The organism is Erythrobacter sp. (genome assembly GCF_024305245.1).
GTDB lineage: Bacteria > Pseudomonadota > Alphaproteobacteria > Sphingomonadales > Sphingomonadaceae > Erythrobacter.
The window spans coordinates 1-171232 of sequence record NZ_JAMWYX010000008.1; the positions used below are offsets into that span (position 1 = coordinate 1).

166 protein-coding genes, 2 tRNA genes and 1 pseudogene are annotated in these 171232 nt (G+C 63.4%); 85 read left to right on the forward strand and 84 right to left on the reverse strand.

Annotated elements, in window-relative coordinates:
- The first annotated feature begins 55 nt into the window (after positions 1–55).
- Entirely contained in the window at positions 56–1102 is a 1047-nt protein-coding gene (gene rfbB, locus Q0L48_RS11530) for a dTDP-glucose 4,6-dehydratase (RefSeq protein WP_296721138.1), read from the forward strand.
- A 429-nt stretch (positions 1103–1531) separates the two neighbouring features.
- Positions 1532–2474, forward strand: a pseudogene (locus Q0L48_RS11535) (HEPN domain-containing protein).
- Positions 2475–2833: 359 nt separating this feature from the next.
- Here the strand turns inward: Q0L48_RS11535 and fabI are convergent.
- Genes fabI through Q0L48_RS11550 form a run of 3 tightly spaced genes read right to left on the reverse strand, consistent with a single transcriptional unit; the run spans position 2834 to position 5713 of the window.
- Positions 2834–3670: an enoyl-ACP reductase FabI gene (gene fabI / locus Q0L48_RS11540; protein ID WP_296721140.1), complete on the reverse strand. Its 837-nt coding sequence runs from the start codon at positions 3668–3670 to the stop codon at positions 2834–2836.
- On the reverse strand, positions 3667–4659 hold the full coding sequence (locus Q0L48_RS11545) for a YihY/virulence factor BrkB family protein (RefSeq protein WP_296721141.1): 993 nt from the start codon (positions 4657–4659) through the stop codon (positions 3667–3669). The genes fabI and Q0L48_RS11545 overlap by 4 nt, the downstream gene beginning before the upstream one ends.
- Before the next feature lie 28 nt (positions 4660–4687).
- Positions 4688–5713 carry a DnaJ C-terminal domain-containing protein gene (locus Q0L48_RS11550; RefSeq protein WP_296721143.1) on the reverse strand — a complete coding sequence of 342 codons (1026 nt, stop codon included), beginning with the start codon at positions 5711–5713 and terminating at the stop codon, positions 4688–4690.
- A 290-nt stretch (positions 5714–6003) separates the two neighbouring features.
- Here Q0L48_RS11550 and pdxH point away from each other — a divergent pair, with 290 nt between their 5' ends.
- On the forward strand, positions 6004–6666 hold the full coding sequence (gene pdxH / locus Q0L48_RS11555) for a pyridoxamine 5'-phosphate oxidase (protein WP_296721146.1): 663 nt from the start codon (positions 6004–6006) through the stop codon (positions 6664–6666).
- Between the two features lie 7 nt (positions 6667–6673).
- Positions 6674–7489, forward strand: a complete 816-nt coding sequence (locus Q0L48_RS11560; RefSeq protein WP_296721148.1) for a PhzF family phenazine biosynthesis protein — start codon at positions 6674–6676, stop codon at positions 7487–7489.
- A gap of 173 nt (positions 7490–7662) precedes the next feature.
- Here the strand turns inward: Q0L48_RS11560 and Q0L48_RS11565 are convergent, their stop codons facing one another.
- Positions 7663–8808, reverse strand: a complete 1146-nt coding sequence (locus tag Q0L48_RS11565) for a serine hydrolase (RefSeq protein ID WP_296721150.1) — start codon at positions 8806–8808, stop codon at positions 7663–7665.
- Between the two features lie 35 nt (positions 8809–8843).
- On the opposite strand from Q0L48_RS11565, the gene Q0L48_RS11570 reads away from it, so the two are divergent.
- The gene (locus Q0L48_RS11570; protein ID WP_296721152.1) at positions 8844–9215 is read left to right on the forward strand and encodes a hypothetical protein; all 372 of its coding nucleotides are present in this window, start codon (positions 8844–8846) and stop codon (positions 9213–9215) included.
- Positions 9216–9258: 43 nt separating this feature from the next.
- Here Q0L48_RS11570 and mnmA read toward each other — a convergent pair whose 3' ends face one another.
- Positions 9259–10431, reverse strand: a complete 1173-nt coding sequence (gene mnmA / locus Q0L48_RS11575; RefSeq protein ID WP_296721153.1) for a tRNA 2-thiouridine(34) synthase MnmA — start codon at positions 10429–10431, stop codon at positions 9259–9261.
- 172 nt (positions 10432–10603) lie between these two features.
- On the opposite strand from mnmA, the gene Q0L48_RS11580 reads away from it, so the two are divergent.
- From Q0L48_RS11580 to Q0L48_RS11610, 7 genes are all read left to right on the forward strand, one after another.
- The gene (locus Q0L48_RS11580) at positions 10604–11062 is read left to right on the forward strand and encodes a hypothetical protein (protein ID WP_296721154.1); all 459 of its coding nucleotides are present in this window, start codon (positions 10604–10606) and stop codon (positions 11060–11062) included.
- Positions 11055–11354, forward strand: coding sequence for a DUF1153 domain-containing protein (locus Q0L48_RS11585; protein WP_296721156.1), 300 nt, complete (start codon positions 11055–11057; stop codon positions 11352–11354). The genes Q0L48_RS11580 and Q0L48_RS11585 overlap by 8 nt, the downstream gene beginning before the upstream one ends.
- A gap of 103 nt (positions 11355–11457) precedes the next feature.
- Positions 11458–11724: a GlsB/YeaQ/YmgE family stress response membrane protein gene (locus tag Q0L48_RS11590; protein ID WP_296721157.1), complete on the forward strand. Its 267-nt coding sequence runs from the start codon at positions 11458–11460 to the stop codon at positions 11722–11724.
- 202 nt (positions 11725–11926) lie between these two features.
- Positions 11927–13117: an efflux RND transporter periplasmic adaptor subunit gene (locus Q0L48_RS11595; RefSeq protein ID WP_296721159.1), complete on the forward strand. Its 1191-nt coding sequence runs from the start codon at positions 11927–11929 to the stop codon at positions 13115–13117.
- 77 nt (positions 13118–13194) lie between these two features.
- Positions 13195–16776: an efflux RND transporter permease subunit gene (locus Q0L48_RS11600; protein WP_296721161.1), complete on the forward strand. Its 3582-nt coding sequence runs from the start codon at positions 13195–13197 to the stop codon at positions 16774–16776.
- A 47-nt stretch (positions 16777–16823) separates the two neighbouring features.
- Positions 16824–18113: a DUF445 domain-containing protein gene (locus Q0L48_RS11605; protein ID WP_296721163.1), complete on the forward strand. Its 1290-nt coding sequence runs from the start codon at positions 16824–16826 to the stop codon at positions 18111–18113.
- A 27-nt stretch (positions 18114–18140) separates the two neighbouring features.
- Positions 18141–18596 (forward strand): hypothetical protein, encoded by a 456-nt coding sequence (locus tag Q0L48_RS11610; RefSeq protein ID WP_296721165.1) that lies wholly within the window; start codon positions 18141–18143, stop codon positions 18594–18596.
- A gap of 59 nt (positions 18597–18655) precedes the next feature.
- Here Q0L48_RS11610 and Q0L48_RS11615 read toward each other — a convergent pair whose 3' ends face one another.
- The 4 genes from Q0L48_RS11615 to sucC form a co-directional block, all read right to left on the reverse strand.
- The gene (locus tag Q0L48_RS11615) at positions 18656–19534 is read right to left on the reverse strand and encodes an energy transducer TonB (RefSeq protein WP_296721166.1); all 879 of its coding nucleotides are present in this window, start codon (positions 19532–19534) and stop codon (positions 18656–18658) included.
- Positions 19535–19607: 73 nt separating this feature from the next.
- A complete protein-coding gene (locus Q0L48_RS11620; RefSeq protein WP_296721167.1) occupies positions 19608–20537 on the reverse strand; it encodes an electron transfer flavoprotein subunit alpha/FixB family protein in 930 nt (309 codons plus the stop codon).
- A gap of 36 nt (positions 20538–20573) precedes the next feature.
- Positions 20574–21320, reverse strand: a complete 747-nt coding sequence (locus Q0L48_RS11625; protein ID WP_296721169.1) for an electron transfer flavoprotein subunit beta/FixA family protein — start codon at positions 21318–21320, stop codon at positions 20574–20576.
- Positions 21321–21476: 156 nt separating this feature from the next.
- On the reverse strand, positions 21477–22676 hold the full coding sequence (gene sucC / locus Q0L48_RS11630) for an ADP-forming succinate--CoA ligase subunit beta (RefSeq protein WP_296721170.1): 1200 nt from the start codon (positions 22674–22676) through the stop codon (positions 21477–21479).
- Positions 22677–22788: 112 nt separating this feature from the next.
- Here sucC and Q0L48_RS11635 point away from each other — a divergent pair, with 112 nt between their 5' ends.
- Entirely contained in the window at positions 22789–23565 is a 777-nt protein-coding gene (locus tag Q0L48_RS11635) for a 3'(2'),5'-bisphosphate nucleotidase CysQ (protein WP_296721172.1), read from the forward strand.
- 162 nt (positions 23566–23727) lie between these two features.
- Here the strand turns inward: Q0L48_RS11635 and Q0L48_RS11640 are convergent, their stop codons facing one another.
- On the reverse strand, positions 23728–24423 hold the full coding sequence (locus tag Q0L48_RS11640; RefSeq protein ID WP_296721174.1) for an OmpA family protein: 696 nt from the start codon (positions 24421–24423) through the stop codon (positions 23728–23730).
- Between the two features lie 181 nt (positions 24424–24604).
- On the opposite strand from Q0L48_RS11640, the gene Q0L48_RS11645 reads away from it, so the two are divergent.
- Entirely contained in the window at positions 24605–25915 is a 1311-nt protein-coding gene (locus tag Q0L48_RS11645; protein ID WP_296721175.1) for a hemolysin family protein, read from the forward strand.
- A gap of 197 nt (positions 25916–26112) precedes the next feature.
- Here Q0L48_RS11645 and Q0L48_RS11650 read toward each other — a convergent pair whose 3' ends face one another.
- From Q0L48_RS11650 to Q0L48_RS11690, 9 genes are read right to left on the reverse strand one after another with little or no spacing between them, the layout of a single operon-like run.
- On the reverse strand, positions 26113–26526 hold the full coding sequence (locus tag Q0L48_RS11650; RefSeq protein WP_296721177.1) for a DUF3035 domain-containing protein: 414 nt from the start codon (positions 26524–26526) through the stop codon (positions 26113–26115).
- Entirely contained in the window at positions 26519–27055 is a 537-nt protein-coding gene (lspA, locus tag Q0L48_RS11655; protein ID WP_296721179.1) for a signal peptidase II, read from the reverse strand. The genes Q0L48_RS11650 and lspA overlap by 8 nt, the downstream gene beginning before the upstream one ends.
- Entirely contained in the window at positions 27052–29997 is a 2946-nt protein-coding gene (gene ileS, locus Q0L48_RS11660; RefSeq protein WP_296721182.1) for an isoleucine--tRNA ligase, read from the reverse strand. The genes lspA and ileS overlap by 4 nt, the downstream gene beginning before the upstream one ends.
- Positions 29990–30931, reverse strand: coding sequence for a bifunctional riboflavin kinase/FAD synthetase (locus tag Q0L48_RS11665; protein WP_296721184.1), 942 nt, complete (start codon positions 30929–30931; stop codon positions 29990–29992). Before Q0L48_RS11665 ends, ileS begins: the two co-directional genes overlap by 8 nt.
- Positions 30931–31461 (reverse strand): dihydrofolate reductase, encoded by a 531-nt coding sequence (locus Q0L48_RS11670; protein ID WP_296721186.1) that lies wholly within the window; start codon positions 31459–31461, stop codon positions 30931–30933. Before Q0L48_RS11670 ends, Q0L48_RS11665 begins: the two co-directional genes overlap by 1 nt.
- Positions 31458–32525 (reverse strand): 5-(carboxyamino)imidazole ribonucleotide synthase, encoded by a 1068-nt coding sequence (locus Q0L48_RS11675; protein WP_296721187.1) that lies wholly within the window; start codon positions 32523–32525, stop codon positions 31458–31460. The genes Q0L48_RS11670 and Q0L48_RS11675 overlap by 4 nt, the downstream gene beginning before the upstream one ends.
- Positions 32525–33016 (reverse strand): 5-(carboxyamino)imidazole ribonucleotide mutase, encoded by a 492-nt coding sequence (gene purE / locus Q0L48_RS11680; protein ID WP_296721189.1) that lies wholly within the window; start codon positions 33014–33016, stop codon positions 32525–32527. Before purE ends, Q0L48_RS11675 begins: the two co-directional genes overlap by 1 nt.
- Positions 33016–33702, reverse strand: coding sequence for a 2,3-diphosphoglycerate-dependent phosphoglycerate mutase (gene gpmA, locus Q0L48_RS11685; protein WP_296721191.1), 687 nt, complete (start codon positions 33700–33702; stop codon positions 33016–33018). Before gpmA ends, purE begins: the two co-directional genes overlap by 1 nt.
- Positions 33703–33736: 34 nt before the next feature.
- Complete coding sequence (locus Q0L48_RS11690; protein WP_296721193.1) at positions 33737–33907, reverse strand: hypothetical protein; 171 nt, start codon at positions 33905–33907, stop codon at positions 33737–33739.
- A 122-nt stretch (positions 33908–34029) separates the two neighbouring features.
- Here Q0L48_RS11690 and Q0L48_RS11695 point away from each other — a divergent pair.
- Positions 34030–34104: transfer RNA gene (locus Q0L48_RS11695), tRNA-Thr, on the forward strand.
- A gap of 92 nt (positions 34105–34196) precedes the next feature.
- Positions 34197–35711: a tyrosine-type recombinase/integrase gene (locus Q0L48_RS11700; protein WP_296721195.1), complete on the forward strand. Its 1515-nt coding sequence runs from the start codon at positions 34197–34199 to the stop codon at positions 35709–35711.
- A gap of 62 nt (positions 35712–35773) precedes the next feature.
- On the opposite strand, the gene Q0L48_RS11705 is transcribed toward Q0L48_RS11700, so the two are convergent.
- Positions 35774–36190, reverse strand: coding sequence for a hypothetical protein (locus Q0L48_RS11705; protein WP_296721197.1), 417 nt, complete (start codon positions 36188–36190; stop codon positions 35774–35776).
- Positions 36191–36659: 469 nt separating this feature from the next.
- Between Q0L48_RS11705 and Q0L48_RS11710 the strand changes: the two genes are divergently transcribed.
- Positions 36660–39263: a PAS domain-containing protein gene (locus Q0L48_RS11710; protein ID WP_296721199.1), complete on the forward strand. Its 2604-nt coding sequence runs from the start codon at positions 36660–36662 to the stop codon at positions 39261–39263.
- Positions 39264–39297: 34 nt separating this feature from the next.
- Entirely contained in the window at positions 39298–39708 is a 411-nt protein-coding gene (locus Q0L48_RS11715; protein WP_296721200.1) for a response regulator, read from the forward strand.
- A 16-nt stretch (positions 39709–39724) separates the two neighbouring features.
- Here the strand turns inward: Q0L48_RS11715 and Q0L48_RS11720 are convergent, their stop codons facing one another.
- The 23 genes from Q0L48_RS11720 to pepN form a co-directional block, all read right to left on the reverse strand.
- Positions 39725–40474, reverse strand: a complete 750-nt coding sequence (locus Q0L48_RS11720; RefSeq protein ID WP_296721204.1) for a Crp/Fnr family transcriptional regulator — start codon at positions 40472–40474, stop codon at positions 39725–39727.
- A gap of 726 nt (positions 40475–41200) precedes the next feature.
- On the reverse strand, positions 41201–41572 hold the full coding sequence (locus Q0L48_RS11725; protein ID WP_296721206.1) for a response regulator: 372 nt from the start codon (positions 41570–41572) through the stop codon (positions 41201–41203).
- On the reverse strand, positions 41569–42570 hold the full coding sequence (locus Q0L48_RS11730) for an HWE histidine kinase domain-containing protein (RefSeq protein ID WP_296721208.1): 1002 nt from the start codon (positions 42568–42570) through the stop codon (positions 41569–41571). Before Q0L48_RS11730 ends, Q0L48_RS11725 begins: the two co-directional genes overlap by 4 nt.
- Before the next feature lie 244 nt (positions 42571–42814).
- Complete coding sequence (locus Q0L48_RS11735) at positions 42815–43309, reverse strand: recombinase family protein (protein WP_296721414.1); 495 nt, start codon at positions 43307–43309, stop codon at positions 42815–42817.
- Complete coding sequence (locus tag Q0L48_RS11740) at positions 43210–43659, reverse strand: helix-turn-helix domain-containing protein (protein ID WP_296721209.1); 450 nt, start codon at positions 43657–43659, stop codon at positions 43210–43212. Before Q0L48_RS11740 ends, Q0L48_RS11735 begins: the two co-directional genes overlap by 100 nt.
- A gap of 11 nt (positions 43660–43670) precedes the next feature.
- Positions 43671–43838, reverse strand: coding sequence for a helix-turn-helix domain-containing protein (locus tag Q0L48_RS11745; RefSeq protein WP_296721212.1), 168 nt, complete (start codon positions 43836–43838; stop codon positions 43671–43673).
- 246 nt (positions 43839–44084) lie between these two features.
- The gene (locus tag Q0L48_RS11750; protein WP_296721214.1) at positions 44085–44426 is read right to left on the reverse strand and encodes a hypothetical protein; all 342 of its coding nucleotides are present in this window, start codon (positions 44424–44426) and stop codon (positions 44085–44087) included.
- A 265-nt stretch (positions 44427–44691) separates the two neighbouring features.
- Positions 44692–45267: a PEPxxWA-CTERM sorting domain-containing protein gene (locus Q0L48_RS11755; protein ID WP_296721216.1), complete on the reverse strand. Its 576-nt coding sequence runs from the start codon at positions 45265–45267 to the stop codon at positions 44692–44694.
- A gap of 420 nt (positions 45268–45687) precedes the next feature.
- Entirely contained in the window at positions 45688–45996 is a 309-nt protein-coding gene (locus tag Q0L48_RS11760; protein WP_296721218.1) for a helix-turn-helix domain-containing protein, read from the reverse strand.
- A gap of 782 nt (positions 45997–46778) precedes the next feature.
- On the reverse strand, positions 46779–48332 hold the full coding sequence (locus tag Q0L48_RS11765) for an MFS transporter (RefSeq protein ID WP_296721220.1): 1554 nt from the start codon (positions 48330–48332) through the stop codon (positions 46779–46781).
- 117 nt (positions 48333–48449) lie between these two features.
- A complete protein-coding gene (locus Q0L48_RS11770; protein WP_296721221.1) occupies positions 48450–50567 on the reverse strand; it encodes a S9 family peptidase in 2118 nt (705 codons plus the stop codon).
- A gap of 98 nt (positions 50568–50665) precedes the next feature.
- Complete coding sequence (locus Q0L48_RS11775) at positions 50666–51079, reverse strand: Na+/H+ antiporter subunit G (protein ID WP_296721223.1); 414 nt, start codon at positions 51077–51079, stop codon at positions 50666–50668.
- The gene (locus Q0L48_RS11780) at positions 51076–51345 is read right to left on the reverse strand and encodes a K+/H+ antiporter subunit F (RefSeq protein WP_296721225.1); all 270 of its coding nucleotides are present in this window, start codon (positions 51343–51345) and stop codon (positions 51076–51078) included. The genes Q0L48_RS11775 and Q0L48_RS11780 overlap by 4 nt, the downstream gene beginning before the upstream one ends.
- Entirely contained in the window at positions 51342–51827 is a 486-nt protein-coding gene (locus Q0L48_RS11785; RefSeq protein WP_296721415.1) for a Na+/H+ antiporter subunit E, read from the reverse strand. Before Q0L48_RS11785 ends, Q0L48_RS11780 begins: the two co-directional genes overlap by 4 nt.
- Positions 51827–53350 carry a monovalent cation/H+ antiporter subunit D gene (locus tag Q0L48_RS11790; RefSeq protein WP_296721227.1) on the reverse strand — a complete coding sequence of 508 codons (1524 nt, stop codon included), beginning with the start codon at positions 53348–53350 and terminating at the stop codon, positions 51827–51829. The genes Q0L48_RS11785 and Q0L48_RS11790 overlap by 1 nt, the downstream gene beginning before the upstream one ends.
- On the reverse strand, positions 53347–53718 hold the full coding sequence (locus Q0L48_RS11795; RefSeq protein WP_296721228.1) for a Na+/H+ antiporter subunit C: 372 nt from the start codon (positions 53716–53718) through the stop codon (positions 53347–53349). Before Q0L48_RS11795 ends, Q0L48_RS11790 begins: the two co-directional genes overlap by 4 nt.
- The gene (locus Q0L48_RS11800) at positions 53715–56567 is read right to left on the reverse strand and encodes a monovalent cation/H+ antiporter subunit A (protein WP_296721230.1); all 2853 of its coding nucleotides are present in this window, start codon (positions 56565–56567) and stop codon (positions 53715–53717) included. The genes Q0L48_RS11795 and Q0L48_RS11800 overlap by 4 nt, the downstream gene beginning before the upstream one ends.
- A gap of 178 nt (positions 56568–56745) precedes the next feature.
- Positions 56746–57297, reverse strand: a complete 552-nt coding sequence (locus Q0L48_RS11805; RefSeq protein ID WP_296721232.1) for an adenine phosphoribosyltransferase — start codon at positions 57295–57297, stop codon at positions 56746–56748.
- A 94-nt stretch (positions 57298–57391) separates the two neighbouring features.
- On the reverse strand, positions 57392–58249 hold the full coding sequence (locus tag Q0L48_RS11810) for a cytochrome c1 (protein ID WP_296721234.1): 858 nt from the start codon (positions 58247–58249) through the stop codon (positions 57392–57394).
- Positions 58250–58303: 54 nt separating this feature from the next.
- A complete protein-coding gene (locus Q0L48_RS11815; protein WP_296721236.1) occupies positions 58304–59674 on the reverse strand; it encodes a cytochrome b/b6 in 1371 nt (456 codons plus the stop codon).
- Positions 59675–59743: 69 nt separating this feature from the next.
- Entirely contained in the window at positions 59744–60307 is a 564-nt protein-coding gene (gene petA / locus Q0L48_RS11820) for a ubiquinol-cytochrome c reductase iron-sulfur subunit (protein ID WP_296721239.1), read from the reverse strand.
- Between the two features lie 227 nt (positions 60308–60534).
- Positions 60535–61296 carry a peptidoglycan editing factor PgeF gene (gene pgeF / locus Q0L48_RS11825; RefSeq protein WP_296721241.1) on the reverse strand — a complete coding sequence of 254 codons (762 nt, stop codon included), beginning with the start codon at positions 61294–61296 and terminating at the stop codon, positions 60535–60537.
- Positions 61289–63940: an aminopeptidase N gene (pepN, locus tag Q0L48_RS11830; RefSeq protein WP_296721243.1), complete on the reverse strand. Its 2652-nt coding sequence runs from the start codon at positions 63938–63940 to the stop codon at positions 61289–61291. The genes pgeF and pepN overlap by 8 nt, the downstream gene beginning before the upstream one ends.
- A gap of 52 nt (positions 63941–63992) precedes the next feature.
- Between pepN and Q0L48_RS11835 the strand changes: the two genes are divergently transcribed.
- Positions 63993–64787, forward strand: a complete 795-nt coding sequence (locus tag Q0L48_RS11835; RefSeq protein WP_296721245.1) for an SDR family NAD(P)-dependent oxidoreductase — start codon at positions 63993–63995, stop codon at positions 64785–64787.
- Here the strand turns inward: Q0L48_RS11835 and Q0L48_RS11840 are convergent, their stop codons facing one another.
- Together Q0L48_RS11840 and Q0L48_RS11845 are read right to left on the reverse strand one after the other, a co-directional pair.
- On the reverse strand, positions 64788–65735 hold the full coding sequence (locus tag Q0L48_RS11840) for a DMT family transporter (RefSeq protein WP_296721246.1): 948 nt from the start codon (positions 65733–65735) through the stop codon (positions 64788–64790). It abuts the gene before it with no gap.
- Positions 65732–66751: a low specificity L-threonine aldolase gene (locus Q0L48_RS11845; RefSeq protein WP_296721248.1), complete on the reverse strand. Its 1020-nt coding sequence runs from the start codon at positions 66749–66751 to the stop codon at positions 65732–65734. The genes Q0L48_RS11840 and Q0L48_RS11845 overlap by 4 nt, the downstream gene beginning before the upstream one ends.
- Positions 66752–66830: 79 nt before the next feature.
- On the opposite strand from Q0L48_RS11845, the gene Q0L48_RS11850 reads away from it, so the two are divergent.
- On the forward strand, positions 66831–67148 hold the full coding sequence (locus Q0L48_RS11850) for a GNAT family N-acetyltransferase (protein WP_296721250.1): 318 nt from the start codon (positions 66831–66833) through the stop codon (positions 67146–67148).
- Here the strand turns inward: Q0L48_RS11850 and Q0L48_RS11855 are convergent.
- The 4 genes from Q0L48_RS11855 to Q0L48_RS11870 all read right to left on the reverse strand — a co-directional run bounded on the left by Q0L48_RS11855 (position 67094) and on the right by Q0L48_RS11870 (position 70950).
- Positions 67094–68665, reverse strand: a complete 1572-nt coding sequence (locus Q0L48_RS11855; RefSeq protein WP_296721251.1) for a PH domain-containing protein — start codon at positions 68663–68665, stop codon at positions 67094–67096. The two genes, Q0L48_RS11850 and Q0L48_RS11855, sit on opposite strands and share 55 nt — an antisense overlap.
- A gap of 2 nt (positions 68666–68667) precedes the next feature.
- A complete protein-coding gene (locus Q0L48_RS11860) occupies positions 68668–69186 on the reverse strand; it encodes a PH domain-containing protein (RefSeq protein ID WP_296721253.1) in 519 nt (172 codons plus the stop codon).
- A gap of 50 nt (positions 69187–69236) precedes the next feature.
- Positions 69237–70406 (reverse strand): acyl-CoA dehydrogenase family protein, encoded by a 1170-nt coding sequence (locus Q0L48_RS11865; RefSeq protein WP_296721255.1) that lies wholly within the window; start codon positions 70404–70406, stop codon positions 69237–69239.
- A gap of 142 nt (positions 70407–70548) precedes the next feature.
- Complete coding sequence (locus Q0L48_RS11870; protein ID WP_296721257.1) at positions 70549–70950, reverse strand: hypothetical protein; 402 nt, start codon at positions 70948–70950, stop codon at positions 70549–70551.
- Between the two features lie 155 nt (positions 70951–71105).
- Between Q0L48_RS11870 and Q0L48_RS11875 the strand changes: the two genes are divergently transcribed.
- The 3 genes from Q0L48_RS11875 to Q0L48_RS16680 all read left to right on the forward strand — a co-directional run bounded on the left by Q0L48_RS11875 (position 71106) and on the right by Q0L48_RS16680 (position 76296).
- On the forward strand, positions 71106–73685 hold the full coding sequence (locus tag Q0L48_RS11875; protein ID WP_296721259.1) for a chemotaxis protein CheB: 2580 nt from the start codon (positions 71106–71108) through the stop codon (positions 73683–73685).
- Positions 73686–73825: 140 nt separating this feature from the next.
- Entirely contained in the window at positions 73826–75679 is a 1854-nt protein-coding gene (locus tag Q0L48_RS11880) for a DUF2339 domain-containing protein (RefSeq protein WP_296721260.1), read from the forward strand.
- A complete protein-coding gene (locus Q0L48_RS16680; RefSeq protein ID WP_367274041.1) occupies positions 75676–76296 on the forward strand; it encodes a DUF4336 domain-containing protein in 621 nt (206 codons plus the stop codon). The genes Q0L48_RS11880 and Q0L48_RS16680 overlap by 4 nt, the downstream gene beginning before the upstream one ends.
- Positions 76297–76472: 176 nt before the next feature.
- On the opposite strand, the gene Q0L48_RS11885 is transcribed toward Q0L48_RS16680, so the two are convergent.
- From Q0L48_RS11885 to Q0L48_RS11895, 3 genes are all read right to left on the reverse strand, one after another.
- On the reverse strand, positions 76473–78452 hold the full coding sequence (locus tag Q0L48_RS11885) for a hypothetical protein (RefSeq protein WP_296721262.1): 1980 nt from the start codon (positions 78450–78452) through the stop codon (positions 76473–76475).
- A 182-nt stretch (positions 78453–78634) separates the two neighbouring features.
- Entirely contained in the window at positions 78635–79495 is an 861-nt protein-coding gene (locus tag Q0L48_RS11890; protein WP_296721264.1) for a hypothetical protein, read from the reverse strand.
- A 420-nt stretch (positions 79496–79915) separates the two neighbouring features.
- On the reverse strand, positions 79916–80257 hold the full coding sequence (locus Q0L48_RS11895; RefSeq protein WP_296721265.1) for a hypothetical protein: 342 nt from the start codon (positions 80255–80257) through the stop codon (positions 79916–79918).
- Between the two features lie 144 nt (positions 80258–80401).
- On the opposite strand from Q0L48_RS11895, the gene Q0L48_RS11900 reads away from it, so the two are divergent.
- From Q0L48_RS11900 to Q0L48_RS11915, 4 genes are all read left to right on the forward strand, one after another.
- Positions 80402–81277 (forward strand): exonuclease domain-containing protein, encoded by an 876-nt coding sequence (locus Q0L48_RS11900; protein ID WP_296721267.1) that lies wholly within the window; start codon positions 80402–80404, stop codon positions 81275–81277.
- Between the two features lie 192 nt (positions 81278–81469).
- Complete coding sequence (locus Q0L48_RS11905; protein WP_296721268.1) at positions 81470–81991, forward strand: hypothetical protein; 522 nt, start codon at positions 81470–81472, stop codon at positions 81989–81991.
- Positions 81992–82135: 144 nt separating this feature from the next.
- Positions 82136–82720 (forward strand): hypothetical protein, encoded by a 585-nt coding sequence (locus Q0L48_RS11910; RefSeq protein WP_296721271.1) that lies wholly within the window; start codon positions 82136–82138, stop codon positions 82718–82720.
- A 128-nt stretch (positions 82721–82848) separates the two neighbouring features.
- Positions 82849–83643 carry a hypothetical protein gene (locus Q0L48_RS11915; protein ID WP_296721272.1) on the forward strand — a complete coding sequence of 265 codons (795 nt, stop codon included), beginning with the start codon at positions 82849–82851 and terminating at the stop codon, positions 83641–83643.
- A gap of 39 nt (positions 83644–83682) precedes the next feature.
- On the opposite strand, the gene hsdR is transcribed toward Q0L48_RS11915, so the two are convergent.
- The 3 genes from hsdR to Q0L48_RS11930 are packed head-to-tail and all read right to left on the reverse strand — an operon-like array spanning position 83683 to position 88638.
- A complete protein-coding gene (gene hsdR, locus Q0L48_RS11920; RefSeq protein WP_296721273.1) occupies positions 83683–85995 on the reverse strand; it encodes an EcoAI/FtnUII family type I restriction enzme subunit R in 2313 nt (770 codons plus the stop codon).
- A 4-nt stretch (positions 85996–85999) separates the two neighbouring features.
- Positions 86000–87190, reverse strand: coding sequence for a restriction endonuclease subunit S (locus Q0L48_RS11925; protein ID WP_296721275.1), 1191 nt, complete (start codon positions 87188–87190; stop codon positions 86000–86002).
- Positions 87187–88638 carry a type I restriction-modification system subunit M gene (locus Q0L48_RS11930; RefSeq protein ID WP_296721277.1) on the reverse strand — a complete coding sequence of 484 codons (1452 nt, stop codon included), beginning with the start codon at positions 88636–88638 and terminating at the stop codon, positions 87187–87189. The genes Q0L48_RS11925 and Q0L48_RS11930 overlap by 4 nt, the downstream gene beginning before the upstream one ends.
- Positions 88639–88935: 297 nt before the next feature.
- Between Q0L48_RS11930 and Q0L48_RS11935 the strand changes: the two genes are divergently transcribed.
- Entirely contained in the window at positions 88936–90165 is a 1230-nt protein-coding gene (locus tag Q0L48_RS11935; protein WP_296721279.1) for a hypothetical protein, read from the forward strand.
- Positions 90166–90254: 89 nt separating this feature from the next.
- On the opposite strand, the gene Q0L48_RS11940 is transcribed toward Q0L48_RS11935, so the two are convergent.
- The 3 genes from Q0L48_RS11940 to panC all read right to left on the reverse strand — a co-directional run bounded on the left by Q0L48_RS11940 (position 90255) and on the right by panC (position 93582).
- Entirely contained in the window at positions 90255–92393 is a 2139-nt protein-coding gene (locus Q0L48_RS11940) for a DUF6538 domain-containing protein (RefSeq protein ID WP_367274038.1), read from the reverse strand.
- A 161-nt stretch (positions 92394–92554) separates the two neighbouring features.
- Positions 92555–92628, reverse strand: a tRNA-Gly gene (locus Q0L48_RS11945).
- A gap of 84 nt (positions 92629–92712) precedes the next feature.
- Positions 92713–93582, reverse strand: coding sequence for a pantoate--beta-alanine ligase (panC, locus tag Q0L48_RS11950; RefSeq protein ID WP_296721283.1), 870 nt, complete (start codon positions 93580–93582; stop codon positions 92713–92715).
- A 108-nt stretch (positions 93583–93690) separates the two neighbouring features.
- Between panC and Q0L48_RS11955 the strand changes: the two genes are divergently transcribed.
- The 5 genes from Q0L48_RS11955 (at position 93691) to Q0L48_RS11975 (ending at position 99827) form a co-directional block, all read left to right on the forward strand.
- A complete protein-coding gene (locus Q0L48_RS11955; protein WP_296721285.1) occupies positions 93691–94527 on the forward strand; it encodes a division plane positioning ATPase MipZ in 837 nt (278 codons plus the stop codon).
- A gap of 4 nt (positions 94528–94531) precedes the next feature.
- Positions 94532–94834 (forward strand): J domain-containing protein, encoded by a 303-nt coding sequence (locus Q0L48_RS11960; protein ID WP_296721286.1) that lies wholly within the window; start codon positions 94532–94534, stop codon positions 94832–94834.
- Between the two features lie 194 nt (positions 94835–95028).
- A complete protein-coding gene (gene pgmG, locus Q0L48_RS11965) occupies positions 95029–96444 on the forward strand; it encodes a phosphoglucomutase/phosphomannomutase PgmG (RefSeq protein WP_296721288.1) in 1416 nt (471 codons plus the stop codon).
- A 25-nt stretch (positions 96445–96469) separates the two neighbouring features.
- A complete protein-coding gene (locus Q0L48_RS11970; protein WP_296721290.1) occupies positions 96470–97309 on the forward strand; it encodes a DUF2059 domain-containing protein in 840 nt (279 codons plus the stop codon).
- A 43-nt stretch (positions 97310–97352) separates the two neighbouring features.
- Positions 97353–99827 (forward strand): ligase-associated DNA damage response DEXH box helicase, encoded by a 2475-nt coding sequence (locus Q0L48_RS11975; RefSeq protein ID WP_296721292.1) that lies wholly within the window; start codon positions 97353–97355, stop codon positions 99825–99827.
- On the opposite strand, the gene Q0L48_RS11980 is transcribed toward Q0L48_RS11975, so the two are convergent.
- The 5 genes from Q0L48_RS11980 to Q0L48_RS12000 all read right to left on the reverse strand — a co-directional run bounded on the left by Q0L48_RS11980 (position 99824) and on the right by Q0L48_RS12000 (position 103579).
- Positions 99824–100792: a pepsin/retropepsin-like aspartic protease family protein gene (locus Q0L48_RS11980; protein ID WP_296721293.1), complete on the reverse strand. Its 969-nt coding sequence runs from the start codon at positions 100790–100792 to the stop codon at positions 99824–99826. The genes Q0L48_RS11975 and Q0L48_RS11980 overlap by 4 nt on opposite strands.
- 168 nt (positions 100793–100960) lie before the next feature.
- Entirely contained in the window at positions 100961–101392 is a 432-nt protein-coding gene (locus tag Q0L48_RS11985) for a biopolymer transporter ExbD (RefSeq protein ID WP_296721296.1), read from the reverse strand.
- Positions 101393–101424: 32 nt separating this feature from the next.
- Positions 101425–101952, reverse strand: a complete 528-nt coding sequence (locus Q0L48_RS11990; protein WP_296721297.1) for a biopolymer transporter ExbD — start codon at positions 101950–101952, stop codon at positions 101425–101427.
- A gap of 144 nt (positions 101953–102096) precedes the next feature.
- The gene (locus Q0L48_RS11995; RefSeq protein WP_296721303.1) at positions 102097–102855 is read right to left on the reverse strand and encodes a MotA/TolQ/ExbB proton channel family protein; all 759 of its coding nucleotides are present in this window, start codon (positions 102853–102855) and stop codon (positions 102097–102099) included.
- 73 nt (positions 102856–102928) lie between these two features.
- Positions 102929–103579, reverse strand: a complete 651-nt coding sequence (locus Q0L48_RS12000; protein WP_296721304.1) for an energy transducer TonB — start codon at positions 103577–103579, stop codon at positions 102929–102931.
- A 460-nt stretch (positions 103580–104039) separates the two neighbouring features.
- Between Q0L48_RS12000 and Q0L48_RS12005 the strand changes: the two genes are divergently transcribed.
- Together Q0L48_RS12005 and Q0L48_RS12010 are read left to right on the forward strand one after the other, a co-directional pair.
- Positions 104040–104882 (forward strand): hypothetical protein, encoded by an 843-nt coding sequence (locus tag Q0L48_RS12005; protein WP_296721306.1) that lies wholly within the window; start codon positions 104040–104042, stop codon positions 104880–104882.
- Between the two features lie 69 nt (positions 104883–104951).
- Positions 104952–106271 carry a homoserine dehydrogenase gene (locus Q0L48_RS12010; protein ID WP_296721307.1) on the forward strand — a complete coding sequence of 440 codons (1320 nt, stop codon included), beginning with the start codon at positions 104952–104954 and terminating at the stop codon, positions 106269–106271.
- Here the strand turns inward: Q0L48_RS12010 and Q0L48_RS12015 are convergent.
- Both Q0L48_RS12015 and Q0L48_RS12020 read right to left on the reverse strand, forming a co-directional pair.
- Positions 106268–106870 carry a hypothetical protein gene (locus Q0L48_RS12015; RefSeq protein ID WP_296721309.1) on the reverse strand — a complete coding sequence of 201 codons (603 nt, stop codon included), beginning with the start codon at positions 106868–106870 and terminating at the stop codon, positions 106268–106270. The two genes, Q0L48_RS12010 and Q0L48_RS12015, sit on opposite strands and share 4 nt — an antisense overlap.
- A 4-nt stretch (positions 106871–106874) precedes the next feature.
- Positions 106875–107513 carry a hypothetical protein gene (locus Q0L48_RS12020; protein ID WP_296721311.1) on the reverse strand — a complete coding sequence of 213 codons (639 nt, stop codon included), beginning with the start codon at positions 107511–107513 and terminating at the stop codon, positions 106875–106877.
- 110 nt (positions 107514–107623) lie between these two features.
- Between Q0L48_RS12020 and glpX the strand changes: the two genes are divergently transcribed.
- Entirely contained in the window at positions 107624–108595 is a 972-nt protein-coding gene (gene glpX / locus Q0L48_RS12025) for a class II fructose-bisphosphatase (protein WP_296721416.1), read from the forward strand.
- A 243-nt stretch (positions 108596–108838) separates the two neighbouring features.
- Positions 108839–109552, forward strand: a complete 714-nt coding sequence (locus Q0L48_RS12030) for a hypothetical protein (RefSeq protein WP_296721312.1) — start codon at positions 108839–108841, stop codon at positions 109550–109552.
- 44 nt (positions 109553–109596) lie between these two features.
- On the opposite strand, the gene Q0L48_RS12035 is transcribed toward Q0L48_RS12030, so the two are convergent.
- Positions 109597–110559: a glutathione S-transferase family protein gene (locus Q0L48_RS12035; protein ID WP_296721314.1), complete on the reverse strand. Its 963-nt coding sequence runs from the start codon at positions 110557–110559 to the stop codon at positions 109597–109599.
- Positions 110560–110748: 189 nt separating this feature from the next.
- Between Q0L48_RS12035 and Q0L48_RS12040 the strand changes: the two genes are divergently transcribed.
- The 4 genes from Q0L48_RS12040 (at position 110749) to hisN (ending at position 113240) form a co-directional block, all read left to right on the forward strand.
- Positions 110749–110928, forward strand: coding sequence for a hypothetical protein (locus Q0L48_RS12040; RefSeq protein ID WP_296721316.1), 180 nt, complete (start codon positions 110749–110751; stop codon positions 110926–110928).
- A 143-nt stretch (positions 110929–111071) separates the two neighbouring features.
- A complete protein-coding gene (locus Q0L48_RS12045) occupies positions 111072–112007 on the forward strand; it encodes a ribose-phosphate pyrophosphokinase (protein ID WP_296721317.1) in 936 nt (311 codons plus the stop codon).
- A 118-nt stretch (positions 112008–112125) separates the two neighbouring features.
- The gene (locus Q0L48_RS12050; protein WP_296721319.1) at positions 112126–112473 is read left to right on the forward strand and encodes a ribose-phosphate pyrophosphokinase; all 348 of its coding nucleotides are present in this window, start codon (positions 112126–112128) and stop codon (positions 112471–112473) included.
- Positions 112470–113240 (forward strand): histidinol-phosphatase, encoded by a 771-nt coding sequence (hisN, locus tag Q0L48_RS12055; protein ID WP_296721320.1) that lies wholly within the window; start codon positions 112470–112472, stop codon positions 113238–113240. The genes Q0L48_RS12050 and hisN overlap by 4 nt, the downstream gene beginning before the upstream one ends.
- Here hisN and Q0L48_RS12060 read toward each other — a convergent pair.
- Positions 113237–114301: a fatty acid desaturase gene (locus Q0L48_RS12060; protein ID WP_296721322.1), complete on the reverse strand. Its 1065-nt coding sequence runs from the start codon at positions 114299–114301 to the stop codon at positions 113237–113239. The genes hisN and Q0L48_RS12060 overlap by 4 nt on opposite strands.
- Positions 114302–114574: 273 nt before the next feature.
- Between Q0L48_RS12060 and rpmI the strand changes: the two genes are divergently transcribed.
- The 11 genes from rpmI to Q0L48_RS12115 all read left to right on the forward strand — a co-directional run bounded on the left by rpmI (position 114575) and on the right by Q0L48_RS12115 (position 125810).
- Positions 114575–114778, forward strand: a complete 204-nt coding sequence (gene rpmI / locus Q0L48_RS12065; RefSeq protein ID WP_054119415.1) for a 50S ribosomal protein L35 — start codon at positions 114575–114577, stop codon at positions 114776–114778.
- Positions 114779–114825: 47 nt separating this feature from the next.
- Positions 114826–115185 (forward strand): 50S ribosomal protein L20, encoded by a 360-nt coding sequence (rplT, locus tag Q0L48_RS12070; RefSeq protein ID WP_296721324.1) that lies wholly within the window; start codon positions 114826–114828, stop codon positions 115183–115185.
- A 176-nt stretch (positions 115186–115361) separates the two neighbouring features.
- Positions 115362–116285 carry an AraC family transcriptional regulator gene (locus Q0L48_RS12075; protein WP_296721326.1) on the forward strand — a complete coding sequence of 308 codons (924 nt, stop codon included), beginning with the start codon at positions 115362–115364 and terminating at the stop codon, positions 116283–116285.
- A 118-nt stretch (positions 116286–116403) separates the two neighbouring features.
- Complete coding sequence (locus Q0L48_RS12080) at positions 116404–117333, forward strand: AraC family transcriptional regulator (RefSeq protein ID WP_296721327.1); 930 nt, start codon at positions 116404–116406, stop codon at positions 117331–117333.
- An 88-nt stretch (positions 117334–117421) separates the two neighbouring features.
- On the forward strand, positions 117422–118522 hold the full coding sequence (gene pheS / locus Q0L48_RS12085) for a phenylalanine--tRNA ligase subunit alpha (RefSeq protein WP_296721329.1): 1101 nt from the start codon (positions 117422–117424) through the stop codon (positions 118520–118522).
- Entirely contained in the window at positions 118519–120906 is a 2388-nt protein-coding gene (gene pheT / locus Q0L48_RS12090) for a phenylalanine--tRNA ligase subunit beta (RefSeq protein ID WP_296721331.1), read from the forward strand. Before pheS ends, pheT begins: the two co-directional genes overlap by 4 nt.
- A gap of 21 nt (positions 120907–120927) precedes the next feature.
- Positions 120928–122448 carry a peptide chain release factor 3 gene (locus Q0L48_RS12095; RefSeq protein WP_296721333.1) on the forward strand — a complete coding sequence of 507 codons (1521 nt, stop codon included), beginning with the start codon at positions 120928–120930 and terminating at the stop codon, positions 122446–122448.
- 51 nt (positions 122449–122499) lie between these two features.
- The gene (locus Q0L48_RS12100; RefSeq protein WP_296721335.1) at positions 122500–123369 is read left to right on the forward strand and encodes an alpha/beta hydrolase; all 870 of its coding nucleotides are present in this window, start codon (positions 122500–122502) and stop codon (positions 123367–123369) included.
- Positions 123370–123380: 11 nt separating this feature from the next.
- Positions 123381–123938 (forward strand): pyridoxamine 5'-phosphate oxidase family protein, encoded by a 558-nt coding sequence (locus tag Q0L48_RS12105; RefSeq protein ID WP_296721337.1) that lies wholly within the window; start codon positions 123381–123383, stop codon positions 123936–123938.
- A gap of 199 nt (positions 123939–124137) precedes the next feature.
- Positions 124138–124476 (forward strand): P-II family nitrogen regulator, encoded by a 339-nt coding sequence (locus Q0L48_RS12110; RefSeq protein ID WP_296721339.1) that lies wholly within the window; start codon positions 124138–124140, stop codon positions 124474–124476.
- A 59-nt stretch (positions 124477–124535) separates the two neighbouring features.
- A complete protein-coding gene (locus tag Q0L48_RS12115; protein ID WP_296721417.1) occupies positions 124536–125810 on the forward strand; it encodes an ammonium transporter in 1275 nt (424 codons plus the stop codon).
- A 277-nt stretch (positions 125811–126087) separates the two neighbouring features.
- On the opposite strand, the gene Q0L48_RS12120 is transcribed toward Q0L48_RS12115, so the two are convergent.
- From Q0L48_RS12120 to Q0L48_RS12135, 4 genes are read right to left on the reverse strand one after another with little or no spacing between them, the layout of a single operon-like run.
- Complete coding sequence (locus Q0L48_RS12120) at positions 126088–127677, reverse strand: GMC family oxidoreductase (RefSeq protein ID WP_296721340.1); 1590 nt, start codon at positions 127675–127677, stop codon at positions 126088–126090.
- 23 nt (positions 127678–127700) lie between these two features.
- Positions 127701–128663 (reverse strand): sterol desaturase family protein, encoded by a 963-nt coding sequence (locus tag Q0L48_RS12125; RefSeq protein ID WP_296721342.1) that lies wholly within the window; start codon positions 128661–128663, stop codon positions 127701–127703.
- Positions 128656–129066, reverse strand: coding sequence for a hypothetical protein (locus Q0L48_RS12130; RefSeq protein ID WP_296721344.1), 411 nt, complete (start codon positions 129064–129066; stop codon positions 128656–128658). The genes Q0L48_RS12125 and Q0L48_RS12130 overlap by 8 nt, the downstream gene beginning before the upstream one ends.
- 27 nt (positions 129067–129093) lie before the next feature.
- Complete coding sequence (locus Q0L48_RS12135) at positions 129094–129525, reverse strand: TIGR01244 family sulfur transferase (RefSeq protein WP_296721346.1); 432 nt, start codon at positions 129523–129525, stop codon at positions 129094–129096.
- A gap of 275 nt (positions 129526–129800) precedes the next feature.
- Here Q0L48_RS12135 and Q0L48_RS12140 point away from each other — a divergent pair, with 275 nt between their 5' ends.
- From Q0L48_RS12140 to Q0L48_RS12170, 7 genes are all read left to right on the forward strand, one after another.
- The gene (locus Q0L48_RS12140) at positions 129801–130577 is read left to right on the forward strand and encodes a cold-shock protein (RefSeq protein ID WP_296721348.1); all 777 of its coding nucleotides are present in this window, start codon (positions 129801–129803) and stop codon (positions 130575–130577) included.
- 130 nt (positions 130578–130707) lie between these two features.
- Positions 130708–131907 (forward strand): aspartate aminotransferase family protein, encoded by a 1200-nt coding sequence (locus Q0L48_RS12145; RefSeq protein ID WP_296721351.1) that lies wholly within the window; start codon positions 130708–130710, stop codon positions 131905–131907.
- On the forward strand, positions 131904–132854 hold the full coding sequence (gene argF, locus Q0L48_RS12150; RefSeq protein WP_296721352.1) for an ornithine carbamoyltransferase: 951 nt from the start codon (positions 131904–131906) through the stop codon (positions 132852–132854). Before Q0L48_RS12145 ends, argF begins: the two co-directional genes overlap by 4 nt.
- A gap of 54 nt (positions 132855–132908) precedes the next feature.
- Positions 132909–133799: an Hsp33 family molecular chaperone HslO gene (locus tag Q0L48_RS12155; protein WP_296721354.1), complete on the forward strand. Its 891-nt coding sequence runs from the start codon at positions 132909–132911 to the stop codon at positions 133797–133799.
- Positions 133800–133866: 67 nt separating this feature from the next.
- A complete protein-coding gene (locus Q0L48_RS12160) occupies positions 133867–134298 on the forward strand; it encodes a hypothetical protein (RefSeq protein WP_296721356.1) in 432 nt (143 codons plus the stop codon).
- A gap of 44 nt (positions 134299–134342) precedes the next feature.
- Positions 134343–135041 carry a 7-cyano-7-deazaguanine synthase QueC gene (gene queC, locus Q0L48_RS12165; protein WP_296721358.1) on the forward strand — a complete coding sequence of 233 codons (699 nt, stop codon included), beginning with the start codon at positions 134343–134345 and terminating at the stop codon, positions 135039–135041.
- A gap of 52 nt (positions 135042–135093) precedes the next feature.
- Positions 135094–136650 (forward strand): MFS transporter, encoded by a 1557-nt coding sequence (locus Q0L48_RS12170; RefSeq protein ID WP_296721359.1) that lies wholly within the window; start codon positions 135094–135096, stop codon positions 136648–136650.
- 304 nt (positions 136651–136954) lie between these two features.
- Here the strand turns inward: Q0L48_RS12170 and Q0L48_RS12175 are convergent, their stop codons facing one another.
- From Q0L48_RS12175 to Q0L48_RS12185, 4 genes are all read right to left on the reverse strand, one after another.
- Positions 136955–138106, reverse strand: a complete 1152-nt coding sequence (locus tag Q0L48_RS12175) for an OmpA family protein (protein WP_296721361.1) — start codon at positions 138104–138106, stop codon at positions 136955–136957.
- 281 nt (positions 138107–138387) lie between these two features.
- A complete protein-coding gene (locus Q0L48_RS16685; RefSeq protein ID WP_367274039.1) occupies positions 138388–138597 on the reverse strand; it encodes a DUF2793 domain-containing protein in 210 nt (69 codons plus the stop codon).
- A 54-nt stretch (positions 138598–138651) separates the two neighbouring features.
- Positions 138652–139899 carry an aminotransferase class I/II-fold pyridoxal phosphate-dependent enzyme gene (locus tag Q0L48_RS12180; protein ID WP_296721362.1) on the reverse strand — a complete coding sequence of 416 codons (1248 nt, stop codon included), beginning with the start codon at positions 139897–139899 and terminating at the stop codon, positions 138652–138654.
- Between the two features lie 12 nt (positions 139900–139911).
- Positions 139912–140154, reverse strand: a complete 243-nt coding sequence (locus Q0L48_RS12185) for an acyl carrier protein (protein WP_296721364.1) — start codon at positions 140152–140154, stop codon at positions 139912–139914.
- Positions 140155–140279: 125 nt separating this feature from the next.
- Between Q0L48_RS12185 and Q0L48_RS12190 the strand changes: the two genes are divergently transcribed.
- Positions 140280–140810: a Pycsar system effector family protein gene (locus Q0L48_RS12190; RefSeq protein ID WP_296721365.1), complete on the forward strand. Its 531-nt coding sequence runs from the start codon at positions 140280–140282 to the stop codon at positions 140808–140810.
- Here the strand turns inward: Q0L48_RS12190 and Q0L48_RS12195 are convergent.
- On the reverse strand, positions 140807–141178 hold the full coding sequence (locus Q0L48_RS12195; protein WP_296721367.1) for a response regulator: 372 nt from the start codon (positions 141176–141178) through the stop codon (positions 140807–140809). The two genes, Q0L48_RS12190 and Q0L48_RS12195, sit on opposite strands and share 4 nt — an antisense overlap.
- Before the next feature lie 81 nt (positions 141179–141259).
- Between Q0L48_RS12195 and Q0L48_RS12200 the strand changes: the two genes are divergently transcribed.
- Genes Q0L48_RS12200 through Q0L48_RS12220 form a run of 5 tightly spaced genes read left to right on the forward strand, consistent with a single transcriptional unit; the run spans position 141260 to position 144457 of the window.
- Positions 141260–141508 carry a DUF3572 domain-containing protein gene (locus Q0L48_RS12200; RefSeq protein WP_296721369.1) on the forward strand — a complete coding sequence of 83 codons (249 nt, stop codon included), beginning with the start codon at positions 141260–141262 and terminating at the stop codon, positions 141506–141508.
- Positions 141505–142125 carry an HAD family hydrolase gene (locus tag Q0L48_RS12205; protein WP_296721371.1) on the forward strand — a complete coding sequence of 207 codons (621 nt, stop codon included), beginning with the start codon at positions 141505–141507 and terminating at the stop codon, positions 142123–142125. The genes Q0L48_RS12200 and Q0L48_RS12205 overlap by 4 nt, the downstream gene beginning before the upstream one ends.
- A 2-nt stretch (positions 142126–142127) precedes the next feature.
- Positions 142128–142586, forward strand: coding sequence for a RidA family protein (locus Q0L48_RS12210; RefSeq protein ID WP_296721373.1), 459 nt, complete (start codon positions 142128–142130; stop codon positions 142584–142586).
- A gap of 6 nt (positions 142587–142592) precedes the next feature.
- Complete coding sequence (locus tag Q0L48_RS12215) at positions 142593–143321, forward strand: glycerophosphodiester phosphodiesterase family protein (RefSeq protein WP_296721375.1); 729 nt, start codon at positions 142593–142595, stop codon at positions 143319–143321.
- Positions 143318–144457: a GNAT family N-acetyltransferase gene (locus Q0L48_RS12220; protein ID WP_296721376.1), complete on the forward strand. Its 1140-nt coding sequence runs from the start codon at positions 143318–143320 to the stop codon at positions 144455–144457. Before Q0L48_RS12215 ends, Q0L48_RS12220 begins: the two co-directional genes overlap by 4 nt.
- Positions 144458–144464: 7 nt before the next feature.
- On the opposite strand, the gene Q0L48_RS12225 is transcribed toward Q0L48_RS12220, so the two are convergent.
- The gene (locus Q0L48_RS12225) at positions 144465–144806 is read right to left on the reverse strand and encodes a hypothetical protein (protein ID WP_296721378.1); all 342 of its coding nucleotides are present in this window, start codon (positions 144804–144806) and stop codon (positions 144465–144467) included.
- A gap of 309 nt (positions 144807–145115) precedes the next feature.
- Between Q0L48_RS12225 and dksA the strand changes: the two genes are divergently transcribed.
- The 7 genes from dksA to kynU all read left to right on the forward strand — a co-directional run bounded on the left by dksA (position 145116) and on the right by kynU (position 150829).
- Positions 145116–145574: an RNA polymerase-binding protein DksA gene (gene dksA, locus Q0L48_RS12230; protein WP_296721380.1), complete on the forward strand. Its 459-nt coding sequence runs from the start codon at positions 145116–145118 to the stop codon at positions 145572–145574.
- Positions 145575–145787: 213 nt separating this feature from the next.
- Positions 145788–146141 carry a PilZ domain-containing protein gene (locus Q0L48_RS12235; protein WP_367274040.1) on the forward strand — a complete coding sequence of 118 codons (354 nt, stop codon included), beginning with the start codon at positions 145788–145790 and terminating at the stop codon, positions 146139–146141.
- 81 nt (positions 146142–146222) lie between these two features.
- Entirely contained in the window at positions 146223–147692 is a 1470-nt protein-coding gene (locus Q0L48_RS12240; RefSeq protein ID WP_296721384.1) for an ABC transporter substrate-binding protein, read from the forward strand.
- Positions 147689–148129, forward strand: a complete 441-nt coding sequence (locus Q0L48_RS12245) for a DUF4112 domain-containing protein (protein ID WP_296721385.1) — start codon at positions 147689–147691, stop codon at positions 148127–148129. Before Q0L48_RS12240 ends, Q0L48_RS12245 begins: the two co-directional genes overlap by 4 nt.
- A 38-nt stretch (positions 148130–148167) precedes the next feature.
- Entirely contained in the window at positions 148168–148959 is a 792-nt protein-coding gene (locus Q0L48_RS12250) for a tryptophan 2,3-dioxygenase family protein (protein WP_296721387.1), read from the forward strand.
- Positions 148956–149594 carry an arylformamidase gene (kynB, locus tag Q0L48_RS12255; RefSeq protein ID WP_296721389.1) on the forward strand — a complete coding sequence of 213 codons (639 nt, stop codon included), beginning with the start codon at positions 148956–148958 and terminating at the stop codon, positions 149592–149594. Before Q0L48_RS12250 ends, kynB begins: the two co-directional genes overlap by 4 nt.
- The gene (gene kynU / locus Q0L48_RS12260) at positions 149591–150829 is read left to right on the forward strand and encodes a kynureninase (RefSeq protein WP_296721391.1); all 1239 of its coding nucleotides are present in this window, start codon (positions 149591–149593) and stop codon (positions 150827–150829) included. The genes kynB and kynU overlap by 4 nt, the downstream gene beginning before the upstream one ends.
- Before the next feature lie 74 nt (positions 150830–150903).
- Here the strand turns inward: kynU and Q0L48_RS12265 are convergent, their stop codons facing one another.
- Together Q0L48_RS12265 and Q0L48_RS12270 are read right to left on the reverse strand one after the other, a co-directional pair.
- A complete protein-coding gene (locus Q0L48_RS12265; protein ID WP_296721392.1) occupies positions 150904–151089 on the reverse strand; it encodes a hypothetical protein in 186 nt (61 codons plus the stop codon).
- A gap of 71 nt (positions 151090–151160) precedes the next feature.
- Positions 151161–151751: an HNH endonuclease gene (locus tag Q0L48_RS12270; RefSeq protein WP_296721418.1), complete on the reverse strand. Its 591-nt coding sequence runs from the start codon at positions 151749–151751 to the stop codon at positions 151161–151163.
- A gap of 162 nt (positions 151752–151913) precedes the next feature.
- On the opposite strand from Q0L48_RS12270, the gene gluQRS reads away from it, so the two are divergent.
- The 4 genes from gluQRS to Q0L48_RS12290 are packed head-to-tail and all read left to right on the forward strand — an operon-like array spanning position 151914 to position 154522.
- On the forward strand, positions 151914–152744 hold the full coding sequence (gene gluQRS / locus Q0L48_RS12275; RefSeq protein ID WP_296721394.1) for a tRNA glutamyl-Q(34) synthetase GluQRS: 831 nt from the start codon (positions 151914–151916) through the stop codon (positions 152742–152744).
- A 24-nt stretch (positions 152745–152768) separates the two neighbouring features.
- Positions 152769–152999: a hypothetical protein gene (locus Q0L48_RS12280; protein ID WP_296721396.1), complete on the forward strand. Its 231-nt coding sequence runs from the start codon at positions 152769–152771 to the stop codon at positions 152997–152999.
- 18 nt (positions 153000–153017) lie between these two features.
- The gene (locus Q0L48_RS12285; RefSeq protein WP_296721397.1) at positions 153018–153593 is read left to right on the forward strand and encodes a cob(I)yrinic acid a,c-diamide adenosyltransferase; all 576 of its coding nucleotides are present in this window, start codon (positions 153018–153020) and stop codon (positions 153591–153593) included.
- Positions 153594–153652: 59 nt separating this feature from the next.
- A complete protein-coding gene (locus tag Q0L48_RS12290; protein WP_296721399.1) occupies positions 153653–154522 on the forward strand; it encodes a 3-hydroxyacyl-CoA dehydrogenase NAD-binding domain-containing protein in 870 nt (289 codons plus the stop codon).
- Between the two features lie 21 nt (positions 154523–154543).
- On the opposite strand, the gene Q0L48_RS12295 is transcribed toward Q0L48_RS12290, so the two are convergent.
- Positions 154544–154969, reverse strand: a complete 426-nt coding sequence (locus Q0L48_RS12295) for a hypothetical protein (RefSeq protein WP_296721400.1) — start codon at positions 154967–154969, stop codon at positions 154544–154546.
- 129 nt (positions 154970–155098) lie between these two features.
- Here Q0L48_RS12295 and Q0L48_RS12300 point away from each other — a divergent pair, with 129 nt between their 5' ends.
- The gene (locus Q0L48_RS12300; protein WP_296721402.1) at positions 155099–155485 is read left to right on the forward strand and encodes a hypothetical protein; all 387 of its coding nucleotides are present in this window, start codon (positions 155099–155101) and stop codon (positions 155483–155485) included.
- Positions 155486–155497: 12 nt separating this feature from the next.
- Here Q0L48_RS12300 and mutS read toward each other — a convergent pair whose 3' ends face one another.
- Entirely contained in the window at positions 155498–158116 is a 2619-nt protein-coding gene (mutS, locus tag Q0L48_RS12305; RefSeq protein WP_296721403.1) for a DNA mismatch repair protein MutS, read from the reverse strand.
- Between the two features lie 195 nt (positions 158117–158311).
- On the opposite strand from mutS, the gene Q0L48_RS12310 reads away from it, so the two are divergent.
- Positions 158312–160585, forward strand: coding sequence for an NADP-dependent malic enzyme (locus Q0L48_RS12310; RefSeq protein WP_296721404.1), 2274 nt, complete (start codon positions 158312–158314; stop codon positions 160583–160585).
- Positions 160586–160630: 45 nt separating this feature from the next.
- On the opposite strand, the gene Q0L48_RS12315 is transcribed toward Q0L48_RS12310, so the two are convergent.
- Positions 160631–161131 (reverse strand): ferritin-like domain-containing protein, encoded by a 501-nt coding sequence (locus Q0L48_RS12315; protein ID WP_296721405.1) that lies wholly within the window; start codon positions 161129–161131, stop codon positions 160631–160633.
- Between the two features lie 407 nt (positions 161132–161538).
- Between Q0L48_RS12315 and Q0L48_RS12320 the strand changes: the two genes are divergently transcribed.
- Together Q0L48_RS12320 and Q0L48_RS12330 are read left to right on the forward strand one after the other, a co-directional pair.
- Positions 161539–161931 (forward strand): hypothetical protein, encoded by a 393-nt coding sequence (locus Q0L48_RS12320; protein WP_296721406.1) that lies wholly within the window; start codon positions 161539–161541, stop codon positions 161929–161931.
- Positions 161932–162780: 849 nt separating this feature from the next.
- The gene (locus tag Q0L48_RS12330; protein WP_296721420.1) at positions 162781–163014 is read left to right on the forward strand and encodes a hypothetical protein; all 234 of its coding nucleotides are present in this window, start codon (positions 162781–162783) and stop codon (positions 163012–163014) included.
- 330 nt (positions 163015–163344) lie between these two features.
- Here Q0L48_RS12330 and Q0L48_RS12335 read toward each other — a convergent pair whose 3' ends face one another.
- On the reverse strand, positions 163345–163599 hold the full coding sequence (locus Q0L48_RS12335) for a plasmid stabilization protein (protein WP_296721408.1): 255 nt from the start codon (positions 163597–163599) through the stop codon (positions 163345–163347).
- 639 nt (positions 163600–164238) lie between these two features.
- Between Q0L48_RS12335 and Q0L48_RS12340 the strand changes: the two genes are divergently transcribed.
- Positions 164239–164427 (forward strand): hypothetical protein, encoded by a 189-nt coding sequence (locus Q0L48_RS12340; RefSeq protein WP_296721409.1) that lies wholly within the window; start codon positions 164239–164241, stop codon positions 164425–164427.
- Between the two features lie 750 nt (positions 164428–165177).
- Here Q0L48_RS12340 and treF read toward each other — a convergent pair.
- Positions 165178–166728, reverse strand: coding sequence for an alpha,alpha-trehalase TreF (gene treF, locus Q0L48_RS12345; protein ID WP_296721419.1), 1551 nt, complete (start codon positions 166726–166728; stop codon positions 165178–165180).
- 510 nt (positions 166729–167238) lie between these two features.
- On the opposite strand from treF, the gene Q0L48_RS12350 reads away from it, so the two are divergent.
- The 4 genes from Q0L48_RS12350 to Q0L48_RS12365 all read left to right on the forward strand — a co-directional run bounded on the left by Q0L48_RS12350 (position 167239) and on the right by Q0L48_RS12365 (position 171192).
- Positions 167239–168537: an amidohydrolase family protein gene (locus Q0L48_RS12350; RefSeq protein ID WP_296721410.1), complete on the forward strand. Its 1299-nt coding sequence runs from the start codon at positions 167239–167241 to the stop codon at positions 168535–168537.
- A 1041-nt stretch (positions 168538–169578) separates the two neighbouring features.
- Positions 169579–170541 (forward strand): zincin-like metallopeptidase domain-containing protein, encoded by a 963-nt coding sequence (locus Q0L48_RS12355; RefSeq protein WP_296721411.1) that lies wholly within the window; start codon positions 169579–169581, stop codon positions 170539–170541.
- Positions 170538–170774 (forward strand): hypothetical protein, encoded by a 237-nt coding sequence (locus Q0L48_RS12360; protein ID WP_296721412.1) that lies wholly within the window; start codon positions 170538–170540, stop codon positions 170772–170774. Before Q0L48_RS12355 ends, Q0L48_RS12360 begins: the two co-directional genes overlap by 4 nt.
- Positions 170775–170790: 16 nt before the next feature.
- Entirely contained in the window at positions 170791–171192 is a 402-nt protein-coding gene (locus Q0L48_RS12365; protein ID WP_296721413.1) for a DUF2958 domain-containing protein, read from the forward strand.
- The last annotated feature ends 40 nt before the right edge of the window (positions 171193–171232 follow it).

The window sequence follows — 171232 nt, forward strand, 5'->3', positions numbered from 1 at the left end:
GCGCCGGTGCCCTGGCGCGCAAACCTGCGCCTGATGCTCGAAGAGGAAGCAAAACGTGGCTAATGTGCTTGTGACCGGCGGGGCCGGATTTATCGGCGGCAATTTCGTCCATTACTGGAACGCGCATCATCCCGACGACAGGGTAATCGTGCTCGATGCGCTGACCTATGCCGGCAATCGCTCGACGATTGAAGGCGCAGCCAATGCCGAGCTGATCGAAGGCGATATCCGCGACACCGCGCTGGTCGAGCAACTGCTGCGCGATCATGCCATCACGACAGTGGTGCATTTTGCAGCCGAGAGCCATGTCGACCGCTCGATCAGCGGTCCCGATGCCTTCATCGATACCAACATCCTGGGGACCAACAGCCTGCTGAAGGCGGCGCGTGCGGTCTGGCTGGCGGGCAGCGGCCAGCCCCACCGCTTCCATCACATCTCCACTGACGAAGTGTTCGGTTCGCTCGGCCCGAATGATCCGGCGTTCTCCGAGATCACGCCCTATGCCCCCAATTCGCCCTATTCGGCGAGCAAGGCCGCGTCCGACCATCTGGTGCGCGCATACCACCACACCTTCGGGCTCGAGGTGACGACCAGCAATTGCTCGAACAACTACGGCCCGTACCAGTATCCCGAAAAACTGATCCCGCTGTTCCTTCTGAACGCGCTGCACGGGCGCAACCTCCCGATCTACGGCGACGGGATGAACGTGCGCGACTGGCTGCATGTTGAGGATCATTGCCGCGGGATCGAGGCCTGTCTGCTCCGCGGACGCCCGGGCGAAACCTACAATATTGGTGGCGGGGCAGAATTGCCCAACATGACTGTGATCGATACGGTCTGCGCCGAAGTGGACCGTGCCTTTGCCGAGATAGACGGGCTGGCCCAGCGCTACCCTGCGGCGCCGGCTGCGCAGGGCGAACGCACTGATACGCTCAAGACCTTCGTCACCGACCGGGCAGGCCATGATCGTCGTTACGCGATCGACGAGACCAAGGCGCGCTCCGAACTGGACTACGCCCCGGAGCAGGGGTTCGAGACCGGATTGCGCCAAACCCTGCGGTGGTATCTCGAGAATGAGCGCTGGTGGCAGCCGCTGCTCTAGAGTCTGCGGATTTCCGGCCACAGACCTTGGAGTCCTAAGATGCTTAGAGAATCAAAATCTGTCCAAAAATTTCAAGGTTGACAGCAACTCGACTTCAAAATTGCACCCGTGGTTACGAGGATCGCTGGTTTAATCCGAGACGTTATGGGGAGACCCACGGGGTAAGCTGATATCGGAGCTAGGGCATCGACATCCCCACCGCGAAAGCATCGCGAACTTGAGCGCGCCGAAATGTCGCAGTGGTGGAAGGACCACTTTGTCCAGTTGCGCGATAGACCGGTGAGATTGCGCCGATCTGGCGGCGGGCCGGACGAGAGGCATAGGGCCGCACACCGGTGCACCGCTCCTCAGCGCTTTGGGGTGCGCCGTCGCGGCGCGCCTTTGCAGAGGGGAGGTGCAAGCTGTTCAATGGCTTGCTAGAGTACAGTGATGCGCACCGATCTCGATCATCTGCCCCCGCAAAAGCAGCGCGAGCTTGAGCGCGTGGTGCAGCTGATCTTCGAGGGAGTTCGACGACGCTTTCGCGCTCGCCAAGCACGAATGGAAGAAGGCTGGGCGCATCCTCAAGGTGATCCTCTATGGCAGCTATGCGCGCGGCACTTGGGTCGACGAACCCCACACCGCCAAGGGCTACCGTTCAGACTTCGATCTGCTGATCATTGTCAGTGACAAGCGGCTCACCGACCGCGTGAAGTACTGGTCCAAGCTGGATGAGCGGCTGATGCGCGAGTATGGCGTGACCGGCACGATGCAGACGCCGGTCAATTTCATCGTCCACACCCTGCAGGAGGTGAACGACGGGCTTGCCCATGGGCGGTATTTCTTCATGGATGTGAAGGCCGAAGGCATCGCGGTCTACCAGTCCGACAACACCGAGCTCCACACGCCCAAGCCCAAGACGCCAACGCAGGCGCTTGCCATGGCGCAGGAGTATTTTGAGGAGTGGTATCCGGCCGCGATGAAGCGCTATGAGATCGCGAAATTCGACATTGCGAGCCAATTCTACAAGAATGCAGCTTTCGATTTGCACCAGACCGTCGAGCGCCTTTACCACTCGGTTTTGCTGGTCTGCACCTTCTACACTCCGCACGTCCACAATCTCGGCTTCCTGCGTACCCAAGCCGAGCGGATCGACCCGCGCCTCACCTATGTCTGGCCACGCGAGACGAAGCGCGATCGTGCGCTTTTCGAAAAGCTCAAGGACGCCTACGTCAAGGCGCGCTACTCGAAGCATTACCGCGTCACGAGCCAAGAACTCCAATGGCTTGGCTCGCAGATCGAGGGGCTCGGCCGCGTTGTGCATGAGATTTGCTCTCAACGCATTGAGGAGCTCAAGGCCGAAGCGAAGGCGAGGCCTGATAAGGTCCGCTGATAAATCGCTGCCGTGTTGAACTCACCAGTTCTGTAGTTCTCCCTATCGAACGATAGCCCGGCCGCAATCGCAGCTCGCCTTTCCGGTGTCTGTGTGCCGGCGACACTTGGCGTATTGCATCGGTCAGCTTCAATCTGTGGGCGCTGGTCATGTCTGACCCAACCATGGTGATCGCACCGCTTGGACAATATTTCGGCATATATTTTGGGGATCCATAGGGGGGCGTGAAATGCACTACCCGCGGCTGCCGCACCCGTGGCTGTTTAATATAAGCCAAGCGAACCCAAATAAAGCAAAGGCTATGATACAACGACGTGATTGATGAAAGGGCACTTCACGCCTCCATCTCCCCGACCATATCACCCCAGTGCTATATCGGGCGCGTCTTCCTGCTTCATCCCCACGACATGATAACCCGCATCGACGTGATGGGTCTCGCCGGTGACGCCTGATGACAGGTCGGACAGCAGGTAAAGCCCGGCCCCGCCGACATCGTCGATCGTGACATTGCGGCGCAGCGGCGCGTTCAGCTCGTTCCATTTGAGAATATAGCGGAAATCGCCGATCCCGCTCGCGGCCAGCGTCTTGATCGGCCCGGCGCTGATCGCGTTCACGCGAATGTTGCGCGGGCCGAGGTCGTTGGCGAGATATTTGACGCTGGTCTCCAGCGCCGCCTTGGCCACGCCCATCACGTTGTAGTGCGGGATTACCTTTTCCGCGCCGTAATAGCTCAGCGTCACGATCGCCCCGCCGGTTTCGGGCATCATCGCCGCCGCGCGCTGGGTAATCGCCACCAGCGAATAGGCGGAAATGTTCATGGTCATCAGGAAGTTGTCGAGGCTGGTGTCGACATATTGACCGCGCAGTTCGTTTTTGTCCGAATAGCCGATCGCGTGGACGACGAAATCGATGCTGTCCCAACGCTCCTTCAGCGTTGCAAAGGCCGCATCTAGCGATTCCATGCTGGAAACGTCGCATTCAAAGGTGAAATCGCTGCCGAGTTGCTCCGCTAGCGGTTTCACCCGCTTGGCCAGCGCCTCGCCCTGATAGGAGAACGCCAGTTCGGCACCATGTTCGGCCAGCTTCTTGGCGATGCCCCATGCCAGCGACTTGTCGTTGGCGAGGCCCATGATCAAGCCGCGCTTACCCTGCATTAGGGTGCCGCCCCGATCCTGCGTGCCGTTGCTATCGTTCATCCTGCCATCTCCTCGGCTGGGGGCTGTTCCTCGCGCTCTGGCTCGGTCAGCGCCGCATTCAATTGTGCGCCGATAACGAGGCCGAGCCCGATCAGCCAGAAAAAGAACAACGTCACCATGATCCCGGCAAGGCTGCCATAGGTCAGATCATAGGTGAAGAAGCTGCGCAGCACTACCGGCAGCGCGGCGGTGACGCCCAGCCACCACGCGGTGGTGAACAGCGATCCGGGCCACTTGGGATAGCGGCGCGCGCGGTAAACATGGGGGGTAAGCGTGTAGAACAGCACCCACAGCGATCCTGCCAACCCCACCGCGGGGACGATTCGCGACAGGCGTAGGGTATCGATCAGCTCGCCCAGTTGCGGGAAGAACGCCTGGATCACCTCTTGTGCAGCGCCGATCATCACCTGCGCGAACAGCGAGATCATCAGCACCAGCACCGCCGCCAGAATCAGTCCTGCAGAGAGCAGCCGGGTCTTCCAGAAAGCCGCGGTCGACTTGGTGCCATAGGCGCGGCGCAGGATGTCGCGGATCGTCTCGATCAGGCTGGTCACGGTCCACAGCGCCACCCCTGCGCCCGCCCACAGCAGCCAGCCCGACCGGGCATAGATCACGTCCTCAGCCACCGGCGTGATCACCCCGGAGACGGTAGGCGGCAGGGTAACACTGATCGCGTCGATCATGCCTTCCGCGCTTTCGCGGCCGCCGATCAGTTCGAACAGCGCCGCGCCCAGGATGAAGAACGGGAAGATCGCCAGCATTGCCAGATAGGCGAGGTTCCCGGCATGGATGAACCCTTCGGTATAGGTGCCCGCCGCCACCCGGCCTGCCACTTCGAACACCTTGGTGCCCGGACCCAGCTGCCGCCGCAGCCGTGCCTTAAGCCCGCTATCCCGGTTCTCGCCGCGCGCCCGTGCCTTGCGCCGCGCCTCGGGCGAGTGCGAGCGCACTTCCCGCTCTTCTGGAGGGGGGAGTTGGTTGGCGCTCATTATGGTGTTGCTTCCTGAAGTTCGGCATCTACAGGCCGAACTTCTCCCGCGGTCGTGCGGTATCAACCCATCCGTCGAGACGTTCTTCCAGTGCGGCGAGATCGGTAGGGAGCTGGACTTCCAGCGTCACCAGCTGATCGCCGCGTTCGGGCTTGCCATCGGCGGTGTTGCCGCCGGTTTTTTTGGTCCAACCCTTGCCCCCCAGCCGCAGCACCGTGCCGCCGCCCGATCCAGGCTTGATCGTCAGCATCACCGGGCCATCGACCGTGGGGCATTTCACCTTGGTCCCGCGCACCGCTTCGTCGAGCGTGATCGGCAGGTCCATGCGGATATTGTCGCCCTCGCGGGTGAAGAAGGGATGGGTGCCGACTTCGACCATCACGATCCCGTCGCCCGGACCGCCGGTGCCAGGGTGGCCCTTGCCCTTCAAACGCATCATCGTACCGTCTTCCACCCCGGCGGGCAGTTTCAGGCTGATCGCCTTGCCATCGGCCAGCGTGATGCGCTGATCGCGGCCCGCAGCGGCTTCGACGAACGGCACGGCGAGCCGGTACTGGATATCCGCGCCGCGCCGGGGCGGGGGCGGGGCCTGCCGCCCAAAGCCGCGCCGGGCGTTTGGTGGCTGCTGCTGGCGCGCTCGGCCGCCGAACAGCCCTTCGAACAGATCGCCCAGATCGACCTCGTCGGGGTTGAACCCGCCGAAATCGCCGCCATTCGGCCCGGCACCGGCACCGGCACCGGCACCGGCACCGGCACCGGCACCGGGACCGGCGCCGTAACTGGCTCGGCCATAGCCACCGCGTCCGCCCATTCCGGCGAAGGGATTGGCGGGGTTGCCCTCGGCATCGATCTCGCCGCGGTCGAACTGCGCGCGCTTCGCCTTGTCCGACAACAGATCATAGGCGCGGGTGGCATCGGAGAACTTCTCCGATGCGTTGGGATTATCCTTGTTGCGATCAGGGTGCAGCTCCTTGGCAAGCTTGCGATAGGCGCTTTTGATGTCCGCTTCGGAAGCGGTGCGGGCAATGCCGAGCGTGCTGTAGGGATCGCGCATGGTGCGTTAGCTAGGTGAGACAGTCGCCTTGCGCAAGCGGGGAGCAAGCGGAGTCGTCAGGCAAAATTCACCATCAGGTCGCTGCGGGCGGAATCCAGCGTTGCGGCCAGACCGACACAGCGGGCCGACGCCCCGCTTTCCTGCTCACTGCTGACAGCGCATCACCGTTGCGCCGCGAGGGCTGCCTGCCTAGATAGCGCAGGCGCAGGAACGATCCTTCGCGGCGGGCGGTTTTTGCGCTTCTGGACAGTCTCTCATCTGTCTCCTGCTTCAGTTTGAAGGGCATTTCGATGAACGAACCCCATCCCCCCGCACTAGATGATGCCCAGCTGGCCGATAGCGTGATTCGCGCCGGAGCCGATCCCTTTGGCCTGTTCGACGAATGGTTTGCCGATGCAAAGGCTGCCGAGATCAACGATCCCAACGCCATGGCGCTCGCCACCGCCACGGCTGACGCTGCGCCGTCGGTACGGATGGTGCTGCTGAAGGGGCATGGGCGCCACGCCATCGCGGGCGGCGGGTTCACCTTCTTCACCAACGCCGAGAGCCGGAAAGGCGGGCATATCCGCGCCAATATGCAGGCCGCGCTGCTGTTCCACTGGAAGAGCCTGCGCCGCCAGATCCGGATCGAAGGCCCGCTGACCGAAGTGACACCCGAAGCCGCCGACGCCTATTTCCATTCGCGCCCGTTCAAGAGCCAGGTCGGCAGCGCCGCCAGCGACCAATCGCGCCCGCTGCCGGATCGCCAGACCTATCTCGACCGGGTGCAGGAAATCTGGGGCGCGCACGAGAGGACAGGCAAGGTGCCGCGCCCGCCGCACTGGACGGGTTTCACGCTCTCCCCGCGCCGGATTGAGTTCTGGATCGACCGCGAAAACCGGCTGCATGACCGCCGCGAATTCATCCGCGCCAGCGCCGAATCGGCGTGGTCCGATACGCTGCTTTACCCCTGAGGCCCGAATGACACAGGCAATCCCTTACTGGCACGTTGATGCCTTCAGCGCGCAGCCCTTCGGCGGCAATCAGGCGGCGGTGATGGTGCTGGACGAATGGCTGCCCGATGATGTGCTGGTGGCGATCGGGGCCGAGAACCTGTTTGCCGAAACCGCCTTCGTCGTGCGCGATACGACCGGTGAGGCCGATTGGGAGCTGCGCTGGTGCACGCCGACCTATGAAATCGCGCTGTGCGGCCATGCGACGCTGGCGAGTGGGCATGTGCTGTTGACGCGGGACGGCGGGAACAGGGTCATGTTCCGGACACGCCAATCGGGCGTTCTGGAGGTGGTGCGCGCTGGCGATGCCTATGAACTCGCGCTCCCGGCGATTGCCACTGCACCGGACGCGGCTGAGAATCAGGCCGAAGCGATCCGGCTGCTGGGGGCCGAGCCGCAGCAAGTGGTTCGTTCGGAGCTGGGCTACAATATCTACCTTTATGCCGACGAAGCGGCAGTGCGCGGCCTTTCGCCCGACATCCGCGGTTTGGAGGCACTCGGCAAAGACCAGTTCATCGTCACCGCGCCGGGCGATGCGACCGACATCGTCAGCCGCGTGTTCGTGCCCGGCGGCGGAGTGGACGAGGACAGCGTCACCGGATCGGCCCACGCGGCGCTCACCCCTTACTGGGCCAAGCGGCTGGGGCGGACCAGCTTTACCGCGCATCAGGCAAGCAAGCGCGGCGGGGATCTGACGCTGCGGCTGGCCAAAGTCGAGCGGGGCGAAAAGGCATGGCTCGGCGGGCCATGCGTCACGGTGGTGGAGGGGAGCTTCTATCTCTGAGTGATCGGACCCGCTGGGTCCGCAAGGCCGGAGTCGGAGCCGAAAGCGCAGACGTGCGAAGCACACATGCACGGCCGCCCGCAGCGGGAGCGAAGCTCAACCGCAGCAGGCGGGGCACCCGGTCTTCTGGTCGCATGAGCGAGGATTTCGCACGCCGGATGGCATGGGAAACACTAAATTTCCGGATACAATTCCAGCACATCCGCCGCCTGCTGCAACATTGGTGGGCGCTGCGCACTGTCCGAATGGCCGAGCCGCACCAGCGTGACGCGCTGGCTCGGCGAGACAAGGACATACTGCCCCATATGGCCGATCAGCGAGAACAGGCTATCGGGCGCGCGGTCGGGGAACAGCGGGTGCTCGCCCACTTCCGCGCCGGGGATCGGTCGGTTCAGCCAGGTCTGGAAGCCGTAATGCGGACTGGCGGGGCTGGGGGTCACCATCGCCTCGACCCAGCGGCTCGGCACCAGTTGCTCGCCGCCCGGCGCGCGGCCCTTGCGGCGCAGCATCTCGCCCAGCTTGGCCCAGTCGCGCGCGCTCGCATGCATCAGGCTGCCGCCGATCAGCGTGCCGCTGGCATCGAATTCGGGCACCATGCTGGTCATGCCGAGCGGTCCGAACAATCGTTCCTGCAGGTAATTCGCCACCGCCTTGCGCCGCGCCTCGGGATCGGCGCTGTCGGTCAGCGCGCGCGCGGCAATATCGGCGAGGATCACGCTGGTGTTGGACGAATATTCGAAGGTCTTGCCCGGCTCGGCCTCCAGCGGTTGCTCTTCAGCCCAACGCGCCATGTTGTCGCGCCCGTCGAGGAACAGCATCCTGACCTCGGAGGATTCGTAGGGCGGATCGCCTGCTTCGGTGTGGCGCAATCCGCTGCGCATCTGCAGCAGGTGGCGCAGGGTGATTTCGGCGCGCGGATCGCCGGGGCGCTGCCACAGCGACACCGGGGCAGGCTCGTCCAGCGCCAGCAACCCGTCTGCCGCCAGCATCCCGATCAGCACGCCGGTGACGGTCTTGGCCATCGACCAGCTGATGAAGCGCGTGTCGGCATCATAACCGGGGGCGTAACGTTCGGCGGCGAGATCGCCGTCCACCATTACCACCACCGCGCGGGTTTCGCCGAGGCCTTCACCTGTGAACAGATCGTCGATCTGACGCGCGAGCTGGTCTTTCGGCGCGCCCGCATCGGCGGTGACGGCGGCCAGTGCCGCGTCGCTCAAGGGTATCTCGGCAGGCGGGGCGGTGCCGCAGGCGGCGAGCATGAGCAGGGCTGGCGCAAGCACGGCTGCGCGGCTAGGGGGCGTCTGCGAAGGGGTCATGACGCCCCCAATTCCCGATGGATGGAGGCTTGGCAATGGTGAAAGCGAACCCGTCTGCCCGGTCGGCAGCCAAATCGTCGGGCATTCATTGGCGGCGGCTGGTGCTGTGGGTGGTCGGCCTGTCGATTGTGGCGTTCGCCGGAACGGTCTGGGTGTTCCGCGAACCCATTGGCGGTTATGGCAGCGTCGCTTCGGCCTATTCGGCGCGGGTCGGGTGTTCGTGCCGCTTCGTTGCCGGACGCAGCTTGCAGGATTGCACCAAGGACAAGCTGGCGGGCATGGAAGCGGTCACGCTGGTCGAGGATGCCGAGACCAAAAGCGTCACCGCCCGCTTCCCGCTGGTCGCCGAGGCGACCGCGACTTACCGCGAAGGCTATGGCTGCGTGCTGGAGACGTGGGAGGGGTGACAGAACCGCCTCTGTTCACAAGCTCAGGACGAACGGAGAAGAGTTAGCTCTCTACCTTCTCCGTCGAATCGATCCAGCCGCCGCCGACCACCCGCTCGCCGGCATAGATTACTGCCGCCTGTCCCGGCGCAACGCCGTATTCGGGCGCGGCAAAGCGGATCGTCACCGCCGCGCCATCTCCCAGCGGCCCTTCGAGCGTGATCGGCACGGGCTTGGCCAGACTGCGCACCTTGGCGGTCAGCGGCTCGTCGGGCAGCGGTCCGATGCGGTTGGTTTCGGTCAGGCGCGCGGCATTGACTGCCAGCATCCGCTTCGGCCCGACGCGCACTTCGCGGTTCGGTGCGTCGAGGCCGATGACATAGAGCGGTTCGGGCTGGCCGCCGATCTCCAATCCCTTGCGCTGGCCGACGGTGAAGTGGACGATGCCCTTGTGCTGGCCGAGCACCGCGCCGGTCGCGGCGTGCACGATGTTCCCCGGCGCTGCGCCTTCGGGCCGCACCTTGGTGACGATCTTGGCGTAGTTCCCGTCGGGCACGAAGCAGATGTCCTGACTGTCGGGCTTGGCCGCGTTCCTCAGGCCCGCCGCCTCCGCCAGCTCGCGCACCTGCGGCTTGGGCATCCCGCCCAGCGGAAAGCGCAGGTATTCGAGCTGCGCTTCGGTGGTGCCATAGAGAAAGTACGACTGGTCGCGCGCCGGATCGAAGGCGCGGTGCAGCTGCGGTGTGCCTCCAGTGGTCACCACCCGCCGGACATAATGCCCGGTGGCGAGGCAATCCGCCCCCAATTCGCGCGCCATGCGGAACAGGTCGGTGAATTTCGGCCCCATGTTGCAGCGGATACAGGGCACCGGCGTACGACCGGCGAGATATTCGTCAGCGAATTGTTCCACCACCTCCTCGCGGAAGGCGCTTTCATGGTCGAACACGTAATGCGCGATGCCGAGCCGGTCGGCCACGGCGCGCGCATCGCGGATATCGTCGCCCGCGCAGCACGCGCCTTTGCGCCCCGTTGCTGCGCCGTAATCATATAATTGAAGCGTGATGCCGATCACTTCCGCGCCGCTGGCGGCGGCAAGCGCGGCAACCACCGACGAATCGACTCCGCCGCTCATCGCCACGACGATCCGGCAGTCAGGCGCGGCACGCGGCAGGTCGAACAGGGCGGCGGCATCAGGCCCGGTCAGCGGGCCGGCCTTCGAGAGGGTCGGCAAATCCATGAGAATGCGGGCGCGATATAGCGATGCCGCCCCGGTTTCGCCAGTGCCGCAGGGCGGCGCCGGATTCGCTCACGCCGTTTACCAAGGTTCCTGCGCGGCCCGGACTATTCCTAAGCTCGGGTAAATGGCAGTTTTACCCGATGTTGACGCACTGTGATTATGACATCCCATCATGTTCGAAAAGACCGACCCCGTTTATGCATCGCTTCGCCCACCGCTCAGCCGGCGGGCAGAGGACGGCACACGCCTGCGGCGCAGCGCTGCCTCGCCTGTGGCCGAGCGATTCGAACCGCGCGCTGTAAGGCGTGCGGGCGACGCGCTACGAGCCGTCGAATGGAGCGAAATCACCGCCCGGCTTAATGCGGCGCGTGATCTTCGCCTGTTGCTGCGTAACGAATCGCGTGGTCAGAGCGACGTGCTCGGTGCGAGCTTCGGCGATGCTGCCGCAAGCTATTTTGCTATGATCGACGACAACCAACCCGGCGTTAACCTTGATGCTTTAGAGTGCTCTAATGGCTGGGACGATAGAAATTGCGCACGCGCGGCAATCCGGCACGACGCGGCTTCGCAAGATGATGCCGCTGATTTGATGGACGCGCCCGGAGGCGATGCGAGAGACAAAAATGATTGAGAATCAGGACATCCGCCCCGCACAGGTAATCGGCCCGCTCGGCGAGTCGTTGACACTTGCCGATCTTCCCGCGCCCGATACCCGGCGCTGGGTGGTGCGGCGCAAGGCAGAAGTGGTTGCTGCCGTGAATGGCGGCCTGCTGACGCTCGACGAGGCGCTGGCGCGTTATGGCCTGACGCTAGAGGAGTTTGCCTCGTGGCAACGCGCGGTCGATCGCTCGGGCATGCATGGCCTGCGCGTCACCAAGATCCAGCATTATCGCGACCTGTACCAGCGCCAGTTGAAATACTGAGCCGGTACGCGGGCGCGCGGATTCGCTTCTTTGCGCCAGAACCTCTAACACCCTCTGACAAGGGCCAGGCACACCTGTGTCTTGCGTTACAGGGAGTTATGTTATGGGATGGATTATCGCACTGATCGTTGGCGGCGTGGCGGGCTGGCTTGCCAGTCTGGTGATGAACCGCGACGCCTCGATGGGCATCTTCTGGAACATCGTGGTCGGCTGCGTCGGCTCGGTCATCGGCAATCTGATCGCCGGCCCGCTGCTCGGCATTGGCGGCAGCGTGCAGGAATTCTCGATCATGGGCCTGGTGGTCGCTGTGCTGGGCGCGGTTGTCCTGCTCGGCGTGGTCAATCTGATCCAGCGCGGCCGGGTGCGCTGAAGGCCTCCAATACTCCGGTCGGGGAACCGGCCGGAGTGTCCCCCGAGCGACCTTCGTCTAGAACCCAAGTCACCCGTCGATGCAGGCATTGCCCGCCAGCGCTATGCGGCCTATCGGACGTTGCGCTCGGTGACTTACCGGGATAATACACTCAGGGACCACCCCATCCGCGCAGGCTGCAGGTTCCGACGAGGGAATGGCAATGAACTACGAAACCTCCATCCGGGCCGAGGCTGCCGACGGAGTGACTACTGATTACACAGGCGCACGGACGCTCTCCGCGCCGCGTGTCCCGCGCTGGCTGATCGTCGGCGGGCTCGGCCTGTTCGGGCTGCTGCTGGCAATCGGCGCCTATTTCGCGCTCGCGGGCGGCGAGCCGGTGGCGGTCGGCGACGACAATTCGCAAGCCCCGGTGGTGACAGTCATCACGCCGGGCAAAACCACGGTTTCCGGCATGATCGAAGCGCCCGGATCGCTGGCTGCGCGCCGCCCGATGCCGGTCGGCTCGGTAGGTGAGGGCGGGCAGGTGGTGCGCGTCAACGTCGATGCCGGCGATTGGGTGCAACAGGGCCAAGTGCTGGCGGTGATCGACCGCAGCGTGCAAGTGCAGCAGGCCGAGGCGCAGGCTGCGCAGATCGAGGTCGCGCGCGCGGACGCCAGTCTGGCGCAGGCCAATCTCGACCGCGCCCTGCAACTGGTGGAGCGCGGCTTCATCTCCAAGGCCGATGTCGACCGGCTGACCGCGACGCGCGATGCCGCCGCGGCGCGGGTCAGGGTGGCAGAGGCGCAGTTGCGTGAATTGCGCGCCCGCAATGACCGGCTCAACGTGCTGGCCCCCGCATCTGGCTATGTGCTGCAACGCAATGTCGAACCGGGCCAGACAGTTGGCCCGGGCACCGGCGCGCTGTTCACCATCGCGCGTGGCGGCGAAATGGAAATGCTCGCCCAGTTGAGCGAGGAACAGCTTGCCGGGCTGAGCGTCGGCACCATGGCGACTGTGATCCCGACCGGGTCGGACAAGGAATTTTCCGGACAGGTATGGCAGCTTTCGCCGGTGATCGATCAGGCCTCGCGCCAGGGCACGGCCCGCATCGCGCTGCCGTACGCATCCGCGCTGCGCCCCGGCGGCTTTGCCACCGCGCGCATCAACGGCGGCAGCCTGACGGCAACCGTGCTTCCCGAAAGCGCGGTGCTGGCGGACGAGGAAGGCAGCTACGTGTTCATCGTGGGCGAGGACAACAAGACCGTGCGCCGCGCGGTCACGATCGGATCGGTGACCAAGCAGGGCATCGCCATTACCGAAGGGCTTTCGGGCACGGAGCAGGTGGTGCTGCGCGCGGGCGGGTTCCTGAACGCGGGCGAGACGATCAACCCGCAGGCCCAGCAGAATTAATTCGGCGTCAATGCACGCACCCACCGCGTAACTGACGGACGAGAAGCGAAAGACATGAAGGCGCAGGCAGGACAATCATGAGTTTACGCGACATCTCGGCCTGGTCGATCCGCAACCCGGTGATCCCTCTGGTGCTGTTCACCGGGCTGTTGTTTGCCGGGATCGTCAGCTTCCTGCGCATGGACGTAACCAATAATCCGGATGTCGAATTCCCGGCGGTGATCGTCCAGATCGCGCAGCCGGGCGCTTCACCGACCGAGATCGAGAACCAGATCACCCAACGCGTGGAAAGCGCGCTGCGATCGATCGCCGGGGTCAATTCGATCCAGTCGACCGCGCGCGAGGGCAGTTCGCAGACCTTCGTCGAGTTCGAGATCGGCACCAATCTGATCGAGGCGGTGAACGAAGTCGAAACCGCGATCGATGGCGTGCGCGGCAACCTGCCCGACGGCATTCTCGAACCGCAGGTGCGCAAAGTGAACGTCGTCGGTGAGCCGATCGGCTACACCGCAGTCGAAGCCGACGACATGACGATCGAACAGTTGAGTTGGTTCATCGACGATACTGTGGCCAAGCGTTTGCTGAAGATCGAAGGCATGGCCGAAGTCAGCCGGTTCGGCGGGGTCGACCGCGAAATCGAGGTGATCCTCGATCCGGCGCGGATGCAATCGTTGGGCGTTACCGCCTCGCAGATCAACGCCGTGCTGCGCCAGACCAATCTCGATGCCGCAGGCGGGCTCGCCGAAATCGGCGGCACCCGCCAGTCGCTGCGCGTGCTCGGCAATTCGGACGATGCCTATGCGCTGTCGCAGACCCAGATCCAGCTGGGCGGCGGACGGACTGTGCGGCTGGCCGACGTCGCCAAGGTGCGCGACGGCTATTCCGAACGCACCTCGATCAGCGAGGTCAATGGCAAGGAAGTCGTCAATTTCGCGATGAGCCGCGCACGCGGGGCATCCGACCTGACCGTCTACGACGCCGCTCTCGCCGAAATGGACGCGATCGAAGCGGAAAACCCCGGCATTGAATTCATTCAGCTCTCGACCAGCACCACCTACACCCGCGGCCAATATGAATCATCGATCTGGGCGCTGATCGAAGGCGCCGTGCTGGCGGTCGTCGTGGTGTTCCTGTTCCTGCGCGATTGGCGCGCGACCTTCATCAGCGCGGTCGCCATTCCGCTGTCCGCGATCCCGACCTTCTGGTTCATGGATCTGCTCGGCTTCAACCTCAATTTTCTCTCGCTGCTGGCGCTGGCGCTGGTGGCAGGGGTGCTGGTCGACGATGCGATCGTCGAGATCGAGAATATCGTGCGCCATATGCGGATGGGCAAATCCGCCTATCAGGCATCGATCGACGCCGCCGACGAAATCGGCCTGCCGGTGGTCGCCACCAGTTTCTGCATTGTCGCGGTGTTCCTGCCGGTCGGCCTGATGCCGGGTGTGTCGGGCCAGTTCTTCCAGAACTTCGGGATCACGGTGGTGATCGCGGTGCTGATGAGCCTTGCAGTCGCGCGCATGATCACGCCGTTGATGGCGGCCTATTTCCTCAAGGCCCAGGGTCACGCCGAACATGGCGAAGGGGCGATGATCGACCGCTACATGCAGGTGCTCGCCTGGACGCTCGATACCGGAAAGATGGCCGCGCGCCGCGCCGGGATCGACGGCCCGCGCAGCCGCATCCTCTACGTCCCCTCCTTGCTGCTGACTGTCATCCTGTTGCTGGTGGTGACTGCCTTCACCATGTTCGAAAGCTTTGATGGCTCGTTTTCGGCGGCGATTGCCGGAGGCATGGGCGCGGCTCCGCCGTGGGGCGGCATTGCCGGGCTGGAAGTTCCCAAGTCGGTGGCGAGCGCCGTATCGAGCGACAGCAACGGCTTCATCTACAAGCTGGTGTACAAGATTTTCGATGTCGTTCAGGTGCTGTTGGTATCGGGGATCACCTTCCTTGCCGGTTTGCTGACCTTCAAGCTGATCGAAGCGCCCGCTGGCGGGAACAGCCGCTTGGCGAATGGCATTCGCTGGATGACCGCGCGCTTCTACGATCACCGCGTGTGGATGCTGGGCATCGGCTGGTTTTCGTTTCTGGTCACGATCCTGCTGTTCGGCCAATCTCCGGCGCAGTTCCAGCCGACCATCGATGACGAGAACAGCCGTATCGAGATCGAGACAGTGCCCGGCACGACACTGGCCCAGACCAAGCGGATCGTGAACGCTGTCGCCGACCAGATCCGCACGGAGCCCGAGGTCGAACGTCTGCTCGAACGTATCCGGCTGGGCGAGACCTCGTCGATCTTCATCAAGCTGAAGGAGGACCGCGCGCGCAGTTCGATCGAATTCGAACGCCAACTCGCGCCGGCGCTGGCGCAGTTCCCCGACGCGCGCGTCCGGTTCCAGTCGCAAAGCGCCGGCTTCGGATCGGGCCGCGACATGACGGTGATGCTGGCGGGATCCGATCCCGAAGTGCTCGACGAAGCCGCGTCCGAGCTCGTGGAGCAGATGAGAGGCCTGCGAACGCTGGTCGCCCCGCGCATCAGCGCCGATCTCAATCGCCCGGAAATCATCATCACCCCGCGCGACCAGATCGCCGCCGAACTGGGCGTGACCACTGCCGCTCTGTCGCAGACGATCCGCATCGCAACGCTGGGCGAGATCGAGCAGAACGCGGCGCGCTTTTCGCTGTCCGACCGCCAGATTCCGATTGTGGTGCGCCTGTCGGAGGAAGCCCGCGCCGATTTCCGCACCATCGAAAACCTGCCGGTGCAAACCGCCAGTGGCGGATCGGTGCCGCTGAGCCGGGTGGCGGAGATCAGTTTCGGTTCGGGGCCGACCGCGATCCAGCGTTACAACCAGAACCGCCGCGTGCTGGTAGGCGCCGATCTTGCAGCGGGTGTGCTCAAGGGCGAGGCGCAGGCCCAGATCGACGCACTGCCGGTGCTGCAGAACCTGCCCACAGGCGTGATCCGCGATGTTGTGGGCGAGGAAGAATGGCAGGCCGAACTGCAGGTCAACCTGATGATCGCGATCGTCGCCGGGTTCCTGCTGGTGTTCGCGGTGCTGGTGCTGCTGTACAAGCGGTTGATGAGCCCGCTGGTCAACATGACCTCGCTGTTGCTTGCGCCGCTTGGCGGCGTGCTGCTGATCTGGCTGCTTGGTCAGCCGCAATCGATGCCGGTCTATATCGGCATCCTGCTGCTGCTCGGCATCGTGTCCAAGAACTCGATCCTGCTGATCGACTTCGCGATCGAGGAGATGAACAAGGGCGTCGGCAAGCTCGATGCGATCCTCGATGCAGGGCACAAGCGCGCGCAGCCGATCGTGATGACCACCGTGGCTATGACCGCCGGGATGGTTCCGGTCGCGCTGTCGTTGAGCGGCGATGGCGCATGGCGGCAGCCGATGGGCATCGTGGTGATCGGCGGGCTGATCTGTTCGACGCTGCTGACCCTGCTGATCGTGCCGGCCGGTTTCAGTCTGGCCGACGGCTTCGAAAAGCGCGTCGGGCCGTGGCTCCGTGATCGGATGCTGACCTACAAGCCCGGCGACGATACCCGTCCGCACGGTGAGGGCGAGCCCGACTTGCCGTTCCCCGGCCTGCCCGGCGGCGTGCGGCCCACGCCTGCGCGGCGCCTGCCGCCGGGCAGCGAACCGGCCGAATGAACGACAAAAGGGTGACGCGGCTGGCCGTGTCGGGCTAGAACCGCTCGATGGCAATGCGTCCCGCAAGACCCCTGACCTTCGGCGGCGAGCCGCTGACCGTTGATCGTGCGCGGCGGATGCGCTGGACGGCGACCGGAATGCTTGCCGCGATGGCGGTGGTGTTCATCGTCACTCACGGCCTGGTCGCGGCGCATCCGGCCTGGGGATACATCAACGCCTTCGCCGAAGCCGCAATGGTCGGCGGGCTGGCCGACTGGTTCGCGGTGACCGCCTTGTTCCGCCACCCGCTCGGCCTGCCGATCCCGCACACGGCGATCATTCCCGAAAACAAGGATCGCATCGCCGACACCATGGCGGCCTTCCTGCGCGAAAACTTCCTAACCCCCGCCGTAGTCGCGCGGCGCATGGCGGGTATGAACATCGCCAAGGCGGCGGGCGAGTTTCTGGCCACCTCGCCGGAACGCGGCGCACCCGACGAACGATCACGCATTACTGCGGGCGCGGCCGAGCTGCTGGCCGAGGTGCTCGAATCGCTCGATCCCGACCGGCTCGGCAATCAGGTGCGCAGCGGGCTGGCGGGCCAGCTGTCCAAGCTCGACATCGCGCCGCTGGCGGGCCGGATGATCGAGACCACGATGGCGGACAAGCGCCACCAGCCGCTGATCGACGGGTTCGTGCGCTGGGCCGGGCTGACGATCGAGGACAACGAGGACACCCTGCGCGAGATCATCCATCAGCGCGTGGCAGGGGTGCTGCGCTGGGCCGGGATCGACAAGACGATCTCCTCCAGCGTGCTCGACGGGCTGTACAAGCTGCTGGCCGACGTGCTGGTCAACCCCGATCACCCGCTGCGCGGCAAGATCGAGGAAGGGCTGGCCAAGCTCGGGCAGGATTTGCAGCACGATCCCGACACCCGTGAAAAGGTGGAATCGATGAAGCGCGATCTGATTGCCAACCCCGCGGTCGCGGTGTGGTGGACCGGGGTGTGGGAACGCATCCGCCGCTCACTGATCGCCCGCGCGCGCGATCCTGAAAGCGGGATGGGCGAGGATATGCGCAACATGCTCGCCGAACTGGGCGGGGCGCTGCAAGCGGACGAACGCTTGCAGCACCAGATCAACCGCTTCGCCCGCCGCACCGCCGTCGGCGTGGCCACCCGCTACGGCGACCAGATCGTGCGGCTGGTGTCGGAAACGGTGAAGCGCTGGGATGCCGGGACGATCACCGACCGGGTCGAAGGCGCGGTCGGCCGCGACCTCCAGTTCATCCGCATCAACGGCACGCTGGTCGGCGGGCTGGTGGGGATGACGCTGCATTTTCTGACCGGGGTGCTGTGATCCGAACCGATGCCATAAGTGACCGGCATGGTCAGCAAGTCTGGTGACAGCGGCGCGCAAGGCTCCTGCCTTCGGCTTGCCTGGGGTCTTGGCCTTGCAGGCGTGGCGCTTCTGGGCTTCTCCGCCATCACGATTTACGACTTTGTCGATGCCGTTTCGGGCAGCGCCCCGATCATCATTTGGGACACCGGCGGCTGGATCGCCCTCCCGATAGCGCTCGCGCTGCTTGCGCTTGCACTGGGCCTGTATATCGGCCGCCATCATGGGCAGGACGTTGACGGGCCGCGCAGAGACTGGATCAAGCGCCTGCTGGTGCTGCCTGCCTGTCTGCTACCCTTCGTGATCGTGTTCCCGCTCGGCGCGTATTGGCTCGCCGGTTTGCACCTGCAGGCGCAGAGATACACGGCTTGTGGCGAAGGGTTCTGGATCGCGGCTGCCAGGATGCCCAACGCCGAAGCGGCTCGGGCTCCGTGCGACATATAAAGGCTGGCCTGAGGGCGATTCGGCGCAATGTTACACGATCACATTCCGCCCGGACCTGCTCACCGCCCGATCACGTAAGTGATTGTCGTTGCATAGAATGACCGCATCGGCTGGCCGGCTGCGTCCAACGCGGGTTCGAAGGTGGCATCTTCCATCACCTTGCAGGCGGGCGATTCGAGTTTCTCGGTCTCCGTCGCCTTGATGATGGCGCAATCTTCCACCCGTCCCTGCGGGTTGACGATCACCCGCAATCGCATGATGCCCTGTTCGCCGCGATTGAGCGCGCCGGTGGGGTAGGTCGCCTGAATCCGCCGCGCCATCACCGCCTCGTTCGTCCACTCGGGCGTTCGCGTTGCGGTGCGCTGCTGTTCGGGATCGAGGCCCCAGTCGGCAACGAGATTCAGTGTGCACTGGTTAAGCACGCCGAAGGCTTCGTCGAGCGGGCCGGTCAGCAACCGGATCTCGTCGCCCCGCTGCTTGAGCCCGACGAAGGCGACCTGACCGGCATATTCGGTATCGAGCAGCGTCAGACCTTCGGCCGGTGCATCATCACTGCCGCTCTCTTCCCCGCCCGACGCGAGGTTGATGGACGAGTGAATCACCCCGGGGCCATAGTCGGCGACGGTCCCGGTGAAGGGCTGGGTCCGCAGCGGCGCCTGACTTTCAAAAAACCGCAATTCGGTGCGCTGGCGGCTTCGGAAGCGTTTGTAGGATGGCCCGGCTACGGATAGGCCGACAGTGCCGCTCGGCCAGTATTGCTCAAAGAAGACGAGATGCCGGTTCTCTTCCTCGCCGAACACCCGTGCGAGACGACACTTGTTTTCGGCGAAGTCGACGTTCCACGGCGAGCTGGGCGCAATGTCGACCACATCGGCAGAAGCGGGAGCGGCGGCTAGCGCTACGGTCAGGGCGGCAAGGGCGGGAATGGTGCGACGCATAAGAAAAAACCTCCGACAGACGCGCAGCCTGCCGGAGGTTCGTTTCGAAATAAAGTCCCTTGCGATGAACCGCTTACAGCGCGTTCGTCAGCTCCGGTACCGCGGTGTAGAGATCGGCCACCAGACCGATATCCGCGACCTGGAAGATCGGGGCATCTTCGTCCTTGTTGATGGCGATGATGACCTTGGAATCCTTCATCCCGGCAAGGTGCTGGATCGCGCCCGAGATGCCGATGGCGAAGTACACTTCCGGCGCGACGATCTTGCCGGTCTGGCCGACCTGATAGTCGTTCGGCACATAGCCCGCATCGACCGCCGCACGGCTCGCGCCAATGGCGGCGCCGAGCTTGTCCGCCAGCGGGGTGATGATGCTTTCGAAGGTGTCGCTGTCCTTCAGCGCGCGGCCACCCGAAACGATGATCTTGGCACTGGTCAGCTCGGGACGCTCGCTCTTGGCGATTTCCGAGCTGACGAAGGTCGAGATACCGGCATCGCCTGCACCCGAAACATTCTCGATCTCGCCCGAACCGCCTTCGGTCGCGGCCTTTTCGAATGCGGTGCCGCGCACGGTGATGACCAGCTTGGCATCGGTCGATTCAACTGTGGCGATGGCATTGCCGGCGTAGATCGGACGGGTGAAGGTCTTGGGGCCTTCGACCGACAGGATTTCCGAAACCTGCATCACATCGAGATGCGCTGCAACGCGCGGGGCGACGTTCTTGCCCTGCGTGGTGGCGGCGGTTAGAAACGCGTCGTGGTGGCCCATCAGATCCGCCGCGAGCGGGGCGACGTTTTCGGCCAGCCCGTTGGCGTAGGCGGCGTCATCCGCGACGTGGACCTTGCCCACGCCTGCGATCTTCGCCGCCGCTTCGGCAACCGAACCACAATTATGTCCCGCGACCAGCAGGTGCACTTCGCCGAGCTTCCCGGCAGCGGTGACCACCGCGAGCGTCGCGTCATTCACCTTGGTGTTGTCATGTTCGACGAGAACCAGAGTCTTCATCTCGATGTGTTCCTTATCCTTGGGGCTGGCGCGGCTTCAAGCGATGCCGAGCGCCTTGACCTTTTCGACCAGCGCGGCGACGTCGGCGACCTTTTCGCCTGCCTGACGCACCGGCGGCTCGGCGACCTTGAGGGTCTTGAGGCGCGGGGCGATGTCGACGCCGTAATCGGCAGCGGTCTTGTTCGCGAGCGGCTTCTGCTTGGCCTTCATGATGTTCGGCAGCGAGGCGTAGCGCGGCTCGTTCAGACGCAGGTCGGTGGTGACGATGGCGGGCATCGTCAGCTTCACGGTCTGCAGACCGCCATCGACTTCGCGCTTTACGGTGACGCTGTCCCCATCGACTTCGACGGTGTTGGCGAAGGTGCCCTGCGGACGGCCCATCAGGGCTGCCAGCATCTGGCCGGTCTGGTTCGAATCGTCCGAAATCGACTGCTTGCCGAGGATGATCAGGCCAGGCTGTTCCTCATCGGCGATGGCCTTGAGGATTTTGGCGACCGCCAGCGGCTCGACCTCGTCTTCGCTCTCGACCAGAATCGCGCGGTCGGCACCCATGGCGAGCGCGGTGCGCAGCGTTTCCTGCGCCTTGGCCGGGCCGATGGAGACAGCGACGATCTCGGTTGCCGCGCCCTTTTCCTTCAGGCGGATGGCTTCTTCGACCGCGATCTCGTCGAACGGGTTCATGCTCATCTTGACGTTGGCGAGATCAACGCCGGTGCCATCGGCCTTGACCCGCGGCTTGACGTTGTAATCGATCACCCGCTTGACGGGGACGAGGATCTTCATGGGGCGTTCCTTCCTCTCAAAGAATCACTGGCATATTGGCGCTCCGCCTAGCTTGCGTTTACGTAAACGTCAAGTCAGGCGCCGCCATGTGGGACCGGACGAGGTTGATACGCGGCCAACCCCGTCCGGGATGTCTCAGGCGATTGAATCCGCGGCTCAGGCGGCCTTCTTCACCTCGGCAACGATCTTCTGCGCGGCATCGCCCAGATTGTCGGCGCTGACGATGGCGAGGCCCGAATTGTTCAGGATCGCCTTGCCTTCGGCCACATTGGTGCCTTCGAGGCGCACGACCAGCGGAACCTGAAGGTTCACGTCCTTGGCGGCCTGCACGATGCCGTTGGCGATCACGTCGCACTTCATGATCCCGCCGAAGATGTTGACGAGGATGCCTTCCACCGCCGGATCTTTCAGGATGATCTTGAACGCAGCCGTCACCTTTTCGGTGGTGGCGCCGCCGCCCACGTCGAGGAAGTTGGCCGGGAAGGCGCCGTTCAGCTTGATGATGTCCATCGTCGCCATGGCGAGGCCTGCGCCGTTGACCATGCAGCCGATGTTGCCGTCCAGCTTGATGTAGGCAAGGTCGTATTCGGATGCTTCGACTTCGGCCGGGTCTTCCTCGGTCACGTCGCGCAGCGCTTCGATCGCGGGGTGGCGGTAGAGCGCATTGCCGTCGAAGCTCATCTTGGCGTCGAGCACCAGCAGCTTGCCGTCTTCGCTTTCGACCAGCGGGTTGATTTCCAGCATCTCGCAATCGGTGGCGATGAAGGCGTCATACAGCTGCTTCGACAGCTTCTGCGCCTGCTTGTTGAGATCGCCCGTCAGCTTGAGCGCGAACGCCACCGCGCGGCCGTGGTGCGGCTGAAATCCCTGCGCGGGATCGACGCTGAAGGTGGTGATCAGTTCGGGCGTGTCATGCGCCACGGTTTCGATATCCATTCCGCCCTCGGTCGAAACGACGAAGGCGACGCGCCCGGTGGCGCGGTCGACTAGCAGCGACAGGTAGTATTCCTTGGCGATGTCCACCCCGTCGGTGACATACAGCCGGTTGACCTGCTTGCCCGCATCGCCGGTCTGGATGGTGACCAGCGTGTTGCCGAGCATTTCCTTGGCATGGGCTTCCACTTCCTCAAGGCTCTTGGCGAGGCGCACGCCGCCCTTGGCGTCCGGGCCAAGCTCCTTGAACTTGCCCTTGCCGCGGCCACCGGCGTGGATCTGCGCCTTCACCACATAAAGCGGGCCGGGCAGCTGCTTGGCGGCTTCGACCGCTTCGGCAACGCTCAATGCGGCATGGCCTGCGGGGACTGCGATCCCGTGTTCGGCGAGCAGTTCCTTGGCCTGATATTCGTGGACATTCATGGCGTATCGATCCCTTTTTGCAATTCCGGGGGAGAGGTTTGTTTACGGCGGGCCTAAGCACGGATCGACCCACTTGAAAAGTGCTGTGTGCAAGCGCAACAGCAGGCATCTGATGATTGACACGGATCGCCTTCAAGCAATCGTCCGCGAAGCGGGCAGGATCGCCCATTCGCGCTGGCCGGGGGCGGGCCATGCCCTGCACAGCTGGGACAAGACGCCCGGCAATCTGGTGAGCGAGGCCGACCTAGAAGTCGACCGGTTCCTGACGCGCGAACTGAAGCGGCTGCTGCCATCCGCGGCGTGGCTTTCCGAAGAGACCGCCGACGACAAGGCGCGCACCGCCAGCGGGCTGATCTGGCTGGTCGATCCGATCGACGGCACCCGCGATTTCGTGCGCGGTCGGCCCGGTTGGGCGGTGTCGGTCGCGCTGGTGAGCTCCGGCAAGCCGCTGGTCGGGATGCTCGCTGCCCCCGCGCGGGACGAGGAGTGGCTGGCGGTCGCGGGCAAGGGCGCGACGCTCAACGGCCTGCCGCTCAAGGCCAGCACGCGCACGCAGTTTTCCGGCGCGCGGGTGCCGGTGCATTCGCTGCCGATGGAGGATACCGATCTGGTCGCGGTGGAGCAGCCCAATTCGATTGCCTTGCGGATTGCGATGGTCGCCGACGACCGTGCCGATCTGGTGGCAACGCTGCGCTGGGGGTTCGAATGGGATATCGCTGCTGCGACGCTGATTGCGCGCGAAGCGGGGGCGCAGGTCAGCGATGCTTTCGGCCGGCCGCTCGCCTATAACAAGCACGATCCGCGCGATTTTGGAGTGCTGGTGTGCTCGCCCGCGATCCATGCCGCAGCGGTCGAGCGGCTGGCGGAGCGAGCAGCGGCGCTGCGGTGAGAGGCAAGCGTCCTCTCTACCTGAGCGGCGCAGAACCAAAACGGGCTGCCCGCAAGGGCAGCCCGCAAGGCCGAACGGCCTGAAATAGCGAAGCGATAGGCCGAAAAGACCTCGCCCGCCGCGACCGGAGGGAGCGGGGCCGCGGAGGCGGCCCCGCCCAGATCAATTCCCGCGTGCCGAGTTCACATCATCCTGACTGATCGGGATGATCTTGATCTCGACGCGGCGGTTCATCGGTTCGTTCACCCCGTCGGCGGTCTTCACGCGCAGATAGTCATATTGCTCGCCGTAACCCTGCGTGGCGATGCGTGAACGCGCCACTCCGCGCGCGGTGAGGTAATCGGCCACGGCCTGCGCGCGTTGTTCCGACAGGCGCTGATTGGTCGCATTCGCCCCGGTTGTATCGGTGAAGCCGTATACGTCGATAAGGCTGTTGGGGTAGTTGATCAGGCTTTCCGAAACGTTGTTTAGCGTTTCATAAAAGCCCGGATTGATCGAAGCCGATCCGGTGGCGAAGGTCACCCCGTCGGGCAGGCGGACGAGGATCGCGTCCTGATCGCCCACTTCCTCGACCTCGACGCCGCTACCGGCGGTTTGTTCGCGCAAGGTCTTGATCTGGTCGTCATATTGCTTGCCGAGCACGGCCCCCGCCGTTCCGCCGACGCCTGCGCCGATGATGCGTCCGGCATCGCCGCCGATCGCTCCGCCAAGGAGGTAGCCGAGCGTGCCGCCCAGACCGGTGCCGATCGCGGTGCGCGAAATCTTCTTCTCGCCCGTGTTGGGATCGGTCACGCAGGCAGTGGTGCCCATCAGCGCCAGCGCGGCGGTGCCCGAAAGCAGGATACGCGAAAAAGTCATGATAAAAACCTCCCTCAATTCAAGCGGCAAGAATGCCACGCCGCCGGAGAGCCGACAAGGAATTATGTCGCTCATCGGCCACGCCTTGGCGTGCCTGGCATTGCCCTCGCTTGAACAGCTTTGCCTATTCTCGCCGTACACACGGCTGGCACGGACCGGCTTTTGTGCTAGCGGGTAGGGTGTGACACCCTTTCCATGGACTGATCTTGCCATTATTTTCACGCTGGTCGTGATCAACGGCATATTCGCGATGTCCGAACTCGCGATCGTTTCGGCCAAGACCAGTTCGCTGGAGGCGCGGGCCGAGGCCGGGTCCGAAAGCGCGCGTATCGCCATCGGGCTGGCGGCGGATCCGGGCAAGTTCCTGTCGACCGTGCAGATCGGGATCACTCTGATCGGCATCATCGCCGGGGCCTATTCGGGCGCGAGCCTAGGCGGGCCGGTGGGCGAGCGGCTGGCGTGGATGGGCCTGCCCGCGCAATATGCCGACGAGACCGGATTTGCCGTGGTGATCGCTTTCACCACCTATCTCAGCCTGATCATCGGCGAGTTGGTGCCCAAGCAGATGGCCCTGCGCGCGGCGGTGCCGATCTCGCTGGCAATGGCCCGGCCGATGGCGTTCATCGCCCGCGCTGCCGCGCCGCTGGTATGGTTGCTGGACCGGAGTTCGGCGGGGGTGATGGCGCTGTTCGGCATCCGCGCCAAGGGCGAAGCCTCGGTCACGGCCGAGGAATTGCAGATGATCTTTGCCGAAGCGACCAGATCCGGCGTGATCGAGGCCGAGCAGCGCCAGATCCTGACCGGCGTGGTGCGATTGGCCGAGCGCCCGGTGCGCGAGATGATGACCCCGCGCACCGAAGTCGACTGGATCGAAGCCGACGCCGACGCCGAAGAAATCCGCCAGACGATCGAGGAAAGCCCGCATTCGCTGCTGCCGGTCGCCGAGGGGTCATCCGATGTCATCCTCGGCGTGGTCAAGGTGCGCGAAGTGCTGGCGGCGCTGGTGGCGGGCGATGCGGTGTCGATCCGCGCTATGATGCGCCGGGTCGAAGTGGTGCCGGATCAGCTCGATGCGATGGACGCATTGCGGGTGCTGCAATCCGCCGAAGTGGCGATGGCGCTGGTGCACGACGAATACGGGCATTTCGAAGGTATCGTGACCCCGGTCGATCTGCTGACCGCGATTGTCGGCACTTTTGCCAGCGATCAGGACGAAGGCGACCTGCCGCAGGTGGTGGAACGCGAGGACGGATCGCTGCTGGTGGCCGGATCGCTGTCTGCCGATGCGCTCGCAGACCGGCTCGGGCTCGATTACGGCGAAAACCGCGAATTCGGCACGGCGGCGGGCTATGTGCTGTCGGTGCTCAAGAAACTGCCTGCCGAGGGCGAGTATTTCACCGATCAGGGCTGGCGCTTCGAAGTCGTCGACATGGACGGCCGCCGGATCGACAAGCTGCTGGTGAGCCGGGAAGTGGACGACGGCGGAGAATAAGCCGTTTCCCGCATTGGAAGATTGCGGAAGCATCGGTCGCAGAGCGACCGCAAGGCCGGAGTCGAAGCCGAAGGCGCAGACGTGCAAAGCACACCTGCAGGGCCGCCGAGCTTATGCGAGGAAAACCGAAGCGAAGCTGAACGAGCGAAGCGAGGACAACCGGACGGACGTGCGCCGCCCGGCGCCTGAGGGTCAAATCAAGAAGGAATTACCGTCGTTGCCGACTGCCCGTCGCCTTCGGGGGCGGCGATGATGTCGCGGGTGGTGCGGCCCTTGGCGACCGTGTTGGTGCCGGTGTCACCCACTGTGCTGCGGATGCCCGGCGCGGCGCTGCCGGCCCGGTCAAGCACGCTGGCTTCGATCCGGCTGCGCGGAGCGGGGCCGCCGAACAATGCTTCCAGCGCCTGCTCGGACGCAGTCCCTTCGGTCGGGCGCGGCGCGCCGGGGGCGGGCGGCGTGAGCGTGAAATCGGGCGGCACAACCAGCGGTGCCTGTCGCTGCACAGCGAATTCATCGGGCCGTTCGCGGTTGAAAATACCGCCGCCGCCGCCACAGGCTGCCAGCATCGCCGAAGCGCCGGTCAGAAGGATCACGGTTGCAAATTTAGGCATCTGAAGTCTCTCCACGGGGCGTTTCCCCGGTTTGGGTGTCCTCCTTGTCGCGCACGAACAGGCTGCGGGCAAGGATAATGACGACGCCGATGGTGATCGCGGCATCGGCGATATTGAAGATCAGGAACGGGCGGAAAGTGCCGATATGGAAGTCGGCATAGTCGATCACATAGCCCAGATCATAACGATCGCGGATATTGCCGATGGCTCCGCCAAGGATCAGGGCCAGGCCAAAGATGTCGCCCATCCGCTTTTCGCGCATCATCCACACCAGCACGACGAGCGCAATCACCGCCGTCATCAGCACCAGCAACCAGCGCATTTCCATATTGGTCGCCTGCAGCATCCCCAGCGAAATGCCGCGATTTTCGGTATAGGTGAGGTCGAAGAACGGCAGCAGGTCGATATTGCCGACCTGCCGCAGCGCGAGCGGCCCCGTGACATACCATTTCACGACCTGATCGATGATCGCGATGAACGCCGCGATGGCGAGACCGATCAGCCGGTTGCGGGTGAGCAGGCCGGTCATGCTGTGGTATCCAGATGCGCGATCACATCGTCGCAGCGTCCGCACAGCGCAGCCTCTTCCGCCACATCGGGCAGCAGCCGCCAGCAGCGGCCGCATTTGTGGTGGGCTGTTTTGGTCACGATCACACTGTCGCCTTGCCCGCGGGTGACTGTCGCGGTGATGAACAATTCGGCGAGCTGCGCGTCGGAGACGCCTTCCGGCACGGCGGCGGTGGGCACCACCACTTCGGCTTCGAGGCTGGAGCGGATCGTCTTGTCGCGCCGCAGCGGCTCGATCGCTTCGTTGACGCGTTCGCGCAGGGCGCGCAGCTGCCCCCACTTCGCGGCATCGACGCCTACGCCGGGCACGCTCGGCCATTCGAGCAGGTGGACGCTACCGCGCTGACCGTCGTCGTCTTCCTCGCCATCTGCGGGATAGCGGGTCAGCCACACTTCTTCCGCCGTGAACACCAGCACCGGCGCGGCGTAGCGGATCAATGCGTGGAACAGCAGGTCAAGTACGGTGCGATAGGCATTGCGCGTGGTCGAATCCGGCCCGTCGCAATAGAGCGTATCCTTGCGGATATCGAAGTAGAACGCCGACAGGTCTTCGTTGCAGAAATCGACCAGCAGGCGGGTGTAGAGGTTGAAGTCGTAGTTTTCCGCCGCCGCTTTCAGTTTCGCGTCGAGTTCGCTCAGCAGCGCCAGCACGTAAACTTCGAGTTCTGGCAGCGCAGCCCCATCGCTCATATCGCCCACGAACCCGTCGAGCGCGCCGAGCAGGTAGCGGAAGGTGTTGCGCAGCTTGCGATACTGGTCGCCGACGCCTTTCAGGATTTCATCGCCGATGCGGTGATCCTCGGTGAAATCGACGCTCAGCGCCCACAGGCGTATGATGTCCGCGCCCGTCTGCTCCATCACTGTGACCGGGCTGACGGTGTTGCCGAGGCTCTTCGACATCTTCTTGCCCTTGGCATCCATCGTGAAGCCGTGGGTCAGCACCTGATCGTAAGGCGCGCGGCCCCGAGTGGCGCAGGATTGCAGCAGCGAGGACTGGAACCACCCGCGATGCTGGTCGGAGCCTTCGAGGTAGAGGTTGGCGGGCCATGTCAGATCGGGCCAGCGCCCGCTTTCGAGCACGAAGGCATGTGTGCAGCCGCTATCGAACCACACGTCGAGAATGTCAGTGACCATCTCGTAATCGTCGGGGTTGTGCGCGGTGCCGAGGTATTCCCCCTTGCGGGCCTCGTCCCAGGCATCGACGCCTTCATGCATCACTGCGGCGACGATGCGGGCGTTGACGTCCGAGTCTTGCAGATAGGAGCCATCGGGCCGCACGAACAGCGTGATCGGGACGCCCCATGCGCGCTGGCGGCTAAGCACCCAGTCGGGCCGCCCTTCGACCATCGCCCCGATACGGTTGCGGCCCTTTTCGGGGATGAATTCAACGCGGGCGATTTCCTCGACCGCACGTTCGCGCAGCGTGGGCGAGGCGCACAGGGTTTCTTCTGCCGGGTCGATTGCCCCGCCTTCGGATTCCCAGCGCTTGTCTGCGGCGCTCTTGGGCTCGATCCAGTCCATCGCGCGGTCCATCGGCACGAACCACTGCGGGGTGCAGCGGAAGATCACCTTGGCCTTGGAGCGCCATGAGTGCGGGTAGGAATGCGCGTAATCCGCGCTAGCCGCGAGCAGCGCGCCTGCTTCGCGCAGGTCCGAACAGATCGGGCCATCAGGCGCGTTGAACTTGGGGTTGATGACGCTCATGCGCCGCTCGTCGGACGCGCCCAACCATGGCCAGTCGTCGCGATAGCGCCCGTCGTCCATCACGGCGAAGACGGGGCCCAACCCGTTCGCCTTGCACAGGTCAAAATCGTCCTCGCCATGATCGGGCGCCATGTGAACGAGGCCGGTGCCGCTATCGGTGGTGACGAAGTCGCCGGGGAGCAGCGGGCGCGGGGTCGCGTAGAAGCCGCCGAGATGGTGCATCGGGTGGCGGGCAAGGGTGCCGGCGAGGTCGGCACCGAGGGTGACGCCATCTTCGCCGGTCACCAGAACGGTAGCACCATATGTTGCATCTAAGCGCTTGTTGAATGCGGTGACCAGATCGCGCGCGACGAGGAAGCGCTTTCCTTCAAGTTCCGGTGCGCCGCTAGCCGTAACGATTCCGTATCGAACCTCCGGCCCATAGGCCAAAGCCTGATTGACCGGGATCGTCCACGGGGTCGTCGTCCAGATCACCGCGTGGGCACCGACCAACTCGGGGATCGGCGATTCAACAATCTCGAACGCCACGTCGATCTGGGTCGAGGTGATGTCTTCGTATTCGACCTCGGCTTCAGCCAGCGCGGTCTTCTCGACCGGGGACCACATTACCGGCTTGGACCCGCGATACAGGTTTCCGGCCTCGGCAAATTTCAGCAGTTCGGCGACAATCGTGCCTTCGGCCTGCGGGTCCATGGTCAGGTAGGGATTGTCCCAATCACCCATGATTCCCAGCCGCTTGAGCTGTTCACGCTGCACGTCCACCCAGCTTTGCGCATAGGCGCGGCATTCGGCGCGGAATTCGGCTGCGGGGACTTCGTCCTTGTTCAGCTTCTTCTTGCGGTACTGCTCCTCGACCTTCCATTCGATCGGCAGGCCGTGGCAATCCCAGCCCGGCACGTAAGGCGCGTCGCGGCCCAGCAGGTTCTGCGTCCGGCACACCATGTCTTTCAGGATATGGTTGAGCGCATGGCCGATATGCATGTCGCCATTGGCGTAGGGCGGGCCATCGTGGAGGATGAACTTCTCGCGGCCCCGGCGCGCATCGCGCAGCGCGTTGTAGAGGCCAATCTGCTCCCAGCGCGCGGCAATGCCCGGCTCCTTCTGCGGAAGGCCGGCCTTCATCGGGAAATCGGTCTTCGGCAGGAAGACGGTGTCCCTGTAGTCGCGCCCCTTGGACGTGCTGGTGCTTTCGTCAGTCATCGGGAACGGCGCTTAGAAGCCGCCGCGCCTCGGCGCAATCCTTGTCCATTTGTTCGATCAGCGCGTCCAAGCTGTCGAACTTTGCTTCTCCGCGCAAGAAGTGGTGGAAGGCGACTTCGATCTCCTGCCCGTAGAGATCGCCGCTGAAGTCGAAGAAGTAGGGCTCCAGCAGCTCCTTGGGCGGTTCGAACTGCGGGCGGATGCCGATATTGGCCGCGCCGTGCAGCACTTCGCCGGTGGCCAGAATGCGGCCCGTCACGGCGTAGATGCCGTATTTGGGGCGCAGATAGCTGTCGATCGCGAGGTTTGCAGTGGGATAGCCGATGGTGCGCCCGCGCTTGTCGCCGTGTTCGACAATGCCGCGAATGGCGAAGGGCCGGGTGAGCAATTGCGCCGCGAGTTGCGGGTCGCCTTCACGCAGTGCCTCGCGAATGCGGCTGGAGGATACCACTGCGCCTGCGCCCGCGACCGGCTCGACCACCCGCGACTCGAGGCCGAGTTCGCCGCCGAGCGTGCGCAGCAGCTCGACATTGCCCTTCGCGCCCTTGCCGAAGGTGAAATCTCCGCCCGTCACCACGCCGTGCGCGCCGAAACGCTCGATCAGGATCCGCGCGATGAAATCCTCGGCACTCGTTCCGGCGAGTTCGGCGTCGAAGTGGAACACCAGCATCGCGGTCGCGCCCGCTTCCAGATACAGTTCCTGCCGTTGTTCGAGCGTGGTGAGCCGGAAGGGCGGCACGTCGGGCTTGAAAAAACGCACCGGATGCGGATCGAAGGTCGCGATGATCGAAGGCCGGCCTTCGGCGTGCGCCCAGCGGATCGCTTCGCCCGCCACCGCCTGATGGCCGCGGTGAAACCCGTCGAAATTGCCGAGTGCGATGACGGCACCCCGCAGCGCTTGCGGAATAGGTTCGCGGTGATCGAGCCAGCGCATCAGGCGACGCCCTCGCCAGCGTCTGCGACGCGGCGGTAAGTCACGAAAGAGAAAGCCGGCTTGTCGCCTTCCGCCGCATGATCCTCACGCGCCGCTTCCGCCCATTCGCGTCCCGGTTCGGACATGAAGATATCGCCTGGATAGTCGGCGTGGATCTGTGTCAGCTCGATCCGGTGCGCCAGCGGCATGAACACGTCGAAGATCGCCGCCCCGCCGACCACCGCGATTTCGCCTGTCTCGTTGTCCGCCCCGGCCAGCGCCAGCGCCGTATCGCGATCATGCGCCAGTTCCGCCCCTTCGTGATCCCAGCGCTCGCGCCGGGTCAGGACGATATGGCGGCGACCGGGCAGCAGGCCGGGCAGGCTTTCGAAGGTCTTGCGTCCCATCACCATCGGCTTGCCGATTGTCAGCGCCTTGAACCGCTTCAGGTCGGCGGGCAGGCGCCACGGCAGCTCGCCCCGATTGCCGATCGCGCCATTGGCGGCGCGGGCATAGATCAGAACGATTTCAGGCGCGGCAGGGGTGTTCACGGTAGCGCATGCCCCACGCGGGTGACATGGCCCATCTTGCGCCCGCTACGCGCCTCGCGCTTGCCATAAAGGTGCAGGTGCGGCTCGCCTTCCTCGGCGAGAATCGCGTGGGCAGACAAGGCATCCTCGCCGACGATATTGCGCATGTCGATGCTGGCAAAGCGGGTTGCGGTCGCCCCCAGCGGCAGACCGGCGATGGCGCGAATGTGGTTTTCGAACTGGCTGGTGGCCGCGCCTTCGATGGTCCAGTGGCCCGAATTGTGCACCCGCGGGGCCATTTCGTTGAACACCGGGCCTTGCGCGGTGGCGAAGAATTCCAGCGTCAGCACCCCGACATAGCCGAGCGCCTGCGCCGTCTTCGCGGCGAGTTCGCGCGCGGCGGGCACCTGCGCTTCGATCGCCGCGCCCGCTGGCAGCAGCGATTGGGCGAGCATCCCGCCCTCGTGATGGTTCGCGGTCGAATCCCAGAACCGCACCTCGCCCTCGCGGTTGCGCACGAGGATCACGGAGAACTCGGCTTCGAACGCGACCAGACCTTCGTAGATGCAAGCCTGTCCCGGAAAGCGCACGCCGCCAGCCTCATGGGCCGAGCCGATGCGCCACTGCCCCTTGCCGTCATAGCCTTCGCGCGCGGTCTTGAGGATGCCGGGGGTGCCGACCGCATTGATCGCGCGGGCGAAGTCCTCGTCGCTTTCGACCCGCGCATAAGGAGCCGAGGTGCCGCCCAGCTGCGCGATAAAGCCTTTCTCGTTCAGCCGATCCTGCGCCACTTCCAGCGCGCGCGGCGGGCAGGCAAGCAGGTAGTTGGGGATGGCGGCAACTGCGGCAAGCGGGACGTTCTCGAACTCCCAGGTGACCACATCGCATTTCGCGGCGAAGGCGGCGAGCGCGCTGCGGTCGCCCCAGCCATTTTCGAACATGTCGATGCAAGGCTCGGCTGCGACATTGTCGCCCGGCGGGGCATAGGCGATGCAGCGATAGCCCAGCTGCATGGCGGCCATGGCCATCATCCGGCCGAGCTGGCCGCCGCCCAGAATGCCGATGGTGGAGCCGGGGGGCAGCATCAGTCTTCCGGCGTTTCGGCCACGGCTGCGCTTTTGGCGGCGCGCCAATCCTGCAGGCGTTCGGACAGGTCCTTGTCCGACAGGGCGAGGATTGCGGCGGCCAGCAGCGCGGCGTTTTTGGCGCCCGCCTCGCCGATCGCGAGCGTGCCGACGGGGATACCTGCAGGCATCTGCACGATCGACAGCAGGCTATCCATGCCCGACAGCGCCCGTGATTGCACCGGCACGCCCAGCACCGGCAGATGGGTCATGCTGGCGATCATGCCGGGCAGATGCGCCGCGCCGCCCGCGCCTGCGATGATGACATCGAAACCTTCGCCCTCGGCCCCCTTGGCGAAGGCGGCCATGCGGTCGGGGGTGCGATGGGCGGAGACGATCCGCGCCTCATAGGGCACTTCGAGCTCGTCCAGCACCTCGGCGGCGCAGGTCATGGTCGGCCAGTCGGACTGGCTGCCCATCACGATCGCGACGCGTCCCCCCGTAATTTCCATCATGCGTCCTTCAGGTAATAGCGCGTCCCCGGCACCATCTTGTCGTCGAAGTCATAGATGATCGGCTGCCCGGTGGGAATCTCGAGGCCGGTGATGTCGTCGTCCGAAATGCCCGACAGGTGCTTGACCAGTGCGCGCAGGGAATTTCCGTGAGCCGAGATGATCACTGTCTCGCCGCTCGTCAGCACCGGCAGGATCGCGCTTTCCCAATAGGGCAGCACGCGCTCAATCGTCAGTTTGAGGCTTTCGGTGCGCGGAATGTCGATCCCGGCATAGCGCGGGTCGGATGCGAGATCGAACGGGCTTCCCGCTTCCATTTCGGGCGGCGGCACGTCGAAACTGCGGCGCCAGATGTGCACCTGCTCGTCGCCGTGCTTCTCGCGGGTTTCCTGCTTGTCGAGCCCGGTCAGCCCGCCATAGTGGCGCTCGTTCAGCCGCCAGTCCTTGATCTCGGGGATCCACAGCCGCCCGGCTTGTTCCAGCGCCAGATGCAGCGTCAGGATCGCGCGGGTCTGAAGCGAGGTGAAAGCGCGGGTCGGCAGCACGCCGCGATCTTTCAGCAGCACGCCTGCCGCCTTGGCTTCGGCCACGCCCTGATCTGTCAGATTGACATCCCACCAGCCGGTGAAGCGGTTTTCGAGGTTCCACTGGCTCTGGCCGTGGCGGACAAGGATGAGCTTGGGCATGATGGCTTTCGTCTCTTCGGTGGAGCGCGCGGGGTTAGCTATCGCGCGGCGGATTGGGAAGCGATTCTGTCGAGGAAGCGGTGGCCGAATCGTCCGGGTTACGCGTGATCGCCTTGCCTTGGGCCTTTCTGCGCCGCAGGTTCTCGCGCAGTTTGGCCGCCAGCCGTTCCTCACGGGAAAGTTTCTTGGGTGGGCCTTCATTCATGCGAAACCCCTTGGCGCTAGACGGCCAGCCCTTCAAGCCCGGCACTCACATTGCGGAGCGATAGCGCAACAAGAGCGTTGACATTGCCCGGCCGCGCGACAATAGCGCGCGCCCATACCGGCGCTGCTGTAGCTCAGTGGTAGAGCGCACCCTTGGTAAGGGTGAGGTCGGGAGTTCAATCCTCCCCAGCAGCACCATTCTTTCCGGTGCAAACTCAGCAAGTTGTCGGTTTTCCTAGGTCTTTTGGCCGCCTCAGGTACAAAGAGGTGGTACAAAGATGGGTATCGCAATGGTCGCATTGACCCACAACAAGTCAGGACTGTGGACAGCCCGCAAGGTGATCCCTGCGGACGTTCGTAGCGCGTACGGCAAGCGTGAGGAGAAGAAGACTTGGCCCGCTGCCCTCTCGCAGGGACAGGCAAAGGCTGAGTTCACGGCTTGGCTGACGGCAATCGAAGACCGCATTGCCATGCTGAGGGCAGTGGCAGACCAGACCCCCGTCACCCTTTCCCAGAAACAGACCCGCGCCCTTGCTGGCGAGTGGTACAAGGCCAAGAAGACGCAGCACGAGGACAATCCCGGTCGTGCAGTCGATTGGTGGTTCTCACGTGAGGAGCTGGAGCCTGATGACCCAGAGGAGCGGGAAGCAGGGCGCATTCGGCCAACGGGTTGGCTGATCGAAGAGCGGGGTGCCTTCTTGCATGGCAAGAGGCTGAGGCTCACGCTTTCCTCCAGCGATGCCCTGTTGCAGGAGATGGGCGACCTCTGGCTGTCCCTCTGCGATCTGATGGAGCGGCGGGCGCAGGGTGACTACGCACCAGACCCAGTGGCCGAAACCTTGCCAGCCCTTGAGGCAGCCCCAGCGAAAACCGCCGTTGCCGTTTCCATCACGCAGCTATTCGAAGGCTATGCCAGCACAGGGACAGCCAACCCGCACACGGTGGGCAAGTGGCGTAGGGCCGTTGCCAAGTTCGTGGCCCATGTCGGCCATGATGATGCCACCAAGGTCACCCGTGCGGATGCCTCGGGGTGGTTCACCGCGCTGGTCGCTGGGGGCCTATCGGTGAGGACGGTGGCCATGACCTACAGGGCTGCCCTCTCGCGGGTCTTCAAGGTGGCCTATGATCGGGGGCAGCTGTCCGACAACCCGTTTGCGCGGCAAGAAGTGATTGGCCCGAAGGCTACCCAGACCCAGCGCAAGGGCATCTCTGATGCTGAGGCAAAGACGATCCTAGCGGCGGCGCTCTTGGAGCAGCCGAAGGGCCTCAGCCCGACTCACGCGCTTGCGCGGCGCTGGGTGCCTTGGGTGTGTGCCTACACTGGGGCGCGGGTGAATGAGATCACCCAGCTGCGGGCTATGGATATCCGAGAGGAGGGCGGGGTCTGGGTCATTCACATCACCCCAGAGGCTGGGTCTGTGAAAACAGGGAAGGCCCGCAAGGTGCCCCTCCACTCCCACTTGATCGAACAGGGCTTCCACAAGCTGGGTAAGGCCGGCGATGCGACCCCGCTATTCTATGATCCCACGGGCATCCGGAAGGGGTCTGAGAGCCACCCGCTGCACAAGCAGATAGGCGGCAAGCTGGCCAAGTGGGTGCGTGAGTTGGGGGTGACTGAGGTGCAGTCGCCGAATCACGGGTGGCGTCATCGCTTCAAGACGCAGGGGCGTCAGGTCAAGATGGATGCCGCTGCGCTGGATGCCATTCAGGGTCACGCGCCGAAGACCCAAGGGGAAGCCTATGGGGAATGGGCAATGGAGACCCTCAGGGCTGAGGTGGAGAAGCTGGGGCGATATGTGCCATAAGCGCTCGGCGGCGGTAATGCGGACGTACCGCTATCGACCCCGAAGCCGTCGTCGAGCGGGTGCTATGTTGTGAGCAACGTGGCTTCGATTTGGTCACGGGCCGCGATATGAATTGATCGCTCATTGGCGATAATGCAAAAATGTCGCCATTCTTCTTCAGATGCCTCAAATGAGCTTTCGCAGTCGAGGTAGAATGAGTCGGACGCAAGCCAGCGTGACCCTTCAATCCTAAACAGATTAGCGGGCCTTGAAGCTGCTTCTTCAAAAGTGAGCAGAGGGTTCGGGTCGCCGTCCCAACAGGTTAGAAACGCTCGCACATCTTTGAACTCTAAGCGCAGCTCTCCTTCCTCGCACAGCAGAACAACCAGTAGCTTCTGATGCTCTGGGCTGTGAATCGCCAAGTCGGAGAACGATCGATGCTCGCCCCCAAGCGCCGAGTGGGGTGTCCATTCAACCAAATGCTGCTCTTGAGGGGCCATGGCAATGAATGATCATTCGCCAGCCGCTTAGTCAACTAGCCTCACGATGCCGCATCGGCAGAAATCCACCCAAAGCTGGTCGTTCCCCTTAGGATGGGGAGCATTTATATGCGGACTGGCAGCTTTGCCACATCTCCGTCCGAAAGCTGCCTGTCAGGTATCGACCCCATTATGGTCATTCAGTCACGCATTCGAAGGGCATGTGTGCAGACAAAGGCAGTCGAGCAGGGAGTAGCGATGCCGATGCGGGTCGGCCCGAATATTCTGGGGCAGTGGTGCCCCGTTAACTGTCCACGACATAAAGCGCAGACGTTGCAGCCTTTTTAGATCCTACAGTCGTTGACCATCGGCGCGCCGGTGTTATCGTCATGCCGGGTCGAAAGCTTACCTGCGCCAAGGCTGCGCGCGCCAGCGATCTAGAAAGCGAGTGAATGCCATCATGTCCCCTCCGGATGAGCGCTTCTGACCGGTGACAATTCGAGATCCCGCTCATTTTTCGCCCGACTTCAAGGCACTCTTCGATGCCTCGCCTTTGCCGCTGGTAGTGGTGAGGCCGCCCGACTGGACCATCATCGCTGTGAACGCTGCTCGCCTGCGCTTCACCCAGACCAAGCGCGAGGAGCAGATTGGCCGAAGGCTGCTCGACGTCTTCCCCGATGATCCAGACGATCCCGATGTCGACGGCGCGTCAAATCTTTCAGCTTCCCTTGAGCGAGTGGTCGCGACGCGGACAGCCGACACGATGCCGCTGCAGCGCTACGCGCTTAGAACGAACGATGGTCAGGTTACAGACAAGTGGTTGGCAATGGTAAACACGCCGGTCCTTGATCTGAACGGCAATGTCGAGTCGATCATCCATCAGGCAGAGGATGTTACCGAAGTTCATCGGTTGCGCAGCAGCGAGGCGCAGCGGGCAGCCGCACTCGATGTTGCCCGGCTCGGCACGTTCGAGTGGGAGCCTGCTTCGCAAAAGGTCCTCCTCGATGCGCGCTCGCGGGAGATTTTTGGTTTTGCAGTCAATGAGCCGATAACTGCCGAGCAGGTTTTCGGGCGCATTCATCCTGACGATCTGGAAGGAGTGCAAAGCGCTTCTTTCGCCGCTGCGTCGCAAGGCGAGCACCTGACAGCTGAATATCGCATTCTTCTGCCTGACGGCACCTGTCGAACGGTAATCAGTCAAGCCGGTGCGATATTGTCAGGTCAGCGCATGGTGGGCGTCTTCGGCGATGTCACCGAACGCAGTTATGGCGAACAGGCCTTACGCGAGAGCGAAGAACGGTTTCGCAACATGGCGGAGCATGCGCCGGTCGCCATCTGGGTGACTGATCCCGATGGTTACTGCACTTATCTCAACCGCGAATGGTTCGAGTTCACTGGTCAGACGCCTGAAGAGGCTGAGGGCTTCGGCTGGCTGAATGTCACTCACCCAGACGACAAGGCTGCGGCGGAACGCGCTTTTGTGGAAGCAAATGCCCAGCGTCGAGCCTTTCGTCTCGAATATCGGCTGCGTCGCCATGATGGAACCTATCGCTGGGCTATCGATGCTGCCTCCCCGCGGCTGAGCGCTTCAGGCGACTTTCTGGGCTACATCGGCTCGGTGATCGACATCCACAAGCGGCGGGAAGCCGAAGAACGGCTAGCGCTGAGAGAGGAGCAGCTTCGGCTTGCCCTCGAAGTGGCAGAGATTGGCGAGTGGGACGTCGATCATGCCACCGGAACCATGTTCTGGCCGGCGCGGGTGAAGGCGATGTTCGGTATTACGGCCGACGTTCCAGTCACTCTGGACGACTTCTTCGATGGGGTTCACCCTGAAGACAGGAGGAGAACTCGTGAGGCATATGATGCAGCGTCCGATCCCGACCGCCGCGCTCTTTACGATGTCGAATATCGCACGGTCGGCAGAGAGGACGGAAAGGTTCGCTGGGTGGCCGCCAAAGGCCGCGGGCTGTTCGATTCACAGGGACGGTGTTATCGCGTCATCGGCACGGCCATCGACGTGACCGAACGCAAAGCCGCTGAAGACCAGTTGCTTAGCGGCGCAAGGATGCTGCGAGTGGCCACCGAGATCGGCGGCGTCGGTCTTTGGGACTGGGATGTCCAGACTGACGAGATCATATGGTCTGATGCACATTTCGAGCTGCTGGGTTACGCGGTGAACGAAGTTACGGCGAACTACGCCGCTTTTCGGCAGCGAGTGCACGAAGGTGACGTAGAATCCGTCGAGGCAGCGCTGAAACATGCCCGCGAGACCGGTCAGGAATACGTCTACGATTTCCGCGTCGTTCATCCCGGTGGGGAGGTGCACTGGATCTCAGCTCGCGGGCAGTATCTGTATGACGCCGATGGCAAGCCGATCCGCATGCTGGGGGCGATGATCGATACGACCGAGCGGCGCAGACAGGAAGAGTGGCAGAAGCTGCTGGTGGAAGAACTCCAGCACCGCGTCCGCAACCTCATCAGCATGATCCGCGGGATGGCGCGGCAATCGGCTTCCACGCACCGCACGCTCGAAAGCTATGTCGATCACCTGATCGGACGGTTGCAGGCCATGGGGCGAACCCAGGCAATGCTGACGCGCTCACCTGGCGAGAAAGTCAATCTGTCCTCTATCCTGGAAGAGGAGTTACTGGCGTGTGCGGCGCGCGAAAAGGCTTACCGGATCGAGGGGCCTGTAGTGCATTTATCGCCGCAGGTGGCCGAGGTTCTCACTCTGGCGATCCACGAACTTGCCACCAACTCGGTCAAATACGGAGCCTTGGGTGACAAGGGATACGTCAAAATAAGCTGGACAATCATTGCGAAAGAATCAACAAATCACCTCGCGTTGCGCTGGCAGGAAACTGGAGTGAGTGCAGTGACCAAGCCGTCGCGCGTGGGATTTGGGCGGCAGCTAATCGAGCAGCGCATTCCATACGAATTGCAGGGAACCGGTTCGCTTACGATCCACGATACAGGTGTGCTGGCAGAAATGTCGTTTCCGCTGGTCGACGGGTCGAGTGTGCTGGAAACCGGCATCGAAGGAATAGAGAGGCAGCGAGGCAACCCGAGCTTGGGGGCGGCCGAAGAAGCCTGATGAGGCGAGCGTAGCTTTAGAAGGAACCTAAGAGATGGTTGCTAAACTTCTCAAAGGCTGTCGCATCCTCATCATCGAGGACGATTTCTATCAGGCGCAGGATACACGCGAGTCCTTGCAACAGGCCGGTGTCGAAATCGTCGCCTGCCGGGCCACTATTCCTGATCTCGACGAAATCCTGAAGCGCAGCAAAATAGATATCGCTCTTCTCGACATCAATCTGGGCGACACGCGGTCTTTCGATTTTGCCCGTTCGCTCGATGCCAAGGGTATTCCCTGCGTGTTCCTGACCGGATATGATGTCACAGTCGTCCCCGACGATCTGAACTATGCCAAGTTCATTTCCAAACCTGCTGAGGCATCGGCTGTGATCACCGCGCTGCACCAGGTTCACAGCGAAGCCCCCAAGGCCAGCGGTGGCGGAGGTCAACAGGTCAAGTCTTGACTGCTGCTGCGGATTTTCACCCCGCCGGACGGCCTGCTGGGTCCGACTTGTCGATCGTTGCCAGGTCGCCAAGGTAGGCACTCTGGAAGCCCGCCATGTGTCGCAGGCGGGCAAGGTCGAGGATCTCGAGGTGCCGGCCTTTCAGTGCGATCAATCCCTCCTGCCGCAATTGCTGTATTTTGCGGTTCACATGAACCGGAGCAAGTCCCAGCACATCGGCCAGTTCGTGTTGCTTGAGCGGAAATAGAAACTCTGCCCCCTGAACGAGACCCACTCTGGAAAGCCGGTAGTGGATCTCGCAAATGAAGTGAGCCATGCGCTCGAACGCATCTCTTCTTCCAACGTTCACCAGCCAGGAAATAGCCATTGCGTATTCGAGCGCTGCGTAGCTTCGCAGGGCGATCCCGCAAACCGGGTGGGACGCGACAAGTTCTTCGACCACCAGCGCGGGAAGCCATGCGACTTTGCAGGTGCTGAGCGCCACAATTTCCTCGTCGATTACCTGCCCGGGCATGCGGCCGAGATAAGCAAGATCACCCGGAACGAGCAGCCCGGTGATCTGCCGGCCGCCATCCAGAACGAACTGACATCTTGCCGCCCATCCGGAAATGATGACCGGAAATCCAGTAAGCTCGCTGTCGCCGCGGCATATCACCTGCCTGGCGGGGAAGCTCTTTGACTCGCTGAGAGCTTCGCTCAGCAGAACGGGTCCGGTATCGTCCGGTAAGCCAGGGCTACGCAGTCGAGAGATGAAATGGCTTTTCATGAGGCGCGTCACACGAATACACCAAAGGGAGCGCCTGCCAAGGTAAGGCAGCACTGATGGCGCCGCTGTTTGGCTAGATGGCGACCATATGCTGTATGCGTCTGCTTTGGCCTCAACCAACCGTTGAACTTTTCACCCATGTGTGGCCGAACCCCATTCTATTGGCCGATCCCGAGGACGGCCATCGGGCGATGGCCGACAGCCGCATCAGGCTCCGTTCAGCCTTATGTAACACGGGATAGGGCGACTCGGGTTGTGGAAGGTTAACTGAAGCTGTCCCCGACCCGGGACACCCCGATTAGACGACTAGGCCGTCAGCCTATTCATGCCCCCCCGGTATTATCGGCTGACGGCCAACTTTTCTGCGATAAACTCTTGCTTGGCATTAGTGCCAGGACGCGCCGCTACAATTTCCCTTTTTTGCGATCCGCTGCCACCCCACGCTATGAACCCAGCCGATGTCCCGCCCGCGGAGGGTTCCGCCCGCATTTCAAGCAGCGCAAGTTGCCGGCCACCGCGTCCAACCTGTAGCTGATTTGCCTCGCTTAGCAGGCCCGAATGATCTTGTGCGGATCGGCGCGTCTCCGAGACTAGGCAGGCAGTTGTCACGTTACATTTGCCTAGACCGGAAATTCTCCTTCCGACCTCTTAGCTGCCACCTCCGTTGCCAAACCTGCGAAGCAAAAGGGCAGCCCGCTTGGCGAATAGGGACGTGGAGCGGATGTGCTACTCCCACGACGCTTTCAAAACCTCATCCAAGGCGGCCATGAGGCGTCGCTCAGTCGTGGGCTTGCCGGCGTTCGGCACGCCGATCAGAATGTCACCGCGCTCAGGCCGGTCGTAGGCACTTGCCAGCGCGAATGGCACCCGGGCTGTCCGCAGCTCCTGAGCGAGCCGGGTAACCAATTCACCCGCCAGATTGACATCGAGAAGCGCAGCCGTTGGGGGTTCTCGTTCGAGCAGTTCGAGCGCTTGGGAAACGCGAGCCGCAGGTCCAACCACCCGCCATCCATTCGCTTCAAGCATCGCCTTCAGCTCCATCGCGAGCATGAATTCATCCTCGACGACGAGGATGGTCGGGAGCGCTGCCTCTCTCAACTTATGTCTTCTGCCTTCCCTAATGGAATGACGAATTCCGCGCGCAAACCATCCGGCGTGTAGTCCTGTTCCATTCGACCTTGCAGATTATAGGTTATCGAGGAGTGAATAAGTTCGGCCCCATATCCGGGCTCGATCGGGAGGGTAACGGAAGGCCCGCCACTTTCCTGCCATTGGAGCCGAAGCACATTTCCCCCTTCGGTTCGCCAGCTCACGCGGAGTTCCCCGTCAGGAACGGATAGCGCACCATATTTCACAGCATTGGTGGTCAACTCGTGCAGAACCAGGCTTAGCGACATCACCTCGCTCGGGCTGAGTTCGACAGGTTCTCCCGGCTCGATAGTAATGCTGTTCGACTGGGTATCGAAAGCGGCGAAGGTGCGATCGAGCAGTTCTGCCAACCCCGCTTCTTTGTGCTCCGAGAATGCCACTTCTTCAGCTTCGATAAGGGCCGACAGGCGGCCTAGAAACACATCCCTGTATTCCTCAGCCGAGCGGCCGGTCGTGGTGGTCTGCCGGGCGATCGCCCGGGTAAGTCCCAGCAGGTTCTTCATCCGGTGGCGCAGTTCGCCAAAGAGCAGATCCTTGGCGAGTTCGCGACGCTGGCGGTCGGTGGCATCGACGATGGTAAGCAGCATCGTCAACGCCATGCCATCGGGGTGATACAGCGTTCGGGCGGTCAGCAGCATTGTCCGGCGGCCAAGAGTGGGGAAAGTGTGCTCAACCTCGTAATTGATAATCGCGGTCGCCTTGGGGATCACCTCCCCAAGCAGGTTGCGCAGCGCGGGAATGTCCCATTGCCCGTTCCCGAGCGAGTAGAGTCGCTCGCCGATCGTTTCGTCGCGTTCGACCTTGAACGTCTCGAAGAAAGCCCGGTTGGCATTCTGGACGCAAAGATTACTGTCCAGCACCACCAGAGGATCGCAGATGGTATCGACAATGCCTTGTGCCTGAACATGGCCGGTTCTCAAAAGCCGATAAAGATCTTCCATGTTCATGATCAAGTCCCCGCCTTTTCTTGGCTATCAGTGCTTGGCTGTGCCCCCGTGCCAGAGTCAAGGATACCCGCAACAGACCCTCGAGTGGAACCACCTATGGCAATTTTCCACCCACAACTCGACATTGGGTCGTCAGCAGCTTTCTCCTGAAAGCGGACATCCGATGGTCTCGGCGATACCGGATTGAAAAAATCAGACCGCCACGCGCCAAGCATCGCAGGTGTATTATGCGAGCAATACACCTTCACCCATCCTTGAGCGCCTCGTAAACGCTGCTCCGTGCGATCCCCAGCTGCTTGGCGATGGTGCTAGCGCCGATGCCCTGACCCCTCATCTCCCGCACCTTGTCGACAGGGACACTGGGCTTGCGGCCTTTGTAGACCCCGTTGGCCTTCGCCTTGGCGATGCCCTCCAGCTGGCGCTCACGGCGGATAGCAGTTTCGAACTCAGCGAAGACCCCCAGCATCTGCAGGAAGGCGCGGCCCGCTGGGGTCGACGTATCGATAGGCTGCTCGGTAGCCTTGAGGTATGCTCCCTTCGCCCGCAGCTGGGCGACAATGCTCTCCAGATCGATCAGGGAGCGCGCTAGACGGTCGATACGGGTGACCAGCAGCGTGTCGCCTTCCCGCAGGAAGTCCATCACTGTGGCAAGCTCCGTGCGCCCGCTGGTGGTGGTGCCGCTTTTGCGCTCGCTGCGGATGATGGTGGCACCGGCGGCCTTGAGGGCTTCCTCTTGGATGCTGCAGTCTTGGTCTTCGGTGCTGACGCGGGCAGCGCCTTCAGGTTGCCCGTGGCGGCATTCGTGGCGACATAATCGACCATGCCCAGCGCGGGCGCTTTCGGCTCCCGGCATTTGAAGCAATACATCTGCCCCGGCTGGCATGGGCGCTTTGCGGCCTTGCGCTGTCTGCCCCACCATGCCTGAAAGTCGCTGCCAAGGATCAGGACGGGGCGCGTGCCATCGACCACGGGCAAGCCGCCTTTGATCCAATGACGCACGGTGTTCTTGTGCACGTCCAGCCGCTCCGCCAGCTCGTGAGCCGTGTAGGACCGGTGCAGCTTGGCGGAGCGCGGATTGATCCGGCGCATCGCTTTGCCCCTCAGTCCTGCTTATCGACCAGCCGACGGAGCGATTCCGCCGTTATTAAGCGCCGCCGCCCCATCTTGCGGGTGTCTAGCTGGCCGGAGCGCATCAATTCATAGACGGTAGTGCGCCCTACGCTCAGCGCCGTGGCCGCATCGGGGATCGAAACGAGCAGAATTTCCATTGTGGTGCTCCCTTGTGCACCGCCAGCGGGTGCCAGCGAATGCATGGAATCATCCACGGATTGGGGGTTCGGAGCGCGCGGAAAGGTTCGGAAAGGTTCGCTAACTGTCCGCGCCTTGGATCGCCTGCCAAAGCTGGCGGGCACGCTGCGTTAATGCCGTGTCGCCCGCATCGATTTCAGCCCCATTAAGTCTTCATGTGTTCGTAGAAGGCGAAGCGGTCCACGTCGCCAAGGTCGCGAGCTTCGCTAACCCGCAGTACGATGGAATTGACGAAAGCGTTGAACCGTCCTGACGCCTTGGGGCCAATTGCGCAGACCCTGCTTTTCCATTTCGCGGAGAGTTTTCTTGGTGACGCCGAGCAAGGCGGCGGCTTTGTCAAGGCGCAGCAGGGTATGTCCGGAAATCTGGTTCACCGCCTCGCGGGCGACCATCGCCTTAAACTGGAAGCGTTCTTTGAGGTCCAACCATTCGTCGTGTTGGGCACCCTCTCGGTATTTGCGTGCTGGCATTTTCATCATCCTTCTCAGGCCGAAGCCACAGAGATTTTGGTGATGGTGCGCCAGTTGTGGTGGGATGGTGCCCAGCATTGCATCGGTCGCCTTTAGGCGGCCGAACCGCCAAACGAAATCGTTATGCGCCAACCTACTCAAATTGCGAAATGGTTTTTACCGGCAGTTTGTGGTTGGTTGGGCTTAATGCCAATGGCGTAGCCTGATTACCTTGAAGTGTCCGCGTAAGGGAAAAGCAAACTCTGAGCTGAAGAGCCGAAGGTGGCTGGTTCGTTGACGTTCGGAACGGACAGCAAAACGCCGCCAGTGATACCAGCGGCGCTTAACTTACTTCGACCTACGGCTACGCGTAAGAGACATTCGCTTTCTGACGGCGCTTTGCTGAGCGCATCGCTCCGCCAACAAAACCGAAACCAAGTAGCATCAGACCCCAAGCGGCAGGCTCGGGTACGGCCCCAGCCTCTGACGGGAAACGCAATGACGCGGTGATGAAAGGATTGGCACTAAGACTAGAACTTACTCCGAATGCATAATTCACATTGAGATTTATTTGACCATCGTTAGCCAGCGCGGAGAGTTCCGCTAGTGTAAGTATAAATGAATGAGAAAATTCCTGGTCGTCACCGCTAAATCGTTGAACGAGCGTGCCAGTGTTTAACCCTAAATTGGTGCGAGAAAAAACACCTTCAAGGTCGATGTCGAAACTCTCGTTGCCAGGAAAATTCCCAGAGAAGTCACCTCTGATGAGGAGCGTCAAAAGACCGTCCCCTGTTGGCTGGGGAGAGGGAAAGCTAAAAACAAAGTCCTGGCCGTCAACGGTTTGAGATTGTGTTTCGACAAACTCAGCAGCGCTTGCCACACTCGGGACTGCGGCGGCTAAGGCCCCCACAACCGCATATTGGAAAATTGATGTCCGCATTTAACTTCCCCCATTCAGAGCAACGTAGGCAGTCCACATTGCTTAAAATAAATAATCCATAAAAATTAGCTAACGCATCAACTCCTGATGCACAAGCCACAAATCAGGGGGTCTGAGACGCTAAATTTTCATTTTCATCATTGGTCCGAACCGACAGCGTACAGATATTCTCGAATTGATGACGCCAGCCAAAACGACCACTTTCCTTATGGTTACAACGGTGACCTACGGGCCCTGAGCACCTACTCACCCGGGCGCCTTAGCCCCCAACGCACACACCAACCCGCATCGGCACAACATTGTCCTGCGGCTCCTTCTCGCCCACGATGACCGTGAGCTTCCGCGCCCACCAGTCCAGCAGTTCCCGCTTGCGCAGCCGATAGCGGCGCTGAAGGTCGCCATGGTGAAACGGCTTGCCCCTCAGTCCCGCTTCTCGACCAGCCGCCGGAGCGATTCCGCCGTTATTAAGCGCCGCCGCCCCATCTTGCGGGTGTCTAGCTGGCCGGAGCGCATCAATTCATAAACGGTGGTGCGCCCTACGCTCAGCCCAGTGCCTTCCTTGCTGAGACCCCCTGTCCAGAGCAAACAGCCGCTGGCTAGGTCGTACTCTGTCTTCTCGGTGAGATACTCGGCAAGCTCGGGGTGCTTCCCCAGTGGGAAGGCGTAGGGCTGCGCGTGGGGGTTGGCGATGGGATGACTCCTTGCAGGGACAGCCCCGCCATGGGGCATCCCTTGGGGGTGTCAGGTGATGATGGTGATGGGAGGGGAAGGACGGAGGCAGTACTGCTACTCAGTACTGCTATTCACCCTTCTACTCATCCCTACTATGTCAGTCCTAGGACAGTCCTAGGATAGTACTACTACCCCCCTTACCCCCCACACTGGGTGGTCGTCCCTGAGCGAAGCTCTTTGGTCGGTCGCGAGGGCTGCCCTTCGGGGCTGGGTCGGTTTCTTCTGCTTTAGGAGGACTTTGGTGATCCCCCCCCGAGGCAGCGCCGGTTTCCTGCATTAGGTGGTGGTTTAGGTCGCACTCTGCAGGGCCGGTTTTCCTGCATAAGGAAGTGGTTGGTGATGACCCGCTGAAATCATTGCATTTTCTCTGTCAGCTGGAAGGCTCTTAGCGTCCCGTTCTGGGGAAACCCTACCTGACCCCCCAGCTTGTCAAACACGGGACGCTAACGCATGCCCAAACCCGCAGAAATGCGTGGGTCAGGAATGCTGCTTTCGAAGACCTAGGGTCAAGCGGGGCGGCCATCGCGGTATCTGTGCAATAGGGCGTGGTTGGTGATCCCCTGCCCCAGCGGTTGGGTATCTGTTCAATAGGTCGCCCTTTGGGTCGCACGGCCTTGCCTGCGGTACAAAGTTCAGGTACAAAGCAGCCTTCAACACGTGGTCAAAAACCGCAGAAATCCGCCATTCTTGAGGCTGGCCTAGGGCTTTCAATCCTCCCCAGCAGCACCATTCCCGCCCGCAGGCGCGAATGGTTTACCGGTGTTTCGGCAAAACTTCGGTCATTTCGCCGGTGGCGCATTATGCGCGATCATGTCGGTGAGCAGCGTGCGTCCGGCCAGCAGGTAATGCAGCGCCGCCCAGCCATAACCGCAGGCGAAGATCACGATCGACCATTGCAGGCCGCGCGCCTCGGCACTGGCGCAGGCGGTGAGCCGTTGCAGTTCGGCCCCTGCCAGCATCGCCCGTGCATCGGGCGTCAACGCCAGCAACGGCTTGCACGCCTCCAGCGTCAGCGCTGCGTCCGCTCCGCCAAGGAACATCGACTTGAGCACGGTCGAGAGGATGCCGATCACCAGCGGGCCGAGCCCGTAACCCAGCAGATTGACCACGAACAGCGTGATCGCCACCGCGGTCGCGCGCATCCGGCTGTCGACCACGCCGCCCGATACCGCATACATCGGGCCGAGGTAGAAATAGTGGATCATCGCCGCGACCATCAGCGCGGGCATGGCGTACCACAGGCTGTCGGCAAGGAACCCGAAAACATACAGCGGCACGGATGCTCCCATGCCGATGGCGGGCAGCCATGACAGCGCCTTGGGATAGCGTACCGACATCCGGTCGGCCAGCCAGCCGGAAGCAAACACGCCGATCGCCGCCATCACGCCCAGAATGATCCCGAACAACAGCGAGGCATCGCCGATCGACAGTTTGTGAGTACGGATCAGAAACGATGTGGTGAACTGCCCGATCCCGTAGCCGACGAAGGATGCCACCGTCGCGCCCATCACCACCTGGCGATAGGCGGGCTTCTTCATCAGCACGCCCAGCGCCTCGCCGAAACTGGCGCGCGCCAGCCCCTGCAGCGCGGCGGGATCGGTATAGCCGCGCGGCGGTTCCTGGACGGTACGCCAGACCAGCAGCGACAGCAGCAACCCCGGCAGGCCGATCACAACGAAGGCGACGCGCCAGCCTTCGACCTGGGACCAGTCGAGGCTGCCGAACATCCAGCCCAGCCCCATCGAATTGACCCAGGCGCCGAATGCGGCGCCATCCAGCCCGGCCAGTTGCCCGCCGAAGATCGATGCCAGCATCCCGCCCAGCGGCACGCCGAGCGCGTAGATCGAAACGGCTGTCGCCCGCTTCGAAGGTTTGAAATAATCCGCGATCAGCGATTGGGCGGGCGGAGTGCAGCCCGCCTCGCCGATGCTGACGCCGATGCGGAACAGGAACAATGTCAGGAACGACACTGCGAACCCGCACAATGCCGTGAACAGGCTCCAGACGGCGACGGCAGACGCGATGATGATGACACGGTTGTGCCGCTCCGCCAGCCGCGCGATCGGGATGCCGAGGAAGGTGTAGAGCACCGCGAAGGCAGGACCGCCGAGCAGACCCATCTGCCAGTCCTCCAGCCCGAAGCTCCGCTTGATCGGCTCGGTCAGGATGTTGACGATGGTGCGGTCGATGAAATTGAAGATGTAGACGACCAGCAGGGTGCCGAGCACATACCCCCGGTAACCTGCGGAGCCGAAGCCGTCAGCCGCCGTGCCCGTGCCCGTGCCAGAGCCGGTGCCTGTACCCGTCGCCGGTGCCACGCTCGAATGCGCCATGTCGATCCCTTCCCGAAGCCCGCATCGTTTCGTGCGGGTCTTTTGTGCAGCTGTCATCTTCGGGGCATCGGCGGCGGAGGTAAAGCCCCCGGCCGCCGCACCCCTGATCCCGCGGGCCTATTCCGGCCGCGTCCAGCCGTCCTTGTATTTCTCGAACCAGGCGAGAATCGCCGCCGCCTTGGCCGCGCTTTGCGAAGGGCGGGCGGCGATGCTGCCGTGGCTTGCGCCGGGCACCTTGACCAGAGCGGTCGGCACGCCGCGCAGGCGCAGCGCGGTGTAATACTGCTCGGATTCGCTCACCGGGGTGCGATAATCCTCAGCGCCGACCACCACCAGTGTCGGGGTTTCGACATTGCCCACCAGCGAAAGCGGCGATTGCTGCCAGTAGAATTCGGGGTTCTCCCACGGCTGCATGCCGAGCCAGTAGCGCCCGAAGAACGCCGCGTTGTCGGCGGTCAGCACCTGCGTCGTCCAGTTGATGACCGGCTTCTGCGTCACCGCGGCCTTGAAGCGATTGGTCTTGCCGACGATCCAGCTGGTCAGCACCCCGCCGCCCGATCCGCCGGTGACGAACAGGGCATCGGGGTCAGCCACGCCTTGCGCGATCGCTGCGTCGACGATGCTGATGAGGTCGTCGTAATCATTGCCGGGATAGGCCTTGTCGATCCGGTTGGCGAAATCCTCGCCATAGCTGGTCGATCCGCGCGGATTGGCGGACAGCACGGCATAGCCCGCAGCGGCGTAAAGCTGGTTGTCGGTGGCGAAGTGCGGCCCGTAGGCGGCGAATGGTCCGCCGTGGATTTCCAGGATCAGCGGCACCCGCGTGCCTTCGACATAGCCGGGCGGCAAGGTCAGCCAGCCTTCGATTTCCAGCCCGTCGTGGCTCGATTGCGCAGTGATCTTGCGCACTGCGCCCATCGTCTTGACGCTGCGGAGCGAGGCGTTGAGACTGGTCAGCGTGCGCGCCTTCCCCGCATCTTTCAGGCGTACTTCGGCGGGGAAGGTCGGCTCGCCGCCGGTAAAGGCAATCGCATCATTGGCCGCGACCGAGAAACTGCCGCCGGTATAGGGCCGGTCAAGCCCGCCGCCGGTGACGCCGTCCACCACATCGCGGATCGACCCGTCGAGACTGATGCGCGCCACGCGCACCTCGCCGCTGACGTCGTATTGTGCGTAAATCGCCTTGCCATCGGCATCCCAGGTGATCCCGGTAGGGCTGAAACCCCAGCTTTCGGTGAGATTGCGGCGACCGGTGCCATCGGGAGCCATCACGTAGAGATCGTCATCCTCATACGCGCGGCCCGCATCGTCGAAGCCCAAAAAGGCGATCAGCCTGCCATCGGGCGAGACCTGCGGGCTGTGATCCGGTCCGTCGCGGCTGGTCAGCGCGGTGATGTTCCCGCTGGCGATATCGAGCGCGTGGACTTCGCTTTCGACCGGATCGGTCTGCCAGTCGGGCTGGCGGTTGGCGCTGAAATACAGCCGGCTTGCGTCCCGCGAAAAGGCGAGCGGCCCGCCGTCATGATAATCGCCGAAGGTCAGTTGACGCGGTGCGCCGCCGGTGGCCGGGATCGTGAAGATCTTCTCGAACCCCGGCTTCAGGTATCCGGCCCCGTCGGCGCGGTAGGTAATGAGGTCGTAAACCTCCAGCGGTTCTGCCCATTCGGCGCCTTCGGGCTTGCCGGATGGTGGGGAGCCGAGCTTCAGCCCCTCGTTCGCCACCAGCATGGTGTAGGCGATCATGTTGCCATCGGGCGACCAGGTGATGTTGGACGGGCTTTGCGGCAGCCCTGTCAGGCGCACGGCCTCGCCGCCTTTCAGCCATTTGACCCACAATTGCGCTCCGCCGCTGCGGGTGGAGACATAGGCCAGCCGGGTGCCATCGGGCGACCAGCGCGGGGCGAAGGCATCGCCATCCGCGCCGCCCGCCAGCGGCATTTCCTCGCCGGTGCTGGTGTCGATCAACCAGATCGAAGAGCGCGCACGGTCCGCCATGATGTCATGGCTGCGCCGGACATAGGCGATCCGGCTGCCATCCGGGCTGATCTGCGGATCGGCGGCGGCGGAAAGGTGGAACAGATCCTGCGCGGTAAAGCGCCGCTCCGGCCCGGCGGGCACGCTGGCACTGGTGGCGGCGCCCTGTGACTGGGCGGACGCGGATACGGGCGCGAGCGCGAAAGCGAACACTGGGGCGAATACAGGGGCGAGTGCAATTGCAACCCACGGCTGGGGCATGGATCCGTCTCCTCGGCAGATTATGGTTCGGCAAGCCTTGTGGGGCGGCGATGGCGGAGGGTCAATCGCTCACCGTCCGGCACGGCGGCGCAGACCACCTAGTCCTCGGCGAAGCAGCCGGGCGTGCCCTTGTGCGGGGCTTCGTAGGTCGCCCACAGACTGTCCGGCCCCGGTTCCGCCGGCGGGCCTGCCGGGCCTGGCGTCTTGCCCAGCTTGAGCTGATGCAGATGCACCTTGGCGATCATGTTGGCAGCAATCGGGGCCGTGACGAACAGAAACACCGACACCAGCAATTCGTGCGTCGTCCACGTGCCCTCGACCAGCTGGAAAAACACCACCGATCCCAGCAGCATTCCGCCAAGCCCCAGCGTGCTGGCCTTGGTCGGTCCGTGCAGCCGCTCCATCAGCGATGGCAGGCGCACCAGACCCCAGCTGCCGATCAGCGCAAAGGCACCCCCCAGCACGATCAGCGCGCTGGCGAGCAGTTCGGCAAAGGCGAAATCCCCGGTCATTCGATGATGTCTCCGCGCAACAGGAACTTGCAATAGGCGACCGTGCCGACGAAGCCGACCATCGCCAGCAACATCGCCGCTTCGAAACTGGTGCCATCGCCATCGGCGATCCCGGCCAGCACGATCATCCCGATCGCGTTGATCACCATCGTATCGAGCGCCAGGATGCGGTCGCCCACGCCCGGCCCGCGCAGCAGCCGCCACAGGTTCATCGCCAGAGCGGCGGCCAGTGCCACGAAGGCGAAAGCGAGAGCATATCCGATCATGCGAAGACCCTCTTCAACCGGGCTTCATAGCGCTGCTTGACCCGCGCCACTTCTGCGGCGGGATCGGGCGCATGAAGCGCATGCACCAGCAGCCAGGTGCCGCAGGCCGAGACATCGGCGGACACCGTGCCGGGGGTGAGGCTGATGGTGCCGGCGAACACCGTGATCGCCTCGGGCGTGTCGAGATCGAGCGGGATCGACAGCCATGCTGGCTGCAGCTTGTGATTGGGCTTGAACAGGATGATCGCCGCGACTTCGAAATTGGCCACGATGATGTCCCACAGCACAAGGGCGATATAGGCAAAGCCGACCGCGAAATTCACCTTCGGTCGTCCCGGCCAATAGGCGGCGGTGAACAGCGGCAGGAAAATGCCGACGATCAGCCCCAGGAACAGCGTGCCGAAGGTGAGATCGTTGACCATCACCATCCACATGATCACCAGCATCACCGACAGGCCGGGGTGGGGGATGAAGCGATTCATCACTGGCCGTTCTCCCCCAGCACTGCGCGCGCGGCAATCGCGGGATCGAGCACCTGCGCGGCGGCAGCCTCGGCATAGGCGGTCGCCCAGCCTGCGCCTGCGGACAGCGCCGCCAGCAGCGCCAGCGCGATGATGACGGGGGCCATATCGGTGCGGGCGAAGGTTGCGGTCGCGGTCTTGCTTTCGGTTTCGGCGGCCTTCCAGAAGATCGCACTGCCCGCGCGGGCAAAGCCGATCACCCCGATCAGCGTGGTGACAAGGATCACGCCCCACGACCAGCCCCAGTTCGCGATTTCCGTCACTGACGTCAGGATCAGCAGCTTGCCGATGAAGCCCGACAGCGGCGGCAGGCCGGTCACCGCGATGGCGGCGGCCATGAAGATCAGTCCCAGGCCCTGCCGGTCGGCGAAATCGGGGCCGGGGCTGCAATTATCGGTAAAGCCCGCCCGCCGCCGCGCCACGATGTCGCTGACAAGGAACAGCGCCGCCCCGGCAATGGTCGAATGCACAAGGTAATACAGCGCCGCACTCAGCGTCGCCTCCTGCCAGCCTGCCACAGCGATCAGTAGCGTGCCGGTCGACCCGATGATGGCATAGGCCGCCTGTTCGGACAGCGTACGGGCGACGAACACGCCGGCAAAACCGACCGCCGCCGTTACCAGCGCCGCCGGGAGCAGGTATGGCGCGGGCGCCCAGGCGGCCGCCCCGGCACCCTCGCCGAACACCTGCGGCACCACCCGGATCAGCGAATAGACACCGACCTTGGTCATGATCGCAAACAGCGCCGCCACTGCCGGGGTCGCCACATCATAGGTGCGCGGCAACCACAGGTGCAGCGGCACGACCGCGGCCTTGATCGCGAACACCGACGCCAGCAGCAGCGCGGCAATCCGGACCAGCCCCTGATCCTCGGCCGCGAGCGCTGCGACGCGCAGCCCCATATCGGCCATGTTGAGCGTGCCGGTCAGCGCATACAGCAGCCCCAGCGCGATCAGGAACAGCGACGAGCCGACCAGATTGACCACCACATATTGCACCCCCGCCTTCAGCCGCGCCGGACCTTGCCCGTGGAGCAGCAGGCCATAGGAGGCGATCAGCAGCACTTCGAAGAACACGAACAGGTTGAACAGGTCGCCCGTCAAAAACGCGCCGTTCAATCCCATCAGCTGGAACTGGAACAACGGATGGAAATGCCAGCCCTTGCGGTCTGCCCCGGTGACGACCGCGTGCAGCAGCGCGATCAGCGCCAGCGTGGCGGCCAGCGTCAGCATGATCGCCGAAAGCCGGTCAGCCACCAGCACGATGCCGAACGGCGCGGGCCATCCTCCCAGTGCGTAGACCTGGATGATGCCGTCACCTGCCTGCGCAAGCATCGCCAGCGCGCAACCCAGCATCGCCGCGCATGAAACGAAGGCAATCCCGATCGCCCAGCCGGGATGGCGGCGCATCAACAGCAGAGTGAACGGCGCCGCCACCGCCGGGATCGCAATCGACAGGAGAGGGAGATGATCGGCCAGCGTCATTCGCCTCTCCCCGCTTCGCCGTCATCCCCGTCGCACGGCACATTGTCCCCATCGACGTGGTCGCTGCCGGTTTCGAGGAAGCTGCGCAGCGCCAGGATCACCACGAACGCGGTCATGCCGAAGGTGATGACGATCGCGGTCAGCACCAGCGCCTGTGGCAGCGGATCGGTATATTCGGTTACCGCCTTGTCCCAGATCGGCGGGCGGTTCAGCACCAGCCGCCCCGAAGCGAACAGGAACAGGTTCACCGCATAGGAAAACAGCGTGAGGCCCAGCACCACCTGAAAGGTGCGCGCGCGCAGCGCGAGATAGATACCGCCCGCCACTAGGACGCCGATCGCGCTGGCCACCAGGAATTCGTAGGTCATGGCGCGTCCCCCTGCGCCGTTTCGTCCGCTTCGGCATCCTGCTTTTCGGCATAGGCGCGGGCAGCGCGCTGGGAAATGTGGCTGAGCTGCGCCAGCGCCAGCAACACCGCGCCGAGCACGGTCAGGAACACCCCTGTATCGAACAGCATCGCGCTTGCCAGTTCGAACTCGCCGATCAGCGGCAGGGTGAAATAGTCGAAGGTGGAGGTGAGGAACGGTGCGCCGAATGCCATCGAACCCAGCCCGGTCGCCATCGCCACCAGCACTCCCCACGCGATCATCCGATGTTCGCTGAACCGTCGCCGACGGTCGGTCCAGTCATAGCCCGCCGCGAGATATTGCAACAGGAACGCGATCGCCACCACCAGCGCGGCAATGAACCCGCCGCCCGGCTGGTTGTGTCCGCGCAGGAACAGGTAGATGCCCACGGTCAGCGTCAGCGGCAGGGCTATGCGGCTGGCCATGACGAACATCATCGGATGGCTTTCCGGCGAATGCGGCATGTCTTCCTGCCAGCGCGCGAGCCGCGCCCCTGCGCTGCCGCGTGCGGCGCTGTCGAGCAGAGCGAAAATGGCGAGGCCGGCAATCCCCAGCACGATGATCTCGCCCAGCGTATCGAAGGCGCGGAAATCGACGAGGATCACGTTGACGACATTGGTGCCGCCGCCGCCGAGTTTGGAATTGGCGAGGTGGAAGGCGGAAATCGTCTCTCCCGCGCCGCGCGTGAGCATCGCCCAGGCCAGCCCGCCGATCAACACGCCCCCGGCTGTCGCCAGCGCGCCATCGCGCCACTTGCGCGGGGAGGAGGAGATCAGCGGCGGTGCCTTGGGCAGCAGGTTGAGCGCCAGCAGCAGCAACAGGATCGTCACCACCTCGACCGAAATCTGGGTCAGCGCGAGATCGGGCGCCGAGAACCGCACGAAGGCGAGGCTGACCACAAGCCCGATCACGCTGATATAGACCAGCACCCGGAACCGTTGGCGCGAATCGTTCACCACCGCCGCCGTCGCCGCAATCATCAGCGCCCAGGCGACAATCGCCGGTGCCGAAGCGGGTATACCCGGCTGCAGGCCTGTGATTGCCCCGCCACCTTCCAGTGCGCCATCGATGATAAAGGCCACCACCACCCCGAAGGTCATCAGCAGCATCCGCTGGAGCGAGGGCGTGTGGACGGCGACGATCGCCTTGCGCACCCAGGTGTCGGCAAAACCCAGCGTGGTTTCGAACATGCGCTTGGCATCGCTGTGTGCAATGCTGTCCCACGCCCTGAGCAAGCCTGCGTGCCGCCACAGCAGCAAAACCCCGCCCGCGACCGCGATCATGCTGAGGATCAGCGCCAGATTGACCCCGTGCCACAGCGCCAGATCGAATTCGGGCGCTGCGCCGCCGATCACCGCGCCCGTCACCGCGCCCACCAGCGGCCCGGCCAGCAGCATCGGCACGAGGCCCAGCAGCACAGCCAGCGCTGTCAGCAGCGCGGAAGGCGCCCACATGCCGACGCCCGGATCATGCGCGCGTTCGTGCGGCTCCGCCTCGCGCGGCTGGCCGAAGAACAGGTGCCATGCGAGCCTTAGCGAATAGCCGACTGAGAAGGTCGCGCCCAAAGTCGCCAGCACCGGCACCAGCCATGGCAGGCCGAACAACGCGATATTGGGGGTTTGGTAAAGCATCAGCTCCTTGGAAATGAACCCGCCCAGCGGCGGCAGCCCCGCCATCGAGGCCGCCGCGAGCGTTGCGATCAGCGCCGTCACCGGCATCGTCTTGGCCAGCCCGCCCAGCCGCCGGATATCGCGCGTGCCGGTTTCGTGGTCGACAATGCCTGCGACCATGAACAGCGCCGCCTTGAACGCAGCATGGTTGAGGATGTGCAGCACCGCCGCCAGCGCCGCCATCTCCAGCGAAAAGCCGAGCAGCATCACCAGCAGGCCCAGTTGGCTGATGGTGGAATAGGCGAGGATGCTTTTCAGATCGTGCCGGAACAGCGCCACGGTGGCGGCGAACACCATCGTCACCAGTCCGACGCTGCTGACGATCACGGTGTAGGCTTCCGTCCCCGCCAGCACCGGCCACAGCCGCGCGAGCAGGAACACGCCTGCCTTCACCATCGTCGCCGAATGCAGATAGGCGCTCACCGGCGTGGGGGCAGCCATCGCGTGCGGCAGCCAGAAATGGAACGGGAACTGCGCCGACTTGGTGAAACAGCCGATCAGGATCAGACCCAGCAGCACCGGATAGAGCGGCGAGGCCTGCACCTGCGCGCCGCGTTCGAGGATTGTGGCGAGGTCGAACGATCCTGCCGCCAGCCCTAGCAGCACCATCCCCCCGATCAGCGCCAGCCCGCCGCCGCCCGTCACCGCCAGCGCCATACGCGCGCCCTGCCGCCCTTCGGCCTTGTGCTGCCAGAACCCGATCAGCAGGAACGATGAAAGGCTGGTCAGTTCCCAGAACACCAGCAGCAACAGCACATTGCCCGCCAGCACGATGCCCAGCATCGCACCCTGAAACAGCATCAGGCTGGCGAAAAACCGCCCGGTTGCCTCGCCCTTGTAGAGGTAGAAGTGGGCGAAGATCACCACCAGCAGCCCGATGCCCAGGATCAGACCTGCAAACATCAATCCGAGCGGATCGACCATCAGCGTGAAATCGAGGCCCAGCGCTGGCACCCAGCTGATGCTCGCCGAAGGCACCTCGCCGCCGATCACCGGTCCTGTCAGCCCCGCCAATAGCAGCAGGCCCGCGCCGCTCGCTGCCCCGGCAACGCCCGAATGCACCGCGCGCGACCCGGCGTGGAGCAGCGCGATCACCAGCGCGGCAATGAATGGCAGTGCCACGAGTATATATAGCGTCAAGGCGTAAGCCATTGGCGGTTCCGGTGGCCCTTTATGCCAGAAGCGACGTTGCGAGTGCGCCCGCGGGGCGCTTGCCAGCCATAGACGAGGCTTTCGTCACAGGACAAGCACTTGCACCAAACGCGCCGGTCGCCTTCGGTGTTCCCGGTGCAAGCTGTCGCCCCGGCGGCGTGGGCCGTCAGTCGCCTTCGAATTCCATCAGCGTGCGCACTTCGATCCCCGCCTCGCGCAAGCGAGCAGCGCCGCCGAGATCGGGCAGGTCGATCACGAACAGCGCGTGTTCGATTACGGCTCCGGCGCGGCGCAGCAATTCGGCCGAGGCAAGCGCGGTGCCTCCGGTGGCGATCAGATCGTCGACCATGACCACCTTCTGGCCCGGTTCGATCGCGCCGGGATCCATCTCCAGCCGATCGCTGCCGTATTCGAGCGCATAGTCGATGCCGATCGTTTCCATCGGCAGCTTGCCGGGCTTGCGCACCGGAACAAAGCCGATGCCGAGCTGCACCGCCACCGCTGCGCCGAAGATGAAGCCGCGCGCTTCCATCCCGGCGATCTTGTGCGCCCCTGCCGCGTCCGCCAGCCCGGCAAGGTGATGCACGCTTGCCGCCATGCCTTGATGGTGGCCGATCAGGGTGGTGATGTCGCGGAACTGGATGCCGGGGTGGGGGAAGTCCGGGATGGTCCGCACCAGTGCCTTGAGCTCTGCGCGGGAGAGATGCGGTGCGGTCATAGCGTTAGGCCCCTTCGCCTCTGTAAAAGCAGAGCGCCCCGCCATCCGCAAGGGATGACGGGGCGCCCGTATCGAAGATGCATGCGAGGGAAGCTTACTTCTTTTTCGGCTTCATGCCCGCCCAGATCTGCTTGTATGACAGGAAGGCCAGCGCCGTCGCGAAGATCAGGAAGCCGATCACGAACCAGCCGGTCTGCTTGCGCTGCACCAGCGAAGGTTCGGCGGTCCAGGTCAGGAACGCGGCGACATCCTTGGACATCTGCGGGATGGTCGCTTCGGTGCCGTCGGCGTAGGATACCTGCCCGTCGATCACCAGCGGCGGTGCCATGGCGATGTTCACGTTGGGGAAGTGCTTGTTGAAATACAGGCCCGGAGGGGTTTCGAAGCCCACCTTCGCTGCCAGCTCAGGGTCAGCTTCGCCGTATCCGGTCAGCAGGTCATAGACGTAGTTCGACCCATCGCCCCGCGCCTTCGTCATCAGCGACAGATCGGGCGGAATCGCGTTGTTGTTGGCTGCCGCGGCCGCGATGTTGTTGGCGAACGGCATGGGGAAGTAATCGGTCGGTTCGCCCGGACGAGTGGTCGTTTCACCGGTATTCGGGTCGATCCCCGGTACAGTCCAGCTGGCCGCCTCGGCATCAACTTCGGCTTCGGTGTAGCCGAGTTGCTGGAGGTTGCGGAACGCCACGAACTTCAGGCTGTGGCAGGCCGAGCAGACTTCCTTGTAAACCTGATAGCCGCGCTGCAACTGGGCCACGTCCCACGTGCCGAGCGCGCCGTCGAATGTGAAGCCGCCTTCCGGCCCGTCGCCGTGCTCGTAGAAGGCATAGGATGCCTGCTTTTCCGCCGGTGGGCCGAAGGCGAAATTGATGAAGCCGGGAACCAGCGACCACAGCACCAGAATTGCGGTAATGGCGAGGCCGACGATGATGCCTCCGAGGCGAATAGTCATGACCGAACTCTTTCTCGTTATCGGGTCAAATTGCTTGGGGCTGAAGCCGGCCGATTACTCGGCCGGTTGCAGCGAACCATCGGGCGAGGAGCCGGGAAGGTCCTGAACCACACCCTCCGGATCGACCTTGCCGCCACCCGACGTGGTGCCGGGCTTGTCCGACCCGATCACCGCTTCGGTGATCGAGAACGGCAGGGGCTTGGGCACTTCGATCTGGCTGATGATCGGCAGGATCACCAGGAAGTGCATGAAGTAGTATGCCGTCGCGACCTGGCTGAGGATCACGTAAGGTTCTTCTGCCGGGGCACCGCCGCAGATGGTCAGAACGATCATCGTCGGGATCAGGCCGAACCAGAAGAACTTGCGGAACAGCGGACGGTAATGGCCCGAGCGCACCGGACTCTTGTCCAGCCACGGCAGGATGAACCACACCAGGATCGAGGCGAACATCGCAATCACACCCAGCAGCTTCGCCGGAACGAAGGTGATGCCGAACAGCGCAAGGTCACCGGTGAAAGCGCGCAGGATCGCGTAGAATGGCAGGAAGTACCATTCCGGGACGATGTGCGCCGGGGTCGAGAGCGGGTTCGCTTCGATGTAGTTGTCCGGATGGCCAAGAACGTTCGGCAGGAAGAACACGATGGTCGTGAACAGGATGAGGACGACCCCAAGCCCGAAGCCGTCCTTCGAAGTGTAATAGGGGTGGAACGGAACCGTATCGCTTTCCTGCTTCACTTCAACACCGGTCGGGTTGGACGAGCCGGGGATGTGCAGCGCCCAGATGTGCAGGATCACGACGCCCGCGATCACGAAGGGCAGCAGGAAGTGGAGCGAGAAGAAGCGGTTCAATGCGGCGTTGTCGGGCGCGAAGCCGCCCAGCAGCCACACCTGCAGCGGTTCGCCGATCAGTGGGAGCGCGCTGAACAGCCCGGTAATCACCTGCGCGCCCCAGAAGCTCATCTGGCCCCAAGGCAGCACGTAACCCATGAAGGCGGTCGCCATCATCAGCAGGAAAATCACCACGCCCAGCAGCCAGATCATCTCGCGCGGGGCCTTGTAGGACGAATAGAACAGCCCGCGGAAGATGTGCAGGTAGATCACGATGAAGAAGAAGCTCGCCCCGTTGGCGTGGGCGTAACGCAGCATCCAGCCGTAATTGACGTTGCGCATGATGTGTTCGACCGTGCCGAACGCCACCTGCGCATTGGCCGCATAGTGCATCGCCAGGACAACGCCGGTGACGATCTGCACCACCAGGAAGAACCCGGCGAGCACGCCGAAATTCCACATGTAGTTCAGGTTGCGCGGCACCGGATAACCGGCCCCGACCGCGTTGTAGACGAGCCGCGGAAGCGGCAATTTCTCGTCGATCCACTTTGTAAAAGCGGTTTGCGGTTCATACTGCTTGGCCCAGGCAAAACTCATGGCGTTCTCTCGGGTTTGATCGAAATGGTCAGATCGGGACGATTATCGTTGTCGTTCAGCTACGAAAGCTCATCCGACACGGATGACGGCGTCGGAGGTGAACTCGTATTCCGGCACCAGCAGATTGAGCGGTGCCGGGCCTTTGCGGATGCGCCCCGCGACATCGTAGTGCGAACCATGGCAGGGGCAGAAATAGCCGCCGAACTCGCCCTTGTTCTCGCCTTCGGCCGCGCCCAGCGGCACGCAGCCGAGGTGGGTGCAAACGCCCATTGTGACCAGAATGTCTTCGTGGCCTTCCTTGGTACGTTCGGCGAGGGTCTGGGGATCGCGCATGTCGGCCGCGTCTTCGGCCGTTGCCGCCGCGATTTCCTCGGGCGTGAGGCGCTTCACGAACAGCGGCTGTTTGCGGAACACTGCCTTGATCCCCTGTCCGGGCTGGATCGCGCTGACATCCACTTCGGTGGTGCTGGCTGCGAGCACATCTGCCGAAGGGGCCATCTGGGTGATCAGCGGGATCAGCACCGATGCGGCGCCCACGCCGGCCGTGCTGAGTGCGGCAATGTGAATCCAGTCGCGGCGGCGGACGCCGTCTTCGGTGCCAGTGTCGCTGATAGCGGCCGTGTCAGAAGCCATTGTGTCTTACCCTGCTCGTCTTGCCGCGCCGGAGAAACGCTCTGCGCGGCGTGCTGTTTCAGTGGCGGAGCTGATGCCCCATAAGAGTCCGTCGATTGATTCCTGCCGAGATGCGGGGTGCTGTTCTGTGTGCACCTCGCCCGCAGCGTGGGGGGCAATTAACGGCAATCCAGCGAAAAACCAACCGTGTTTTAAGCAAGGCCTGTTTGCCTTCGCGCAAGGCGGGGTCAATCAAGCGCGATCATACTGATCTGCCTGCCATAATCCGCCTCGCGCGCCTGCTTGGCCCTGCGATGCGAATGGTAACGCATGACATGAGAGAAAGTATCCCGGCCAGGATCAGCAATTTTGATGATGCCTGCCTGCGCCAGCCGCGCGGTGATGTAACCGGGAAGATCGAAGTGCCAGCGGCGCGCCCCGTCACGCAGATCTGCGTCGACGAAAAAGCGTTCATCTTCAGACGCAAAGCGTGCCAGGAACGGCGCATCGACCTCGTAACTCGGTTGCGCGATCGTCGGCCCGAGTGCGGCCGCGATATGGCCGCGTCGTGCGCCGAGGCTCTCCATCGCAGCGACCGTATTCTCGATCACCCCGTCCACCGCACCGCGCCAGCCGGCATGGGCTGCGCCCACCACGCCCGCCTCGGTGTCGGCAAAAAGCACCGGGCCACAATCCGCGGTGACGATCCCCAGCACGATGCCCGGGGTCGCGGTGACCACCGCATCGGCGACGGGGCGACCTTCGGCGGCGTCATCCCAAGCGGTTTCGACCACCACGACATCGGGCGAATGCACCTGATGCGGCGCGGCGAGTCGGCCGCCGGGCCGAATCGCTTCCGCTGCCGCTGCGCGCAGGGCCCGCACCGCCTGCGGATCACCCGGCCCGCCGAATCCGAATTGGTGCGCGCCGCCCGCACTGCCGAAAAAGCCGTGGCGCACGCCTTCCAGAACCGCGCTGCGCTCGATCGCGAAGGCGGTATCCCTATCCATCGAGACTGCGGCTGACCTGTTCGAAGGTGTCGCGCGACAGGTTGCCTGCCGCCGCGATGCGTTCCAGCTCCGCCTTCATCAGCGCCGCCCGGCCCGGCTCGATCCGCCGCCAACGCCCCAGCGAGGGCACGAATCGCGCCGCGGTCTGCGGATTGATCGGATCGAGGGCGAGGATCACGTCGGCCACCATCCGGTATCCTTCGCCGCTCGCATCATGGAAGCCCTGCGGATTGCCCGCAAACGCCATGTGGAGCGAGCGCACGCGGTTGGGGTTCTTCATGGTGAAGTCGGGATGCTGCGCCAGTTCGCGCACCTGCGCGATCACATCGGGGTGCAGCGACAAGGCCTGCAATGTGAACCACTTGTCCACCACCAGCGCATTATCGCGGTAGCGATCATGGAACGCGGTGAGCCGCTCCGCGCGTTCCGGACACTCGAGCCCGCACAGCACCATCAGCGCGCCCTGCCGGTCGGTCATGTTGTCGGCGGCGTCATATTGCTGCGCGGCCAGTTTGGCGGCGCGGGCGGGATCGGCGGCGGCGATCAGCGCCAGCGCCTGTGTCTTGACCTTGCGCGCCCCGCGCCCCTCGGGATCGTCCAGCGCAACCGCACTGGTTCGCCCATGAAGCGCGCCGAGCTCTTCGGACAGCGCGGTGCCGATGGCGGCTTTCAGTCCTTCGCGCGCGGTGTGGATCGCGCCGGGATCGGCTTTGCGGTCGCCGGTCGCCAATACCTCGAACAGATAGGTTTCCGACGGCAGGACCATCAATTCGCCGCGCATCGAATCGTCGAGTGCGGCGTCCGTCAGGATCGCGCGGAACGCCCCGATGACCGCGTTTTCGCCATCGCCGGGCGCTTCCCCGCGTGCCTGTGCAACGAGGTGACCGACGGCAAGCTCCTGCAACGCTTCGTAGCGGGCGAAGGGATCGTCGTCGTGGGCGGCGAGGAACACGAGGTCTTCGCGCGCCAGCGTGCGGTCGATCACCACCGGTGCGGTAAAGCCGCGGTTGATCGAGACGACCGCATCGGGACCGGCGAGGGGGAGAGTGAAGCTCTGCTCCTCGTCCGTCAGCACGATCAGTTGCTCTGCGCCGAGCGCGCCGCTGCTGCGCGAATGCACCGCGACCCGCAGCGGGATCGGCATCGGCAGCTTGTCGGTCTGGCCGGGGGTGGGCAGCACAGTCTGTTTGAGGGTGAGCGTGAGTGCATCCCCCGCAACCGCTTGGCGCACGGTTATGCGCGGGGTGCCTGCCTGCGAATACCACCGGCGGAACTGACCAAGATCGATCCCAGCTCCGTCCTCGATCGCCTTGACAAAATCCTCGCAGGTCGCCGCCTCGCCATCGTGACGGTCGAAATAGAGGTCGGTCCCAGCGCGGAAGCGTTCGACGCCCACCATGCTGCGCATCATGCGGATCACCTCGGCGCCCTTGTTATAGACGGTCGCGGTGTAGAAATTGCTGATCTCGCGGTAGCTGTCGGGCCGGATCGGGTGCGCGAGCGGCCCGGCATCTTCGGGGAACTGCGCCGCGCGCAAGATCCGCACATCCTCGATCCGCTTGACCGCATGCCCACGCATATCCTGCGAAAACAGCTGGTCGCGCAACACGGTGAAGCCTTCTTTCAGGCTCAGCTGGAACCAGTCGCGGCAGGTAATGCGGTTGCCCGACCAGTTGTGGAAGTACTCGTGCGCGATCACGCCTTCGACCGCGTCGAAATCGCCATCGGTGGCGGTGTCCGGGTCGGCCAGCACGTATTTGGTGTTGAAGACGTTGAGCCCCTTGTTCTCCATCGCCCCCATGTTGAAGTCGCTGACCGCGACGATGTTGTAGAGATCGAGGTCATATTCGCGCCCGAAGGTCTCCTCGTCCCATGCCATCGAGCGATGAAGCGATTCGAGTGCGTGATCGGTCCGCGAAAGGTCTTCGGCGCGGACCCAGATGTTGCATTCGACTTCGCGGCCCGAGGCAGTGGTAAACGGCTTCGAATTCGCCACCAGATCGCCCGCCACCAGCGCGAACAGATAGGACGGCTTGGGCCAGGGATCGTGCCATTCGGCCCAATGGGTGCCATCGCCGCCTTCGCCCTCGGCGGTGCGGTTGCCGTTACACAGCAGAATCGGGAACGCGGTTTTCTCGCCGCTCATGCGCACGGTGTAGACCGACAGCACATCGGGCCGGTCAGGGAAGAAGGTAATGCGGCGGAAGCCTTCGGCCTCGCACTGGGTGCACAGCATTCCGCCCGAGGCATAAAGGCCCATCAGCTGTGTGTTCGCGGTGGGATCGATTTCGGTTTCGATCACGATCAGGTGGCTGTCTTCGCGCAGCGGCACGATCAGGTCGGCCCCGTCCATGCGCCAGTCTGCAGGTGCGCCATCGACCGTGACCGCCAGCGGCGTAAGGCTGTCGCCGTTGAGACGGATGGTATCGGCATGATCGGCCCGCGCATTGCGCTGCACGGTCAGTTCGGCCCGCACACGGGTAGCCTTGATGCCGAGCGCGAAATCGAGCTTCACCTCGGGCACCAGCCAGCCGAACGGACGGTAATCTTCGCGCATGATGACCGGCGGCTGATGCGGAGCCGGCGCGGCGTCCGCGAGTTCGGGGTTGCCTTCGGGGTTCGTCGGGGTGGTTGCGATGTCCATGGCAGCCGATTTAGGTTGATTCGGGCGCGGGTCCAATGGTTAGGTTGGTCTGATGGGGCATTTGCTGATTTTCGGGCTGGGATACACGGCCGGGCGCATAGCCGCGGCGATGAAGGCGCGCGGATGGCAGGTCAGCGCCACTGGCAGCGCGGGCGATATCGCCTTTTCCGATCGCGATGGCGTTAAGGCGGCGCTGGGGCAGGCCACCCACATCCTCTCCTCCGTCCCGCCCGACCGGGTCAGCGGCGTCGATCCGGTGCTGGATACCTACGCCGACGCGCTCGCAGGCAAACCGCTGTTCTACCTCTCTTCCACCGGTGTCTACGGCGACAAGCAGGGCGCATGGGTGGACGAATCGACCCCGACCATCGCGCAATCGGGAGAAGGCCGCCGCAACACCCGCGCCGAGGCTGACCTTGTCTGGCTGAACATGGGCGCAAGGGCGTTCCGCCTGCCGGGCATCTACGGCCCCGGTCGCAGCGCAGTGGACCGCGTGCGGGAAGGCAAGGCGCGGCGGATCGACTTGCCCGATCAGGTATTCAGCCGAGTACATGTCAATGATATCCTGAGCGGGGTGGTCGCTGCGCTGACGCAGGACGCGCCGCCGGGTGCCTACAACCTCGGCGATGATCTGCCGGCCAGCGGCAATGCGGTGACCGAACACGCCTGCCGTCTGCTCGGCATGGAACCGCCGCCGCTCGAGACTTTTGAGGAGGCCAACCTCTCCGACATGGCGCGCGGGTTCTATATGGAGAACCGCCGCGTCGCCAATGGCAAGGCCAAGCGGGTGCTCGGCTGGCAGCCGCGCTATCCGACCTATGTGGAGGGACTCGCCGCGCTGGTGTGATCAGTGCCGCATGGCCCCCGATTGCTGCACCTGCACCGCCTTCACCCGCCGCGCTCTCAGCGCCAGTGCCATGCCGAGCAGCGCCAGTGCGGCCCCGCTCGCAGTGAGCGGCGTCCAGCGATAGCCTTCGAAGACGGTCGACAGAAGCATCGCCACGCACACCGTCACGATCCCGTTATAGGCGGTGCGCCCCGCGCCGATTTCGCGCACCAGATTGTAGTGCAGCGGGAAGGTCACCACCGAACCGATCAGCGCGAGATAGGCGGTACCCGCCCAGAACTGCCACTTTTCCGGCAGCGGCGGCGGGCCTGCGGTCAGCAGCGCAAATCCGAGATCGAAGATCGTGCCGTACAGCATCGCCCAGGCGAGCAGGCTCACCATCGGAACCCCGCGCCCGGTGGGGTTGGCCTGCACGACATTGGCGATCGAGGCGGCGAGCATCCCGCCGATGGCCAGCACGATGCCAAGGCCGACGTTCCCGTCGAGCGGCGCGGCGCGCCATTCGTGCACCAGCAGCAGCGCCACCCCGGCAATCGCCACCATGCTGCCGCCGATGAAGCCGGGCTGCACCCGCTCGCCGATGAACGCGCGTGCGAACAGCGCATTGGGCACCATCAGCAGCGCGAACATCACCGCGACAATGCCCGAGGTGATGTGCAGTTCGGCATGATAGACGAACAGGAAATTGCCGCTGAACTGCGCGATGCCAACCCCGACAGCGAGCAATTGCTCGGGCCGCGTCAGGCGGAGCCTCCGGCCCATCAGCAACGCCACCACGAAGAGCGCGGGAGTCGCCAGCGCAAAACGGTAGAACACGCTCCACGCCGCCGGCACCCCGTCGATCTGCCCGGTGATGACGAACCAGGTTGACCCCCAGATCGTGCCGGTCAGCATGAAGGGGATCAGCACGCGGGGGCTGAGCATCGACGGCGCGGCCAGCGTTGTCATAGCGCGGCGATAGCCTTGCCGAGCGCCTGCGCGTCCTCTGCCTTGGTGTTCCACGCGGTCACGAATCGGGCCGCATCGCTGCCCCAGTCGTAGAAAGCGAAGTCCTGCGTGCGCAGCGCAGCGCGTTCGACCGCGGTCAGGCGCACGAACAGCTCGTTTGCCTCGACCGGGTGCATCAGCCGGCCGCCGCAGCCCGCCGCGACTTCTTGCGCCGCGGCATTGGCGCTGGCCGCGTTGCCCAGCCACAGGTCGCCCTCCAGCATCGCGAGGATTTGCGCGGCGAGATAGCGGCCCTTGCATTGCAGGTGTCCGGCGCGCTTGCGGCGATAGCGCACTTGGCTGGCGGCCTCGGGGTCGAACAGCACCACGGCTTCTGCGCCCATGCCGCCGTTCTTGATGAACCCGAAGGCGAGGCTGTCGACCGGGCCGCTGGCGCTGCGTGCTGCATCTTCCGCGCTGCCGCCCAGAAATGCCGCCGCATTGGCGAACCGCGCCCCGTCCATGTGCAGGCCGAGCTTGCGCTGCCTGGCAAAATTGCCGAGCGCCGCGAGTTCTTCGGGACGATAGCTGCGCCCGTATTCCGATGCCTGCGTAATGGCGATGGCATGCGGCTGCACCTGATGCACATCGTTGCGGATCGGATCGATCAGCGCGGCAAGATCGGCAGGCGTCAGTTTCGCGCCTTCGCCGTCCGCCAACATCAACTTGGCACCGTGCAGGTAGAAACCCGGCGCGCCGCCTTCATCGACCTCGATATGCGCCTCGGTATGGCACACCACCCCGCCGTGCGGCTGGCACATGGTGCCGAGCGCGAGGCAGTTCGCCGCCGTCCCCGTCGCCACCCATAGCGCGGCGCATTCGCGACCGAACAGCGCGGTGAATTGCGCATCGAGCGCCTGCGACAGAGTGTCCCCGTCGTAAGGATTGTCCGGTTGGTCGGCGCTGCGCATCGCTTCCCAGACCTTGGGGTGGACGGCGGCGGCATTGTCGGACAGGAACGGTTTTGCGAGTGTCATGGTGGAAACGCCTCTAGAGCGCCACACGGCCAAGGCAAGCGGCCAGCATCGGTCGCCAACACAAGCGGGAGCAGCAAACATGGGCGAACAGCGCGCCGAAGTCACCATTACCCACCATGTGCAGGGGCAGGGCGGCTCTTACGTCGCCGTGGTCGAGGACTCCACGCAGGAGGCCTATCTCAAGTGGGAGCCGGGCGGCACGAGCGACGGCAAGGAAGTGCGGATCGCGGCGCATACCGTGGTGCCGCGCGCAATCGGCGGTCGCGGTGTGGCGGCGCAGCTGGTCGGCCGGCTGGTGGCGGATGCCGAGCGGCTCGGCTTCCTGATCCGCCCCGATTGCTCCTATGTCGCTGCCAAATTCGAAGAAAATCCGGACTGGGCCGCGCTCAAGGCCTGATTGGAGGCCGGAGCCGCATCGAGCCGCGAATAATCGGTCGAAGCGATGGTTTCGAGCACGCTGGCACGCAAGCTGCGGGCTTCCTCGATCGGGACGCCGCGAATGGCGAACTCGCCCCCTGCCAGCCCCAGATGCACCGTCGCATAGCCGCGCCACCGGGCAATCGGCCCTTGCGCGATCTCGACCGAATGGAGTTTGAGCCGGGTGGCGATCTGGCTGGTGGGCGACAGCAGCCCGTGGCTCGCGAATACCTGCCGATCATCGATCGCATGGCGGCGGAACTCCCACGCGTACATGTTCGCCCCCGCCGCCAGCACGGCAAGGCCGAGCGGGATGAAGGCGACGCCGAAGGGCGCAAAGATCGCTGCCAAAATCGCGGCGAGTCCCAGCACCGTCGAATCGAACACGATCCTGTCGGTCAGGTGGTGCTTGCTCGCGCGGTGCCAGCGGGTTGCGGCATCGGGCAGCTGGAACCCTGCCGAACGGATGACCGGAGCGATTTCCTCCATCGTCGCGAAGGGCGCGACCACGTGGCTGGCGCCTTCGGCATCCTGCGCGAGGCTGACGAAGCTCAATCCGTGCCAGCCGAAGCGGTAGCGCAGCAGCCCGGTGCCGATCACCAGCGCCTGCACCCGGTGCGCGGGCATCACCACGTCGGTGCGGGTGAACAGCCCGCGTTGCCGCCGGAAGCCGCGCGGTGAGCGGGTCAGCGTGAAGCCCCATTCGCGCGCAAAAGTGCGGGCGATGCCGGTCGCCATGCCGATGAAGACGAGGCCGACAAGACCGGCAAGCGCGCCCGCCGCCTGCGCATAGGGGCCGAGCCGGGCGACGGTGCTGCCCTGCTCCTCCAGCCAGCCACGCCACAGGTCGACGTTCCAGACATCGACATTGGTGACGGTGTCGACATATTGCAGCGCGCCGCCGAGCAGCGCGAACACCGCGAGCGAGAATTCGAACAGCCCGAAGCCGAGCAGGCGGCGCGGCCCCATGGCGAACAGCACGTCGCCTTCGTCGGCATCCGGCCGTGCGAGTGCCGGAGATGCCGGATCGGTCGCAGCAACCTGTTCCGCGTCGCGCCGTTCACGCACCAACTGGCGCAGGCGTTCGCCTTCGGTTTGCGAGAGATATTGCAGGGCCAGATCCTCGCCCCCGCCCGCGCCCGTTTCGAACTTGACCGCGACCAGCCCGAACAGGCGCGGCAGCAGCTTGGCTTCGAGGCTGACATCCTGAATGCGCTCATACGGCACCGAGCGCGCCGCGCGGCTCAACACCCCGCTTTCGACCCGGATATCGGCCTCGCCCACGGTGTAGGTCAGCCGCCGCCAGCCGACATAGCTGACAAGCGTGCCGATCACGATCGATGCCAGCGCAACGCCTGCCGCGATCAGGAAGCGTCCCGATCCGCCGATCCCCGAAAAGGCGATGGCGATAGCCGGAATGATCGCGCTGCGGATCGATCCCAGCGCGCCGATGGCGACGCTGAGCGGCGCGGTATGGCGTGGCTCGCTCTGCGGCATGCTCACATGCTTTCGCGGCGGATATGGGCGCGGATATCCTCGCGCATCTCGCGCGCCAGTTCCTCGCCCAGTCCGGGCAGCGAAACGCTGGCATTGTGATTGCCCGCCGTGTGCAGCGTCAGCGTGGCGATGCCGAAGAAGCGTGCGAGTGGGCCTTGATCGACGTCGATATGCTGCACCCGCCCGAACGGCACGACGGTGTCGGACCGCCACAGCAATCCGCGCACCACCCGCAGCCGGTCGGGACTGATTTGGTAGCCGCGCGCATTGTAACGGCGGTTTGGCACGCGGATCACCAGCGCCAGCGCAATCAGCAGCACCGGCCCTGCGATCACGCCCGGCGGAAGAAAGCCCGCATCCCGGCTGACCGCCTCCAGCACCAGCGCGGCAATCAGGAAAGGGATCGCCATCAACGCGGCCTGCACCCGCAAGGCATGGGTGTAATTGGGGTGAAGCCGGGTCAGGTCCGCATCATCATCGAGCGGCAGTCCGGCGGGGGCGATTGCGGGAGAGTGATCCATGGTGAATTACTGGCGCAATACACTATCTTCGCGCAAGGAGTTTCGCCGCGCTACCGCCGCTGATCGAACCGGCGGCCCACCAGTGCGGCGGCGATATTGGTTTTCTGCACGTCGATCGATCCGCCCGCGATACCCCAGGCGAACCCGTCACGCAGGCGCTGTTCCATCCCGTAATCCTTGTGATAGCCATAGCCGCCCATCACCTGCATCCCCATCGCGGCGACGTCGCGCACGATTTCATTGGCATAACATTTCGCCACGCTGCTTTCGTAGACGGTCGGCAGGCCATCGGGTTGATGCGCGGCGTTGGCGGCAGCGCGGTGGATCAGCAGGCGCGCTGCCTCGACCTTCATTGCCATTTCGGCCAGTTTCAACTGCACCGCCTGAAATTCGATGATCGGCTTGCCGAACGCCTCGCGTTCCTTAACATAGCGGGTCGCGGCTTCCAGCGCGGCTGCGGCAACGCCGAGGCTCTGGGTGGCATTGCCGCAGCGTTCCAGCCCGAACGCGCTCATCAGCTTGCCGAACCCGCCCGCGCCGATGATGACATTGCCAGCGGGCACCCGCACATCCTCTATCGCGTAATCGGCGGTGGCGATGCCGCGGAAGCCCATCAGCTCCTCGCGCTTGCCGAACTGCATTCCGGCCAGGTCTTTTTCCAGCAGGATCGCGCCGATGCCCTTGGCGCCGGGTTCATCGGAGAAACGGCAATAGGTGACGTAGTAACCCGAATGCCCGCCGCCCGATGTCCAGCGCTTGTAGCCGTTGACGCGGTAATGATTGCCATCGAGCACCGCGCGGGTTTTCAGATCGGTCAGCGCGGTTCCGGCGTCGGGTTCGGACATCGAGACGGCCACCACCTTCTCACCCCGGATGACTTCGGGCAGGATCCGCGCTTTCATTTCAGCCGAGCCGAAACGTTCGATGGTGCGCACCGGGCCGACCAGCGCCTCGAACACCGGAAAGGCGACCGCGTTGGAGATCTTGGCGAATTCCTCCAGCACCAGCAGCGCCTCGACATGGCCGAGCCCGAGCCCGCCATATTCGGTCGGCAGGTTCACCCCCAGAAAACCCATTTCGCCATAGGTGCGCAGCATATCGTGCGGAACAGGGTAGTCCTTTTCCTCCATGTCGCGCGCCAGTGCAGGCAATTCGGCGCTCGCGAATTTGCGCGCGGTATCCTGCAGCGCGCGCTGCTCGTCGGTCAGCTGGAAGTTCATGGATGCATCAATCCCCTGTCGCGTGTTCCCGACGCTCCTAGCGCATGGGAGGGGAGGGGGCGCAAGCCTTCGTGTGACAAAGGCCGCGCTGCTTGGCGGGCAGGATTGGGGTGCTGCTTCTGCGCCGTGCAGGCGCAGTGCGTCAGGCGGCGATCTGGGCTAGCAAGATCCTGACATCGTCCAGCGATTGCCTTGTGTCTGACATTGCCTCGTCAAGCCCCGCTTTGGCGCGCAGGGCGCGGCGATGCGTCTCGTCGATTGAAGAGCAAATTATTTCAAGCGGTTGCGACGGCTGCGGTGCTCCGACGCCCGTCATGTTGAGCAATTCCGAAAATTCGAGCCTCAGCAGGATGCTGCCCACCGAATTGGTGACTTCGAACGAGCAACTGAGCGGGTTGATCCGGTCCGCCAGCAATTCCGGCCACATTTCCATCGCCGTCCGGTTCGCTTCGAGGCAGGCCATTTCGACGCTGGCAAGCTCGGTCCCCGTCTCGTCCTGACAGACGCCCGCACCGTCGTAAAAGTGGAAAAAGAAGAGTGCCACAACGCTTTCCCCTCGTTTGCATCTGATGCAATGTCGGCCATTCAGGGGTTGATGCCAAGCTTGCATGTTTTGCAGCAGCGGTATGTGCGCCAGTCCGTGGCTTGTGGGCGACCGGCTAATAGTGAAATTGCTTTTTGATACAGGATGAAGGCTGCATGAGCGAAGCAGGAGAGCAGGCCGCCGGTTTTGAACATGGCCTCACGCCGGTTTGCGCAATCGGTGCCTCTGCGGGCGGGATCAAGGCGCTGCAGACGTTGTTCGGCGCGCTCGATACCGATCTGGGCCTTGCCTATGTGGTGATCGTGCATCTCGCCCCCGATCACCCCAGCCATCTTGCCGAGATCCTCCAGCACTGCACGTCCATGCCGATCCTGCAGGTCGACGATTCGCCGACGCTCAAGCCCGATCACGTCTATGTCATCCCGCCCGATCGCGAACTGGTGATCGAAGGCAACCGCATCATGGCGCGCAATTTTACCGAACCGCGCGGGCTTCGGGCGCCGATCGACAGGCTCTTCCGTTCGGTTGCCGATGCCCGCAATGATGGCTTTGCCGTCGTGCTGACCGGCGCGGGCGCGGACGGTGCGGTCGGAGTGCGCAAGGTGGCCGAGGCGGGCGGGCTGGTGCTGGTGCAGGACCCGCGCGAAGCGGAATTCGCGATGATGCCGCGCAGCGCGATCGCCACCGGGGTCGCGGATTTCGTCGAGCCGCTCGCCGACATCCCGGCACGGATCGCGCAGACGCTGAAGGCCAAGGCGGCGCTGACCCACACCAATGAAGCAGAGGCGGAACGATCGGTCACGCAGATCCTGTCGTTCCTGCGCGCGCGGACCGGGCACGATTTCGCCAGCTACAAGAACGCCACCGTGCGGCGCAGGATCGGGCGGCGGATGCAGGTCACGCAGCAGCCGAGCCTTGCCGGCTATGCCGATTATCTGGTTGCCAACCCCGAAGAGGCCAAGGAACTGTTCGGCGACCTGCTGATCTCCGTAACCTCGTTCTTTCGCGACCCTACCGCGTTCGAAGCGCTGGCGAAGGATGTGATCCCCCAATTGTTCGAGGTTCAGGAAGCGGGCGAGCCGATCCGCATCTGGGCGGTCGGCTGTGCGACGGGCGAGGAAGCGTACAGTCTGGCGATGCTGCTGCTGGAAGAAGCCGAACGGCGGCAGGTGGCACCCAATGTGCAGATTTTCGCAAGCGATCTCGACGACGGCGCGCTCGCCACTGCGCGCGAAGGGCGTTACCCGCGCGCGATCGAAGGAGACGTCAGCGAAGAACGCCTGCGCCGGTTCTTCGTCGAGGAAGTGGCGCATTACCGCATCCGCAAGGACGTGCGCGACATGGTGCTGTTTGCCAATCACAGCGCGATGAAGGACCCGCCCTTCATGCGGCTGGACCTGATCACCTGTCGCAACCTGCTGATCTATCTCGAACGCGAATTGCAGGCGCAATTGCTGGCGCTGTTCCACTACGCCCTGCGGCCCGGCCGGTATCTGTTTCTGGGATCGGCCGAAACCGCCGACGGGCGCGCGGAACTGTTCGCGACGATCGATCGCGAGGCGCGGATCTATTCCGCCAAGCCACGCACGGGGCGCAAGGTGGAATTGCTGGACGATCTTCCCGCAGAACACCGCCCCCATCTGCCGCAAGCGCGCGAAAGCCGGGTCCGCCGCGAGCCTGTTCCCGGCGCGCTGCATCTGGCCGCGCTGGAACATGCCGGGCCGCCCAGCGCGCTGGTCGATGAAGACATGCGGGTGGTTCACCTTTCCGCCAATGCCGGCCGTTTCATCGCCCCGCCCGAGGGGCCGCTGAGCGCCGAATTGCCCGATATCGTTCGCGCCGAACTGCGCGCCGAGTTGCGCAACGCCCTGCACAGCGTCGCTGCGACGGGCGAACCGTGCATCACCTTGCCGATCAGCGTCGCTTTCGACGGCACGCGTCACCGGGTGGCCCTGTATATCGGACGCACCCCGGCCGAGGCGCATTCCGCGCCGCTGATGCTGGTGGTGTTCATGGATGGCGGGCCGATCATGCCCGCCGACGAGGATCTGGCGGGCGACGAAACCTTCGGAGCGAGCGAGGTCCAGCGGCTGCGTCAGGAGTTGCGCCATGCACAGGAGCGGCTGAGTTCCAGCCGGCGCGAGCACGAAGGCGCGATCCAGGAACTGCGGATCGCCAACGAGGAACTGCAATCGGTCAACGAGGAATACCGTTCGACCGCCGAGGAGCTGGAAACCAGCAAGGAGGAAATGCAGTCGATCAACGAAGAACTGCGAACCGTGAACAGCGAGCTGAAAAGCAAGCTGGCAGGGCTGGCGAGCGCGCACAGCGATCTGCAGAACCTGATCAACACCACCGATATCGGCACCCTGTTCCTCGATCCCGATCTCAGGATCAAGATGCTGACCCCGGCGGTCGAACAATTATTCAGCGTGACCGATTCCGACATCGGGCGACCGATCACCGACTTCAGCCATCAGCTCGACTACACCTCGATCAAAGACGATGCGGGCGCAGTGCTGCGCGATCTGGTTCCGTTCGAGAAGGAAGTGAAGACCAAAACCGGTCGCTGGCTGCTGATGCGATTGCGCCCCTATCGCACGGTGGAAGACCGGATCGACGGGATCGTCGTCAGCTTTATCGACATCACCCAGCGGCTGATGGCGCAGGAGGAACTGCGGCAGAGCGAGGAACGATATCGCCGCGTTATCGAGGACGCTGGGACGGACGCGTAGGCTCCCAAAAAGACCTGATCCTTCGCGCTTCGGCGGGTCTGTCGCCGGAGCGGGCTGCATGGCCGCACGGGGGAAACCGTGCCTCCCGTCACTTGGCGATTGCCAAGGGCCGCAAGCTTGGCGATTAGAGCCAAGGGATCATGAACTTATTCTTCATTCTTCTGTTCGGCGGATTGATCGCGGTCGCGTGGCGGCGGATCGCCAGGCTCGAGCGCGTGATCGACCATCTCGCAAACGAAATCGATCGCTTGCGGTATGCATCGCCGCGCCCCCTGCCGGAGGTGGCGGAGCGCGGCACTGCTGAAGCAGCGGCGGCGGCATCGCCTGCCCGGTCCGCGCCCGAACCGCAGGACAGCATGGCAAAGGCTGCTCCGGTACCGCCCCCGGCGCTGGGCTTCGAAGATCCCACACCCGAAAGCGTCGCCGCCGAACCGGCCCCCGCTCCCGCTCCAATCGAAGCCAGCCACGAGGGCGAAGCGGCGCATGAGGAACCATCGCGCGGCTTTTCCTTCGATTTCGAGGACATATTCGGTCGCCGCCTGCCGATCTGGGGCGGCGGGTTCGCACTGGCGGTGGCGGGAATTTTCCTTGTCCGCTTCTCGATCGAGGCGGGCCTGCTGACGCCGTCCGTCCGCGTGGTGATGAGCTTCGCCTTCGGTCTGATGCTGCTGGCGGGCGCGGAAACGGCCTATCGCTTCGACGAAAGACTTGCCGATCCGCGCGTGCGTCAGGCGTTGGCGGGTGCGGGGCTGGCGACACTCTACGGCGCGTTCTATCTGGCCGGCACCACCTATGGCCTGATCGGCGCGGGCGCGGCGTTCATCGGGCTGGCAGCAGTTACTGCGGCGGCGATCGGACTGTCGTTCCGGTTCGGATTGCCGAGCGCGGTGATCGGTCTGGTCGGCGGGTTCGCTGCGCCGCTACTGGTCGACAGCGACAGCGCCAATGTTCCGCTGCTATCGTTCTATCTGGCGCTGATCACCGGCGGGCTGGCCTGGAGCGGGCAGGCACAGGGACGCCGCTGGCTCAGCTATGCCGCGCTGGCCGCAGGCCTTGGCTGGGGCACGCTGATGATGGTGCTCGGCGTCTCGGGTGGTTCGGATTTCGCGGCTTTGGGAATCTATCTTTTCGTGCTGGGCGCAGTCCTGCCCGCATTTCTCCATGCCCGAGGCGGGCCGAGCCTGCCGCACCTCGTCGCCGGAGGACTGGCGACCTTGCAGATGGCTGTGCTGGTCACCGATGCCGGCTTCGCCCCGCTGACCTGGGGTCTGTATCTGTTGATCGCAGCGGCGCTGGCGGGATTGGGCTGGCGGTTCGAAGCGCTGCGGCTGGGCACGCTGGTGGCGGCCGGATTGGGGCTGTGGCTGCTGGTGATCTGGCCGCAGCCCGACCCTGCGTTCTTTGCCGTGGTCGCGGCGGCGCAGGTGGCGATCTTTGCAGGCGTGCCGCTGGCCTACCAGTGGCTGGCGCGGGCAAGGCTGCTCGATCTGGGGCAGCTTTCCGCAGTCAGCCTGATCATGGGGGCCGTGATCTATTCCCGCTATGGCATCTGGGGCACGGACAACAGCGAACCGCTGATGGCGGCGATCCTTGCCGCTCTGGCGCTGCTGCCGGCCGGAGCGTTCGCCTTGCTGTGGCGACGCGGGCAGGAAGGGCCGACGCGTGAAGCGCTGGTCCTGCTCGCACCGGCGGCGCTGCTGGCCTTTGCCGCCGCCTTGTTGATCACGCCTGCCTGGATGGCCCCGATCATGGCGTTGGTGGTGAGCGCGCCCTTGCTGTGGTGCGATGCGCGCCGCGATGCCCCGGCGTTGCACAGTGCTGCATGGGCCGGGGCTGCCGTCATAGTGCTGGCGCTCGCGGCGACACCCGGCTTCGAACAGGAGATGACCCAGCTGGGCAACTTGGCTGAGCCGGTGGACGTATTGCGCGCGATGCTGCGGTGGGCGGCGACGGCGGTAATGGCCCTGAGGTTTCCTATTCGCTCAGTGGGGTGACCATTCCCTGCCCAACCCGAATGACGATAGTTAAGCTGCAGGACGGCAGCCTGTGGCTTCACTCGCCCGTGTCTTGCGACCCTGAGCTGGTTGCTGCTGTCAGCGCTTTGGGACCCGTTTCCGCGATCGTCGCTCCGAACACGCTCCACTACACGTTTCTGGTCGACTGGATGCATGCTTTCCCGGCTGCGGCAGCCTATGCAGCCCCAAACCTAAACACGAAAATCCCGCACATCGCTTTCTCCGTTCTAGGAGAGCGGCTTATTGAGAACTGGCGCGGGGACATTGATCTGCATGTGGTTGCCCTCGGCAGCTTTACAGAAGTTGTTTTCTTTCACCGCCAATCTCGAACGCTCATCGTTACAGACCTGATGCAGAACTTCGAAGCGAGCCGGGTTCAAAGGGCGCTCGTCAGAATGTTACTGATCATAGGCGGTGCGACGGGACCCAACGGTCGGCCTTCCATCGAAATTAGACTGGCTGCTCTGCTTCATCGCGCAGCGTTTAGGCGGGGTGTCGAACAGATGCTCGCATGGGAGCCAACGGGTATCATCCTCTCACATGGAGAGTGTTATAGAACTGATGGGGTAGTCGAGATAAAGCGAGCATTCGGATGATCTGCCATAGGCATCATAAGCCATTTTTGGCTGGCAAAGCCGCCATTCGCAAAACCACCCAGCTGCGGTCATTCGTTCGTGCCGAATGGAACCCTGAAAGCCGACGTTCCCCGCCATGGGCGATAGGGAAGTCCGGTGACGCCGCCGCTGCATCAGGCCACTGCAAAACAGCGGCATCATCTGCCAAACCCGTTCTGCACGTTCTGAGCAGCTATGGCGGCCATAGCCGCCTTGTCCTTAGCAGCGTGCTGGGCGAGTTCTGGCCGCTTGTCCGGATAATGCCGGGCGAGCTCCTTAAGGCTTTCGCTCCACAGCTTCTGCGTCCGCTCGGCCTGTGCGCGCTGCATGAACATGCTGTCATAGGTGTTGACCATGGCCGGCAGCCACACCGCGAACCCTTCAGCATCGAGAGTTTGCCAAGGCTTTCCCCCCAATTTGCCTGGGGGGAAGACTTCAATAACCTGCCCACTCATCCGCGCGTAGCGCTGCGCAGCGAGAATCCCCATCATCATATCTGCCGAGATCCGGTCCAACTCTTTCTCGTTTTCTAGTGTGGCTCGATCTTCCTGTATCGATGCTTGGTCGGCCTTCAGCGACTCACGTTGCGCCTGCAACTCGAGCAACTCCTTCTGTAACGTTTCTCGCTCAGACCTGACCGCCGACAATTTCAGCTTTTCGAGCTCGATCGCAGCGGTCACCGCAGCTGCCTCCTGTTTTGCGGTAGCCACCTCAGCCTCTGTTGCTTTTTGTTCCTCTCCCAAGGCTTTGACGCGCGTCCGAACGTCGCGCTCCTTTTCCTCTTCGTCACGGACGCGTGCCTGAGCGCGTTCGGCATCGCGCCCGGCGGCCGCAATCTCCTGCCGTATCTCCGACAATTGGGCGGTCAATTCCTTCTTGGTTTGCTCAGCGGCCTCTGCTTGCCTGATCCGTTTCGCAGCCACAGCCTCTTTTTCGGTCGCTTGTAAGACGCGCGTTGCCGCAGCGGCTTCGGTGGCTAAAGCTGCGGCATCTCTCGCTTTCGCTTCACTGATGCTTAAGTTGGCACTGGTTTGGGCCGCGTTGGCAGCCCGCATGGAAGCATCGGCCTCGGCCTCCCTGACCGCCACTGCGGTTTCCCTTGACGCCACTGCGATTTCTCCTGTCGCCACCGCCGAGATGCGCTGGCTCAGCCTCGCTATGGCCTTCCTCGCTCGATTCCGGAGCTTCTCACGTTTTTCGGCGAAACCTAGGGCAAGCCGCATGGCATCCTTCAACCAGGGTGGCATCAAGGCGGCGAGGGCCTTGCGCTCAAGCTGTGGGAGTTCCACATCATTCGCGATCTCGGGCCGACGAAGCGTTTCGTTCCAGGTCCCCTTTACCTTGCCTGTGATGATGCGTCCCAAGATCGCGATCTGCGCCATGGTGGTCGCCAGATCGCGCTCCCGGTCCTCGACAGCCTCTTCGCGATCGGAAACGTCCGCCTCGCGCTTCTCGACCGCACGCTTGCGCACCCCCAGGGAAGCCTTTTCGTTCTCTATGGCCGCTCCCTCCTGATCGAGGCGCGCCCGCTCTGCGGCTTGCTGGGTCAACTGTGCTGCGAGGCGGGACTCGCGTTCTGCAAGCTCGGCATCACGAGTGTTGAGGTTGTCTTCCCTTCGGTCCAGCTCGGTTTTGCGCCTTTCCGACTCCGCTTCGCGGCCCACCAGCTCCTCCTCCAGGTCGCGGAGTTCGGTAGCTTTTGCGCGGTTGTTCAGTTCCTCGATGAAATTCTGATTCGAGATCCGCAGCACTTCTTGATGCTGCTTTTTGATTTGCTCGTCATAATGCTTCAGCACCTCGCCTTTTTTGGCCAGATCCGCCCATGCCGCATCGAGCAGCTTCTGTCCTTCGACGAGCCTCTTTTCCGTCTCTTGTAGTTCGCGCTTGATTTGCTTCAGCGGCTTGTGACGAAGCCCTTTGCCGCGGGTGTCTTCCCATGTCGCACCCGTTTCCAGCAGGACCTGTTGCGCCCGCTCGCGGAAGCATCCGTCCATATTCACCCAGTCTACCGGCGCAGGCGCACCCTCGACTGTACCGGCTGGGATCGTGCGGGTGTTGTGAGCCTCGACTGGATCCAGGTCTTCGGGGTTGTGGATCTTCTTAACGCGTATGATCGCATATGGGGGTTTCTCATCCATGGCGAACGTGTTCCCCGGACGGAACCGGCTGGGACATTGAAATTAGGAGTACACTCACTCCGGGGTATTTCTTCGAATTACCCCCCGCTCGTCGCCATGACGGGGCATGGCGAAGGAGTGCCCCTCCTGCCTCACGGCCCGGGGCAGCGGCGGCCAACGGGCCGCCGCGGGTCGGATCGGTCTCAGGCTGTGCCATTCGCCGATCCTCCGTTTGTGTCGCTCTCGCCCGTTTCGGGCTTGGTCGGATCGAACGGAAAGGCAGCCTGCTGGCTGCCCCCGTTCGACCGAGAGAGCGACGTGTTCGTGTTTTCGGGTGAGCCCTGATCGGTCGGCACAGGTGCCGAACGGCTCTCGCGTTCGCCGAACGTGTTCGCCGCGCGGGGGGCGTCGTCATCTTCGTTGGGGGGAAGAAAACGCGCCTCGGCATGGAGGCCGAAATTCTCTACCAGAGCAATGAGCTGGTCCGCCGGACGCGTTCGGGCCGCTGCGGGCTGTGCCGCAGCAGCGAACACACCCGGGCCATCGGCGGTCGGTGCCGATTCCGGCACCGTGGCCGCTGGCTCGTCGCCGCGCGCTATAGGCTGAGGGGTCAGCCTTGCTTGCGACGCGCCACCAATGTCCTCACCGTCGAAGTCGGGATCACCGTCATCGCATTCGGTGTTGTCCAGATCGCCATCACAAGCACCATCCTGACCGTCTTCTAGCAAAGCAAGCCGCGCATTCTGCCGCATAAGCTGGTCAATAATGGCGAACATGATTTCGGCGTTTGCCTGAACCTGATTTCTCAACGCGACCAGGCCCGGCATCGTGCCAGATGCCTGGCTTTGCTCTGTCAGCCAGCGCTTCAGGTATTGTTGGTAGGTTTCGTTGCTGCCTGCGCCGCCGCATTCAGCCTTCAACTCTCGGATGGAGGGGATTTTGCCGGTTCTGGCAAAAAAGGAATTCAGGCGCGCCTTAGCCTGTTCGTAGGGAAGCGCTTTTCGATGTATATTCATATCCGATACTCGCCGCTGCGAGATCGAAAGTGCGGGGCTGCTCAGCACGTGAGCACAGCCTGTAATCTGACACAGTCGATCCCAGCGTTTAAGGAGCAGGCGCGCGATTGCGTTCGCTTGCCGGTTCAACTTCGAGATCGAGTTGTTAGGGAGCAGCCCAGACTAGCGGTGGCCGGGTCAAATGGCGATGCAGCCTTGCCTGAGATGCGCTTCTTGCCTCGGTCAATGGGTAGACCGGCGCGGGAATAAGGGCGCGACTGAGCGCTCTCAAAAAGAGACCTGTTAACCACCAGATGAACGCCATCAATAATGCAAACATTGGTATCGTCTCTAGACCTTAAACTCGGCTGAATTTTATTATAGCAAGGAAATCGAAGTATACAACAATAACCTATTTTTGCCGCATACTCATTCGAGCAGACAATGAATGCTGCGTGATGCAAATTAAGTAAGGAGTAAGCTCACCATTCAAATCTCATTTCTGCTTTTGGCACTACCGGTGCCATCTGCCAATTCTGCCTCTGGGAATGATCGCACAAATCTCTGCGCCAAATCGATGTCGCAGAAGTAAAAGGCCGCAGTGCTGCAGGCCACCCCAGGCGAGCTGTGACAGGCATAACCTTTGGCGGACGCATTCTCGCGCAGCCACACTGTCATGCGGTCGAGGCTTTTACCGAGGCCGTGTTCAGGCACGCGCACCTTCACACGGACCGGGAAGGCCAGATCGTCGCGCCGCGCTTGCCGAATCGAATGAGAAACCATGGCTGGAACATTGCGCGAACATCGTCTGCCGGCAAGTGCGTTAATCATGATGGCTCGGCCTAAACGCACTTGCCATGCCGCGATTGTAGGAAAAGCCCCTCGGCTGAGCCTCGCGTGCGAGGTCGGTTGGTAGAAGGGAAAAAAGTCTGCCCTTCGGCCGGCCTCGTGACGACGAGGTAATAAATGAACAAGATGAATAGCATCGGCGATGACGACACCGACGTTGGTGAACATGCCCAGCCGGATAACGAGGTGCGCATCCTGCGGCGGATTGCGCCGCTTGATGAGTGGCCAATCACAAACGCGATTGGTCCTGACGGGCCGGTGATCGCGGTGATCGATACGGAAACCGAGGGGCTAGACCCTGAGACCGATCGTGTGATCGAGATTGCAGCGGCGCTGGTGAAGACCGATGCTGAGGGACGGATCACCGGCATCATCGACAAAATCTACGGCCTGCAGGATCCCGGCCGGCCGCTCCCAGCCAAGATCAAGACGCTCACCGGGCTCAGCGATGAACGATTACAGGGCAGGTCGATCGATATCGACAAGATGACGGTATTCTTGTGCCGTGCTGATGCACTGCTGGCCCATGGTGCCAGATTCGATGCGGGATTTTGCCGCCGCCTGCTGCCTGGTATCGCGCATCTGCCGTGGGTGTGCACGCTCAATGACATCGACTGGCTTGGCCACCAGTTCGATGGGCGGGCGCTCGGCCATCTGTTGTGCCAGCAAGGTCTGTATGCACCCAAGGCGCATACGGCAGGTGATGACGTCACGGCGGCAATCAATCTTGCCGCCACTGTGCTGCCCAATGGCCGAACCGTGCTGGCCGAAGCCTTGGCCAATGCGCGGACGACCAGCGTGCGGGTTGATGCCGAAGGGCCGACCTATGGTGCGCGGGGCGAGCTGAAGCGCAGGGGCTACAGCTTCGACTGGCAGCGCAAGAGCTGGTCGATCGAGACGTCAGAGTTCCATGCGGATTATGAGCATAGCTGGATTGATCGGCACTTTCCGCAGATCCGCGTGAGCAAGACGCCGATCACCTGGCACGAGCGGCACTGCTGACCGAACAATGCCAGCGCACGCGTTCGCCGAACGCATCCATCCGACATCAAGAAAGGAAAAAGGAGCCGGGCAGCGCAGCAGCGTCGCCCGGCTTTGATCCTGTGATTGAAGTGAAGTGGGCCGTTCCGGTGAAGGAAAAAAGGCTTCGGACACCCTGCGGGGGTCTGCAACTCGAATAAGGAAATACGAACAATGATCGACTTGTATATCGGCGGGGCCTGCCCCGGCCGAGCGCTGACCTATGCGTTCCCTCGGGCGCTTATCTGCCCATCGGCCCCTCTGGATGCGCCGCTGCCAGCGGGCGGACTTGGGGTTGTGGCTTCATGCGGAAGCATGGAAGACACGGTGACCATGATCAGCCGGGTAGCGGCTCAGACTGGCCGACCCTGGCTGGCGGGTCAGTTTAGCAACCGGTTCACCAGCATCTGCAGCGGGATACTGTTGGTGCGACCTGTTCCGGCTGGCGTCGAAATCATGATGGTGCATCCCTTCGTCCAAAAGAGAAACGCATCCATGATCCTGATCTCGGCCTGTGCGACGCGGGCCTTCGCGTTCGATGCGCACGGACAGATCATGGACGTGCCGCCGCCGAAGCGGTCCAAGGCATCAGCGGGCGCTGATCGTGGCTGGACCGAGCTCAAGCGCCTGATGAAGGCGAGCGTCCAAGGCCACAGCTTCTGGCCGCGGGAATCCTGGGAGATGCACGTCGCCTGAGGCGCGAGGCCAGCGTGGTCACTGGCCGCGCCGGCTCATGCAGCAGTCTGCACCGCCATCACCACCATCATCGCCATAAAACGCCAAGCGGGCGGTTCTCCACGCGGAGAGCCGCCCGCTTGCGTTTAATCCGAGGAATTATCCATGACCTACTCGCTGCACCCGCCGGTGCTGGCAACGCTCACCGTCGTCCGAACCAGTCCGGAGCACACACCGCGATCGACAATTCGCTCGCTCGCTTTGTTTACGGTCGAACGCATCGGACGCCGGGAAGCGCGGTTCAAGATCGTGCACAAGGCATTCGATACCGATACGCCCCGCGCGAACATAATCGACGGCTTATGTTCGCATATCCCGCCCGGCGCCGAATTGCTGGTGCGCCTCCCTCGTATGTCAGAAAATGAAGCCGGTCCAAGCACCGCCCATACAATTACGGAATGCGCCGCACCCACGGACATTGACCTGATCCGCCGCAATCTGCCGAGCCTCACCATCCTCCCGCTGACCGTGACCGATAAGCAGCTGGCCGCCGTGGGTGAGCCGCTTGGCCTTGATGTGCCGGGGCCGCAGTCGGCACTGCTCCGCCGAAGCCGCCGCGCGCCGGACACCGCGACGGCCATGTGGGCCACCTACACCGCGGCGTTCTGCCGCAGGCCTGAAGCCCGCACGCTGTTCGCCGCCTTCACGGCGTGGCGCGTGTTGGAACAGGCCCGGCCCATCCCGTTTTGAGCCGGTCGGCGACGTTCAGCGAACAAGGCACAGGCCGCAACAGTGCCAATGCCAGCGCAGCGCAGGAGGACTACAAAAGCACAAAATTGAGTGGGTTAGTGGGGTAAACCCATGAAAGGAAAATGAGAATGACCAAGTTTACGTTTATCGATGTCGAGGCCGTCTGGGATGAGCATCTGCATGAAGCTTATCGCGAAATCGACCCGCGGGGGGCTGCAAAGCAAAAGCGCAACGATGCGCACCGCCATCGCATACCTTGCAAGAGGGTGATCGCAGCTGCCGCGCTCTCGCTCGAAGTCGAAGAAAGCGGGGCTATCAGCATTGGGGGCCTCAAATCCTGGACCAAATACGAGCACGGCGATGAACGCGAGGTTGTTGTTGAGCTGTTGGAGCACGTGCGTGGTCAGCCGCAACATCACGTGGTCACCTGGGGCGGGCTCGCTGCCGAGATCCCGCTCCTCAATCTCGCTGCGATCGAATACCTGCTGGTCCTGCCGCCGCAGCTGCGATCGGGCACGCCAACTTTTGGCCGTCAGGCGAATTGGCGACCACATATCGACCTCGGCCTTCAAATGAAGGCGCAGGGCCGGGATTGGGCGCACCTGAGCGAGCTGTGCATCAGGCTTGGCCTTCCGGTCGAGCTATTTGCCGGCAAGGCCGACATCGCCGAGCCCCGCAACGGCGAGGAATGGCAGGCCATGCGGCATCGCGTGGGCACCGACTGTATCCTCACTGCGCTGGTCGCTACGGTCTATTGGCGCGCAAACGGCCTGATAGCGCTTGATCAAATCGCCATGCTTCACAACGTCGCAGACTGGTGCGTGCGCAACCGCTGCGTGGCGGAGGAACACATCGAACCGCTCATCCGGCTGCGCACCCAAATGCTGGAGCGGATGGGAGCAGAATTGGACGAGGCGGCCTAAATGGGAGCGTGAAGAACGTGCTTTGGTCACGCGCCCCGCCTACGAAAACAGGTGCCGCTGAATATCGATGAACGCCTCCCGTATTTCCGGGATCGAACCCAGCACCCGCTTGGCATCGTTCGTTCCGCCATACCGAATCTGCAGAAAGTCGCTGATCCGATGCGGGGCGAGTTCATCGATCCCCTGCAACTCGTAGGCCTGCAGAATGTAGCTAAGGAACTTACGCATCTCGGCTTCATAGCCATCGAGACCGGTCGCCTTCGCGCCCTCCACTCGCTCCGACCGTGACAGCGGATCGAGCGTGAAGCGCACGTAGGCCAGCACGTCGAAAATGTCGCTTTTGGGGGCATCGATCAGGCGGCGCATGTCGTCCATGCGGTCGCGGTCGTAGCCCATTTCTTCGAGGCGCTGGATGAAGGCGGTGCGCCGATCAGGATCAGTCCAGATCGCGCGGAGTTCGTCTGCGCTGGCAACCATCGTGCCTAGATCGCCGAACAACTGCTCCATGAACTCGCGGGCGGTAATCTGGCGACCGTTGAACCAATAGGTCGTCTCGGCGACATACCGGATCTTGCGTTCCTTGCCGTCGGCGAGCTTCACCACCACGCGCTCGGCCGGCGGAGGCGGATCGCTGGGCTCGTCGTCGATGATCGGGGGCTCTGGCGGTTTCGGTGGCCTTGGAGCGGTCGATCCTTCGACAGGCTCCTCCGGCTCCCCATCCCACTCAGGATCTTTGAAATGCTCATAAGCCTTCACGAAATCGTAGATCGTGAAGAAGTCTTTCCCGTCGAAGGTCCGCGTTCCACGGCCGATGATCTGCTTGAACTCGATCATCGACTTCACCGGCCGCAGCAGCACGATGTTGCGCACGTTGCGCGCATCCACGCCGGTGGAGAGCTTCTGCGAGGTCGTCAGGATTGTCGGCAACGTCTTCTCGTTGTCCTGGAACTCGCGCAGGTGCTGTTCGCCCAGCTTGCCGTCGTCCGCCGTCACCCGCTCGCAATAATGCGGGTCGGGGTTGGTCTTCACCTGATTAATGAAGTTGCGCACCCGGGCGGCGTGATCCTGCGTCGCGCAGAAAACCAGCGTCTTCTGGCGCTGATCGATCTGGTCCATGAACTCGTGCACCCGGCTCTGCTCGCGCTCGTCGATCACCAGCTTCGTGTTGAAATCGGCCTCGGTGTATTCCTTGTCGAGGTCGATCTCCCCGCTCACCACCTCGTCGTCGTCGCTGAAGGTATAGGTGTCCAAGGTGCTCGCCATCTGGCGCACCTTGAACGGGGTGAGGAAGCCGTCGCCGATCCCCTCCTTCAGCGCATAGGTGTAAACCGGGTCGCCGAAATAGCGGTAGGTGTCCGCGTTCACGTCCCGCTTGGGCGTAGCGGTCAGGCCGAGCTGCACGGCGGGCGCGAAGTATTCGAGGATCCCTCGCCACGTGCTCTCGTCCCGCGCACCGCCACGGTGGCATTCATCGATCACGATGAAATCGAAGAAGTCCGGCTGGTAGCCTTCGAATGTCAGGCCGCTCTCCACGCTCTTGCCGTCCGTCATGAAGGTCTGGAAGATCGTGAAGAACACGCTCGCATTAGTGGGCACCTTGCCCTGCTTGCGGATTTCCTCGGGACTGATCCGGCACAGCGCGTCGGGGGGGAAGGCGCTGAAAGCGTTGTAAGCCTGATCGGCGAGGATGTTGCGATCGGCGAGGAACAGGATGCGCGGGCGGCGGACCGGCTCGCGGGTCAGGTTCCAGCGCGACTGGAACAGTTTCCACGCAATCTGGAAAGCAATCGACGTCTTGCCCGTGCCCGTGGCGAGCGTCAGCAGAATGCGTTGCTGATCTTTGGCAATCGCCTCGAGCACGGCGGTGATAGCGTTATGCTGGTAATAGCGCGGCTGCCACTTGCCGCCACCAGTCTCGAAAGGAACCGCGCCGAAGCGTTCGCGCCAGGCATTGCCGGTGGGGAAGCAGCGCTGCCACAGCTCGTCGGGCGTCGGGAAAGGCGGAGCGATGTTGCCCTCCTTGCCCGTATGCATGTCGACCTCATACCACTCGGCCCCGTCGGAGGCGTAGGCGAAGCGGGCTTTCAGCCGGGTCGAGTAGTCCTTGGCCTGACCGACGCCCGCGCCCGCCCCCTTGCCGTGGCGCTTGGCCTCCATGGTCGCGAGCTTGTGGCCGCGGAATTCGAAGACGTAGTCGGCCGAGAGTGGAGCGCCGCGCTGACCGCCGGGCATGATGCGACCAGGGCAGATCGCCTCCCGCCGGATTTGTGCGCCCTCGACGACGCCCCAGCCAGCCGCACGCAGCACGGGATCGATGCGATTGGCGCGGGTATCAGCCTCTGTTTCCTGCATCGGCTCAGGTCAATTCCCCGGCGAAGGCCTTCTGGAGAATGGATTGGCGGAGGTCGGCAATGTCCTTCATTGATTGCTCGTAGCGGTTATGAAGATGGTCGCACGCTTCTTGTATGGCTCGATTTGCTTTGACTATCTCTGTTTGCTGGTTCGTATTTGGATAGAAAAAGTCAATGTTTTTAATTTCATTTGGGCTTACGTTCTGCTGTGCCGCCCCGCGCCCCTTTTTGCGTAACGGCTCTCCGAACCAATCGGAACGGAGAAACTGCAGCAGATAATCACGCGACACTAGCGCGTCTTTAGGCACAAGCTTCGCGACGCGCTGGTTGAGCGCTGCTGGCAAGTGCTCTTCCTGGATGACCGCAACACGCCCAATGTTTCCGGTAAGCGATGTCAGAATATCCCCTTCTGAAAGCTCGAATTTCTTTGTTTTGCTAGAAAGCTGGACAAACTGCGGCCTATGCAAAGAAATCTGGCCATCTTGCACATTGGCAATTCTAATGAGGAAATGTCCGGTGTCGGTGTATTCCTTACTCTTAAAGGCAAAACCACTAAGCACCGACAATACTTTTTCGAGTTTACAGGTCAGCCAGTTTTCTACCTGAGGTGCCAGGTTGGCCCTCAACACACAGCGTTCAAGATCCTCCGCATCCGCCAGATTGGCCTCAGTTAATCCACGGGCGCGGTCAAGCGCGACGAATATCTGCTTCAGCGCCGCAACGATCCGCTTCTGTTCTTCAAGTGATGGAGTCGGGACTTTCAATTCACCGAGTTTCGACGCGTTGAAGCCACCTTGGGCGCTTCCGGAGGAACCTTGCGCGATCGAGTGCCAATAGACGTCGGTTTGAAAAAATAACGAGAGGAACTCCGGCAGCAGCTCTTTCCCGGTCAGCCGCAACCTAATCAAATAGGAGGCGGCCACAGCCTCCGGTGGGTCCTTAATCAGAAAACTTTTACCGGTGGTCGCCCCAGTTCTTGCGAAAACGATGTCGCCGTCTTCGAGACGGTGCTTCTTCGCATCTGCGGCATCAATCGCGCAGTAGGGGACTGACTGCCAGTCTACTGCGCCATCTTGAATATCGGTGATCCGAAGAAACTTTGGCCCAACCGGTTCAGATGACGCGCTCTCCGTGTAGCCGTATTTAATTGAAGCCAGTTCACTCAAAGTCGCCGTGGGAAATGGGCTTCCGCTCATAGCATCCCCCGGATGTCTTCAAGGATCAGACGCCTCTCCTCGTCGCGGGTGAGCATGTCGGCAATGATCTGCTCGGGCGCGCGCAGCGGCGCCTCCTCTGGGGCGGTAGGATTGCGGACCGACAGATCCCATGTCGCCTTGTCGAGGGTTTCGACATTCACCGTCCAGCTCTTGGCGCTGCCCGCCTTGTCCGGCTGGAGCGCGACAAACTCGGCGAGATCAGCATCGTTGAGCGGATTGGTCTTGCCCATCGAACGACCCGGATCGAGCTGGTAATACCAGACCTGCCGAGTGGGCGCGCCCTTCTCGAAGAACAGCACCACCGTCTTCACGCCCGCACCCTGGAACGTGCCGCCGGGGCAATCGAGCACGGTGTGGAGGTTGCAGCTGGTTAGCAGTTCCTTGCGCAGTTCGACGCTAGCGTTATCGGTGTTGCTGAGGAAGGTGTTCTTGATCACCACCGCGCCCCTGCCGCCCGCCTTCAGTTTGCGGATGAAGTGCTGCAGGAAGAGGTAGGCGGTCTCCCCCGACTTGATCGGGAAGTTCTGCTGCACCTCCTTGCGCTCACCGCCACCAAAGGGCGGGTTGGCCAGCACGATGTCGTGACGGTCGGCCTGCTGGATGTCCATCACGTTCTCGGTGAGAGTGTTGGTGTGGCGGATCTGCGGCGCCTCGATCCCGTGGAGGATCATGTTCATGACACCCAGCACGTAGGCGAGCGACTTCTTCTCCTGCCCGTAGAAGGTCTTGCGCTGGAGGATGTCCCACTCGGCAGCGGACAGGTCCGGGCGGCGCAGGTAATCAAACGCTTCGCACAGGAACCCTGCCGAGCCAGCCGCACCGTCATAGATGGTCTCGCCGATCTTGGGCTGGACCACCTTGATCATCGCGCGGATGAGCGGGCGCGGGGTGTAGTATTCGCCGCCATTGCGTCCGGCATTGCCCATGCGCTTGATGCGGGTCTCGTAGAGGTCGGACAGCTCGTGCTTGGCCTTGCTGCTGCCGAAATCGAGCGTGTCGACGATGTCGATCACCTCGCGCAGGGAATAGCCGGAGCGGAAGCGGTTGATGATCTCGTTGAAGATCTCGCCGATCTTGTATTCGATCGTATCGGGATCGTCCGCGTCGGCGCTGAAGGTCTTGAGGTAGGGGAACAGGTCGCCGTTGACGAAGTCGATCAGGTCCTGCCCGGTCATGGCGACCTGATGGTCTATCTCGCCATCGTCCTTCTTGGGCGCGGCCCATACGTCCCAGCGGTATTCGGGATCGAGGATTGGCTGGTATTCGCGGCCTTCCAGCTCGGCCTCGTCCTCCTGCGCGGCTTCGAAGTCGTCCAGATATTTCAGGAACAGGAGCCAGCTGGTCTGCTCAGCGTAATCGAGTTCGGACGCGAGGCCCTCGTCGTTGCGCATGGCCCGGTCGATATTATTGAACGCGTTTTCGAACATGGTTGGTTGCGTATCGCGGTTTGCGGCGCGGGCCAAGAAGGATAGCGATCTAAATCCCGGTAATTCCGGCCTGTCTGTAGCGCCTATGAAATCACACGAGGGCCATCAACGAGCTTGAGTTGGCCGGTCTCGAACAGGTGGCCGTCATTCCGATGAGCTATCCAACCTTGCCGCAATATCGCACGGAAGGACTTCCCGCAGGAGATTGACGAGAGCGCCCAAAGCGCCTTCAAGCATCGGAATGCTTGCGACTATTTCCCACGCTTCGACCCAGCTGGTGGTTGGATAGGAGGTAATTTGCTCGAGTTGTCGATCATCCATCGTCCAGGCATTTGCGGCCTAGGGCAAAACCTCGGCCGAATCCTCGAAGCCATGCTGTATTATGATCGCGTCCATCTGATGATGAGCGGACAAATGTTCTCAGGGCTCTGGGATATCTTAGGGCCCGATGACCTTGCCGCGCTACTCGGCCACCCAACAATCACAACGACGCTTACACCCGAGATGCTCGGGATCAAAAATGAGATAGGGCCAGCTTTCGTAACACACCGTCCCGTGGCTATAAAATTTGCTGGCCGTGACGGTAAAATGATTCATGACAAGGACGATGCTGGCACGTTACTCCATGTAATAGCAGGCCTTCCTAACCGTCCGGACGGCACCCGTGCCCAAATCAATAAGCTGCTGAGAATGACGAAACGCTCCCGCTATGCAAAGATGCTTGGCGGCGAACACGAAAGTCGACAGAGGCTGGTCTCGCTGATCAAGGACCCCGCTACTCTCAAGCTCTTTGTGCGCGGTTGGGCAGTCAAGAACCAGAAGTCGGTCAATGAGGCAGCGCTCAATCTAGCGCAAATTGACGTTTTTGAGCTCGGCGAAGAATTCATGATCGCAAGCTCGATCCCGTTAGAACAGATGGTCCTAGGTTGGAACCCGACTGAAAACTGGGGGACGATCCTAGGTAGCGTTCAGGATTATGCGATTGATCTATACCTATCTAACGCCCACAGCGCGGACATCGTGACATCGCCCGACATTTCCGAGATAGCTAGTGCCCGCGTCGATCTTAGTTTGCAGCGGTCGCTAAATAGTAGCTCTCAAATCAGCGCCTTCGAAGAAATGGTTTTCGAAGATGCCCATGGATTCGCCGATGCAGTGAACGATGGCCTGATCAGTTTCGCTGAGGCACTTAAGGTCGTTGATCAATCCCGGAGATTTCGAGGATGGACGACTGGTCTCGCGCCCGATGCCGACTTAATTCATGAGTATCACCGCGCTGTTACCAAGGATACGATACTCAAGAGTTTGCCGGCCAGCCTCGCTCGCTTTACGTTCTTCAATGGCGCTGGGCTGGTCGCAGATGCAGCGTTGGGTTCTGGCACAGGCCTAATCGCATCTGCGATAGATACCTTCATCGTGGAGAAATTATTTGGAGGGTGGCGGCCGAACGTGTTCGTCCAGAACATACAAAAAACGCTGTCAAAAGCGGAGCAGCGTGCGATTGAGCGGGGCAGGTCTGTCTCGTGATGATCACTTTGACGGTCCCGGACGTCCTCTGCCTCAATAGCTGCTTGGGATAGTTAATCACATTCTTGCACGAATGCTGCCGGCTTCGTTCACTTCGTCCCCCTCGCCGCCTTCCTCATTTCTGCCTTGCATCGCTTGTCGGCCAAGATCGCATCCTCACCCCAAAGGAAGTAAAGCGATGCGTCGCGCCCTTTTGCCGATCCGACCCGAGACCGATTGTTTATGTGCAGCAGATTGACCTTGCTAGGCGCCGGCACATGTCCGGTCACGTTTGGAACCTCTCGCTCTAGCACCTCAAGGCGCTCGGCCAATTCTCTTTTTTCGCCTAAAGCCAGCGCCCTTCGATTATAATTTTTGCCCCCGGTTGTTCGTGCGCTATGCCCAATGTGGCGGGCGAGAAGAGCTTCGCTGACGCCTTCCGAAGCCATAGCGCTGTAGTGAAAGGTTCGTTGCGAGTGGTAGTCTGCATGTTTGCCGCCCGATGTCATGGGAAGGGGCAAGATCGAGTGACAGGCATCAATCATGCCCCGCCACGCCCTTGCGTAAAACTGCGGCCCGCCAGGCTTGCCCCAGCGCTTGTAGTCCCCGCTGGTCTGTTGCTTGCTATACAATTCCAGAAATAGACTCTCTCGTCCCTCACCTCGGACTGCCATAACGTAGTCCGCGAAGCCTAGCCGCAGAATTTCAGAGTGCAGAGGGAGAGCGCGTCGGCGCGATTTCCTCTTTAGCCCAGCGGGTGTGACACCGTCTTTGGTCTTGGTCATGTTCTCACGGACAAGGATGTATGGGGTTTCGACTTCGACCTCAACATCAATTAGTTCGAGCCCACAGGCTTCTTCGCGCGACATACCGGCGTAAGTCCCAAGAAGGGGCACCCAGTAGGCCGCGTCCTGGTAGACCACCGGCTTTTCGACAATATGCAACCGCTTAAGTGCACCTCCGCCCCCTTGCCATAAAGGAAGACCATAAAGTGTCCGCAGGTTCTCCTCGGTCAACGGCACCCGTTCTGGTTCGCTTGGATCGCCCTCGATTTTCTTCCGAGGGTCCTTGAAATCCATAATTTGCCCGAAGCCCTGCTTGGGCAACCAATGCGACTTTCTCAGGATCTTGGCCGCTGCCTCCATCTTGGTCAGGTAGCTGTTAATGGTGCGATCAGCTCGGCGATCCTTGCCCTGCACCTCTGGGAAGTCCGACAAGCTAAATGGGACCGCCATGCCACCCGAGGCATTTAATTTGCCCCATTTGAACCCGAGCGGGATGCGCGACATCCTGCGGACGAACTCATCTGCATCTTCGGGCTCATAATCCGACATTTTCTTATCGCCGGTCAGCCAAGCGAAAGCCTCGAGCATATGCTTTGTTCGGCCGTCGTCAGGCTTCCATTTGTTATCGGCAAACATCTTCCCGACCAGATCGTCGATCTGTTCGCTAAAGCGGATTTCCGTGTCGCGGGCAAACAACAGACTGGTAGGAGCTTGCTCGGCAATTTGATCGGCAGCCGGTGCAGTTGACGTGACCTGCCGGCCGGCTTCCGCCAATTGCGCCCTTCGTGCCTCCAGCACCAGGCTGTCATCGAGCAGGGCAGCGAATGGATCACCGACTGCCGCGATCAGCGGATGATTGAACAGCTCAGCACGCTTATGCGCTTCCATCATGCCGCGTAAAACATTCGCCCGCGCCTGATGAATTGTGCTTTCGCTAATCGGGGCCCCGATTTCCCTGAGTGCCGCCTCGCCTGCGGATGAACGGGCCTCGTCCGGAATGCCGAAGGCCGCAAGCATTTTCCTGACCAGGTGGCGCTCCTTATCATTCCATTCATCGCGCATAGCAGCGTCGACGATCTCGTCCGGCACTTCTTCCGCATCGGCCCGCACCCGAAGCAGAGCGGCATAGTATCCTGCCATAATCCGCTCCATCCCAGGCTCGTCGCCGCGATACTTCTTGGGCGCAACCAGATCTCCGATCGCCAAGCCGATCACTTTTTCAAGCGCTGCACGATATATGGCGCGCTGCTCGTCGACCGTGAGGTTCTGACGCTGCGCGACTGTCTCGATCGTCATCTCCACTTCATCCCATTCAACGGCCAGCCGCCGGGCAAGGCATCGCGCCTTTTCAGGGTCGGCTGTTCCCAATGAAATGCTTATAGGTCGGGAGGTTGCTTGATGCCTAATGCGCCTTCGAAAATGATACCTGGCGCCTTTGCGGACGAGATAGCTTTGCTGGCGCATGGAATCAGCGCCCCCTTCCGGCGAACGCGTTCGCCGAACAAATTCGCGCGGAGGCCGAACCGTTACGTCCAGCCGTGTGAGATGCTATGTGAGAAGCTCTGGGGGAATACGTGCGCATGCCGCCTCCGGATTGGCGGTTTTCTGCGGCTTTTCGGGAATTGTGGAGCGGGTAGCGGGAATCGAACCCGCATAGCCAGCTTGGAAGGCTGGAGCTTTACCACTAAGCTATACCCGCATGGCTCCTGCCGCGCCAATGCCATCAGGGAAGGGCGCGCGTCAACGATTCTTGCGTGGGAAATCGTGCGGCCAGTACGCTTTGTTACCCCTGCGAGCCATTTACTGCCATGTTGTCGATCAGCCGCGTGCCTCCTATCCGCCCTGCGACCAGCAGGCGGGCGGGGCCTGCGCCGAGTGCGGATAACGGGGTGAGCGACGCTGCGTCGGCGAGCACCGCGTAATCGACGCTGGCAAAACCTGCCGCGACCACGTCTGCTTCCAGCGCTGCGAGGGTATCGGCGACCGGCGCGCCGCTCTCCAGACCTGCGATCGCCGTGCGCATCGCGCGGGGCAGGGCGGCGGCCTGTTCGCGCTGCTCGGGCGAAAGGTAGCGGTTGCGGCTGCTCATGGCCAAGCCATCCGCTTCGCGCACGGTCGGAACGCCGATGATCGCGTCGACATGCGGACGGATGAGGTCGAGATCGCGCGCCATTGCCCGGATTATGGCGAGCTGCTGGAAATCCTTTTCGCCGAACAGCGCGATATCGGGCTGGACCTGGTTGAACAGCTTGCACACCACCGTTGCCACACCATCGAAATGGCCGGGCCGGGCTGCGCCGCACAGCCCGTCGCTCACACCGGCAACGCTGACATTGGTGACGAAGCTCGGCGGGTACATCTCCTCCACCGTCGGCGCCCACAGCAGCGCGCAGCCTTCGGCCTCCAGCATCGCCGCGTCGGCCGCCAACTGCCGCGGATAGGCACCCAGATCCTCGTTCGCGCCGAACTGCTTCGGATTGACGAAGATCGATGCGACCACGTGATCGGCCTGCTCGCGGGCGCGGCGCACCAGTGTGAGGTGGCCTTCGTGCAGCGCGCCCATCGTCGGCACCAGCGCGATCCGGCCCGCGCCTTGCGGCCGGAGCGCATCTACCGCATTTCTCAACACATCGCGCGTCTTCGCAATTTGCACGGCTTGTCCCCTGCCGATAGAACCACGCGCAGCCCTAGCCGCAGCCCGGCGCTTTTTGAAGCGGGGCAGCAAGCGCGGCGGTGCAAGAACAAGAGGTATTGAAAGATCATGGCCACCATCGCGCCTTCACGGCGGATCCCCGGCAAGGCCCATCGCATTGTTTTCGCCAACGAAAAGGGCGGGACCGGCAAATCGACCACCGCGGTGCACGTCGCGGTGGCGTTGTCCTATTTGGGCGCGCGCGTCGCATCGCTCGATCTCGATCCGCGCCAGCGCACCATGCACCGCTATATCGAAAACCGCCTTGCCACGCTGGAAAAGCGGCAGCTGACCCTGCCGACCCCCGACTGCGAGGTGTTTCGCGGGGAAACGCCCGAAGAACTGCTCGCCACGATCTCGCGGCTTGAGGCGACCTGCGATTTCCTGATCATCGACAATCCCGGGCGCGATGATCCGTTCGCGCGCATCGCGGTGGAGAATGCCGATACGCTGGTGACGCCGATGAATGACAGCTTCGTCGATTTCGATCTGATCGGTCAGGTCGATGCCGAGACGTTCAAGGTGCGGAAATTGTCGTTCTTCGCCGAACTGATCTGGGAAGCGCGATTGAAGCGCAGCCGTATGACGATCGAGCAGCAACGCCCGGAAATGGACTGGATCGTGGTCAGAAACCGCACCGGCCATGTCGAAGCGCGCAATATGGCGCGCTTGCAGAAGGCGCTCACCGAAATGGCCAAGCGGGTCGGTTTCCGCGTGACGCAGGGGCTTTCCGAACGCGTGATCTATCGCGAACTGTTCCCCTCGGGGCTGACCTTGCTCGACAAGGGGCATCTGGGCGAGCTCGGCACCAGCCATCTAGTTGCGCGGCAGGAATTGCGGGCGCTGATCAAGGCGCTGAATCTGCCGGATTTCGCGCGCGCCGATAACCAGCTCGAAGTGGCCTGATCGGGTGTTGCGGATCATCATCCTCGTCGCGCTGGCATGCATTGCCTGCCGCTGGGCGCTGGGCAAGTGGCCGTGGGATTATCTGCGCAGCCAATCCCCGCGCGCCGCAGAACTGAAGCAGGCGCGCAGCCTGCTCGGGGTGCAAGCCGGGGCCAGCCGGGATGAGGTGATCGCCGCGCACCGTAGGCTCACCGCGATGGTTCATCCCGATCGCGGCGGCTCCCATCAGGCGATGCAGGAGGCGAATGCGGCCCGCGATCTGCTGCTCGGCGAGATGCCCGGGCTGCGCGACGGAACGGGCGGTTAGCGGCACTCTCGGCGCCATCGCGGGATTGACACAATCGCGCGGCAGGGGTTTGTCCGCAAGTGGCAGGCACGATAGAAATGTGGCGGGAATGTTCGCGCATCGTAACCCGTTATACGGACGATGGCGGGTAAATCCTGCATCGCGCACCTGTTCCCATCGGATCGCACATAATGCGGCAAGGAGAAGTTTTCGTCATGCAACACCAGTTCCACCCATCCGTGCTGCGCGAATACGACATTCGCGGGGTTATCGGCGAAACGCTGGGCGCCGATGATGCGCGCGCGATCGGCCGCGCTTTCGGCACGCTACTGCGCGACGCGGGCGGCTCCACGGTGGCGGTGGGCTACGATGGGCGGGTGAGTTCGCCGATGCTCGAACACGCATTGATCGAAGGGCTGACCGCGAGCGGCTGCGATGTCGTGCGGATCGGCCTGAGCGCGACCCCGATGCTGTATTATGCCGAAGCGTCAGCCGAACAGGTGGACGGCGGCATTCAGATAACTGGCAGCCACAATCCCCCCAATTACAATGGCTTCAAGATGGTATTTATGGGTCGGCCGTTCTTCGGCGCCGATATCCAGAAGCTCGGGAAACTGGCAGCAGACGGGGCGTTCGCCAGCGGCACGGGCGACATCACCGTGCGCGACGTCATGGGCGAGTATGTCGAGCGCCTGCTCCAGGGATTGGCCGGAATCGATCCCGGCAAGCTCGAAACCCTGCGGGTCGGCTGGGATGCCGGAAATGGATCGGCCGGCCCCGCGCTCGAGGCGCTGGCCGCCCGGTTGCCGGGGGAACACCATCTGCTGTTTACCGAAGTCGACGGACATTTTCCCAACCACCATCCTGATCCAACCGTGGAAGCGAACCTTGCCGATTTGCGCCGCCTCGTCGCGGACAAGCAGCTCGATTTCGGAGTGGCTTTCGATGGCGACGGCGACCGGATCGGCGCGATCGATGGCGAGGGCCGGGTGATCTGGGGCGATCAATTGCTGATGATCTATGCCGAGGATCTGCTCAAAACCCGCCCGGGATCGACGATTATCGCCGATGTGAAGGCCAGCCGTGCCCTGTTCGACCGGGTGGCGGAGCTGGGCGGGCAGCCGTTGATGTGGAAGACCGGTCATTCGCTGATCAAGTCCAAAATGAAGGAAACCGGCGCCCCGCTGGCGGGCGAGATGAGCGGGCACGTGTTCTTCGCCGATGATTATTACGGCTTCGACGATGCGCTTTATGCCGGTGTGCGCCTGCTGGCGGCGGCGGCGCGGCTGGGCAAAACTGTTACCGAATTGCGCAGCGCGATCCCGCCGATGCTCAATACGCCCGAAATGCGGTTTCAGGTGGATGAAGCCCGCAAGTTCGCCGCGATGGCCGAAATCACCGAGCGGCTGACCACCAACCCCGGTCCCGGCGTCGAGGAAGTCAACGCCACCGACGGGGTGCGGGTCAACACAGCCGACGGCTGGTGGCTGCTGCGCGCCTCGAACACGCAGGACGTGCTGGTGGCGCGCGCGGAAAGCGATACCCAGGAAGGGCTCGACCGCTTGCTTGCGCTGATCGACGAACAGCTGGGCCTGTCGGGGCTGGAACGCGGCGAAAGCGTGGGGCATTAAGGCTGCAAACAGGGGGAGCATCACCATGATTCGTCACCGTATTCTTGCCGCCACCGCCGGGCTTGCCGCACTTGCGCTGACCCCGCAGCCGCTCGCCGCGCAGGAGGCCGCACCGGCTACCGATGCCGCGCAGATGGATCAGGTGATGGAGATGCTCGCCGGCATGTTCCAGGCCGAACCGCTCACCCCGCAGCAGGAAGCGCGCCTGCCCGCTGCAGGGGCGCTGGTGGCAACCATGATGCCCGAAGGCTTCTACACCGAGATGATGGGCGAGATGATCGACGGCATGTTCTCGCCCATGATGGGGATGTTCAGCGGCGAAACCGGCGCCATGATGGTGCTGCAATCGCGCCTGGCGCTGGCGCCCGAGACGCTGGAGCAGTTGGCCCCGGAACAGCGGATCGAACTGGCGACCTTGCTCGATCCTGGCTTTGCCCAGCGCGGGGAGGTGATGGGCGAGATGATGCGCGGCGTGATGGACGAAGCCGCGGTCGCGATCGAACCGCTGTTCCGCGAAGGCATGACCAAAGCCTATGCCGCGCGCTTCGACGAGGCGCAGCTGGCCGATATCGGCGCCTTCTTCGGCACGCCGACCGGCAGGCTCTATGCCAGCGAAAGCATGAAGCTCATGGCCGATCCGCAGGTCATGGGTGCCAGCATGCAGGCGCTGCCCGCGATGATGGGCAGCATGGGCGATATCGTCACCCGGCTGGAAGCGCGCATGGCCGAGCTGCCGCCCGAAAACACCTGGACCGATCTGACCTCGGCGCAGCAGGCGCGGATGGCTGCGGTGCTGGGCGTGGCCGAAGCCGATCTGGCGGCGAGCGTGCGCGATCCGGCGGCGCGGACCAGCGAAGGTTACTGATCCGCCGCTTGCCCAAGCGCCGGTAAGCCGCCACATCCCCGAAGTGACCGCACCTGATCCCGCCGCAACCCTCCCGCCCGAAATCGCCGCGTGGTTCGATGCACGCGGCTGGCGGGTGCGGCGGCATCAGTGGGAAATGCTGGCCAAGGCGCGCAGCGGCCGCGATGCCTTGCTGGTGGCCGATACCGGCGCGGGCAAGACGCTCGCGGGGTTTCTGCCGACCCTATGCGATTTTGCGCCGTCCGGCGGGGCGGCGGCGCCGGACGATCTCCACACGCTTTACGTCTCTCCGCTGAAGGCGCTGGCGCAGGATGTGAAGCGCAATCTGCTCGCGCCGATCGAGGAGATCGGGTTGCCGATCCGGGTGGAGACCCGCAGCGGCGATACCCCGTCGGACCGCAAGAAACGCCAGCGCGAAAGGCCGCCGCATGTGCTGCTGACGACGCCGGAATCGCTCTCGCTGCTGCTGTCCTATCCCGAAAGCGCCGCTCTGTTCGCGGGGCTGGAACGGATCGTGATCGATGAGGTTCACGCCTTCGCCACCGACAAGCGCGGCGATCTGCTGGCGCTGAGCCTTGCCCGGTTGCACGCGCTTGCCCCACAGGCGCAGCGGGTGGCGCTGTCGGCAACACTCGCCAATCCGCTGGCGTTTCAGGAATGGCTCGCCCCCCAACACGCAACCGACACAGGTGAAATCGCCGCCGCCGATCTGGTGCTGGGTGAACCCGGCGCGGATCCCGAGGTGGAAATCCTGCTGCCGATCGAGGAACGCATCCCGTGGGGCGGGCACGCCGGGCGCTGGGCGGTGCCGCAGCTGATGCAAGCGATCAAGGCCAACCGCACCACGCTGGTCTTCACCAACACGCGATTTCTGGCCGAGTTCATCTTCCAGTGCCTGTGGGAGGCAAACGAGGATCACCTCCCCATCGGCATCCACCACGGCAGCTTGTCGGTCGAAGCCCGCCGCAAGGTCGAAGAAGCGATGGCGCGTGGCGAATTGCGCGCGCTGGTGTGCACCGCGAGCCTCGATCTCGGCATCGACTGGGGCGACATCGATCTCGTCGTGCAGATGGGCGCACCCAAGGGATCGTCGCGCCTGCTGCAACGCATCGGGCGCGCGGGCCACCGGCTCGACACCCCCAGCCGTGCGGTGTTGGTGCCGGGCAACCGCTTCGAATTCCTCGAAGCTCTGGCCGCCAAGCAGGCGGTCGACGAAGGCCAGCGCGATGGCGAGGCGTTCCGGCCCGGCGGGCTCGACGTGCTCGCCCAACACATCATGGCCTGCGCCTGCGCTGGGCCATTCGATGAGGGCGCGTTGCTGGCCGAGGTGCGCGTTGCGCTCTCCTATAGCTGGCTGGATGAAGCCACCTTTGTCCGCGTGCTGAGCTTCGTGTCGAATGGCGGCTATGCGCTCAAGGCCTATGACCGGTTCCAGCGGATCGTGCGTGACAAGGCGGGCGTGTGGCGGCTCGCCCACCCCAGTCAGGCGCAGCGCCACCGGATGAATGCCGGGATCATCGTCGATTCCGAAATGCTGATGGTGCGGTTCAAGAATGGCCGCAGTCTGGGCAAGGTCGAGGAGCGGTTTGCCGCGCAGCTCTCCCCCGGCGACACGTTCTTCTTCGCGGGCATGAGCCTGGAGGTCGAGGGTGTGAAGGACATGGACGTGATCGTCCGCGCGGCCAAGAAATCAGCCACCATCCCCTCCTATGGCGGGCTGCGGCTGCCGCTGACCACGCATCTGGCCACTCGGGTGCAGGGTCTGCTGGCCGACCGCGCCGGGTGGGGGCGGTTTCCCGATGATGTGCGCGAATGGCTCGAAATGCAGGACTACCGCAGCCGCCTGCCTGCTCCGGGGGAATTGCTGGCCGAAAGCTTCCCGCATGGCGGCAAGCACTACACCGCTTATTACACCTTCGAAGGGTGGAACGCGAACCAGTCGTTGGGAATGCTGATCACCCGGCGGATGGAGGATCGCGGGCTGCTGCCGGGCGGGTTCGTGGCGAATGATTACTGCCTGGCAGTGTGGGGTTTGAAGCCCGTCGAGAACCCCGCGCCGCTGCTCTCACCCGATATCCTGACCGACGAATTCGTCGAGTGGGTCACCGAAAGCCACCTGCTGCGCCGCGCGTTCCGTGAAGTAGCCGTAATCAGCGGCTTGGTGGAGCGCCAGCATCCCGGCCAGAAGAAGACCGGCAAGCAGGTCACCTTCTCGACCGACCTGATCTACGATGTGCTCAAGAAGTACGAGCCCGATCACGTGCTGCTGGAAGCGGCATGGGCCGATGCGCGGGCGCGGATGACGGACGTGGGGCGGTTGGCGGATTTGCTCGAACGGTCGGAGCGCGAGCTGGTGCACGTAACGCTCGACCGCGTGTCGCCGCTGGCGGTGCCGGTGATGACGATGATCGGGCGCGAGGCGGTGCCGCAAGGCGCGGTGGATGATGAATTGCTGCTGGAGGCGGAGGGGCTGATTGCCGCGGCGATGCGGCCTGATCCGCCGGTTGAGGGGGATTAGTCCGGAAGGTAGACAATCAGATTCCAGCCGAGATCGAACAAAATCGAACCGCTTCCGAAAAAGGCAAACCCCAGCAACCCATCGGCCTGCGCATCGGGGGTCGGTCGGCGCGTAGCTGGCAAGGTTCTGGAATATTTGCCGATTGCCAATCTGACGTCGTCGATGGACTTGATCTGAAGCACTGTACCGAACGCATCGGTCAAGGTGGTTGGCGTGGTCTTGGCATCAGGATCGGCCAGCGTATCCCAGATCGACGGGTTGAGAGACAATTCATCATTCGAGCCGGTGTCGAGCTTCAGGCGCACAGGCGAACCATCGACGGCTGCGGCGACAATGCCCTTGGCGACTGTGAAGCGTTGCGCGGTCGTCCTGCTCGAATTGATCGCACCCGATTTGGCGAACATAATGCCGTCGCGCCGACGACTGACGACGAAAGCGATATTTTCCAGAAGATCGAGGCCTAGAATTCCTGCGACCGGGCGGCCAAGTTGCTGTTCAATTGCAGAGAGATCGACCGCATTCAGGTCGGCGTTAAAACGGAACTGATCCGTGACGGCGAACTCGGCGCCCTTGGCCGTCCCCGCACCGGATAAAGTCAGCCCTGTTTCAACGCGGGCATCGGATTCATCAATCCCGGTGCCGATCCGCCGCAGGAACGCGGTGTTGACGATCGTCCTGTTCGTCCCGGTATCGACAATAATCCAGCCGGCTTTGCCGTTCACACTGCCTTTGACGAGGATGATGCCCCGCGAAAGATCGACAGGCGACGGTCGGGCTGTGCCGTCTGGCCATTCAAACATGAGCGTCAAATTCTGTTGTTGAGGATCGGGCAACGTCCAACTCGCGCCCGCATCATCCTGCACAGAGGAGGGCTGCGCCCATGTTGGGGCGGGGAGCGCCAGCAGGGCAACAAGTGTAAACCACCGCATTCGTGCAAAAATATGGCGTGCATCGGCATTTGGCAAGCGTCGGGAATTTTACCGAAGACTGCCGATGTTCCACAAATGTTTCACGTGGAAGCGAAGCTCTGCGACAGCAGAAACATTGCCTGCCTCAACGAGAAAGGGGCGCTGCGATTGCTCGCAACGCCCCTTCTGGACTACTCTCGCGGCACCCGGAGGTGCACGCGTCGCTTACTTGGCGAACTGGCGGTACTTCTCGTTACCGACAAAGCCGAACTTGGTCACACCCGACAGCTTGATGTCCTGCAGCACCTTGGCCGAGATATCATAGCTGGCGAGTGCTTCGGGCTCGAACTGCAGTTCGGGCTCGGTCGCCATGCTGGTCGTCTCGCCAAGCAGGGTTATCAGTTGGCCTTCGGTTACCGGGGTACCGTTCCAGAGGATCTGGTCGGCTGCGGTCAGGACCAGCTTGTTCTTGATCGGATCGATCTCGATATCCGTCGGCGGCGGGTTGCCCTGCGGAAGATCGATATCGACCGAGTGGGTCGCCACCGGGATGGTAATGATGAACATGATCAGCAGAACGAGCAGAACGTCGATCAGCGGCGTCATGTTCATGTCGAGCATCGGCTCACCGTCGAGTTTGCCTCCGGCCATACCCATGTCAGTTACTCCTTAAATCGCTTGAAGCCGGATCAGCCGTTCGGATCGACCGGGTTCGAGATGAACCCGACCGTCGGATAGCCGGCCGCCTGCACGTTGTAGATTGCGCCTGCCACGCAGCGCCACGGCGCGTTGACGTCGCCGCGGATGTGCACCTGCGGGATCAGATCGGGTTCCGCCATGATCGCTTCGGGTCCGCCTGCGCGGGTCACGATATTGTCGAGCCGGTTGAACGCCTGATCATACAATTCTTCCGACGTCACCGGAGTGATATTGTTGAAGTAGACCCGGCATTCGCCCGAGCGCGACGCGCCTTCGAAGCCCGGTTCCCCGGCGCTGCGCCCTGCGGCATCGGTGGTGCTGATCGTAAGCAGCAGGTTTTCCACCTTGTCCTTGGATTCGACCGATTCGAACACCGGAATTTCCAGCTTCTCGATCGTCTGGATCGCCACGGGCACTGCGATGAGGAAGATGATCAGGAGCACCAGCATCACGTCCACCAGCGGCGTGGTGTTGATGTCGGACATCGGGGTTTCCCCGCCTCCCGTCGAAATCGCCATTGTGAATTCCTACCTTGTCAAAACATTGACTTGAGATTTTGCCCTGAGGCATCCCGGCGCCGTATCCTGCCGCGGCAGGATATTGGCCGGAGGACCGGCAGGAGCGCCCGTGAAGGCTGCTCCTGCCATGTCCGGCATTGGCGATCAGGCCTTGGTGGCCGTGGCCGGCTTCGCAGCGGGCTTGGCAGCCGGAGCCGCGTGAACCGCCGGCTTCACCGCGCCGTTCGAGTTGATGTAGGCGAGGATGTCGGTCGAGAAGCTGTTCAGCAGCTCGGCGATCCGGCGATTGCGCGACTGCAGCCAGTTGAACGACAGCACCGCAGGCACAGCGACGACCAGACCGATCGCGGTCATGATCAGCGCTTCACCGACGGGGCCGGCGACCTTGTCGATCGAAGCCGAACCGGCGATGCCGATGTTGATCAGCGCGCGGTAGATCCCGATCACGGTACCGAGCAGACCGATGAACGGCGCGGTCGCACCAACCGATGCGAGGAACGGCAGACCGCCGGCCAGCACCGCGTTGATCGAATCTTCCGACCGCTGCATCGAACCGTGCATGTAATCATGCGATTCGAGGCTGTCGGTCATTTTGCCGTGCTCGTCCTGGGCCTTGACCGCGTCATCGGCGAGCTGGCGCCATGCGCTGTCCTTTTCGAGCTTGGTCGCGCCTTCACGCAGGCTGCCCGCACGCCAGAAACCGGTCTGAACGCCCTTGTACTGCTTCATGATCTTGTTCTGCTCGAACAGCTTGGTGAACAGGATGTAGAACGAGCCGACCGACATGATGATCATCACGGCGAGAATGGTCCAGGCGACGGGGCCGCCTTCCTTCATGGCTTCGACGAAGCCGAACTTGTTTGCGGGGGCTTCGGCACCAGCGGCGAGAATCATAAGGTTCATTGCGAGTAGTCCTCTTGAAAGAATTTGTCTGGTGGTCGCGGCCTCTCCACCGGGCCGAGACCGAATTGAGCCGTCAGTTCAAACGATAGGTAATCCGCGTCGAGTAGATATCCGAGGTCGGGTTTCCGGCAGCATCAAGTGCCGGTTCGAACCGTGCATAACGCTCCATCCCCTGACACGCAGCCGCATCGAGAATGCTCGAACCACTCGAGGCGGTGACCGAACAACCGGTGGCGCGGCCATCGGCGGTGACGGTGACGCGAACGCCCACGGTACCTTCGACTTCCTCACGCAAGGCGCGAGCCGGATAGTTTTCCTGGATACGGCCAGCCCAGCTTCGTTCGTTCTTCGTGCGCGCACCACGGGCCTTTGATGGCGCGGGCGGCGGCGCAGGCGGCGCGACCGGAGCAGGCGGCGGAATCCGCAGTGCCGGCGGTGACGGCGGCGGAATGGTCGGCTGCGTTCGAATCGGCGGCGGTGCCGGAGCGATGTTGATAGGTGGCGGCGGAGCAACCGGAGGCGGCGGTGCCACATCCTGCGGCTGTTCTGGCGGCGGCTCATCCGGTTCTTCGGGCGGCGGCGGCGGTTCCTCGATGTCAATCGTGGTGACCCGCTCGATCTCCTTCTTGATAGCGGAGATGGTCAACCCGAAGACAAGAGCAAGAATCAGCCCGACATTAATTGCCACGGCAATTATGATGCCGGCAATCTTGCTCCCGTTCATTTTTTGTTGGTCAGCGTAGGCCATCCAGCGCTTTCTCTCCAAGTTCAGGCCGGACGCTGGGCCCGGCAAATTCCTCACCCGTCAGCCAAGCACGCTGACAGGCAGATCCCGTAGATTTCGGTCCTCCCACACCGGGATCGAACTGCGAGCGCGCTTGTGCGAGTTTCGCAAGTGTCCAACCCCGACTGGCACGCCCTGCACCGGATACCGCCAAAGCGTCAATCCAGACAATGCGCAACCTTGCCCATCGCGCAGGGAGTGTCCCCAAGCCTGCGCGGCGAGCATTCGGGCTTTAACGGGCAACCCCTACCCAATCAAACGCTTTATCGGTTCAGTGCGGATTCACTGCGCGCAATGTCCTATGTTCCCTGCTAGAACGAAGACAACAGGACGGCAGGTGAAGGCTGTGATGAAGCAATTGAGTAAACGAAAATTAAGTTTTCTTTTCAGGAGGCTGGCTGTGTCATCGGCGGTTGCCGCTGCGCTGGTCGGGAGCCCTTATCCAGCGCTTGCGCAGATTGCACCGCCGCCCGCCGCCAGTACGCCTTCGGGACCGACTTATGCCGATCTGGTGACCCTTGCGGAAGCTGCCGATCTGGTAATCCGGGTGCAGATTCGCCGACAGACGGCCCTCAAACCCGAACGTGCGCCCGGTCTCGAACCCGGATTCGCGCGGCTCTATATCCAGGCGCGCACCGTTGCACTGATCGCCGGACGTGCCGCTGTGGGCGAAAGCCTGGCCTATCTGGTCGACGTGCCGCTGGATGCCAAAGGCAAGGTGCCCAAGCTCAAGAATCGCGAAATGGTGCTGTTTGCCGACACGGTGCCGGGCCGCGCGGGCGAGGTGCGGCTGGTCAACCCCAATGCCCAGCTGCCCTACACCCCCGAACTCGAAGCGCAGCTGCGCCCGATCCTGACCGAACTATATGCGCCCGACGTGGCGCCGCGCGTCACCGGGATCAGCGATGCGCTGGCCGTGCAGGGCACATTGACCGGCGAATCGGAGACGCAGGTGTTCCTGTCGACCGAAGATCGCTCTCCGATTTCAATCACTGTGCTGCGGCGACCCGGCCAGCAGGTGCAGTGGGGCGTTTCGTGGGGGGAGATCATTGATTCCGCCGCGCGCCCTCCGGCACCCGAAACCCTGCGCTGGTATCGCCTCGCTTGTTCGCTGCCTGCACAACTGCCGAGCAGCGCCAATCTGGCGCGCGAACCGGAGGCGCGGCGGCTGGCGGCGGGCGATTATGCCTTCGTGATCGACGCTCTCGGTCCGTGCGAGCGGCGCATCACCAGCGGCGGGTAAGCGGCAAGGCGGGTTGACCCTGCGCGGGTGCAGGTTAAGCGCCGTCCCGGATTATTCCTGGAGGCCCGCTTGACCAATTCCGCCCCTGCGCCCCTGCGTATCGCCATCGCCGGTCTCGGCACGGTGGGAGTAGGCGTCATTCGCCTGCTTGCGACCAATGCCGGTATCATCGCCGCGCGCGCCGGGCGGCCAATCGAAGTGGTGGCGGTGAGCGCGCGCGACCGGAGCAAGGATCGCGGCGTCAGCATCGCTCCCTTTGCGTGGGAAGATGATATGACCGCGCTCGCCCGGCGCGACGATGTCGATGTGGTGGTGGAACTGGTCGGCGGATCTGATGGCCCCGCACTGGCGCTGTCGCGCGCGGCGCTGAGCGCAGGCAAAGGCCTCGTCACCGCCAACAAGGCGATGGTCGCGCATCACGGACTGGAACTGGCGCAGCTGGCCGAGGCCAACAATGCCGCGCTGAAGTTCGAGGCGGCGGTCGGCGGCGGCATTCCGGTGATCAAGGGGCTGCGCGAAGGCACCAGCGCCAATGCGTTGACCAAGGTTTACGGCATTCTCAACGGCACCTGCAATTACATCCTGTCGACCATGGAATCGACCGGCGCCGACTTCGCCGACGTGCTCGCAGAGGCGCAAGCGCGCGGCTTTGCCGAGGCCGATCCGGCATTCGACATCGAAGGCGTGGACGCGGCGCACAAGCTGGCGATCCTCGCGGCCATCGGGTTCGGCACGCGGATCGATTTCGTCGGCGTGCGGGTGAGCGGCATCACGCAGGTTCGCGCTGCCGACATTGCACAGGCCGATGCGCTCGGCTTCGTCATCCGGTTGATCGGCGAGGCCGACGTCGAGGACACGGCCGACGGCGCACGCCTGCTCCAGCGTGTGCGGCCCTGTCTGGTCGCCAAGGGGCATCCCCTAAGCGCGGTCGACGGTCCCACCAATGCGGTCGTGGCGGAAGGCAATTTCGTCGGCCGCCTGCTGTTTCAGGGCGCGGGCGCAGGTGACGGGCCGACTGCAAGTGCTGTCGCAGCCGACCTGATCGACATCGCGCGCGACGAAGTGGGCGCGCCGTTCTCGATTCCCGTGGCACAGCTTGCCGCGCTGCCGCCTGCCGAACCCGGGCACCGTACCGAACGCACTTATATCCGCTTCATGGTCAAGGACCGCCCCGGCGTGCTGGCCGAACTCACCGCAGCCTTGCGCGACGGTGATGTTTCGATCGAAAGCCTGATCCAGCAGGGCCGCAGCAGCGGCGGCGGCGAAGTGATGGTGGCGATGGTCACCCACGAAGGGCCGGAGCGCTGCGTGGCCAAGGCGCTGGCGCTGCTCGAAGGATCAGACAGTCTGACCGGCGAACCGCTGGTGCTGCCGATCCTGCCGCTTTAATCGTCCTGCGGGGTTGCGGGCAGGCCCAGTTCCGCTTCGATCCGGGCGCGCGCTGCATCCGATAGCGGCTCCATGTCCTCCTCGAGCGGCGGCAGGCCTTTCGCGACCCGAGCCGCGTCCGATCCGGCAGGGGGAGGCGGGATCGCCTCGACATCGATGATCAGCGCCGGAGGCTCCGGACAGGGCGGGATCAAGCACAGCCCGCTGGCACTGGCAGGCCCGCGAAAAATCCCCGGCCCGGCCACGTCGGGCGCGGGAATCGTGTTCGCCCCTTGCGTGCGCTCGGCATAGCGCCGCAGCCATGCCGCCCGGCTGCCGCTGTAATGTTGCGAGGTATCGACCTGCAATTCGCGGCAGACCACGATCTCGCCCGAGATTTCGCCCGCTTCGCGCTGATCCTCGCATTGCTTTACCAGCGCTGCGGTCGGGGTTTCGGGTGAAGGCGGCGGGGCGCGGATATCGATTACCGGCGGCGGTTCGGCCGCAGGAGCATCGGGGCCGAGATCAATCGGAATGCGTTCCTGCGCGGACAGCACCGGCGCTTGCAGGCCCGCAGCGAACAGGGCAGTGACAGCGAGCGCGGCGCGGACCACCCGCACGGCCTCAGTTCTTCTTCTTCGGTCGCGCCGGAACGGTGGTCTTGATCCCCATTGCCTCACGCCGGGCCTTTTCCTCTTCCTCGGACAGGTCGCCTTCTTGGCCCAGCGGCGGGAGGCCGCGGGCGATGCGATCGGCGTCGGAACCAGCGGGAGCCTTGGGCAGCGCCTCGACGTCGATGAACACCGCTGGCGGCGGCGCTCCTCCGAAACCGATCGGATTGCCATGATTGGGTATTCCGAATCCCTCGGGCGCGCGCGTGCCGCCTTTGAGCATGGTTTCCTGCGCATATCGCTTCTGCGTTTCTTCGCGATTGCCGGTCAGGGGGTTTTCGCCATTATCGCCGGTCTCGCGGCAAACCACGATCTCGCCGCTGATGGTGCCGGCATCGGCTTCGTCGCGGCATTCCTGCGCCTGCGCCTGATTGACTTCGCCGCGCGGCACCGTGACGGTCAGATTGACCCGGGAGGGCGGTGGCTCTGCCGCGCCCGGCTCGGCTTCGGCAGCAGGCGGTGTCGCGGCGGTGTCATCCTGAGCGGCCAAAGGCGCGGCAGCGAAAGACACCATCATCAGCGCGAGAGCCGACAGGGCGAGAGGAAAACCCGTTACGGCGGGTGCGGCATTGCTCGACAAACCCGTCTCCATCCGCTTATGCGCCGGGGTAATTAGAAATATCGCTGCAACCAGAGCAAAAAGAGGCTGAATTGCACATGAATTCTCCAACCGATACCGACGTGCTCGCAGGCAGGCAAGCCATGACCGATAACGCGATCCAGCGCGTGCTGGTGCTGGAAATGGTGCGCGTTACCGAAGCGGCGGCAATTGCCGCGGCACAATTGATCGGGCGCGGCGATGAAAAGGCGGCCGACGCGGCCGCGGTCGAAGCGATGCGCAAGGCGTTCGACACGCTGTATATGGATGGCACGGTGGTGATCGGCGAGGGCGAGCGCGACGAAGCGCCGATGCTCTATATTGGCGAGAAGGTCGGCATGGGCAAAGGGCCCAAGATCGACATCGCGCTCGATCCGCTCGAAGGCACCACCATCACCGCCAAGGCCGGGCCGAATGCGCTCGCGGTACTGGCGGCGGCGGAGGAGGGCTGTCTGCTTAACGCGCCCGACGTGTATATGGACAAGCTGGCGGTCGGCCCGGGCTACCCCGAAGGCATCATCGATCTCGCCAAGTCGCCGAGCGACAACGTGCGCGCCGTGGCCGAGGCCAAGGGCGTGGAGCCGCGCCAGATCAATGTCTGCGTGCTCGACCGGCCGCGCCATGCCGAACTGATCGCGGAACTGCGCGCGCTCGGCTGCGGGGTGGTGCTGATCGGTGATGGCGACGTGGCCGGCGTAATCGCGGTTACGGACGAAGACACCACGATCGACATGTACATGGGCCAGGGCGGCGCGCCCGAAGGCGTGCTGGCGGCAGCCGCGCTGCGCTGCGTTGGCGGCCAGTTCAACGGCAGGCTGGTGTTCCGCAATGATGACGAGAAGGCCCGCGCCCGCAAGTGGGGCATCACCGACCTCGACCGGATCTACAAGCTGGAAGACCTCGCCAAGGGAGATTGCATCTTTGCCGCGACCGGCGTGACCTCGGGATCGCTGCTCGACGGCGTAAAGCGCCGCCGCCGCCTCACGGGCGAGGTCTACATGACCACCGAAAGCGTGGTGATGCGCGCGTCTTCGGGCACGGTGCGGTGGATACGGGGCGAGCACCGGATCGCGTGATCTGTTAAAGAGAACGAGGACCGCCGCAAACGCGAGGGTCCTCCGCACCGTCTTCTAACAGCGTGCGGTGGATACGGGGCGAGCACCGGATCGCATAATCAGTTAAGAAAAACGAGGGTTGCGGCGAACGCGACGGTCCTCCGGCAACTTGCGGTGAATAGCGAGCAGCGTAGGGCGAAGGCTGGCGCGCGGGATTCTATTACAGTTTAGTGACATCAATGGTGTGCCGAATAACACCATAGGATGTCAGGAAAAGTCGAACTCTCACTTCAGCGTTCGCGCATCAGCAGTTGGTCGTGCAAGGCGGTCGTCGTCGTTATCTGCCTCGGGTTGGTCGCTGACGTCCTGCTGACTCTCTATGCCGGCGAGACGACGACAAGGGTTCTTGCGCGCATCTCGCTTGCGACCGACAATAGCATCCCGACCTTCATCTCATCGCTGCTGCTACTGAGTTGCGCGGCGCTTCTGGCTTTGACCGCCAAGGCCCAGCAGCAGAAGCGCGCGCAAAAGGTCTGGCCGTGGTGGTTCCTGTCGGCGGTCTTCGTCTTTCTGGCGATGGATGAAGTGGCGATGCTCCATGAACTCAGCGGTCAGGTGCTCGAACGGCTCGTGCCCGCGATCCAGACACTTGGCCCGATATTTCATTATGCCTGGACAGCGATTGCGGTGCCGCTTCTCATCGGGCTGGCGGTGCTGCTGGCTCCGTGGCTTTTCGCACTGCCGCCAAGGACGCGGCTGCTGTTCATCGGCTCGGCGGCGTTGTTCGTGTCGGGCGCGGTCGGTATCGAAATGATCAATTCGGTGATCGACGCGCAGTCCACCGGGCGCAGCCTCGCCTACAGCCTGATGACCGTGATCGAGGAAGCGCTTGAATTTGCCGGGGTGCTGTTGTTCCAGTTCGCCTTGCTGAAGAACCTTGGCGACAGTCGCTTCGATCTGAATATCGTGCTGCGCTGACAGCCTGCGATTGGCGGGTTCAACCGCAGCCTTTGTGGTTTCGTCTAGCTCGCTCCCGGCACAAGCGGATCCGGCCCCGCAGGAACGATACCCGCCGGATTTATGTGCGAATGGCTCTCGTAATAGTGGTGCCGGATGTGGTGGAAGTTCACCGTTTCGGCGATGTCCTCCAGTTCATAAAGCCGCCGGGTAAAGGCCGCTAGGTTCGGATAATCGGCGATCCTGCGGATGTTGCACTTGAAGTGCCCGTGATAGACCGGATCGAAGCGGATCAGCGTCGTCCAGAGCCGGATGTCTGCCTCGGTTAGCTGGCCCCCGACCAGCCATTCTTCGCCCTCCAGCCGCTTCTCCAACTCGTCGAGCATCGCAAACAGCGGTGTCACGGCCTGCTCGTATGCCTGCTGCGAGGCAGCGAAGCCGGCCTTGTACACGCCATTGTTCACCGCGTCGTAGACCCGGTCGTTCACCGCATCGATCTCGGCCCGGAGCGCCTCGGGATACAAATCGCGCTCATTCGCGCCGCAATCATCGAAGGCGTTGCCCAGCATGCGCAGGATATCGGCGCTTTCGTTGTTCACGATGGTGCCAGTCTTCGTGTCCCACAGCAGCGGCACGGTGACATGGCCGGAATAGTCGGGCTTGGCCCTCGTGTAGACCTGATGAAGGTGCTGCGCGCCGCATAGCGGATCGGGCGTCACGCATTCGCCTGACCGGAACGACCAGCCGCCCTCCTTCATCAGCCAGTGCACCACCACCAGCTCAATTGCGCCCGTAAGGCCTTTCAGGTGGCGCGCAATATTGGCCCGGTGCGCCCACGGGCAGGCGAGGCTGATATAGAGCCGATAGCGCCCCGGTTCGGCCGCGAATCCGCCTGTCCCGCTCGGGCCGGGCGATCCGTCGGGTGTTATCCAGTTACGAAAGGCGCTCTCGTCGCGCTCGAACGCGCCGCTATCGGCGTCATTGTAATCCCATTCGTCAAACCATTCGCCGTCTTTGAGGAAGCCCATGTTTCACCTTTATGCTATGATGGAGAAAGCAGGGTGCAAGCCATTGGGTTCCCAAGCCGCGCAAGACTATCCGCGTTGCAGCGGCTAAAGCGAGACTGGCTTGGGATAGAGAGCGAACCGGCGCGGCACATTGGCGTTTCGGCAGCGTTTTTTCAGAGCCATCAATCCGAACGAGAAGGAGAGCCGACCATGGCCACAGTCCCACCGGCCAAGCCAGACGAGATCCAGCCCGCCACGCCTCCGGAAAAGACCCCGCCGGTGCCGAACGAGCCGTTCGAGCCGCAGCCGCCCGAAACCGAGCCCACGCCCCCCGATATCGACGAACCCGGACGCGGGCCGGACGAACTGCCGCCGGGCGAGATGAGGTAAGCCAGCACACCTTCACGCTGCTTTCGACCCTTCGCCCACGCGCGACATCATCCAACCGGTCGACAACCGCGCCCTTGCGCGTTGCAATTCCATGACGCCTCGCTAGGCGGGTTGCGTCACGTGCCAACCGGGGATTCGCAGCGATGAAGATCATGTCCGGCAATTCGAACCTGCCGCTTGCCCGGGCCATTGCGGCCTATCTCGAAATCCCGCTGACCGATGCCAGCGTGCGTCGTTTCGCCGATGAGGAAGTGTTCGTCGAAATCCACGAAAACGTGCGCGGCGAAGACGTGTTTGTCGTCCAGCCGACCAGTTTTCCGGCCAATGACAACCTGATGGAACTGCTGATCTGCATCGATGCGCTGCGGCGTGCTTCGGCCAAGCGGATCACGGCGGTGGTGCCCTATTTCGGCTATGCCCGGCAGGATCGCAAACCCGGCCCGCGCACGCCGATTTCGGCCAAGCTGGTGGCGAACCTGATCACCGAGGCGGGCGCTGACCGGATGCTGGCAGTCGATCTGCACGCCGGGCAGATTCAGGGCTTTTTCGATATCCCGACCGATAATCTGTATGCCGCGCCGGTGATGGCGGCCGATATTCAGGCGCGGTACGGCGATCAGGATCTGATGGTCGTCTCCCCTGACGTAGGCGGCGTGGTGCGCGCGCGGGCACTGGCCAAGCGGCTCGACAATGCTCCGCTCGCGATCGTCGACAAGCGCCGTGACCGGCCGGGCGAAAGCGAAGTCATGAACATCATTGGCGACGTTTCGGGGCGCCACTGCATTCTGATCGACGACATCGTCGATTCGGGCGGAACGCTGTGCAACGCCGCCGAAGCGCTGCTGGAAAACGGCGCGAAGTCGGTCGCCGCCTATATTACCCACGGCGTGCTGTCGGGCGGCGCGGTGGCGCGGATCAACGGGTCGAAGCTGAAAGAGCTGGTGATTTCGGACTCGATCCGGCCGAGCGAGGCGGCAGAACAATCCGACCGCATCCGCATCATGACCATCGCCCCGCTGGTGGGCGAGGCGATCCGCCGGATTGCCGACGAAAGCTCGGTCAGCTCGCTGTTCGACTAACCTCGTCATTGCGAGCCGCAGGCGAAGCAATCCATGGCCCGACCTTTCACCAAGAGGAAACGGCAGCCCATGGATTGCCGCGTCGCTTCGCTCCTCGCAATGACGAAGGGGTGACGCAATGTTCGACCCTGCCGAAATGCGAGCCCTCCTGATCGAAGCGGCCCGCGCGCGTCAGGTCTTTACCTATGGCGGGATGCTCAACATCCTCGGCCACACCTTCACCCGCCCGCTGATGCGCCAGTTGTGCAAGGTGCTCGACCGGATCGACGAGGATGGACGAGCCTGTGGCGAACCGGGTCTAGCGGTGCTGGTGGTGCGCCAATCCGACGGGCTGCCGGGGCAGGGCTGGTTCGTCAGCCGCGCAGGCGTTTACGACGACTTGCCGCACGAATGGGAGGGGCCGGAGGCGCGGCGCTATGCAGAGGCTCGACAGGCTGAAGCGTTCGATTATTGGAAAGCGTCATGACCGATAAAGACCTCGCCCTCGCCCTGCGTCTTGCCGATGCTGCCGGAGCCGCGATCCGTCCGCTGTTTCGCGGCACGTGGGAATCCGAATGCAAGGCCGACCGCTCCTTCGTAACCGAAGCCGACCGCGCTGCCGAAGCCGCAATGCGGCGGCTGATCGAAGCGGAGTTCTCCCGCGACGGCATCATCGGCGAGGAATACGGCACCCGCAACGAAGGCGCAGGCCGCCAGTGGGTGCTGGATCCGATCGACGGCACCACCAGCTTTATCGCCGGACGCCCGATCTTCGGCACGCTGATCGCGCTGCTGCAGGATGGCTGGCCGGTGCTCGGCATCATCGATCAGCCGATTGCGGGCGAGCGCTGGGTGGGCCGTATCGGCCAGCCGACGCTGTTCAATGGCAAGCCTGCCGCCACCGCGCCGTGCAAGAACCTTTCCGATGCGGTGCTCGCCACCACCAGCCCGCACCTGTTCACCAATGAGGAAGCGGACGCCTTCATGTCGGTCGCCAAGCAAGTCGCCGAAAAGAAGATCATCTACGGCGGCGACTGCTACAATTACGGGCTTGTCGCCAGCGGCCATATCGATGTGGTGATCGAGGCCGGGCTAAAGCTGTATGATTATGCCGCGCTGGTGCCGGTGGTCGAAGGCGCAGGCGGGATGATGGCCGACTGGCAGGGCAATCCGCTCGATGCGGGGTCGGATGGCACGGTGATCGCACTGGGCGATCCTGCCCGGCTGGAGGATGTGCTGGAGGCGATGGGCTAGGCCGCCTGCTGCGTTCTGCCCTGATCCGACACCGCGCGCGAGGCTTCCCGAAAGGTGACCAGTCGTCGCTGGTCTTCTGCCCACAGTGCCAGCCGGACCGGGCCCAGTGCTTCGCGCGCCGTGAAGCGGTTCAGCGTGCGAAGCTCGGGCTTTGCATCCAGCACTTCGGTCAAGCGATAGAACGGAATCCGGCTCGCCAGGTGGTGGACGTGGTGCACGCCGATATTGCCGCTGAACCAGCGCAGCGGCTGGGGCAGGTCGAGATGCGAACTGCCCAGCAGCGCCGCATCATGGAACGACCAGTTATCGGCGGTATCCCAATGCGCCTCTTCGAACTGGTGCTGGACATAAAACAACAGCACACCCAGCGATGCCGCGACGAGCAGCACCGGCAGCACGACCATCACGGTTGCGGCCAAGCCGAAGCTGTAGATCAGCCCGCCCAGAATGGCGGCGATGACAATGTTGGTCGCCATGGAACTGACCCAGTAGGTCGCCCCTTCCTTCATCAGGCCGATCGGCAAGCGGTGGCGCAGCAGGAACAGATACGCAGGCCCGATCCCGAACAGCACGATCGGATGGCGGTACATGCGGTAAAGCAGGCGCTGTATCCGCGTGCCTTCGTAGAATTCGCGCACGGTCAGCGTATCGACATCGCCATTGCCGCGCGCATCCAGATTGCCGGTGCTGGCATGGTGGAGCGCGTGCGAGCGCTTCCAGCAATCATAGGGGGTGAAAGTGAGCACGCCCAATGCCCTGCCGGTCCAGTCATTGCCGAGCCTGCCGGGCAGAAACGCACCATGCCCGCAATCATGCTGGATGATGAATATCCGCAGCAGAAACAGCCCTGCCACCGGCACCAGCGCAAGCGCCAGATAGATGCCCGATTGCACCGCGAACAGCATCGCGGCCATGATGCCCGCAAATGGAACCAGCGTGATTGCCAGTTCCCAAAAGCTGCGTGCGGGGTGGGCCTTGGCGAAGATTTTCAGCTCGCGCATCAGCGCTCGCGGATCAAGCGCAGCGGTGCCAGCACGCTCTGCGCAATCGGGATTTGTCATCAAATTCTTTCTTGGTCGGGAGGATTCGCGGTTCTGATAGAAACATCTTTGCCGTAGAGATAGCTTGCTTGGAAGCGGTTTCCAGAGGTGGCCGTAATTCTGTCAGAAGTCCGCGCCGGCTTCAACGCCGCCGTGCTCCGTGCGCCGCAAAACCCTTGCCTTTCACCCCTCGCTTGCCTAAGCGCGCGCACTTCACTGACACGAATCAATCAGCCTGCCTGGCGACAAGGGCTGCCATGGCCGGTTCCGACGTGTCTCAATCAGGAGATGAAAATGCCCAAGCTGAAGACCAAGAGCGGTGTGAAGAAACGCTTCAAGATCACCGCCACCGGCAAGGTCAAGCACGGCGTCGCTGGCAAGCGTCACCGTCTGATCAGCCACAATGCGAAGTATATCCGCCAGAACCGCGGCACTTCCGTCCTGTCGGCGCATGATACGCCGACGATCAAGAAGTGGGCTCCGTACGGGCTGGATTGATGCGGCGGGCCATCGGCCCCGCGTCTTCAAGATAAGGATATACTAGTATGCCACGCATCAAACGCGGTGTTACCACCCGCGCCAAGCACAAGCGGATTCTCGATCAGGCCAAGGGCTATCGCGGTCGCCGCAAGAACACCATCCGCGTCGCCCGTCAGGCGGTCGAAAAGGCCGGGCAATACGCCTACCGCGACCGCAAGGTGAAGAAGCGCACGTTCCGCGCCCTGTGGATCCAGCGCATCAATGCTGCCGTCCGCATGGAAGGCCTGACCTATTCGCAGTTCATGCACGGCATCAAGCTGGCTGGCATCGAACTCGATCGCAAGTCCATGGCCGATCTCGCGATGAACGAAGGCGGCGCCTTCAAGTCGGTGATTCAGCAGGCGAAAGCCGCTTTGCCGGCCTGAAATCAGGTGAGCACATCCCTGCCAGCATAAAGCGGGCAGGGGCGACTTGGCGAACAGAACAGGGGCGGGCTCTTGCGGGAGCCTGCCCCTTTCGCGTTTCAGCCAACCGCACTGCGCGGTTGTACAAACCCGTCAACGTCCTTGTATAAATACGCCATCTGCGCGTATCTGAAGATATGGGCGACAATCGGCAGATCCAATCCGCCCCATCGGCGACACGGACAGGCGACTACAGCCTGACCGCCGAATTCCGCGACCCGCCCGCGCTGTTCGAGGGCTGCTTCACCACCTTTTATCACGTATCGCTCGATATCGGCCCGGATGGCGCGCAGCTCACCGATTACCTGCAGCCGGAATGGGGCAATATACGCTTCTTCTGCGGCAGCGCGCCCGAGGCGGTGATTGGCGAACAGCGGGTGGCCGGGGCACGGTTCGTCGCGACCGGGCCAAGCACGCTGCCGTGCCGGTTCACGGTAGGGCCGATGCGGATGTGGGGCGTGGGGTTCCTGCCGCTGGGCTGGGCGCGGTTCTTCGATGCCGATGCGAGCGCCTGCGCCAATCTCGTGTGCGATGGCGCCGAGCATCCCGCCTTTGCCCGGTTCGCCTGCCTCGACGAAGCCTTGTGCGATCCCGAAGCCACGCCCGATGAACAATATGCAGCGCTGGTCGATGCCATGACGCAAGTGATGCGTCCGACCCGCGACGATTCGCGCATCCGCCGCGTTCACACCGCGCTGGTCAGCGGCGATCAGGCTTCGGTCCACGATCTGGCCGATGCCTGCGCCATGAGTATCCGCACGCTGGAGCGTGTGTGCGCCCGCTATTTCGGCTTCTCGCCCAAGCTGCTGATGCGGCGTCAGCGGTTCATGCGCAGCCTCGCCACCTTCATGCTCCACCGCGGCAGCCGCTGGACCGAGGCGATGGACGATCATTACCACGATCAGGCGCAGTTCACCCGCGAGTTCCATGCATTCATGACCATGAACCCGAGCGAATATGCCGCGTTGGACCACCCGATCCTGACCTCGTTCATGAAAGCGCGTTTGCAGGCCCGGGGAAGCGCGGCCCAGACACTCGATTCGCCGCCGGATCGCGCCTGACCGGAGAATCTGCGATTCGAAGATGCGGGCGAAAGTGGCACGGCGTCATGACCGGCGAACCGCCTTCTTCCCCAATCTGAGGGATTGCCGGGCGGCATGCGTATAGCGCAATGTCACCATGACGTTTTACGGGGGGGAGCAACAGCGGATGTATGCGGCGAGGGGCCAGTCGGTCCACATGCACTACAGCTTGCCCGCCGCGCCGCTGCGGCCATTCGTCACGGCGTTTTACTGCGCCGATGTCACCTGCTCCCCGCGCGACGCATGGCTGGAGGATTATCTCCAACCCGAATGGGTCAATCTGCGGTTTCTGCTGAACACCGTGGCCCAATCCGCGATCGGCGCAGGGGAGTTGCAGCGCTGTTCCGATTTCAGCGTGACCGGACCGACCAGCCGGGCGTCTCGCTTTCGCCTGCGATCGGGGCGGGTCTGGGGAATCGGTCTTTTGCCGGAGGGATGGGCCGCGCTGCTTCCGGCGCAGGCGGGGGATTATGCCGATCGCCTGGTCGATGGGCTGGCCGATCCGGTCTTTGCAGGCTTCGTCCCGCTGGCGCGTGCACTGGCGGCGAACGACGGAGGTTTCGCGCAAGAGCTTGAGCTGATCGAGACGCATGTGGGCGAATTGTTCGCGCACGCTCCGCCGGTTGATCCGGCTATCGCCGCGTTAACCGCTGCACTGGCCGATCCGGAACGCGTCGCAGTGGCCGAACTGGCCGAGCAGCTCGGCATGACCACGCGCTCGCTCGAACGCCTGTCGCGGCGCGCTTTCGGTTTTACGCCCAAGCTGCTGCTGCGCCGCCAGCGATTCCTGCGCAGTCTTGCGCGCTTCATGCTCGACCCTTCGCTCAAATGGCTCGGCGCGCTGGACGACTTTTACTATGACCAGTCGCATTTCGTTCGCGACTTCCGGTGCTTCATGGGGATGAGCCCCTCGGCCTATGCCAAGCTCGACAAGCCGCTGCTGATCGCCGCGGCGCGGGCGCGGATGGCGGTGGCGGGGGAAGCGATGCAGGCGCTGCACCGGCCGGTCGGATCGGGCACGCTCTAGCCGGGTTTGCGCGACTGGTGCTTTGCAAAACCCGCCATTTGCGGCTAGCGGACGCGCGCGCGCACCGCGCCAACCGATACGACAGGTCATGACCGAACTTGAACTCGACAAACAGGCCGCGCTTGCCGCGATAGCCGATGCCGCCACCCTTGATGCGCTCGAGGAGCAGCGGCTTGCCGCGCTCGGCAAGAAGGGCTGGGTCAGTCTTGCCCTGAAAACGCTGGGCGGCATGAGCCCGGACGAGCGCACAGCTGCCGCCCCCGCTATCCAGAGCGCGCGCGCCGCGATTGCCGATGCGATCGAGGCCAAGAAAGCCGCGCTCGAAGCTGCCGAGCTCGAAGCGCAATTGGCGCGCGAAACGCTCGACCTGACGCTGCCCGCTGCGGCAGCGCCCAAGGGATCGGTGCACCCTGTCAGCCAGGTGATGGACGAACTCGCCGAAATCTTCGCCGATCTGGGCTTTGCCGTGGCGACAGGTCCGGAGATCGAGGACGACTGGCACAATTTCACCGCGCTCAACATGGACGAAACCCACCCGGCGCGGGCGATGCACGATACGTTCTATTTCCCGGATCGCACGCCCGAAGGCCGCGAGATTCTGCTTCGCACCCACACCTCGCCGGTGCAGATCCGTTCGATGCTGGATCAGGGCGCGCCGATCCGACTGATCGCGCCGGGCCGGGTTTATCGCAGCGACAGCGATGCCACCCACACGCCGATGTTCCATCAGGTCGAAGGGCTGGTGGTCGACAAGGACATTCACCTCGGCCACCTCAAATGGACGCTGGAAACCTTCTTCAAGGCGTTCTTCGAGCGTGAGGATATCGTGCTGCGGCTGCGCCCGTCCTACTTCCCCTTCACCGAGCCGAGCGTCGAGGTCGACGTCGGCTATTCCACCGAAGGCGGCCGCAGGGTCGTCGGCGGGCACGGCGATGCGCCGGGCCACGCGTGGATGGAACTGGGCGGCAGCGGGATGGTCAACCGCCGCGTGCTGGAATTCGCCGGGATTGACCCTGACGTATATCAGGGCTTCGCATTTGGCTTGGGGATCGACCGGATTGCCATGCTGAAATACGGGATGAATGATTTGCGCGCTTTCTTCGACGGCGACCCGCGCTGGCTGGCGCATTACGGGTTCAGCCCGTTCGACCAGCCGACACTGTCTGCGGGCGTGGGAGCGAAAGCATGAAGTTCTCGCTGACCTGGCTCAAGGATCACCTTGAGACCACCGCCACTGTCGCCGAAATCTGCGATGCGCTCAACGCCGTCGGGCTGGAAGTCGAAGGCGTCGAAGACCCGGCGGAGCGGCTTGCGGGCTTCCGCGTGGCCCACGTGTTGACCGCCGCGCGCCATCCCGATGCCGACAAGCTGCAGGTGCTCACCGTGGATACCGGAGAGGGTGATCCCTTGCAGGTTGTCTGCGGCGCGCCAAATGCGCGGGCCGGAATGAAGGGCGTGCTGGGTCTTCCCGGCGCGACCGTCCCTGCCAATGGCATGGTGCTGAGGAAGAGCGCGATCCGCGGGGTCGGATCCAACGGCATGATGTGTTCGGTGCGCGAGCTCGAACTGGGCGAGGATCACGACGGCATCATCGAACTGCCCGATGATGCGCCGGTCGGCACCAGCTTCGCCGACTATCACGGCGCATCGCCGGTGATCGAGGTGGCGGTGACACCCAACCGCCCCGATTGCATGGGGGTTTACGGCATCGCGCGCGATCTCGCGTCCAAGGGGCTGGGCACACTGAAGCCGATTGCCACGCCTTCGTTCAGCGCGTCGGGCGCGTGCCCGGTCGAAATCCGCACCGACGATCCGGAAGGCTGCCCGGCGTTCTATGGCCGCGTGATCAAGGGCGTCACCAACGGCGCCTCGCCCGACTGGTTGCAGCAGCGGCTGAAAAGCGCTGGGCAGCGACCGATTTCGCTGCTGGTCGACCTCACCAATTATCTGATGCTGGGCTACGGCCGTCCGGCGCACGTGTATGACCTCGCCAAGCTTTCGGGCGCGATGGCGGCGCGCCGGGCGATCGATGGCGAGCAATGCCAGGCGCTCAACGAGAAGACCTACACGCTCGACGCGAGCATGACGGTGATCGCCGATGAGAGCCAAGTACACGACATCGCCGGGATCATGGGCGGTGAGCATTCGGGCGTCAGCGAGACGACTACCGACGTGCTGCTCGAAATCGCCTATTTCGATCCTGCCCGGATCGGGGCGACCGGGCGCAAGCTGGGGCTGGCGAGCGACGCGCGCACCCGGTTCGAACGCGGGGTCGATCCTGAATTTCTGGATGCTGGCCTCGATCTGCTGACCGGACTGATTGTCGAGCTGGCGGGAGGCTCCGCCAGCGACGTGGTGCGCGCCGGTTCGCCGCCGAGCAATGCCAAGGTGATCGCGTTCGATCCGGCACTGACCACGCGCCTTGGCGGGGTGGAGGTGGCCGAGGCCGAGCAAAAGCGCATCCTTGAAAGCCTCGGCTTTGCCATCTCCGGCGACTGGCAGGTCACCTGCCCGCCGCGCCGCCACGACATCGAAGGCCCCGCCGATCTGGTCGAGGAAGTCGTCCGCATCCACGGGCTCGACAAGGTGGCGAGCGTCGCTTTGCCCCGCGCAGAAGGCGTCGCCCGCCCGACAGCGACGCCGCAACAGAAGCTTGAACGCGGCTTGCGCCGTGCCGCCGCCGCAACCGGCCTCAACGAAGCGATAACGTGGAGCTTCCTGCCCGAATGGGCGGCGGAGCATTTCTCGTCAGACCAGCCGCTGTGGGTGCTCGCCAATCCGATCAGCGAAGACATGAAGGCAATGCGCCCCTCGCTGCTGCCCGGCCTGCTGATGGCGGCCAAGCGTAACGCCGATCGCGGCGCCAGCGGCTCGCGGCTGTTCGAAATCGGGCGGCGATATTTCCGCGCCGGCAATGGTCTGAGCGAGGAAAAGCCGACCCTCGGCATCGTGCTGGCGGGCGAAAAGGCGGAGCGCGGCTGGCAGGCTGGCAAGGCCAAGGTGTTGGATGCCTACGACGCCAAGGCGTTGGCGCTCCAGCTGCTCGAGGCGGCTGGCGCGCCGATCCAGAACCTGATGGTGATGGGAGAGGCGGGCGCGCAGTTCCACCCCGGCCAGTCCGCGACGCTGCGGCTCGGCCCCAAGACCGTGCTGGCGCGTTTCGGCATGGTGCATCCGGCAACGCTCAAGGCTTTCGATGTCGACGGCCCGATTGCGGCGGTCGAACTGTTCCTCGATGCCATCCCGGCCAGGAAGAACGCCGCCTTTGCCCGCCCCACCTTCGCTCCGCCCGCGCTGCAGGCGGTGACCCGCGACTTCGCCTTCCTGGTGCCTGTCACGCTGGCCGCCGGCGATCTCGTTCGTAGCGTGCAGGGCGCGGACAAGGCGGTGATCACCGGGGTGCGCGTGTTCGACGTGTTCGCGGGCGCGGGCGTTCCCGAAGGCCACAAGTCGCTCGCCATAGAAGTCACGCTGCAGCCGGGCGAGGCCAGCTTCAAGGATGCCGACCTCAAGGCGCTGGCCGAGAAAATCATCGCTGCCGCCGCCAAGCTGGGGGCCGCATTGCGCGGCTGATGCCTGCGCTCGGGAAACATCATGTCCAATCGCCGCACCTTCGCGATCATCTCGCACCCTGACGCGGGGAAAACCACGCTCACCGAAAAGCTGCTGCTGCAAGGCGGCGCGATCCACCTTGCGGGCGAGGTTAAGGCGCGCGGGCAGGCGCGGCGCGCGCGGTCGGACTGGATGAAGATCGAACAGCAGCGCGGGATTTCGGTCACGTCCAGCGTGATGACCTTCGCGCGCGACGGGATCACCTTCAACCTGCTCGACACGCCGGGGCACGAGGATTTCTCCGAAGACACCTATCGCACCCTGACCGCAGTCGATTCGGCGGTGATGGTGATCGACGCGGCGAAAGGCATCGAACCGCAGACCCGCAAGCTGTTCGAAGTATGCCGTTTGCGTTCGGTGCCGATCATCACCTTCGTCAACAAGGTCGACCGCGAAGGCCGCGATCCGTTCGAAACGCTGGACGAGGTCGCCGATATGCTCGCGCTCGATGTCAGCCCGCAGATGTGGCCGATCGGCATGGGCGGCGAGTTCGAGGGCATTCTCGATTTCGCCACCGAAACGGTCAGCCGCGGCGAAGGCAATTCGCGCGAATTTCTCGGGAAGCGTGATGCGGACGCGGCGATACCCGAGCGCTTCGCCGACGAGATAGAACTGGCGCGCGGCGGCTATCCCGAATTCGACCTCGAAGCGTTTCGCAACGGCGATCTCACCCCGGTCTATTTCGGATCGGCATTGAAGAATTTCGGCGTGACCGAACTGATCGACGCCATTGCCCGCTACGCCCCGCCGCCGCGGCCGCAGCCCGCGGGCGAGGAGCAGATCGAGCCGACCCGCGACGAGGTCACCGGCTTCATCTTCAAGGTGCAGGCCAATATGGACCCCAACCACCGTGACCGGATCGCGTTTATGCGGCAGGTTTCGGGCACGTTCAAACGCGGGATGAAGCTCACCCCGTCAGGTCTGGGCAAGCCGATTGCGGTGCATTCGCCGATCCTGTTCTTCGCGCAGGACCGCGAGATCGCCGATACCGCCGAGGCGGGCGACATTATCGGCATCCCCAATCACGGCACACTGCGGGTGGGCGATACCCTGTCCGAACGCAATCAGGTGCGCTTCACCGGGCTGCCCAACTTCGCGCCGGAAATCCTGCGCCGCGTGCAGTTGCGCGATCCGACCAAGACCAAGCAATTGCGCAAGGCGTTGGACGACCTCAGCGAAGAGGGCGTGATCCAGGTGTTCTATCCCGAGATCGGATCGCAGCACATCGTCGGCGTGGTCGGCCAGCTGCAGCTAGAAGTGCTGATTTCGCGGCTGGAGGCGGAATACAAGGTCGAGGCGGTGCTCGAACCATCGCCCTTCGCCACGGCGCGCTGGATCAAGGGCGACGACAAGGCGCTCGACGAATTCGCCGGGTTCAACCGCGCCAATGTCGCGCGCGACCGTGATGGCGACATGGTGTTCATGGCCAAAAGCCCGTGGGACGTGAGCTATCAGGTCGAAAAGAACCCCGGACTGGTGTTTTCGGCGACCAAGGAACGGTAAGGGGTCGCGGTAGGCTTGCGAGCGGGCGACGTTCGCGGCATTGCATTACTTATGCACGACACCGGCCCTACTTCGCAGACCTTCATCTCCCAGCGCCTTCGCCTCAATTACGAAGACTGGGGCGGCAGGGGCAAGCCGCCGCTGGTGCTGGTGCATGGCGGGCGCGATCATGCGCGCAGCTGGGATTGGACCGCCAAGGCGCTGCGTGAAAATTACCACATCATTGCGTTGGACCACCGCGGCCACGGCGATAGCGACTGGGTGTCCGACGGGGTCTATTCCGCGGCTGACATGGTCTATGATCTGGCGCAGCTGATCCATCAGCTCGGCGTCGGCCCGGTGCGGATGGTGGCACATTCGATGGGCGGCAATGTGGCGCTGCGCTATGCCGGAGCCTTCCCCGACATGGTGACCAAGCTGGTGGCGATCGAAGGGCTCGGCCCGTCGCCGGAACTGCGCGAAAAACAGCGCGCCGTGCCCTATCCCGAGCGCCTCGCCGAATGGATCGAGAAGAAGCGCAAGGCGGCCGGGCGATCGCCGCGCAAATATGACAGCATCGAAGCCGCCTTCGCCCGGATGATCGAGGAAAACGCCTACCTCACCGAGGAACAGGCGCGGCATCTGACCGTCCACGGGGTCAACCGCAACGAGGACGGCACCTATAGCTGGAAGTTCGATCCGCACCTCAACGTCTGGCCGGTCGAGGATGTGGCGGACGAATTCATCGCTGCGCTGTGGAGTGCTATCACCTGCCCGACGCTGCTGCTTTACGGTGCGGATAGCTGGGCTTCGAACCCGGAGAAGGACGGGCGGATTGCCCATTTCAACACCGCCAGGGTGATCGAGTTCGAAAAGGCCGGTCACTGGCTGCACCACGACCAGTTCGATCGCTTCATCGCCACCTTGCGCGATTTCCTCTGAAAGGCGGCGCGATGTCTGAGTTGTTCGATCGCCTGAATGATGATCACATCGCGATGATCGCCGCCCAGCCAGTGTTCTTCGTCGCCACCGCCGCTGCCGAGGGGCGCATCAATCTCAGCCCCAAGGGGTATGACGCGGTGCGGGTGCTGGGGCCGAGCCGGCTGGCATGGCTCGATCTGGGCGGATCGGGCAACGAAACGCACGCGCATCTCGCTGAAGATGGCCGGATCACGCTGATGTTCTGCAATTTTCAGCAGCCCGCGCTGATCCTCAGGGCCTATGGCCGCGGTGTTCCGGTGCTGCCGCAGGACGCGGAGTGGGAGGATTTGGCGGCGCATTTCACGCTGCTTCCCGGTACCCGCCAGATTTTCGATATCGCGGTGGACAGCGTGCAGACCAGCTGCGGCTGGGGTGTGCCGCTGATGACGCTGGAAGACGAGCGCGCCACACTGGTGAAATATCACCGTCAGGCCGACCCCACGACGTGGGAGAGCAAGACCGCCGCCCGCACCCGCAGCATCGACGGCCTGCCGACCCGGCCAAGCGACCGCTACATCGCGGGCGAATGAGCGATCGGGGCGGCTGAAGCGCCCGATGCGGCGCAATCCCTGCCTAATTTATAATCATTTGATTAAAGCCTAGGCAGGGGTTCTCCCGCGCCTGCGAAGAATCCATCCAAAATCCCTGCTGCAACTGCGTTACACAAATGTGGCACGTTAGTTGCATTGCCTCTCGTGCCGGAATGGTCCGGCGCGACAGGGGGCATGAATGAAGTTCATCATCGCCATCATCAAGCCATTCAAGCTCGATGAAGTGCGTCAGGCGCTGAGCGCCATCGGCATTGCCGGGATGACGGTTACCGAGGTCAAGGGCTTCGGTCGCCAGAAAGGGCAGACCGAGATTTATCGGGGTGCCGAATATTCCACCAACATGCTGCCCAAGGTGAAGCTCGAAATCGCCGCAAGCGACGAGATCGCCGCGCAGGTGGTCGAAACCATCCAGCAAACCGCCAACACCGGCTCGATCGGTGATGGCAAGATTTTCGTGCTCGATCTCGCATCGGCCACGCGCATCCGCACCGGCGAAGCCGGCGAAACCGCACTTTGAGGGGGACAGGGACCTTGGACCGTATTTTTCTTCGTCTTGCCGCCCTTGCTGTCGGCACCATGCTGGCTGCCGAACCGGCGCTGGCCGCACCCGCCGTTCCCAATCCGGGCAACAATGCCTGGATGATGACATCGACCATCCTCGTATTGCTGATGATCCTGCCTGGTCTCGCGCTGTTCTACGGCGGCCTCACCCGGTCGAAGAACATGCTGTCGACCATGACGCAGATCGGGGCGACTGCGTGCCTCGCGATGCTGATCTGGGTGATGTGGGGCTACAGCCTCGCGTTCGGCGACACTGTTTATGAAGGCACGCTCGGCCTGTTCATCAGCGGGGGCAGTTACTTCCTGTCGGGCACCGATGCCAGCAGCACGGCGGCGACCTTCACCGATGAAGTCATCAGCAAATATGTCTTCATCAGCTTTCAGATGACCTTCGCTGCGATCACCGCTGCGCTGATCCTCGGCGCTACGGCGGAACGCATGAAATTCAGCGCGGTGATGGCCTTCGTGCCGATCTGGCTGACCATCGTTTACTTCCCGATTGCGCACATGGTGTGGGCGGGCGGTGGCCTGCTGTTCGAAGACGGCGCGCTCGATTTTGCCGGCGGCACCGTGGTCCACATCAACGCCGGGGTTTCCGGACTGGTGCTGGCCTATCTGCTCGGCAAGCGTCGTGGCTTTCCCTCGGAACCGATGCCCCCGCACAGCATGGTCATGACGATGATCGGCACGGGCTTGCTGTGGGTGGGCTGGTTCGGGTTCAACGCCGGTTCGGCGCTCGAAGCCGACGGTTCGGCGGGCCTCGCGATGATCAACACCTTCGTCGCAACTGCGGCAGGCGCGCTCACCTGGATGGTGATCGAGCGGGCTGCAGGCCACAAGGGATCGGCGCTGGGCTTCTGCTCGGGTGTGATTGCCGGCCTGGTCGCGGTGACACCGGCTGCAGGCAATAGCGGCCCGTTCGGCGCGATCCTGCTCGGCATTGTCGCATCGGCTGTCTGCTATGTCTTCGTCGCCAAGGTTAAGGCGAAGTTCGGTTACGACGACTCGCTTGATGCTTTCGGCATCCACGGGATCGGCGGCATTGTCGGCGCGATCGGCACGGCGGTGGTGTACCAGCCCTTCCTCGGCGGCCCCGGCGACGGCTCGACCCCGCTCGCCGACCAGCTCGGAGTCCAGGTCTTCAGCGTCCTGGTCACCATCGGCTGGGCCGCCATCGGCACCTTGATTGCAGGCTTCCTCGTCAAGCTGACCATTGGCCTCCGGGTCGATGAAGAAGCCGAGATCAACGGCCTCGATATCTCTGAACACGGGGAGCGCGCCTACAACTAGGCACCTTCTCCACCAAGCTTGGCGGGGGGAGGCTCTCTCTCCCTCTCCTCTCCCCCCGCCTCACCTTGTTCCTCCTGCGAACGAACACACTTGATATGGCCGGAGTAGCGCAAGCTCTCCGGCCTTTTTTTGTTTGGATTGTTTGTGATGCGACCGCGCCTCCGCGCGGTCGTCCTCGCCGCGTTTCGCCCTGCGGGCTAGCGGCTGCGGGCGGGCGGTCGCCCTTGCGGCCCGCCCGCTAGCGGGCAGGATCAGCGTTCGAGGGTGGCGTTGGGGCTTAACCTCTTTCCGCCGCCATCACGAAATCCGCGCACCGCTCGCCGATCATGATGCTGGGCGCGTTGGTGTTGCCGCTGACCAGCTTTGGCATCACGCTCGCATCGGCCACCCACAGCCCTTCGAGCCCGTTGAGCTTCAGCGTCGGATCGACCACCGCATCGGCGTCCGAACCCATGCGGCAGGTGCCGACCGGGTGATAGACCGTGTCGGCGCGGTTGCGGATCATGTCGTCGAGCGCGGCATTGTCGTTCAGATCGACGGGGTGCCGGTCGGTCGGGCCATAGGCCTGCAACGGCGGCGCTTCGGCGATCCGGTGCGACAGGCGCACGCCTGCGCGCAGGCAGGCCATGTCGCGCTCGTCATCGAGGAAGTTGGGATCGATCAGCGGCGCAGCGGCAGCATCGGGCGAGCCGAGCCGCACCGTCCCGCGGCTTTCGGGGCGCAGCACGCAGGCGTGAAGCGAAAAGCCGTGCGCCTTGATCTTCTCGCGACCGTGATCTTCCAGCACCGCAGGGACGAAGTGCCACTGCACGTCGGGTGCGGGCGAATCGGGCAGCACCGTCCAGAACCCGCCAGCTTCGGCATAGGGGGTGGTCATCACACCGCTACGCTTGCGGCGATGTTCGATCATGGCGCCGACCATCCGCAGGCTTCCCTTCAGCGAACTGCCGATCGGAACGTCGCTCGTCGTCTCCCAGCCGGAGACATAATCGATATGGTCCTGCAGGTCGCTGCCGACCGCAGGCCGGTCGATCACCACGTCGATCCCGTGCGTCTTGAGGTGCGCCGCGGGTCCGATGCCGGACAGCATCAGGATTTGCGGGGTGTTGAAGGTTCCGGCGGACAGCACGACGCCGCGGCGGGCGAACAGGGTCTCCACCTTGCCCTTCCGCCGCACCTGCACGCCGGTAACCCGGCCATCCTCGATCACCAGTTTTTCGACCGCAGTATCGGTCCGCACGGTGACATTGCCCTGATCGCGGACCGGTTCGACATAGGCGCGCGCCGCAGACCATCGTTCGCCCTTGTGCTGGGTGACCTGATAGATCCCGAAGCCTTCCTGCCGATCGCCGTTGAAATCGCGCGTGGTGCGCAACTGCAGCGCGGCGGCGGCTTCGACGAAGGCATGGCTGGCGGGATTGACGGCGGTCTGGTCCGAAACGAACAGCGGGCCGCTCGCCCCGTGGTATTCATCCGCGCCGCGCTCGTTCGCTTCGGCGCGCTTGAAGTAGGGGAGCACGTCATCGTAGCTCCAGCCGGTGCAGCCTTCCGCGGCCCAATTGTCGTAATCCCAGCGGTTGCCGCGGATATAGACCATCGCGTTGATCGCCGAGGAACCGCCAAGCCCGCGTCCGCGCGGCTGGTATCCGGTGCGCCCGTTCAACCCCTTCTGCGGGACGGTGTCGTATCGGTAGTTCGATTTTTCAGGGATGAAGGGCATGAAGCCCGGTGTCTTGATCCAGACATTATTATTATGACCGCCGGCCTCGATCAGGCAGACGCGGCGCGTACCATCGACAGCCAGACGGCCCGCAACGGCGCTGCCCGCACTGCCACCGCCGATGACGATGTAGTCGAAGCTTTCCATGTTCTCTCCCTTTTGGGGGGAGACTAGGCAGCTTCGGTTGCCTCTGCAATCGCGTTTCGAGTCGCAACTGATGTTGCGGCGGGTGCATCATCCCCGCCGGCGCGGGCCTGCCAGCGGGCGCGGATCATGTCGGATGTCTCGCGGCTGCCATCATGGGTCCAGCCGGGTTCGCGCAGCAGATAGCTCAGCTTGTGCCGCCACGGCGCGCGCCAGATGTCCGCGATCATCCCGATCCATTCGTGGAACACCGCCCACAGCAGGTTGAAGCTGCCGAGCTGCTTCACGATGCCGTACCGGATCGCTTCTTCATCGCGCTCCTGCTCGAACGTGCCGAACATCCGGTCCCAGATGATGAAAACGCCCGCGTAATTCCGGTCGAGATAGCGCGGATTAGTGGCGTGGTGGACGCGGTGGTGCGACGGCGTGTTCATCACCGCTTCGAACCAGCGCGGCATGCGCTTGATCGCCTCGGTATGGATCCAGAACTGGTAGATGAGGTTGAACCCGCCACAGATCGCGATCATTGCCGGGTGAAAGCCGAGCAGCACCAGCGGCACCGCAAACAGGAAGCCGAAGGTGAACATGCCGGTCCACGTTTGCCGCAGCGCGGTCGACAGATTGTAGTGCTGCGAGGAATGGTGGTTCACATGGCTCGCCCACATCCACCGCACGCGGTGCCCGGCGCGGTGGACCCAGTAATATTTGAGGTCGTCGAGCACGAAGCACACCGGCCATGCCCACCACACGGCCCACCATTCGGGGCCGAAGTCGAAGACCTGGTATTCGTAGGCTGCCAGAAACGCAGCGACCGCGAAACCGCCCAGCAATGCCCCTGCGACAGTCGAGCCCAATCCGAAGGCGAGGCTGACGAGGGTATCCTTCGGCTCGTACGCTTCGGGCGCCCGCAGTTTGGCCCAGAGCATCTCGGCCAGAACCGCGACCACGAACAGCGGCACGGCATATTGGGTGGGGTTGAAATCAGGCATCGCCGGGCGATCCTAGCCGATTGATCGCGTCGGCCCAAGCGGCAGGATCGGGGATGGTCAGAAACACCCGGCCGAATCGCGCCTCTCCGCAATCGATGGCGATATTGAACGTGTCCGATTCGCCGGTCAGTGCCGCCCGAGCCTGCGCCGTCAGCAAGCGTCCGGCAAAGCGATTGCCGTGCGCCTTGATCAGCATGATCCGGCCTTCGCCGTCGCGTACCAGTGCGCCTGTGCCCTTCTCGTCGCAGGCAATGTCCACGGGAGTGAAGCCGTCGTCGACCTCGCCTGCGATTGCCCGGACTGCGTCAGCATGGTTGAGAGGCGCGCGCGGACCGAGTCGCATCCACCACGCAAGGGCCGCAAGGGCGACAATCGCGACCAGCGATCCGGCGGTTTGGAGCAAGAGCGGGGATGCCTCCACCCCGCTGCCTCAATGCGCGGCGAGCATGTCGATCAGCGCGCGAATCGGGCTGATATCGTAGCCCGCTCGCGCCGCGATGCGGGTGATTTCTTCGGGATCGCTGCCTTCCTTGGCCTCGGCCAGCGCCCAAAGAAAGGTCGAGCGGGTACCAGAACGGCAATAGGCGAGAATCGGGCCCTCGGCCTGATCGAGCGCGGCGATCATCGCATCGACCTGTGGTTCGCTGAAGCCCGAATGGCCGATCGGAATCTCGACGTAATTGAGCCCCGCAGCCGCTGCGGCAGCAGCAATTTCGGCCCCCTGCGGCGCATCAGGGTCTTCCCCGTCGGGCCGATTGTTGACGATCATCGTGATGCCCGAGGCCGCTGCCTCGGCGATGTCGCCGACGCCAAGTTGCGGGCTGACCAGCACATTTTCGGTGAGTTTGCGAAATCCGCTCATGGTTCAATCCTGCCGTCGGGAGCCTTGATCCGCCGCGTCATGCCCAACCATGAAGGTTCACACAAGCACCTGTGTCGACCGGTTGTGCAGCGCTGCTTCGCGGCCCGACTCCGGTTCCGGTAAAATCGTTCGCAAAGCAACTCGTTGTGCGCTATGGTTGGCCCGTAAATGTGCTCCGATCCATCGAGCTCGGGGTCACTGTGTCCGGTACGGCTCGCTGTCCACGTCATCGGCACACTGGAGGACGGGCAGCGTGGCAAGGTACGTTTCGAAATATGGGTTACGATAGGGGACGCCGGCGCGGACGCGACAAACGCGACGGTTTCGGCGAAGAAGGCTTCGATCCGTTTGGCGGCGGGAATGACGGCTTCTCGCCTCCGCGCGAATTTGGCGGCGGTGGTGACCGGTTCGGCGGCGGCGGAGGCGGCGATCGCTTCGGTGGCGGCGGCGGCGGCGGTGATCGCTTCGGTGGCGGCGGCCCACGTGGCGGTCCCGGCGGCGGTCCGCGCGGTCCGGGTGGCCCAGGCGGCGGCGCTGGCGCAGGCGGCTTCAGCCGCATGCCGGCGCAGGTCGTCGGCACCGGCAAGGGCATCGTGAAGTTCTTCAACAGCCAGAAAGGCTTCGGCTTCATCCAGCAGGAAGGTGGAGGCGAAGATGTCTTCGTCCACATCAGTGCGGTTGAGCGGGCCGGGCTGGAAAGCCTTGCCGAAGGGCAGGAACTGCAGTTCAACCTGATCGATCGCGGCGGCAAGGTGTCGGCGCAGGATCTCCAGATCGTCGGCGATGTGATTGAAGCCCCGCAGAAGCCTGCAGCGCCGCAGCGCGAACTCACCGGAGAACGCGTTACGGGTACGGTCAAGTTCTTCAACGCGATGAAGGGCTTCGGCTTTCTGGTGCGTGACGACGGACAGCCCGATGCTTTCGTGCACATCAGCGCGGTCGAGCGTTCCGGCCTTTCCGCCATCAACGAAGGCGAACGGTTCGAATTCGACCTCGAGGTCGATCGGCGCGGCAAGCACTCGGCGGTCAACCTCGTGCCGATCGAAGCCTGACGGCTTCTTTTCGGCCCGCACGCCATTTGACGCGCGAAGGCCGGAAGATTATTGAATTGCAGATGGCGGCTCTGGTTAGGGCCGCCATTTGCGTTTTGTCTTACCCGCTCACCAATTCAGGATTATGCCGATGTCTACACCAGCGCTCATGCCCGTCTATCCGCGTTGCGGCGTGCGGCCGGTTCGCGGCGAGCACTGCCACCTGATCGACGAGGACGGCACCCGCTATCTCGATTTCGCCAGCGGCATCGCGGTCAATCTGCTCGGCCATTCGCACGAAGGCCTGATCGGGGCGATCCAGCAACAGGCGGCGACGCTGATGCACGTCTCCAATCTCTACGGCAGTCCGCAGGGCGAGAAATTGGCGCAGAAGCTGGTCGACACCACCTTCGGAGACACGGTGTTTTTCACCAATTCCGGAGCCGAAGCGGTCGAGGCGGCGATCAAGACCGCACGCGCCTATCACCAGAACGCAGGCGAGGCGGGCGACGCCAGCCGGTTCGAAATCATCACCTTCCACAACGCCTTCCACGGTCGCACGATGGCGACAATCAGCGCATCGAACCAGGCCAAGATGCACCACGGCTTTTCGCCGCTGCTCGAAGGGTTCAAGTACGCGCAGTTCGACGATCTCGAAGCCGCCAAGGCGCTGATCGGGCCGCATACCGCCGGGATCATGGTTGAGCCGATTCAGGGCGAGGGCGGTATCCGTCCGGCATCGCAGGAGTTCATGCAGGGGCTGCGCGCGCTCGCGGACGAGCATGATCTCATGCTGATCCTCGACGAAGTGCAATGCGGCGTCGCGCGCACCGGAACGCTGTACGCCTATGAGCAATACGGGATCGAGCCCGATATCCTCGCGACCGCCAAGGGCATCGGCGGCGGGTTTCCGCTCGGCGCCTGTATCGCCACCGAAAAGGCCGCGCGCGGTATGACCTTCGGCACCCACGGATCGACCTATGGCGGCAATCCGCTGGCGATGGCGGCGGGAACGGCGGTGATGGACGCCGTCGCCAACGAGGCATTTCTCGGTGAAGTGCGCGAAAAGGGCGAACGGCTGCGCAAGGGTCTCGAACAGTTCATCGGCAATTATCCCGAGCTGTTCGAACTGGTGCGCGGCAAGGGGTTGATGCTCGGCCTCAAGATGAAGGTGGAGAGCCGCCCGTTCTTCGTCCACCTGCGAGACCACCATCAGCTGCTGACAGTGGCGGCGGGTGACGATACCATCCGCATCATCCCGCCGCTGGTGATCGGCGATGCCGAGATCGACGAATTTTTCGACAAACTGTCGGCCGGTGCCGCCAGCTTCAAGGTGCCTGAACCGGCATGACCGGCGCTGGGGGGCGGTATCGCCATTTTCTCGACCTCGCCGATGCGGGAGCCGATGATGTTGCGGCGATGATCAATGACGCGATCGATCGCAAGGCTGCGCGCGCCGGGTTGCCCAAGGGCACGCCCGACGCCGATGCTCCGCTGGCGGGCCGGGTGCTGGCGCTGGGGTTTGAAAAGAACTCGACCCGCACCCGTGTCAGCTTCGACATGGCGATGCGCCAACTGGGCGGCAGCGTGCTGTTCCTCGACTCAAGCTCGAGCCAGCTTGGGCGGGGCGAAACCATCGCTGACACCGCGCGGGTGCTCAGCCGAATGGTCGACGGCATCATGCTGCGCACCGACGACCACGCGAAAATCGAGGAAATGGCGCGTCACGCCAGCGTGCCCGTGATCAATGGTCTCACCGATCGTTCGCACCCCTGCCAGATCGTCGCCGATCTGCTGACCATGATCGAACATGGCAAGGCGCTTCCGGGCCTCGAGGTTGCCTGGTTCGGGGACGGCAACAACGTGCTGCATTCGATTCTCGGAGCGGCCGGATTGTTCAAGTTCAACGTCCGGGTGGCGACACCGGCGGGTTACGAGCCCGACCCGGCCTTCGTGGCAGCCGCGCGTGCGAACGGGGCGGCCGTGACGATGACGCAGGACGCGGCGGTAGCGGCGCGGGGCGCAGACGTGCTCGTGACCGACACGTGGATTTCGATGGGGCAGGCCGACGCAGCGGAAAAGCGCGCGGCAATGGCGCCCTATCAGGTCAATGCCGCGCTGATGGCGCAGGCGAAGGCTGATGCGCTGTTCCTGCATTGCCTGCCCGCGCATGTGGGCGAAGAGGTCAGCGAGGACGTGTTCGAAGGCCCGCGATCGGCAGTGTTCGACGAAGCCGAAAACCGCATCCATGCGCAAAAATCGGTGCTTTTGTGGAGCTTTGGGCTGCTCGGCACCTGATCGACGAGGGCGAGGGTCTTCCGTCTGCCATGATCCGTCCCCATATGGCGGCGCATGGCTGACACGAAAGAGACCTTTTCCGACAAACTCCTGGGCTTCACGCTTCCGGGCCGCAGCGCGCGCGGGCGTCTGGTGCGGATGGAAGGCGTGCTCGAAGATGTGCTGTCGGCACATGATTATCCCCCACCGATCACCCACTTGCTGGGCGAGGCGCTGGTGCTGGGTGCATTGATCGGCGGCTTGCTGAAGGGCGAAACCGCGCAGATGACGATGCAGGCGCAGACCAAGGGCGGCATCGTCAATCTGTTGGTGTGCGATTATCGCGCCGGAGCGGTTCGCGGCTATGCCGATTTCGATGCCGAGCGGCTCGCCAGTCTCGGGGCCAACCCTTCGCTCGCCGCGCTGTTCGGCGAGGGCTTCCTCGCGATCACCTTCGAAACCGAGGGACGCCAGCGCTACCAGGGGATTGTCCCGCTCGAAGGAAGCAGCCTGGCCGAGGCGTGCGAACTCTACTTCAGCCAATCGGAACAGATCCCCACGCTGATCCGGGTGGCCAGCCGCGCCGGCGCAAATGGCAGAATGGCTGCCGGGTTGCTGTTGCAGCATCTGGCCGACGGCGAGGAGGGCCGAGAGCGCCTGCATGTCCGCATGGATCATCCCGATTGGGAGCATGTCGCAATTATGGCCGGTTCGATCAGTCATGACGAACTGCTCGATCCCGCGCTCTCACTTGAAGCCATTGCCTGGCGCTTGTTCCACGAAGAGGAAGAGGTGCGGGTGCTGGGCGGAGACAGGCTGTCGCGCGGCTGCCGGTGCAGCGCCGAACACTACGCCACCATCATCGCGCGCTTCCCACCCGAAGAACAAGAGGCGATGCGGAACGAGGAGGGTGTGGTCGTGGTCGATTGCGCCTTTTGTTCGCGCCTGTTCGAACTGACAGTCTAGCGGTTCGTCGAAAAACTTGCGCAACATACGCGCGGATACTTACAAGCCAATCAGGCAACGAAAGGGCATGACTGCGGCCATGAAGCAGAATTCCAACAGGCATTTGCAGGCAATCGGGTATGGCGGATTGTTCCTCGCCGGACTGGTCTCGCTGGCAGTCCCGGCCCTCGCGCAGGGCAACGGGCTCGCCATGCTCGGGACGCTTGCCAAGGGTGAGTGGACCGTCAAGCATCGCGACGGCTCGCCTGAGCGCAAGATCTGTGTGCGTGCGGGACACGAATTGATCCAGCTGAAGCATCAAGAGGCCGGGTGCAGCCGGTTTGTCGTGGAAGACGGCGCGGCCAAGGTCACAGTGCAGTATACGTGCCCTGGCAATGGCTACGGGCGCACCAGTGTCCGCCGTGAAACCGCCGGTCTTGTGCAGCTGGAAAGCCAGGGCATACACGCCGGGCTGCCGTTTCAATTCGTCGCGGAAGCACGACGTACCGGCAATTGCTGAACAGGGCTGATTGCCTTTGCATGCGGGCGTGATAGGTGCGGGCTATGAACGGCTCGCTATCGAATTCACCCCCGCAATTGGCTGTTGTCCTGCTGTCGGGCGGGCTGGATTCGATGGTTACGGCGGCGCTGGCCAAGGAGCAGGGGTTCGCCGTCCACGCTCTGAGCGTGGACTATGGGCAGCGGCACCGGCTCGAGCTTGAATCAGCAAGGAGAATTGCCGAGCGGCTGTGCCTCGTGCGCCACACCGAAATTGCGCTCGATTTGCGGGCGTTCGGCGGCTCTGCGCTGACAGACACGATCGATGTGCCCAAAAGCGGGGTCGGCGCGGAAATTCCGGTTACCTACGTCCCGGCTCGCAATCTCGTGTTCCTCGCGCTGACCACGGCCTGTGCCGAGGCAGCGGGCGCGCGCGATGTGTTCATTGGGGTCAATGCACTCGACTATTCCGGCTATCCCGATTGCCGCCCTGAGTTCATCGCAAGTTTCACAGAGACAGCCCGGCTCGGCACCAAGGCCGGAGTGGAAGGCGCGCCATTCACGATCCATGCTCCGCTGCAGCACCTGAACAAAGCCGACATTGCCCGCGAATGCCAAAGGCTGGGGCTGGATCCGGCATGGAGCTGGTCGTGCTACGATCCGACGCCAGAGGGGCAGGCTTGCGGCCTGTGCGATTCGTGCCGCTTGCGCAGAAAGGGTTTTGCCGAAGCCGGGATTGTCGATAGCACCCGCTACGACGCATAAGGCGGCCCATGCGGCTGACCGATAAACAAACCACGGGACAGGGGTTCATTTTTTGAGCAACGATGCAACTGCGGCGCAGGTCCGCGAAGATGCGCCAGCGTCTGCCTATAGCTGGTATGTGCTCGGCGTATTGGTGGTGGTCTATATCCTCAACTTCATCGACCGTCAGATCCTTTCGATCCTTGCTGTCGATATCAAGCGCGATCTCGATCTGACTGATGGACAGTTGGGGTTTCTGGGCGGAGCGGCCTTCGCAGTATTTTACGCCTTGTTCGGGGTGCCTTTGGGGCGATTGGCAGATCGCTGGCATCGTGTGCGGCTGCTCACGCTCGGGCTTGTATTGTGGTCCACCATGACGGCGCTATCCGGTTTCGCTCGCAATTATCTGACGCTGTCGCTGGCACGCATGGGGGTCGGTGTTGGTGAAGCGACCGCCAGTCCGACGGCCTATTCGTTGATTTCGGACTATTTTCCGTCTCGCCAGCGCGCCACGGCTTTGGCGATCTATTCGTCTGGCCTGTACCTTGGTGGCGGCGTGTCGCTGTTCATCGGCGCGAAGATTTCGAAGGTCTGGGACGCGGCCTATCCTGGAGGAGGAGCGGCGGGCCTGGTGGGCTGGCAAGCGGCTTTTCTGGCGGTGGGTGTGCCCGGCCTTCTACTCGCCTTGTGGGTCGCATCGCTGCGTGAACCGGCGCGGCCAGCTGAACACAACGCGACTGGCCGACACCCCTTAAGCGACTTCTTCGTCGACCTCTCGATGCTGTTACCGCCATTTACATTGTTTCATGCAATGCGCCGCGGCTGGACGGCGTTGGTCATCAACGTGGCCATGGCCGCAGCCATGACCGGGCTTGCGGTGATCATGATCGGCCTGACCGGCAACCTGCCCCAGTGGTCAGCGATGGCGTTTGGATATTACGCGGTGTTTTCCTGGGCTGCGACGTTACGCCGGCACGACCCGGCGACCTTCAGCCTTATCTGGGGCACGCCCGCATTCATCTGCACGGCGCTGGGGTATGGGCTCGTTTCACTCGGAGCCTATGCACTGGCATTCTGGTCGGCGCCCTACGCAGAGACGGTGCTCAAGCTGCCGAAAGAGGAGCTGGCCTTTGTGCTCGGCGGCAGCGGTGCGCTGTCGGGCTTCCTTGGCGTGATCTTGGGCGGACGGATGTCTGACTGGTTGCGGTCGCGCAACCCATCGGGACGTATACTGGTGATCATGTTCGGGATTGTCGCACCGGTGATCCCGATCTGGATCGGTTTCACTACCGAGAACGCAGGCCTGTTCTATGTCATGAACTTCCTTGCGGGGCTGTTCGCGGCCACCGCCTTGGGCGCAGCGGCAGCGACGACGCAAGATTTGGTGCTGCCGCGGATGCGCGGGACGGCCACGGCGTCGTTCTTTCTCGCAACCACGTTGGTCGGACTGGCAATCGGCCCTTACATGGTCGGGCAGATATCTGAGCTGACCGGGAGCATGAGAATTGGCTTGCTGTCGCTGATCGGGGTCGCTCCGATCTCGCTCGCGCTGCTGATCTATGCTTATCGCGCGCTTCCCGATGCAGAAGCGACCATTGCCCTGCGAGCACGCGCAGCAACGGGAGAGTGAGGCTGTGACAGATTGCCACGCAGCGAGGCGGTGTGGGCTGCGGTTTGCAGCACGGGTCAGGCCCGGCACACTTACGTGATTTTTCTGGCGGGTACGGAGATAATCCAGTCGCCAATCCCCACTACGGCAAAACCCTTGTCACGATGCTGTGACCAGGCAGCAGACAGACGTCCCTAGCCAGCAGATAGATAGCGTATCGGACAGTCTATGCTTTCTGAAGGCAGCGAATCCCAATGCCTATAGGCCAACAAAAAAGGGGCCGGATTTCTCCGGCCCCTTTTCAATCTTTGCCTGAGGCAATGACTTACATGCCGGTACCCGGTCCGTAGGTCACCTCAACGCGGCGGTTCTGTGCTTCACGCACACCGTCCGCAGTCGGAACGCGCGGCTGCGATTCGCCGAACGCTTCACCGGTGATGCGACCATCGGGAACGCCGCGACCGCTGAGGTAGCTGCGGACCGATGCATTACGACGCTCAGCCAAGCCCATGTTGTATGTCACCGAACCGGCACGGTCGGTGTGACCAGCCAGCATCACGTTCGCAGTGCCGCAGTTTGCATACGCAGTGACGGCATTGTTGAGGATGGTCGCCGCTTCGGCAGTGATGTCCGACTTATCGAAGTCGAAGAACACGATGTACGGCCCCGTGTTGCACGGCGCAGGTGGCGGTGGCGGGGGGGGCGGAGGAGGCGGCGGCGGCGGCGGCGGCGGCGGCGGAGCCGGCGGCGCAGGCGGCGCAGGCGGCGGAGCTTCCTCGCCACCAAAGTTGTAGGTGATCGTACCCAACAGCGAGTGCGTGCTCAGCTTGGTCTCAATGTCGCGACCGATCGGATCAACAAGATTGATACCCGGAGCATTGAAGTATCGATACTTAAGGCCAACATCCAGTGAATCGCTAATTGGCGCGCGGATTCCCGCGAGCAGCTGCCACGCCAATCCCGTATCAGAATCGTCGTAGGCGCCGGGACCCCGCAAATCGAAATTTGCGTTCTGGTCGACGCGAGCCACACCAATACCACCACCAGCAAACGCCTGAAGGCCGTCGTCATCGCCGAAATCAAAAACGCCGTTGATCATGAAACTGACGACGTCAACATCTCCTAGGGCGGGGCCTGATTGACCGGTCAGACGACCCTCGCGGCCCCCAGGGCTACCTATCGGATCAATTTGCAGACCTTCGGTGCCGGCAGCGACGGTGTCCACATACGCTTGGCGATGGCTGGCCTCGGCTTCCAAACGGAAGGCCCCAAAGTCGTAACCAACCGCCGCACCGACATCGTAGCCTGTGTTGTAGTTCACCTGAGCGTCGTCGGCGGTGCCGTCCACGTCCAAGCTCTGATCTTCAACGATCATAGCTCCCGCATCACCCTGAATGTACCATTGGCCTTCACGGGCCATGGCGGGCGTAGTCAGCGCGGTCGAAGCCATCGCCATTCCTATGACGAACTTGCGCATTCAAAATTCCCCTTTGTTATCTAATTGAGGCACCTGCGCTCTTTATCTTTTCCCCATTGAAGAGGCAAGCGGTCAATAGAAGGCTGGTGTTGCAAGAATGCATCTATTGTGACTTTGTGAAGAAAAGCATAATTGCCTGCCCCCCACCGGATGCTTGAGGGTTTTAACGCGTTAGGGACATTAAGAGCCTGAAGGTTTGCGAGGATTTGTAGCAGGGCAGAGCGAGGCTCCACGTCAATGACGGCGAGCCCATCGGACAACTTCGGGATGCCGGCTGCCTCCTAGCCTGAGTGAAAACACAGCCTTTGTTCTGCCGTCCGGTCGAACAGTCGGGCTCCCTCGGTTGGGGCAACGAAGTGGCAGGCACCAGCCAAGCAGATGGCGACGCGGTCGGCATGGAGCCGCCATGCGCCTTCGGCAGGTGCGGTCACTCGGTAGCAGTCGCCATTGGGAAAACTGAGCGAAGGCGCGTTAACTGAAGCAAGGACCACTAACGATTTCAGGAAAGATAACCAGACTGGTTAAACAAGGGGTTGCGATCTGCCTCAAATAATCCCGATCGCCTTGCCCGCGCGTTCGAACATGCCGAGGATTGTCTGCACCTGCTCCGCCGTATGTTCCGCGCACAATGAACAGCGCAGCAAGGTCATGCCTGCGGGCGTCGCCGGTGGGCGGGCGAGATTGACGTAGAGGCCCTCTTTCAAGAGCGCTTCCCACATCATCGCGCCCTTTTCCAGATCGGGCATGATCACCGCGATGATCGCGCTTTGCGGGGTATCGGTGCCGAGCTGGAAACCCAGCGCTTTCAGCCCGCCGTGGAGCGTGCGGCTGTTCTCCCACAGATGCGCGCGCTTGTTACCGCCGTGCATCAGCTTGCGGATCGAGGTGGCGCTGCTTGCCATCACAGCGGGCGGCAGTGCGGCGGTGAAGACATAGGGGCGGCACACCAGCCGCAGCACTTCGAACTTCGGGTGGTTCGACACGCAGAAGCCGCCGACCGTGCCGACGCTTTTGGAAAAAGTGCCGATGATGAAATCGACGTCGTCCAGCACGCCCTGTTCTTCGGCCACGCCGCGCCCGTGTTCGCCGATGAAGCCCATCGAGTGCGCTTCGTCGACCAACACCGTTGCGCCGTTTTCCTTGCAGACGCGAACCATCTCTTTCAGCGGGGCGACATCGCCCATCATCGAATAGACGCCTTCGAGCACGACCAGCTTGCCCGCGCCTTCAGGCACGCGCTTCAGGCGTTTTTCCAGCGCTTCGACGTCATTATGCTTGAAAGGCACGACCTCGGCACTGCCCATCGCGCAGCCATCCCAGATCGATGCGTGGCTATCGATGTCGAGGATGATGTAATCACCCTTGCCCGCCAGCGTCGAAATGATCCCGAGGTTGGCCTGATACCCGGTCGAAAACACCATGGCATGATCCATCGCGTAAAATTCGCGCAAGGCGGTTTCGACATCACGGTGATCGCGGAAGGTGCCGTTGAGCACCCGGCTGCCGGTGGTGCCAGCGCCGAAATCCTGCATCGCTGCCTGTCCTGCCGCAATCACGTCAGGATCGAAGGTCATGCCCATGTAATTATAGGTGCCGAGCAGGATAGTATCGCGCCCGTTGCATATCGCCTGCGTCGGCGACAGCACTTCGTCCATCACCAGGCTGAACGGGTCTTCCACCCCAGCGGCCAGCAGGGCTTCGCGGGTCTGGATGATCGGGTCGAACTTGGCCAGCAGGTCAACCCTTTCGGGTGCTGATGCAGCTTCGGCGGATTTAAGTATGGTCTCGCTCATGATGGCTCTCTATCAGCTATCCTGCAGCTTGTGGACTGCCGAAACGAGCTGGCCGTAGGTATCGATCTCGGCCTGCTGGTTCATGCTGATGATGATGTCGAACTCGTCCTCGATCGCGGCGACGAAATCCATCACCGTCAGGCTGTCGAATTCCAGATCGCCGGCAAAGGTGGTTGCAGGTTCCACCGCAACGCCTTTCTTGTTGAACGGTTCGATCAGGGTGCGGATGCGCTCTTCGACTTCGGCGGGATTCATGGGACAAGAGCTTTCGTTGCGTTGGTTGTCGGGCGTTGCCGCCACATATAATACGCTTGCAAAACGGCGGATGATGCAGCTTGTCAAGGTTTGGCCGCTGGGGCGGGATGATTTGGGGGTGCGCCGTGAGTGAAAACGAGCCTGAGGAAGCGCCCAGCGCGCCGCTATCGGTGAACAGCGTTCACCTGATACGCACCGCGCAATTGAACACGCTGTCACTATCGCAGATGGCCGACGGCAAGGCCAATATCCTGATCGGCGCGACATTTGTGGTGTTTTCGCTGGTGATTACCCAAGCGTTTTCGGGCGACGTCAACTGGTCGGTGATCTGCCTCGCGGTGACAGCCTTTGCATCGGCAATCTGCGCCGTATTGGCGATTACCCCGCCGATGCGTGCGAAGGCGGTCGCACGGGAACATTTCAACCCCCTGTTTTTCGGACACTTTTCGACGATTTCCGAAGAACAGTGGACCACTGATCTGTTTGATGCCCTGCGATCAGACGAGGCGCTGTACCGGATCATGTTGCGCGATCTCTACCAGAACGGGCAGGTGCTCCACCGCCGCAAATATCGCTATCTGGCGCTCGCCTATCGCCTGTTTCTGGGTGGGCTGGGGCTGACGCTGGGCGTGTTCCTGATCGAGAACCTGATCTAGGCGGCAGGCAGCAAATCGCGCACCGCGTTCATGAACGGGCTGATCGAAACCGGCTTGGACAGATACCCTGCCGCGCCTGCTGCACGAATCCGTTCTTCATCACCCTTGGCCGCAAAGGCCGTCACCGCCAGCACCGGAATCGCGCTGAGCATCCGGTCAGCCTTGGCCGCCTCGATCAGGTCGACACCCGATATCCCGCCGAGCTGGATGTCCATGATGATGAGATCGGGCGCCATCGCCCGCGCCGTGGCCAGCACGGTGCTGCCATCGGCCACCGGCTCGACCTCGAACCCGTTGGCCCTGAGAACGTCACAGAACAATTTCCTGTTGAGGTCATTATCCTCGACAACCATTATCCGTTTTGTCACTGCTCGCCCCGCATTCGCCCGTCTTACGACTAACCTTGCCTGAAGGACAGGACAATCCCGCTTCGCCCGCAAGCCGAACCCGTGCACCCGCAGACCCTGGCGCTGGCCGCACTCGGCTGGATCCTTGAAGGCGAGGATCGCGCCGCGCGCTACCTTGATATGACTGGGCTCGATCCCGATACTCTTAGGGCCGGGCTGGGCGATCCGATGATCCTGGCCTCGGCGCTGGAATTTCTCACCAACCACGAACCCGACCTGATCCGTGCGGCCGAGGCGCTCGCGGTAACGCCGGAGGAACTGGTTGCCGCCAAGGACGCTTTGACATCATGACCCGCCCCCTGATCATCTCCGACTGCGACGAAGTGCTGCTGCACATGGTCGCCCCGTTCAAGGACTGGCTGGAGGCGAGCCAGGGGGTTGCCTTCAACCTTGAAGGCCACAATTTCACCGAGGCGCTGCGCTGGCAGGAAAACGGCGAGCTGCTGGCTCCGGCGGATATCTGGAAAATGCTGGGCCGGTTTTTCGATAACGAAATGGACAGCCAGATGCCGATTGCAGGCGCGGTCGACGGGATCAACACGTTGGCTGAAAAGGCCGACGTGGTGATTCTCACCAACCTTGTCGATGGCCACCGCGATGCCCGGGCCGCACAGCTGGCGGCGGTCGGTATCAATGCGCGGGTGTTCACCAACCAAGGCCCGAAAGGCCCGGCGCTGAAGGCGATCATGGACGAATACGCGCCGACCCACGCGGTGTTCATCGACGATCTGGCGCAGCATCACGCCTCGGTCGCCGGGATTACCCCGCATGTCACACGGCTGCACCTGTGCGGCGAACCGATGATCGCCCACGCCATTGATTGCGCGCACAAAGCGGGCCACGCCGAAGCCCGGATCGACACCTGGGATGAAGCCCTGCCGTGGCTGCTTAAACGTTTGGAGGATTGAAAATGACCATTTCCGCAAAATTGGCCGAACTCGGCATTACTCTGCCCAAAGCCGCGGCTCCGGTTGCCAGCTATGTGCCGGTGGTGGCGCATGGCGGCTTTGCCTATGTATCCGGCCAGTTGCCGTTCGTGGACGGCGCGCTGATCAAGGGACGGCTGGGCGATGATGTCAATGTCGAAGCCGGGCAGGCCGCCGCGCGTGCCTGCGGGCTGATGATCATCGCGCAACTGGATGCGGCGGGCCTGCTCGACCGCGTGGAGCGGATCGTCAAATTGGGTGCCTTCATCAATTGCACTGCCGATTTCACCGATCAGCCCGAAGTCGCCAATGGCGCGTCAGATCTGATGGAGCAGGTGTTTGGCGATGCCGGCAAGCACGCCCGCGCCGCTGTCGGCGTGCCTGCCCTGCCGCGCGGCGCGGCGGTGGAAGTCGATGCGATCGTCGCGTTGAAGGATGCCTGACGCTTGGTGGCCGAACGCCGCGCTCCGGATTGGCTGACCCGGTGGGAATACGCCCATCGCGGACTGCATGGGGAGGGCGTGCCGGAAAATTCCCGCGCGGCGGCGGCGGCGGCCATTGCGGCGGGCATGGGGATCGAATGCGATGTCCAGCGCAGCCGCGACGATCACCCGATGGTGTTTCACGATTGGGATCTCGCGCGGCTGACGGGAGGGGAAGGTGAAACCGGGCAGCGGATTGCGGAAGAGCTCGAAACCCTGCGCCTGCTCGGCACCGATCAACTCCCGATGAGGCTGGTGACACTTCTTGAATTCGTCGCGGGCCGCGTGCCGGTGCTGATCGAGATCAAGTCGCGCCCGGGCTACGATGTGGAGCGGACCTGTCAGTGTGTCAGCCTGCTGCTCAAGGACTATTCCGGCGATCATGCCGTTATGAGCTTCGATCCCCGCGTCCCCCGCTGGTTCCGCCGACAGTCGTTAGAAACCCCGTGCGGGTTGGTCATGCGAGAGGACGAATTCGGCCACACGCAATCGGCATGGCAAAGGCGGCTGGCGCGGTGGATCGCCCGGCCCGATTTCCTCGCCTATCATATCGCCGCCTTGCCCAGCCGGTGGGTCGTCCGGCTGCGCGCCAAGGGGATGCCGGTGCTGACCTGGACGGTTAATTCACCCGAGACGAGGCGCTTGGCGCTGGCGAACGCCGATGCGCTGATCGTCGAAGGCGCGGGCGTCGCATGAGTGATCGCGAGTTGATCGTCCGCCTTGCCCCTTCCGTCGGCAGCTTCGATGCGACCGAATGGAACGCGCTCGGTGGCAAGGACAACCCCTTCGTCTCCCACGAATTTCTGACCGCGATGGAGGATTCGGGGTCTGTCGGGCCCGGCACCGGATGGGAGCCTGCGCCGATTGCGATCACCGATGATGCGGGCGGGTTGCTGGCTGCGATGCCATCCTATGTCAAAGCGCATAGTCAGGGCGAATATGTGTTCGATCATAGCTGGGCCGATGCGTGGCACCGGGCAGGCGGGCGCTATTATCCCAAGCTCCAGATTGCTGCGCCGTTCACCCCCGCGACCGGGCCGCGCCTTTTGCTCTCCGACCCGGCGCTTGCCGCGCATCTGCTCAAGGGCGCGGAGGTCGTGTGCGCGCAGAACGGAATGTCATCGGCCCACGCCACCTTCATCGCGCCCGAACAGTTGCCGCTGTTCGAGAACGCGGGATGGATGAAGCGCTCGGATATCCAGTTCCACTGGTTCAATCGCGGCTATGACAGCTTCGACGACTTCCTCGGCGCGCTCGCTTCGCGCAAGCGCAAGGATCTGCGGAAAGAGCGTGCGGCGGCGGTCAATGGGCTGACAATCCGGCACATCACCGGCGCGGACATAACCGAGGAACACTGGGACGCGTTCTGGATATTCTATCAGGATACCGGCGCGCGCAAATGGGGCCAGCCTTACCTGACCCGCGAAGCTTTCAGCCTGCTCGGCCAGCGTATGGGCGACCGGATCATCCTGATCCTTGCCTATGACGGGGACGAACCGACTGCGGGCGCGCTGAACTTCGCCGGGTCGGAGGCGCTGTATGGCCGATACTGGGGCTGCAGACGCGACGTGCGATTCCTGCATTTCGAGCTGTGCTATTATCAGGCGATCGACATCGCAATTGCGCGCGGGCTGAGGCGCGTCGAGGCGGGCGCGCAGGGCGGGCATAAGCTGGCACGCGGATATGAGCCGGTGCAGACGTGGTCGGCACACTGGATCTCCGATCCCGGCTTCGGCGCAGCGGTCGCGGATTTCCTCGAACGCGAACGCGCGGGCGTTGCTACCGACCAGATGTATCTCGGCACCCGCACCCCGTTCAAAAAGGGCGGCTAACGCCTGCTCAGGCGGCGCGCATCCGCTCCTGCGTCAACCACTGGCGCGCACGGCGCTGGGCTTCGGCGATTTCGCGAGCGGTCATGTCGTCGGAGATGTCTGCCCGGCAATGCGAGGCTTCATCGTGACCGCGTGCGGCGGCCAGATTGAACCATTTGTGCGCTTCGATCAGATCGCATTCTGCACCATTGCTACCCGTGGAAAAAGCCACACCGAGATCGAAGCAGGCCGTGGCATCGCCATGGGCCGCAGCCGCAAGCCAGCGTGCCAACGCCAGGTCGATTTCCGGATCAGCGCGTGTTTCACGTGAAAGATTTTTCCCCCGGCCTTTAATCGTGATCAGTTGCATTGTTAGTCCCCGTTACCCACCGAACCGCTCGCTTGCGGCCCTCCGTTGCCCAAGAATTCGGCTAACATGGTCAAGAATTGGTTAACGCGCCCGTGACTTTCTGGCTTTCGCCGCCCGGGCTGCAGCGCCTTTCGCGCCGCATCGCCGCCTTTCGTCGCCGGCGTTTGCCAAACCCGCTTGTGTGCTCGGAGGGGCTTGCCTATAGCGCGCCCATAGCTGCAACGGGCCGGGGTCGAATGGACCGATGAAAACGTTCAGGCGCCAGCACATACGGCCCTTGCAAGCAGCTTTATGGGATTAGAGGGCGACATGGCATCTGCGGCGTCTGACGAAATCGACATCCTCGAAAAGGCCAAGCGCCTGCTCGCCGAGGACTACGTCCCGAGCGAGGACGAGGAATACATGAGCGAACGGCAGCAGACCTATTTCAGGATGCTGCTGATCGAATGGAAACGTTCGATCCATTCCGCCGCCGGACAGACCCTGCAATCGCTGGCGGACGGCCCGCTGCGCGAGGCGGATCTTACCGATCGCGCGTCGAGCGAAACCGACTGGGGCATCGAACTGCGCACCCGCGACCGTCAACGCAAGCTGGTGGCCAAGATCGATTCCGCGCTGCGCCGGCTGGAACAGGGTGAATACGGCTATTGCGAGGTGTCGGGTGATCCGATCGGTCTGCGCCGCCTGATCGCCCGTCCGGTCGCGACCATGACCGTTGAGGCACAGGAAGCCCACGAACGCCGCGAAAAAATCTCGCGCGACGACTGATCCTAAACCATCGTGCAGCGGCCTGTCCCGGCTTGGGACGGCATCGTCGATAGCGGCCGCTTGCGGCCTGTAATTTACCTCCCGTTTACCGCATTTGCCTACCGCGTCATGGCGTTTGTCGGGCTAATATCCTATTCTGCACGACGTCGTCGCTGGGACGATACGCAATGACATGGGGGCGATCCTGAAATGACGGGAGTTGAGACACGGAGCGTGGCGCGCGACAGCCTGTTCCTGTTGGCCGACATTCGCATCGAGCAGGGGCTCGATGCCCACCGGGTGCGCGTGCGCAACCTCTCCGACGGCGGAATGATGGCCGAAGGCAGTCTGAAGGTTCAGCGCGGCAACCGCGTCGATATCGAACTGCGCAATATCGGCATTGTCCCCGGGAGCGTCGCCTGGGTCCAGGACAACCGCATCGGAATCGCGTTCGATGAGGAAATCGATTCCCAGTTGGCGCGCCGTCCGTTGCAAAGCGACAATTTGCCGGCAGCGTCGCTGGTCAAGCCCTCATGGGCGCATCGCGCACCGCCGCCACCGGAACCGGGCAAGCTCCGCAAGATCTGATCGCGATGCACCGGGATTTCGCCGGATAATAAACCACTGGTCAAGCTGACCGCCGCATCGCAAGCTGCTACGCACACCGCGATGCGAATCCGCCTGACCTTGTTGCCGATATTGCTTCTGCTCGCTTCCTGTGGCCCTTCCAGCGGCGACGGGCCGATCAGTGTGGCGATCATCGGCACGCCCGAGAGCCTGTTTCAGCAGAGCGTAAGGCTTTCGCCCGGAGCCCAGCACCTGCGTGCGGCAACCTTCGAAGGCCTGGTTTCGCTCGATCCCGGAGGGCAGGTCGTCCCGGCGCTGGCGGAGCGCTGGATCGTCACCGATGACGGGCTCAGCTATATTTTCCGTCTGCGCGAAGGCAACTGGCCCGATGACCAGGAGATTACCGCCGCCGACGTCCGCCGCCTGCTGCGTGAGAACATCCGGCGTCTGCGCGGTACTTCGCTCGGCCTCGATCTGGGCAAGGTAGAAGAAATCCGCGCGATGACGGGGCGCGTGGTCGAAGTGCGACTGTCCGCGCCGATGCCCGATTTCCTGCGCCTGCTCGCTCAGCCCGAACTCGGCTTCGTCAAAAGCGGCAGCGGGGCAGGGCCGATGGTTGTGTCGCGCGATGAGGATGGGCCGCTGGCCCGCCTGTCCGCTCTGCCGCCCGAAACACGCGGCATGCCGGCACGCGAGGACTGGGAGGCGATCGCGCGCCCACTATACATTCAGCCATTGTCGACCACCGAAGCCGTCGCCGCCTTTTCGCGCGGGGATGTCGATCTGGTGCTGGGGGGCAGCATCATCGATTTCCCGCTGGCCGAGGCCGGTCCGCTGTCACGCGGAACGATTCAGGTCGATCCGGCGATGGGCCTGCTCGGGCTGGTCATCCGCAAGGAGACCGACCTGCTCGCCGATCCGGCCCGGCGTGAGGCTTTGTCGATGGCGATCGACCGCTCGGCGCTGATCCAGCCGTTCGGGCTTGGCGGCTGGCAGGCCAGCACCTGGATCGTGCCGCCGGGCCTGTTCGCCGATTCGCAGTTTCCGCCGCAGCGCTGGCCGGAACTCTCAATCGAGCAACGCCGCGAAACCGCAGCGGCCCGCATCCGGGCATGGGAAGCGCAATCCGGCGAAGATGCACAAATCAGCGTCGGCCTGCCCGATGGCCCCGGCAGCGATCTGCTGCTGCGCCAGCTCGCCGATGCCTGGGCCACCATCGGTGTCAGCGTGGAACGCAAGGCACCGGGCGAAGGGGCCGAAATCGAGCTTCGCGACGCTATCGCGCGCTATTCCTCGCCGCGCTGGTATCTCAACCAGTTCCACTGCGCGCTCGACGCCGGCTTGTGTTCGCCCGACGCCGATGCGCTGGTGCGCCAATCGCTGACGGAACCCGACCCGGCCGAGCGCGAGCGGTTGCTCGCCGAAGCCCATGCTGAACTGGTCGAACAGGAAGTCTATATTCCGCTCGGCGCGCCGGTGCGCTGGTCGTTGGTGCGCGGATCGCTCAGGAATTACCTCGCCAACCAGTGGGGGCTCCACCCCTTGTTCCCGCTGTCCCAGCCCCCCACATGACAGTGATGGATACGAACACCAACCGCCGCCCCGACGCCCCGCGTATCATCGGGATGACATTGCCCACCGGGAGCGATCCTGCCTCCGTGCGCGCGCGGGTGACGGCGATGGAGCATCTGCTCGAACGCAGTTTCGTGGTGCCCGGCGTGAATGTTCCGGTCGGGCTGGATGCGCTGGTCGGGCTGATTCCGGTGCTGGGCGAGATCGTGACCGCGTCGATGGGTGCCTATATCGTGTGGGAGGCGCGTAATCTCGGCCTCCCCAAGTGGAAGCTCGCGCGGATGGGCATGAACGTGGTGTTCGACACCGCGATCGGCGCGATTCCGATCCTGGGCGACGCGGCGGATTTCGTCTTCCGTTCCAACACCAGAAACCTCAAGATAATCCTGCGGCATATCGACAAGCACCATCCCGAGGCCCGCGTTATCGAGGGATAGTTCCCATGGCTGCCGCCCCGCGCTAGGGACAGTGCTTCATGGCCGACAACGTCACCTACGCCAGCTATCTCGATCTGGGCCGCGTGCTAGCAGCGCAGCACCCGGCATCGGACGCGCATGACGAATTGCTGTTCATCATCGTCCATCAGGCGAGCGAGCTGTGGCTCAAACTGTGCCTGCACGAATTGACCGCCGCGCGCGAATGTATCGAGGCCGACAACCTGCGCCCGGCGTTCAAGATGCTCGCCAGAGTGGCGCGCGCGCAGCAACAATTGATCCAGAGCTGGGATGTGCTTAGCACCATGACCCCGCATGATTATTCCGCGATCCGCCCGCATCTGGGCGCATCGAGCGGGTTCCAGTCGGCGCAGTACCGGATGATGGAATTCATGCTGGGGGGACGCGATGGCCGCCATGTGAAGCTGCACAAGAGCAATGAAGACTGGGCGCCGCGGCTGGAGGCGGAGCGCGGGCGCGCAAGCCTGTATGACGCCGCGATCCACCTGCTGGCGCGGCGCGGATTCGCCATTGATGCAGCTGCGGCGGCGCGCGATACGACTGCGCCCTATCAGCACAATGCCAGTGTCGAGGCGGCATGGGCGGCGATCTACCGCGACCCGCAGGATCACTGGGATCTGTATGAACTCGCCGAAAAGCTGGTCGATCTGGAATACCATTTCCAGCGCTGGCGGTTCGGCCATCTCAAGACGGTGGAGCGGATCATCGGCTTCAAACGCGGCACCGGAGGCACCCCCGGCGTGCCCTACCTCGAAGGCGTGCTGAAGCAGGCGTTCTTCCCCGAACTGCTCAGCGTGAGAACCGCGATATGACGCCCCAAAAGCAAAGGCGGATCTGGGACATTTCGCAGAAGTTGCGCCCCGGCCTGCCGGTGTGGCCGGGCGATACCGCTTTCACGCAGGCGGGCACGTGGCAGATGGAGGACGGCTCGCCCGTCAATGTCTCGGCGCTGACCATGTCGACCCATTCGGGCGCGCACGCCGATGCGCCGCTGCATTACGCGGCAGACGCGCCTGATATCGCCAGCGTCGATTTGGCGCCTTATCTGGGCGAATGTCTGGTGATCGATGCACGAGAAGCGGAGCCGCTGATCCTGCCCGAGCACCTGCCCGAATTGCACGGAACGCAGCGCGTATTGTTCCGCACCTTTGCGGCCTTCCCGCAGGATGCGTGGGAGGACGAAACCGTCGCTATTGCGCCTGCCACCATCGATGCGCTGGCAACGGCAGGCGTGCGGCTGGTGGGGCTCGACGGGCCGTCGATCGATCCGCAGATGTCGAAGACGATGGACGCGCACCTTGCGGTGCTGCGCCACGATATCCGGGTGCTGGAAGGGCTGGTGCTCGATGCGGTGCCGCCGGGCCGCTATGAACTGATCGCGCTGCCGCTGCCGATCGTTGGTGGCGATGCCTCGCCCGTGCGCGCGGTGCTGAGGGAGTTGGTATGAGCCCTGAAGAACGCGCCCGCGAATTCGATGCCGCCGATCCGCTCGGCCCCTATCGCGACCGGTTCACGCTGCCAGAAGGCGTGATCTACCTCGACGGCAATTCGCTCGGCGCGCTGCCCAAGGCGACCCCGGCGGCGATGGCGCGCGTGGTGGAGCAGGAGTGGGGCGCGGGGCTGATCCGGTCGTGGAACGGCCCTGATTTTGGTGGGGCAGGCTGGTTCGACGCGGCAAGCCGCATCGGCGGCAAAATCGCGCCACTGATCGGGGCCGCTCCGCACGAAGTGATCGCCTGCGATTCGACCAGCGTGAACCTGTTCAAGCTGATCGCAGCGGCGCTGGCCATGCGCCCGGGCCGCAAGGTGATCCTGTCCGAGCCGCGAAATTTCCCGACGGATCTTTACATGATCGCCGGGCTGGAGCGGCAGGGGCTGGCGGAGCGGCGGCTGGCGGAACGGGAACGGTTGGTGGAAGCGCTGGACGATGATGTCGCGCTGCTGATGCTCACCCATGTGCATTACAAGAGCGGCGCGTTGCACGACATGGCGGCGCTCACCCGCGCCGCGCATGAAGCGGGCGCGCTGGTGCTGTGGGACCTGTCGCATTCGACCGGGGCGATGCCGGTTGACCTCACCGGCGCAGGCGCGGATTTCGCGGTAGGATGCGGGTACAAATACCTGTGCGGAGGGCCGGGTGCGCCAGCCTTCGCCTTTGTCGCGGAGCGGCACCACCCCGCGCTCGATCAGCCGCTGACCGGGTGGTTCGGTCACGCCGCGCCGTTCGCCTTCTCCGACAACTACGCCCCTGCGCCGGGGGTCGAGCAGCTGATGTGCGGCACCTCTCCGGTACTGGGCCTCGCCGCACTGGAGGTGGGCGTCGATTTGATCGCAGAGATCGGGGTGGGGCGGCTTTACGCGAAGTCTCAGGCGTTGTCGGAGTTCTTCCTCGAATGCCTGATGGCGCTCGAGGTCGATCTCGAACTGGTCAGCCCGCCCAAAAGTAACGCGCGCGGCAGCCAGCTATCGTTCCGCCACCCCGATGCCTACGCGATCTGCCAGGCCCTGATCGCGCGCGGCGTGATCGGCGATTTCCGCGATCCCGACGTGCTGCGGCTGGGCTTCGCGCCTGCCTATGTCGGCTTCGCCGACATCGCTGCGGCTGCGCGGAATCTGGCTGAGGTGCTGGCGAGCGGGGAGTGGCAAAGAGCGGAGTTCAGCCAAAGGGCAGCGGTGACCTGATCGACCGAGCTGCTGCGTCTGCGGATGATCGATTATATGTGGTTTGTGACCGCTCTGATCGCGCCTGATGAGCTTCAGACCGCATCAGCCTGCGCGCGGCGGCGACGAATCAGGATCAGGCAGGCCATCATGCCAACCATCGTGATGTAGGCACCTTTGTCCGCATGGTTGGCACCTAGAAAGACATCGCAGAACCAGAACGCCAACGAGGCTCCCGCAAGCCCTGCGCCTCCATCTCGCAGGCGGACATCATCGGTCATTGGATCCCTCGGTGTAATTGCAATCGCACTGAAGCATTTCAGGAAATCGCTACGACTTCAGCGAATAACCCTCAAGCCTCCAGCTCGATGTCCCAGTAGAGCCAGTCGCGCCACGTCTCGTGCAGGTACCCCGGCGGGAACTGCTTGCCGTGCTGCTGCAATTGCCAGCTCGTCGGACGGATCGGGGTGCGGTGCACCGGCATTCCGGCCTGCTTGGGGGTGCGCCCGCCTTTCTTCATGTTGCATGGCGCGCAGGCGGTTATGATGTTCTCCCACGTGGTGCGCCCGCCCAGCCGGCGCGGGATCACGTGGTCGAAGGTCAGGTGGTCGGTGCTGCCGCAATACTGGCACTGGAAACGGTCGCGCAGGAACAGGTTGAAGCGGGTGAAGGCGGGAAATTCGCTGTGCTTCACATATTGCCGCAGCGCGATCACGCTGGGGATCTTCATGTCGAGGCTGGGCGAATGCACCTCGCGTTCGTAGCTGGCGACAATGTCCACCCGGTCGAGGAACACCGCCTTGATGGCGGTCTGCCATGGCCACAGGCTCAGCGGGTAATAGGACAGCGGGGTGTAATCGGCGTTGAGCACCAGCGCCGGGCAGGCCGAAAGGTTGCGCGTCGGGTCTTCATCGACGCCGCGAAACCGGGCTGCTTTCTCGATCAGTTCGGCGTTGAACACTGCGCGCGTCCCTTCCTGATTGACCTGAACATGCCGTGGCAGGCGAAAGAGTCAAACCCGTGACAGGGTCGCTATCCACAGTGACAGCCTGTGGCCAAGTCTGTGGATGACGCAAGGATAGCTGCTGTGGCATGGCCGTGGGCGATGCCGGAACCTAGCCAAATCGTTACCCGTTTCGCGCCGAGCCCCAACGGGCCGCTGCACCTCGGCCATGCGCTTTCGGCGATTATCGCGCATGATCTGGCCAAGGCTGGTGGCGGACGATTTCTGCTGCGAATAGAGGATATTGACGGGCCGCGATCCCGCCCGGAACTGGCCGACGAGTTTCGCCGCGATCTGGCATGGCTGGGGTTGGAATGGGACGAAGTGCCCGCGCAATCGACCCGGCTGGAAAGCTATGCGGCGGCGGCACAGGCGCTGAAGGCGCGCGGGCTGCTTTATCCCTGCACCTGCACCCGCAAGCAGATCGAGGCGGCGGGAGCCATCGCCGGTTCCGATGGGCTGATTTACCCCGGCACCTGCAAGCACACGCCGCCCGAATCGGCTCGCGGCGCTGCATGGCGGCTCGATGCGGCAGCGGCGCTGGCTGCGACAGGGGCGATCAACTGGAAGGATGCCCTGGCAGGCACCATTCCGGTCGACCTCACCCAACTTGGCGATGTTGTGCTGGTCAGGAAAGATCTGCCCGCCAGCTATCACCTCGCCGTCACGCTCGACGATGCAGCCGACCGGGTCACGCTGGTGACGCGCGGCGCCGATCTGTTTGCGGCCACTCACGTCCACCGCACCTTGCAGGCGCTGCTCGGGCTGCCGGTGCCGCGCTGGCATCACCATGCGCTGCTGACGGACGACACAGGGCAGAAACTCGCCAAGCGGCGCGGTTCGCCTGCGCTGGCCGAACGGCGGCTGGCGGGCGAGGATGGCCGGATGCTTGCACAGCAAGTACGGTTGCAGCATTTGCGGCTTGGAACTTGAGGCCGGACTGTCCATTTAAGAGCCATGAACTATTTCCTCATCGCCGTTTTGCTCGTCCTGATGGGCCTTGTCGCGTTTTCGCTGATCAAGGGCATCGTGGCTTTTCTTAAAACCACCAAGATCGACCTCGAAACGGGCGAGAGCGAAACTGCCACCGATATGCAACTCGCCCAGAACAAGGCGATGTTCGCGCGGATCAAGTATCAGGCGCTGGCGATCGTGGTGGTGGCGATCATTCTCGCTGTCGCTCGCTGATCACAGGCGCCTGCCCTGATGGTCAAGCTCAACAAGATTTACACCCGCACCGGGGATGACGGGACGACCGGTCTGGTCGATGGCTCGCGCTGCCCGAAATTCTCTGCCCGTATCAGCGCGATGGGGCTGGTGGACGAAGCGAACAGCGCGATCGGCCTTGCCATCTGTGCGATTGCCGACGCGGACCAGCGCGCGCTGCTGATCCGGGTTCAGAACGATATATTCGATTTGGGCGCCGATCTGGCGACTCCGGCGGAGAACGACGATTTCACCTCGTCCGAAATGGTGCTGCGGATCGTGCCCGCGCAGGCCGAATGGATCGAGGCGCAGATCGATGCGCTCAACGAACGGCTCGAACCGCTGACCAGTTTCGTGCTGCCCGGCGGCAGCGAAGCGGCGGCGCGTGTCCATGTCGCCCGCGCCACCACCCGCGCGGCCGAACGCGCGATGGTAACGCTGGCGGCAGAGACTCCGGTCAATCCCGCGGCGCTCGCCTATATCAACCGGCTGTCCGATCTGCTGTTCGTGCTCGCCCGCGTGGCGAATGCCGACGGGCGCGAGGATGTGAAGTGGGTTCCCGGCGCTAATCGCTAGTCAGCGCTGATGATCCTCGCTAGGGCGGCGCCATTGCTGCACTTGCGAAGGGAATTGCCATGCGCAACATCGCCGTCATCGGCGCCGGCCAGATGGGAACCGGCATTGCTCAGACTGTGGCCGCTCATGGTATGGCCGTCATGCTGTCGGACGTTGATCTGGCCCGCGCCGAAGCGGGCAAGGCCGCCATCGACAAGGCGCTAGTCAAGCTGATGGGTCGCGGCAAGATCGAGGCCGCCGACGCCGAGGCGCTGCTCGCCCGGATCACTCCCGTCGCCGATTACGCGCCTTTCGCCGAAGCCGACCTGATCATCGAAGCCGCCACCGAGCGCGAGGAAATCAAGAACGCGATCTTCGAGAGCGCCGGAAAGGTGCTGAGCGCCAATGCGATCATGGCGTCGAACACCTCGTCGATACCGATCACCCGCATGGCCAATTTTTCGCCCGATCCTGCGCGTTTTATCGGGCTGCATTTCTTCAATCCGGTGCCTGTCATGGGCCTGATCGAAGTCATCCCCGGCCTCGCCACGGCGGAAGGCACGACCGACCGCATCACCGCCTTCGCCCGCGGGCTGGGCAAGGAAGTGGTGCTGAGCCAGGACGAACCCGGCTTCGTCGTCAACCGCATCCTGCTGCCGATGATCAACGAGGCGGTGTTCGTGCTCGGACAGGGCACGGCGGGGATCGAGGATATCGACAAGGGCTGCCGTCTGGGTCTCAACCACCCGATGGGGCCGCTGCAACTGGCGGATTTCGTCGGGCTCGACACCTGTCTCGACATCATCACCGTGCTGTACCGGACCACCCGCGACAGCAAGTACCGGCCTGCGCCGCTGCTGGTGAAATATGTCGAGGCCGGGTGGCTGGGGCGCAAGACCGGGCGCGGCTTTTATGATTACACCGGCGAGGCACCGGTTCCCACACGCTGACCGCCGAAAGCCGGGCCTTCGTCAGTCGGGTGCGCCCGCCCTGTCCGGTCGCGGAACGGGCACTCCGGGAAAATCGGGGGTCACAGGCCCGCCGACAGGTACAGGGGGTGCGGCATTGCGGCTCGTGGAGCGTGAGGGCCGGTTCGGACCGGATGGTGTTTCCGGCTCGTCCGGGATGACTTCCTCGGCGGAATAATCACCGAACACCGGCGCGGTCGTGCCGCCCCAGCCACTTGCAGGATCAAGCGGCTCGGCAATAACGCGGGGCTTCTCGGACACCGTTGGCGCCTGTTCGGGCGCCGTTTCGCGCTGCTTGGCGAAGCGATCGATCGTTGCGTCCAGCACCCCGTTGCCATCGCGCGGCCCGACCATCATCAAGGTGCTGATGATCGTCATTGCGGCGAAGACCAGCGCGGTCTTGCTGTTGGCGAGAGGACTCTTCGACATGGGGGCAGGCTAGATCGGACAGGGTTAAGGTTCGGTGCACGCGGTTCGGCGCGTCAGGTGCCCGCGCCGCCGCTCGGCGTGCAACCTCGGCCACGTGTGGGGCGTTAGGTGGATGAAAGGAAATCGACCATGACCCAACGTAACACACCATCACCGGACGGCGGGCGGCCCGCAGGCCTCGCGCCCGAAAACCACAATTCCGAACAGGATCAGCGCGGCCAGCAGGCGCAGGATGTCGCCGCCGATGCTCAGAACGGTGTCAACGAACAGCCGGGCGGCACCGAAAGCCGCAAGCGTCCTTCGCCCGGCGTGGACAACGTCGCAGGCAGCGAAACCGATCTGGTCGAGGAAATGCGCCGGATGGAAGATACCGGCCGGATCGATAATTCGGCCTATGTCGGCGAACCCAATCACGACGACACGCCGGGCAAGTATGATCCGGGCAATGACGGCGATGATGACGTTGTCGTCGGCGGGAAGGACGGCACGCGCGAGAGCGGACGGCCTCGCCGATAGAGCGGACGCGCCCTAGCGTACGGCGGGCAGGCCGCGCTTCCACTCATACAGCAGATCCAGCGCCTCGCGCGGGGTCAGCGCATCGAGATCGGCAGCGCGCAAAACCTCGGCCAATTGCTGTTCTGCCGATGCAGGCGCTGGTTCGGGGCGAAGCGCCGCAAACAGCGGCAGATCGCCCAGGCCAGCGGCAATCCCGCCGGTCGCCTCGCGGGTCGCCTCGAGCTTTTCGAGCACGGATTTGGCCCGCTCGACCACTGCGGCGGGCACCCCCGCGAGCCGCGCCACCGCCAGCCCGTAAGACCGGTCCGCCGGCCCTTCGGCCAATTCGTGCAGCAGCACCAGATCGCCCTGCCATTCGCGTGCGCGGACATGGTGAAGGCTCAGCGCCTCGCAGGTTTCCGCCAGCCGCGCGAGTTCATGATAATGGGTGGCGAACAGGCAGCGGCACGCGATACGCGAATGCACAGCTTCGGCCACCGCCCAGGCCAGCGCTAGACCGTCATAGGTCGATGTGCCGCGCCCGACTTCGTCCAGAATAACGAAGCTGCGCTGCGTCGTCTGCGCGAGGATGGCGGCGGTCTCGACCATCTCGACCATGAAGGTAGAACGGCCGCGTGCCAGATTATCCGCCGCACCGACCCGGCTGAACAATCTGTCGACCAGCCCGATCCGGGCCGATGTTGCCGGGACGAAGCATCCGGCCTGCGCCAGCAGCACGATCAGGGCGTTCTGCCGCAGGAAGGTCGATTTGCCGCCCATGTTCGGCCCGCCAATCAGCCACAACCGGTTGGCAGTGCCGAGCGTGCAATCATTGGCGACGAACCGATCGCCCGCCTTGGCGAGCGCCGCTTCGACCACCGGATGCCGCCCGCCGGTGATGGCAAGCGCGGTGTCCTCGGCAATTTCCGGACGGCACCAGTCGCCTTCGCCTGCGCGTTCGGCAATGGCGGCAGCGACATCGATCCGGGCGAGCGCGGCGGCAGTCGCGGCGATGGCTTCCCGCGCCGCGACGACTTCGCCCACCAGCTCCTCGAAATGCGCTTCTTCCGCTGCCAGCGCGTGGCCGCCCGCCTCGGCGATGCGCCCGGCTTCCTCGTGCAGCTTGAGCGAATTGAACCGCACCGCGTCCTTCATCGTCTGGCGGTGGGTAAAGCTGCTGTCGGGTGCCATCAGCCGGTCGGCATGGCGCGCCGCGACCTCGATGAAATAGCCCAGCACGCCGTTGTGGCGGATTTTCAGCGTGGCGATGCCGGTGTCCTCGCGATACCGCGCCTCCATTGCCGCAATCGCCCGGCGCGCATCGCCCGACGTGGCGCGCAATTCGTCCAGTCCGGCGTCGTACCCGTCGGCGATATAGCCTCCATTGCCGCGCTCGGTCGGGGGCGAGGGGACGAGTGCGCGGGAGAACAGATCGGTCAGCGCGCCGTGGCCGATGAGGCGGGTCAGCACTTCGTCCAGCAGCGCAGGCTTGTCGGGCGCGCCGCTTAGCCAGTGATGCAACCGCATCGCTTCGGTGAGGCCATCGCGCAACTGCCCCAGATCGCGCGGGGAACCTCTGCCCGCCACCACCCGTCCGAGCGCACGGCCCAGATCGGGGATCGCGCGCAGGGCGTCGCGCAATTGCGCGCGCTCGATCGGACGGTCGCGCCAGAACTGCACCATCGCCAGCCGAGCCTCGATCGCCGCGCGGTCGAGCAGCGGTGCGGAAAGGTCTTCGGCCAGCAGTCGCGACCCCGCCCCGGTGATGCAGCGGTCGACCGCGCCAATCAGGCTGCCCGCGCGCGCGCCGGTGGTGGATTCGAGGATCTCGAGGCTGGCCCGCGTCGCCTCATCCATCGCCATTCCCGCCGCGCCCGCGCGCAGCACCGGCGGGAGCAACAGCGGCAGTTTGCCGCGCCCGGCATGGTCGAGATAGGCGATCAGGCCCGCTGCTGCCGCCAGCATCGCGCGGGTGAACTCCCCGAACGCGTCCAGCGTGGCGACACCATGAACCGCCTTCAGCCGCTCCGCCCCGGAATCGCTGGCGAATGTGCTGCGGGGGCGCAGGATCGCCTCGTCCGTCGCGCCAAGGGCTTCGGTCTCCCAATCTTCAGGCACCACCACCTCGCTCGGCGTAATCCGGGCGAGTGCCGCGCCGAGCATTGCGGGCGCGCATTCCTCCAGCACCATCGCCCCGGTCGAAACGTCGCAGGCGGCGATCCCGATGGTGCCGCGCAGTTCCGCCAGCGCCACCAGCACATTGGCGCGGCGCGGGTTCAGCAGGGCTTCCTCTGTCAGAGTGCCCGCCGTCACCAGCCGCACGATCGCGCGGCCCACCAGCGCCTTTGACGAAGGCGTGCCTTCGCGCTTGGCCCGCGCCTTGGCTTCGTCGGGCGTTTCCACCTGCTCGGCAATCGCCACCCGGCAACCCGCCTTGATCAGCCGCGCCAGATAGCCTTCTGCCGAATGCACCGGCACCCCGCACATCGGGATCGGCTGGCCATTATGCTCGCCCCGCGTGGTCAGGGCGATGTCGAGAATCTGGGCCGCTGCGCGCGCATCATCGAAGAACAATTCGAAGAAATCGCCCATCCGGTAGAACAGCAGCGCATCGCCCGCTTCTTCCCGCAAAGCGAGATACTGCGCCATCATCGGGGTGGGCTTCGATGACGGTGGGGGATCGTGGAGGGCAGGCATTCTGCGGGACTAGCCACACACGCGCCGATTCGGAATGACTGCCCTTACGGCTTTCCCCCGATGCAGGCCATTTGTGGCCTATCGCTGCGCTACCCGCGCCGCTAAGACCAGCCGCTCACAAGCGGATCAAGGCAAGAGGGACCGGGCAACATGGCCGATGAAAACGCCAATCAGAACAAGGGCGGGTTCACCACTCGCGAGGCGCTGTTCTATCACGAGACGATCCGTCCCGGTAAGCTGGAGATCGTCGCCACCAAACCGATGACCTCGCAGCGCGACCTCAGCCTTGCCTATTCGCCCGGTGTGGCCGCGCCAGTGGAAGCGATCGCCGCCGATCCCGCACTCGCCGCGCGCTACACCGCCAAGGCGAACCTTGTGGCGGTGATCAGCAACGGCACCGCGATCCTCGGGCTGGGCAATCTTGGCGCGCTGGCATCGAAGCCGGTGATGGAAGGCAAGGCGGTGCTGTTCAAACGCTTTGCCGACGTGGATTCGATCGACATCGAACTCGATACCGAAGACCCCGAAGCCTTCATCAACGCGGTCGCCCTGATGGAGCCGACGTTCGGCGGTATCAACCTTGAGGATATCAAGGCGCCCGAATGCTTCATCATCGAAGCCGCGCTGCGCGAACGCATGAAGATCCCAGTGATGCATGACGACCAGCACGGCACCGCGATCATCACCGCCGCCGGCCTGCTCAATGCCTGCCACATCACCGGGCGCGATTTCCGCGATGTGAAGGTGGTGGTCAACGGCGCAGGCGCGGCGGCGATTGCCTGCACCGCGCTGATCAAGGCGATGGGCGTGCCCCATGAAAACGTCATCATGTGCGACCGCTCCGGCCCGATCACGCCGGGTCGCGAAGGCGTCGACCAGTGGAAGAGCGCGCACGCTGTCGCGACAACCGCCACCAGCCTTGAAGAGGCGCTGGCGGGGGCGGACATCTTCCTCGGCCTGTCGGCGGCGGGCGCGCTGAAGCCCGAATGGGTGCGCAAGATGGCGGACAAGCCGATCATCTTTGCGATGGCCAACCCGGTGCCGGAAATTATGCCCGATGAAGCCAAGGCGGTGCGCCCCGATGCGATCATCGCCACCGGGCGCAGCGATTTCCCCAATCAGGTCAACAATGTGCTGGGCTTCCCCTTCATCTTCCGCGGTGCGCTGGATGTGCAGGCGACCACCATCAATGAAGAAATGAAGGTCGCAGCCGCCCAAGCCATCGCCGAACTCGCGCGGCAGCAGGTGCCGGAGGAAGTGGCGAGCGCCTATGGCAAGAACCACAAGTTCGGCACCGATTACATCATCCCCGCGCCGTTCGACCCGCGCCTGATCGAGGTCGTATCCTCTGCCGTGGCCAAGGCGGCGATGGATTCGGGCGTGGCGCGCGCGCGGATCGAGGATTTCGAGGCGTATCGCATCCAGCTGCGCTCGCGCCTCAACCCCACCACTTCGGTGCTGTCGGGCGTCTACGAAGTCGCCAAGGCCAATCCCAAGCGGATGGTGTTTGCCGAGGCGGAGGAGGAAGTGGTGCTGCGCGCCGCGATCCAGTTCCGCGATTTCGGCTACGGCACGCCAATTCTGGTAGGCCGCACCAAGGCGGTGCTCGACAAGCTGCACCAGCTTTCGGTGGCCGATCCGTCCAGTTTCGAGATCCAGAATTCAGCCGATAGCGAGCATGTGCCCGCGATGGTCGACTTCCTCTACAAGCGCTTGCAACGGCGCGGCTTTACCGAGCGTGACGTGCGCCGCATGGTCAATCAGGAACGCAATGTGTTCGCCGCGCTGCTGGTTGCGCTGGGGCATGGTGACGGGATCATCACCGGCATGACCCGCACCTTTGCCCAGACAGTGCGCGAAGTGAACCTGGTGCTGGAGCACAAGCAGGGCGCGCTGCCGTTCGGCATCCACATGATGATCGGCAAGAACCACACCACATTCCTTGCCGACACCACGATCAACGAACGCCCCAACGCATTGGAACTGGCCCATATCGCCAAGGAGACCGCTGCGGTCGCGCGCCGCATGGGGCATGAGCCGCGGGTCGCGTTTCTCAGCTATTCGACCTTCGGCAACCCCTCGGGCCAATGGCTCACCAGCATCCGCGAGGCGGTGGCGATCCTCGACCGGGAGGATCCCGGCTTCGAATACGAAGGCGAAATGGCCCCCGATGCCGCGCTCAACCCCAAGGTGATGGCGCTGTATCCGTTCAGCCGCCTGTCGGGCCCTGCCAACGTGCTGGTCATGCCTGGCCTGCAATCGGCCAACCTGTCGGCCAAGCTACTGCGCGAGTTGGGCAGCAATGCCACCATCGGCCCGATGCTGATCGGCATGGAAAAGCCGGTGCAGATCGTGCCGATGACGGCGGCGGTGCCCGATGTGCTGACGCTCGCCGTGCTGGCGGGCGCAGGGGTGGTGGGCTGAGAACTCGAAGGGCCCGGCCAGCGCGGCCGAGCCCTTCGGCAATGATCAGGCCTGCGCAGCGGCCCGGTTGACTTCACCCGAGGCGATCGAGGTCATGTGCTTGTCGCCGTCGCGCGTGTTGTCGAGACATTTGTCGAGCACCTTGGCATCGTCCTTCAGCCCCAGCCGTTTGGCGAAAGCGGAGGCGGTGCCATAGCCCGAGATGCCGTAGTGGGTCATGCGCTGGTACTGTGCGATGATCGAGGCATCGCGCACGTCCTCATCCGCAATGTCGGCCTCGATCCCGTGGGCGCGGGCTTCGGCCACAAGGCCTTCCATGCCCTTGCAATGTTCGCCGCGCGGGTCGGCATCGTGGTTCTGGATCAGACGCTTGATCTGGTCCATTCCTTCCTCGATCCCGTCGACACCTGCTTTTAACGCGCTTTTCAAGTCTTCGGAATGCGCTGCCTTGTGCAGCTCCTGCGTGACCTTGGCCGATTGGCGGTTGGCGCTGTAGATGTCCTGCAGCTGATCGATATACAGATCTTTGAGAGTGTTGATGGTCATGTCGGTCGTCTCCCTTGGTTGTCCGGTTGTCGCCCCCATGCCCCATCAGTGGCTCAGACAGGCAAATGTTCCGGCTTGCGGGCGATGCGATGGAGGGGATCGGACGAGGCGCGATCAAGCTGCGGCGGGATGCTGTTGGAGACACATGAGACACTGTCCAGAGCAGGAAAACGGAGGCCTTTTCGAGCGCCCCTCCGGGCGCTTATCCTCGGCGCGTTTCGATCCCTGCGGTATCGAGCGCCTGCGGGCGGGCGGTTGGCCTTGCGGCCCTTCGGGACCGTAATCTGTTTGCAGGCTGCGTGTCGCAATCCGTGCGGATCGAGCGGCGGGACGGAGTGGCAATGCGACATGATGATGGGCTAGCCTGGCGAGACGGCTGTAGGAAAGCGGAACGGAAGGCGGCGCGAATGAACCGGGCGAAAGCGGGCCTTGCCTATTGGGGCATCATCTTCGCGCTGGGCTTCGTGCTCGGCACCATCCGCACGCTGTGGCTGGCACCGCTGGTCGGACTCTTGCCCGCGACCGCACTCGAATTGCCGCTGATGCTGACGGCAAGCTGGTTCGCGGCTAGCTGGCTGATGCGGCGATTCGGTATCGGCACCGGCGGAGCGGCGCTGGTGGTGGGTGCGCTCGCCTTCACGCTGCTGATGGTGGCCGAATACGCGCTGGCGGTGGTTCTGGCGCGGCAGACCCCCGCGCAATGGCTCGCGGGCCTCGGCCAGCCGCACGCGCTGCTGGGACTGGCGGGACAGGTGATATTCGCGCTGATCCCGTGGTGGCGGGCGGGGCGGAGTGCCTAACGCCGCCGAAAACGGAAGTAACAGATTTGGGTTCCAAAACTTCCGTACATATTGTTTTATAGATCAAAAATCGTCGAATTGCCAGTTCCAAATTTCCAAAAGTAAGCACCGGATAATCACCGAAATCAAGTTGCATTTGGCCCAGGAAAGGACATTCGTGCGGGCATCTCATCGTCCGTAGCGGCCAGGAGGGTGGATTGGCGTCATTCGATCCGGGATATGTTCCGTTGTGGCAATGCCCGAAGCGGCCAAACGAGCCTGCTGGGATTCTTCCACGTTCTCCCGGATGATAGCGGTTGCTTCGATTAGATCTTCAGACGCCGCTTTGGCCCTGAGATGCAGTGCCCCGTTGCAGAAAGCACGGGCGAAGGCGGCGCCATGAAATTCAGAAACATATCTTCTGCCCTTGCTGCCGGATATTATCGCCGACGTCAGGCACGATCATTTCGCGATGTCATATTCCGCGACAGTTGTGGACGCCTGAGGCCAATCCAATAGTATGGGTGCTGGCATGATGTTCAGCTATCTCGTTCTTGCGCTGCAGGCCTTCACAGTGCCTGCAGGGCAGGATTTCAACTGCACACCCACCCGTGTCTGGGATGGGGACGGACCCGTCTGGTGCGCCGAAGGGCCGAGGCTACGGCTTTCCGGAATAGCGGCGCGCGAGCTGGATGGCAGCTGTTCGTCCGGTCACCCGTGTCCGACCAGCGATCCGCTTGCTTCGAGAGATGCGCTTGTTTCGCTGCTTGGAACCCGGACGGGTGAGGGGCGCCATGGGCATATCCTTGTTTCCGGGCCGACCATGCGCTGTACCTCGACAGGAAGCGCTGGTGGCAACCGAACCGGGGCATGGTGTGTATCGCCGAAGTCAGGGGATATCAGCTGTGCCATGGTCCGCGGCGGCTGGGCTGCGCGTTGGGAGCTGTTTTGGCAAGGACATCGCTGCTGATGAAAGACTGGGGCACCGACCCTGACGAAAAGCCTGACCGCCGGGTCTGGACTGAGGCGGTTGCGCTCGGTATTGCCGTCGTTGCAGCCTATCTGGCCGTCGCCTATCTTCTCGCGATGTCCTTGCTTGAGTGACGGCGATCGGGGCTATAACGGACGCGTGTCGAAGACCTCGCACGCAGAACGTCCGGATCAGCGGCTCACAACTTCGACAACGACAGAGAACTGGGTCGCAAGCCGCTATTCCGCAATCGGGCCGATCCCGGTCAGGCGCGATCGCGAAGCCAATGTGGCAACTTCAGACGTCTGCTCGCCGGGTCACACCGCTCTCAAATCAGCGGTCGGCGTCCCAGGGACAGCTCGTTATAAAAAGGGATTCGGCTCGCTGAGCATCGAGCTAGCCGCGGACATTCCGGTCTGGCTCCGGCTTCATCGCTTCCGATATGATACTGGTTTCTAGCAGGATCATCCAAACCACATCGGCGGCGGCGGGTTCATGTCACGGGCCGCTTCAAGCGCTTCCACGTCGTCGTTCGAAAGGTGGCTGGCCTGATTCATCTGCGCCAGAGCACTTCCGACCCGGAGGCGCCCGTCAGGACGAAGCAGCTGTTCGAGGATTTCGCGAGCTTCGTCCTCGGGGCTCCGGTGATTCTCGATCGCACGAAGTCTGAGCGCACGAAGTGCGTTCTGCGAGAGCCCGTGAAGATTGATGGTGACCAATTTGCATCCTCTCGGCTCACTGCCGCTCGCACCACACGGGCGTCGAAGGCCGTGCAGTGTGGGCGGGGCGCTGCATCGCAACCCGCCAGGTGATGTCCATGCGGATCGCGGTAACGCAAGGTTGGTTCCGTTAGTGCTCGGCCGTATCACCGGCCATCTCACCCCCTGTCAGGAGCGCCAGCGTCCGGCATGTCCTCAGCGGGGGCACGTCGGGTCTCGTCCGAAGCAGGCCCTGTACACATGCGCAAGACAGCTTGCATCGTCCGGGAAGGCTGAAAAACTCCTGCAAGCTGGTTCCATTATAACCCGGACGGTTCGAACGATGACCCGAAGGGGCATAGCCAAGGTTGAAGACCGGCATTTCTGCTCCGCGCCATGGAGTCCCGAATGTTCTGAAATATCAGCAGTTCGTGATTGATCAAGCCCGGCTGGTCGGCGGGTTCGCGGTCGTCCGGAGCGAACGGCAGGTTCTGTCCGGTCCCTATTTTCGTCTCCGGTTGCGCGATTCTCGCGTGTGCGGCGCTTGTTGTACGTAGCTTGATCCCGCGATGCCGATCGTGTCGCCTCCCCTTCAGGAGCACAGGGTCAGAGTGATGGGCCAGAGTGATGAGCATGACGCGCGCGCACGAGATATGGGCGATGGCTCTCTGGGTCGAGACGCACCACGCGGCAGACGGCCATGATGTGATTGCGGATCGCATTGCCGCTCTGGAGGACAAAGGCGAGCATGAGGGTGCGGCGCTGTGGCGTGCGGTGGGGAGGCACTACGCACAGCTGAGAACCGGCATTATCCCGATCCATGGCCAGCCAGAGACCCGGTCACATTAGCGCTGTCCTACTCCGAACATAATGTGAACATAGGGGCCTGTCATCGAAGCGGAGGCCCTCATGTTGATACTCGATCCGGCGGTCATCGCCGCCCTTGCCGTCCTCGTCACCGCCATCTCGGCGCTCGTATGGTCTGTCAGGCGCAAGCCCTAGAAGCAACAGGCGCACAGCGCGCAAGGAACCGTTCCGTCCCCCGCCTTCCGGCGTAACGCAGTGCTGCGGTCTGCAAAGTGGTCAGCTCCAGGTCGGCGTTGCAGGCGAACGCCATCAGCGTGCCGCCCGACAGGCATGACGATCCTGTTCGAGGTCCCGCGCATCAAACGGGAGGGTGAGGGAAAACCTGTTCCGGTTCGTACCCTGTGGGTACGAGGCCTTCCCGTGCGCCGGAGCTGGCATGGCGTCTCCGGCCGCCCCGTCAAGCGACCCTGCTCCCGGGGGCGCGGCATTGATCGTTGGGCCCCGCGCGCACGCCGCCCGCCGCTGGCGTGGATCAGGGACCGGCCTGTCCGGTGACCTGGCCCCTCCGGGAGCGTCCGACTCCGGTCATGACAGATCGTCTGGCTGCTGGCCGGGTGCGCGTTGTTGGCCGGGGCAGCCCGCTGGTCAGCGTGTCGCTGATGTCGCGGCGACCAGAAACTCGTCTTCAACCAGGAAGAGACGCATGCCGGACGATGATGGCATTGAGTCCACCGGGACCGCGACCAGCAGCAATTTGTGCGGCTCCCCGAGGAGCAATAGCGCGGGTGATCCTTATCGCGCCTCACGCCCGGCGCCGGTTTCGTCCAGTTCCGCGATCAGTGCCCGGGTCACACCATTGGTCCAGCCGAAACCGTCCTGCAGCGGATACTCGCCGCCGCCGCCCGGGCGCTGCTCTTCAATATCGTACTTTTCGAGCATCTTGCCGGTCCCGCGCCAGGTTCGCTCGACAGTCGCGACCCAGCGCGCCGCAATTGTGCGGGCCAGAGCATGCTCACCATAGTTTTTCAGCGCTTCGGCCGCGACCCATTGCAGCGGCGCCCAGCCATTGGGCGCGTCCCACTGCTGGCCGGTCCGCGCAAGTGTGGTACGCAGGCCCCCGGGCGCCAGCAGGTCCTTGCGAACGGTCGAGGCGACCGCGCGTGCCTGATCCCGGGACGCGATTCCGGCGAACAGCGGATAGAGCGTGGCTGCCGACAAGACCGGCGTCAGGCGCCGGGACTCGCGATCCCAATCACCGAAGCGCGCCTGCGACCCATTCCAAAGATACCGGTTTATGGCTGCATGACGTCGCTCGGCCAGCGCCGCGAAGGTGCCGGCACATGCCGCCTCCGCACTCGCGCGGCACCGCCGCGCGATCGTGGTCTCCAGCGTCCACAACAGGCTGTTGAGATCGACCGGGACAATGTCGGTGGTGCGGATCGTCGCCAGCCGGGCGGGGTCCGAGAGCCAGCGCGAAGAGAAGTCCCAGCCGCTTTCCGCCCCGGCGCGAAGGTGTCGATAGACAATGGCCGGATCGCGATTGCTTTCGCGCGCGGTGGCCACATCCTCGGCCCAGCTCTCGTCGCGCGGGGTTGCCTTGTCGTCCCAGTAGCGGTTGAGCAGCGAGCCGTCCGGCATCCGCACCACCCGCTCGCAGGCGCCGTGTGTTCCGGCGCAGGCCGCACCGCGCATCCAATAGGCGTGCTCGGCCCGCAGCGCCGCCAGCCGCGCCCTGGCGAGCGCGGGCGAATCATTGTCGGACAGGCCCACCATCAACGCGAAGAACGGCGGCTGGGAGCGGCTGAGGTAATAGCTCCGTGTGCCATTGGGGATATGGCCGTAACGTTCGATCAGGCTGACAAAATCGGCGAGCATCGCCTCGACCAGGTCGTCCCGCCCGTCGACCTTCAGCCCCAGCATGGTGAAGTAGCTGTCCCAGTAGTAGATCTCGCGGAAGCGTCCACCCGGCACGACATAGGGCGCCGGCAGCGCCAGTGCCGAAGACCCGGCAGGCGGATCGAGCGGTGGGCGGGTGAGCTGCGGCCACAGGCCGCCGATATGCGCCACGAGATTATCGGCGGTGTCCTGCGCCCCGTCCCCCGGGAGAATGAAATGCCGTTCGACGAACGCCCGCAGCGCCTCGCGGGTTGCCGGACGCTCCTGCTCGTAGGCGGTCAGGATTGCTTCGGGCCGCGCCCGCGCCGTGGCGTCGACGAAGGTCTTGCCATCGTCGAAGACCCTCTCGCGCTGCACGGCTTCGAACAGAGGACCGTAAAGCTCCGCCGGGCTCGGCGGGGCGGCGCTCGCGGCCCCCGGCAGCATCAGGGCGGCGACCGCAATCATTGCACGCAAAAGGATGGATCGGCTCAACTCGTATTCTCCTGACCGGCAGCCCCGGAAAAGCGTGGTCATCCGTGAACCGGACCGGACAGCCGTGAATGGGGCGCGTCGGCACCGCGCCAGATTACAGCGCTTCCGGCGCCCGGGCATTGCTCTGTGCCAGCTCGACACTATTCGTGAAGTTCTCGGCTTGGAGCTGCAGAGTCCAGCGATCGTCGATATCGGGTGCCGCGCGGACGATCAACGAAAAGCGGTGCGCACAGACCGCGGGCCGATCGACCCCGGTTCCGATCCGGGATGCGACGGTCGAGCCCGTCTCCGACGCGGAAGCGCAAGCCCGAACCCGGGATGGCGGCTTCAGTCCTGTTTGCGCCGGCAGCCGGAATTCTCGGGTCGACCGCTTTGCGGACACTGCCCATTTGTAAGCCGTTCGCCGCGCTTGCGCGATCGCGAATGCCGCTTGAGAGTGCCTGACGCAGCAGCTAGATCGTGGGCGGTGCGGAAGGGGAATATATGAAAACAGGAATTTTCGCGGCAGCTCTTGGCCTATCGGTCATCATGCCGCCGATCGCTGCGGCGCAGACAACCATTATTCACGCGGGTCGCCTGATCGACGTGCCTGGCGAACCTCCGCGCGGACCATCGACAATCATTATCGATGATGGCCTGATCGTTTCGGTGGAGGATGGCTATGCGCAAATTCCCGACGGCGCCGCGTTCATCGACCTGAGCGATCAGACGGTGCTCCCCGGCCTGATCGATAGCCACGTGCATCTGACCAGCGATGCCGGCGGCCTGGCAGGGCAGCTGGAAGCCGTCACACTATCCCCCGCCACCCAGGCCTTCAATGCGCAGGCCAATGGGATGAAGACGCTGCGCGCGGGCTTCACCACGGTCCGTAATTTGGGCGACGGCGACGGAGCGGTGTTGGCGCTGCGCGACGCGATCAATGCCGGCAAGACGATGGGGCCGCGGATCGTTGATGCCGGTTCCAGCTTGTCGGGTACGGCTGGCCACTCCGATGACGCACTCGGCTATCGTGACGAACTGCGCCCCTTTTTCGCGGGTGCGGGCACAACCTGTGACGGGGCGGAAGACTGTCGCCGCGCGACCCGGCAACAAATCGGGCGCGGTGCCGACGTGATCAAGATGACCATCACCGGCGGGGTCAACAGCCGCATCGGCGCGGGTCTGGGCAGCCAGATGTTCGATGATGAAGCGGCGGCGGTCGTTGCCACGGCGCGGATGTTCGGGCGCAAGGTGGCGGTCCATTCGCATGGCGCCGACGGGACGCTGCAGGCGCTGAAACTCGGGGTCGATTCGATCGAACATGGCACGATGCTGACCGAGGAAGTGATCGCGCTGTGGGCCAAGAGCAAAACCTACTATGTCCCGACGCTGTCGACGGTGAACGGGTATAAGGAAAGACTTGCGGCCAACCCCGATGCCTATGAACCCGACGTCCTCGCCAAGATCAATTGGCGCATCGATATCACCGGCAAGACGCTTGAGGTGCTTGTCCCGCGCGGCGTGCGCATAGCCTTCGGCACCGACGCTGGTGTGTCGAAACATGGCCGCAACGGCGATGAATTCGAACTCATGGTCGCACACGGAATGACGCCCGAAAGCGCGCTGATCGCAGCCACGATCAACGCCGCTGACCTGCTCGGCCTGTCTGATCAGATCGGCACGATCGCACCGGGCAAGAGCGCCGACATCATCGCGGTCGCAGGCGATCCCCTGGCAGATGTGTCGACCTTCCAAAATGTCCGGTTCGTCATGGCGCGTGGCGCGGTGCTCGAGCTGGAATAGTCGGCCGGTAAGGATCATGCATGGCTGGTGTTTGGAAGAATTTGCCGGCTTTGTATCAGGTCAGCTGAATGATCCTGGCGTCGTGCGTTTTCCACCCGCTTGCGGTCATTGACGACAGTTCGGCGTGCGCCTGATACCGGACGGGCAGCAAGGCGGGTTGATCGCCGAACAACAGAGTTTTGGCAAAGTCCGTCTGCAGTGACCAGCGTGGACTCCCGTCGCTCTGGTCAGCGAGCATCAACCGGTGCCCGACGCCTTGCAAGCGCGTTGGGCGATTCGGATTCGCCGTCATGGACGAAGGGTAGCGCAGTCTCGCAACGCAGCGCATCAAGGACGGTGGCTTGGGGAAGGGGGAAGATGGGGAAGGCCTTCCCCTGAGCCGAAGCCGGACTCCCGTCTCCGGCTACCCCTTCAAGCGGGGACACCCCGCAACGCCCCGAAAGAAGCGGAGCGGGGCTGATGACGCGCACTGTCCCGCGCATCTGACAATGCGCTCCTGAGGGCGCGACCTTTTCTGTTCCGGGCCCCGCACGCACTCCGCCTTCGGCCGGCACATTGCAGGGATCAGCCTGTCAGGCGACTTGGCCCCGCCGGAGCGTCCGATCCCGGTCATGATGCATTGCCGGCCTGCAGCCGGGGTGCGCGCTGTTTGCCGGGGCAGCGCGCTGGTCGCTCGCCGTCCATGAGGCACGGGGGGCTGCGGACGGCGCGCGGAGGTGATTTCGCGTGACATGCGACATGTCACGGGCCCGGTATTCACGCCGAAATCACTGCGCGCCGCCGTTGCTGGTGTCATCCCGCGAAAGGCGCGGGGTGGGCGGCGCGCCCGTCTGGGCACGGTCCGGCCAGCCGCAACCCGGCCTCTGTGAGGACCGGGTCTTCCATTCCATTGCAGTCCTTGCCGCACGGGCTGGTGAGCCCGCCATTTGCGGCATGCGGATGCGGCTGCCCGCCCCGCGCCTTCCTGGTCGCTGTCACCGCCCACCCCGCCCCTTCCGCCGGGCCGGTGTGTGGGGAGTTGGGAAGTTCGGGAGACGGATGATGGCGCGTGGAAATGGCAAGGGCAGTGCAAGGAGCGGGCGGTGCAGGGCGGTGCGGAGCGCCGCTGGCGCGCAAGGCACGCGCGGGTCGCTTTATGATGACGTGACCGCGACCATTATCGGCCAGCTTGAGGAAGGGCTTTTCCCGTGGGTCAGGCCGTGGAGCGCAGCGCTGGCTGCGCCCGGCCTGCCGCGCAATGCGGTGACGGGCCGCGCCTATTCGGGGATCAATGTGCTGATCCTGTGGGGCGCGGTGATCGAGGGCGGCTATCCGTCGCAGGGCTGGCTGACCTTCCGCCAGGCGCTCGCCGCGGGCGGCTGCGTGCGCAAGGGTGAACGCGGACGTACGGTGTTCTATGCCGACCGCTTTGTGCCCAAAGGCGAGCGCGAGGGCAGCGACGGCAGCGAGGAACCGCGCGCGATTGCGTTCCTCAAGCGTTTCACCGTGTTCAATGTCGCGCAGTGCGAGGGCTTGCCCGAAAACATAACCGCCGCGCCGGTGCCGCTGCCCGAGCGCGAATTGCATGAGAATGCAGAAGCGCTGATTGCAGCCACGGGCGCGGATGTCCGGATTGGCGGGGCGGAGGCCTTCTATTCGCCTTGCGCCGACTATGTGCAGGTTCCTCCGCAGCCCGCCTTCCATCACCAGATCGATTACTATCGCACTGCGCTGCACGAGCTCGGCCACTGGACCGGCCATGCCTCGCGGCTGGGCCGCGACCAGACCGGACGGTTCGGGTCGGCTGCCTATGCGCGCGAGGAATTGGTGGCCGAACTGGCAGCCGCCTTCCTGTGCGCCGCGCTCGGCATCCAGCCGACCGTGCGCCATGCCGATTACCTCGGCGGCTGGCTCGCTGTGCTGCGCGCCGACAACCGCGCGATTTTCCGCGCCGCCAGTCAGGCGAGCACAGCAGCCGAGTTCCTGCTCGCCTGCCGGTCGCTCGACCCGGAGATAGCGGCATGAGCAGGTCGCCCGAACCTGCCCGCGATGGCGTATCCGATGCCGAGGGCGGGGGCTTCGCGGTCGAAACAACCGAGGCGGGGCTGCAGACGCTGGTGCCGGGCGTCGCGCCGGTCACGCTTGGCGACCGGCTCGCCGTGCTCGCCGCCGCGCCGCTGGTGCCGGCAAAGCGCCAGCGCCCTGTCGATCACGGGCTGTTCGACATCAACGCCCGCAACCAGCTCGAGTTGTTCTGAAAGGGAGGCCCTTGCCATGGAACTGCTTACATCTGTCCTGCGCATCGGCTTGCTCGCCAATGGCGCAAACCGAGGCGACAATCTGCCGGTCGTCAAGTTTTTCAATCCCTTGGGCGCGGCGACCTGGCTGATCAGTGAGCTGGATGCGGATGGCGACACGCTGTTCGGGCTTGCCGATCTCGGCTTCGGCTGTCCCGAACTGGGGTCAGTGAGTCTCGCCGAACTGCAGTCGGTCAGATCGCCGCTCGGCCTCGGCATCGCGCGCGATCTGCATTTCGCCGCCAAGCATCCGCTGTCGGTCTATGCCGCAGCGGCGCGCGCGCGAGGCCGGATCACCGAGCATCCCGACCACCTCGACCATGCCGCCGCCATGCTCGCGCGCGCCAGCGCTTCGGGGCGCAGCCGTTCACCGCCATAGCCCCAAGCGGCGGATGATGCCCGCGCGCGGCTCCCCCCGC

Bases quoted from the DNA above. Each gene is read 5' to 3' on its own strand.
- Q0L48_RS11600 (WP_296721161.1), top strand. From the start codon at position 13,195: ATGAGTTTACGCGACATCTCGGCCTGGTCGATCCGCAACCCGGTGATC.
- Q0L48_RS11910 (WP_296721271.1), top strand. From the start codon at position 82,136: ATGACCTACTCGCTGCACCCGCCGGTGCTGGCAACGCTCACCGTCGTC.
- Q0L48_RS11580 (WP_296721154.1), top strand. From the start codon at position 10,604: ATGTTCGAAAAGACCGACCCCGTTTATGCATCGCTTCGCCCACCGCTC.
- Q0L48_RS11985 (WP_296721296.1), bottom strand. From the start codon at position 101,392: ATGGGTATGGCCGGAGGCAAACTCGACGGTGAGCCGATGCTCGACATG.
- Q0L48_RS11700 (WP_296721195.1), top strand. From the start codon at position 34,197: ATGGTCGCATTGACCCACAACAAGTCAGGACTGTGGACAGCCCGCAAG.
- kynB (WP_296721389.1), top strand. From the start codon at position 148,956: ATGACGCCCCAAAAGCAAAGGCGGATCTGGGACATTTCGCAGAAGTTG.
- pepN (WP_296721243.1), bottom strand. From the start codon at position 63,940: ATGGACATCGCAACCACCCCGACGAACCCCGAAGGCAACCCCGAACTC.
- Q0L48_RS12160 (WP_296721356.1), top strand. From the start codon at position 133,867: ATGACTGCGGCCATGAAGCAGAATTCCAACAGGCATTTGCAGGCAATC.
- Q0L48_RS12280 (WP_296721396.1), top strand. From the start codon at position 152,769: ATGAACTATTTCCTCATCGCCGTTTTGCTCGTCCTGATGGGCCTTGTC.
- Q0L48_RS12295 (WP_296721400.1), bottom strand. From the start codon at position 154,969: ATGTCGAAGAGTCCTCTCGCCAACAGCAAGACCGCGCTGGTCTTCGCC.
- Q0L48_RS11765 (WP_296721220.1), bottom strand. From the start codon at position 48,332: ATGGCGCATTCGAGCGTGGCACCGGCGACGGGTACAGGCACCGGCTCT.
- Q0L48_RS11605 (WP_296721163.1), top strand. From the start codon at position 16,824: ATGGCAATGCGTCCCGCAAGACCCCTGACCTTCGGCGGCGAGCCGCTG.
- Q0L48_RS11665 (WP_296721184.1), bottom strand. From the start codon at position 30,931: ATGCGCTGGCTCGATCACCGCGAACCTATTCCGCAAGCGCTGCGGGGT.
- fabI (WP_296721140.1), bottom strand. From the start codon at position 3,670: ATGAACGATAGCAACGGCACGCAGGATCGGGGCGGCACCCTAATGCAG.
- Q0L48_RS11760 (WP_296721218.1), bottom strand. From the start codon at position 45,996: ATGCCCCATGGCGGGGCTGTCCCTGCAAGGAGTCATCCCATCGCCAAC.
- mnmA (WP_296721153.1), bottom strand. From the start codon at position 10,431: ATGGATTTGCCGACCCTCTCGAAGGCCGGCCCGCTGACCGGGCCTGAT.
- petA (WP_296721239.1), bottom strand. From the start codon at position 60,307: ATGGCTTCTGACACGGCCGCTATCAGCGACACTGGCACCGAAGACGGC.
- Q0L48_RS12225 (WP_296721378.1), bottom strand. From the start codon at position 144,806: ATGCAACTGATCACGATTAAAGGCCGGGGGAAAAATCTTTCACGTGAA.
- Q0L48_RS12185 (WP_296721364.1), bottom strand. From the start codon at position 140,154: ATGAATCCCGCCGAAGTCGAAGAGCGCATCCGCACCCTGATCGAACCG.
- Q0L48_RS11550 (WP_296721143.1), bottom strand. From the start codon at position 5,713: ATGCGCGATCCCTACAGCACGCTCGGCATTGCCCGCACCGCTTCCGAA.
- treF (WP_296721419.1), bottom strand. From the start codon at position 166,728: ATGATTGCGGTCGCCGCCCTGATGCTGCCGGGGGCCGCGAGCGCCGCC.
- Q0L48_RS11615 (WP_296721166.1), bottom strand. From the start codon at position 19,534: ATGCGTCGCACCATTCCCGCCCTTGCCGCCCTGACCGTAGCGCTAGCC.
- Q0L48_RS12040 (WP_296721316.1), top strand. From the start codon at position 110,749: ATGGCCACAGTCCCACCGGCCAAGCCAGACGAGATCCAGCCCGCCACG.
- ileS (WP_296721182.1), bottom strand. From the start codon at position 29,997: ATGACTGACGAAAGCACCAGCACGTCCAAGGGGCGCGACTACAGGGAC.
- Q0L48_RS11745 (WP_296721212.1), bottom strand. From the start codon at position 43,838: ATGGAAATTCTGCTCGTTTCGATCCCCGATGCGGCCACGGCGCTGAGC.
- Q0L48_RS12365 (WP_296721413.1), top strand. From the start codon at position 170,791: ATGGAACTGCTTACATCTGTCCTGCGCATCGGCTTGCTCGCCAATGGC.
- Q0L48_RS11775 (WP_296721223.1), bottom strand. From the start codon at position 51,079: ATGACCGGGGATTTCGCCTTTGCCGAACTGCTCGCCAGCGCGCTGATC.
- Q0L48_RS11925 (WP_296721275.1), bottom strand. From the start codon at position 87,190: ATGAGCGGAAGCCCATTTCCCACGGCGACTTTGAGTGAACTGGCTTCA.
- Q0L48_RS11635 (WP_296721172.1), top strand. From the start codon at position 22,789: ATGATTGACACGGATCGCCTTCAAGCAATCGTCCGCGAAGCGGGCAGG.
- Q0L48_RS12205 (WP_296721371.1), top strand. From the start codon at position 141,505: ATGACCCGCCCCCTGATCATCTCCGACTGCGACGAAGTGCTGCTGCAC.
- rpmI (WP_054119415.1), top strand. From the start codon at position 114,575: ATGCCCAAGCTGAAGACCAAGAGCGGTGTGAAGAAACGCTTCAAGATC.
- Q0L48_RS12330 (WP_296721420.1), top strand. From the start codon at position 162,781: ATGGTGTGTATCGCCGAAGTCAGGGGATATCAGCTGTGCCATGGTCCG.
- pheS (WP_296721329.1), top strand. From the start codon at position 117,422: ATGACCGAACTTGAACTCGACAAACAGGCCGCGCTTGCCGCGATAGCC.
- Q0L48_RS11905 (WP_296721268.1), top strand. From the start codon at position 81,470: ATGATCGACTTGTATATCGGCGGGGCCTGCCCCGGCCGAGCGCTGACC.
- Q0L48_RS12075 (WP_296721326.1), top strand. From the start codon at position 115,362: ATGGGCGACAATCGGCAGATCCAATCCGCCCCATCGGCGACACGGACA.
- Q0L48_RS12300 (WP_296721402.1), top strand. From the start codon at position 155,099: ATGACCCAACGTAACACACCATCACCGGACGGCGGGCGGCCCGCAGGC.
- Q0L48_RS11790 (WP_296721227.1), bottom strand. From the start codon at position 53,350: ATGACGCTGGCCGATCATCTCCCTCTCCTGTCGATTGCGATCCCGGCG.
- Q0L48_RS11560 (WP_296721148.1), top strand. From the start codon at position 6,674: ATGACACAGGCAATCCCTTACTGGCACGTTGATGCCTTCAGCGCGCAG.
- Q0L48_RS12290 (WP_296721399.1), top strand. From the start codon at position 153,653: ATGCGCAACATCGCCGTCATCGGCGCCGGCCAGATGGGAACCGGCATT.
- Q0L48_RS11895 (WP_296721265.1), bottom strand. From the start codon at position 80,257: ATGATTAACGCACTTGCCGGCAGACGATGTTCGCGCAATGTTCCAGCC.
- Q0L48_RS11930 (WP_296721277.1), bottom strand. From the start codon at position 88,638: ATGTTCGAAAACGCGTTCAATAATATCGACCGGGCCATGCGCAACGAC.
- pgeF (WP_296721241.1), bottom strand. From the start codon at position 61,296: ATGGATAGGGATACCGCCTTCGCGATCGAGCGCAGCGCGGTTCTGGAA.
- Q0L48_RS11770 (WP_296721221.1), bottom strand. From the start codon at position 50,567: ATGCCCCAGCCGTGGGTTGCAATTGCACTCGCCCCTGTATTCGCCCCA.
- purE (WP_296721189.1), bottom strand. From the start codon at position 33,016: ATGGAAATTACGGGGGGACGCGTCGCGATCGTGATGGGCAGCCAGTCC.
- Q0L48_RS11990 (WP_296721297.1), bottom strand. From the start codon at position 101,952: ATGGCGATTTCGACGGGAGGCGGGGAAACCCCGATGTCCGACATCAAC.
- Q0L48_RS11730 (WP_296721208.1), bottom strand. From the start codon at position 42,570: ATGAACATGGAAGATCTTTATCGGCTTTTGAGAACCGGCCATGTTCAG.
- Q0L48_RS11740 (WP_296721209.1), bottom strand. From the start codon at position 43,659: ATGCGCCGGATCAATCCGCGCTCCGCCAAGCTGCACCGGTCCTACACG.
- Q0L48_RS11815 (WP_296721236.1), bottom strand. From the start codon at position 59,674: ATGAGTTTTGCCTGGGCCAAGCAGTATGAACCGCAAACCGCTTTTACA.
- glpX (WP_296721416.1), top strand. From the start codon at position 107,624: ATGACCGATAACGCGATCCAGCGCGTGCTGGTGCTGGAAATGGTGCGC.
- Q0L48_RS12105 (WP_296721337.1), top strand. From the start codon at position 123,381: ATGTCTGAGTTGTTCGATCGCCTGAATGATGATCACATCGCGATGATC.
- Q0L48_RS11690 (WP_296721193.1), bottom strand. From the start codon at position 33,907: ATGAATGAAGGCCCACCCAAGAAACTTTCCCGTGAGGAACGGCTGGCG.
- Q0L48_RS11705 (WP_296721197.1), bottom strand. From the start codon at position 36,190: ATGGCCCCTCAAGAGCAGCATTTGGTTGAATGGACACCCCACTCGGCG.
- Q0L48_RS11865 (WP_296721255.1), bottom strand. From the start codon at position 70,406: ATGAACTTCCAGCTGACCGACGAGCAGCGCGCGCTGCAGGATACCGCG.
- kynU (WP_296721391.1), top strand. From the start codon at position 149,591: ATGAGCCCTGAAGAACGCGCCCGCGAATTCGATGCCGCCGATCCGCTC.
- Q0L48_RS12180 (WP_296721362.1), bottom strand. From the start codon at position 139,899: ATGAGCGAGACCATACTTAAATCCGCCGAAGCTGCATCAGCACCCGAA.
- pgmG (WP_296721288.1), top strand. From the start codon at position 95,029: ATGCAACACCAGTTCCACCCATCCGTGCTGCGCGAATACGACATTCGC.
- Q0L48_RS11675 (WP_296721187.1), bottom strand. From the start codon at position 32,525: ATGCTGCCCCCCGGCTCCACCATCGGCATTCTGGGCGGCGGCCAGCTC.
- Q0L48_RS12310 (WP_296721404.1), top strand. From the start codon at position 158,312: ATGGCCGATGAAAACGCCAATCAGAACAAGGGCGGGTTCACCACTCGC.
- Q0L48_RS11590 (WP_296721157.1), top strand. From the start codon at position 11,458: ATGGGATGGATTATCGCACTGATCGTTGGCGGCGTGGCGGGCTGGCTT.
- Q0L48_RS11850 (WP_296721250.1), top strand. From the start codon at position 66,831: ATGGGCGAACAGCGCGCCGAAGTCACCATTACCCACCATGTGCAGGGG.
- mutS (WP_296721403.1), bottom strand. From the start codon at position 158,116: ATGATGGCGCAGTATCTCGCTTTGCGGGAAGAAGCGGGCGATGCGCTG.
- pdxH (WP_296721146.1), top strand. From the start codon at position 6,004: ATGAACGAACCCCATCCCCCCGCACTAGATGATGCCCAGCTGGCCGAT.
- Q0L48_RS12030 (WP_296721312.1), top strand. From the start codon at position 108,839: ATGTCAGGAAAAGTCGAACTCTCACTTCAGCGTTCGCGCATCAGCAGT.
- Q0L48_RS11840 (WP_296721246.1), bottom strand. From the start codon at position 65,735: ATGACAACGCTGGCCGCGCCGTCGATGCTCAGCCCCCGCGTGCTGATC.
- Q0L48_RS12315 (WP_296721405.1), bottom strand. From the start codon at position 161,131: ATGACCATCAACACTCTCAAAGATCTGTATATCGATCAGCTGCAGGAC.
- gluQRS (WP_296721394.1), top strand. From the start codon at position 151,914: ATGCCGGAACCTAGCCAAATCGTTACCCGTTTCGCGCCGAGCCCCAAC.
- Q0L48_RS11585 (WP_296721156.1), top strand. From the start codon at position 11,055: ATGATTGAGAATCAGGACATCCGCCCCGCACAGGTAATCGGCCCGCTC.
- Q0L48_RS12175 (WP_296721361.1), bottom strand. From the start codon at position 138,106: ATGCGCAAGTTCGTCATAGGAATGGCGATGGCTTCGACCGCGCTGACT.
- Q0L48_RS11955 (WP_296721285.1), top strand. From the start codon at position 93,691: ATGGCCACCATCGCGCCTTCACGGCGGATCCCCGGCAAGGCCCATCGC.
- Q0L48_RS11995 (WP_296721303.1), bottom strand. From the start codon at position 102,855: ATGAACCTTATGATTCTCGCCGCTGGTGCCGAAGCCCCCGCAAACAAG.
- Q0L48_RS11570 (WP_296721152.1), top strand. From the start codon at position 8,844: ATGGTGAAAGCGAACCCGTCTGCCCGGTCGGCAGCCAAATCGTCGGGC.
- Q0L48_RS12115 (WP_296721417.1), top strand. From the start codon at position 124,536: ATGCTGGCTGCCGAACCGGCGCTGGCCGCACCCGCCGTTCCCAATCCG.
- Q0L48_RS11720 (WP_296721204.1), bottom strand. From the start codon at position 40,474: ATGAAAAGCCATTTCATCTCTCGACTGCGTAGCCCTGGCTTACCGGAC.
- Q0L48_RS12265 (WP_296721392.1), bottom strand. From the start codon at position 151,089: ATGACCGATGATGTCCGCCTGCGAGATGGAGGCGCAGGGCTTGCGGGA.
- sucC (WP_296721170.1), bottom strand. From the start codon at position 22,676: ATGAATGTCCACGAATATCAGGCCAAGGAACTGCTCGCCGAACACGGG.
- rplT (WP_296721324.1), top strand. From the start codon at position 114,826: ATGCCACGCATCAAACGCGGTGTTACCACCCGCGCCAAGCACAAGCGG.
- Q0L48_RS12045 (WP_296721317.1), top strand. From the start codon at position 111,072: ATGAAGATCATGTCCGGCAATTCGAACCTGCCGCTTGCCCGGGCCATT.
- dksA (WP_296721380.1), top strand. From the start codon at position 145,116: ATGGCATCTGCGGCGTCTGACGAAATCGACATCCTCGAAAAGGCCAAG.
- Q0L48_RS12020 (WP_296721311.1), bottom strand. From the start codon at position 107,513: ATGGAGACGGGTTTGTCGAGCAATGCCGCACCCGCCGTAACGGGTTTT.
- Q0L48_RS11835 (WP_296721245.1), top strand. From the start codon at position 63,993: ATGGGGCATTTGCTGATTTTCGGGCTGGGATACACGGCCGGGCGCATA.
- Q0L48_RS11860 (WP_296721253.1), bottom strand. From the start codon at position 69,186: ATGGATCACTCTCCCGCAATCGCCCCCGCCGGACTGCCGCTCGATGAT.
- Q0L48_RS12050 (WP_296721319.1), top strand. From the start codon at position 112,126: ATGTTCGACCCTGCCGAAATGCGAGCCCTCCTGATCGAAGCGGCCCGC.
- hisN (WP_296721320.1), top strand. From the start codon at position 112,470: ATGACCGATAAAGACCTCGCCCTCGCCCTGCGTCTTGCCGATGCTGCC.
- Q0L48_RS12140 (WP_296721348.1), top strand. From the start codon at position 129,801: ATGGGTTACGATAGGGGACGCCGGCGCGGACGCGACAAACGCGACGGT.
- Q0L48_RS12245 (WP_296721385.1), top strand. From the start codon at position 147,689: ATGACAGTGATGGATACGAACACCAACCGCCGCCCCGACGCCCCGCGT.
- Q0L48_RS11610 (WP_296721165.1), top strand. From the start codon at position 18,141: ATGGTCAGCAAGTCTGGTGACAGCGGCGCGCAAGGCTCCTGCCTTCGG.
- Q0L48_RS11810 (WP_296721234.1), bottom strand. From the start codon at position 58,249: ATGACTATTCGCCTCGGAGGCATCATCGTCGGCCTCGCCATTACCGCA.
- Q0L48_RS11785 (WP_296721415.1), bottom strand. From the start codon at position 51,827: ATGAATCGCTTCATCCCCCACCCCGGCCTGTCGGTGATGCTGGTGATC.
- Q0L48_RS11780 (WP_296721225.1), bottom strand. From the start codon at position 51,345: ATGATCGGATATGCTCTCGCTTTCGCCTTCGTGGCACTGGCCGCCGCT.
- Q0L48_RS11875 (WP_296721259.1), top strand. From the start codon at position 71,106: ATGAGCGAAGCAGGAGAGCAGGCCGCCGGTTTTGAACATGGCCTCACG.
- Q0L48_RS12125 (WP_296721342.1), bottom strand. From the start codon at position 128,663: ATGCCTGATTTCAACCCCACCCAATATGCCGTGCCGCTGTTCGTGGTC.
- Q0L48_RS12060 (WP_296721322.1), bottom strand. From the start codon at position 114,301: ATGACAAATCCCGATTGCGCAGAGCGTGCTGGCACCGCTGCGCTTGAT.
- Q0L48_RS11565 (WP_296721150.1), bottom strand. From the start codon at position 8,808: ATGACCCCTTCGCAGACGCCCCCTAGCCGCGCAGCCGTGCTTGCGCCA.
- Q0L48_RS12320 (WP_296721406.1), top strand. From the start codon at position 161,539: ATGAACCGGGCGAAAGCGGGCCTTGCCTATTGGGGCATCATCTTCGCG.
- Q0L48_RS12240 (WP_296721384.1), top strand. From the start codon at position 146,223: ATGCGAATCCGCCTGACCTTGTTGCCGATATTGCTTCTGCTCGCTTCC.
- Q0L48_RS11755 (WP_296721216.1), bottom strand. From the start codon at position 45,267: ATGCGGACATCAATTTTCCAATATGCGGTTGTGGGGGCCTTAGCCGCC.
- Q0L48_RS12355 (WP_296721411.1), top strand. From the start codon at position 169,579: ATGGCGCGTGGAAATGGCAAGGGCAGTGCAAGGAGCGGGCGGTGCAGG.
- pheT (WP_296721331.1), top strand. From the start codon at position 118,519: ATGAAGTTCTCGCTGACCTGGCTCAAGGATCACCTTGAGACCACCGCC.
- Q0L48_RS11650 (WP_296721177.1), bottom strand. From the start codon at position 26,526: ATGCCTAAATTTGCAACCGTGATCCTTCTGACCGGCGCTTCGGCGATG.
- Q0L48_RS12250 (WP_296721387.1), top strand. From the start codon at position 148,168: ATGGCCGACAACGTCACCTACGCCAGCTATCTCGATCTGGGCCGCGTG.
- Q0L48_RS12110 (WP_296721339.1), top strand. From the start codon at position 124,138: ATGAAGTTCATCATCGCCATCATCAAGCCATTCAAGCTCGATGAAGTG.
- Q0L48_RS12035 (WP_296721314.1), bottom strand. From the start codon at position 110,559: ATGGGCTTCCTCAAAGACGGCGAATGGTTTGACGAATGGGATTACAAT.
- Q0L48_RS11795 (WP_296721228.1), bottom strand. From the start codon at position 53,718: ATGACCTACGAATTCCTGGTGGCCAGCGCGATCGGCGTCCTAGTGGCG.
- queC (WP_296721358.1), top strand. From the start codon at position 134,343: ATGAACGGCTCGCTATCGAATTCACCCCCGCAATTGGCTGTTGTCCTG.
- lspA (WP_296721179.1), bottom strand. From the start codon at position 27,055: ATGACCGGCCTGCTCACCCGCAACCGGCTGATCGGTCTCGCCATCGCG.
- Q0L48_RS12285 (WP_296721397.1), top strand. From the start codon at position 153,018: ATGGTCAAGCTCAACAAGATTTACACCCGCACCGGGGATGACGGGACG.
- Q0L48_RS12135 (WP_296721346.1), bottom strand. From the start codon at position 129,525: ATGAGCGGATTTCGCAAACTCACCGAAAATGTGCTGGTCAGCCCGCAA.
- Q0L48_RS12000 (WP_296721304.1), bottom strand. From the start codon at position 103,579: ATGAACGGGAGCAAGATTGCCGGCATCATAATTGCCGTGGCAATTAAT.
- Q0L48_RS11625 (WP_296721169.1), bottom strand. From the start codon at position 21,320: ATGAAGATCCTCGTCCCCGTCAAGCGGGTGATCGATTACAACGTCAAG.
- Q0L48_RS11900 (WP_296721267.1), top strand. From the start codon at position 80,402: ATGAATAGCATCGGCGATGACGACACCGACGTTGGTGAACATGCCCAG.
- Q0L48_RS12155 (WP_296721354.1), top strand. From the start codon at position 132,909: ATGGCTGACACGAAAGAGACCTTTTCCGACAAACTCCTGGGCTTCACG.
- Q0L48_RS11805 (WP_296721232.1), bottom strand. From the start codon at position 57,297: ATGACCGCACCGCATCTCTCCCGCGCAGAGCTCAAGGCACTGGTGCGG.
- Q0L48_RS11915 (WP_296721272.1), top strand. From the start codon at position 82,849: ATGACCAAGTTTACGTTTATCGATGTCGAGGCCGTCTGGGATGAGCAT.
- Q0L48_RS12080 (WP_296721327.1), top strand. From the start codon at position 116,404: ATGACGTTTTACGGGGGGGAGCAACAGCGGATGTATGCGGCGAGGGGC.
- argF (WP_296721352.1), top strand. From the start codon at position 131,904: ATGACCGGCGCTGGGGGGCGGTATCGCCATTTTCTCGACCTCGCCGAT.
- Q0L48_RS11545 (WP_296721141.1), bottom strand. From the start codon at position 4,659: ATGAGCGCCAACCAACTCCCCCCTCCAGAAGAGCGGGAAGTGCGCTCG.
- Q0L48_RS11715 (WP_296721200.1), top strand. From the start codon at position 39,298: ATGGTTGCTAAACTTCTCAAAGGCTGTCGCATCCTCATCATCGAGGAC.
- Q0L48_RS11940 (WP_367274038.1), bottom strand. From the start codon at position 92,393: ATGCGCCAGCAAAGCTATCTCGTCCGCAAAGGCGCCAGGTATCATTTT.
- Q0L48_RS12095 (WP_296721333.1), top strand. From the start codon at position 120,928: ATGTCCAATCGCCGCACCTTCGCGATCATCTCGCACCCTGACGCGGGG.
- Q0L48_RS11640 (WP_296721174.1), bottom strand. From the start codon at position 24,423: ATGACTTTTTCGCGTATCCTGCTTTCGGGCACCGCCGCGCTGGCGCTG.
- Q0L48_RS11845 (WP_296721248.1), bottom strand. From the start codon at position 66,751: ATGACACTCGCAAAACCGTTCCTGTCCGACAATGCCGCCGCCGTCCAC.
- gpmA (WP_296721191.1), bottom strand. From the start codon at position 33,702: ATGCCCAAGCTCATCCTTGTCCGCCACGGCCAGAGCCAGTGGAACCTC.
- Q0L48_RS12340 (WP_296721409.1), top strand. From the start codon at position 164,239: ATGGCTCTCTGGGTCGAGACGCACCACGCGGCAGACGGCCATGATGTG.
- Q0L48_RS12350 (WP_296721410.1), top strand. From the start codon at position 167,239: ATGAAAACAGGAATTTTCGCGGCAGCTCTTGGCCTATCGGTCATCATG.
- Q0L48_RS11620 (WP_296721167.1), bottom strand. From the start codon at position 20,537: ATGAAGACTCTGGTTCTCGTCGAACATGACAACACCAAGGTGAATGAC.
- Q0L48_RS12100 (WP_296721335.1), top strand. From the start codon at position 122,500: ATGCACGACACCGGCCCTACTTCGCAGACCTTCATCTCCCAGCGCCTT.
- Q0L48_RS11885 (WP_296721262.1), bottom strand. From the start codon at position 78,452: ATGGATGAGAAACCCCCATATGCGATCATACGCGTTAAGAAGATCCAC.
- Q0L48_RS12145 (WP_296721351.1), top strand. From the start codon at position 130,708: ATGTCTACACCAGCGCTCATGCCCGTCTATCCGCGTTGCGGCGTGCGG.
- Q0L48_RS11750 (WP_296721214.1), bottom strand. From the start codon at position 44,426: ATGCTGGGCACCATCCCACCACAACTGGCGCACCATCACCAAAATCTC.
- Q0L48_RS12360 (WP_296721412.1), top strand. From the start codon at position 170,538: ATGAGCAGGTCGCCCGAACCTGCCCGCGATGGCGTATCCGATGCCGAG.
- Q0L48_RS11855 (WP_296721251.1), bottom strand. From the start codon at position 68,665: ATGCCGCAGAGCGAGCCACGCCATACCGCGCCGCTCAGCGTCGCCATC.
- Q0L48_RS12120 (WP_296721340.1), bottom strand. From the start codon at position 127,677: ATGGAAAGCTTCGACTACATCGTCATCGGCGGTGGCAGTGCGGGCAGC.
- Q0L48_RS12220 (WP_296721376.1), top strand. From the start codon at position 143,318: ATGAGTGATCGCGAGTTGATCGTCCGCCTTGCCCCTTCCGTCGGCAGC.
- Q0L48_RS11880 (WP_296721260.1), top strand. From the start codon at position 73,826: ATGAACTTATTCTTCATTCTTCTGTTCGGCGGATTGATCGCGGTCGCG.
- hsdR (WP_296721273.1), bottom strand. From the start codon at position 85,995: ATGCAGGAAACAGAGGCTGATACCCGCGCCAATCGCATCGATCCCGTG.
- Q0L48_RS11595 (WP_296721159.1), top strand. From the start codon at position 11,927: ATGAACTACGAAACCTCCATCCGGGCCGAGGCTGCCGACGGAGTGACT.
- Q0L48_RS11970 (WP_296721290.1), top strand. From the start codon at position 96,470: ATGATTCGTCACCGTATTCTTGCCGCCACCGCCGGGCTTGCCGCACTT.
- Q0L48_RS12210 (WP_296721373.1), top strand. From the start codon at position 142,128: ATGACCATTTCCGCAAAATTGGCCGAACTCGGCATTACTCTGCCCAAA.